At 73.0% G+C, this 162,848-nt stretch carries 135 protein-coding genes, 4 pseudogenes and 1 riboswitch (1 of these 140 cut by a window edge); of the genes and pseudogenes, 95 read left to right on the forward strand and 44 right to left on the reverse strand.

Annotation, left to right across the window (positions count from 1 at the left end):
- The 15 genes and pseudogenes from RB614_RS08060 to RB614_RS08130 form a co-directional block, all read left to right on the forward strand.
- A pseudogene (locus tag RB614_RS08060) lies at positions 1-283 on the forward strand (ThuA domain-containing protein); its annotated part reaches 1,022 nt to the left of the window's first position; the annotation flags it as partial.
- 94 nt (positions 284-377) lie between these two features.
- Positions 378-1,358, forward strand: a complete 981-nt coding sequence (locus RB614_RS08065; protein ID WP_308711750.1) for a glutamate ABC transporter substrate-binding protein — start codon at positions 378-380, stop codon at positions 1,356-1,358.
- Positions 1,359-1,452: 94 nt separating this feature from the next.
- Positions 1,453-1,752 (forward strand): hypothetical protein, encoded by a 300-nt coding sequence (locus RB614_RS08070; RefSeq protein WP_308711751.1) that lies wholly within the window; start codon positions 1,453-1,455, stop codon positions 1,750-1,752.
- 681 nt (positions 1,753-2,433) lie between these two features.
- Positions 2,434-3,699 (forward strand): ABC transporter substrate-binding protein, encoded by a 1,266-nt coding sequence (locus RB614_RS08075; protein WP_308711752.1) that lies wholly within the window; start codon positions 2,434-2,436, stop codon positions 3,697-3,699.
- The gene (locus RB614_RS08080; RefSeq protein ID WP_308711753.1) at positions 3,696-4,751 is read left to right on the forward strand and encodes a carbohydrate ABC transporter permease; all 1,056 of its coding nucleotides are present in this window, start codon (positions 3,696-3,698) and stop codon (positions 4,749-4,751) included. The genes RB614_RS08075 and RB614_RS08080 overlap by 4 nt, the downstream gene beginning before the upstream one ends.
- Positions 4,748-5,695, forward strand: coding sequence for a carbohydrate ABC transporter permease (locus tag RB614_RS08085; protein ID WP_308711754.1), 948 nt, complete (start codon positions 4,748-4,750; stop codon positions 5,693-5,695). Before RB614_RS08080 ends, RB614_RS08085 begins: the two co-directional genes overlap by 4 nt.
- A gap of 210 nt (positions 5,696-5,905) precedes the next feature.
- The gene (locus RB614_RS08090; RefSeq protein WP_308711755.1) at positions 5,906-7,075 is read left to right on the forward strand and encodes a serine hydrolase domain-containing protein; all 1,170 of its coding nucleotides are present in this window, start codon (positions 5,906-5,908) and stop codon (positions 7,073-7,075) included.
- 288 nt (positions 7,076-7,363) lie between these two features.
- Entirely contained in the window at positions 7,364-13,132 is a 5,769-nt protein-coding gene (locus RB614_RS08095) for a ThuA domain-containing protein (protein WP_308711756.1), read from the forward strand.
- A 60-nt stretch (positions 13,133-13,192) separates the two neighbouring features.
- Positions 13,193-13,879, forward strand: a complete 687-nt coding sequence (locus RB614_RS08100; protein ID WP_308711757.1) for a hypothetical protein — start codon at positions 13,193-13,195, stop codon at positions 13,877-13,879.
- A 1-nt stretch (position 13,880) separates the two neighbouring features.
- The gene (locus tag RB614_RS08105; protein WP_308711758.1) at positions 13,881-14,411 is read left to right on the forward strand and encodes a hypothetical protein; all 531 of its coding nucleotides are present in this window, start codon (positions 13,881-13,883) and stop codon (positions 14,409-14,411) included.
- Between the two features lie 189 nt (positions 14,412-14,600).
- A complete protein-coding gene (locus tag RB614_RS08110) occupies positions 14,601-15,653 on the forward strand; it encodes a LacI family DNA-binding transcriptional regulator (protein WP_308711759.1) in 1,053 nt (350 codons plus the stop codon).
- A gap of 64 nt (positions 15,654-15,717) precedes the next feature.
- Positions 15,718-16,413, forward strand: a complete 696-nt coding sequence (locus RB614_RS08115) for a lysoplasmalogenase family protein (RefSeq protein ID WP_308711760.1) — start codon at positions 15,718-15,720, stop codon at positions 16,411-16,413.
- 9 nt (positions 16,414-16,422) lie between these two features.
- The gene (locus tag RB614_RS08120) at positions 16,423-17,085 is read left to right on the forward strand and encodes a nucleoside/nucleotide kinase family protein (protein ID WP_308711761.1); all 663 of its coding nucleotides are present in this window, start codon (positions 16,423-16,425) and stop codon (positions 17,083-17,085) included.
- Positions 17,086-17,237: 152 nt separating this feature from the next.
- Complete coding sequence (locus tag RB614_RS08125; RefSeq protein ID WP_308711762.1) at positions 17,238-17,732, forward strand: DsbA family protein; 495 nt, start codon at positions 17,238-17,240, stop codon at positions 17,730-17,732.
- Positions 17,733-17,916: 184 nt separating this feature from the next.
- Entirely contained in the window at positions 17,917-18,462 is a 546-nt protein-coding gene (locus RB614_RS08130) for a DUF3455 domain-containing protein (protein WP_308711763.1), read from the forward strand.
- Here RB614_RS08130 and RB614_RS08135 read toward each other — a convergent pair.
- Together RB614_RS08135 and RB614_RS08140 are read right to left on the reverse strand one after the other, a co-directional pair.
- Entirely contained in the window at positions 18,438-19,268 is an 831-nt protein-coding gene (locus RB614_RS08135) for a methyltransferase domain-containing protein (protein ID WP_308711764.1), read from the reverse strand. The genes RB614_RS08130 and RB614_RS08135 overlap by 25 nt on opposite strands.
- Positions 19,269-19,302: 34 nt before the next feature.
- Positions 19,303-20,532 carry a multidrug effflux MFS transporter gene (locus RB614_RS08140; protein ID WP_308711765.1) on the reverse strand — a complete coding sequence of 410 codons (1,230 nt, stop codon included), beginning with the start codon at positions 20,530-20,532 and terminating at the stop codon, positions 19,303-19,305.
- A 108-nt stretch (positions 20,533-20,640) separates the two neighbouring features.
- Between RB614_RS08140 and RB614_RS08145 the strand changes: the two genes are divergently transcribed.
- From RB614_RS08145 to RB614_RS08155, 3 genes are all read left to right on the forward strand, one after another.
- Positions 20,641-21,105, forward strand: a complete 465-nt coding sequence (locus RB614_RS08145) for a DUF5709 domain-containing protein (protein WP_308711766.1) — start codon at positions 20,641-20,643, stop codon at positions 21,103-21,105.
- An 86-nt stretch (positions 21,106-21,191) separates the two neighbouring features.
- Positions 21,192-22,499, forward strand: coding sequence for a Na+/H+ antiporter NhaA (gene nhaA, locus RB614_RS08150; RefSeq protein WP_308711878.1), 1,308 nt, complete (start codon positions 21,192-21,194; stop codon positions 22,497-22,499).
- 174 nt (positions 22,500-22,673) lie between these two features.
- Positions 22,674-24,452, forward strand: a complete 1,779-nt coding sequence (locus tag RB614_RS08155; RefSeq protein WP_308711767.1) for a putative bifunctional diguanylate cyclase/phosphodiesterase — start codon at positions 22,674-22,676, stop codon at positions 24,450-24,452.
- A gap of 45 nt (positions 24,453-24,497) precedes the next feature.
- Here the strand turns inward: RB614_RS08155 and RB614_RS08160 are convergent, their stop codons facing one another.
- The gene (locus tag RB614_RS08160; RefSeq protein ID WP_308711768.1) at positions 24,498-24,947 is read right to left on the reverse strand and encodes a peptidase inhibitor family I36 protein; all 450 of its coding nucleotides are present in this window, start codon (positions 24,945-24,947) and stop codon (positions 24,498-24,500) included.
- A 270-nt stretch (positions 24,948-25,217) separates the two neighbouring features.
- Here RB614_RS08160 and RB614_RS08165 point away from each other — a divergent pair, with 270 nt between their 5' ends.
- Positions 25,218-25,802 (forward strand): RNA polymerase sigma factor, encoded by a 585-nt coding sequence (locus RB614_RS08165; RefSeq protein ID WP_308711769.1) that lies wholly within the window; start codon positions 25,218-25,220, stop codon positions 25,800-25,802.
- Positions 25,802-26,866: a hypothetical protein gene (locus RB614_RS08170; RefSeq protein ID WP_308711770.1), complete on the forward strand. Its 1,065-nt coding sequence runs from the start codon at positions 25,802-25,804 to the stop codon at positions 26,864-26,866. Before RB614_RS08165 ends, RB614_RS08170 begins: the two co-directional genes overlap by 1 nt.
- 56 nt (positions 26,867-26,922) lie before the next feature.
- Here RB614_RS08170 and RB614_RS08175 read toward each other — a convergent pair whose 3' ends face one another.
- Positions 26,923-27,948: an aldo/keto reductase gene (locus tag RB614_RS08175; RefSeq protein WP_308711771.1), complete on the reverse strand. Its 1,026-nt coding sequence runs from the start codon at positions 27,946-27,948 to the stop codon at positions 26,923-26,925.
- Positions 27,949-28,125: 177 nt separating this feature from the next.
- Between RB614_RS08175 and RB614_RS08180 the strand changes: the two genes are divergently transcribed.
- Genes RB614_RS08180 through RB614_RS08190 form a run of 3 tightly spaced genes read left to right on the forward strand, consistent with a single transcriptional unit; the run spans position 28,126 to position 30,789 of the window.
- Positions 28,126-28,968 carry a helix-turn-helix transcriptional regulator gene (locus tag RB614_RS08180; RefSeq protein WP_308711772.1) on the forward strand — a complete coding sequence of 281 codons (843 nt, stop codon included), beginning with the start codon at positions 28,126-28,128 and terminating at the stop codon, positions 28,966-28,968.
- 43 nt (positions 28,969-29,011) lie between these two features.
- Positions 29,012-30,130, forward strand: coding sequence for an LLM class flavin-dependent oxidoreductase (locus tag RB614_RS08185; protein ID WP_308711773.1), 1,119 nt, complete (start codon positions 29,012-29,014; stop codon positions 30,128-30,130).
- Positions 30,127-30,789: an FMN reductase gene (locus RB614_RS08190; protein WP_308711774.1), complete on the forward strand. Its 663-nt coding sequence runs from the start codon at positions 30,127-30,129 to the stop codon at positions 30,787-30,789. The genes RB614_RS08185 and RB614_RS08190 overlap by 4 nt, the downstream gene beginning before the upstream one ends.
- Positions 30,790-30,923: 134 nt before the next feature.
- Here the strand turns inward: RB614_RS08190 and RB614_RS08195 are convergent, their stop codons facing one another.
- Positions 30,924-31,160: a DUF397 domain-containing protein gene (locus tag RB614_RS08195; protein ID WP_308711775.1), complete on the reverse strand. Its 237-nt coding sequence runs from the start codon at positions 31,158-31,160 to the stop codon at positions 30,924-30,926.
- Positions 31,161-31,534: 374 nt separating this feature from the next.
- Here RB614_RS08195 and RB614_RS08200 point away from each other — a divergent pair, with 374 nt between their 5' ends.
- Positions 31,535-32,398 (forward strand): helix-turn-helix domain-containing protein, encoded by an 864-nt coding sequence (locus tag RB614_RS08200; protein ID WP_308711776.1) that lies wholly within the window; start codon positions 31,535-31,537, stop codon positions 32,396-32,398.
- A 150-nt stretch (positions 32,399-32,548) separates the two neighbouring features.
- Positions 32,549-32,884, forward strand: coding sequence for a hypothetical protein (locus RB614_RS08205; RefSeq protein ID WP_308711777.1), 336 nt, complete (start codon positions 32,549-32,551; stop codon positions 32,882-32,884).
- 223 nt (positions 32,885-33,107) lie between these two features.
- Here RB614_RS08205 and RB614_RS08210 read toward each other — a convergent pair whose 3' ends face one another.
- Positions 33,108-33,863, reverse strand: a complete 756-nt coding sequence (locus RB614_RS08210) for a DUF427 domain-containing protein (RefSeq protein WP_308711778.1) — start codon at positions 33,861-33,863, stop codon at positions 33,108-33,110.
- Between the two features lie 52 nt (positions 33,864-33,915).
- On the opposite strand from RB614_RS08210, the gene RB614_RS08215 reads away from it, so the two are divergent.
- Positions 33,916-34,362, forward strand: coding sequence for a type II toxin-antitoxin system PemK/MazF family toxin (locus RB614_RS08215; RefSeq protein WP_308711779.1), 447 nt, complete (start codon positions 33,916-33,918; stop codon positions 34,360-34,362).
- Positions 34,363-34,364: 2 nt separating this feature from the next.
- Positions 34,365-35,186, forward strand: coding sequence for a methyltransferase domain-containing protein (locus tag RB614_RS08220; RefSeq protein ID WP_308711780.1), 822 nt, complete (start codon positions 34,365-34,367; stop codon positions 35,184-35,186).
- Here the strand turns inward: RB614_RS08220 and RB614_RS08225 are convergent.
- The 6 genes from RB614_RS08225 to RB614_RS08250 form a co-directional block, all read right to left on the reverse strand.
- Positions 35,155-36,312 carry a serpin family protein gene (locus RB614_RS08225; protein WP_308711781.1) on the reverse strand — a complete coding sequence of 386 codons (1,158 nt, stop codon included), beginning with the start codon at positions 36,310-36,312 and terminating at the stop codon, positions 35,155-35,157. The genes RB614_RS08220 and RB614_RS08225 overlap by 32 nt on opposite strands.
- 158 nt (positions 36,313-36,470) lie before the next feature.
- On the reverse strand, positions 36,471-37,229 hold the full coding sequence (locus RB614_RS08230; protein WP_308711782.1) for a C39 family peptidase: 759 nt from the start codon (positions 37,227-37,229) through the stop codon (positions 36,471-36,473).
- A 590-nt stretch (positions 37,230-37,819) separates the two neighbouring features.
- Complete coding sequence (locus tag RB614_RS08235) at positions 37,820-37,981, reverse strand: hypothetical protein (RefSeq protein ID WP_308711783.1); 162 nt, start codon at positions 37,979-37,981, stop codon at positions 37,820-37,822.
- A gap of 649 nt (positions 37,982-38,630) precedes the next feature.
- Positions 38,631-39,341: a TVP38/TMEM64 family protein gene (locus tag RB614_RS08240; protein WP_308711784.1), complete on the reverse strand. Its 711-nt coding sequence runs from the start codon at positions 39,339-39,341 to the stop codon at positions 38,631-38,633.
- On the reverse strand, positions 39,338-40,054 hold the full coding sequence (locus RB614_RS08245; protein ID WP_308711785.1) for a type 1 glutamine amidotransferase: 717 nt from the start codon (positions 40,052-40,054) through the stop codon (positions 39,338-39,340). The genes RB614_RS08240 and RB614_RS08245 overlap by 4 nt, the downstream gene beginning before the upstream one ends.
- Positions 40,044-41,264 carry a Mur ligase family protein gene (locus RB614_RS08250; RefSeq protein ID WP_308711879.1) on the reverse strand — a complete coding sequence of 407 codons (1,221 nt, stop codon included), beginning with the start codon at positions 41,262-41,264 and terminating at the stop codon, positions 40,044-40,046. The genes RB614_RS08245 and RB614_RS08250 overlap by 11 nt, the downstream gene beginning before the upstream one ends.
- A gap of 333 nt (positions 41,265-41,597) precedes the next feature.
- Positions 41,598-41,763, forward strand: a riboswitch (cyclic di-AMP (ydaO/yuaA leader).
- A 32-nt stretch (positions 41,764-41,795) separates the two neighbouring features.
- Between RB614_RS08250 and RB614_RS08255 the strand changes: the two genes are divergently transcribed.
- From RB614_RS08255 to RB614_RS08350, 20 genes and pseudogenes are all read left to right on the forward strand, one after another.
- Positions 41,796-42,596 carry a C40 family peptidase gene (locus tag RB614_RS08255; protein ID WP_308711786.1) on the forward strand — a complete coding sequence of 267 codons (801 nt, stop codon included), beginning with the start codon at positions 41,796-41,798 and terminating at the stop codon, positions 42,594-42,596.
- 368 nt (positions 42,597-42,964) lie between these two features.
- Entirely contained in the window at positions 42,965-43,396 is a 432-nt protein-coding gene (gene mraZ, locus RB614_RS08260; RefSeq protein ID WP_308711787.1) for a division/cell wall cluster transcriptional repressor MraZ, read from the forward strand.
- 189 nt (positions 43,397-43,585) lie between these two features.
- A pseudogene (gene rsmH, locus RB614_RS08265) lies at positions 43,586-44,539 on the forward strand (16S rRNA (cytosine(1402)-N(4))-methyltransferase RsmH); the annotation flags it as partial.
- 70 nt (positions 44,540-44,609) lie between these two features.
- Positions 44,610-45,245: a cell division protein FtsL gene (ftsL, locus tag RB614_RS08270; RefSeq protein ID WP_308711788.1), complete on the forward strand. Its 636-nt coding sequence runs from the start codon at positions 44,610-44,612 to the stop codon at positions 45,243-45,245.
- Positions 45,246-45,251: 6 nt separating this feature from the next.
- Positions 45,252-47,585 (forward strand): peptidoglycan D,D-transpeptidase FtsI family protein, encoded by a 2,334-nt coding sequence (locus RB614_RS08275; RefSeq protein ID WP_308711789.1) that lies wholly within the window; start codon positions 45,252-45,254, stop codon positions 47,583-47,585.
- A 54-nt stretch (positions 47,586-47,639) separates the two neighbouring features.
- Complete coding sequence (locus RB614_RS08280; RefSeq protein ID WP_308711790.1) at positions 47,640-49,205, forward strand: UDP-N-acetylmuramoyl-L-alanyl-D-glutamate--2,6-diaminopimelate ligase; 1,566 nt, start codon at positions 47,640-47,642, stop codon at positions 49,203-49,205.
- Positions 49,202-50,578 carry a UDP-N-acetylmuramoyl-tripeptide--D-alanyl-D-alanine ligase gene (locus RB614_RS08285; RefSeq protein WP_308711791.1) on the forward strand — a complete coding sequence of 459 codons (1,377 nt, stop codon included), beginning with the start codon at positions 49,202-49,204 and terminating at the stop codon, positions 50,576-50,578. The genes RB614_RS08280 and RB614_RS08285 overlap by 4 nt, the downstream gene beginning before the upstream one ends.
- Complete coding sequence (mraY, locus tag RB614_RS08290) at positions 50,575-51,672, forward strand: phospho-N-acetylmuramoyl-pentapeptide-transferase (protein WP_308711792.1); 1,098 nt, start codon at positions 50,575-50,577, stop codon at positions 51,670-51,672. Before RB614_RS08285 ends, mraY begins: the two co-directional genes overlap by 4 nt.
- A 121-nt stretch (positions 51,673-51,793) precedes the next feature.
- Entirely contained in the window at positions 51,794-53,197 is a 1,404-nt protein-coding gene (locus tag RB614_RS08295; protein WP_308711793.1) for an FtsW/RodA/SpoVE family cell cycle protein, read from the forward strand.
- Complete coding sequence (gene murG, locus RB614_RS08300; RefSeq protein WP_308711794.1) at positions 53,197-54,306, forward strand: undecaprenyldiphospho-muramoylpentapeptide beta-N-acetylglucosaminyltransferase; 1,110 nt, start codon at positions 53,197-53,199, stop codon at positions 54,304-54,306. Before RB614_RS08295 ends, murG begins: the two co-directional genes overlap by 1 nt.
- On the forward strand, positions 54,303-55,703 hold the full coding sequence (murC, locus tag RB614_RS08305; RefSeq protein ID WP_308711795.1) for a UDP-N-acetylmuramate--L-alanine ligase: 1,401 nt from the start codon (positions 54,303-54,305) through the stop codon (positions 55,701-55,703). Before murG ends, murC begins: the two co-directional genes overlap by 4 nt.
- A 76-nt stretch (positions 55,704-55,779) precedes the next feature.
- Positions 55,780-56,562 carry a cell division protein FtsQ/DivIB gene (locus RB614_RS08310; RefSeq protein WP_308711796.1) on the forward strand — a complete coding sequence of 261 codons (783 nt, stop codon included), beginning with the start codon at positions 55,780-55,782 and terminating at the stop codon, positions 56,560-56,562.
- A gap of 248 nt (positions 56,563-56,810) precedes the next feature.
- Positions 56,811-57,920: a cell division protein FtsZ gene (gene ftsZ / locus RB614_RS08315; RefSeq protein ID WP_308711797.1), complete on the forward strand. Its 1,110-nt coding sequence runs from the start codon at positions 56,811-56,813 to the stop codon at positions 57,918-57,920.
- A 38-nt stretch (positions 57,921-57,958) separates the two neighbouring features.
- Positions 57,959-58,678 carry a YggS family pyridoxal phosphate-dependent enzyme gene (locus tag RB614_RS08320; RefSeq protein ID WP_308711798.1) on the forward strand — a complete coding sequence of 240 codons (720 nt, stop codon included), beginning with the start codon at positions 57,959-57,961 and terminating at the stop codon, positions 58,676-58,678.
- A 128-nt stretch (positions 58,679-58,806) separates the two neighbouring features.
- Positions 58,807-59,541: a cell division protein SepF gene (locus RB614_RS08325; protein ID WP_308711799.1), complete on the forward strand. Its 735-nt coding sequence runs from the start codon at positions 58,807-58,809 to the stop codon at positions 59,539-59,541.
- Positions 59,542-59,569: 28 nt separating this feature from the next.
- Positions 59,570-59,866: a YggT family protein gene (locus RB614_RS08330; RefSeq protein ID WP_173033127.1), complete on the forward strand. Its 297-nt coding sequence runs from the start codon at positions 59,570-59,572 to the stop codon at positions 59,864-59,866.
- 50 nt (positions 59,867-59,916) lie between these two features.
- On the forward strand, positions 59,917-60,714 hold the full coding sequence (locus RB614_RS08335) for a DivIVA domain-containing protein (RefSeq protein ID WP_308711800.1): 798 nt from the start codon (positions 59,917-59,919) through the stop codon (positions 60,712-60,714).
- A gap of 46 nt (positions 60,715-60,760) precedes the next feature.
- Complete coding sequence (locus RB614_RS08340; RefSeq protein WP_308711801.1) at positions 60,761-61,492, forward strand: hypothetical protein; 732 nt, start codon at positions 60,761-60,763, stop codon at positions 61,490-61,492.
- A 143-nt stretch (positions 61,493-61,635) separates the two neighbouring features.
- Positions 61,636-61,944: a DUF167 domain-containing protein gene (locus RB614_RS08345; protein WP_308711802.1), complete on the forward strand. Its 309-nt coding sequence runs from the start codon at positions 61,636-61,638 to the stop codon at positions 61,942-61,944.
- Positions 61,944-63,449: a potassium/proton antiporter gene (locus RB614_RS08350; RefSeq protein WP_308711803.1), complete on the forward strand. Its 1,506-nt coding sequence runs from the start codon at positions 61,944-61,946 to the stop codon at positions 63,447-63,449. The genes RB614_RS08345 and RB614_RS08350 overlap by 1 nt, the downstream gene beginning before the upstream one ends.
- Positions 63,450-63,533: 84 nt before the next feature.
- Here the strand turns inward: RB614_RS08350 and RB614_RS08355 are convergent, their stop codons facing one another.
- The gene (locus RB614_RS08355) at positions 63,534-64,592 is read right to left on the reverse strand and encodes a hypothetical protein (RefSeq protein ID WP_308711804.1); all 1,059 of its coding nucleotides are present in this window, start codon (positions 64,590-64,592) and stop codon (positions 63,534-63,536) included.
- Between the two features lie 193 nt (positions 64,593-64,785).
- Between RB614_RS08355 and RB614_RS08360 the strand changes: the two genes are divergently transcribed.
- The 7 genes from RB614_RS08360 to RB614_RS08390 all read left to right on the forward strand — a co-directional run bounded on the left by RB614_RS08360 (position 64,786) and on the right by RB614_RS08390 (position 74,552).
- On the forward strand, positions 64,786-65,205 hold the full coding sequence (locus RB614_RS08360) for a TraR/DksA family transcriptional regulator (protein ID WP_173054221.1): 420 nt from the start codon (positions 64,786-64,788) through the stop codon (positions 65,203-65,205).
- A gap of 59 nt (positions 65,206-65,264) precedes the next feature.
- Complete coding sequence (gene lspA / locus RB614_RS08365) at positions 65,265-65,774, forward strand: signal peptidase II (protein WP_308711805.1); 510 nt, start codon at positions 65,265-65,267, stop codon at positions 65,772-65,774.
- A complete protein-coding gene (locus RB614_RS08370) occupies positions 65,771-66,697 on the forward strand; it encodes an RluA family pseudouridine synthase (protein WP_308711806.1) in 927 nt (308 codons plus the stop codon). Before lspA ends, RB614_RS08370 begins: the two co-directional genes overlap by 4 nt.
- A gap of 44 nt (positions 66,698-66,741) precedes the next feature.
- On the forward strand, positions 66,742-67,764 hold the full coding sequence (locus RB614_RS08375) for a hypothetical protein (RefSeq protein ID WP_308711807.1): 1,023 nt from the start codon (positions 66,742-66,744) through the stop codon (positions 67,762-67,764).
- Positions 67,765-68,217: 453 nt separating this feature from the next.
- Positions 68,218-69,846 (forward strand): AAA family ATPase, encoded by a 1,629-nt coding sequence (locus tag RB614_RS08380; protein ID WP_308711808.1) that lies wholly within the window; start codon positions 68,218-68,220, stop codon positions 69,844-69,846.
- Positions 69,847-69,960: 114 nt separating this feature from the next.
- A complete protein-coding gene (gene dnaE / locus RB614_RS08385) occupies positions 69,961-73,485 on the forward strand; it encodes a DNA polymerase III subunit alpha (protein WP_308711809.1) in 3,525 nt (1,174 codons plus the stop codon).
- Positions 73,486-73,688: 203 nt separating this feature from the next.
- Positions 73,689-74,552: a DUF2567 domain-containing protein gene (locus tag RB614_RS08390; protein ID WP_308711810.1), complete on the forward strand. Its 864-nt coding sequence runs from the start codon at positions 73,689-73,691 to the stop codon at positions 74,550-74,552.
- Between the two features lie 1,564 nt (positions 74,553-76,116).
- Here the strand turns inward: RB614_RS08390 and RB614_RS08395 are convergent.
- Positions 76,117-76,842: an LON peptidase substrate-binding domain-containing protein gene (locus RB614_RS08395; RefSeq protein ID WP_308711811.1), complete on the reverse strand. Its 726-nt coding sequence runs from the start codon at positions 76,840-76,842 to the stop codon at positions 76,117-76,119.
- A gap of 86 nt (positions 76,843-76,928) precedes the next feature.
- Here RB614_RS08395 and hisD point away from each other — a divergent pair, with 86 nt between their 5' ends.
- The 8 genes from hisD (at position 76,929) to hisF (ending at position 82,513) form a co-directional block, all read left to right on the forward strand.
- Positions 76,929-78,218: a histidinol dehydrogenase gene (hisD, locus tag RB614_RS08400; RefSeq protein ID WP_308711812.1), complete on the forward strand. Its 1,290-nt coding sequence runs from the start codon at positions 76,929-76,931 to the stop codon at positions 78,216-78,218.
- Positions 78,215-79,264 (forward strand): histidinol-phosphate transaminase, encoded by a 1,050-nt coding sequence (locus RB614_RS08405; RefSeq protein ID WP_308711813.1) that lies wholly within the window; start codon positions 78,215-78,217, stop codon positions 79,262-79,264. Before hisD ends, RB614_RS08405 begins: the two co-directional genes overlap by 4 nt.
- A complete protein-coding gene (gene hisB, locus RB614_RS08410; protein WP_308711814.1) occupies positions 79,261-79,872 on the forward strand; it encodes an imidazoleglycerol-phosphate dehydratase HisB in 612 nt (203 codons plus the stop codon). The genes RB614_RS08405 and hisB overlap by 4 nt, the downstream gene beginning before the upstream one ends.
- Complete coding sequence (locus RB614_RS08415) at positions 79,869-80,039, forward strand: hypothetical protein (protein ID WP_308711815.1); 171 nt, start codon at positions 79,869-79,871, stop codon at positions 80,037-80,039. The genes hisB and RB614_RS08415 overlap by 4 nt, the downstream gene beginning before the upstream one ends.
- Positions 80,040-80,109: 70 nt before the next feature.
- Positions 80,110-80,709 carry an imidazole glycerol phosphate synthase subunit HisH gene (gene hisH / locus RB614_RS08420; RefSeq protein ID WP_308711880.1) on the forward strand — a complete coding sequence of 200 codons (600 nt, stop codon included), beginning with the start codon at positions 80,110-80,112 and terminating at the stop codon, positions 80,707-80,709.
- Positions 80,702-81,019 (forward strand): hypothetical protein, encoded by a 318-nt coding sequence (locus tag RB614_RS08425; protein WP_308711816.1) that lies wholly within the window; start codon positions 80,702-80,704, stop codon positions 81,017-81,019. Before hisH ends, RB614_RS08425 begins: the two co-directional genes overlap by 8 nt.
- 16 nt (positions 81,020-81,035) lie before the next feature.
- Positions 81,036-81,755, forward strand: a complete 720-nt coding sequence (gene priA / locus RB614_RS08430) for a bifunctional 1-(5-phosphoribosyl)-5-((5-phosphoribosylamino)methylideneamino)imidazole-4-carboxamide isomerase/phosphoribosylanthranilate isomerase PriA (protein ID WP_308711817.1) — start codon at positions 81,036-81,038, stop codon at positions 81,753-81,755.
- Positions 81,752-82,513, forward strand: coding sequence for an imidazole glycerol phosphate synthase subunit HisF (gene hisF, locus RB614_RS08435; protein WP_308711818.1), 762 nt, complete (start codon positions 81,752-81,754; stop codon positions 82,511-82,513). The genes priA and hisF overlap by 4 nt, the downstream gene beginning before the upstream one ends.
- Before the next feature lie 82 nt (positions 82,514-82,595).
- Here hisF and RB614_RS08440 read toward each other — a convergent pair whose 3' ends face one another.
- Positions 82,596-83,012 (reverse strand): hypothetical protein, encoded by a 417-nt coding sequence (locus tag RB614_RS08440; RefSeq protein ID WP_308711819.1) that lies wholly within the window; start codon positions 83,010-83,012, stop codon positions 82,596-82,598.
- Positions 83,013-83,071: 59 nt separating this feature from the next.
- On the opposite strand from RB614_RS08440, the gene RB614_RS08445 reads away from it, so the two are divergent.
- The gene (locus tag RB614_RS08445; protein WP_308711820.1) at positions 83,072-84,535 is read left to right on the forward strand and encodes a beta-N-acetylhexosaminidase; all 1,464 of its coding nucleotides are present in this window, start codon (positions 83,072-83,074) and stop codon (positions 84,533-84,535) included.
- Here the strand turns inward: RB614_RS08445 and yczE are convergent.
- The gene (gene yczE / locus RB614_RS08450; protein ID WP_308711821.1) at positions 84,479-85,249 is read right to left on the reverse strand and encodes a membrane protein YczE; all 771 of its coding nucleotides are present in this window, start codon (positions 85,247-85,249) and stop codon (positions 84,479-84,481) included. The two genes, RB614_RS08445 and yczE, sit on opposite strands and share 57 nt — an antisense overlap.
- A 59-nt stretch (positions 85,250-85,308) precedes the next feature.
- Here yczE and yczR point away from each other — a divergent pair, with 59 nt between their 5' ends.
- Positions 85,309-86,763 carry a MocR-like transcription factor YczR gene (gene yczR, locus RB614_RS08455; protein ID WP_308711822.1) on the forward strand — a complete coding sequence of 485 codons (1,455 nt, stop codon included), beginning with the start codon at positions 85,309-85,311 and terminating at the stop codon, positions 86,761-86,763.
- Positions 86,764-86,939: 176 nt separating this feature from the next.
- Here the strand turns inward: yczR and RB614_RS08460 are convergent, their stop codons facing one another.
- The 6 genes from RB614_RS08460 to RB614_RS08485 all read right to left on the reverse strand — a co-directional run bounded on the left by RB614_RS08460 (position 86,940) and on the right by RB614_RS08485 (position 93,516).
- Positions 86,940-88,766: an AMP-dependent synthetase/ligase gene (locus RB614_RS08460; protein ID WP_308711823.1), complete on the reverse strand. Its 1,827-nt coding sequence runs from the start codon at positions 88,764-88,766 to the stop codon at positions 86,940-86,942.
- 258 nt (positions 88,767-89,024) lie between these two features.
- The gene (locus RB614_RS08465) at positions 89,025-89,474 is read right to left on the reverse strand and encodes a hypothetical protein (protein WP_308711824.1); all 450 of its coding nucleotides are present in this window, start codon (positions 89,472-89,474) and stop codon (positions 89,025-89,027) included.
- A 205-nt stretch (positions 89,475-89,679) separates the two neighbouring features.
- Positions 89,680-90,249, reverse strand: a complete 570-nt coding sequence (locus RB614_RS08470) for a PepSY domain-containing protein (protein ID WP_308711825.1) — start codon at positions 90,247-90,249, stop codon at positions 89,680-89,682.
- Between the two features lie 138 nt (positions 90,250-90,387).
- Positions 90,388-91,305, reverse strand: a complete 918-nt coding sequence (locus RB614_RS08475; RefSeq protein ID WP_308711826.1) for a hypothetical protein — start codon at positions 91,303-91,305, stop codon at positions 90,388-90,390.
- A gap of 259 nt (positions 91,306-91,564) precedes the next feature.
- A complete protein-coding gene (locus RB614_RS08480; RefSeq protein WP_308711827.1) occupies positions 91,565-92,803 on the reverse strand; it encodes a HAMP domain-containing sensor histidine kinase in 1,239 nt (412 codons plus the stop codon).
- Positions 92,800-93,516, reverse strand: coding sequence for a response regulator transcription factor (locus tag RB614_RS08485; RefSeq protein WP_308711828.1), 717 nt, complete (start codon positions 93,514-93,516; stop codon positions 92,800-92,802). The genes RB614_RS08480 and RB614_RS08485 overlap by 4 nt, the downstream gene beginning before the upstream one ends.
- A 104-nt stretch (positions 93,517-93,620) precedes the next feature.
- Here RB614_RS08485 and RB614_RS08490 point away from each other — a divergent pair, with 104 nt between their 5' ends.
- On the forward strand, positions 93,621-94,082 hold the full coding sequence (locus RB614_RS08490) for a hypothetical protein (protein ID WP_308711829.1): 462 nt from the start codon (positions 93,621-93,623) through the stop codon (positions 94,080-94,082).
- 6 nt (positions 94,083-94,088) lie between these two features.
- Here the strand turns inward: RB614_RS08490 and RB614_RS08495 are convergent, their stop codons facing one another.
- Positions 94,089-94,718, reverse strand: a complete 630-nt coding sequence (locus RB614_RS08495; RefSeq protein ID WP_308711830.1) for a TIGR03085 family metal-binding protein — start codon at positions 94,716-94,718, stop codon at positions 94,089-94,091.
- A gap of 107 nt (positions 94,719-94,825) precedes the next feature.
- Here RB614_RS08495 and RB614_RS08500 point away from each other — a divergent pair, with 107 nt between their 5' ends.
- Together RB614_RS08500 and RB614_RS08505 are read left to right on the forward strand one after the other, a co-directional pair.
- On the forward strand, positions 94,826-96,631 hold the full coding sequence (locus RB614_RS08500) for an ABC transporter ATP-binding protein (RefSeq protein WP_308711831.1): 1,806 nt from the start codon (positions 94,826-94,828) through the stop codon (positions 96,629-96,631).
- Positions 96,628-98,391, forward strand: coding sequence for an ABC transporter ATP-binding protein (locus RB614_RS08505; RefSeq protein ID WP_308711832.1), 1,764 nt, complete (start codon positions 96,628-96,630; stop codon positions 98,389-98,391). Before RB614_RS08500 ends, RB614_RS08505 begins: the two co-directional genes overlap by 4 nt.
- Before the next feature lie 90 nt (positions 98,392-98,481).
- On the opposite strand, the gene RB614_RS08510 is transcribed toward RB614_RS08505, so the two are convergent.
- Positions 98,482-99,297 (reverse strand): DUF2470 domain-containing protein, encoded by an 816-nt coding sequence (locus RB614_RS08510; protein WP_308711833.1) that lies wholly within the window; start codon positions 99,295-99,297, stop codon positions 98,482-98,484.
- 70 nt (positions 99,298-99,367) lie between these two features.
- Here RB614_RS08510 and rpsD point away from each other — a divergent pair, with 70 nt between their 5' ends.
- Positions 99,368-99,976: a 30S ribosomal protein S4 gene (gene rpsD / locus RB614_RS08515; protein ID WP_308711834.1), complete on the forward strand. Its 609-nt coding sequence runs from the start codon at positions 99,368-99,370 to the stop codon at positions 99,974-99,976.
- A gap of 134 nt (positions 99,977-100,110) precedes the next feature.
- Here rpsD and RB614_RS08520 read toward each other — a convergent pair.
- The 3 genes and pseudogenes from RB614_RS08520 to RB614_RS08530 all read right to left on the reverse strand — a co-directional run.
- A pseudogene (locus tag RB614_RS08520) lies at positions 100,111-100,698 on the reverse strand (TetR/AcrR family transcriptional regulator); the annotation flags it as partial.
- Positions 100,699-100,741: 43 nt separating this feature from the next.
- Positions 100,742-101,479: an ABC transporter permease gene (locus tag RB614_RS08525; RefSeq protein WP_308711835.1), complete on the reverse strand. Its 738-nt coding sequence runs from the start codon at positions 101,477-101,479 to the stop codon at positions 100,742-100,744.
- Entirely contained in the window at positions 101,476-102,195 is a 720-nt protein-coding gene (locus RB614_RS08530) for an ABC transporter ATP-binding protein (protein ID WP_308711836.1), read from the reverse strand. Before RB614_RS08530 ends, RB614_RS08525 begins: the two co-directional genes overlap by 4 nt.
- Positions 102,196-102,357: 162 nt before the next feature.
- Here RB614_RS08530 and RB614_RS08535 point away from each other — a divergent pair, with 162 nt between their 5' ends.
- Together RB614_RS08535 and RB614_RS08540 are read left to right on the forward strand one after the other, a co-directional pair.
- Positions 102,358-102,720 (forward strand): MerR family transcriptional regulator, encoded by a 363-nt coding sequence (locus RB614_RS08535; protein ID WP_308711837.1) that lies wholly within the window; start codon positions 102,358-102,360, stop codon positions 102,718-102,720.
- Positions 102,714-103,715: an aldo/keto reductase gene (locus tag RB614_RS08540; protein WP_308711838.1), complete on the forward strand. Its 1,002-nt coding sequence runs from the start codon at positions 102,714-102,716 to the stop codon at positions 103,713-103,715. The genes RB614_RS08535 and RB614_RS08540 overlap by 7 nt, the downstream gene beginning before the upstream one ends.
- 115 nt (positions 103,716-103,830) lie before the next feature.
- Here RB614_RS08540 and RB614_RS08545 read toward each other — a convergent pair whose 3' ends face one another.
- Positions 103,831-107,943, reverse strand: coding sequence for a midas domain-containing protein (locus RB614_RS08545; RefSeq protein ID WP_308711839.1), 4,113 nt, complete (start codon positions 107,941-107,943; stop codon positions 103,831-103,833).
- A gap of 250 nt (positions 107,944-108,193) precedes the next feature.
- Between RB614_RS08545 and hisI the strand changes: the two genes are divergently transcribed.
- The 3 genes from hisI to RB614_RS08560 are packed head-to-tail and all read left to right on the forward strand — an operon-like array spanning position 108,194 to position 110,660.
- Positions 108,194-108,658 (forward strand): phosphoribosyl-AMP cyclohydrolase, encoded by a 465-nt coding sequence (gene hisI / locus RB614_RS08550; RefSeq protein WP_428982956.1) that lies wholly within the window; start codon positions 108,194-108,196, stop codon positions 108,656-108,658.
- Positions 108,655-110,166, forward strand: a complete 1,512-nt coding sequence (locus RB614_RS08555) for an anthranilate synthase component I (protein WP_308711841.1) — start codon at positions 108,655-108,657, stop codon at positions 110,164-110,166. The genes hisI and RB614_RS08555 overlap by 4 nt, the downstream gene beginning before the upstream one ends.
- Positions 110,163-110,660: a Trp biosynthesis-associated membrane protein gene (locus tag RB614_RS08560; RefSeq protein WP_308711842.1), complete on the forward strand. Its 498-nt coding sequence runs from the start codon at positions 110,163-110,165 to the stop codon at positions 110,658-110,660. The genes RB614_RS08555 and RB614_RS08560 overlap by 4 nt, the downstream gene beginning before the upstream one ends.
- Here the strand turns inward: RB614_RS08560 and RB614_RS08565 are convergent.
- Positions 110,573-110,857 (reverse strand): hypothetical protein, encoded by a 285-nt coding sequence (locus RB614_RS08565; RefSeq protein ID WP_308711843.1) that lies wholly within the window; start codon positions 110,855-110,857, stop codon positions 110,573-110,575. The genes RB614_RS08560 and RB614_RS08565 overlap by 88 nt on opposite strands.
- Before the next feature lie 410 nt (positions 110,858-111,267).
- On the opposite strand from RB614_RS08565, the gene trpC reads away from it, so the two are divergent.
- From trpC to trpA, 3 genes are all read left to right on the forward strand, one after another.
- The gene (gene trpC / locus RB614_RS08570) at positions 111,268-112,071 is read left to right on the forward strand and encodes an indole-3-glycerol phosphate synthase TrpC (RefSeq protein WP_308711881.1); all 804 of its coding nucleotides are present in this window, start codon (positions 111,268-111,270) and stop codon (positions 112,069-112,071) included.
- Entirely contained in the window at positions 112,068-113,288 is a 1,221-nt protein-coding gene (gene trpB, locus RB614_RS08575) for a tryptophan synthase subunit beta (RefSeq protein ID WP_308711844.1), read from the forward strand. The genes trpC and trpB overlap by 4 nt, the downstream gene beginning before the upstream one ends.
- Positions 113,289-113,480: 192 nt before the next feature.
- Entirely contained in the window at positions 113,481-114,281 is an 801-nt protein-coding gene (gene trpA / locus RB614_RS08580; RefSeq protein WP_308711845.1) for a tryptophan synthase subunit alpha, read from the forward strand.
- Here the strand turns inward: trpA and RB614_RS08585 are convergent.
- The 3 genes from RB614_RS08585 to RB614_RS08595 form a co-directional block, all read right to left on the reverse strand.
- Entirely contained in the window at positions 114,271-114,642 is a 372-nt protein-coding gene (locus RB614_RS08585; protein ID WP_308711846.1) for a type II toxin-antitoxin system VapC family toxin, read from the reverse strand. The two genes, trpA and RB614_RS08585, sit on opposite strands and share 11 nt — an antisense overlap.
- A complete protein-coding gene (locus RB614_RS08590; protein ID WP_308711847.1) occupies positions 114,639-114,896 on the reverse strand; it encodes a type II toxin-antitoxin system Phd/YefM family antitoxin in 258 nt (85 codons plus the stop codon). The genes RB614_RS08585 and RB614_RS08590 overlap by 4 nt, the downstream gene beginning before the upstream one ends.
- Before the next feature lie 65 nt (positions 114,897-114,961).
- On the reverse strand, positions 114,962-115,456 hold the full coding sequence (locus RB614_RS08595) for an NUDIX hydrolase (RefSeq protein ID WP_308711848.1): 495 nt from the start codon (positions 115,454-115,456) through the stop codon (positions 114,962-114,964).
- Positions 115,457-115,575: 119 nt separating this feature from the next.
- Between RB614_RS08595 and lgt the strand changes: the two genes are divergently transcribed.
- The 3 genes from lgt (at position 115,576) to RB614_RS08610 (ending at position 121,286) form a co-directional block, all read left to right on the forward strand.
- A complete protein-coding gene (gene lgt, locus RB614_RS08600) occupies positions 115,576-116,826 on the forward strand; it encodes a prolipoprotein diacylglyceryl transferase (RefSeq protein ID WP_308711849.1) in 1,251 nt (416 codons plus the stop codon).
- A 27-nt stretch (positions 116,827-116,853) separates the two neighbouring features.
- A complete protein-coding gene (locus tag RB614_RS08605) occupies positions 116,854-118,050 on the forward strand; it encodes an FAD-dependent oxidoreductase (protein ID WP_308711850.1) in 1,197 nt (398 codons plus the stop codon).
- A 215-nt stretch (positions 118,051-118,265) separates the two neighbouring features.
- Positions 118,266-121,286 (forward strand): AfsR/SARP family transcriptional regulator, encoded by a 3,021-nt coding sequence (locus RB614_RS08610; RefSeq protein WP_308711851.1) that lies wholly within the window; start codon positions 118,266-118,268, stop codon positions 121,284-121,286.
- Between the two features lie 843 nt (positions 121,287-122,129).
- Here the strand turns inward: RB614_RS08610 and RB614_RS08615 are convergent.
- Positions 122,130-122,978 (reverse strand): GNAT family N-acetyltransferase, encoded by an 849-nt coding sequence (locus RB614_RS08615; RefSeq protein ID WP_308711852.1) that lies wholly within the window; start codon positions 122,976-122,978, stop codon positions 122,130-122,132.
- A 117-nt stretch (positions 122,979-123,095) separates the two neighbouring features.
- Between RB614_RS08615 and gltB the strand changes: the two genes are divergently transcribed.
- From gltB to RB614_RS08630, 3 genes are all read left to right on the forward strand, one after another.
- Positions 123,096-127,664, forward strand: a complete 4,569-nt coding sequence (gene gltB, locus RB614_RS08620; protein ID WP_308711853.1) for a glutamate synthase large subunit — start codon at positions 123,096-123,098, stop codon at positions 127,662-127,664.
- Positions 127,657-129,168 carry a glutamate synthase subunit beta gene (locus RB614_RS08625; protein WP_308711854.1) on the forward strand — a complete coding sequence of 504 codons (1,512 nt, stop codon included), beginning with the start codon at positions 127,657-127,659 and terminating at the stop codon, positions 129,166-129,168. The genes gltB and RB614_RS08625 overlap by 8 nt, the downstream gene beginning before the upstream one ends.
- A gap of 91 nt (positions 129,169-129,259) precedes the next feature.
- On the forward strand, positions 129,260-130,633 hold the full coding sequence (locus tag RB614_RS08630; RefSeq protein WP_308711855.1) for an AAA family ATPase: 1,374 nt from the start codon (positions 129,260-129,262) through the stop codon (positions 130,631-130,633).
- A gap of 71 nt (positions 130,634-130,704) precedes the next feature.
- On the opposite strand, the gene RB614_RS08635 is transcribed toward RB614_RS08630, so the two are convergent.
- Positions 130,705-131,775, reverse strand: a complete 1,071-nt coding sequence (locus tag RB614_RS08635) for a hypothetical protein (protein ID WP_308711856.1) — start codon at positions 131,773-131,775, stop codon at positions 130,705-130,707.
- A 161-nt stretch (positions 131,776-131,936) separates the two neighbouring features.
- Here RB614_RS08635 and RB614_RS08640 point away from each other — a divergent pair, with 161 nt between their 5' ends.
- Together RB614_RS08640 and RB614_RS08645 are read left to right on the forward strand one after the other, a co-directional pair.
- Complete coding sequence (locus tag RB614_RS08640) at positions 131,937-132,236, forward strand: hypothetical protein (RefSeq protein WP_308711857.1); 300 nt, start codon at positions 131,937-131,939, stop codon at positions 132,234-132,236.
- Positions 132,233-133,831 (forward strand): amidase, encoded by a 1,599-nt coding sequence (locus RB614_RS08645; protein ID WP_308711858.1) that lies wholly within the window; start codon positions 132,233-132,235, stop codon positions 133,829-133,831. Before RB614_RS08640 ends, RB614_RS08645 begins: the two co-directional genes overlap by 4 nt.
- Before the next feature lie 68 nt (positions 133,832-133,899).
- Here RB614_RS08645 and RB614_RS08650 read toward each other — a convergent pair whose 3' ends face one another.
- The 4 genes from RB614_RS08650 to RB614_RS08665 form a co-directional block, all read right to left on the reverse strand.
- Positions 133,900-135,558, reverse strand: coding sequence for a putative PEP-binding protein (locus RB614_RS08650; protein WP_308711859.1), 1,659 nt, complete (start codon positions 135,556-135,558; stop codon positions 133,900-133,902).
- Positions 135,555-136,178 carry a dihydroxyacetone kinase subunit DhaL gene (dhaL, locus tag RB614_RS08655; RefSeq protein ID WP_308711860.1) on the reverse strand — a complete coding sequence of 208 codons (624 nt, stop codon included), beginning with the start codon at positions 136,176-136,178 and terminating at the stop codon, positions 135,555-135,557. The genes RB614_RS08650 and dhaL overlap by 4 nt, the downstream gene beginning before the upstream one ends.
- Before the next feature lie 26 nt (positions 136,179-136,204).
- Positions 136,205-137,203 carry a dihydroxyacetone kinase subunit DhaK gene (dhaK, locus tag RB614_RS08660; protein WP_308711861.1) on the reverse strand — a complete coding sequence of 333 codons (999 nt, stop codon included), beginning with the start codon at positions 137,201-137,203 and terminating at the stop codon, positions 136,205-136,207.
- Positions 137,204-137,310: 107 nt separating this feature from the next.
- Positions 137,311-138,096, reverse strand: a complete 786-nt coding sequence (locus RB614_RS08665; protein WP_308711862.1) for an IclR family transcriptional regulator — start codon at positions 138,094-138,096, stop codon at positions 137,311-137,313.
- An 82-nt stretch (positions 138,097-138,178) separates the two neighbouring features.
- Here RB614_RS08665 and dhaM point away from each other — a divergent pair, with 82 nt between their 5' ends.
- The 6 genes and pseudogenes from dhaM to RB614_RS08695 all read left to right on the forward strand — a co-directional run bounded on the left by dhaM (position 138,179) and on the right by RB614_RS08695 (position 142,994).
- Positions 138,179-138,571, forward strand: a complete 393-nt coding sequence (gene dhaM, locus RB614_RS08670; RefSeq protein WP_308711863.1) for a dihydroxyacetone kinase phosphoryl donor subunit DhaM — start codon at positions 138,179-138,181, stop codon at positions 138,569-138,571.
- Positions 138,555-138,815 carry an HPr family phosphocarrier protein gene (locus RB614_RS08675; RefSeq protein ID WP_308711864.1) on the forward strand — a complete coding sequence of 87 codons (261 nt, stop codon included), beginning with the start codon at positions 138,555-138,557 and terminating at the stop codon, positions 138,813-138,815. The genes dhaM and RB614_RS08675 overlap by 17 nt, the downstream gene beginning before the upstream one ends.
- A gap of 129 nt (positions 138,816-138,944) precedes the next feature.
- Positions 138,945-140,399, forward strand: a complete 1,455-nt coding sequence (pyk, locus tag RB614_RS08680) for a pyruvate kinase (RefSeq protein WP_308711865.1) — start codon at positions 138,945-138,947, stop codon at positions 140,397-140,399.
- A 90-nt stretch (positions 140,400-140,489) separates the two neighbouring features.
- Positions 140,490-141,368: an acyl-CoA thioesterase gene (locus RB614_RS08685; protein ID WP_308711866.1), complete on the forward strand. Its 879-nt coding sequence runs from the start codon at positions 140,490-140,492 to the stop codon at positions 141,366-141,368.
- Positions 141,369-141,416: 48 nt separating this feature from the next.
- A complete protein-coding gene (locus RB614_RS08690) occupies positions 141,417-141,866 on the forward strand; it encodes an RrF2 family transcriptional regulator (RefSeq protein ID WP_308711867.1) in 450 nt (149 codons plus the stop codon).
- A 221-nt stretch (positions 141,867-142,087) separates the two neighbouring features.
- A pseudogene (locus RB614_RS08695) lies at positions 142,088-142,994 on the forward strand (sulfite exporter TauE/SafE family protein).
- Positions 142,995-143,474: 480 nt separating this feature from the next.
- On the opposite strand, the gene RB614_RS08700 reads toward RB614_RS08695, so the two are convergent.
- The 4 genes from RB614_RS08700 to RB614_RS08715 form a co-directional block, all read right to left on the reverse strand.
- The gene (locus RB614_RS08700) at positions 143,475-144,059 is read right to left on the reverse strand and encodes an HdeD family acid-resistance protein (protein WP_308711868.1); all 585 of its coding nucleotides are present in this window, start codon (positions 144,057-144,059) and stop codon (positions 143,475-143,477) included.
- A complete protein-coding gene (locus RB614_RS08705; RefSeq protein ID WP_428982958.1) occupies positions 144,059-145,141 on the reverse strand; it encodes a LacI family DNA-binding transcriptional regulator in 1,083 nt (360 codons plus the stop codon). Before RB614_RS08705 ends, RB614_RS08700 begins: the two co-directional genes overlap by 1 nt.
- Positions 145,134-147,983 carry a glycoside hydrolase family 3 C-terminal domain-containing protein gene (locus RB614_RS08710; RefSeq protein ID WP_308711869.1) on the reverse strand — a complete coding sequence of 950 codons (2,850 nt, stop codon included), beginning with the start codon at positions 147,981-147,983 and terminating at the stop codon, positions 145,134-145,136. Before RB614_RS08710 ends, RB614_RS08705 begins: the two co-directional genes overlap by 8 nt.
- 1,127 nt (positions 147,984-149,110) lie before the next feature.
- Positions 149,111-150,328: an ROK family protein gene (locus RB614_RS08715; protein ID WP_308711883.1), complete on the reverse strand. Its 1,218-nt coding sequence runs from the start codon at positions 150,326-150,328 to the stop codon at positions 149,111-149,113.
- A gap of 193 nt (positions 150,329-150,521) precedes the next feature.
- Between RB614_RS08715 and RB614_RS08720 the strand changes: the two genes are divergently transcribed.
- The 3 genes from RB614_RS08720 (at position 150,522) to RB614_RS08730 (ending at position 154,179) form a co-directional block, all read left to right on the forward strand.
- A complete protein-coding gene (locus RB614_RS08720) occupies positions 150,522-152,204 on the forward strand; it encodes an extracellular solute-binding protein (protein WP_308711870.1) in 1,683 nt (560 codons plus the stop codon).
- Positions 152,201-153,223, forward strand: a complete 1,023-nt coding sequence (locus RB614_RS08725; RefSeq protein WP_308711871.1) for an ABC transporter permease — start codon at positions 152,201-152,203, stop codon at positions 153,221-153,223. Before RB614_RS08720 ends, RB614_RS08725 begins: the two co-directional genes overlap by 4 nt.
- A gap of 68 nt (positions 153,224-153,291) precedes the next feature.
- Positions 153,292-154,179, forward strand: coding sequence for a carbohydrate ABC transporter permease (locus RB614_RS08730; RefSeq protein ID WP_308711872.1), 888 nt, complete (start codon positions 153,292-153,294; stop codon positions 154,177-154,179).
- A gap of 76 nt (positions 154,180-154,255) precedes the next feature.
- Here RB614_RS08730 and RB614_RS08735 read toward each other — a convergent pair whose 3' ends face one another.
- Positions 154,256-156,550 (reverse strand): TIM-barrel domain-containing protein, encoded by a 2,295-nt coding sequence (locus tag RB614_RS08735; protein WP_308711873.1) that lies wholly within the window; start codon positions 156,548-156,550, stop codon positions 154,256-154,258.
- Between the two features lie 52 nt (positions 156,551-156,602).
- Here RB614_RS08735 and RB614_RS08740 point away from each other — a divergent pair, with 52 nt between their 5' ends.
- Complete coding sequence (locus tag RB614_RS08740; RefSeq protein ID WP_308711874.1) at positions 156,603-158,507, forward strand: beta-galactosidase; 1,905 nt, start codon at positions 156,603-156,605, stop codon at positions 158,505-158,507.
- Positions 158,508-158,643: 136 nt separating this feature from the next.
- The gene (locus tag RB614_RS08745) at positions 158,644-160,878 is read left to right on the forward strand and encodes a rhamnogalacturonan lyase family protein (RefSeq protein ID WP_308711875.1); all 2,235 of its coding nucleotides are present in this window, start codon (positions 158,644-158,646) and stop codon (positions 160,876-160,878) included.
- A gap of 370 nt (positions 160,879-161,248) precedes the next feature.
- Here the strand turns inward: RB614_RS08745 and RB614_RS08750 are convergent, their stop codons facing one another.
- Positions 161,249-162,265: an LLM class flavin-dependent oxidoreductase gene (locus RB614_RS08750; RefSeq protein WP_428982959.1), complete on the reverse strand. Its 1,017-nt coding sequence runs from the start codon at positions 162,263-162,265 to the stop codon at positions 161,249-161,251.
- Positions 162,266-162,848: the final 583 nt, after the last annotated feature.

Genomic DNA, 162,848 nt, shown 5'->3' on the forward strand with positions numbered 1-162,848 from the left:
CCAGATCGACCCGACCGACGCGGACGACCGCACCACCGGCGCGATCTACGGCTTCAAGTCGGCCGACCTCGCGGCCCGGGACGCGGCGCTCAACCGGGCGGGGGAGTGGAACACGTACGAGATCCTCGTCGAGGGGCAGCGCCTGCGGGTGTACCTCAACGGCGTGCTCGTCAACGACTTCACCAACACCGACCCGGCCCGTGACCTGGGCGGTCACATCGGCATCCAAAACCACGGCACCGGCGACGACGTCTCGTTCCGCAACCGCCGTCCCCAGGAGGTGTGAGCCAAGCACCCCCCCGGTCGTTCTAGCGACTTGGGGGGAGCTTCGATCACCGGCGGGGGCCACTTGCCCGGGCGTTTTAGGGTGTGGACCTATGCGGGGTGGCTTTCGAGTATTTGGCGCCGCCTTTCTGGCCGTCCTGGCGGCTGGCGGCTGCTCGTCCGGCCTGCCCGACCGGGCTCCCGGTGCCGTGCGGGCCGAGGCGCCGGTGCCGCAGGGCGTGCGCGACCCGGCCGGGGCGCCGAGCGCGGTGCCGCCCGAGCCGGCCTGCGACCCCCGCGCCAGCCTCCGCCCGGCCGGCGCGCTGCCCCAGCCGGGCCGGATGCCACCGGGCTCCACGATGGACCGGATCCGGCAGCGCGGGCGGCTGATCGCCGGCGTCGACCAAAACAACTACCTGTTCGGCTTCCGCGACCCGGTCAGCGGCCGCCTGGAGGGTTTCGACATCGACCTGGTGCGCGAGGTGGCCAAGGCGATCTTCGGGGACCCGGAGCGCGTGCAGTACGTGGTGGTCACCCAGGCCCAGCGGCTCACCGCGGTCAACGGGCAGGTCGACCTGGTGGCCAATTCGATGACGATCACCTGCGCGCGGCGCGAGCTCGTCGAGTTCTCCACCAACTACCTCGACTCCGGGCAGCGCGTGCTCGTGCCGGAGACCTCGCCGGTCACGGGCATCCACGACCTGGGCGGCAAGCGGGTCTGCGCGGCGGCCAACACCACGTCGATCCAGGCGATCATCGACGCGCCGGCCAAGCCGGTCGCGGTCTCCGCCGTCGACTGGACCGACTGCCTCGTGCTGCTCCAGCAGGGCCAGGTCGAGGCCATCTCCACCACCGACAACGTGCTGGCCGGCCTGGCCGCGCAGGACCCCACCACCAAGATTGTCGGGCCGCGGTTCAGCGACGAGCCGCACGGGCTGGCGTTCGCCCGCGGCGCCCAGGACCTGGTCCGCTTCGTCAACGCGGTCTTCGACCGCCTCCGGGCCAACGGTGGCTGGATGGCGACCTACAACCGCTGGCTGGGCGCCACGCTCGGACCGGTGGCCGCCCCACCCCCGGCCCGCTACCGCGCCTGAGCGCGAAAAAACGCGGGGCGAATGCTCTGGCGCGGCGGCGCCGGCTCTCTCACCATGGGCGGATCTACAACCCATGCTGGGGAGGAGTTCCAAAATGTACCGTCGTCGTGTCCTGGCCACCGTCCTCTGTGTACCGCTGCTCGCGTCCGCGTTCCTCGGTGCCGTGCTGAGCGGCGCGGCCACCGCCGGCCGGCTGGCCACGTTCACCGGCTTCGACAAGAGCCTGCTCGCCAACCCGATCGTCGTGGTGGACCGCGAGGCGTTCCGCCTGGGTGAGTTCGACCCGCGCCTGCTGGCCAACCCGGTGATCGTCATGGACCGGGAGGCGTTCCGCCTGGGCGAGTTCGACGTCCGCCTGCTCGCCAACCCCGTGATCGTCGTGGACCGCGAGTAGCACCGGCCGGCCGGCAGCCGGCGGAGTGGTCTTTACCGATGGCTGCCGGCCACCTCGGCTTCTGGCTCCTCGGCGACTCGACCTGGCCCGGGCTGGGCACCGTCGCATGTGTACTCCGGAGCCGGATCGTGGCGGAGAAGCTCCGATGACCGGGCCGTCGACGAAGGAGCTCGGCACCGACCTGCTCGCGACGATCGCCGGTCAGCGCCCGGTCGCGCTCGCTCGCCCGTACCCGGGGATGGTCGCCTTCGCCACCGCGGCCTGGCTGGGCCGGTGGTGGCTGACCCCCGCGATCGTGTTCGGGATCTTAGTGGCGGTCGTGACGGTGACCCACGACCTCGTCCACCGCGCGATCGGGCTCGGCGCCCGGCTGGTCGCGGCGGCTGGACCCGTTCCTCACCCGCTCCGGCGTGGTGCCGCGCCGCCAGCGGCCGGACGCGGTCTTCGCCGCGGCGGCGGCCCGCACCGCGACGATGGTGGACGCCCTGCGCGACTCGGGGTCGTAGGCGCGGGAGCGCTACCAAATCCACGGCCTGTCCGGCGCCGATCACGGACCGCGACAGTGGCCCCACGGTCGATGCCGACACTGCCTGTCCGGTCAGGTCCGCCTCCCACTATCGGGCGAATCGTCCTTTGTGATCAAGGCGTACCTTGTGTCGCACGTGAGGGAGGCGTAGCGGAATGTGGCAGGGACGGGTCGGGGTCCTGGCGCTGGTCGTCGTCGCCATCCTCGCGGGCATACCCATGTGCGGAGCCGGCGGTGGCGGCGGCGACAACCAGCTCGAGGTCTACTCCTGGTGGACCGGGCCCGGTGAGGAAGAGGGCCTGGCCGCGATGGCGCAGGAGTTCGAGGCGAAGAACGCCGGCGTCGCGTTCGTCAACGCGGCCGTCTCCGGTGGCGCCGGCTCCAACGCCAAGGCGATCCTCGCCAGCCGCCTGCTCGCCAACGACCCGCCGGACTCGTACCAGCGGCACGCCGGGCTGGAGCTCGAGGACGACGTCCGCTCCGGCAAGGTGCAGGACCTGACCGCGCTGTACGACCGCGAGGGGTGGCGCGAGGTGCTGCCCCAGGGCCTGCTGGAAAACCTCACGATCGACGGCCGGCTCTACGCCGTACCGGTGAACATCCACCGGGCCAACCTGCTGTGGTACACCCCGGCGGCGCTGGACGAACTGGGGCTGGGCGGGCCGCCGAAGACCTGGCCCGAGTTCCTCGCCCAGGCCGAGAAGATCAAGGAAGCCGGCCGCACGCCGCTCGCCATCGGTCCACAGTGGACGCAGAAGCACCTGTTCGAGACCGTGCTCCTCGGCGAGCTGGGCGCCGACAAGTACGAGCAGCTCTTCGCCGGCTCGCTGCGCTGGACCGCGCCGGAGGTGCAGGCGGCCCTCTCCACGTACCAGCAGGTGCTCTCCTACTCCGACCTGCGTTCCGCCTCCGGCGACTGGCAGCCGCAGCTCGACCGCGTCGTGCAGGGCACCGCCGTCTACGCGGTGATGGGCGACTGGGTCTCCGGCTACCTGGAGGGGACCAAGAAGCAGCGCTGGCAGCAGGGGTACGCGGCGGTCGCCTCGCCCGGCAGCGACGGCGTCTACTCGTTCCTCTCCGACGCGTTCACGCTCCCTACCGGCGCCCGCAACCCCGAGCTGGCCGAGAAGTGGCTGGTCGAGTGCGGCTCCACCGAGGGGCAAAACCTCTTCAACCCCAAGAAGGGCTCGATCCCGGCCCGGGTCGACGCGGACGCCAAGCTCTACCCCGGCTACCTGGGGTGGGCGCTGGCGCAGTGGCGCGACCCGAAGACCCGGATCGTCGGCTCGCTCGCCCACGGCGTGGTGGCCAACAACGCGTTCAACGCCGAGATCGACTCCGCGCTCGGCCTCTTCAACCAGAACGGCGACCTGGGCAAGCTCGCCGCCACGCTGGACCGCACCTTCGAGGCCACCCGGTGAGCGGCCCGTTTCGCATCCCGGGCGCCGGCCAGCCCGGCGGCGAAGGGCCGCACGGCCTGGAGCTGATCGGGACCACGCCGGCGCACCGGCCCCGGCACGCGCAGGCCGGCGTGGAGGGCGACTGGCTGCACCGGCCGCCGGAGCCGGTGCGCCGCTCCCCGCGGGTGCGCCGGGTGCCGGGGTGGCTGGCCGGGCTCGGCCTCATGTCGCCGTCACTGGTCCTCATCGGCGTCTTCGTCTACGGCTTCATCGGCTGGAACGTGCGCGTCTCGTTCACCAGCTGGCAGGGGCTCACCCCGGTCTACGACTTCGTGGGGTTGGACAACTACCGGGCACTGTGGAACGACGCCCGCTGGCGCACCGACGCCCGCAACATCCTCATCTTCACCACCGTCTTCGTGCTCGGGGCGCTCGCGCTCGGCTTCGTCATGGCGCTGCTGCTGGAGAAGGGCGCGAAGGGGGAGGCGTTCTACCGGGGCGTCTTCCTCTTCCCGATGGCGATCTCCTTCATCGCCACCGCGATCGTGTGGCGGTGGCTGCTGGACAACGGCAGCGGCGGCGACACCGCCGGCCTCAACCAGCTCTTCGCCGACCTCGGCCTCGGGTTCCTGCGCAGCGACTGGCACAAGTCCGACTCCAGCTGGGCGATCGCGGCCGTCGCCCTCCCCGCCGGCTGGGCGCTCTCCGGGTACGTGATGGCGCTCTTCCTCGCCGGCATGCGGGCTATCCCCGACACGTTCCGCGAGTCGGCCCGGATCGACGGCGCGAGCGAGTGGCAGGTCCTCTGGTACGTGATGCGGCCGGCGCTGCGGCCGGTCACGTTCAGCGCGGTGCTCATCCTGATCCACATCTCGCTGAAGACGTTCGACCTCATCTACGCGCTCGACCAGGGCAACCTGAAGATCGACACCCCCTCGCTGTACATGTGGTTCACCACGTTCGACGGGGGCTTCTACGACCGGGGCGCCACGATCGCGACCGTGCTGCTGATCGGCGTCGCGCTCATCATCGGCCCGTACATCCGGCACTGGCTGCGATCGGAGCGGCGATGACGGTACGTGGCACCGCCGGCATCCCGACCCCGGCGCGTACGGCGATCCCGCGGCCGGTGCACCAGACCGCGCCCACCGCACCCGGCGCCGCGGGCCGGTCCCGCCGCACCGCCGGGTGGCTCACCGTCCTGCGGTACGCGGGGCTGTGGCTGCTGGTCGCGTTCTTCCTCATGCCGGTGTACGTGCTGCTGGCCACCGCCTTCAAGGACCCGGGCGACGTCACGGTCACCGGCATCTTCTCGCTGCCGAGCAGCTTCTCGCTGGACAACTTCACCGACGTGTGGCCGAAGCTCTCGCACAGCTTCCGCAACAGCCTGAGCCTCTCCATCCCGGCCAGCCTGATCTCCTCGCTGCTCGGCTGCGCCAACGGCTTCGTGCTCGCCAAGGTCCGCTTCCGGTACGCCAACGTGGTCTTCCCGCTGATCCTGTTCGGCATCTTCGTGCCGTACCAGGCGATCGTCATCCCGCTCGCCCAGACCATGACCGACCTGGGTCTGCGCGGCGGCGCGGACCAGACCGGCGGCCTGGCCGGCCTCACCCTGATCCACATCATCTACGGCCTGCCGATCACCACGCTGATCTTCCGCAACTACTTCGTCGGCCTGCCCGACTCGCTCATGGAGTCCGCCCGGCTGGACGGCGCCGGCGTGCTCCAGACCTTCCTCGACGTCGCGGTGCCGCTCGCCCGCCCGGCGTTCGCCGTGTCGATCATCTGGCAGTTCACCGCCTCCTGGAACGACTTCATGTTCGGCGCGATGATGACCAGCCGCGAGTCCTGGCCGATCACGGTCGCGCTCAACAACGTCGCCGGCGGCCAGTCGGTCCCGTTCGGCCAGGCGATGGCCGGCGCACTGCTCGCCAGCCTCCCCACGCTCGCCATCTACCTGCTGCTCGGGCGCTTCTTCCTCCGCGGCGTCCTGGCCGGCACCCTGCGCGACGCCTAGCGAATGTGGGCTACCGCGACGTCAGCGGTGGTCCGCCCTCCCCACGTGATCGAAGCTCCCTTCACGTCGTTCTAGCGACATGGAGGGAGCTTCGATCACGTGGGGGCGGGTGTCCCGTAGGGGTTGGGGTGGGGACTAACACGGATGTTCGGGGATAGACCAGCTTCGTAGGGTGCACATAGGACATGTGGCCGTACGAAGGGGGAAAGCATGCGGATCCAGCACCTCGGCCGCGCGCTGCTCGGGGCTGGCCTCGCCGCCGTCCTGGCCGTCGCGCCGGTCACCAGCGCCGCCGCGGGGGCGGCGCCGGCGGGCGGCGATCGGCGGGTGTTGCAGCGGGCCGCCGACGACCTGCGTGACCTCGGGGTGACCGGGGTGCAGGGGATCGCCGCCGACGGGCGGCGCACCAGCACGGCGCGCTCCGGTGTGGCCGACATCCGCACCGGCGCGCCCGTGCCGCACGACGGGTACTTCCGGATGGGGAGCAACACCAAGACGTTCGCCGCGGTGGTCGTGCTGCAGCTCGTGGCGGAGGGGCGGCTGTCGCTGGAGGACAGTGTGGAGCGCTGGCTGCCCGGCGTGGTGGCCGGCAACGGCAACGACGGGCGGCGGGTCACCGTGCGGCAGCTGCTGCAGCACACCAGCGGCATCTACAACTACACGAACGACCTGACCGCGCTCGCCTCGCCCGAGGAGTACCTGGAGCACCGCTTCGAGCACATGGACCCGGAGGAGCTCGTCGCGGTCGCGATGAAGCACGAGCCGGTCTTCGCGCCCGGTACGAGCTGGGACTACTCCAACACCAACTACATCCTGGTCGGGATGATCATCGAGAAGATCACCGGCAGGTCCTGGGGAAGCGTGGTGCGGGAGCGGGTCACCGGGCCGCTCGGGCTGACCCGGACGTACTCGCCGGGTGACGTGCCGACGCTGCCCCGGCCGCACGCCAAGGCGTACCAGCAGTTCGAGCCGGGCGGCCCGCTGCTGGACACCACGCTGCTCAACCTGAGCTGGGGGTGGACCGCCGGCGACCTGGTCACCACCCCGAGCGACCTGGTGCGCTTCTGGCAGGCGCTCCAGAGTGGACGGCTGCTGCGCCCGGCGCAGCTGGCCGAGATGCACCGCACGGTGCTGGCGGTGACGTTCCAGGACGTGTTCCCGGGCGTCCGGTACGGCCTGGGGATCATGTGGACGCCCACGTCGTGCGGCGGCTACTGGAGCCACGGCGGCGACGTTCCCGGTATCAGCACCGTTAACGGCGTGACCGGCGACGGGAGCCACGCCGTGGTCCTGGCCATCACCACCCGCCTGGCCGGCGACGAGGAGGCGCTCGCCGTGTACCGGCGGGCGGACGAGGCGGTGGCCCGCATTCTCTGCTGACGGGGGAACCAGGGGGACAGCCCGACCGTGACGGCGAGCGATTCGCCCGAACGGTCGGGCTGTGTTACCTGAACGTGACTTGCCATCGACGGGGCCCGTTGGGCTTAATTCGTTAAGCCAGATAACAAATTGCGGCGGCGGCCTCGGCGGGCCGGCGTCGCGCCCCACCCCCACCGCACCGGTCTTCGGCGAGCCGATGCGAGATCCCCCGCTGTTCCCATCCAGCGAAGGAGCTCCTTCGTGCCAGTCAATCGCCGAAGCCGCCGCGCGCGCGGCGCCGCTAGACGTATGCTTTTCACGGCTGCCGCCGCCCTGCTCACCGCCGCGTCCGCGCTGGTGGCGGGGCCCGCGCCGGCCCAGGCCGCGCCGGTGGAGCAGGCCGCGGCCGACCCGTTCTCCATCCTGGTCTTCTCCAAGACGGCCGGCTTCCGCCACGACTCGATCCCCGCGGGCATCGCGGCGATCCAGCAGCTTGGCGCCGACAACGGCTTCACCGTCGACGCGACCGAGGACGCGGGCGCGTTCACCGACGCCAACCTCGACAGGTACGCGGCGGTGGTCTGGCTCTCGACCACCGGCGACGTCCTCGACGCCGACCAGCAGGCCGCGTTCGAGCGGTACATCCGCGGTGGTGGCGGCTACGCCGGCATCCACGCCGCCTCGGACACCGAGTACAGCTGGGCCTGGTACGGGGACCTGGTCGGCGCCTACTTCGCCTCCCACCCGGCCAACCAGACGGCCACCATCAAGGTCGAGGACCCGGCGCACCCCTCCACCGCGCACCTGCCGGCGAAGTGGACCCGCTTCGACGAGTGGTACAACTTCCAGACCAACCCGCGCGCCGACGTGCACGTGCTGGCCAGCCTGGACGAGCGCACGTACACGCCGGGCGCGGGCGCGATGGGCGCCGACCACCCGACCGCGTGGTGCCACGACTTCGACGGCGGCCGCGCCTGGTACACCGGCAGCGGCCACACCATCGAGTCGTACTCGGAGCCGGACTTCCTGGCCCACCTGCTCGGCGGCATCCAGACCGCGGCCGGGGCGGTCGACGCCGGCTGCGCCGCGTCGCAGACCAGCAGCTTCGAGAAGGTGACGCTGGACAGCAACACGCAGAATCCGATGGAGCTGGACATCGCGCCGGACGGCCGGGTCTTCTACATCGAGCGCGACGGCCGGGTGCAGATCGTCAAGCCGGACACCGGCACCACGGTCACCGCGATCGACCTCGACGTCTTCACCGGCAACGAGGACGGCCTCATCGGCATCCGGCTCGACCCGGACTTCGCCAGCAACGGCTGGGTGTACCTCTACTACGCGCCGAACGACGGCATCGCCCGCAACCGGGTGGGCCGCTTCACCGTCGCGGGCGACTCGATCGCGCTGAGCAGCGAGAAGGTCGTGCTGGAGGTGACCACCCAGCGCAACACCTGCTGCCACGCGGGCGGCAGCATGGTCTTCGACGGCGCCGGCAACCTCTACCTGGCCACGGGTGACAACACCAACCCGTTCGAGTCGAACTCCTTCAACCCGATCGACGAGCGGCCGGGCCGCCAGGACTACGACGCGCAGCGCACCTCCGGCAACACCAACGACCTGCGCGGCAAGGTGATCCGGATCCACCCGGAGGACGACGGGACGTACACGATCCCGGAGGGGAACCTCTTCCCGCCGGGCACCGCGCAGACCCGGCCGGAGATCTACGCGATGGGCTTCCGGAACCCGTTCCGGATCGGCATCGACAAGCAGACCGACACGCTGTACGTGGGGGACTACGGCCCGGACGCCGGCGCCGCCAACCCGGACCGCGGCCCCGAGGGCACCGTCGAGTGGAACGTGGTCACGCCCGGCAACTACGGCTGGCCGTACTGCCACGGCGCGAACTACGCGTACAACGACTACACGTTCCCGTCCGGCCCGAGCGGACCGAAGTTCGACTGCGCGGCCCCGGTCAACAACTCGCCCAACAACACCGGCCTGACCAGCCTGCCGCCGGCGATTTCGGCCACCGTCGACTACGACTACAGCGGCAACCCGCTCTACCCCGAGATCGGGGGCGGCGGCGCGCCGATGGGCGGCCCGGTGTACCGGTACGACGCGGCGCTCGCCTCGGACCGCAAGTGGCCGGCGTACTACGACGGCAAGGCGATGTTTGGCGAGTGGAACCAGAACAAGATGTACGCGTTCCAGCTCGACGAGGACGCCAAGTCCCTTGTGGACATCAACCAGCTGCTGGCCGGGATGACGTTCCTGCGGCCGATGGACTTCGAGTTCGGCCCGGACGGCGCGCTCTACATCATCGAGTGGGGCACCGGCTTCGGCGGCAACAACGACGACTCGGGCGTGTACCGGATCGACTTCATCGCCGGCGACCGGGCCCCGATCGCGGTCGCCTCGGCCGAGCCCACGTCGGGCCAGCCGCCGCTGACCGTCCAGTTCTCCAGCGAGGGGTCGCGTGACCCGGACGGCGGCACCCTCACGTACGCGTGGACGTTCGGCGACGGCGGCACCTCGGACCAGCCCAACCCGTCGCATCAGTACACGGCGGCCGGCAACTACACCGCCCAGCTCACCGTCACCAACCCCAAGGGCCGTACGGCCGTCGCGAACGTGCCGGTGACCGTCGGCAACACCGCGCCGACCGTGACCATCGAGTTCCCGCCGCAGGGCGGCTTCTTCGACTGGGGCGACCAGGTCAACTACCGGGTCGAGGTGACCGACCCGGAGGACGGCGAGATCGACTGCTCGAAGGTGACGCTGCAGACGTACCTCGGGCACGACGAGCACGCCCACCCGCTGCAGTCGTACACCGGCTGCGAGGGCACGGTGCAGACGTCGCTCGGCTCCGGCCACGGCGCCGACGCCAACGTGTTCACGGTCTTCGAGGCCACGTACACGGACGAGGGTGGCAGCGGCGGGGCCAACCCGCTGACCGGCCGGGCCATCGAGCAGCTCCAGCCCAAGCGCAAGCAGGCCGAGTACTTCTCGGCGACCGGCAAGGCGCCGGACGGCCTGGGCACCGGTGACCCCGGCGTGGTGCGGGAGACGACCGGCGACACCGCGGGCGGCTTCCAGAACATCGGGTTCGTCGAGGACGGCGACTGGTGGTCGTTCGACCCCACCAACCTCTCCGGCATCGACACCCTGCGCTTCCGGGTCGCCTCCGGCGGCAACGGCGGCACGATCCAGGTGCGCACCGGTGCGTTCGACGGCCCGCTGCTGCTCACCGCGACGGTGCCGGCGACCGGCGACTGGCAGGTGTACACCGACGTCTCGGTCGACCTTCCGGCGCCGCAGGCGAGCACCGGGCCGCTCTACTTCGTGGCCCGCAACAACCCCGGCGACACGGGCGGGGGCGGCCTGCTCAACGTGAACTGGGTCGACTTCCTCGGCCGCGGCGTGACCGACAACGCGCCACCGGTGGTGAGCGTCTCGGCGACCCCGACCACGGGCACCGCGCCGGTGAACGTGGAGTTCACCGGTACCGCCACGGACGCGGAGGGCGACACGCCGCTCACGTACGCCTGGGACTTCGGTGACGGCGGGACGGCGGACACGCTGAACGCCACGCACACCTACACCGCGCCGGGTACGTTCACCGCCACGCTGACGGTGACCGACGCCCGGGGTGCCAAGGCGTACGGGACCGTGCCCATCAAGGTGGACGCGCCGAACACGTCCTGCTTCGGGGCGCGCTCGGACGACTTCCTCGGCTCCACTCTGGACAAGACCCGCTGGTCCACAGTGGTCCGCGAGAACCAGCTCTACTCCGTACAGGGTGGGTCGCTGGTCCTGCCCACCGGAGTGGGTGACCTCTACGGCAGCCGCAACGACGCCACCAACCTCGTGCTCCAGCCCGCGCCCAGCGGTGCCTGGCAGGCCACGACGAAGCTGACGCTCGCGACGGCGGAGAACTACCAGCAGGCCGGGCTCCTGGTGTACGGCGACGACGAGAACTACGCCAAGCTCGACGTGCTCTTCTCCGGCAGCCGCCGGCTCGAGTTCATCCGGGAGACGGCCGGTACCCCGCGCAACGAGGGTGCCGACAGCGCCGCCGCACCGACCGGGTCGGACCCGATCTACCTGCGGCTGACCAGTGACGGGACCAACCTGACCGCGTCGTTCTCGGCCGACGGCCAGACCTTCACCCCGGTGGGCCGGGCGGCCGCGCTGGCCGGCATCACCAACCCGAAGGTGGGCCTGTTCGCCCTCCAGGGCGGCACGACCGCGCCGGTGGTCGACGCGACGTTCGACTGGTTCCAGATCACGCCGGACGAGCCGGCCGGTCCGGTGAACCCGTCCGACGAGTTCGACGGCACCAGCCTGGACAAGTGCCGCTGGGACGCGATCGTCCGCGAGGACCCGGCCGCGTACCGGGTGCAGGGCGGTTCGCTCCATGTCGACGTGCCGAACGGCGACATCTACACGGGCAACAACACCGGTCCGACGAACTTCATCCTCCAGCAGGCGCCAGCGGGTGACTGGGTCCTGGAGACGAAGGTCGACGGAAGCCTGTTGAACGAGCAGTACCAGCAGGCCGGTCTGCTCGTGTACGCCGACGACGACAACTACCTGAAGCTCGACTACATCGTGGACAACACGGCCGGGCAGCCGGTGACGCGGCGGATCGAGTTCCGCAGCGAGATCGGCAGCGCGGTGCAGAATCCACAGCCCCAGGTCACCAACCTCACCGGCGCGGTGTGGTACCTGCGGCTGGCCAGGGTGGGCGACGTCTACACCGCGTCGTACTCGGCGGACGGGCAGACCTGGACCGCGTTCGAGCCGCTGACCAGTACGGCGGTGGGCGCGACCCCGAAGGTGGGCCTGTTCTCGCTCGGCGCGGCGCAGACCGCCAGCAAGACGGTCTCGTTCGACTACTTCCGGCTGAGCACGGAGGCTGAGGACGGCACCGCGCCGGTGACGGTCTCCACGGTGGACGGTACGGCGGTCGAGGGCTGGTACACCGGGCCCGCGACGGTCACGCTGGCCGCCACGGACAACGAGGGCGGCAGCGGGGTGGCCCGCACCGAGTACCAGCTCGACGCCGCCACGACCTGGACCGCGTACACCGAGCCGATCCTGGTGGCCGGCGACGGGACGCACGAGGTGCGCTTCCGCTCGGTCGACGAGGCCGGCAACGTGGAGGCGACGAAGTCCACCGCGGTGAGGATCGACGCGACCGCGCCGGTGACCACGGCGACGTTCGCCCCGCCGTCGGACGGCGGCTGGAACGCGGGGGTGGTCCCCGTGACGCTCGCCTCGACCGACGCCGGCTCGGGCGTCTCCACTGTGGAGTGGTCGCTCGACGGTGGCCCGTGGACGCCGTACACGCAGCCGGTCGACGTGACCGGCGACGGCGAGCACGAGCTGCTCTACCGCGCCACGGACAAGGCCGGCAACGCCGAGACGCTCAAGTCGGCGGTGCTGCGGATCGACGGCGACTCCCCGACGGTCCTCGTCTCCGGCCTCGCCGACGGCCAGCTCTACGGCGACAGCCAGGACGTGCGGGTCACGTTCGGAGCGGTCGACCCGACCTCCGGCATCCAGTCGGTGGTCGGCAAGCTGGACGGCACGCCGTACCAGTCCGGGACGCTGCAGGTCATGTACGACCTGACGCTCGGCCTGCACGAGCTGGTCGTGACGGCCACCGACAAGGCGGGCAACGAGACGACGGCGAACGTGCGGTTCTTCGTCACCACCTCGTTCCGCGACATGCAAAACCTGATCGACCGGTTCAAGGCGACCGGCCAGCTCTCCAACAAGGCGCACCGCCAGCTGTCGAACAAGCTGGAGGCGGCGCGGGTGTCGGAGGCGACCGGCAACGACAAGCGGGCCGTGCAGCAGCTGCGGGCGTTCGTCGGGCTCGCCTCGGACACCGCGCTGGTCACCGACCCGGACGTGCGCGCCGTGCTCGTCCGCGACGCCGAAGCCATGATCGTCCGGTTGGGCGGCGAGGCGACGGCGGCCGGCAAGAAGGCCAACGGAAACAAGTCGCTGTCCGGCACCGGCCGCGTCGAGGGCGACCCGACCCGGCTGCCGGAGGGCGGCACGCTCTAGCCGCACGCCGTGGGGCCGGCCGGCGCACCGGCCGGCCCCACTCTCCAGGGGAGGCTTCGGATGAGCAACAGGACCCGGGTACGGCCGCCGGCGCGCGCTGTCGCGCCGGCCGCGTCACCCGCCCGCCGGATCGCTCCCGTGCTGATCGCGTTCGCCCTCGGTGCCCTGCTCGCCGGGCCGATCGGCGCCTTGGCGGCCGGCGACTCGTCCGCGGGCTCCACGGCGGACCGGGTCGCGGCGCTGCAGGCCGAGGAGGCGAAGCGGGACGCGGCGCAGATCGTCGAGCTGACCGCCAAGGCGCGCGAGGTCCAGGGGCGGCTGGTACCCGTCCTCGACGGCCTGGCCGCGGCGGTGCCGCCGGGGAAGGCGCCCGGCCCCGCGGTGGACCGGTCCGATGTGGACGGTTGGCGGGAGGTGACGGGCAAGGCGGTCGCGGACTTCGCCAACCCGCCCTCCGGCGGTACCGGCGTCAACATCGCCCGCTCCGGCCTCGCGGCCGCGGTCCGCTCCCTGGACGCCGCGGTCGACACGTACGCGGCGGCGCTGGCCCAGCCGCCAACCGGGCGGGACGCGCTCGTGGAGCTCGCCGGCCGCCAGCGGGACATCGCGGTCGCCACCTGGTCCACCGCCGCCACCCAGCTCGACGTGCTCAACATCGACTCCGGCAACGGCCACGCCCACGTCTTTCTGCCGGCCGCGCCGGGGCAGGGGGCGCTGACCGCCGACGGCGCACCGGAAGGGAAGTGACATGCCCAGTCGGCTTCTGCGCGGGCTCCTCGCCGCGCTCGCGGTGGTACCCCTGCTCGCGCTCTGGCCCGCCGCCCCGGCGGCCGCACACGGCGGGCCGCTCGAACTCGACCTGGCCGGCGACGGCGCGACCGGCGTCACCGTCCGCGCGGCGTACAAACAGGACGGTCACCCGGTCGAAGACCAGGTGCTGCGCCTGGTGCTCAACGCGACCGGCGAGGGCGGCCGGCGGGTCGGCCCGGTACAGCTCGACCCGGCCAACGAGGGCCAGGGCTTCTACACCAGCGGTGCGGTGCTCACCCCGGGCCGGTGGACGGTCGTGGTCACCTCGCCCGAGCCCAACCCCGGCAAGGCGGAGGCGACCGTCGAGGCGCGGGTGGCCCAGACCGCCCCACCCCCGCAAGCCGCGCCCACCGACCCGGGCGGCGGCGGCACCTGGCGCTGGTGGGTCGCCGGCGCGGCGCTGCTCCTCGGCGCGGTCGTCGCCCTGGCCCTGGTCTCTCGCCACCGCGCCAAGGCCGCCGCACGCTGAGCCGTGGGCGGTGCGCTGAGCCGGGCCGGTGTGCTGTCCGCGGACCTATGGAGCTGCCCCGCTTGCGCGCCCACCCCGCGCCGTGCCCGGAGCGCATCCGCGGTGCGGGCGGTGGGACGGAGGTGCGGCGCATGGGATCGATGGCTGGAAAGGAGGGAGTAGCATCCCGCTCAGCGGGCCGGCCGGGACGTGAGGCACCTGGTCGACGACCCGCCGGGAGAGGGGGCGCAGGTGGCGTCTCGCGGCGGCCGGCCACGGATCGGTCAGGTCGCGGCGCTGGCCGGGGTCAGCGCGACGACCGTCTCGCACGCGCTCAACGGGCGGCGTCCCGTCTCCGAGGCCACGCGCCGGCGGGTGCTCGACGCCATCGAGGAGCTTGGCTACCGGCCCAACGTGGTCGCCCGCGGGTTGCGCGCCGGGCGGAGCCTGACCATCGGGCTGGTCATCCCGGACATCACCAACCCGTTCTACCCGGTGCTCGCGCGCGGGTTGCAGGACGTGCTCGGGCCGGCCGGGTACGACGAGATCGTGACCAACACCAACGGCGAGCGCGACCTGGAACGGCTCGCCCTCGACAAGATGATCTCGCGGCAGGTCGACGGCATCGCGTTCGCGGTGTTCCACACGCACGCGGACGACCTCCGTCCGGTTGTCGACGCGGGCATCCCGGTCGTACGGCTCGGCGGCCGCCAGGCCCTGCCCGGCGTCGACCTGGTGCACAGCGACGACGAGGGGAATGCCGCCAAGGCGGCCCGCTACCTGCTGCGCGGCGGGTACCGGCGGATCGCGTTCGTGTGCGGCCCGGGCGCGGACGGGCCGGCGGCCGAACGGGTCGCGGGCTACCGGGCGGCGCTGGCCGAGGCCGGGGTGGCGGTCGACCCGGCGCTCATCTCGCAGACCGAGTTCAGCCGGGCCGGCGGCGCCGCGGGCGTGGGTCGCCTGCTGGAGCTGCCCGATCCGCCGGACGCGGTCATGTGCGCCAACGACATGATGGCGATCGGCGCGGTCGACGCTGCCCGGGAGCGGGGGCTGCGGGTGCCGGACGACCTGGCGGTGGTCGGCTTCGACGACATCGAGGCGGCCAGCCTGGTCACGCCGCAGCTCACCACGATGGCCAACCCGGCCCGGGAGATCGGCCGGGCCGGCGCGCGCCTGCTGCTGGAACGGATCGCCGGCACCGTCACCGGCCCGCCGACCGAAGTGATCATCCCGGCCCGGCTGGTGCGGCGCCAGTCCGCGTAGGCCGCTCGGCCGGGCAGCGCGCGAAGCGCCCTGATCAGGGGCCCGGAGCTGTCATAGTGTGGTGATGTCCCGTTCCCGGCAAGCGGCGGTGCTGTACGCGGCGGTCGGCGCGGTCCACGTGGCCGGCGCGGCGGTGCACCACGACCTGGTCGACAACCTCACCAAGCCCCTGCTGATGCCGCTGCTCGCCGTGTACGCCGTGGCCGCGCACGCCGAGCGCGGCGGCCGGATCCCGCGCCGGCTGCTGCTGTCGCTCGCGCTCGCCTGGGCCGGCGACGTCACCCTCCAGCTGGGCGGCACCGTGGCGCTGGTCGTCGGGATGGTCTTCTTCGCGCTGGCCTACGGCGTCTACGCCGTCGAGCTCACCCGCACCGGCGCCTTCCGCCGCCGTCGCCGGTGGCTCTACCTCGCCGGGTACGGCGCCGCGGCCACCGCCGCGCTGGCCTGGCTCTGGCCTGGCCTGAGCGAGCGGGGCGTGGCCTGGCCGATGGCCGGGTACGCCGCGCTGATGGCCGTGATGGCGAGCGCCGCGACGTCCTGGGGCTGGCGGGTCGGCCTCGGCGGCGGCCTGCTGCTCGCCTCGGACACGCTGATCGGCGTCGGCCTGGCCGAGGCCGCCGACGTGCCCGGGCGCGCCGCGCTGGTGATGGCCACGTACCTGCTCGGCCAGGCCCTCGTCGTCGCCGGCTGGGCCGCCCGCACGCCCCGCCCCGAGGCGGTCGCCCCGGCGCCCCGACCCGCGGATCTGGTGCCCGCGTAACGTAGCGGCGTGTTCGACGACCTGGTGGCCCGGGCGGTGGCCCTCGCCGGCGCCGGCCGTCCCGCAGGCGGCGAGCGGGCGATCCTCGGCATCGCCGGCTGCCCGGCGGCGGGCAAGTCGACGCTCGCCGAGCTGCTGGTGGGCGCCCTGGCCGCGGCGGGCGTGCCGGCCGCGCTGGTACCGATGGACGGCTTCCACCTGGCCGACGTGGCCCTGGAGCGGCTGGGCCGCCGCGGGCGCAAGGGCGCGGTCGACACCTTCGACGCCGACGGGTACCTCGCGCTGCTGCGCCGCCTCCGCACCGACCGCCGCCGCACCGTGTGGGCGCCCGGCTTCGCGCGTGACCTGGAGCAGCCGATCGCCGGCAGCATCGGCGTCGACCCGGAGGCCCGGATCGTGGTGACGGAGGGCAACTACCTGCTCGCCGGCGCCGCGCCCTGGCCGGAGGTGCGCGCCGAGCTGACCGAGACCTGGTACGTGGAGCTGGACGAGCCGGTCCGCCGGGAACGCCTGCTCGCCCGCCACGTCGCGTTCGGCAAGAGCCCGGACGAGGCGGCCCGCTGGGTCTCCATAGTGGACGATCCCAACGCCCGCCTGATCGCCGCCACCCGCGACCGCGCCGACCTGGTCGTCGACATGTACCTGCTGGAGGCCCGCGGTGATGGCCCGTGATCGAAGCTCCCCTCAAGTCGCTAGAACGACTTCAGGGGAGCTTCGATCACGGACGCGCGGCGGGTCGCCGGCCAGCGCGGCGGCGAGGTCGGGCGGCCGCGTCCGGCCGGTTCTCGTCTGTCCTCGGCCGCGGGAAAGTTAGGCTGGCGATCGTGACAGTCGACCCCGACCGGCACGTCTACGGCGCCGCCGACGCGCCCACGACCCTCGTCGAGTACGGCGACTTCGAGTGCCCGTACTGCGGTGCGGCCAAGCCGGTGCTGCGCAAGCTGATCGACGGCTCGGGCGGCGCGGTGCGGCTGGTGTACCGGCACTTCCCGGTCTTCGCCAAGCACCCGTTCGCGCTGACCGCGGCGCTGGCCGCCGAGGCCGCGGGCGACCGGTTCTGGGCCATGCACGACCTGCTCTTCGCCAACCAGGACCGGCTCACCGACGCCGACCTCGCCGGGTACGCGAAGACGGCCGGCGTCGAGGTCGAGGTGACCGGCGACGCGGCGCAGGCCTACCGGGAGGCGGTCGAGGCCGACTACAACCAGGGCGTGGTGGAGGGTGTGCGCGGCACGCCCACGCTCTTCGTCGACGGCCGGCTGTACCAGGGCCGGGTCGAGCTCAACGCGCTCCGCGCCGCGCTCGGCCTGCGCCGCTGAAGTCCGCCACTCGTCGAGTCCCGCCCGTGATCGAAGCTCCTCCGAAATCGTTCTAACGACTTCGGAGGAGCTTCGATCACCCTAAGCCCGAGAGAACCCCCACTCTTTTAAGCGACAACTAATGGTGTTCATCGCGCCGGTACTCATAGGCTCGCGTCGAACGCATCGTTGGGGGGAGACAATCGTGCGAAGGTCCACAATGGGGCGTGCCCTGGGCTGCGCGGCCCTGCTCGCCACCGCTCTGATCGCCGGCTCCGGCGGCAGCGCCGCGGCCGTTCCGCCGCTCGAGCCGGCACCGCCCGCGCTGGCGCCGCCGGCCGGCCACACGCTCAGCGCCGTCTTCGCCGCGCGGGGCGTACAGGTCTACCAGTGCACATCGGGCGCGTGGGTGTTCGTCGAGCCCGCCGCCACGCTGGAGGGGGCCTCCTGGCGCACGAGGGGGCGGCAGGAGGCCATCCACTTCCGGGGCCCGAGCTGGGAGTCCACCGTAGACGGCTCGCTGGTCGAGGCCCGCGCGATCGCCAACTCGCCGGTGCCGGGCTCGATCCCCGAGCTGCTGCTGGAGTCGACCCGCAACCGCGGCGACGGCGTCTTCGGCCGCACGTCGTACATCCAGCGGCTGGAGACCCAGGGCGGAGCCGCACCGGCCGGCGCCTGCGTCGAGGGCGCGACGGCCGGCGTGCCCTACCGGGCGGAGTACCGCTTCTACTCACCCTCCTCCGGGTCGTAGCCGCGCCCGGCGACGGCGAGCCAGGTCTGGAGGGGAAACGCGATCCCCTCGTCGTCGGTGTACGGCGCGAGGGTGCGTTCCAGCTCCGCGGCCATCTCCTCGTGCCGGGCCTCGTCGAGCCCGCTCACCGGCTCGGCCAGCGGGGTGCTCACCACCTCTCGGCGCAGGAACTCCCGCGCCGAGGGAAAGCGCACGTCGACCAGGCCGATCCGCACCCGTACCGCCCGGAAGCCGGCCGCGGTGAGCAGCCGGTGCAGGTCGGCGCGGTCCGGGCCGGCGAAGGGCTCGCGCAGGACCATGCCCGCGGCGGTGCCGACGTACCGGTCGAGCACGTCCACCACCGCGACGAACGCCGGGTTGACCTCGATGCCCCGCCAGACCGCGAGCGCCACCCGCCCCTCCGGCGCGAGCACCCGGCGGATCTCCCGCAGCGCGGTCGGGTGGTCGGTAACGAACTGCAGCCCCTGCTGGCAGGTGACCAGGTCGAAGGTCCCGTCCGGAAACGGGAGCGAGGCGGCGTCGGCCAGCCGCCACTCGATCTCGCCCGGCCCGGTGGAGATCGCCGCGGCGAGCATGCCCTCGTTGACGTCGGTGCCGGTGACCGCGCCCTCCGGGCCGACCCGGGCGGCCGCCTGCCGGGCGACGATCCCGGTGCCGGTGGCCACATCCAGCACCCGCTCGCCCGGCTTGACCTCGGCCAGCTCCAGCAGCCGCTCAGCGCACCCGGTGAAGAACGCGGGTACCAGGTACTTCTCGTACGCGCTCGCCGGACCGTCGCCGGCGACCTGCCATCGGGGACCCCCCATGGGGCGCACCCTACCCGGGAAAGGTGACCGCCAATCAGTGGGCGGCGACCGGCACGGCCACCGCGTCGACCTCGACAGGGTCGAGGCGGCCGGGGCGGACCACCGCGAACAGCACGGCCGTCGCCGCGGTCAGCCCGGCGAGCATCACCACGGCCATCGCCACGCCGCCGTTGCCGAGCACGCCGACCAGCGGGGCGGCCACCGCGCCGACGCCGAACTGGATCGCGCCGAGCAGCGCGGCCGCGGTGCCGGCCGCCTCGCCGTGCCGGGTCATCGCCAGCGCGGGCGCGTTGGGCAGCGCGAGGCCCGCCGCGGAGAGCACCAGCCAGAGCGCCGCGAGCAGCGTGCCGAGCCCGCCGAAGCCGGTGGCGGCGAACGCGAGCAGCAGTACGCCGCCCGCGGTGCCGGTGGCCAGCGCCGCGACCAGGATCCGCTGCGGCGTGTACCGGCGCAGCAGCCGCACGTTGACCTGGCTGGCCCCGATCAGTCCGACCGCGCCGGCGCCGAACGCGACCGCGAACTCCTGCTCGCTCAGCCCGAACTGGTCCTGCATGACGAAGGACGAGCCGGCCACGTACGCGAAGAGGGCCGCCATGCTCAGCCCGGCGACGAAGACGAGCCCGACGAACGTGCGGTCCCGGGCGAGCTGGCCGAGCCCGCGGAGCGTGGCGCGGACGCCGGCCGGGCGGCGCCGCTGCGGCGGGAGGGTCTCCGGCAGCCGCAGCGCGGCCACGCCGACCAGGATGACGCCGAAGGCGGCGAGGACGACGAAGACGCCCCGCCACTCGGTCCAGCGCAGCACCGCACCGCCGAGCGTGGGCGCGAGGATCGGCGCCGCCCCCATGACCAGCATCAGGCGGGAGAAGAGGCTGGCGAACGCCGTACCGGTGAACAGGTCACGCACGACGGCGAGCGCCACCACCGAGGAGGCCGCGACGCCGAGGCCCTGGAGCACCCGCAGGGTGCCGAGCACCGCGATGTTGGGCGCGACGACGCAGAGCACGGAGGCGACGATGTGCAGCGCGAGGCCGGCCAGGAGCGGGGCGCGCCGGCCGTACGCGTCGGAGAGCGGGCCGATCACGAGCTGGCCGAGCGCCAGGCCGACGAGCGTGCCGGTGAGCGTGAGCTGCACCGCGGTGTCGGTGGTCTCCAGGCCGCTGGTGATGGCGGGCAGGGCCGGGAGGTACATGTCGATGGTCAGGGGGCCGATCGCGATCAGCGAGCCGAGCACGAGGACCAGCCGAAGCCGGTCCCGGCGGCTCATCAGTTCACCGTTGAGCACACAGCCACCAACGGCACCAACGCGGAAGCATTCCCGCTCAGTCCGGAGGTGCGCCAGCTCACATCCGCGCGCGGCCCTAGGCTGTGGACCATGACGCAGGACGACTCGCGCGACGACATCCGCCAGGGCGACGAGATCGAGGACGACGGCGTGCTCGACACGTACGACACGCTCGACGACGACCGCGTCGAGGACCCGCTGGACACCGGTATCGCCCCGGCCGACCGGTGGAGCGGCGCCGACCGGTACGGCACGACCGAGGCGGAGGAGCGGGCCGGCGAGTCGCTCGACCAGTACCTCGCGCAGGAGGAGCCGGACCTCGACCCGTATGCCGAGGACGGCGACCGCGACGAGGACGAGCTGACCCGCCGCGGGTACGAGCGGGAGGCGCGCGCCGGCCGGCTGGTCGCCGACGACGAGGGCTTCGGCGAGGACGAGGAGCCCGACTCGGTCGGCTGGGACCGGGGCATCGACGGCGGCGGCGCGAGCGCCGAGGAGGCCGCGGTGCACGTGGTCGACGACCCCGACGGCCCCGGCGACGGGCCGCTGCGCTGACCACGGCACCGCTGCCGCCACGGCCCGGCCCCCGGCCGCGGGTCAGCATCCCGGTACCGCATGTCTCCCAGCCGCTGCAGCGCTTCCTGGCCACCGAGGCGGGCAGCGCGATGCTGCTGCTCGTCGCCGCGGTGGCGGCGCTGGTCTGGGCCAACCTGCCCGGCGACAGCTACGAGTCGTTCTGGCACACCGAGGCCCTGGTCCGGGTCGGCGACGCCTCGCTCGCCCTGGACCTGCGGCACTGGGTGAACGACGGCGCGATGTCGCTGTTCTTCCTCGCGGTCGGCCTGGAGATCAGCCGCGAGGTCACGGTCGGCGAGCTGCGCAACCCGCGCGCGGTGTTCGTGCCCGTGCTCGGCGCGATCGGCGGCATCGTGCTGCCGGCGCTCGTCTTCTTCGCGTTCAACCCGTCCGGCCCGGCGGCGCACGGCTGGGGCATCCCGGTCTCCACGGACACCGCGTTCGTGGTCGGCATCCTGGCCCTCTTCGGCCCGCGCTGCCCGGACCAGCTCCGCCTCTTCCTGCTCACGCTCGCGATCGCCGACGACATCGGCGCCATCACGATCATGGCGTTCTTCTACTCCGAGGGCGTCTCGGCCACCGCGCTCGGCCTGGCCGCGCTCTTCGTGGTCGTGCTCGTCATGCTCCGCTGGGTGGGCGTCTGGCAGCTGCGGCTCTACGTCATGGCCGGCCTCGGCCTCTGGGGCACCGTGTACGCCTCGGGCGTGCACCCCACGCTCGCCGGCGTGATCCTCGGGCTGCTCGTGCCGGCGACCCCGGTCGACCCGCGTCAGCGGGAGTGGCTGCGCTTCTACGGCCGGGCGGTGATCGAGCGGGCCGACGCCGCCCGCGCGCGGCTCGCGGTGCTGGCCACCCGCGCGACGGTACCGGCGAACGACCGGCTCCAGGACGCGCTGCACCCGATCAGCGCGTTCCTGGTGGTGCCGATCTTCGGCCTGGCCAACGCCGGGGTGCGGCTCGACATGGAGACCATCCGCCGCGCGGCCACCTCGCCGCTCACGATCGGCGTCGTCGTGGCGCTGCTGGTCGGCAAGACGATCGGCATCAGCGTGGGCAGCGCGGTCGCGCTCCGCACCCGCCTCGGCGACCTGCCCGGCCGGGTGCGGTACGGCCACCTCATCGGCGGCGGGCTGCTGGCCGGTATCGGCTTCACGATCTCGCTGTTCATCGCCGACCTGGCGTTCCAGGACGAGCTGCTGCGCGACGAGGCGAAGATCGGGGTACTGGCCGGGTCGCTGCTGGCCGCCGTACTCGGCTCGCTCGCCCTGCGCTACCTCGGCGAGCGCCTCCCGCTCTGCACCGTCGACGACTCCGGTGGCGCACCGCCCCTGCCGACCGGCCCATGGCGCGACCCCACCCTGGCCCAACCCTGACCCCTCGCGTGTCGGCCGGCGCGCCGTTCCACGAAGTCCCTGATCAACCGCGCGGTGGGGCGGTGACGCCAAACAGCGACGCTGGCTTATGCCCCAGTTACCGTCTGGTTTGGCTGGCGTTCGCCAAACGGTTGTGGAGTTCTTGCCAAACGGTTTGTCGCCCGGGAGGACGGCATGGGGCAGGTGGGTGCCATCGACCCGCTCGCGCCGGCGGCGCCTGCCTTGGTGGGCGAGCTGGCCGGCCCGCTGCCCGTCGTCTCGCCGCTGATCAGCTGCGCCGACCTCGACCAGATCTTCCGCCTCCGTTCCGACCTGACCTCGGTGGCGGTGCAGGAGACCACCGGCCGGGTGGGTCTGGTGATGCGCGACCCGTTCACCCACCTGATGTCCGGGCCGTACGGCTACGGCCGCGCCCTCTGGGAAAAGCTGCCGGTCGCCGCCGCCACCGACTGGGATCCGCTGCTGCTCGCCGCCGGGATGGGCGTGGCGCACGCCTGCGAGCGGCTGCGCCGCCGGGCGCGGAGCGCGCGCTACCACGACGCGCTGGTGCGGATGCCCGACGGCGCCATCGGCCGGGTGTCGGCCGCCCGGCTCTTCGACGCGCTCGCCGAGATCATGGCGGACCAGGCGGTCCGCGACCCGCTCACCGGCGTGGCCAACCGGGCGCACTTCCTGGACCAGCTCGGCCGCGCCTGCGCCGACGGCAGCGGCCAGGCGGTGCTGGTGGCGTACGTCGACCTCGACAAGATGAAGCAGGTCAACGACGCGCTCGGCCACGACGCCGGCGACCGCCTGCTCCGGTCCGCCGCCCGGCGCCTCGCGAAGGCCGCCGGGCCGGCCAGCGTGGTGGCCCGGCTGGGCGGCGACGAGTTCGCGGTGCTGATCCGCCTCCCGCCGGCCGCGCGCACGATCGACATGGCGCTCGCGGTGGGTGAGGCGTTGCGGGCGGCGCTCGCCGAGACCGACCCCCGGCTGCCCGCGGAGGCGCACAGCCGGGCCAGCGTCGGCGTCGCGATCGGCGGCGAGCATCCGGACGGGCACACCGTGCTGACCGAGGCCGACATGGCCATGTACCGGGCCAAGCAGTCCGGTGGCGACGCGGTGCGCGTCGTGGTCGACGTCGAGGGGCGGCTGCGGGCCCGCCATCCGGCCGCGGGCCGCGGGTTGGCGCGCGCCATCGAAAAGCTCGAGCTCCGCCTGCACTACCAACCCATCATCCGGGTACGCGATCGCGCGATCGACGGTGTCGAGGCGCTGGTCCGCTGGCAGCACCCGGAGCAGGGGCGGCTCTCCCCGGAGCAGTTCCTGCCGGACGTGGCCCGGGCCGGCCTGCTGCCCGAGCTCGACCGGTGGGTGCTGGAGGCGGCCTGCGCCGACTTCGGCGGCTGGAGCGCCGAGCTGGGCGACCGTGCACCCCGGCACCTCAACGTCAACATCTCCGCCGAGACGCTCGTCGCCGACGGGCTGGAGGCGATGGTGATGGATGCGTTGCAGAACGCCGGGCTCGCCCCCGACCGCCTGCGCCTGGAGCTGCCCGAGTCGGCCGAGCTCTCGGTGCTGACCGGCGCGGTGCCCCAGCTCGCGGCGGTACGCGGGCACGGCGTCGCGATCATGCTCGACGACATGGGCGCCGGCCTCTCGACGCTGCGGCACCTGTCCGTCCTCCCGGTGACCGGCATCAAGATCGACCAGCTCTTCGTGAGCGGCATGCTGGACAACCGCAACGACCACGCGGTGGTGCGCCTCCTCTCCGACCTGGGCCACAACCTCGGCCTGGCCGTGACCGCCGAGGGCGTCGAGAGCGCCGAGCACCTCGCCGAGCTGCGCCGCCTGGGCGTACCGCACGCGCAGGGCTACTACACCGGCCGCCCGCAGCCGCCGGACCGCCTGCTCGACACCTTGCAGGCGACGCTCCTGCCCGAGCCCGCCCCCTGGCTGGCCGCCGCGGGCTGACCGCGGGCCGGCGGGCGCGGGCGCGGGGCGTGGACGTGCCGCCGGTCAGCAGGTGCGGTAGACGTAGTCGGCCATGTCGCGGTACGGCGCGACGTCCGGGATCGTGCGGCGCGAGGTGCTCGCCGTGAAGAGCGGGGTGTCGGTGGCGCCGGCCTCGTTGATGAACGTCACCGAGCCGGTCGACATCCGGTAGTGCACCGAGGCCGTGCGGTTGCGCCAGTTCCACGTGCCCAGGTCCTGGGCGCCGCAGTCGCTGAGCTTGCCGCGCGGGTACGTGTAGTTGGTGCCGTCGTAGAAGCAGAACCAGTTGGCGGGGCAGTCCGGCGTGGCGGCGGTGAGGTCGGTCCGCACGACGGTGACGACGAACCTGCCCCCGCTGTACGCGATGTCGGCCGCCCCGACCTGGACGCCGCCCGGGTTGGCCTTCAGGTAGGCGTCGACCTTGTCCTGGACGGTAGCCGCGCGCGCGGGCGCGGCGGTGGCGGTGATCGCCACGGTGGTGGTGGCTGCGGTCAGCAGTGCTGCTACTGGCCGTGCTCGCGCAAGTGCAGAGAGCAACATATCACTCACGGTAAGAGCGCAATTACCATCAATGCCAGACTGTTGTCGCCAAATGGGCAAACGCGCAGCCGGTTCGGGTCAGCCACACCGACGAATTTGCGCGATGGTGTGTCACAGCGAGCCGCCTGGCGACATCTACCAACTAGGTAATCAGCCCAATCGCGGCGGGGGGCTTCGAGCGAGCTGTCCATCAAGGAGTCCACTTTGGGCACCGAAGGGGTGCGGGACGAAGCATGGCACGACGACCTCTACCGGCGTTACCGGCAACGGGTGATGGGGGTGGCGGCGTCGTTGTTGGGATATCAGCACAGCCACGACGCGGAGGAGATCGCTCAGGAGACGTTCACGACGGCGTGGGTGCGGCGGGAGGCCGTGGGTGACGACCCCTGGCCCTGGCTGTACGTGACCACGCGCAACCACGTCTACAACCGCCAGCGGCTGCACGTGCGGCTGCTGCGTGCGCTGGCCCGGCTGGGGGAGCCCGGGCCGCCGCACGACGGTGGCCTGCGCGCCTGGGAGCGGCGGCACGACTTCGCGCCGGCGTGGCAGGCGATCAGCCAGGACGACCGCGAGCTGCTGCGGCAGCGCTACCTGCACGAGATGAGCGACGAGCAGATCGCGCAGGTGCTCGGCATCCTGCCGGCGACGGCCCGCAAGCGGGTGCAGCGGGCGCGCGACCGCCTGCGCAAGGTCATCGAGGAGATGGACAGCGATCCGACCCCGGGCGGGGCCACGCCGCCGGCCTGGGTCGGGCCGCTCGCGCACGCCGGCGCCCGAAAGGGGAAGTGATGGGACACCTCGAGGAGGACGAGGAGCACGCCGACGAGGTGGTACGCCAGGTGGTGCTGGGCGTCCATCCGGCCCGTGACCTTCCGGTGCCGCCGCCCCAGGCGACCTCCGCCGAGCTGCGCGCCCGGGCCGACGCGGGGCACACCGGCGGTTCCGTCCGGTGGGCGCTGCCCGTCGTGGTCGGCACCACCGTCGCGGCGGTCGCCCTGCTCGGCGCGGTCGGCGGTGGCCTGCTGACCTCCCGCGGGGCCACGGACGAGCCGCCGGCCGCCCTCTCCTCGCCGTCGACCGTGCCGGTGAGCGCTCGCGCCGGTACCCCCTCTCCGCTCGTCCGGTCGACCGCGGGTGACCCGCCCGCGGCGCGCTCCCACCTCGCCGCCCTCGCGAGGTCGGCGGCGCGCGCGCCGAAACCCGCCGCGGCCGGGGCCTACACGTACGTGCACGTGCAGACGTGGACCGCCGGGCGGAGCCGGGGGGCCCGCCCGACCTCCCGTGACGAGCGGCTGTGGTGGGCCGCCGACCGCTCCGGCCGGGCGGAGACCGTCGCGCTGTCGCAGCCGCCCCCCGTCCCGGTGCCGGGCGCGCCGGGAGCGTCCACTTCGGACGCCGCCATCACGACCTACGAGCCAGGGAAGGTGCCCGTCTTGGTTGACGCGCCGTCCGCACAGGCCCCACTGCTCGCGTTCCAGCTCGCCGACCGGCACCCGCTCAGCGAGGGACCGCGCGGGATGCTGCGCGCGGTGGCCGACCTCTACCGTTCCCACCACCTGGACCCGGCACAGCGCGCGGCCGCCCTCCAGGTGCTCGCGGACACCGAGGGCATCGACTACCGGGGGACCGTCGTCGACCGCAGCGGGCGCAGCGGCGTCGCGGTCAGCGTCGACAGCGACGGCGGCGCCACCCGCGACGTGGCCATCTTCGACCCCGGGGCCGGGCGCCTGCTCAGCTACGAGCGGGTCGAACTCGTCGGCGCCGCCACCTCGCCGTCCCGCTCGCCCGCCCTGGTGGCGTACGTGCTGTACCTCAACTCCGGCCGCACCGGGGCCGCCGGGGCGATCCCGTAGCCGGGGCCATACCACCGCCGAATTGTGTTCGGGCTCGGCAGCCGATCCGCGTTCGTTTACTGCTCACTGTCCAGCGACGCCATACCGCCCGTGTTGTACCTGGTGCCCGCCACCGCCTCGGCCGGTACGGCCGCCTCGATCCGGGCCAGCACCCGCGCGGTGAGCGTGACCCGGGGCGCGGCGAGCGACTCGGCGAGCCGTTCCCGGGTGCGGGCGCCCACCAGCGGCACGATGTCGTCGCCCCGGCCGAGCACCCAGGCGATCGCCACCTGCGCCACGGTGGCCTCCTGCTCCTCGGCGATCTCGCGGAGCGCTTCCACGAGCCGCAGGTTGGCGTCGAGGTTTTCGCCCTGGAAGCGCGGGGCGTGGCCGCGGAAGTCGCCCACGCTCAGCTCGCGGTCCGCCCGCCAGTGGCCGGAGAGCAGCCCGCGCGACAGCACGCCGTACGCGGTGACGCCGATCCCCAGCTCCCGGGTGACCGGCAGGATCCGCTCCTCCAGGCCGCGCGACATCAGCGAGTACTCGATCTGCAGGTCGGCGACCGGGTGTACGGCGGCCGCCTTGCGGATGGTCTCCGCGCCCACCTCGGAGAGGCCCACGTGGCGCACGTACCCCTCGTCGATCATCTCCTTGATCGCGCCGACCGTCTCCTCGATCGGGATGGCGGGGTTGAGCCGCGCCGGGCGGTAGACGTCCACGTAGTCGGTGCCGAGCCGGCGCAGCGTGTACGCCAGCCGGTCCTTGACGGCGGCGGCGCCGACGTCCACACCGACCGGCTGGAAGCCACCGCCCGGGGTGCGCATGCCGCCGAACTTCACGCTGATCACCACGTCCTCGCGCTTGTGGTCGCGCAGCGCCCGGCCGATCATCAGCTCGTTGTGGCCCGAGCCGTAGAAGTCGCCGGTGTCGATCAGGTTGACGCCGGCGTCCAGCGCGGCGTGGATGGTCGCGACGCCCTCGGCCTCGTCCGCGGGGCCGTAGAAGTCGGACATGCCCATCGCGCCCAGGCCGAGCGCCGAGACGGCGGGGCCGGTCCGGCCGAGCTTGCGTGTCTCCATGTCACCCTCCGGTTTCTCGTTCACCCGCCGATCCTGTGGCGGTTACCCCAGACGTGGCAGGGCGAGCCTTACCAGGGAGCGGCTCTCCCTGTCTCGCGTGGTCGGCCTCGGCGGGCTCGCCGTCGGCGGCGCGGATAGCCCGTGACGGGTGGTCGGCCTTGGCGGGCTCGCCGCCGCCGGCGGCGCGGATAGCCTTGACGGGTGGATCGGGCGCAGCTCGCAGACTTCCTCCGGCGCCGCCGGGAGGCGCTCCTCCCCAGCGACGTGGGCTTCGCGGCCGGGGTCCGCCGCCGCACCCAGGGCCTGCGCCGCGAGGAGGTGGCGCTGCTCGCCGGCATGTCGACCGACTACTACAGCCGCCTGGAGCAGCAGCGCGGCTCGCAGCCGTCCGAGCAGATGGTGGCCGCGATCGCCCGCGCGCTGCGGCTGGAGCCGGACGAGCGGGACCACCTGTACCTGCTGGCCGGCCACCAGGCCCCGCGCCGGCACGGCCCCTCGGCCGCGGTGGGCGCCGCCACGCTGCGCATCCTCGACCGGCTGCACGACACGCCGGCGGTGGTGATCAGTGACCTCGGCGAGACGCTCGCGCAGAACCGGCTCGCGGTCGCGCTCCTCGGTGAGCAGACCGGATACAGCGGGCTGGCCCGCGCGTTCGTCTGGCGGTGGTTCGTCGACCCGGCCGCCCGGCTGATCTACCCCGAGGCCGACCACGGGCACCACGCCCGCGTGCTCGTCGCCAACCTGCGTGCGGCCGCCGCGCGGCGCGGCGGCGACCCGTTCGTGCGCGAGCTCGTGGCGAGCCTCACCGCGGCGAGCCCGGAGTTCGTGGCGCTGTGGGAGCGGCACGAGGTGGCGGTGCGGCGGATGGACACCAAGCGGATCGTCCATCCCGAGCTCGGCGTGATCGAGCTGGACTGCCAGGGTTTCGTGGCGGAGAGCGAGGCGCAGCGGCTGCTCGTGTACACCGCGACGCCCGGCAGCCGCGCTGCCGAGCAGCTGGAGACCCTCGCGCGCCGAGAAGGAATACTGACCCCGGGCATCTAGTTCAAAGTTGAACGAAAGCAGGACTAGAGGCAGGATGGGTGAGATGCAGTTCGGGATCTTCTCCGTCGGCGACGTCACGCCGGACCCGACGAACGGCACGGTGCCGACGGAGCACGAGCGGATCAAGGCGATGGTGGCGATCGCGCTCAAGGCCGAGGAGATGGGCCTGGACGTCTTCGCGACCGGCGAGCACCACAACCCGCCCTTCGTCCCGTCGTCGCCGACCACCTTCCTCGGGTACGTGGCGGCCCGCACGAAGCGGCTGATCCTCTCCACGGCGACCACGCTCATCACCACGAACGACCCGGTGAAGATCGCCGAGGACTACGCGTACCTCCAGCACCTCGCGGACGGCCGCGTCGACCTCATGATGGGCCGCGGCAACACCGGCCCGGTCTACCCGTGGTTCGGTAAGGACATCCGCGACGGCATCGCGCTCGCGGTCGAAAACTACGCGCTGCTGCACCGCCTGTGGCGCGAGGAGGTCGTCGACTGGGAGGGCAAGTTCCGTACCCCGCTCCAGTCGTTCACCGCGACGCCCCGCCCGCTCGACGGCGTACCGCCGTTCGTCTGGCACGGCTCGATCCGCAGCCCACAGATCGCCGAGCAGGCCGCGTACTACGGCGACGGCTTCTTCCACAACAACATCTTCTGGCCCGTCGAGCACACCAAGCGCATGATCGAGCTGTACCGCCGGCGCTACGAGCACTACGGCCACGGCAGCGCCGACCAGGCGATCGTCGGCCTCGGCGGCCAGGTCTTCATGCGGCGCAACTCGCAGGACGCGGTCCGCGAGTTCCGGCCTTACTTCGACAACGCCCCGGTGTACGGGCACGGCCCGTCGCTGGAGGAGTTCACCGAGCAGACCCCGCTGACCGTGGGCAGCCCGCAGCAGGTGATCGACCGGACGATGACGTTCCGCGAGCACTTCGGCGACTACCAGCGGCAGCTGTTCCTGATGGACCACGCGGGCCTGCCGCTCAAGACCGTGCTGGAGCAGCTCGACATGCTCGGCGAGGAGGTCGTGCCGGTGCTGCGCCGCGAGATGGCCGCGCTGCGCCCCGCGCACGTGCCGGACGCGCCGACGCACGCTTCGCTGCGCGCGGCGGCTTCGGCCGCTTCTGCGGCTTCATCGGCGGCTTCTTCGGAGGTGGGCGCGTGAACGCACCCCACGAAAACGCTCCGCTTCGCTCCACGTTTACGCAGGGGCCCCGCAGCCGGCGTTCCCTCGTGGTGGTCTCGGCGGGGCTGAGCCAGCCCTCGTCCACCCGGCTGCTGGCCGACCAGCTGGCGGCGGCGACCCGCCGCCGGCTGGACGCGGACGCCGAGGCGGTCGACCTGCGCGACCGCGCGCACGACCTGACCAACCACCTGCTGACCGGCTTCCCCGCGCCCGAGCTCGAACGCGTCCTCGACGCGGTCGCGCACGCCGACGGCCTGATCGCGGTCACGCCGATCTTCAACGCGTCGTACAGCGGCCTGTTCAAGTCCTTCGTGGACGTACTGCCCGAGGGCACGCTCGCCGACAAGCCGGTGCTGATCGCCGCGACGGGTGGCACGGCCCGCCACTCGCTGGCCCTGGAGCACGCGATGCGCCCGCTCTTCGCCCACCTGCGGGCCGTGGTGGTGCCGACCGCGGTGTTCGCCGCGCCGGAGGACTGGGGCGGGGGCGCCACCGCGCACGGCCCGCTGGCGGCCCGGATCGAGCGCGCGGCGGCCGAGCTCGCGGTCGAGATCGAGCGCCGCGAACCGCCGGTCGTGCCCGACCCGTTCGACGAGCCGACCCCGTTCTCCGAGCTCCTCGGCGGTCAGTCCACTTAAGGCGGTGCTGTCACGTTCCGCCTGCCCGCGGGCGGGCTGGAACGCGAGCCGCGGGGGCCGGAAAGGCGATAGCCCGCCGAGGGAGGCGGGCTATCGCGGATCGCTATTCGGTTGTGCGGCCACCTGAGTGGCAATTACGGCTGTGCTTCGCCAGGCGTCCGATCGAAGACGCCGGAACGTGCCGCGTGGATGAAGTCTTGGAAGCACTGCCGGTTTACCGCCAGGACAGGGCCACCAGGTCCGGCCTTTGAGTCCCGTATGCCGATATAGCTATCCGAAAGCACGGCTATCTCGACGCAGTTGCTATTTCCATTGCCAGACCGACGGCTCTTTTTCCACCCGGCCGCCGACAGCACATGGTCGTTGGCCATGCTAACGTTTTCTCCAACTCTAGAAAGCAGCCCACATCGGCCCGCCGCAAGGATCTGCAACGGGCTGCACCTTCGTTAGTGCGCGCGGACGGAAGGGTACACCATCCGCCAGCCGTACAGGGGGGACTTGCGGGTGCTGAAGCTTACGGTGGGCGTGTCGTGTCTTCGACCTTCTGACGGTGCGGCAGTGGGCGGGGGACGCCAACCGTCAACTGTGATCTTGTAGCGAGGCGAGCCACACTTTCGATCTTGGGGAAATCGACGGTAGCTCAGTGCCGCATTCAGATAGTGACTGCCTCATCGCTAGTTGTCATACTGCAAGTGGCGGCGACGCAGTGATCGCTGTTAGTGACCACCGGTGAGGGGAACCGGAAATGACTGAACCTCTTGATCCCTCGATCTGCCGGCTGCGCCTGAGACGTGCCTTGCGAGAGGCGCGTATTGCGAGGGGTTTCAGCCAGAAAGACGTCGCCGAGGCCCAGGATTGGTCAGTGTCAAAGCTCTTGCGGATCGAGGGTGGAGCCGTCGGCGTGTCCACCACCGACCTGCGCGCGTTGTTGGAGCTGTACCAGCTCCGCGATCCCGACCTGGTCGGTCAGCTCACAAAATGGGCGCAAGCGGCTCGCCGATCACCATTGTCCGTCTACCGCGACGTGCTGAGCGCGGAGTTCCTCACGTACCTCAACTACGAGGGCTCGGCCGCCGTGCTGCGGCAGTGGGAACCTCTTCTCGTGCCGGGCCTGCTCCAAACCGAGGGCTATGCGAGAGCGATCATCGACGCCTTCGCGCCGGAAGAGAGTTCGGAGCGGATCATCGAACGGCAGATCGAGGCCCGGATGAGCCGGCAGGAGATCCTTCGCCAGCCGGACGCCCCCGAGATGTTCTTCATCGTGGACGAGTCCGTGCTACGCCGGCAGGTAGGTCGTAGCGACACGATGACCAAGCAGTTGGAGTACCTTCGTGACCAGGCGGAACGACCGCACATCTCGATCCAGATCCTGCCGTTTTCGGCGGGCGCTCACCGAAACATGCGGACGCCCTTCGTGATACTCGATTTCAAAGAGACAAACGTCGAGGATCTTCTGTTTCTGGAGAACCCGCGCGGCGACCTCCTCGACCGGGACGACGGTGAGGAGTTGGCCCTCTACCTCGCGAGCTTCTGGGACCTGGAGAGCCGGGCCCTCGCCACCCTCGAGACGGCCAGCACGATAGACGCCATTATCAGTGATCTCGGCTGAGCTGTTCGACGTGGGCACGACTGGGCGGGGAAGATCGATGCGAGGCCGCCGAAACGCGACCTCGCATTTGATCGACTGGGCTGCTTCTGATCTCACGCCGCTATCGGATAGATGACTCTTGCGGGCCGGAGCAATGCTGCCGGTGCTCCGATGATCGAGATCACTATCGGCGCCTCCCAACCGATGAGCGCCAGTGTGAGTGCTTGGGCGAAAACCACGATCACTATGACGATCGACAAGCGTCGCGGCTTTCGGTGGGGGACGGGTGTGATCGAGCACGCGTGCCGTCGTGGTGGAAACCTCATGGTCATTTCTGGCACCCTCTCTGCCTGCAGCCCGCTGGTCGGAACGGTATTCGCCGCGCGGGAGCGTTTGCTGCCGCTGTATCCCGCGGTGACAAGCCCTGCCTTCGAGATTACGTGCTGTTCGGGCGGCGAAATCATGCGGTCGCGGCAAGTGCCAATTGGTGCCGAGCACCCAAAATAACACGAAAGCCCTCCGCAGCAACAGAGGGCTTTCATGGCGCTTCCGAGGGACAAGCGTCTGGGCTGCAGGCGGTGCCGTGGAAGCAGCGCCGATCCGAGGAGAACCAGCCAGTCCAGTATGGCGCTGATATCGGCGGAACGGAAGTGCCCACAAGCCATGTGGCAGATCGGGAGGCGGAAAATTGGTCGTTGCGGGGAATGAGGGTCCCGCAATTCGCGAATCGTCAGGCGACCGGCTCGCCGTCGACGTAGACGGTTACGCCGGGCTTGCCGGTCCAGAAGGAGAGCAGGCCGGCGACCTTCTGGCTCTCGGGGAGCGGCGTGCGGTACGTCCACACCACGTCGTCGCGGACCGTGTCTCCCGCGCGCACCGACCAGTACGTGGCCTTGCCCTTGTACGGGCAGTGCGACTCCGTGGCGCTGGGCTGGAGCAGGTCGAGCCGCACGTCGGTCATCGGCAGGTAGTAGCGGGGCGGCAGCCCGGTCTCGAAGAGCACGTGCGGGCGGCTCGACTCGGCCACCGTCACGCCGTCGACCTCGACCCGGACGTGGCGGGAGCTGGCCAGCACGTCGATGCGCGTGTACGGGCTGCGCACGTGCACGTAGACCGGCTCGTCCTCCTCCAGCCACTCGTCCATCGCGTCCCAGTCGAAGCGCACCAGGTCGCGCAGCTCCTCGATCGGGGAGTCCGGGTGGCGCAGCGCGGCGTCGATCGCCTCGCGGTCGCCCACGCGCACGGTGTAGAGCTGGCCGTCGCCGCGGCTCGGGGAGTGCTTGGTGCGGTCGGTGGGCACGAGCACCTCGGGGCGCACGTCGGCGAGCGGCAGGTAGTAGGTGGGGTAGTAAGGGCTCTCCCACACGTACGCCGGCTTTGTCGTGTCGGCGATGACCTGGCCGTTGAAGACCACGCGGACCCGCTTGGCACCCTGCTCCACGCGTACCCGGCCACGCGCCGCCGGGGAAGCCGTCGAAGTAGTCATGTTGTCAACCAACCTGCCCGGGCGAGATCGAATTCCGGATATGGTGCACGCCGTGAGCAACCTCCTCAAGAGTGTCGCCGCCAGGCTGCGCAGGCGCCCGCGCCGCCCGGCGGTCACGACGACGACCATCACCGGCCGCACGCTCGTCTACGCCCCCAACCTGGACGGTGACGCCGACCCGGGTGAGATCGTGTGGACCTGGGTGGCGTACGAGGACGACCCGCGGCAGGGCAAGGACCGGCCGGTGCTGGTCGTGGGGCGCGACGGGCGCACGCTGCTCGGGCTGATGCTCTCCAGCAACGGCGACCGCGACGGGCAGCGCCACTGGTACTCGCTCGGCCCCGGCGCCTGGGACCGCGAGCAGCGCCCCAGCTGGGTGCGGCTCGACCGGGTGCTCACCGTGGACGAGGACGGTATCCGCCGCGAGGGCGCGGTGCTCGACCGGGTGCGCTTCGAGGCGGTGGCGCAGGCGCTCCGCACCGGTTACGGGTGGGCGTGACGGTGGCGCGGGAAGTACCTGAGCGCACGCCGTTCGCGACGATCGACGACATGCCCCCGCCGATGCGGGCGATGGTGCTCCAGGCGCTGGAGCGGATGGCCGCCGACCCGCAGATCCAGCGGGTGCGCGCGGCGGCGTGGCGGGCCCTCGACCCGCGGCCCGGGCAGCGCCTGCTCGACGCCGGGTGCGGGCTGGGCGAGGTGGCGCGCGACCTCGCGGCCGCCGTCGCACCCGGCGGAGAGGTCGTCGGCCTGGACGCCTCCGCCGTCGCGATCGCCGCCGCCACGGAGCGCGCCGGCGACGTCCCGGTGACCTTCGCCGTCGGCGACCTGCGGGCCCTCGACTTCGAAGACCAGACCTTCGACGGGGTACGGTCCGAGCGCGTGCTCCAGCACCTCGACGAACCGGACGCGGCCGTCGCCGAGCTCGTCCGGGTGACCCGCGCGGGCGGGCGGGTGTGCCTGGTCGACACCGACTGGACCTCGCTGGTCAGTGACGGGCTGCCGGACGACATGGTGGCCAGCATGTGGCAGCGGGCGACGGTGGCCCGCCAGCACCACGCCACGATGGGGCGTACGCTCCGGCGGCGCCTGGTCCGCGCCGGCCTGGTGGACGTGGTCTGCGAGCCGGTGCCGCTCTGGTTTACCGATCCGGACGAGGCGAGCACGGTGATCCCGGTCTTCAACCGGAGCGTGCCGCGCGAGGCCGGGTTCATCCCGGAGGAGCTGTGGGACCCGTGGTGGTCCGAAGTGGACCGTGCGGCGGAGGCGGGCGAGCTGCTCGCGTTCGTGACTATCTGGGTGGCCGCTGGCGTCCGCCCGTAGTGTCGCTCGGGTCGCCGACGACGCCGGCGAAGAGCGGCACCCCGGTCGGCGGGTGCACGATCGTGAAGGCGAACGGTACGTCGGCGCTGACTGAGATCTCCGGCGGCGGGCGCCACGAGGTGAGCGACATCAGCCCCGTGGCGGCGGCCGCCTCCGTGCCCCACTCGTCGACCGTGACGGTGGCCCGCTGGACCGCCCCGTCGACGCGCAGCCCGGGGTGGATGCCACCGAGGTCCGCCCCGGGCTCGAAGACCGTCCGGAGCCCGAGTGCCTTCATCGGGCGTACCAGATCGATGTGCGAGCCGTAATCGAACCGCGGCATGGCCAGCCGGACGTAGGCCGGCGCGAGTGATCGTGCGGCGGCGGCGAGCAGGTCGGGCGCGAGCAGCGCGTCCGGCGCCTGGTCGTCCGCCGGCACGACGAGCCGCAGGGCGAGGTCGGCGCCCTTGTACGGAAGCTCGACCGCCTGCCAGCCCGGGCCGGCCGCGTAGGCGAGGTCGGCGGTGAGGTGCATCATCGGCACCCGGACCGGACCGCCGGCGGCGGCGAAGTGCTCGTGGGTGGTCTCCGCCTCGGCGAACGGGTGGCGCCACTCGGCCTTGAGGTAGATCGCGTTGGCGAGCACCAGGCGGGTGGTGGGGGAGAGGGCGTCGAAGAGGCGCGGGATGCGGCCGGCGGTCGCCTCGTCCACCCAGGCGTTGATCACCTCGGCGCCGTCGCGGGCGAAGTCGACCGGGTGCACGCCGCTGCCGTAGTGGGTGGCCAGCGACCGCAGGAACGCGGCGCCGACCGGCAGGCCGTGCTGGGTGAACAGGCCGTTGGCGACGCGGGTGTGGGGGGTCGCGGTCGCCCGGGTGATCGCGTTGAACGCCTCGTGCGGGCCCGCGGCGGGAAAGCCGAGGACGCGGTCGATCTCCGCGGCCGTCTCGCCGCCGGCGCCGGCCCGGAGCATCGCGAACGCGTACGCGAGGGAGAGGGGCGAGCACACCCAGTTGGTGGTGGTGGCCCGCTCGGCCAGCGCGTGCCCCACCCGCGCGACGCCGGCGGCCACCTCGGCGACCGGCGCGTCCCCGGGCGGCGTGGCCCGCTCGACGCCTTCGGCCTTGAGGGTCGGGACGGCTGACATGCGGACAAGACTATGCGGCCGCGGGGGGGGGGGGGGCGGGCGCCGGGGGGGGGGGGGCGGGCCGGGGGGGGGGGGCCGGCGACCCCCGCCACCCCCCTCGGGGCCCGCGGGGGGGTGCCCCCCGCCCGCGGCCGCTCGCATCAGTCCCTTGTGGATCGTCAGGCGCTGTAGCCGCGCTCGGCGATCCAGTTGGCGACCGAGATGGTCGTCATCCAGTAGGTGCCACCGTTCGACGTGTCGTACGGGTCCGCGATCTGGAGCGTGCGCCCCTCGTCGCGGTAGCCGACGACGGTCAGGTAGTGCCCACCCTCGTACGAGTGCGCCTTACCGTCCACGTCCACGGCCGTGCCCTTGATGTTGGCCACGATCGGGTAGCCGTTGCCCAGGGCACGCACGGCGTCCGCCTGGAGGCGGTCCATCTCCGCCGGCTTGGCGGCCGGGCCGGGGATCTCCCGCGTACGGTAGAAGTCCGTCCCGTTCACGTCGTTGAGCACGCGCGTGGTCTCGTGCGCCGAATCGGTGCCGTTGACCGTCGTGCCCAGCTTGCCGGCCAGGTCCTCCTGGCTCAGCGCGTGCCCGGTCGCGGAGAGCGCGATGCGGGTCGCCGCCGGGGCGCAGAAGTAGTACGTGCTCTGCTCCTGGTAGCCGAAGCGGACCTGGGCCGCCTTCTTGGGCGTGGCCTTCTTGGCGTCGTCCTTCTTGGTGCTGTCGTGCACCGGCTTGGCGGTCCCGTCACCGTTGCCGGCGACGGTGGCCGTCACGGGCGCCGCCGCGCTGGCCGGTTCGTTGGCGGCCTGGATGGCCGCCGGACCGCCGACGGTGCCGACGGCGAGTGCCAACCCAGCGGCGAACATGGCAGGCCGTTGGAGCCGGTTCCTGTCGATGGACGAGAGCCATCGATCGAGGACGTGCTTCATCAGGGGGAACCCTTTCGTTTTGCTGGGGGATGATGGCGGCGCCTCGGGGGCGAGGCCCACCACACTTGCGCTGTCCGCGCGTCTTCGCGCTGTGCGCTTTTGCGCTGTGTGCTGTGCTGTGCGTGTGCGCTTTGCCAGCGCGTCTTCGCGCCTGTCCGCGGCATCCATTGGTACTCGCCGCAAACGCAGCGGCACGCGCGGTGGGGTTCCGGCGTGCCGGGCATTTCAACCGGCCGGTAACCCGATCCATTCCCGGGCCCGGGGCGTGGACAAGGCCACTGGCCGGCGTGACCCGGGCGTCCCATATCGGCCCGGCCGGTCCGGGTCAGATTTCCGGTCCGGACGTCTGTGGCCTGCGGGTCCGCCGTGCCCGGGCGCCCGCCGGGCGGGTCGTATCCGGCACCCGGCGGACCGTTGTCCGGGGCCGCGGGGGCGGCTCTTCGCGCCCGCCAGGGCGGCTTTGTGGGCCCGCCGGGGTGGCCTTTGGGGGCCCGCCGGGGTGGCCGCCCTCGGCCCGCGGGTCATGTGGACGGGGCCTTGGGGTCCGGGGGCGGTCGCCCCGGCGGGTCGAATGTGCGGGGCCGGTCAGCTCACTGGACTGGCCCGTCCGGCTTCTTCGTCACGTGCCAGAACCCGGCAACGGCCACCACCGCGCCCAGGAAGGCGACAAACGGCGGCAGGACCGCGGCCGCGATCGCCAGCGCGAAGAACCCGATCACGACGGCCCAGAGGACCCGCGTGCCCCCACTCACGTACCACTCCCGTTGTCGTGCGGTAGTGGCCGGCGCAGGGGGCCCCGGCGGTGCGGGCCGACGACCCGCACAGGATGTAGAACGAGCGACGGCCGCCTGGGGCGCGGCCCGACCCCTCGTCGCCGGGCCCATGCCAACGCCGGCCCGCCCCCGGATATGCCGCGGCCCGCCGTCGTTACGTGGGCGTGTGGTCGGTTTCGCCATGTGTCGCGCGCGATGTCGCTTGTGGGGGCCGGTGCGGCGATCGCATGGTGATGCGCGGAGCTCTCGAGCTGCTCGCACAGACGGGGCACGCATGCCGGTTGCCCGGGGGCCAAGCCGTCCGTGGTGAATCGCTGCTCCTGGGGGCGCTTTCCCGCTCTTACCCCGGCCCCTTCCTCGGAGCCGGCGGCCGTCTGGGGTCCGTGCGTCCACGACCCTTCACCACCGCGCCGCCGCCGGCGGACGGATGTGTGTGTGCGGGAAGCTCTGGAGCGGCCCCGTCTGTGCTCCCCCGGCAGCGCCAGCTCGCCACCGGCCCCAGCGGTGCGGGAGCCCCAGCGGGACACGCGAAAACCGATCGTGGTATTTCGGTGCCCGCCTGGGGGCACTCATGTACCACGATCTGGTGCCGCTGAGCCGAGGAGACCGGGCGCGCTGCGACCGGGGGTCAGGCGGAGGTGGGGGCTGGCGCGGAGGTGGCGGCTGCGGCGCGGCGGGAGCGGCGCCACTTGGTGACGATGACCGTGGTGGCGACCAGGCCGAGGCCGGCCGGGGCGATGGCGAACCAGTTGATGTCGCCGGGCGACGCCACCGCGGCGCCCATCGCGGCGTAGCCGAAGGCGGACGGGACCGAGGCCAGCACGCTGCCGATCAGGAACGGGCGCAGCCGCGCGCCGGTCGTGCCGTAGCCGTAGCTGATCAGGCCGAAACCACCCACCGGGAGCAGGCGCACCGTGACCACGCCGAGCACGCTCTGCCGCGCGAACCAGCCGTCCAGGCGGGCCAGGCGGCCGCGGACGCGTTCGGCCACGAAGTCGCGGCCCAGCGTGCGGCCGACCGCGAAGCCCAGCGCGGCGGCGAGCAGCGCGGCACCGAGCGCGTAGCTGGCGCCGCCGACCGTGCCGAAGAGCGCGCCCCACGCGAACGACACCAGCGTGCGCGGGACGAGTACCACCATCATCAGCGCGCCGAGCACGATGGCCGCGGGCGGCGCGAGCGGGCCCAGCCGGTCGACCAGGCGGGGCGCGTCGGAGAGTTCGGGCTGGGGGAGGAGGAACACGGTCAGGCCGAACACGGCGAGCAGCGCCACCAGCAGCGCGAAGCGGGCGACGGAACGCTGCCGGAGCAGGCCCGCCCAGCGGCGCAGCCGGGCCGTCACGACGCCGCCGTCGCGGCCATGCGCTCCGCTCTGAGGCGGTCGGACCAGGTGTCGTCGAGGGGCGGCAGCGAGTCGTACCCGGTGGCCCAGCGCAGCAGCAGGTCGGCGATGGCCGGGTTGCGGGACAGGGCCGGGCCGTGCGAGTACGTGCCGAGCAGCTTGCCCCGCCACGCTCCCTCGGTCGTACCGTCGTTGCCGATGCCGGTGCTGACCCGGGCCAGCGGCGACACGCCCGGGCCCAGGTGGGTGCGGCCGCCGTGGTTTTCGAACCCGGTCAGCGGGGGCAGGCCCAGCCGCGGGTCGATCGGGCCGCCGAGCTCGCCGACCGCGCGGGTCGGGCCCCGGTCGGAGCGGAAGTCGAGCAGGTCCAGGCCGGCGTACTGGGTGCCCTTGGCGAAGAACGCGCCGCCGAGCAGCTGGTATCCGGCGCACACCGCGAACACCACCGAGCCCTGCGCCACCGCCCGGTGCAGTCCGCCGTCGGCGATCAGCCGCTGCGCCGCGAGCGCCTGCGGGCCGTCTTCGCCGCCGCCGAGCAGGTAGATGTCGGCGTTGGTGGGCAGCGGCTGGTCGGAGCGCACCTCCAAGGTCCGCACCGGGAGCCCGCGCAGCGCGGCCCGGCGGGCGAGGATGAGCAGGTTGCCCCGGTCGCCGTACGTGGACAGCAGGTCCGGATAGATCCAGACGATGCTGATCGTGCTGTCAGAGGACACGGTCGAGCTCCGCTCGGATGTCTTGGAACGCGGTGTAGTTGGCGATCACTTCCAGGCGGCCGGGCGGCACCAGCTTCACCGCCTCGACGAAGGTACGTACGTGCTGGAACGGCACGCCGTTCACTTCGAGGCGTACCGCCAGGTCGTACGCACGGTCACCGGTGATGAGGACCTGCCGGCCGCGCAGCGGGCTGAAGTCGACGTCGAACAGCCAGGACGTGTCGAGCCCGTCGGGATCGCGCGCGTTGATCGAGAGCAGCGTCGGCGCCGCGTCGGCCATGTCGAACGCCTCCAGCCAGCTGGCCGGGTTTTTCGCGAGCAGCAGCCGGATGTTGCGCCCGTCGCGGACCACTTGAGCGTACCGGCCGGCGACCGAGGCCACGGTGGAAAGCCGGGAGACCGCGTCGGTCGGGCGGACGCCGAACTGGGCCGCGACCGCGAGCGCGGTGGCCGCGTTGCCGAGGTTGACCCGGCCGGGGAGCTGGAGCGAGATCTTGTGCCAGGCGCCGCGCGGGTCGACCACCCCGTCGTCCTCGACCACCCACTGCGGCACCGGCCGGCGCAGCGAGCAGCCGGTGCACCACCACTGGTCGGCCTGGCGCTCGATCGGCGAGCCGCACTCGGGACAGACCCACGAGTCGTCGTGCCACCGCTGGCCGGCGCTGAACCAGGTGACGGCCGGCGAGCCGGCGGCGGCCCACACCACCATCGGGTCGTCCGCGTTGGCCACCACGTGCACGCTCGGGTGCTCGGCGAGGGCGGTGCGCCACAGCTGGGCCATCATCGCGACCTCTTTGGCCCGGTCGAGCTGGTCGCGGGAGAGGTTGAGCAGGGCCACCACGCGCGGCTCGGTGGCGGCCAGCACCTTCGCCAGGTAGTGCTCGTCGACCTCCAGCACCGCGTACGGCGTCTGGCCGGCCTTGGCGAGCGCCGAGGTGTGGCCGGTCGGCATGTTGGCGCCGAAGCCGTTCGTCGCGACCGGCCCGAGCACGCCGACCGCCGCCGCGGCCAGGCGGGTGGTGGTCGTCTTGCCGTTGGTGCCGGAGATCAGGGCGATCGCGCGTCCGGCGGCCAGGTGGGCGAGGAGGTCGGGGTCGATCTTCAGGCCGATCCAGCCGCCGATCACCGAACCGTCGCCGCGCCCCGCCGCTCGCGACAGGGCGGCCGCCGTGCGGGAGACCGAGCTGGCGACCTTCGCCCGCAGGGGCATCTTGCCGTCCGTCACGGTGGCGAGGTTACCAACGCGGACTGGATCTCCACTGTCGCGTCAGGAAGCCGTCGGAACAGCACGAAGTCTGTGGTGATACTCACGGTGATTCGTCTACGGAGAGTCAATTCACGTGCGACAGAGCGTCGCGACATTTAGGGCAGTGGCCTTAACGATCGCTCATTTATCTCAGTGCCAACTTCTTATTGTGAGATCACAATTACGCTGCGTCTATGGAGGCATCCGCTAGAAACGGTGGGCCGGGTCGTCACCCGGCCGCACCGCCGGGACACGCCGAGCCCTGCCCTCCCGTGTGGTGCGGACCCCTGGAGGCAGACAACGGAATAGCGGGCAGGGACGGGGGACCCAGGATCGCGGTCCCGACCCACCGGGCAATGGCCCGGCTGGGAGTGACCTTGGGGTGAGGCCGCCACGTGGCGGCCGGGCAATCCTTCCCGCCCGAACCCGACAGCTCACCTCGTAGGCGTGCCGGAGGGAAAACACATCGTGCGCGAACACAGTTCGGGCCGACGCGTGCTGCCCACGAAAAGCCGAGCCGGCCGGCTCGCGCTCGCCGTGGGGTTGTGCGTGTGCGCCGGCCAGCTCCTGGCCGGGCCGGCGTCCGCCGGCACCGCGCCGGCGACGACCAGCACCGTCACCACCACCAACGCCAGCGCCGTCGCCTCGGTGACGCCGCGGGTGACGATCACCCGGAGTGCCGCCCAGATCTCGCAGGGCGCCACGCTCCGGCTCACCGCCAAGATCACCGATCCGCGTACCGGAAAGGGGGTCTGGGGCGGCAGCGTCCAGTTCCAGATCTGGAAGGGGCGGTGGGTCAGCACCGGGACCCGCCCGGTCTACTCCACCGGCCTGGCCATCCTCTCCATCCGTCCATCCGGGACCTACACCTACCGGGCCGTCTACAGCGGACACGGGGCGCTCAAGGGTGCCGCCACCGGTTCGGTCAAGGTCACGGTGGTCGCCGGCCGCGCCAAGGTGCTCGCCGAGGCGCGCAAGCACGTCGGCAAGCCGTACCGGTACGGGGCGACGGGTCCGTCCGCCTTCGACTGCTCCGGCTTCACCAAGTACGTGTACCGCATGGCCACCGGCAAGGTGCTGCCGCACAAGGCGAACGACCAGCAGCGGTCCGGGGTCGGCGTGGCCAAGAGCAAGATGCAGCCGGGCGACCTGATCGTGATCCGCTCCGGGTCGTACGGCACGCACGCCGGCATCTACGCCGGGGGCGGCTACATGTACGACGCGCCGCGCCCGGGTGTGCGGGTCGGCAAGCACAAGATCTGGTCCACCAACTACGTGGTCCGGCGGCTCGCCTAGGAGTCCCCGTGTGTGAGGGGGCCGGCCGGGACCCCGGCCTCCCCGCACCCTCCACTTTCCTCCCTATCTCCTGAACATCCCCCATCCCCCCAACGATCCAGGGCAAGCCCGTCCGGGTTTGCCCTGGATCGTGTTTGGCGCCGGTTGGGGCCCCGGGCCTGTCGCCATCCAGACCCTCCACCACGCTCCACCGCATTTGACGTGCGGTTTTGTCAAGAGGGTCAGCCGACCAACGCTGCGATTCCGGTTGCGAGTGGAGGGAAGTGGAGTACAGTGGGGCGCAGTGGCAGGGTTACTCACCGGAGGGACCCGCCGGCCCCGGGGGATAGCGGCTCCGCGAAAGCCGCGAAAGGCGAGGGGGTGGGCCGATGTTTCTCGGCACCCACACTCCGCGCCTGGACGAAAAGGGCCGGTTGATCCTTCCGGCGAAGTTTCGAGACGAGCTGGCGGGAGGTGTCGTGATCACAAAAGGGCAGGAGCGCTGTCTCTACGTCTTCCCGGCGCCGGAGTTCCAGCGGATCGCCGGCCAGCTGCGCGAGACGCCGATGACGCACAAGGCGGCTCGGGCCTACAGCCGGGTGTTCTTCGCGAGCGCCCACGACGAGGTGCCCGACAAGCAGGGCCGGGTGACGATCCCGGGCCACCTGCGGGAGTACGCCGGGCTGAGCCGCGAGCTCGTCGTGATCGGTGCGAGCACCCGGGTGGAGATCTGGGACAAGCAAGCGTGGGACACCTATCTCTCCGAGAGCGAAGAGGACTTCGCGGGCATCGAGGAGGGGGTGCTGCCCGGAGGACTGTAAGGGCTGGCAGACGCCGTACTGCGAGATCTCCAGCCGCTCCTGCTCCTGACGTCTCTTCCCCGATGTCAGGCGCGTCCCGGCCTCCCCGCGAAGGAGGCGTACGGAAGGGCGGATGGGGATCTGGCAGTACGGCGCACGGTTCTTCGGCACCGGGCGCATGCGCACACGGGCGGGTCACTGGGGGTCGAGATGGGGGAGCTGCGCGGCACTCACGTGCCGGTGCTGCTGGAGCGGTGCCTCGCGCTGCTCGCGCCCGCGCTCGACCGCGGTGACCGCACCACCGTGCACGTGGACGCCACCCTCGGCCTCGGCGGTCACGCGGAGGCGGTGCTCCGGGCACACCCGCGGACCGTCCTGATCGGACTCGACCGGGACCCGGAGGCGCTCGCACACGCGCGGGCGCGGCTGGAGCCGTTCGCGGAGCGGGTCCACCTGGTGCACGCCGTCTACGACGAGCTGCCCCAGGTGCTCGACCGGCTCGGCTACGAGTGGGTCGACGGCGTCCTCTTCGACCTCGGCGTCTCGTCCCTGCAACTCGACGCGCCCGACCGCGGGTTCGCGTACGCGCAGGACGCGCCGCTGGACATGCGGATGGACCAGACCACCGGTCGCACGGCCGAGGAGGTCGTCAACACGTACGAGGCACCCGAGCTGACCAGGGTGCTGCGGGTGTACGGCGAGGAGAGGTTCGCCGCACGGATCGCCGCGACGATCGTGCGGGAACGGGCGAAGAAACCCATCACCTCGTCGGCACGGCTGGCCGATCTGGTGCGGGACGCGATACCCGCGCCGGCCCGGCGGACCGGGGGGCACCCGGCCAAGAGAACGTTCCAGGCACTTCGCATCGAGGTGAACGGCGAGCTGGCGGCGCTTTCGACGGCGCTGCCGGCCGCGCTCGACGCCCTCGCGCCGGGCGGCCGCGTGGTGATCCTCTCCTACCACTCGCTGGAGGACCGGATCACCAAGCGGGCGCTCGCCGCGCGGGCGCGGAGCACCGGGCCGGTCGACCTGCCGGTCGAGCTGCCCGGCACCGGGCCGACGCTGCGGCTGCTCAGCCGCGGCGCCGAGCTCCCGAGCGACGAGGAGGTCGCGGCCAACCCGCGCGCCGCATCGGTGCGGCTGCGGGCCGCGGCCCGGATCGAAGAGGTTTGAGCGGCATGGGCGCGCAGCGAAGCGGAGCGCGCATGTGCCGCGGTTCTTGGAGGGAGGGGACATGAACGCCAGCAAGCGCTACACACCGCGGTCGGGGGGCCGGACCGCGGCGCGGGAGCACCAGACGGTGGGCAACACAGCGCTGAAGACCGAGGTGATCAACACAGAGCCGGCTTCCGCGGCCCCGGGGGGCGCACCGCGGGAGCGCAAGGTCGTGCCGTGGCTGCGGGTCGCGCCGCCGCTGCCGGTGGCGGTGCCGAGAGCGCCGTTCATCGCGCTGATCCTGGTCGTCGTGGTCGGCGGCGTCCTGGGCATCCTCGTGGTCAACACGAAGATCAACGAAAACGCCTTCCGGCTCAGCGAGCTGCGCGAGCGGCAGACCTCGCTGGACGTCCAGGAGCAGCAGCTCAAGCAGGAGATCGCGCGGGCCGAGGACCCGGGCAACCTCACCGCCCAGGCGCACCGGCTGGGTCTCGTGGAGGGCACCCCGGTCCAGATCCGGCTCCCGGACGGCCGGGTCACCGGCATGATGACGCCGGCCACGCAGCCGCCGTCGATCACCAGCCAGCAGGACACCGGCACCGGCGACCCGGGTACCGGGCAGACCGGCACCGGTACGGGCACCGGCCAGACGGGCACGGGCACGAGCGGTGACAACCAGCAGGGGACCGGCACCGACCAGCAGCCGACGGAGTAGGTGACGATGCCGCAGCGGCCATCGGGGTCTTCCGGGTCTGGTCCGCGCGGAGCGGGCACGCGACGCGAGGACCAGCGTCCAGAGGAGGCAGCGCCGCGCCGGGGGAGCGAGGAGCCCCGGCGCGGCTCCACCCATGGCACGGACGCCCCGCGCCGGGGTGGGAAGCCCGAGGCGGATCCGCCCGGCGAGCGCGGCTTCGGCATCTCCGAGGCGCGGGCGTACACGCCGCGCGGCCGCACGGTGCGGGAGCGGACGCCGCGCACCGGGCGCACCACCGACCCGTTCCGCCCGGCACTGCAGGTGGTCGAGGGGGGCAAGCCGCGCGCTCCCCGGCGCCCGGCCCCGGAGGAGCAGCCGCGCGGCGGCAACGGCCGTGCGGCGGCGGGCGGAACCGGCCGGGCGGGCGGCAACGGCGGTCGCACGGGCGGCAACAGCCGGCAGCGGGCCGAACAGCCGGCGGGCCGCACCGAGGCCCCGCCCAGGGTCAGGCGGAAGTCCACCACCGCGGCCGTACCCGCGCCTCGAAAGCGGACGACGGCGGCGAAGGCGTCCGCGGCGGCCAAGCGGCCGCCCGCGCCGCGGAAAAGGGCTCCGCGGCGCCCGCCGCGGCTGATGGACCAGCGGCGGCGGCTGCGCCTCGGTACGGTGCTGGCGCTGACGGTCTTCGCCACGATCGGGATCCGGATCGTGACGATGCAGTTCACCGAGTCGCCGGCGTTCGCGGAGAAGGGGCTGCAGACGCGGCTGGACCGGGTCGACCTGCCGGCGCCGCGCGGCGCCATCTATGACCGGGGCGGCGCGGTGCTCGCGCACAGCGTCGAGGCGCGTTACGTCGCGGTCGACCCGGAGCTGGTCACCGACCTGGAGAAGACGGCCGCCGCGCTGCAGCCGCTGATCGCGGTGCCCAAGTCGGAGCTGATCGCCAAGATGGCCAAGCGCCAGCAGCCGGGCGGCGGCCCGTCCCGCTTCGAGTACCTGGCCCGCGGGGTCAGCATCGCCGACGGTCAGCGGGTCGAGGCGCTCGACCTGGCCGGCATCATCGTCGACCGGGACGAGCGGCGCCAGGTGCCCGGCCAGGACCTCGCGGCTAGCATCATCGGCTTCACCAGCCAGGACCTCAACGGGTTGGAAGGGCTGGAGGCGCGCTACGACGACCTGCTGCGCGGCGTGGACGGCAAGCGGGTCTTCGAGGTCGGGCAGGGCTCGCTCAACGCGGAGATCCCGGGTGGCTACAACCGCACGACCGAGGCGCAGCCGGGCAGCTCGCTCCAGCTGACCATCGACCGCGACCTGCAGTACTTCGTGCAGAAGACGCTCGCCGAGCGGATGGCGCAGGCCAAGGCGTACACCGGGGCGGCGGTGGTGCTCGACGTGCGCACCGGCGAGGTGCTGGCGCAGGCCAGCTACCCGACGTACGACGCGGCGCAGCCGTTGAAGAGCAAGGCGGAGGACCGCGAGGACACGGCGACCAGCTTCGTGGTCGACCCGGGTTCGGTGCACAAGGCGATCACCATCGGGGCGGCGCTGCAGGAGGGCGCGGTCAAGCCGACGGACACGTTCGTGGTGGGGCCGCGGGTGCGCAAGGGCGACCAGTGGTTCAAGGACACGCACACCAACTGGACGCCCAAGCGGATGAGCATCCCGGGCATCCTGGCGTACTCGTCCAACGTGGGCACGATCGCGATCGCCGACAAGCTGGGCAAGGAGAAGCTGTACGAGTACCAGAAGAAGTTCGGGCTCGGCACGGCGACCGGCGTGGGCGTGCCCGGCGAGGCCTCCGGCCTGCTGCTGCCGCCGGGCAAGTGGAGCGGCTCGTCGTACGGGTCGGTGCCGATCGGTCACAGTGTCGCGGTGACGCCGTTGCAGATGGCCGCGGCGTACGCGGCGATCGCCAACGACGGCACCTGGGTGCAGCCGCACCTGGTCAAGGAGACGATCGCGCCGGACGGCAAGCGCACGCCGACCGCGCCGCCCGTCACGCGGCAGGTGCTCAGCCCGGAGAACGCCCAGACACTGCGCCAGATGCTGGAAGCGGTGACCAGCGTGGAGGGCGCCACCGGCGTGCGCGCGGCCGTGGACGGGTACCGGGTGGCCGGCAAGACCGGCACCGGCTCGCGCGTCGTCAACGGCCAGTACGTCTCCGGCTCGGTCGCGTCGTTCGTCGGCATGGCGCCGGCGGAGAACCCCCGGTACGTCATCGCGGTCTTCGCGCACACCCCGGCTGGCGGGGGCGGCGAGGTCACCGCGCCGGCGTTCCACGACATGATGGGGTACGCGCTCACCCACTTCGGGGTACCCGCGAGCAGCGGGAAGCCGCCGAAGTTCGTCGTCTACCCCTGAACCGCCGGACGTGCTGTACGGCGGGCGTGCCATCAACCGGTAGGGTCTGACGCCGTGCCTGGCAATCTCCGTCCGCGTACGGTGACCCCGCGGTCCCTGACCGGCCTCGCGGCGCTGGTGGGTGCCACCGCCCCGGCTGACCCGCTGGCCGGCGGCGCTCCTGGCGCGGCGGCTGATCCGCTGGTCAGCGGCGTGACCCACGCGAGCGGCGACGTCCGCCCCGGCGACCTCTACGCGGCGCTGCCCGGCGCCCGGCGGCACGGCGCCGAGTTCGTGGCCGCCGCCGCCGCTTCCGGCGCGGTGGCGGTGTTCACCGACCCGGGCGGCGCCGGCGCGGCGGCCGCGGCCGGGCTGCCCGCGATCGTGGTACCCGACCCGCGGGACGCGCTCGGCGCGGTCGCCTCGGCCGTCTACGGCGACCCGACCGGGCAGCTCACCGTCATCGGCATCACCGGCACCGCCGGCAAGACCTCCACCGCGTACCTGGTGGAGAGCGGCCTGCGCGCCGCCGGCCACGTGACCGGGCTGATCGGCACCGTCGAGACCCGCCTCGGCGACCTGGTGGTGGAGAGCGTCCGCACCACGCCCGAGGCCACCGACCTGCACGCGCTGCTCGCCGTGGCCCGGGAGCGGGGCGTGACCGCCGTGGTGATGGAGGTGTCCAGCCACGCGCTCGCGATGGGGCGGGTCGGCGGGGTCCGCTTCGACGTCGGCGGGTACACCAACTTCGGCCTCGACCACCTCGACTTCCACGCGGACGCGGCGGACTACTTCGCGGCCAAGGCGAAGCTCTTCGACGGCCGCTGCCGGGTGGAGATCCTCAACCTCGACGATCCCGCGCTGCGGCCGCTGACGAAGCCGGCCACGGTTACGTACTCGGCGGACGGCGCCGCGTCCGCCACCTGGCGGGCCTCCGCCGTCGCCGGCACGTCGTACTCGCAGCGGTTCACCGCGATCGGGCCGGACGGGCCGGTCGAGGCGGGCGTCTCGCTGCCCGGCCGGCACAACGTCGCCAACGCGCTGCTCGCCATCGCCGCGCTGGTCGCCACCGGCGCCGACCCGGCCACCGCCGCGCGGGGCGTGGCCGACTGCCCGGGTGTTCCGGGGCGGCTGGAGCGGGTCTGGCCCCGGCGGGCCGGCGCGAGCGCGGACCAGCAGAGCGCCGGGCCGGTGCTCGGCGTGGTCGACTACGCGCACAAGCCGGACGCGATCGTGGCCGCGCTCACCGCGCTGCGCGAGCTCGCCACCGACCGGGGCGGGCGGCTCTTCTGCGTGATCGGGGCCGGCGGCGACCGGGACAAGGCCAAGCGCCCGCTGATGGGCCGGGCCGCGGCCGAGGGAGCCGACATCGTGGTGGTCACCGACGACAATCCGCGTACCGAGGATGCCGCGGCGATCCGGCGCGGGCTCCTCGACGGGATCGGGGATACGCCCGCCGAGGTCTTCGAGATCGCCGGCCGGCGGGCGGCGATCGACTTCGCGGTGGGCAAGGCGGCGCCCGGCGACATCGTCGCGGTGCTGGGCAAGGGGCACGAGCGCGGACAGGAGGTCGGTGGCGAGGTGCTGCCGTTCGACGACCGGGTGGAGCTGGCCGCGGCGCTCGCGGAGGTGGGTACGTGATCGCGTTGACGCTCGCCGAGATCGCGACCGCCGTCGGTGGCCGGCTGGAGGGCGACCCTTCGATCCGGGTGACCGGCACCGTCGAGTTCGACTCCCGCAAGGTGACGCCGGGCGGGCTGTTCGTGGCGTTCCCCGGCGAGAAGGTGGACGGCCACGACTACGCCGCCGCCGCCGTCTCGGCCGGTGCCGTGGCGGTGCTGGCGTCCCGGCCGGTACCGGTGCCGGCGATCCTGGTCGAGGACCAGCGCGCCGCGATGGCCACGCTCGCCCGGTACGTGGTCGACCGGCTGCCCGCCCTGACCGTCGTGGGGCTCACCGGCTCCTCCGGCAAGACGACCACGAAGGACCTCGTCGCGCAGCTGCTCACCCGGCTCGGCCCGACCGTGGCGACGGCCGGCTCGTTCAACAACGAGCTCGGGCATCCGTACACGGTGCTCCGCGCCGACGAGCGGACCCGCTTCCTGGTGCTGGAGATGGGCGCCCGGGGCGCCGGGCACATCACCCACCTCTGCGAGGTCGCCCCGCCGCGGATCGGCGTGGTGATCAACGTGGGCGTCGCGCACATCGGCGAGTTCGGCTCGGTCGACGCGATCGCCGCCGCCAAGGGCGAGCTGGTCGAGGCGCTGCCGGCGGACGGCGTGGCGGTGCTCAACGCCGACGATCCCCGGGTACGCGCGATGGCCGCCCGTACCGGCGCGAAGGTGGTGCTGGCCGGTGAGGCGCCGGACGCGACGGTGCGCGCGGCGGACGTGACCCTTTCGGCGGGGCGGGCGGCGTTCACGCTCGTCACGCCGGACGGGGAGGCGCCGGTGCGGCTCGCCATCGCCGGGCGCCACCAGGTGGGCAACACGCTGCTGGCCGCGGCGGTCGCGCACACGCTCGGCTTCCCGGTGGCCGAGCTGGGCGACGCCCTGTCGCGGCTGCGGGTGGTCTCCGCCCGCCGGATGGATGTCTTCGACCGTGCCGACGGTGTCACGGTCATCGACGACTCGTACAACGCCAATCCCGCCTCGATGGCGGCCGCGCTGCGCGCGCTGGTCGGCACCGGCGGGGGCCGCCGCACGGTGGCGGTGCTGGGCTACATGGCCGAGCTGGGCGAGTACGAGCGGGAAGGCCACGAGGAGGTCGGCCGCCTCGCCGCTGAGCTCGGCGTCGACCGGCTGATCGTGGTGGGTGACACCGCCGCGCCGATCCACTCCGGCGCGGCGGCCGTGGCGACGTGGGGAGGAGAGTCGGTGCTGGTTACCGATCAGGGCGCGGCCGTCGCGGCGCTGCGGCGCGAGCTGCGCCCCGGCGACGTCGTGCTCGTGAAGGGCTCGCGCTACCGCACCTGGGACGTGGTTGACTCGCTTCGACCAGGGGCCAGTTCGTGAGGGCGGTCATCGTCGCGGCCGCGGTCGCGTTCCTGGTGTCGCTCTTCGGCACCCCGGTCGGCATCCGGGTCTTCACCGCGCTCAAGGCGGGACAGCCCATCCGTTCCATCGGCCCCTCGACCCACCAGGGCAAGAAGGGCACGCCGACGATGGGCGGCGTGGTGTTCATCATCGCCACGGTCCTGGCGTACGTCGCCGGTCACGCCGCGCTGACCACCCTGCCCGAGCAGCAGATCGCCCAGGTCGGCCCGACGATCACCGCGCTGGTGCTGCTCGGGCTCTTCGTCTTCTGCGGGGCGGTCGGCTTCATCGACGACTACCTGAAGGTGCGGCGGCGCAACAGCGGCGGGCTCAGCGGCCGGTACAAGCTGATCGGCCAGGCGATCGTCGGCGGCGTCTTCGGCGTGGTCGCGCTCTACTTCCCGAGCACCAACACCGAGACGGTCGGCAGCACGCACGTCTCGTTCATCCGGGACGTCGACTGGCTCGACGTCGGCAAGGTCGGCTCGGTGCTGCTGTTCATCTTCGTGGTGATGGCGGCCAGCAACGGCGTCAACCTCACCGACGGCCTCGACGGCCTCGCCACCGGCGCCTCGGTGATGGTGCTCGCCGCGTACGGCCTGATCGCCTTCTGGCAGTACCGCCACTGGTGCGCGGACCCGAACTACTCGGTGGACTACTGCTACGCGGTACGAGATCCGCTGGAGATAGCGCTGATCGCCGGCGCCGCGGCCGGCGCGTGCGTCGGCTTCCTGTGGTGGAACACCTCGCCGGCCCGGATCTTCATGGGCGACACCGGAGCGCTGGGGCTGGGCGGCCTGATCGGCGGCCTGGCGATGGCCTCCCGGACGATGCTGCTGCTGCTCATCATCGGCGGCCTCTTCGTCATCATCACGATGTCCGTGGTCATCCAGGTGATCTCGTTCCGGACGACCGGCAGACGCGTCTTCCGGATGTCACCGCTCCAGCACCACTTCGAGCTGGCCGGCTGGAGCGAGGTCAACATCGTGGTCCGCTTCTGGATCATCGCCGGCATCGGCGTGGCGATCGGCCTGGGCCTCTTCTACTCCGAGTTCCTGACGGCCGTCAGCTAGAGCTTTACGGAGTCGATCACGTTCGTTTGGGGACGCGGAGGGTGAGGCGATCGTGAGGGCGGCACGCGACACGCCCGGGAATTAGCCGGGGTGTGCGCGGTGGGGCGTTGATGATAAGGACGTGGGGGAGGACGACAAGGCCGGTGCCGGTGCCGGTCCGCTCGCGGCGCTGCGCGGGCTGCTCCAGCGTCCCCTCGCGTCGTACTACCTGCTGATCTCCAGCGCCGCCCTGCTGCTGGTCATCGGCCTCACCATGGTCTTCTCGGCGACCAGCGTGAAGGCGTACGCGACGAACGGCAACGCGTTCACGATGATCACCAAGCAGGTGGTCTTCGCCGCGATCGGGCTGGTCGCCTTCTGGGCCTGCCAGCGGCTGCCGGCCCGCACGTTCCGGGCGCTCGGCCGGCCGGTCCTGGGCGCGGCGATCGTGCTGCTGGTGGTCCTCAACCTGCTCGTCGTGTACGGGCGGATGGCCGACATCGAGGACACCGTCTCGTTCGGGCCGCTCAAGGCCGACCTGCTCTGGCTCTGGCTCGGCCCGATCCAGGTGCAGCCCTCCGAGCTGGCCAAGTTCGGCCTGGTCATGTGGGGTGCCGACCTGCTGGTCCGCAAGGGTGAGGCGCTGGGCTGGTGGCGCGAGCTGGCCACGCCGCTCTTCCCGGTGGTGGGGCTGCTGTTCGTGCTGGTCGGCTACAACGACCTCGGTACGATGCTCTGCCTGCTCGCCGTCGTCGTGGGCCTGCTCTGGGCCGCCGGCGTACGGCTGCGGGTCTTCGCGGTCCTCTCCGCGCTCGGCCTCGGCGGCGTCGGGCTGCTGATCGCGGCCGCCTCGCTGGGCGGCGGCTCCAGCTCCGAAGGGGAGGCGAACTACCGGCTCGGCCGGCTGACCTCGTTCGTCAACCCGCCCGACGACTGCATCCAGCAAGCCTGCTACCAGGCGATGCAGGCCCGGTACGCGATCGACCACGGCGGCTGGTTCGGCGTCGGGCTGGGCAAGAGCAGCCTCAAGTGGGGCTGGCTGCCGGCCGAGCAGAACGACTTCATCTTCGCCGTGCTCGCCGAGGAGCTGGGCGTCGTCGGCTGCGTCGTGGTGCTCGCCCTGTTCGCCGTGCTGACCTACACCGGCCTGCGCATCGCCCGCCGGGTCGACGACCCGTTCCGCCGGCTGGCCGCCGCGGCCGTGACCACCTGGCTGGCCAGCCAGGCGGTCATCAACATCGGCGGGGTGGTGGGGCTGCTGCCGATCACCGGCCTGCCGCTCCCGTTCATCTCCGACGGCGGCAGTGCCCTCGTGGTCACCCTCGCCGCGGTAGGCATGCTCGCCTCCTTCGCCCGTGCCGAGCCGGACGCGGCTCGAGCCCTGCACGCCCGTCCGCCCGCTAAATGGGTGCGGCTACTCTGGGCCCCGTTGCCACCGCTGCCGCCGGCCGCCAAGCCGGCGACGAAGCCCGCGGCCGCCAAGCCGGCCGCGAAGGTCGCCACGGCGGCGGGGCGCGGCGGCGCGGAGAGCGAGAGGAGACGGTGATGGGTGTGCTGCGGTCGGTCGTCCTGGCGGGAGGGGGGACCGGGGGCCACATCTACCCATTGCTGGCCTTCGCGGACTGCCTCCGGCGGCACGATCCGCACGTCCGCATCACCTGCGTCGGCACGCCCAGGGGCCTGGAAAACGAGCTGATCCCGCCGCACGGCTACGACCTGCGACAGATCCCGGCCTACCAGCTGCCCCGCTCGCTCAACATGAACCTGCTGCGTACGCCGGACCGGATGTGGCGCTCGGCGCGCGCGGCGGGCAAGGTGCTCGACGAGGTGCGGGCCGACGCGGTGGTCGGCTTCGGCGGGTACGTGTCGGTGCCGGCCTACCTCGCCGCCTGGCGCCGCGAGATGCCGATCGTGATCCACGAGGTCAACGTGCCGCCGGGCGTGGCCAACCGGATGGGCATGAAGTTCACCAAGCACGTCGCCGTCGGCTTCCCGCACCAGCCGCTGAAGTCCGAGGCGCTGCGCGGCGCGCGGGTGGTGGGCGTGCCGCTGCGCCGCTCGATCAGCTCGCTCGACCGCGCGGCCGCCCGCGACGCCGCCCGGGCCCACTTCGGGCTCCGCCCCGACCTGCCGGTGCTCTTCGTCTCCGGCGGTTCGCAGGGCGCCCGTTCGATCAACCTCGCGGTCATCGGCGCCGCCAAGGAGCTGGCCCGCGCCGGCGTGCAGGTGCTGCACGTGATCGGCGCCCGCAACGAGGCGGTGTCGCCGCCGAGCGACCTGCCGGTGCCGTACAAGACGCTGCCGTACCTGTCCGAGATGGAGCTCGGGTACGCGGCGGCCGACCTCATGCTGTGCCGCGGCGGCGCGATGACCTGCGCCGAGGTGGCCGCGCTCGGGCTGCCCGCGGTGTACGTGCCGTACCCGCACAGCAACCAGGAGCAGAAGCGCAACGCGTTGCCGGTCGTGGAGGCCGGCGGCGGGCTGCTCGTCGACGACGCCGAGCTGAGCCCGGACTGGATCGAAAGGACGGTGGTCCCGCTGGCACGCGATCCGCAGCGGCTGGCGGCGATGGGCGCCGCAGCGGCCGCATACGGCCGGCGCGACGGCGACGAGGCGCTGCTCGACTTCGTCTACGAGGCGGTGGCAGCGGCGTGACCTCGCCCGTTGACGAGTTCACCGCCGAGGATCTCGGCGCGGTCCACCTCATCGGCGTGGGCGGCGTGGGCATGAGCGGCCTGGCCCGACTGCTGCTCACCCGCGGCATCCCGGTCTCCGGCAGCGAGCTGCGCGAGTGGCCGTCGCTGGCCGGGCTGCGCGCGCTCGGCGGCACCGTCCACATGACACACGAAGCGTCCAACCTGGACGGTGTCGACACGGTCGTCTACTCGACCGCGATCCCGCAGGACCACCTGGAGCTGGTCGAGGCGCGGCGGCGCGGGCTGCGCGTGCTGCACCGGGCCGAGGCGCTGGCCGCGGCGATGACCGGGCGGCGGGCGATCGCGGTGGCCGGCACCCACGGCAAGACGACCACCACCTCGATGGCGACGCTCATCCTGCAGCAGGCCGGCGAGGACCCGTCGTTCGTCATCGGCGGCGAGATCTCCGAGGCGGGCTCCAACGGGCACCACGGCACCGGCCAGTACTTCGTGGTGGAGGCGGACGAGAGCGACCGCTCGTTCCTGCTCTACCGGCCGTACGTGGCCATCATCACCAACATCGACGCCGACCACCTCAACACGTACGGCGACCTGGCCGGGCTCTCCGCCGCGTTCGCCGAGTTCGCGCGGCTGGTGCGGCCGGGCGGGTTCGTGGTCACCTGCGCCGACAACCCGGGCACCCGCGAGCTGGCCGAGCTGCTGCGCGGCGAGGGGCGCACGGTGTACACGTACGGCGAGGCGGAGGATGCCGACCTGCGCCTGACCGACATCGTGTCCTCAGTGGACGGTGTGCGGTACCAGGCCGCGTTGGACGGCAAGCCGCTCGGCACGGTCACGCTGCCGGTGCCCGGCCGCCACCTCGGCCTCAACAGCGCCGCCGCCGTGCTCACCGCGATCCGGCTCGACCTTCCGCTGGAGGCGGCGGTGCGCGCGCTTGCGGCGTTCCCCGGGGTGCGGCGGCGCTTCGAGCGCAAGGGCGTCGCGGCCGGCGTCGCCGTGTACGACGAGTACGCGTACCACCCGACGTCGATGACCGCCGCGCTGCACACGCTCCGCGAGGTGGCCGCCGGCGGCCGGCTGCTGGTGGTCTTCCAGCCGTACCGGGTCTACCGCACCCGCGACCTGCAGGCCGAGCTCGCCACCGCGCTGGCCATCGCCGACGAGGTGATCATCCTCGAGGTCTTCGGCCCGGGCGAGGTGCGCCAGCCCGGCGAGGGCGGCATCGCCCTGACCGCCGCGGTCGACCTCCCGTCCGGCTCGAAGGTCTTCATACCCTCCTGGGAGGACGTCCCCGCCGAGGTGGTCCGCCGCGCCAAGCCCGGCGACGTGGTCGTCACGATGGGCGCCCCGCCGATCTCGCTGATGGGCGACGAGCTCTTGGCGGCCCTCGCGTGACCTCTCCGGTGATCGAAGCTCCCCCCATGTCGCTAGAACGGCGTGGCGGGAGCTTCGATCACGGGGAGGGGAGGGCGTGACCGCACCCGGAGGGCGGCGGGCCGGGGCGCGGCGCTGGCGGCTGGTCCGGGCGCACTCCGATGCCGTGCCGGCCTCCGTGCGGCGGTTCATGGCGCGGGCCCGCCGGCGGCGGCTGCGGGCGGCGATGCCCTGGCTGACCATCGGCGGCGTGCTGGCGCTGATCGGGCTGGGCACCTGGATCGTGTACGGCACCGGCCTCCTCGGCGTCCGCGAGGTGCGGGTCTCCGGCACCGACATCCTCTCCGAGGACGACGTGCGCGAGGCGGCCGGCGTGCGGGACGGCGTCGCGCTGGCCCGGGTCGACCTCGACGGCATCGAGGAACGGCTGGCCGCGCTCGCCCCGGTCGACCACGTGATCGCCTCCCGCGACTGGCCCGGCACGATCGCGATCGAGGTCGTGGAGCGTACGCCGGTGGCGGTGGTGCCGCAGGGCGCCAAGTACGTGCTGGTCGACCGGCACGGGGTGGCGTTCCACACGGTCAGCGGCAAGCCGGGCGGGCTCCCGCTGGCCCGGGTCGCCAAGCCGGGGCCGGACGACGCCGACACCCGTTCGGCCGTCGAGGTGCTCACCGCGCTCAGCCCGCAGCTGGCCAAGCAGCTCTCCGCCGTGGTCGTCAAGGGGCCGGCGGAGATCGAACTGGAGCTGCGCGGCGGCCGGGTGATCGTGTGGGGCGACTCGAGCCAGAGCGACGCGAAGTCTCAGGTCGCGACCGCGCTGCTGCGCAAGAAGGGCGACCGGATCGACGTCAGCGCGCCGGAGGTCGTCACCATCCGGTGAGCGAGCGGGCGCCGACGGTGCCGACGCCACGACGGCGCTGAGCGGGACCCGCGACGGCGCTGAGCGAGAGAGGCAAATGGCGCTATTGCAAAGCGCCCGGCGTGTCGGTCCTTGGATCACGCCCTACCTCCGCTTACGTTGCCGGAGAGGATCAGTAGTTGACATAACTCTAAGCCTCTAGTAGAGGGTGAGGGTTACGCCTTCGCTCGTCGGACCCTGGCACCAAACCTGGGAGGGAAGGCCACCTGATGACACCACCGCACAACTACCTCGCGGTCATCAAGGTCGTCGGCATCGGCGGTGGCGGCGTCAACGCGGTCAACCGCATGATCGAGGTGGGCCTCAAGGGCGTCGAGTTCATCGCGATCAACACCGACGCACAGGCACTGCTGATGAGTGACGCCGACGTCAAGCTCGACGTCGGCCGCGAGCTGACCCGGGGGCTCGGCGCGGGCGCCAACCCGGACGTCGGCAAGAACGCCGCCGAAGACCACCGCGACGAGATCGAAGAGGTGCTCAAGGGCGCCGACATGGTCTTCGTGACCTGCGGCGAGGGCGGCGGCACCGGCACCGGCGGCGCGCCGGTCGTCGCGCAGATCGCCCGCAAGCTGGGCGCGCTGACCATCGGCGTGGTGACCCGGCCGTTCTCGTTCGAGGGCAAGCGCCGGCAGGTGCAGGCCGAGTCCGGCATAGACGAGCTGCGCAACCAGTGCGACACGCTCATCGTGATCCCGAACGACCGGCTGCTCGCGCTCGGCGACCGCGGGATCTCCATGATGGACGCGTTCCGGCAGGCCGACCAGGTGCTGCTCTCCGGTGTCCAGGGCATCACCGACCTGATCACCACGCCGGGCCTGATCAACCTGGACTTCGCCGACGTCAAGAGCGTGATGAGCGGCGCGGGCAGCGCGCTCATGGGCATCGGCAGCGCCCGTGGCGACAGCCGCGCGGTCGAGGCGGCCGAGAAGGCGATCTCCAGCCCGCTGCTGGAGCAGAGCATGGACGGCGCCCGGGGCGTGCTGCTCTCCATCGCCGGCGGCTCCGACCTCGGCCTGTTCGAGATCAACGACGCGGCCCAGCTGGTCACCGACGCGGCCCACCCGGACGCCAACATCATCTTCGGTGCGGTGATCGACGACGCGCTCGGCGACGAGGTACGGGTGACCGTGATCGCGGCCGGCTTCGACGGTGGCGCACCGGCGTACAAGCCGGCCGAGGCGCCGCGCAAGGTGGTGCCCCGGGCGGACACCCCGGTGCCGACCAGCGCACCGCCGGTCTCGCCGGCCCCGCCGCCGCCCGCCCGCCGGGTGCTCTTCGACGACGTGGACGTGCCGGACTTCCTCAAGAACGGCTCCTGACCGCGGCCTCGAACCGCGCATGCGGGACGCTTGCTCTCGTGCGTGAGGAAGAGATCGCGGCCGGGCTCGCGGCCGTACACGAACGGATCGGCGCCGCCTGTGCCGCGGCCGGGCGGGACCCCGGCGAGGTGACGCTGGTCGTGGTCACGAAGACCTACCCGGCCAGCGACGTCCAGGTGCTCGCCAAGCTCGGCGTCACCGACGTGGGGGAAAACCGCGACCAGGAGGCCGCGCCCAAGGCCGAGGAGGTCGCGGCGCTCGGTGCCCAGGTGCGGTGGCACTTCGTCGGGCAGCTCCAGCGCAACAAGTGCCGCTCGGTCGTGGGGTACGCCGACGCGGTGCACTCGATTGACGGCGTCCGGCTGGCCCGCGCGCTCGCCGGGGCGGCGCAGCGGCACCGGGAGCGGCCGTTGGACGTCCTGGTACAGGTGAGCATCGACGGCGACCCGGCCCGTGGCGGCGCGGTGGTCGGCGCCACGGTCGACCCGGACCGCGACTTCGACCGGGTGGCGCTGACCGTGGCCGAGGCCGCCCCGCTGCGGCTCGCCGGCGTCATGGCGGTGGCGCCGTTGCACTGGTCGCCGGAGGCGGCGTTCGAGCGGCTGACCGAGGTCTCCGCCCGGCTGCGCGCCGCGCACCCGGAGGCCACGGCCGTCTCGGCGGGGATGAGCGCCGATCTCGAAGCGGCGATCGGGTACGGCGCGACACACGTGAGGATCGGCAGCGCGGTGCTCGGAACCCGCCCTAAGCTGCGGTAGCCTGGCGGCCGGGCACCGAACTACACCATTGTTATTCGTGGTTCCTCAGTGGGGCCTCAGGCCGGTGTGCGGGAACGCGACGTGGCACGCCAGGGGGCGCGTGCCGCCCGGCGGAGGGAGGTGGGCGCATGAGCGCTCTGCGCAAGGCGGGGGTCTGGCTCGGTCTCGTCGAGGAGGACGACGACCGTTCCTACGACGACGGGTACGAGAGCAAGAGCCGGTACCGGGACAGCGGGTACCGCGACCGTGACCGCGACTCGCGGGACGGCTGGGAGAGCCGGTCGAGCCGGTACGCGGAGGAGTTCGCGGACGAGGACGAGGAGCTCGACGAGCAGCCGCCGCCGCGTACGCGGTCGCGGGTGGGTGAGCGCGTCCCGCTGGAGCGTTCGCCGTCGCGGAGCGAGCTGACCCGCGAGCCGTCGGGTCGGGGGGACCTGGATCGGGTCGACGGGGAGCGGGCCAGCGTCCGCTCGATCACTCGACCGAGCGCGCCGGAGCCGGTCGCGTATCCGACTCGGGAGAACCTGGCGCTCGCGCCCCAGGTGCAGCTCCGCGAGCGGGCCGTCGTGGCGGACGAGGACCAGCGGTACCAGATCACCACGCTCCACCCGACGACCTACCGGGAGGCGCGGACCATCGGTGAGCACTTCCGCGATGGCGTACCTGTGATCATTAATCTCACCGAGATGGACGAGGCGGACGCCCGCCGACTGGTCGATTTCGCCGCCGGTTTGGCTTTCGGACTGCGCGGTACGATCGAGCGCGTGACCAACCGGGTGTTCCTGCTCTCTCCGGCCAACGTCCAGGTCACCGCGGAGGACAAGGCCAAGATTGCCGAGGGCGGGTTCTTCAACCTGAGCTAGATAACCCGACCGAGGGACCCTGCCTGCCGTGCTGTCGATCACCCTGCAAGTCGTTTACCTGGTGCTTTACGGCTTCTTCCTGACCCTTCTTGCCCGGTTTGTCCTAGGCGCGGTGCTCCAGTACGGCCGCCGCTGGCAGCCCAGCCGGGGGGCCGCGGCGGCATTGGAGTCCGTGTGGACCGTCACCGATCCACCCCTGCGGGCGTTGAGGCGTGTGATCCCACCACTGCGAATTGGTACTGTCAGCTTCGACCTAGCCTCCCTTGTGTTGCTGGTTATTCTGTTCGTGCTGATGTACGTGGTAGGGCGGTTGATCACTAGCTGAACAGCTGGTGACCAGCCGCTACGCGGCCTCAACTGACCCGAGGAGTTTCGATGCCGCTCACCCCGGCCGACGTTCACAACGTCGCCTTCAAGAAGCCTCCGATCGGCAAGCGGGGGTACGACGAGGAGGAGGTCGACGCCTTCCTTGACGAGGTTGAGCGCGAACTCGCTCGTCTGATCGAAGAAAACAACGAGCTCCGTGCGCAGGTCGAGCGCGGTGGCGGCGGTCGTGGCGGCGCTCCAGCCGGCCCGGGTGCCGACCCGCGGCTGGCCGCCGAGCTCAACGACATGAAGGCCCAGCTCGACCGCGTCCAGCGGGACAAGGCCGCCGCCGAGCAGGCGGCGCGGGCCATGCAGGCCGAGCTCGAGCAGGTGCGCTCGCAGGGCGGTCCGGTGGTCGGTGGCGACGGCGAGCAGCAGGCCCTGCGGGTCCTGATGATGGCCCAGCGCACCGCCGACGACCACGTGGCGGACGCCCGGCGCGAGGCCGACAAGCTGCTGTCCGACGCGCGGTCCAAGGCGGAGGAGGTCACCCGCGAGGCGCGGGCCAAGGCCGACGCCCTGGAGCGGGACGCCCGGCAGCGGCACCAGGAGGCGATGGGCGGGCTCGACGCCAAGCGCACCGCGCTCCAGAAGCACATCGAGGAGCTCAAGCAGTTCGAGCGCGAGTACCGCACCCGGCTCAAGGCCTACCTGGAGAGCCAGCTGCGCGACCTCGACGGTCGGGGGCAGGGCCTCGAGGCGGAGATGAGCCGGGCGGACGGCAACCGTGCCGTCGGCGGCTCCGGCGGCCTGGCCACGGCCGGCTCCTACGGCGGTGGCCGTGCGGGCGCGCTCGAGAGCCGGTAAACCACCTAAACGAGAGAAAAGCCGTTTCTTGCGGCGGGGGTGAGCTGTGATCGTCGGAAGTCTGCTGCTCATCCTCGTCGCCGTCACGCTGCTCGTGCTGGGCCTGGCCAACGGGTCGAGCGCGCTGCTGATCAGCTCCATCGCGGCGAGCTTGCTGGCTGCCGCCGCACTGGTCGTCGGTGCCCGCCAGGCCGCCGCCGCCCGTGCGGACGCCGGCTACGCCGACGACGACGAGCGGGAGCGTGCCGGCGACGAGGTCGAGGAGGCCGAGCGGGAGCGCCGCGCGCTGACCGCCGCCCGCGCGACCGAGCCGCTCGCCCGCCGCGCCGGCCCCGTCTACGGGCAGGCGAGCCGCCAGTCCGAGAGCACGATGCTCTTCGAGTCGCCGGTCGCGGTGGCCGAGCCGGCCGTCGAGTACCCCGTTCGCCAGCCGCTCGACTACCAGCCGGCCGAGGCGTACCCGCCGCCGGACGCCTACCCGCCGGCCGACGTCTCCGGCGCGGACGAGACCACCGCCGACATCCTCGACGAGGACGACCCGCCGGACGAGCCCGCCGCCCAGTACGTGTCGCCCGCCGACGCCGCCCGGGTCGCCCGGATGACGGCCGACGTGCTGGTGATCGACGGCCGCCCCCGCTACCACCTCGCCGGGTGCGTGCACCTGCTCGGCCGGGAGAGCGAGCCGCTCCCCGTCGGCGAGGCGGTCGAGCTCGGCTTCACCCCGTGCGGCCGCTGCGAGCCCGACAGCGCACTGCTCGCCGACGCCCGCCGCGTCTGAGGAGCACCTCCGCGCCGGGCCGGTCGCCGTGTGATCAAGACCCCAGACCAGCGGTAGCTCGGATCTGGCTCTTTGGGTGAGATCGGCTGGTTTCTCGGTCACCATCGCATGCCGCGCCCACCGTCCGCCCGGCAGAATGAGGCATGGTCAAGCCGCCCGACTCCCTCTCCGTGCCGGTCCGGGTCAAGCCCGGTGCCGCCCGGGTGCGCGTGGGCGGGCGGTACGACGGGCCCTACGGGCCGGCGCTCGTGATCGCGGTGCACGCGCCGCCGGTCGACGGGCGGGCCACCGAGGCGGCGCGCCGGGCGTTGGCCGAGGCGCTGGGGGTCCGTCCGGCGCAGGTCACCCTCCGCTCCGGCGCGGCCAGCCGCGACAAGCTGTTCGACGTCAGTGGCACCGGTGACCCGGCCGACCTGGCCGGCCGCCTCGACGCACTGCGCGAGACCTCCTAGTGACGGAGCGGCTGGACGTCGCCCTGCTGATGGGGGCGGTCGTCGTGCTCGTGGCCGTCGGGGCGGTGCGCATCTCCACCCGGCTCGGCCTGCCCAGCCTCCTGGTCTACCTCGCGATCGGCGTCGCGCTCGGCGAGTCCGGGCTGGGCATCGAGTTCGACAACGCGGAGCTCACCCGCAACCTCGGCTTCTGCGCGCTCATCGTGATCATCGCGGAGGGCGGGCTGACCGCGCGGTGGGGACACCTCCGCCCGGTGCTCGGCGTCAGCGCCACGCTCGCCACGCTGGGCGTACTGGCCAGCTCGGCGCTCGTCGGGATCGCCGTGTACCTGGTGCTCGACCTGGACTGGCGGCTCGCGCTGCTCTACGGCGCGGTGCTCTCCTCGACGGACGCCGCCGCGGTCTTCGCCACGCTCCGCCGGCTGCGGCTGCCGCCCCGGCTGGTCGCCACCCTCGAGGCCGAGTCCGGCATGAACGACGCGCCGGCCGTCCTGCTCGTCCTCCTGCTCTCCATGAACCCGGCCGGCGGCGGCCACCCCTGGTGGTACGAGGTGCTCGTCGTGGTCTACGAGCTCGGGGCCGGCGCCGCCATCGGGTACCTGGTCGGCATGGGCGGCCGGTGGGGGCTGCGCCGCGCCGCGCTCCCGTCGGCCGGGCTCTACCCGATCGCGGCGGTGGGGCTGACCGTCCTCGCGTACGCGGCCGGCGCCGCCGCGCACGCCTCCGGCTTCCTCGCCGTGTACGTGGCCGGCGTGGTGCTCGGCAACGCCCGGCTGCCGCACCGGCAGGCGATCCTCGGGTTTGCCGACGGGCTGGCCTGGCTCGCCCAGATCGGCCTGTTCGTCCTGCTCGGGCTGCTCGCCTCGCCCGCGCGGCTGGGCGACGCGCTGCTCCCCGCGATCGTGACCGGCCTCGCGCTGGTGCTGCTGGCCCGGCCGCTGTCGGTGGTGCTGTCCGCGACGCCGTTTCGGGTCCGCGGGCGCGACCAGGCGTTCCTGTCCTGGGCCGGGCTGCGCGGGGCGGTGCCGATCGTGCTGGCGACCGTACCGCTCTCGGCCGGGGTCGAGGGCGCCACCCAGCTCTTCGACGTGGTCTTCGTGCTGGTCGTGATCTTCACGCTGGTACAGGGCGGCACGCTCGCGCCGGTCGCCCGCCTGCTCAAGGTCACCGCGCCGGCCGAGGCGAGCGAGATCCACGTGGACAGCGCGCCGCTCGAACACATGCGTGCCGACCTGCTCCAGATGGAGGTGCCGGAGGGCTCGCGGCTGGCCGGCGTACACCTGGACGAGCTGCGCCTGCCGGTCGGCGCCTCGGTCACGCTCGTGCTCCGCGACGGGGTCGGCTTCGTACCCGGCCCGGACACCCGCCTCAAGGTGGGGGACAGCCTGCTGATCGTCGCCACCGTCCAGGTACGCGACGCGGCCGAGCGGCGGCTGCGCGCGGTGAGCCGCCGGGGCAGGTTGGCGAGGTGGTTCTACGAGTACGGCGACGATCGCGACGATTGATCGACTAGAGTGTCCTTTGCCCGGTTTGTGGGTTTAGCGGCCTGTGAATTGGGTACGAGCGGTGCGGCATGTTGTCGGACGTCTTCACGTTCCGTATTCTTGCCAGCCACCGGAGTGCGCGGCGTCCCGCCGCGCGCCCGTTTTGCAAGTGGGGGACGCGATGGCCGAGCGGGCGAAAGCCGCACGCGAGGCGGCATCGAAGGGCGGTGCGAGCACACGCACCGGGGGCTCTCGGGCCGCGGCGCAGCGTACCGCGAGCGCGCCCGCGTCCACCGCACGGGCTGCCAAGAAGGCAGCCCCGGGCCCGGCGCGAAACGGCGCGACGGCCCGAAACGGGGGCGGCAAGCCTTCCCCCGGACCGGCCCGCGCCAGCGCCTCCACCAGCAAGAAGGCCGCGAAGAAGGCTCCGGCGAAGCCCGCCGCCGGCACCCGTTCGAGCGGCTCGGCCACCACCGCGCCGGCCGCGAAGCCGGCGGCGCCCGCAGCGGTGAAGAAGCCCGCGGCCAAGGCCACGCGGCCCGCGAAGGCCGCGACGCCGGCGGTGAAGAAGGTGGCGAGCAAGCCCGCGCGGCCGGCGAAGGCCGCGACGCCGGCGGCGCCCGTGGCGGTGAAGAAGGCGGCGACCACGGCCACGCGGCCCGCGACGCCGGCGGTGAAGAAGGTGGCGAGCAAGGCCGCGCGGCCGGCGAAGGCGGCCGGCACCAAGGCGGCGAAGGCATCGACCGCCAAGGCGGCGGCGAAGTCCGCGACCGGGACGGCGAAGCGCGCGGCCCGGGCGAAGAAGGCGACCGCGAGCAAGGCGACCGCCCCCACCAAGGCGGCGCGGGCGAAGGCGGCGACGACCGGCGCGGCGCCCGCAACGGCCGCGACGACTGCGGCGGCGCCCGCAACGGCCGCGACGACCGCGGCGGCGTCCGCAACGGGCGCAACGGCCGCGACCAAAAAGACATCCAGGACCACCCCGGCCAAGGCCGCCGAAGCCACAAAGAACGCACGAGCCGCGAAGCGGGCCGAGGTGGCGCCGGCCGCGACGGGCCCGGAAACCGCGAAGCGCGCCCCGGCCGCGAAGGGCGTGCGGAAGGCCGCCACCAGGAAGGCGACCGCGCGGAAGAGCACCGCGGCCGCCGTACCCTTGGAAGCCACTCCCGGCACCGCGCCCGGTCCGACCCCGGTGACCGGCGCGGACGCACCACCACAGACACCGGCGCCCGACCGGGCGCCGGCGGAGGCCGCGGGTCCAGCCCACCAGGCCGGAAGCGCTGCGCACACCACCACACCGACCGCGGCCACCCAGGCCCCGCCTATCGCCGCGGACACCGCGGCCAAGGGAGCGACGATGGCGAAGCCAGCTGACACCAAGACCGCCACCAGCCGCAAGCCGGCGAAGGGGACCCGCAGCGCCGCGGAGACCGAGAAGATCCGAGCCGCCCTGGCGGGGCGCCGGGACGAACTGCAAGCCGAGTACGATCAGACGCTGAGCGAGATTACCGAGCTTCAGCGCGAGCGGCTCACCGACTCGGCCGGCGACGACCAGGCCGACACGGGCACCAAGACGTTCGAGCGGGAGCAGGAGATCTCCCTCGCAAACGGCATTCTCGACCGGATCAGTCAGGTGGAGCGTGCGCTGGAGCGGCTCGACGCGGGCAACTACGGCTGGTGCGAGCGGTGCGGCAACCCGATCCCGGTGGAGCGGCTCGCCGCGTTCCCCTCGGCGACGCTGTGCGTGACGTGCAAGCAGTTGGAGGAGCGGCGCTGAGCACGGAGACGGAAGCGGCGGTTGGCGAGCGCCCGGCATCGCCGGCACGACGACGGGCGGTGCTGGTGCTGCTCGCCACCGCCGCCGTCTCGGTCCTCGTCGACCAGGTCACCAAGCATCTCGCCCTCGCCCACCTGGAGGACGACGGCGAGTCGGTCCGCCTGCTCGGGGGCGCCGTCTACCTCAGCCTGACCCGTAACAGCGGGGCGGCGTTCAGCCTCGGCAGCGACTACACGTTCGTGTTCCCGCTGATCACCTGCGGGGTCATCGCGTGGATCGTGTGGATGGCGCTCAAGCTGCGGTCGGTGCCGTGGGGCGTGGCGCTGGGCCTGGTGCTCGGCGGTGCGCTGGGCAACGCCGGCGACCGCGTCTTCCGCGCCCCCGGCCCGTTCCAGGGGCACGTGGTCGACATGATCAGCCTCTTCGGTCCCAACGGCGAGCACTGGCCGATCTTCAACGCGGCCGACTCCTCCCTGGTCTGCGGCGTGGTCCTGGCGGTCGCCCTGGAGTTCACCGGCCGGCAGCGCGACGGCACCCGAGTGAAAGCGACGAGGAAAGCCGACAAATGAGCACCCGCTCCGTCCCGGTGCCGGACGGGCTCGATGGCCTGCGCCTCGACCAGGCCGTGTCCCGCCTCTTCGGACTGTCCCGCAGCGCCGCCGCGGCGCTGGTGGAGGGCGGTAACGCGCTGGTCGACGGGGTGCCGCGGCCGAAGGCCGACAAGGTCAGCGCCGGCTCCTGGCTGGAGGTCACCCTGCCCGCGCCGCCGTCGGCCGTGGAGGTGGTGCCCCAGGCCGTACCCGGGCTACGGGTGATCTACGCGGACGACGACATCGTCGTGGTGGACAAGCCGGTCGGCGTGGCCGCCCACCCGAGTCCAGGGTGGACCGGACCGACCGTGATCGGCGGCCTCGCCGCGATCGGCCACCGCATCTCCACCAGCGGTGCGGCCGAACGGCAGGGCGTCGTGCACCGCCTCGACGTCGGCACCACCGGCGTGATGGTGGTGGCCAAGAGCGAGCACGCGTACACGGTGCTGAAGCGCGCCTTCAAGGAGCGCGAGGTCGAAAAGCGGTACCACGCGCTGGTGCAGGGGCACCTCGACCCGTTGCGCGGCACGATCGACGCGCCGATCGACCGACACCCCACGCACGACTACAAGTGGGCCGTGATGTCGGGCGGTAAGCCGAGCGTCACGCACTATGACACATTGGAGGCGTTCCCGGCGGCCAGTTTGGTCGACGTACGGCTGGAAACCGGCCGTACGCACCAGATCCGGGTCCACTTCTCGGCCATGCGGCACCCGTGCGTGGGTGACCTGACGTACGGTGCGGATCCGACACTCGCAGCCCGGTTGGGGCTGTCCAGACAGTGGTTGCACGCCCGCGCGCTCAGCTTCCTCCACCCCCGTACGGGGGAAGAAGTTCGCTTCGTCAGCGACTACCCTGATGACCTGGCGCACGCGTTGGAGACGCTCCGTGACGCCGCCTGACCATCCGGGTCGAAGGCCGACGACAGTCGAGGGAGAGCTACGCCGTGCGCACTGGCGACCTGCTGCGCCGGTTGGACAGCCGGTTGTTGCCGCCGCTGGCACGAGCGATGTCGCGGCTGGCACAGGGACGTCTCCGGATGCGGGTGCTGACCGGCGTCGCGCTGCTCTCGTCCACGGCCGTGCTGCTCACCGCGGTGTGGGCCGCCGACCGCGGCGAGCCCGCCGGTGACCCGACGGTCGGCGAGGTCGTGCGGGTCGGCGTGGCGGAGGGGCAGTCCATCCCCGGGTACGTGGCGACGAGCCGCCGGGAGCTCGCCGAGCTGGTCGCCGCCCCACAGTCCACGGGGGACACGTACGCGCTGGTCACCTTCACGGAGTACCTGGCGCCCGAGCGGCTCGCCCCGGTGTTGCGCGAGGTGAGCGTCACCGAGGTCTTCGGGCGGGTGCCGCTGGCCGATACCCAGACACAAATCGTCCGCATTCCCGCCGCGCGGATCCCGGGTGACGTGGTCGACGGCATGGTGGAGGTGGCCGAGCGCAAGGAGGCCGAGGCCGCCGAGTACCAGTCGCTGAGCGGCACGTTGACCGGCGGCAGCGAGCGGGAGCGGCAGCTGCGCCAGGTGTACGACAGCGGCGCCGCGGTGGCCGCCGCCGAGGCGACCGCCTACCGGTCCTCGTGCTCCTGCGTGTACGCGGCGGTGATCCGTGCCACACCGGCCGCGCTGGAGCGGATCTCCGCCCGCTCCGAGGTGCGCGCGGTCGACCCGGCACCCGAGGTACGCCGCCTCGACCGGGCCGTGTTCCTGCCGCCGCTGCCCGAGCAGGAGGACGTCGTCCGGCCGCCGGCCGACACCGCGCTCCCGTCGCCGGACCCGTCGGCGCCGCCGCCGTCCACGGCCCCCGTCGAGCCGGCGCCGACCAGCGGCTCGGCACGGCCGGAGCCGCCCGCGACCAGCGGCCCGCCGGACTCGCCCGCGCCGACCACCGCCGAGCCGGCCGACACCCTCCCACCCGCGTCGGCGCCACCGGCGACCGAGCCGGCGGCCTCCCCGGCGGCCGCCCTGTGAGCGCCGGCGGCGGCCTCCCCGGGGGCGCTGTGAGTGAGCGAGTTGGCGCGGCGGCGTCTGGACGGAGCCGGCCCGCCGACGGAGTCGGGGTTTCGGGCCGGTGGAGGAAGACGTCGCCTTTGGCGCCGCATGAGCGAGCGAACCCGGAGGCGCTGTGAGTGAGCGAGTTGGCGCGGCGGCGTCTGGACGGAGCTGGCCCGTCGACGGAGTCGGAGCGACTGTGACGGCATGTGCGGCCGCGGTCACTGCCGGCAGTGGCGTCCCGGATCACAGATCGACCGTTGAACTGTTGGCCAATGAGGTTCGTGTCCAGACCGGATGCCCAGTTGGGGCCGGAAAGGTGGCAGTGTGACGCACCATGTGTGCTTCGCTCGTTGGACCGATGGTGTGGTCTGAATAAGGATTTGTTCGTAGCCTGTCAGGCGGGACCGATGGCGCTGGGAGGGGCGAGCCGTGGAGGGCACCGAGACCGGCTGGGGCCGGCCTGCGGAACCAGCGCCGCGTTGGCGGGCGCTGCTCGACCGTGCCCGGGGCGGCGGACGCAACGGTGATCAGGCGGACCTCGACTTCGATCCACGCGGGCGCCGCGCGCCGAGCCCGCTGGACGGCCGCGACGACGACGGCCCCGCCTTCGACCTGCCACCGCCCCGCCCGCTCGACGGCGGCTACGACGACCGGTGGGACGACCCGCGAGGTGGAGGCGGCCGCGGCTACGACGGCGGTCGCGGGTTCGACGATCCACCGCCGCGCCCCCGCGGTGTGAACGGCACGGCAAACGGCGCCAACGGGCGCTCCCGCTCCGGCACCGGCGGTTACCCGCCGGCCGGCGGCTACGGCAGCCCCGTGGCGTACGGGAGCCCGGTCGACTACCCCGACGACGGCTACCCGCCGGACGCGCGCTACGGCGACCAGCGCTACCCCGACCAGCGGTACGCCGAACCCCGCCGCCCCGAGCCCCGCTACCCGGCGGCCGAGCCCGGATACCCGGCGCAGGATCCGCGCCTGGCCGCCCGCCCCGGCCCGCCGGCCGTCCGCGAGCCGGCGCCCCGTGAGCCCGCACCTCGTGAGCCGGCGCCCCGCGATCCCACCCCGCGCCCGACCTCCTCGCCCGGGGGATACAGCCGCTGGGCCGAGCTCGAAGGCGGATGGCAGCCACCGGCGGCCCCGCCACGCGCCGCGGCGGCGTCCGCACCGGCCCGACCCGCCACGCCCCCGCCGCAGCAGGACAACGGGTACGTGCCGCAGGTGGAGTTCCGGCAGACCCGCCCCGACGCGGAGGTGGAGCGGGCGGTCAGCGTACTCCGGCGGGATCTGGGCATGCCCAAGGTCCTCGCGTTCGCCAACCCCAAGGGCGGCGTGCACAAGACCACCGCGACCGTGCTGGCCGCCGCCACCGTCGGCAGCGTCCGCGGCCGCGGCGTGCTCGCCTGGGACGACAACGAGCTGCGCGGCACCCTCGGCCTGCGCGCCGGCAGTGCCCGCCACGCCCGTACCATCCGGCACCTGATCGCCGATCTGGCCGACGTTGAGGCCCGCCACGGGCTGGAGCTCAAGGAGGAGCTCGACGACTACCTGCGGCACGCCTCCGACGGGTCGTACGACGTGCTGGCCGGCGAGGAGAGCCCGCGCTTCGCCCAGCGCCTCGACCAGTACACCGTCCGCCGGGTGCTGGAGCTCCTGCGCCGCACCCACGACGTGATCTGCGTCGACACCGGCAACAACGTGGAGAGCGCCAACTGGCAGACCGTGCTCCAGGCCGCCGACCAGCTGGTGATCACGACGGTGCCGCGCGAGGACGCCGCGTTCACCGCGGACTGGATGCTCGACCTGCTCGACGAGGTCGGGATGGGCGAGCTCGCCGCCAACGCCGTGACGCTGCTGTCCTGCCCGACGCCCGGCCACTCGCCGCTGCTCGAAGACCTGGCCCGGCACTTCTCCACCCGCACCCGCGCGGTGGCCATCGTGCCGTACGACCAGGCGCTGGAGACCGGCTCCTCGATCGAGTACAACCAGCTCCAGCCGGAGACCCGGGCGGCCTGGCTCAAGGCGGCCTCGGTGATGCTGGAGCCGTTCGTCCGTTAGGTCGCAAGTCCTCGCCGGCGTGATCCAGATGGCACGCTTCGGGGCCGTGTCGGCGGCGCCGGGCGTCGTACCCGCGGGCTAGGCTCTGCCAAGGTTGACACTGGGAGGGGCAGGGTGCCGGAGCCGTCTTTCGTGCATCTTCACGTACACACCGAGTACTCGATGCTCGACGGCGCGGCGCGCTTGAAAGACCTCTTCAGCGAGGCCAAGCGGCTGGAGATGCCGGCCCTGGCGATGACCGACCACGGCAACCTCTTCGGGGCGTACGACTTCTTCAAGCAGGCCACCGCCGCCGGCGTAAAGCCCATCATCGGCTCCGAGATGTATTTGACGCCCAACAGCGACCGGCGGGATCGGACCCGGGTGCGGTGGGCCGACGGCGGGGAGAACGACGTCTCCGGCGGTGGCGCCTACACGCACATGACGATGCTCGCCGCCGACGCCGACGGGCTGCAAAACCTCTTCCGCCTCGGATCGTTCGCCAGCCTGGAGGGCTACTTCTACAAGCCGCGCGCCGACCGCGAGCTGCTCCACCGGTACGCGAAGGGGATCATCGCCACCACCGGCTGCCCGTCGGGTGAGATCCAGACCTGGCTGCGGATCGGCGATTTCGACAAGGCGTGCGCGTCGGCGGCCGAGTTTCGCGACATCTTCGGCCCCGACAACTTCTATCTCGAGCTGATGGACCACGGGCTCGACATCGAGACCCGGGTCCGCGAAGACCTGATCCGGCTCGGCAAGCGGCTCAACCTCAAGCCGGTCGCGACCAACGACCTGCACTACACGTTCGACCGCGACGCCGACGCGCACGAGGTGCTGCTGTGCGTGCAGTCCGGCTCGACGATGGCCGACCCCAAGCGGTTCAAGTTCGACGCCCGCGACTTCTACCTGAAGTCCCCGGCCGAGATGCGCAAGCTGTGGGACGCGGAGGTCCCCGGCGCCTGCGACAGCACGCTGGAGATCGCGGAAAAGATCGGCGACTACTCGGCGCTGTTCGCCTCGCGCAACCTGATGCCCCAGTTCCCGGTGCCGGCGGGGGAGACCGAGGAGTCGTTCCTGCGCAAGGAGGTCATGCGCGGGCTGGAGCGGCGCTTCCCCGACGGCGTGCCCGACGACCGGCGCGTCCAGGCGGAGTACGAGCTGGACGTCATCATCAAGATGGGCTTCCCCGGCTACTTCCTGGTGACCGCCGACCTCGTGGCGTACGCGAAGCGGGAGGGCATCCGGGTCGGTCCGGGGCGCGGCTCCGCAGCGGGCGCCCTGATCGCGTACGCGCTGGGCATCACCGAGCTCGACCCGATGCAGCACGGCCTGCTGTTCGAGCGGTTCCTCAACCCCGACCGCATCTCGATGCCCGACATCGACATGGACTTCGACGAGCGCCGGCGCGGCGACATGATCCGTTACGCGACGGAGAAGTACGGCGAGGAGCGGGTCGCGCAGATCATCACGTACGGCACGATCAAGGCGAAGGCGGCGATCAAGGACGCGGCCCGGGTGCTCGGCTACCCGTTCGCGATGGGCGACAAGATCACCAAGGCGATGCCGCCGGCCGTCATGGGCAAGGACATCCCGCTCGGCGGCATCTTCGACTCCAGCCACCCGCGCTACCCCGAGGCCGTCGAGTTCCGCCAGCTGTACGACAGCGACGCCGAGGTGCAAAAGATCGTCGACACCGCCAAGGGCCTGGAAGGGCTCAAGCGGCAGTGGGGCGTGCACGCGGCCGGTGTGATCCTCTCCCGCGACCCGCTGGTCGACGTGCTGCCGATCCACAAGCGCGAGCAGGACGGCGCCATCATCACCCAGTGGGACATGGGCGCCTGCGAGTCCATCGGCCTGCTCAAGATGGACTTCCTCGGCCTGCGCAACCTCACGATCCTCGACGACTGCCTCGACGCGATCCGCGACAACCGGGGCGTCGACGTGGTGCTCGAAGACCTGCCGCTGGACGACAAGCCCACGTACGAGCTGCTCGCCCGCGGCGACACGCTCGGCGTGTTCCAGTTCGACGGCGGGCCGATGCGGGCGCTGCTGCGCTCGATGGTCCCGGACAACTTCGAAGACATCTCCGCCGTGGGCGCGCTCTACCGCCCCGGCCCGATGGGCGCCAACGCGCACAACGACTACGCCGACCGCAAGAACAACCGCAAGCCGGTCGTGCCGATCCACCCCGAGCTGGCCGAGCCGCTGAAGGACATCCTGGGCGACACCTACGGGCTGATCGTCTACCAGGAGCAGGTCATGGCGATCGCGCAAAAGGTGGCGGGCTACACGCTCGGCAAGGCAGACCTGCTCCGCCGGGCGATGGGCAAGAAGAAGAAGGAGATCCTCGACAAGGAGTTCGAGCCCTTCGCCGCCGGCATGAAGGACAACGGCTACTCCGACGCGGCGATCAAGACGCTCTGGGACATCCTGGTCCCGTTCTCCGACTACGCGTTCAACAAGGCGCACTCCGCGGCGTACGGCGTGGTGTCGTACTGGACCGCCTACCTCAAGGCCAACTACCCCGCCGAGTACATGAGCGGCCTGCTCACCTCGGTCGGCGACGACAAGGACAAGTCGGCGGTCTACCTGGCCGAGTGCCGGCGCATGGGCATCAAGGTGCTGCCGCCGGACGTCAACGAGTCGATGGCCCGTTTCGCGGCGGTCGGCCAGGACATCCGCTTCGGCCTGGCCGCGGTGCGCAACGTCGGCACCAACGTGGTCGAGGCGATCATGCGGTGCCGCAAGGAGAAGGGCGCCTACGCCGACTTCTACGACTTCCTGCGCAAGGTCGACGCGGTGGCCTGCAACAAGAAGACCATCGAATCGCTGATCAAAGCGGGCGCGTTCGACTCGATGGGGCACAGCCGCAAGGGCCTGCTCGCGGTGCACGCCGACGCGATCGAGTCGTTCCTCGACACCAAGCGCAACGAGGCGGTCGGCCAGTTCGACCTCTTCGGCGGCGGCGACCTCGGCGGCGCGCCGATCGAGGTGACCCCGCCGATCCCGACCGACGAGTGGGACAAGGGCGACCTGCTCACGTTCGAGCGGGAGATGCTCGGCCTGTACGTCTCCGACCACCCGCTCTTCGGCGTCGAGCACGTGCTCAGCGCCGCCGCCGACATGTCCATCGCCGCGCTGTCCGAGGAGGGCTCAGTCGGCGACGGCGCGGTGGTCACGCTCGCCGGCATCCTCTCCGGGGTGCAGCGGCGGATCACCAAGCAGGGGAGGGCCTGGGCCTCGGCCACGCTGGAAGACCTGGGCGGCGCCGTGGAGGTGCTGTTCTTCCCCAACACGTACGAGATCGTCGGGCAGTACATCGCCGAGGACGCCATCGTCGTGGTGAAGGGGCGGGTCGACCGGCGCGACGACCAGCCGCGGCTGATGGCGATGGACATGTCGTTGCCCGACATCACCGCCGCCGACGAGGTCAAGCCGGTCGTGCTGGCGCTGCCCCCGTCGCGGTGCACACCGCCGCTGGTCGAGCGCCTGCGTGAGGTGCTGACCAGCCACCCCGGCTCGGCCGAGGTGCACGTCAAGCTCGTCAACGGTTCGCGGGCCACGCTGCTACGGCTCGGCCCGACCCGGGTGGCGCCGACGACGGCGCTGATGGCCGACCTCAAGGCCCTCCTCGGCCCGGCCGCGGTCGCCGGCTGACCCCCGCCGTCGATGTCGCCCCCGGTGCGAAGCGCCCCTCTCCAGCCGGTTCCCAGCCGGGCCTGAGAGGATTCGACCGTGAGCGAGCGAGTTGGCGCGGCGGCGTCTGGACGGAGCTGGCCCGCCGACGGAGTCGGGGTTTCGGGCTGGCGGAGGAAGACGTCGCCTTTGGCGCCGCACGAGCGAGCGAACCCGGAGGCACAGTGAGCGAGCGTGCGGAGGGCGCCGAGGCCAGACACCCGGTGGCGGCCGGCCCATTCGCCGCCGCCGCCGCCGTCGACGGGCGGGCGGAGACCCGGCGCAAGGGGTGGCCGTCGCCGCTGGTCAGCCTCGCCGTGGCGGTCGCGCTGGCGATCCTCGGCGCACCGCTCGGCCTGCTGTGGCGGGCGCTGGCCCCCGACATCCCCCTGATCAAGGTCGAGGGCGGCGCGCGGCTCACCGATCCGCAGCCAGAGGAGTACGTCGCGGCCGATGGCTGGTTCACCCTGCTCGGGCTCGGCTTCGGCGTGCTCGCCGCGATCGCGGTCTGGGTGCTGCTGCGCCGCTACCGGGGCCCGGTCGTGCTGCTCGGCCTGGCGGTGGGCACGGTCGGGGCGGCGCTGGTCGCCTGGTGGCTCGGGAGCCTCATCGGGCACGGCGACTTCGACCGGCTCCTCGCGAGCGCGCCGGCCGGCACCCCGCTCAGCCAGCCGGCCGAGTTGCGGGCCGGCGGGTTCGAGTGGCTGTGGGGCGTCATCCCCACGCTGCAGGGCGACGTGCTGCTGCCGGCGTTCGGCGCCGTCGTCATCTACACGCTGCTGGCCGGCTGGTCGCGATACCCGTCGCTGGTTCCCGAGCCGGAGCCGGTCACCCCCCTGGCGCTGGCGGCGGCCGCCGAGCCCACGCCCGACGGCGGCCTGGCCGGCCCGTGGCACCCACCGGCCGGCGTGGCGCGCCCCCCGGCCGGCCCAGACTGGCGCCCTCAGCCGATCAACGGCATGGGCATCGACGGCGGTGGTCCGTCCAAAGACCGGATGCCCGGCGCCGGCCCGTGGGCATCCCCACCGCCCGGCACCGACCGCGGCTGATCCCGGCTCCAGACACACATCTGCCCCCGTCCGCGCCAGCTGCGGACCGCATGCGCGGGGTCCCCGGGGAAACGTGGGGCGCAGCGGAGCGGTGCTTTCCCGCGGGCACCGCTGCGGCCGGCGACGAGCTGGCGCTCGCCGACTTCCCCGGCCTCCGCTGCCGGCTCCGCGCGACGAGCCCGTTCGGGTCCGCACGGGCCGCGTTCGCGGAGGGGCCCGCGACTGCGGCTCCACCACTGCCACCCGCGTGCGCGGACTCTCGAGCGCCGGGTCCGCGGACCAGCCCGCTCGGGTCCGCGCAGGCGGGCTGGCCAGGGCGGCGACCGCGACTCCGCCGGCTGCCGGCTGTGCGTGCGGAGCTCTCGAGCTGCACGCACAGACGGGGCAGTCGAGAGATCGGTGGACTCACTGACCGTCGCGGCGTGAGCCGTGCGTAGCCTTTTCGTGGTCGGGGCTGCCGGAGCGCTCCCGAAGGGGTGACTGCTGCGTGGGTGGAGCTGTGGAGCTGGGCGCGCGGACGGGGCAGCTCCAGAGCCCCTGAAGCGCACCGACCGTCGCGGCGTCTGCCGTGCCCGCGGCCCGGTCTGGCTTGCCGAGCGTTCCCGAAGGGCGACTGCTGCATGCGTGGAGTTGGGCGCACAGGCGGGGCAGCTCCGGAGCCTGGTGAACGCGCCGACCGTTGCGGCGCGAGCTGTGCGCATGCGCTTCGCGGGTCTTGGCTGCCGGTGTGCTCGCGAAGGGGTAGACGCTGCGTGCGCGGAGTTTTGAGCGGGGCGCGCAGGCGGGGCAGGTTCAGAGGTCGGTGAGCGCACCGAGTGTCGCGGGCCGGCTTGCCGGTGGGGTTCTGGAGGGGTGAGCGCGACCGGCGGCGGAGGGTGAGGCTGCGGGAGCAACGGTCTGGACCCAATGCCGCTCAGCCTGAGTCGATCACGGGTCAGCCCGTATGGGCGGGACGGCTTGACACCCCAAAACCGGTTGACGATCTCAACAGCGCGCCCGGTGCCCGCCGACCGGGAGCAGGGGGTGACCAGCGGTGGAGGGATGAAGCCGCGAAAAGCAAACGGCCCGCCACTCACCCTGAAAATTTTTGATCAAGGCCAGGGCCCTCGGAAGCCCCATGGCCGTGTAGGCGCCCTGCGCACCGTACGGCGCTGCGAGATCGGCCCAAGCCGCAGATCGTGGTACGGATCCGCCCGCCCGAGGGCAGCTGCGTACCACGATCTCGACCACCCGCCCGGTGGTGACCGCGGACCGGCCGCACGCGCCGGGCGATGGCCGGACGTTCCCGGCCCGCAGGGCCTTGATCGAATCAGCATGAGGCATTGGGCTGGACCACGACGGGCGTCGCGGTAGCTCGGAATGTCTTCGGACTTTGCTAGTGCGCTGGCCACTGACCTTTGCCGGCTTCGCCGGCCCGGGGGGGGGGGGGGGGGGGGGGGGGCGCGCGCCCGGGGGGGGGGGGGGGGGCCCCCCGGGGGGGCCCCTGGCCGGGCTCCCCCGGCCGGGTGGAGCGGCGGCCGACGCCCCCCGATCACCCGGTGAACGTTGGTGGCCACCGCACTGACTAGTTGGCGCTGATCGGGACGGCCAGCTCGGAGAGGGGGACGGGCACGGCGCGGACGCGGCCCAGCAGGGCGGCCTCGCGGTTGAGGAGGCGGAGCTCGGCGCGTAGGCGGGTGGCGGTGTCGTCGGCGGCGAGCAGGCGCTGGCGGTCTTCGACCGTGAGTGCGGCGGTCGCGGCGACCAGGTGGGACAGGACGGTGGGGTCTTCGGGGAGCTGCTCGCTCACCTCGGCGAGGTCGGCCGTGTCGTCGGTGTCGCCGTCGGCCCGCATCAGCCGAAGGTAGCGGCGGAAGACCGACAGCACCCGCGGGGCCAGCAGGTCGGCGAGGTCTTCCTGCCCGCCCGGCTCGGGGAGCCACTCGATCTCGCCGGTCAGGTAGGGCTGGGAGTCGCTGTCGACGCCGGTGAGCCGGAAGCGGCGGCGTCCCACGGTGACGATGTCGTACCGCCCGTCGGGCAGCTCGGTCACCTGGCGCAGCTCGGCCGTGCACCCCACGTCGTGGAGGCTGACGTCGGCGGCGGGCGCGGTCGCGCCGGGTGCGGTGGAGAGCGGTGCCTCCCAGCCGCGGCGGATCGCCACCACGCCGAACTCGCGGGGCGTGCCGTCGGGCAGCGCGACGAGGTGGCGGACCAGCTCGCGGTAGCGCTCCTCGAAGATGTGCAGGGGGAGGACGAGACCGGGGAAGAGCACCGTGCCCAGTGGGAACACCGGCAGCCGCGGACTCATCCAGAAAGCGTATCGGAGGAGTCTCAGTGCCTGGACCGGCCGGACGGGCGGCTGGGGTGCCGTCGCGCGCCGCATAGACTCGGTACGTGCTCAACCGGATCGACCTGCGCGGCAGCGCCACCGACCCGCGTGGCCTGCTGCCCCGTGCCCAGCTCGACGTCTCCGCCGCGGTCGACAGGATCCGCCCGGTCGTGGAGGCGGTGCGCGAGCATGGGTTCGCCGCGATCCGGGAGGCGACCGAGCGCTTCGACGGGGTGCGGCTGGAGCGGCTGCGGGTGCCGGCCGAGGCGATCGCGGCGGCCGCCGGGACGCTCGAACCCGAGGTGCGGGCGGCGCTGACCGAGGCGATCGCGCGGGCCCGCAAGGTGCACACCGACCAGCGCCGCACCGACGTGACCACGCAGGTGGTGCCGGGCGGCACGGTCACCGAGCGGTGGGTGCCGGTGTCCCGCGTCGGGCTGTACGTGCCGGGCGGCCTGGCCATGTACCCGTCGACCGTGGTCATGAACGTGGTGCCCGCCCAGGTCGCCGGTGTCGAGGGGCTGGTGGTCACGAGCCCGCCCCAGGTCGACAACGGCGGCCTGCCCGACGCCCGGGTGCTCGCCGCGTGCGCGCTGCTCGGCGTCCACGAGGTGTACGCGGTGGGCGGCGCCCAGGCGATCGCGATGCTCGCCTATGGCGTCCCCGGCGAGTGCGAGCCGGTCGACCTGGTCACCGGTCCGGGCAACATCTGGGTCACCGCGGCCAAGCGGCTGCTCCGCGGCGTCGTCGGCATCGACGCCGAGGCGGGCCCCACCGAGATCGCGATCCTCGCCGACGACACCGCCGACCCGGTCCACGTCGCCGCCGACCTGATCAGCCAGGCCGAGCACGACCCGCTCGCGGCGAGCGTGCTGGTCACCCCCTCCGCGGCGCTGGTCGAGGCGGTCGAGGTCGAGCTGACCCGGCAGGTGGCGGCGACCAAGCACACCGGCCGGATCACCGAGGCGCTGACCGGCCCGCAGTCGGGGGCGGTCCTCGTCGACGACCTGGAGCAGGGGCTGCGGGTCGTCGACGCGTACGCGGCCGAGCACCTCGAGATCCAGACCGTGGACGCGCGGGCCTGGGCGCTGCGGGTGCGCAACGCGGGTGCGGTCTTCGTCGGCGCCTGGTCGCCGGTGTCGCTCGGTGACTACCTCGCCGGCTCCAACCACGTGCTCCCCACCGGCGGCTGCGCCCGCCACTCCTCGGGGCTGTCGGTGCAGTCGTTCCTGCGCGGCATCCACGTGATCGAGTACGGCGAGGCGGCCCTGCGCGACGTCGCCGGCCACGTGGTCACGCTCGCCAACGTGGAAGACCTGCCGGCGCACGGCCAGGCTGTGACGGCTCGGCTATGATCCCCATCCGCGACGATCTCCGGGGGCTCAAACCCTATGGCGCGCCCCAGCTCGACGTGCCCGTGCGGCTCAACACCAACGAAAACTCGTACCCGCTGCCCGAGGCGGTGGTCGAGGCGATCGGCAAGGCGCTCCAGGCCGAGCTGCGCGACCTCAACCGCTACCCCGACCGCGACGCCGTGGCGCTCCGCGCCGACCTCGCGGAGTACCTGGGGCACGGCCTGACCGGCGACCAGGTCTGGGCGGCCAACGGCTCCAACGAGATCCAGCAGCAGCTGCTGCAGGTCTTCGCCGGGCCGGGGCGGAGCGCGCTGGGCTTCACGCCGGCGTACTCGATGCACCCGCTCCTGGCCAAGGGCACCGGCACCGCCTGGGTCGACGGCTACCGGGCCGAGGACTTCGGGCTGGGCGCGGCGCACGCGGTCGAGCAGATCGAGCGGCACCGCCCCGACCTCGTCTTCCTCTGCTCGCCCAACAACCCCACCGGCACCGCCCTCGACCCGGCCGTGGTCGCCGCGGTGCTCGACGCGGCGCCCGGCATGGTGGTGGTCGACGAGGCGTACGCGGAGTTCGCCCGGCCCGGCACCCCGAGCGCGCTGGAGGTGCTGCCCGGGCACGAGCGGCTGGTGGTGACCCGCACGATGAGCAAGGCGTTCGGGTTCGCCGGCGGGCGGCTGGGCTACCTGGCGGCCGCCCCGGCGGTGGTCGACGCGGTGCAGCTCGTCCGCCTGCCGTACCACCTCTCCTCGCTCACCCAGGCCGCGGCCCGCGCGGCGCTCGCCCACCGCGACGCGCTGCTGGCCACCGTCGAGGCGATCAAGGAGCAGCGCGACCGGATCGTCCGCGAGCTGCGCGACCGCGGCTTCCGGGTCGCCGACAGCGACGCCAACTTCGTCTTGTACGAGGTGGGTGGCGACCAGAAAAAGGCCTGGCGCGACCTGCTCGACCGTGGTGTGCTCGTGCGCGACGTGGGCCTGCCCGGCTGGTTGCGCGTGACCGCCGGGACCCCATCGGAAACGGACGCCTTCCTGGAGGCCCTCCCATGAGTCGCAGCGCCCGCATCGAACGGGTCACCAAGGAGACCAAGGTGCTGGTCGAGCTCGACCTCGACGGCACCGGCCAGGGCGAGATCAGCACCGGGGTCGGCTTCTACGACCACATGCTCAACCAGATCGCCCGGCACGGCGGCTTCGATCTGACCGTCAACACGGTCGGCGACCTGGAGATCGACGCCCACCACACGATGGAGGACACGGCGCTCGCGCTCGGCACCGCGTTCGCGGAGGCGCTCGGCGACAAGGCGGGCATCCGGCGGTACGGCTCGGCCGTGGTCCCGATGGACGAGGTGCTGGTGCAGGCCGCGGTCGACCTCTCCGGCCGGCCGTACGTGGTGCACGACGAGCCCGCCCTCGCGCCGTACATCGGGCCGGTCTACCCGACCAGCATGACCCGCCACGTGTGGGAGTCGTTCGGCCAGGCGGCGCGGATCACGCTGCACGTGACCGTGCTGCGGGCCGCCCGCCCCGGCGGCCACCCGGACGCGCACCACGTGGTGGAGGGGCAGTTCAAGGCGGTCGCGCGGGCCCTGCGCGAGGCGACCTCGATCGACCCGCGCGCGGCCGGCGCGGTCCCCAGCACCAAGGGGACGCTGTGAGCTCGTTCGCCCCGGTCGGCCTCTTCGCGCTCGCCGGTGTGCTGGCCGGCGGTGCCTGGTCGCTGCACCGGCAGGGTGCCGCGCGCGGCGCGATCGGGGTCGTCGCGGTCCTCGCCGCGCTCGCGGCCGGTGGCGGCGTGCTGTGGCTGATCCCCGGGGAGGGCTGAAATGCCACCCCACGAAATCGCTCCGCCGCGCTCCACGATTACGCCCGGTCCCCGGCCTGCCCCCAGCGTGGTGGTCCTCGACTACGGCTCGGGCAACCTGCGCTCCGCCGAGCGGGCCCTCGCCCGGGCCGGCGGCGACGTGACGGTCACCCCCGACCTGTCCGCGGCGGCCGCCGCGGACGGCCTCGTCGTGCCGGGCGTCGGCGCGTTCGCGGCGTGCATGGCCGGCGTCGACAAGCTGGGCGCCGGCCCGGTCATCGCCGAGCGGGTCGCCGCCGGGCGCCCGGTCCTCGGCATCTGCGTCGGGGCGCAGATCCTCTTCGAGTACGGCGACGAGCACGGCACCGTCACCCAGGGCCTGGGCCTGATCCCGGGCGGCGTCACCCGGCTGCCCGCCACCCGCGTGCCGCACATGGGGTGGAACACCGTGGCGCCGGCGGCCGGCTCGGTCCTCTTCGCGGGACTGCCGGCCGGCACGCGGTTCTACTTCGTCCACTCGTACGCGGCGTTCGGCACCGGCCCGGGCATCACCACCTGCACCCACGACGTGCCGTTCGTGGCGGCGGTGGAGCGGGGGTCGCTGTCGGCGACGCAGTTCCACCCGGAAAAGTCGGGCGACGCCGGGGCGGCGCTGCTGCGCAACTGGGTCGGGACCCTGAGTCTTGTCTAAGGAGCGGGCCAGACGCAGGGCCGAGCGGGAGGCGCTGGCCGCGCGGGAGAAGGCGGCCGCCGCCCGGCGCCGTCGCCGCCGCGACGCGCTGCGCCGCCTCCGGCCCACCCTGCCGCGCCGCCGCCGCACCGGCTCGCTGCTCGCCCGGCGTACCCGGGTGGAGCGGGCCGGCATCGCCGCGCTCACCGTGGTGCTGGTCGCCGCTGCCTGGTTCCTGGTCGACCCGCTGGGCCTGCGCCTGGTGCTGATCGTCCTGCTCGTGCTCGTCCTACCGGCCGTCGTGGTCATCGCGCTCGGCCGCCGTACCTGATCGTTTTGGAGCGTTCGTGAGCCTCGTCCTCCTTCCCGCCGTCGACGTCGCGGGCGGCCAGGCCGTCCGCCTCGTGCAGGGCGCCGCCGGCAGCGAGACCGTGTACGGCGACCCGCTCGACGCCGCCCTCGCCTGGCAGCGCGACGGCGCCTCGTGGGTGCACCTGGTCGACTTGGACGCCGCGTTCGGCCGCGGCTCGAACGCCGAGCAGCTCGCCGCGGTGGTCGGCCGGCTCGACGTGCACGTGGAGCTCTCCGGCGGCATCCGCGACGACGAGTCGCTGCGCCGGGCGCTGGCCACCGGCGCGGCCCGGGTCAACATCGGCACCGCCGCGCTGGAAAACCCGCAGTGGTGCGACCGGGTCGTCGCCGAGTACGGCGACCGGGTGGCGATCGGCCTCGACGTCCGTGGCCACACCCTCTCCGCGCGCGGCTGGACCAAGGACGGCGGCGATCTCTTCGAGGTCCTGGAACGGCTGGAGAAGGCGGGCTGCCAGCGGTACGTGGTGACCGACGTGCACCGCGACGGCACCCTCACCGGCCCCAACCTCGACCTGCTCCGCGAGGTCTGCGCCCGTACCGACCGCCCGGTCGTCGCCAGCGGCGGTGTGTCCACACTGGACGACCTGCGCGCGCTCGCCGGCCTTTCAACCGACGGGGTGGAGGGCGTGATCGTGGGCAAGGCGCTGTACGCGGGCGCGTTCACGGTACCCGAGGCTTTGGCGGTCCTGTCGTGAGTGTCGCCGTGCGGGTCATCCCGTGCCTGGACGTCGACGCCGGCCGGGTGGTCAAGGGGGTCAACTTCGTCGACCTGCGCGACGCGGGCGACCCGGTCGAGCTGGCCGCCGCCTACGACGCGGCCGGCGCCGACGAGCTGACGTTCCTCGACGTGACCGCCTCCTCCGACGACCGCGGCACGATGCTCGACGTGGTACGCCGCACGGCCGAGTCGGTCTTCATCCCGCTCACGGTCGGCGGCGGCGTCCGCTCGGTGGAGAATGTGGACACTCTGCTGCGGGCCGGCGCCGACAAGGTGGGCGTCAACACGGCGGCGATCGCCCGCCCCGAGCTGATCGCGGAGATCGCCGACCGGTTCGGCAACCAGGTGCTCGTGCTCTCGCTCGACGTACGGTCCACGCCGGACACCCCGAGCGGCTACGAGGTGACCACCCACGGCGGCCGCAAGGGGACCGGCATCGACGCGGTCGAGTGGGCGCGGCGCGGCGCCGAGCTGGGCGCCGGCGAGATCCTGCTCAACTCGATGGACGCCGACGGCACCAAGGCCGGCTTCGACCTGCCGCTGATCCGCGCGGTCCGCGAGGTGGTCGAGATCCCGGTCATCGCCAGTGGCGGCGCCGGCACCCGGGCCCACTTCCCGCCGGCGGTCGAGGCGGGCGCGGACGCGGTGCTGGCGGCGAGCGTGTTCCACTTCGGAGAGCTGACGATCGGCGAGGTCAAGGACACTCTCCGGGCGGCCGGCAACCCGGTCCGCTGAGCCCGCCCCGCCCGGTCGCCCTCGCCGCGCGGCGTCACGAACGCGGCGGTGCCGCGGGCGCGCCGGCTGACTGAGCGGTCCGTCAGGGGGCGAAGGCGGCCCGCACGGCGGCGGTGTACTCGGCTTCGGTCACGCTCCAGGTGGAGCCGGAGCCGGGGGGCCTGCTGCGGGTCAGGATGCCGTGCATGGTGTCGACGGTGCTGGAGAGGCCCGACCGCGGCCGGGTGCGCCAGAGCCGCTCGCCGGCCTGCGTCAGCCGGAAGAACCCGTCCTGCACCGTGACGAGATCGGCGCCGCAGAGGCGCTGGATCGCGGTCTCCACCTCGTCGCGGGCGGGTATTGCATCCTGCAAGTGCTCAGCGGTGGCGAGCAGCCCGGCCAGTGGCACGCCCTCGGGCCGGCGGGTGTTGGGGGACCGCAGGTGCCGGCCGGCGCCGCCGCCGATGACCACCGAGACGAAGATCCAAGCGTCGCTCCTATCCCAACCCGCCTCCGCCATGGCGACATCTTGCCTTGGCCGGCCCTTCTCCGGGTAGTCCATGTGATTTGCTGATCAGTATGCTGCTTCCTCGATCCGCGGACGCTACTGTCCACGATGGACACTTCGAGCTGGTCGAGGGGGCCGGCGTGGCCGGGCCGCCGGCGATCGTCGACCTGGTGCGTGAGCTGTTGCCCCTGCCCACCGCGGACGGCGATACGCTCACCTTCCAGACGAAGCCGGACCAACGGCTCGGCGCCGAGGGATATCACCTCTCCGTCACCCCGGACGGGGTAACCGCCACCGCCGCCACCGAAGACGGGTTGCGGTGGGCGGTGCAGTCGCTCCTCCAGCTCGTACCGGACGGGGCATCCCGGCGGCTGCCCTGCGTCGAGGTCACCGACCGCCCGGTCTACCCGTGGCGCGGCTCACTCCTCGACGTGGCCCGCTGGTGCCACCCGATGCCGTTCCTGTACCGGTACGTGGACCTGCTCGCCATGCACAAGCTCAACACCCTCCACCTGCACCTCACCGACGACCAGGGGTGGCGCTTCGAGGTACGCAAGTACCCGCGGCTCACCGAGGTGGGTGGCTTCCGCCGCGAGTCGCCGGCCGGGCACGCGCGGGAGGGGCGCGAGGACGGCGTACCCCACGGGGGTTTCTACACCCAGCGCGAGCTGAGCGACCTCGTCGCGTACGCCGCCCGCCGCGGCGTCCGGGTCATGCCGGAGATCGACCTGCCCGGCCACACCCAGTCGGCGATCGCCGCCTACCCCGAGCTGGGCAACGTGCCCGGGCGGCGGCTCGAGACGCGTACCACCTGGGGCATCTCCAGCCACATCCTCAACCTCTCCGACGCCACGATCTCGTTCGTGCTGGACGTGCTCGACGAGGTGGTCGACGTGTTCCCGTTCGAGTACGTGCACATCGGCGGCGACGAGGTCCCCACCGAGGAGTGGCGGGCCAACCCCGACGTGCTGGCCCTGGCCGCCACGCTCGGCCTCGACGACGTGCGCGAGCTGCAGGGGTGGTTCGCCGGGCGGCTCGCGGAGCACCTGGCCGGGCACGGGCGCAAGGTCGGCGTCTGGGACGAGCTCGTCGACCGCGCGGCGCCCGCCGGCGCCACCGTCTTCGCCTGGCAGGCGGAGCATCGGGTACGCGTGGCGCTGGACGCCGGCCACCCGGTGGTCGCCGCCCCGCAGAGCCACACGTACCTCGACTGGGCCGAGACGGTGGACGACCCCGACGAGCCGCTCGCGATCAACGGCCCGCTCCCGCTGGAGAAGGTGTACGGCTACCGCCCCGGGGCTGCCAAGGTCGGGGGCGAGGAGCGCGGGGCCGGCGTCATCGGGGTGCAGGGGCAGCTGTGGAGCGAGTACCTGCCGACCACCGACCTCGTCGAGTGGCGGGCCTTCCCGCGGCTGGCGGCGCTGGCCGAGCTGGGGTGGAGCGGGCCGGGCGGCGACTTCGGCGAGTTCCGGCAGCGGCTAGCGGGCCACCTCGGCCGATTGGACCGCATCGGGGTCCGGTACCGGCCGCTCTGACCCAGGCCCTCCCGCCGCCTTGGCGGTGGTCCGGCATTCCGGCCTCGGCGATGCCGCGGTCGCGGCGGTGGTCCGGCGCTCGGGCCTCGATAGTGCCGCGGTCGCGGCCGTGGTCCGGCGCTCGGGCACGGTGAAGAGCGGGATGAACACGTGCGCGAGCGGGCCGATCGCCACCGCGTACAGCACCGTGCCGGCGCCGACCGTGCCGCCGAGCAGCCAGCCCACCGCCAGCACGGTGACCTCGATGACGGTGCGGACCAGCCGGATCGAGCGGCCGGGCCGGCGGGCCACGAAGCCGGTCATCAGGCCGTCGCGCGGGCCCGGGCCGAGCCGCGCGCCGATGTAGAGGCCGGTGGCGACGCCGTTGAGCGTGACACCGCCGACCAGGAACGCGATCCGCAGCGCCATCGGGCCGGCGGTGGGCAGCACGGCGAGTACGGCGTCGACGGCGAGGCCGATCACCACCACATTGGCCACCGTGCCGATGCCGGGGCGCTGGCGGAGCGGGATCCACAGCAGCAGCACCATCGCGCCGACCAGGATCACGATCAGGCCGAAGCGCACGCCGGTGACCTCGGACAACCCCTGGTGGAACACGTCCCACGGGTCCAGGCCGAGCCGCGACTCGATCATCAGGGCCATGCTGGCGCCGTAGAGCACGAGGCCGGCGAGGAGCTGGGTCAGCCGTCGAGTGGCCCGCTCGATCACGAACATGGTGTCCACTCTCGGGCCAGATTGGTATCCTCTCCAATGGCCAATCTTGGGAGGGTGGCATGACCAGCACCGTCAGGGGTAGCCAGCTCGCTCGCCTGCTCGGCCATTGGCACGCGCTGCCGGGCCGCCGCCGCAACCCCGACTACGCCGCGCTCGCGGGCGCCATCCGGGGGTTGCTCGCCGACGGGCGCCTGCCCCTGGGGGTACGGCTCGCGGCCGAGCGGGAGCTCGCCGACGCGCTCAAGGTGAGCCGCACCACGGTCACCGCCGCCTACCGCGAGCTGCGCGAGTCGGGTCACCTCACCAGCCGGCGCGGTGCCGGCAGCTGGACCACGCTCCCCGGCGGGCACAAGGTGGCCAGCTCCGGGCTCTGGACCCCGCAGGACGACCTCGACATGATCGACCTCGGCTGCGCCGCGCTCGCCGCCCCGCCCGAGCTGATGCCCGCCGCCGCGGCCGCCGCACAGGGCCTGCACCGCTACCTGTCGGGCGCCGGCTACCACCCGACCGGGATCGTCGAGCTGCGCGAGGCGGTGGCCCAGGGGTACACGGACCGCGGGCTCCCCACCAGCCCCGACCAGATCATGGTGACCAGCGGCACCCAGCACGCGCTCGACCTGGTGCTGCGGCTGATGGCTCCGCCGGGCGCGCCCGTACTCCTGGAGTCACCCACCTATCCCAACGCGCTGGCCGCGCTCTCCGCGCGGCGGGCCCGGATCGCCACCCACGGCCTGGACAACGACGAGGGGTGGGACGCCGACCTGCTGCTCGACGGGCTGCGGCAGACGCGCCCGCGGCTGGCGTACCTGATCCCGGAGTTCCAGAATCCCACCGGCCACCTCATGCCGGCCGCGCTGCGCGAGCGGGTCGTGGCGACGGCGCACGCCGCCGGCACCGACCTGGTGATCGACGAGTCCTTTGTGGACCTCCCGCTGGACGGCACCGAGGTGCCGCCGCCGGTCGCCTGCTACGACCGCCACTCCCGGGTGGTGTCGATCGGCGGGATGAGCAAGCCGTACTGGGGCGGCCTGCGGATCGGCTGGGTGCGCGCCTCGGCCCCGCTGGTGCAGCGGCTGGCCGCGCTGCGGGTCGGCGTCGACATGGCCAGCCCGGTGCTCGACCAGCTCGTGGCCGTGCAGCTGCTCGACCGCGCCGGCATCATCGTGCCGGAGCGCCGCCGCCAGCTGGCCGAGCAGCGCGACGCGCTGGTCGCGGCGTTGCGGCGGGAGCTGCCCGAGTGGCGGGTCCGGGTGCCGCGTGGCGGCGTGACGCTCTGGGCCGAGCTGGACGGGCCGGTGTCGAGCGCGCTCTCCCGCGCGGCCGAGGAGGTCGGCGTGCGGCTCGCGCCGGGGCCGCGGTTCGGGGTGGACGGGACGCTGGAGCGGTTCGTGCGGTTGCCGTTCACGCTGCCCGCCGCCGACCTCGAAGACGCCGTGAAGCGGCTGGCCGCCGTCCGCTACGACCTGGAGCGCACTCGCCGCCCGCAGTGGCGCGAGCCCGCCATCCTCACCTGACCACCCCTGGCGTGACCACCCCTGGCCCGGGGTGGGACCCGCCCGGAAGTGGGGGGGAAGCACTGGGGGGGGGGGGGCGACCGGGCCCCCCCTGGCGTGACCACCCCTGGCCCGTGATCGAAGCTCCCTTCATGTCGCTAGAACGACTTGAGGGGAGCTTCGATCACGGGAGGCGCTCAGATCTCGGCGAGCGTGCCCTCGTACATCTTGTCGATCTCGCCGGCGAAGTTGGCCTCGACCACGCGCCGCTTGATCTTCATGGACGGGGTCATCTCGCCGTCCTCGATCGTCAGGTCGCGGTGCAGGATCGTAAACTTCTTGACCGTCTCCCACCGGTTGAGCTTGGTGTTCAGCTCCTCGACGTAGCCGGCCACCATCGCCTCGGCCTCCGGCGAGCCCGAGATCTCCGCGTACGGCCGGCCGGCCAGCGGCGTCCCGGCCGCCCACCCCACGATCGCGTCGGGGTCGAGCGTCACCAGCATCGTGCAGTAGTTGCGGCCCTGGGTGATCACGACCACCTGCGACGTGTACGGGCAGAGCGCCTTGAACATGCCCTCGATGTGCGACGGCGCGATGTACTTGCCGCCGGACGTCTTGACCAGGTCCTTCTTGCGGTCGGTGATGCGCAGGAAGCCGTCCGCGTCGAGCTCGCCGATGTCGCCGGTCCGGAAGAACCCGTCCTCGGTGAACGCGGCGGCGGTCTCCTCGGGCAGGTTGTGGTAGCCGCGCATGACCGGCTTGCCGCGCAGCAGCACCTCGCCGTCGTCGGCGATCCGGCACTCGAGGTCGCCCAGCGCCGGCCCGCACGTGCCGATCTTGACCCAGTCGCGCCGGTTGACGAAGTTGCCCGCGCTCGTCTCGGTCAGCCCGTACCCCTCGCCGATCGGCAGCCCGGCCGCCGCGAAGAACTCGGCGATCGGCACCGACAGCGGGGCCGCGCCCGAGACCAGCTTCTTGATACGGCCGCCGAGCCGGGCCTGGAGCTTGCTGAAGACGAGGCGGTTGGCGAGGCCGTACCGGATGGCGAGGCCGCGCGGCACCGGCTGGCCGGCCTGCTCCAGCGCCACCTTCCGCTTGCCGGTGCGGACCGCCCACGCGAAGATCTTCGCCTTGGCGCCGCCCGCGTCCTGGGCCGACGAGACCGCCCGGTTGTACACCTTCTCGAAGATGCGCGGCGCCCCGCACATCAGCGTCGGCCGGACCACCGCGAGGTTGTCGACCAGCTTGTCGAGCCGACCGTCCACATAGGTGGGCATGCCGACGTGGATGATGCCGCTGATCAGCGTCTTGCCGAACGAGTGGGACAGGGGCAGCCACAGGTACTGCAGGTCGTCCGGCTCCATCAGCCCCGGCCCGGCCTGCGCCACCGCCTCCCAGCACCACCCGCCGTGCAGCAACTCGACGCCCTTGGGGCGCCCGGTGGTACCGGACGTGTAGATCAGCGTCGCCAGGTGGTCGTGCGTGATGCCCTCGGTGATCCGCTCGATCAGGTCGGGCTCGCCCGCCAGCCGCTGGGCGCCCGCGGCCTCCAGGTCGGCGAGCGTGGTCTGCGGCGGCGAGGCGGCCGGATCGGCAGCGCCGTCGATCAGCACGACGTGCTTCACCGCCGGCAGGCTGGCGCCGGTGAGCTTGGCGGCCTGGGCCGCGTTTTCGGCGATGACGACGATCGAGCCCGAGTCGCCGACGATGTACGCGACGTCTTCCGGCTCGGTCGTCGGGTACACGGTGGTGGTCGCCCCGCCGGCGCACATGACGCCGAGGTCGGCGAGGATCCACTCCAGCCGTGTATTGCTGATGATCGCCACCCGGTCCTCGGTGGCGACGCCGAGCCCGACCAGCCCGGCGGCGATCGCCTTGGACCGGCGCCCGATCTCGGACCAGGTGAGCCACACCGGCCCCGAGTCGTCGGGCGCGGGGTGGGCGAGCGCGTCCCGGTCGGGGGTGGCCGCGACGCGCTTCAGGAACATGTCCGGTATGGACCGGTAGGGGATCTCAAGAGACATAGCGGGGGCCGCCTCACAGGTCAACGACGTGACCGCCGTCACGCTAACGTGTTACTGAACGGTAGTGGTGCAGTAGCCCCGACGCCAAGTCCCGGTGACACTCCCCCACGCCGTGTCGCCCCTGCCGCGCCGGTACGGGGGTTGCACTGGGGCGGGGGGAGGGGGAGCATGGAGGGGCCGGTTGCTGTTGAGCCTTCCGAAGTGATCCCGGCCTTTCTCCGGACGGTGGGAGGTCGGGTTTCGCGCTTTCTGGGACCTCTACAGGCGCAGTTCCGTGATTTTCTCGATCAAGGGATCGATTCGCCTCCGCCAGTCACCGCCGGCGCCATATGCCCACGCGATGCAGTCCGCCACCGCCAATAGCGGCTCCTGGTGCGCTCTCAGTTGCTCGTACGACATTTTCGCGAGCGCCGGCAGTGCCTTTCGGGCTCGCGCGATGGTTTCCCGATCCCGGCGGTCCTGGCCGTCCATCGACTCGAGCGTCAGCAGTTGGGCCGCCGCGCCGGTGATCGTCAGATCCCCGAGCAGTTGCCACAAGCAGGCCTCCCGGGCCGCGACGGCCGGACCGTCGCACAGGTGGACGCGGCCGCGGACCCGACTCGTCGCGATCACTCCAAGGATCTCCCGGCGACGCGAGTCCCGTTCCTTGACCATGTGCACGCGGCGCTGTCCCGGTTTGGCGAATCCGCGCAGAATCGCCCGCGTCATCCTGGCAGAGGGTGCGGGCAATTTGGCTTTGGTGAATACACCAGAGCGTGGAAATAGCTGTATTCCGCCGGTGGAACCGGCGGAACACAGCCGACGATCGGCCGGTACTAGGGCCTGTATCAGACTCCTTGCCGGGCTGCGCCGGGCCCAGGCGGCGCCATGCGGCGTCGGGCGTTAGCCCGCATACAACACCGGCATACAGGCCCTAGTCGTCGTGGCCGCCGCGGCCCTTGCCGCTGCCGTCGTCGCCATCGTGGTCGTCACCGGCGGGGTCGTCGTCGCCACCACGGCCGCTGCCGCCGTGGCGGTCGTCGTCGTCGCGGTCGTACTTGACGATGCCGCCGGTCTGCCGGTCGACGTAGACCTTGTGCTCCACGCCGCCCTTCACGATCTCGATCTTCCAGGTCGGCCGGCCGTGCTCCCACTCGCGTTCGGTGTCGACGACCGTGCCGCCACCGGTCGTGGCGAGCGCGATGTCGACCGCCCGGTCGCGGCTGATCGCGTCGGCGGCGGGCGCCTTCGAGGTCGGGTCGTCCGTGGGAGCCGGGGTGCCGGCGCCGGCCGGCGGCGTCGACGTGTCGTCGGACGGCGTGCTGCCGTCCGGCGGCGAAGTGTCGTCCGACGGTGTGCTGTCGTCCGTCGGCGACGATGAGATCGCGACGCCGAAGCGGTCGTCCGAGCCGTCCGTGAGCGCCGCCCCCGCGGCCGCCCCGGTCACGATGATCCCCACGGCCGCCGCCCCGGCGACCATTACCAGCAATGACTTGCGTGCCATGACGCACCTCCTTGTCGACATGGAGGTTCGCGCGTCGCGGGCTAGGGGCGCGCTGTGGCAACGCTAAGGCCGCGCTAAGTGCTCAAGGTCTAGATCGTGGTACCAATCCGCCCCGTGAAGGGCGGATTGGTACCACGATCAGCCCGTCCAACCGGCCGCGAGCAGGGCGGCACGGACCTGGCCTGCCACTTCGTCCGGTTTGTGGCGGACCAGCCACGCGGGGAAGCGCAACAACGTCTCGCCCGCGATGGCGATCTCGTTGTGGTGCTGCATGTCGGCGTACCAGGACGGGACTTCCAGGTGCTGGGCGCCGTCGATCTCCACGTGGAGGCGCCACCGGTCGAAGTAGACGTCGCGGTAGCGGCGCCGCCCGGCCGAGTCGACGCGGGCGACCTGCCGCGACGGCTCGGGCAGCCGGTGGCGGCGGCACATGCGGGCGAAGTCCATCTCGGCGATCGACTCGGCGCCACCGGCCGCGTCCGCCACCGCTTCGACGATCAGCCGTCGCCGCCGGACGTGCGTCATCCGTTCGAGGACGGGTGTCATGTCGACGGCGGCGACGAGGCGCTGCTGGAACCCGGCGGCGATGATCGCGGCGGCGTCCCGGTCCGAGGGCGCCCATTGGGCCGCGTCGACCAGGGAACGTGCCGGCATCGTGCAGGGCGGCCGACCCATGCGGTGCAGGTCCTCGATCGGTACGCGGTGGGTGCGGTGCACGACGACACCGGGCGGCGGCCTGCGGTGCTGCCGGCTCGCACCGATCAGCACGTGGATCCGTCGGGTCTCCACGCCGCGCATGCCCAGCACGGCCAGTGCCGAAGGACCGCCCAGCAGGGCGAGGCGACCGTCACCGACCGCCAGGGCCGCCATCCACCGGCGTTGGTGCACCGTCACCGGGCCGCTGTGCGTGAGGTAGACGGCTCGGTGGAGGTGCTGCCAGCGCCCCGACGCGACGCGGTGCCGGATGGTCTTCTCGGACATGTGCCGCAAGGCTTGCCGGCGGCTGATCACACCGTCTTGAAGGAACAGCAGGAAGTCGAGGTCCGCGGATTCCACCCGCCGATCCTGGCCAAGCCGCCGCCGCGCCGTAAGGGGCTGTGGACAACGCGCCACGGCCAAGCCGCCTCGGCCCTGTTTCGAAAACTGTTGCCGGGCTGCGCCGGGCCCAGGCGACGACCGGCGGCGCCGGGCGCAAGGTCGCATACCGGGGTTGTATGCGGCCTTGCGCCCGACTTGCCGGCGAGCTTGCCGAGTCGCCGGCGCCGCGCGAGCGTCAGGCCCGTACGGACGTGCCGGCGAGTCGGCTGGCTCGACCCTACGGGCCGGGGAGCAGATCGAGGGTTACGAGGGCGCCGCCGGTCGGGGAGGTGGACAGGTGCAGGGCCTGGCCGGCGCGCCGGGCGATGTCCAGGCCGAGGCCGGTGGAGCCGGCGCCGCTCTCGCCGCGTTCGCCGGCGCCTGCCGGGAGGCCGGGGCCCTCGTCGGCGACGGTCAGCACGCCGCCGGCGGTCAGGCTCACCGCGAACGGGGTGCCGTCCGGTGTGTGCGCGAAGACGTTGCCCAGCAGGGCGTCCACCGCGGCCGCCAGGTCCTCCGCCGCGACCGGAACGGGGAGTGGGCCCGGCACCAGGTCCAGGCTGACCTCGCGGCCGGTGTCCTCGGCCAGTACCGCCCAGAACGCCACCCGGTCGCGGACCACCGCGGCCGCGTCGCAGCCCGCCGCGAGTGGGGCGGGGGTGGTGCGGCGGGCGGCGCGGATGAGGCCGCTGACCGCGCGTTCCACCGCGTCGACGCCGGCCGTGACGCGGGCGGCCTCGGCCGGGTCGCCGAGGGCCTCGGCCTCCAGCCGGAGCGCCGTCAGCGGGGTCCGCAGGCGGTGGGAGAGGTCGGCCACCTGCTCGCGTTCCTCGCGCAGGAGGTCCTGGATGCGGCCGGCCAGGTGGTTGAGGGCGCCGGCGACGTCGCGGAGCTCGGCCGGGCCGGCGGGGGTGGCGCGGGCGTCCAGCTCGGCGCCGGCCAGGCGGTGGGACACTGTGGACAGTTCGGCGATGGCGGCGACGAACGTGCGGGCCAGGCGGTCGGCGACGACGAGGCCGACCAGCACCAGCGCCACGCCGAGCGCGGCCAGCACCAGCCAGGCCCGGGTGACGCCGCGGGTCAGCTCCTCCGCCGGCACGAACGTGCGCAGCACCACCGTCCCCTCCGGCCGCCCCTGCACACCCACCACGATCTCGCGACCGCCGCCGGACTCCGCGGTCAGGCTGCGGCCGCGGGCGGCCAGCTCCACCGCCGGGGTACGCGGAGCCTCCGCCCCCACCGACGAGCCGTCGGGCAGGTACACGGTGACCGGCCGGCTCGCCCCCGACGCGAGCGCGGCCAGGTCGGCGGCGTCGCTGGTGGCGGCGAGGGGCACCAGGCCCTGCAGGTCACCGGTGGCGGCGACCACCGCGCGGTCCTCGGCCACCTCGCGGATCAGCACGGCCAGCGGCACCAGGAACGCGACCAGCACCAGGCACGCCGTCGCGGTGACCAGCAGCGCCAGCCGCCGCCTCACAAAGCCTCCGCGGAAGCGGAAGAGGAAGCGGACGGGGGAGGCGCCGACAGGCGCACCCCGACGCCCCGTACGGTGTGCAGGTAGTGGGGCTCCTGCGCGGTCTCGCCGAGCTTGCGGCGCAGCCAGGACAGGTGTACGTCCACCGTCTTGTCCGCCCCGCCGTACGGCACCTGCCACACCTCGGTCAGCAGCTCGCGCTTCGTCACCACCTGCCCGGCCCGCGCCGCCAGGTGGTGCAGCAGGTCGAACTCGCGCGGGGTCAGATCCAGCGCCGTCCCGCCCAGCGTCGCCTCCCGCGAGCGCGGGTCGACCCGCAGCTCGCCGACGACCACCGTGGACTCGCCGGGGTCGCCGGCCCCGCGCCGCAGCACCGCGCGCACCCGGGCGTCGAGCTGGGCCGCGGTGAACGGCTTCACCACGTAGTCGTCGGCCCCGGCGTCCAGGCCGCGCACGATCTCGGCCTCGTCGTCGCGGGCGGTGGCGATGATGACCGGTACCGTGCTCACGCCGCGCAGCATCCGCAGCAGCTCCAGGCCGTCGAGGTCGGGCAGGCCGAGGTCGAGCACGACGAGGTCGGGGCGGTCCTGGAGCGCGGTCTGCAGCCCGGCCATCGCGGTGTGCGCGGCGGCCACCGCGTGCCCCCGCTCGCGCAGCGCCCGGATCAGCGGGGTGCGGATCGCGAGGTCGTCCTCGATGAGCAGCAGGCGGGCCACACCAGGCAACCTATCCCGCACCCGCACGCCGCGGGATCGCCGTTAACCCTCCCTTAGCGTCGCCCGGCGCCCGCCTTAACGCGGCGGCGGGCATAGTCGTGGGCATGGGTGGCCGCACCGCGTTCGCGATGATGGGTTGGCTCGTCGCGGCCGCCGCCGCGACGGTGGTCGGACTCGGCGCCGTGCGGGTGATCGGCGACGGCATCACCGGCACGGCCGCGACCACCCTCAGCCAGGAAGAGGTCGTCGAGGCCCTCGCGTCGCCGGTGCCGCCGGCGAGCCCGCCGCCCACCGCGAGCCCCAGCCCGACCCCGGCCCGGACCGAGCCGGCACGCACCACCCTGCGGCCGCACGGCAGCACGATCACCGCGCACTGCGAGGGCGCCCTGGTCCGGATCGACGGGGTCGCGCCCCCGTCCGGCTACCAGACCACCGAGTACGACAACGAGCTCACCGACGAGGCCGAGGTCCGCTTCGACCGGGGCGGCAAGGGGCACGGCAGCGGCCGCATCGAGGTCCAGGTCAGCTGCGTGAACGGCCGGCCGCTGGCCACCGCCGACGACTGAGCCGGCTCAGACGCCGAGCTTGGCGGTGCGCAGGAACGCGGCCAGCTCGGGCGCCGCGTCCACCTGTACCCGGGCCGCCCGCTGCCGCCCGCTCAGGAAGATCACCAGCTCGCCCGGGGCACCCACGAGCCGCGCCGGGTCACCGCCGGTGCCGACGGTCGTCTCCCCGTACCCGGGAGCCTGGACGCGCACGGCGGCGCGCACGCGGCGCAGCGCGAGCCGGGCCGTCCCCTTGGCCCGCCGCCACAGGGCCTCCTGCTGCTCGCGGGAGAGCTCGCGCGGCCGCCACCCGGGCCGGCCCCGGCGGACGTCCTCGTGGTGGATGAAGAACTCCATCGTGTTGACCGCCGCGTCCGCGAGCCGGTTGCTGACCGGGCTCCACCAGGGCGCGGCCCGCACCATGCCGACCAGCTCCGGGTACGGCCGGGCGGCCAGCGACGTGCGCACCCGCTCCGAGTGGCCGCGCAGCGGGCCGACGACGATGCCGGCGGCCGCGTCGAGGCGGCGCTCCCGCATGACGAGGTGGGCGGCGAGGTCGCGGGACGTCCACCCCTCGCACAGCGTGGGCGCGTCGGGGCCGACCGCGAGCAGCAGGTCGGCGAGGAGCTGCCGTTCACTCTGGGCGTAGCGGGCCATGGGAGAAAACTAGCGCGTGTGACCGCTGACACAGCTGATTAGCGGTCGCCACCAGGCGTTTCCTTCGGTAAGGATAGGGAAGAGCAAATAGGGCTTACGGGGGAGTGGTGGCGGAGAGTACCAGCCGGGATGTGTTGGTTCGGGGCCTGCGCATCCTGGGACACGCGATCCGCGAGGAGCCCCGCATCTTCGCCGTATCGGTTGTCGGCAGCGGCACGTTCGGCCTGCTCACGATCGGTGGCGCGTACGTCGTCGGCGCGATCGTCGGCGACGTCGTGGTGCCCGCCCTGGAGGACGGGCGGGCGGACACCGGCGTGCTCTTCCTCGCCGCGGCCGCGCTGATCGGGCTCAGCGTGCTCAAGGTCGCCGCGGTCTTCGGGCGGCGGCTGGGCGCGGCCTTCATGCAGTACCGCCTCCAGGCCGCCTACCGGCGCCGCGTCACCCGCCGCTACCTGGAGCTCCCGGTCGCCTGGCACCAGCGCAACGCCACCGGCACGCTGCTGTCCAACGCCAACTCCGACGTCGAGGCGACCTGGTTTCCGATCGCGCCGCTGCCGTTCGCGGTGGGCACGCTCATCATGCTGGCGGGCGCGTTCGTCTCACTCTTCGCCACCGACTGGGTGCTCGCGCTGGTCGGCGCGGCCATCTTCCCGGCGCTCTTCGCCCTCAACGTCGTCTACTCCCGCCGGATGGCCCCCCGCCAGATCCGCGCCCAGGCGCTGCGCGGCGACGTCAGCGCGATCGCGCACGAGAGCTTCGACGGCGCGCTGGTGGTCAAGACGATGGGGCGCGAGGCCGAGGAGACCGCCCGCTTCGCCACCCGCGCCGCCGAGCTGCGCGACTCGCTGATCGCGGTGGGCCGGTTGCGCGGCGTGTTCGACCCGATGCTGGAGACCCTGCCCAGCCTCGGCACGCTCGCCGTGCTCCTGGTCGGCGCCTGGCGGCTGCGGCAGGGCGCGGTCACCGTCACCGAGCTGGTGAGCGTCGCGTTCCTGTTCACCGTGCTGGCGTTCCCGGTGCGGGCGATCGGCTGGGTCCTGGCCGAGCTGCCGCGCAGCGTCGCCGGGTGGGATCGGGTGCGGCGGGTGCTCGGCGCGGAGGGTGAGATGCCCTACGGCGCCGGCGTCCGCGGTGGTCGCGGCACGCCCGCGACCCTGCGCTTCGACTCGGTCTCATTCGGGTACGAGGACTCCACCGTCCTCGAAGACGTGACCTTCACCGTGCCGGCGGGACGCACCGTGGCGCTCGTCGGCCCGACCGGCTCCGGCAAGTCGACCGTCGCCTCGCTGGCGGTCCGCCTGGTCGACCCCCGCTCCGGGGCGGTGCTGCTCGACGACACCCCGCTGACCGGGCTGACCGCCGAGTCGCTCGCCGAGACGGTCGCGCTGGTGCCGCAGGTGCCGTTCGTCTTCGACGACAGCGTCCGGGCCAACGTCACGCTCGACCGCCCCGGCGTCACCGACGAAAGCGTCTGGGCGGCGCTGCGGATGGCCCAGGCCGAGGGCTTCGTCGCCCGCCTGCCCGAGGGGCTCGACACCCACGTGGGCGAGCGCGGCGCCTCCCTCTCCGGCGGGCAGCGGCAGCGGCTGACCCTCTCCCGCGCGCTCGCCGGCCGGCCGAGCCTGCTGGTGCTCGACGACGCCACCAGCGCGGTCGACCCCCGGGTGGAGGCGGCGATCCTCGGCTCGCTGCGGGCCGCCGACCCGCCCGCCACGATCCTCGTCGTCGCCTACCGCCGCGCCACCATCGCCCTCGCCGACGAGGTGGTCTACATCGAAAACGGCCGGGTGGTGGCGACCGGCACGCACACCGCGCTGCTCGCCTCGGTCGAGGGGTACGCCGACCTGGTCACCGCGTACGAGAAGGCCGAGGCGGAGCGGGAGCGCGAGCGGGCGTACGAGGAAGTGTCGTGAACGCACCCCGCAGCACCTGGTCCACCCTGCGCCGCGGCCTGGCGCTCTCGCCGGAGCTGCGCACCGGTCTCGCCGGCACGCTCGCGCTCGCCGTCGTGTCGATGGTGGGGCGCGCGGCCGTACCCGTGGCGATCCAGCAGGGCATCGACCGGGGCATCCGCGCGCCGGGCGGGCCGGACATCGGCGTGGTGAGCACCGTCGTCGGGTTCACCGCCGCCGTGCTGGTCGTCACGACCCTCTGCGGGTACCTGATGATGCGCCGCCTCTTCACGGTCAGCGAGACCGCCCTGGCCAACGTACGGGTGCGCACCTTCCGCCACGTGCACGACCTGTCGATGCTGCACCAGCAGTCCGAGCGGCGCGGCTCGCTCGTCTCCCGGGTGACCAGCGACGTCGACCAGATCACCCAGTTCCTCCAGTGGGGCGGCGTGATCCTGCTGGTCAGCACCGGCCAGGTCGTGGTCACCTCGATCGTGATGGCCGTGTACTCGTGGCAGCTCACGCTCGTGGTCTTCCTCGCGTTCCTGCCCGCGGTGGCGGTGATCCGCGGCTTCCAGAGGCGCCTCGCCGGGGCGTACGGGATCGTGCGGCAGCGCATGGGCGCGATGCTCGCCGCGATCTCGGAGAGCGTGGTGGGCGCGGCGGTCATCCGGGCGTACGGCGTCTCCGGCCGCACCGCCGCCAAGCTCGACGAGACCATCGACGCCCAGCGGCGGGCGCAGAGCCGCGCGATGACGCTGAGCGTGACCAGCTTCTCCACCGGCGAGCTCGCGTCCGGCCTGGCCCTCGGCGCGGTGGTGGTCGTCGGCGTGCTGCTGGGCGTCGACGGCACGCTGACCGTGGGGCAGCTGACCGCGTTCCTCTTCCTGGTCGCGCTCTTCGTGCAGCCCGTGCAGATCGCGACCGAGGTGCTCAACGAGGCGCAGAACGCGATCGCCGGCTGGCGCCGCGTCCTCGACGTGCTCGACCTGGAGCCGGATGTCGCCGACCCGGCCAAGGAGGGTGTCGACCTGCCGCCCGGCCCGCTCGGCATCCGCTTCGCCGCCGTCTCGTACGCCTACCCGGGCGGCCCCACCGTATTGTCCGATGTGGACATCGAGATCGCGCCCAAGTCGCGGGTGGCGGTGGTCGGCGAGACGGGGAGCGGCAAGACCACGTTCGCCAAGCTGCTGACCCGGCTCATGGACCCGTCGACCGGCGAGGTGCTCCTCTCCGACACGCCCCTGGACCGGGTGCGCTTCGAGTCCTTGCGCAGCCGCGTGGTGATGGTCCCGCAGGACGGCTTCCTCTTCGACGCCACGGTCGCCGACAACGTCCGGTTCGGCCGCCCCGGGCTCGGCTCCGACGGCCTGGCGCTGGCCTTCGCCGAGCTGGGCCTCGCCGACTGGGTCGAGGGGCTGCCGATGGGGCTGGCCACGCCGGTCGGCGAGCGGGGCGAGGCGCTGAGCGTGGGGGAGCGGCAGCTCGTGGCGCTCGCCCGGGCGTACGTGGCCGACCCCGACCTGCTCGTGCTCGACGAGGCGACCAGCGCCGTCGACCCCGCCACCGAGGTGCGCCTGCAACGCACGCTCGACGCGGTCACCCGCGGCCGCACGACGGTCGCGATCGCGCACCGCCTCTCCACGGCCCAGGCGGCGGACGAGGTGATCGTGGTGGACAAGGGCCGCATCGTCCAGCGCGGTCCGCACGCCACGCTCGTCCAGGAGCGCGACTCCGTCTACGCCCGCCTGTACGCCTCCTGGCTCGAACAGACCCGCTGACACCGTGACCGGGGCCGGCCCGCACGGCCCTCCCAAGCTTGCCAGCCGCCCCCGGTCACGGAGCTCGCCCCCGCTGCCCCCTGCCGTTGATCAGGGAGTTGGTGGGTGTGTCGTGTGGCGTGCCGCCCCACCAAGTCCCTGATCAACGGCGGCGGGGGTGCCGGTGCCGCAGCGGCGGCACAGCACCGGGTGGAGCAGGCGGGCCAGGTCGGCCCGGTCGGCCACCGCGCGGGGAAAGGCGAGCCGGGCACGGTACTCCCGGCCGGGAGCGCCGAGCGAGACCACGAAGCCGTAGCGGTCCAGGCGGACCACGCGGGGCGGCGGGCCGGCCGGGCCGCGATGGCCGCTGTCGGCGAGCTGGCGCCGGATGAACTCCGCCATCTCCTGCACGTGGTGATCGGCCAGGTCGGTCAGCAGGTCCCACTCGACGGCCTGGAGCGGGTCGGGCTCGGCCGCGGCGTACTCGTCCGGGTCGATCTCCCTCATCCGCCCGCCGGTCTCCAGGCGGACCTCCGCCGGTTCCAGCCGGAACATGACCTGGCCTCGCCCCACGTCCAGCAGGTCGCCGACGGGGTCGATCTCGACGAAGTCCTGCGCGGCCTGGCGTGCCTCGACGCCGGTGAGGGGCGCGGCCCAGCCGGAGACCCACACGCGGCCGAGCGTCGGCGAGCCGGCGACCGGGGGCACGTCCTGCACGTCCAGCACCACGGCCACGTCGTCGGCGCCCTCCGCCGGGCGCAGCGACTCGGCGAGCTCACCGTCCGCCGGCACCAGCATCAGCACCCGGCCGGCCGCGTCGGTGGCGTGCCGTACCCGGTGCGGGCTGGGCCGGCAGGCGATGTGCGCGTTGCCGGGGAGCCGGCCGGCGGCCAGGGTACGGGCGACCTCGGCGGGGCTGGGCTGCATGTCGGAGACCTCCGGCGGTTAGGTTAGGCTTAGTAAGGGCAGGCTAACCTACTCGAACGGAGACGTCTACGTGAACCAGGCTCGACCCAAGGCGCGCATCTCGCGGGCGCTCGGCTTCCCGCTGACCCGCAAGGACACCCGGTACTTCGAGCGCCGTCCGTACCCGCCGGGCGTGCACGGACGGTCGCGCCGCAAGACCTCCGACTACCAGGTGCGGCTGCTGGAGAAGCAGCGGCTCCGCTTCCAGTACAACATCAGCGAGAAGCAGATGCGGCGGACCTTCGAGGAAGCGCACCGCAGCACCGCCAAGACCGGTGACCTGCTCGTCTCGCTCCTGGAGCGGCGGCTGGACGCGGTGGTCTTCCGCGCCGGGCTGGCCCGCACCATCTACCAGGCACGCCAGGCCGTCGCGCACGGGCACATCACCGTCGACGGGGCGAAGGTCGACCGTCCCTCGTACCGGGTGAAGCCGGGTCAGGTCGTCCAGGTGCGCGAGTCGAGCCGGCAGAAGGCGCCGTTTCAGATCGCGGCCGCCGGGGCGCACGTGGACGGGCCGACCGCGCCGTACCTGTCGACCAACCTCGCCGAGCTGACCACGACGCTGCTGCGCGCGCCGGAGCGCCGCGAGGTGCCGGTGATCTGCGACGAGCAGCTGGTCGTGGAGTTCTACTCGCGCTGAGCCGTCTTCTCCCGCTTTTCTCCCGGGGCGCCTGTCGCGGCCGTCGCCGCCGTTTTCCCGGTCGCCGCGGCCGCTTTTTCGGTCGTGGCGATCGCGGCGGCTTTTTCGGTCGCGGCTGTCGCGGCCGCCGTCCCCAGGTCGCCGGTCACGTAGCGCTGCACGTTGGGGCCGATCGCCGCCACCACCACCTCGGGTGCGGCGGAGGCGAGCGGCTCCAGCTTCAGCACGTACCGCACCATGGCCAGCCCAGCCATCTGCGACGCGACAAGGCTGGCCCGCAGCGGCGACTCGGCCGGCTCGGTGGTCAGCTTGGGCAGCACGTGGCGGATCATCTGCGTGGTCACGAACTCGCGCAGTAGCCGCGCGGTCCAGTCGTTGCTGACCGCCGAGCGCAGGAGCGCGACGCCCGCGGCGCCGGCCGGCGAGTCCCAGATCCGCAGGAAGAACCGGACCAGCCGCTCGCCGATCTCCTCCGCCCCGCCGGCGAGCACCTGCGGGAGCACCTCGGCCGGGTCGATCGGAAAGTTCATGCAGGTCTTGAAGAGCTGCTCCTTGGTACCGAAATAGTGATGGACCAGCGCCGGGTCGACGCCGGCGCTGGTCGCGATGCCTCTGATGGACGCGGCCTCGAAGCCGCGCTCGGCGAACGTCTCCCGGGCCGCGGTGAGGATCGACTCGCGGGTGTCCGGGTTGCCGGGGCGGCGCCCGGTCCGTCGTGCCATGTGCTTCCTTACCTCGGTACCTCTGGGCCGTGCGGCGGCTCTCTCAAGCCGTGCGGCGCCGGAGCGTGGCCGCGGCCAGCACGAGGGCGACCACGACGCAACCGCCGACGATGCCGAGGTCGCGCCAGAGCGTGGCGGTGGGATCGGCGTGCGCGCCGACCTCCTGGAGCGCCTCCACCGCGTACGACAGCGGCAGCACGTCGCTGATCGCCTCCAGCCACCCCGCCATCTGATCCCGGGACACGAACAGCCCGCACAGCAGGATCTGCGGGACCGCTACGACTGGCATGAACTGTACGGCCTGGAACTCGGTGCGGGCGAAGGCACTGCAGAACAGGCCGAGCGCCACGCCGAGCACCGCGTTGACCACCGCGATCAGGATGACCAGCCCGGTGCTGCCGGCGGTGTCGAGATCGAAGAGCCAGTACGCCAGGGCGGCCGCCACCGAGGCCTGGACCGCCGCCGCGAGGCCGAACGCGATCCCGTACCCGAACAGCAGGTCGAGCTTGCCCAGCGGGGTGGTCAGCAGCCGCTCGAGCGTGCCGCTGGTGCGCTCGCGGAGCATCGCGATGCTGGTCACCAGGAACATGATCACGAACGGGAACACGCCGAGCATCACCAGCGCGATCCGGTCGAAGACCATGGGCTGGTCGTCGTACATGAAGTAGAGCAGGGCGAGCAGCAGCGCCGGCACGACGATGAGCATGGCCACCGTACGCCGGTCGTGCAGCAGCTGTCGCAGGATGCGCACGATCGTGGCGCCGAGGATCCGCGCGCTCATGCCGTCACCTCCTGGGCCCTGATCAGCCTGAGGAACGCCTCGTCGAGGTCGTCGGTGCCGGCGCTCTCGCGCACCGCCGCGGGCGTGTCGTCGGCGATCAGCGCGCCCTCGCGGATCAGCAGGAGCCGCTCGCAGCGCCCGGCCTCGTCCATCACGTGGCTGGAGACCAGGATGGTCGTGCCCTTGCCGGCCAGGTCGTGAAACTGCTTCCACAGCTCGTCGCGGAGCACCGGGTCCTGCCCGACGGTGGGCTCGTCGAGCACCAGCAGCTCGGGCTCGCCGAGGATCGCGCAGGCCAGCGACGCGCGGCTGCGCTGCCCGCCGGAGAGGGTGGCGACGAGCTGGCTCGCCGCGTCGGCCAGCCCCACGTCGGCGACCGCCCGCTCGGCAGTGGCCGCGTCGTAGCCGGAGAGCGCGGCGAAGTAGCGGGCGTTTTCCCGGACGGTCAGGTCGGCGTAGACGCTCGGGGCCTGGGTGAGGTAGCCGACCTTGCGGCGCAGCGGTGCCGCCCCGGCCGGCTCGCCCAGCACCATGATCGAGCCCGACCGCACGACCTGGACGCCGACGACCGCCCGCATGAGGGTGGTCTTGCCGCTGCCGCTGGGACCGAGCAGCCCGGTGACGCTGCCGCGCGGGATCATGCAGGTGAGCCCGTGCAGCACCCGCCTCTTTCCACGCTCCACGACGAGGTCCTGGACCTCGATCGCGCTGGTCATGGTCTCCTCCAAAAACTCATCATCCGATGAACTCAACGCTAGATGAAATCATGCTCGCACTCAAGTCGGCGTTTCCCGCGAGCCCGGCGGTCTCTACCGGCCGGGCGGCTCCGGTGGCTTGACTTCGAGTGGGCTCTAACTGGAAGTCTGGGACGCATGACGATGACGGTCAGTGAGGCCGCGGAGCAGGTCGGTCTCACCACGTACACGTTGCGGTGGTACGAGCAGGAGGGTCTCGTCGAGCCGGTGGGACGCGACTCGGCCGGCCGCCGGCGGTACACCCAGCAGGACCTCGACTGGCTGATCCTGCTGACCCGGCTGCGGCGCACCGGCATGCCGGTGCGGGACATGCGCCGGTACGCGGAGCTGGCTCGCGAGGGCGACAGCACGCTCGCCGCCCGCCGCCGCATCTTCGAGGCGCACCGCGACCGGGTGCTGGCCCGGATCTCGGAACTCGAAGAGGACCTGAAGGTCCTCAACTACAAGATCGAGGTGTACGGGAAGATGGAGCAGGAACCGTGCTGACCCGCCACATCGCCGGTGCCCCGGTCTCCGCGCTCGGCCTGGGGTGCATGGGCATGAGCATGGCGTACGGCCCGGCCGACGACGCCGAGTCCACCCGCGTGCTGCACCGCGCGCTCGACCTGGGCGTCAACCACTTCGACACCTCCGACGCGTACGGTGCGGGCGCCAACGAGCGGCTCCTCGGCCCGGTGGTGCGGGCGCGGCGGGACGAGGTGTTCCTGGCGACGAAGTTCGGGATCCGGCTGCCGGACGGCGCCTCGCACTCGGCGGTGCCGGGCACGCGGGTGGACAGCGGCCCGTCCTGGGCGGCCGCCGCGTGCGACGCCTCGCTGGGACGGCTCGGCATCGAGACGATCGACCTGTACTACCTGCACCGCCGCGACCCCGCCACGCCGATCGAGGAGACGGTCGGGGCGATGGCCGCGCTGGTCGCGGCCGGCAAGGTACGCCACATCGGCCTCTCCGAGGTCAGCCCGGCGACCCTGCGGGCCGCGCACGCGGTGCACCCGGTCGCGGCCGTGCAGATGGAGTACTCGCTCTTCAGCCGCGAGGTCGAGGACGAGATGCTGGCGGTCTGCCGCGAGCTGGGCGTGACGCTGGTGGCGTACTCGCCGGTGGGGCGCGGCATGCTGACCGGCACGATCACCGGCACCGACCAGCTCCAGCGGGAGGGCGACTACCGCGCGAACGGCGCGCCCCGCTTCTCCGCCGAGGCTCTCCCGACCAACCTCGCCCTCGCCGGCGAGGTGCGCGAGGTGGCCGCCGAGATCGGCTGCACACCCGCACAGGCCGCGCTGGCGTGGGTGCTCGCGCAGGGCGAGGAGGTGGTGGCCATCCCGGGTACCAAGCGGGTGCGCTACCTGGAGGAGAACACGGCCGCCGCCGACCTGGCGCTCACGCCCGAGCAGGTGTCCCGCCTCTCCGCGGCGGTACCGAGGGCCGCGGTCGCCGGTGCCCGGTACGCCGAGGCCGCGATGCGCTTCGTCGGCCACTGAGCCAACGTTCGCGGGCGCGGCCGGGCTGGCCCCGCTGCCCCGCGTTCACGGGCGGACCTGGCAGATCTTGGAGAGTTAGGGTTCGTATGGCGCCCTAACTCTCCAAGATCTCTTGCTAGAGGGCGAGCACCCGGTCGAGGAAGTCGCGGTACTGCTGCATGGCGACCCGCAGCGCCTCGGTGTCCGGGGCGTCCGCCTGCCGGCGCGGGTCCAGGTCGACCTGCTCGGCCAGCAGCCGCTCACCCAGCGCGTGCACCGCGCTGGCGACGAGCGCCTGGGCCTGCGCGACGGCGGCGACCGGATCGTCGACGAAGTTCGCCTTGATCAGCTGCCAGTCCTCGCGGAACCGCTGGGCCGCTTCCTCACTCCAGACCGCGATCTGCGTCTCCGCCAGGTCGCCCGGCCCCCGTTGCGTGGCCTCTTCGAGCTCGCCGTGGTGTGCCTCACCCTCACCGAGTACCGCGAGGGCTGCCGGCGCCCCGACCGCGGCGGCCTCGTCGGCGGCGCTCTGCTCCGCATCGGCGTCGGCGGCCGTCTCGCCGGCTTCCGCTTCGACGGCGCTCTCGTCGGTGGCGGCCGCGGGCGCGTCGCCGTCGACGGGCGGGACCGTCCAGTCGTGGTCGTCACCGACCGGCGGCGCACTGGCCGTCAGCGGCGCCACGACCGGCTCCGGGTTGGACCAGTCCTTGTCCAGAACTCCTGCGGCCGGGGTGACCTCCCGCTCGGCGGTGGCATCTGTCGGTTGAATGATTTCCTCCTCAATGAGTGTCTCGTCGGCCGCCCGATCCGCCGGCTCCGCCCACGCGTCGGTGACGGCCGCCCCGTTGATGCCGGGTACGACCTCGGCGGGAGCATCAGCAGGCGAAAGCGACCCCGAAGGCGCGCCGAACGCGCCGACCTCGGCCGGCTGGTCGAGGTCCAGGTCAGGATCAGCGCCGGCGCCGCTCACATCACCGGCGTCGTCTTCCGCGCCGGCGGTCTCGGCCGCGCCCTCAGCACCGGGGGCCGCCTCGACGTCCGTGCCGGCCCATGCCTCTGCGGCCGCTGCCTCGCTGGCCTCAGCCCCCGCGTCGGTCTCGGCCGTAGCCACTTCGCCCTCGCCCGCAGCCTCCGCGTCGGCGGCCGCCGCCGTTTCGGGCTCCGCCTCAGGCACCGTCTCGGGCTCCACCTCGGCAACGGCGCTTGTCGCCGGCGCGCTCTCGGCCTCGGCGGCCCCTGTGTCGCTGTCGCCTTCGGCGGTGTCCTCGACCGCGACCAGCGGCTCAGGCTCCGCTTGAGCCACAGTCTCGGCGCCGGCGTCCGTCTCGGTCTCCGGCCCGGCCTCGGCGTCGGGCTCGGCTGCCGCAATGGTGTCAGCCTGTGGCGCCGTGTCGACCTCAGCCTCAGCCCCGACTGCGTCCTCGGCCCCGATGGCGTCCCCGGCCCCGACGGTGGCCTCTGTGTCGAGGGCGTCCTCGGCCTCGACGGTGGCCTCGGCCGCTGGCTCTGCCTCGGCGGCGGTGTCGGGCTCGGCGGCGATCTCCGTCTCGGGCGCTGCGAGATCCTCCGCGGCGACCGCCTCGGCATCAAGCGCCGCGGGCTCCTCCTGCGCGACGGCCTCCGCCGCCGGCTCGCCGATCGCGTATGCGCCGTCGATTTCACTGTCCACGGCTGGTTCAGGGTCGCCGGTCGTTTCGCCGTCCACGGCTGTTTCGGAGTCGACAGCCGCTTCGTCGTCCACGGCGGGCGATGCGGCGAGGCTGGCTTCCGTGTCCACCTCGGACACCGCGCCGGCGTCGGTCGCCAAGACCGGCTCGGCGTCGACTTCGGACTCCGTCTCCTCTTCCGCTCCTGGTTCAGCTTCCGCTCCTGGCTCAGCGGCAGCCTCCGCGACCTCGGCGGTTGGGGCGTCGCCGTCCGCCTCCGCGTCGGCGTCGGCTGTCGCATCCGCCTCGGCCTCGGCTTCGGGCGTCGCGTCCGTTTCGAAGTCGGCGTCTGCGGGCGCGTCCGCTCCGGCGTCCGGGATGACCCCCGCCTCGGCGTCAACGTCCTCAGTGGACTCCCCGGCGGTTGCGATGATCGCGGTCGGCTCTTCCACCTCGGCTGGCGTCCCGGTCTCGGTGTCCACCGCAGCGTCAGCAGGGGCCTCGGCCTCCGCCTCCGTCACGGCGGCGGTCTCGGCCGCGGGCTCGGTCTCCGCCGCAGCTTCGGCGTCGTCGGCCGTTTCCACGGCAGGCGCGGTCTCCGCGTCGGCGTCGCTTTCGGTGCCCACCTCGGCTTCGGGTTCCGTGACGGCTGCGGCCTCCGGCTCGGTCCCGGCGGCCGCTTCAACTTCGGATTCCGCGACGATCTCGGCCCCGACTTCGGCTGCGGCTTCCGGCTGGGACCCGGTGACTTCGGCTTCGGGCTCGGCCCCGACCTCTGCTCCGGGTCCCGTCTCGGCGGCGGCTTCGGCATCAGGCGCGGCGAGGAGGGCGGGGTCGGCCTGTGGCTCCGCGGGTGCGTCGCCTTCGGCCTCGCCCGTTGCGGCCTCGCCCGTTGCGGCCTCGCCCGTCTCGGCTTCGGCAGTCTCGTCGATGACGCCCGTCGCGGACTCGCTCCCCTCCGCTTCGGCCGCCTCTGTGGACGCCGCCTCACCGGAACCGGCCTCGGGGGCGATCCCAGCAGCAGCGTCGACCGCGTCGGCCTCGGCAGCACCGGTGGTCTCGGTAGCACCGCCATCCACGGCGGTCTCGGCCTCGATGCCGGGCACAGCGCCTGCCTCGGCGTCTGCCTCGACCGGCTCGGCCTGCGCGTCCACCACGGCGTCTGCCCCGACCGGCTCGGCCTGCGCGTCCACCACGGCGTCTGCCCCGACCGGCTCAGGCTGCGCGTCCACTGCGGCGTCGGCTGCTGGCTCGGGCTCGGCGGCTGGCTCGTCCTCGACCTCCGTGGCCGGATCGGCGCCGGCCTCCGGCCGGGTGTCGGCTTCCGGCGGGGCCTCGGCCTCGATCGCGTCGGCTTCGGCCCCGGCGACGGGGTCCACCTGGGGTGCGGTCGCGACCTCGGCTACCGGCTCCGCGACCGGGTCGGCGTCGTTGTCTGCCGTGGGCTCGGCTGCCGCGCTCTCGGCCTCCGGCTCGGCGGCGACCGCGTCGATGGTGGCGTCGAGAGCCGGCGGGGTGCCGTCGGTGGCGGGCTCGGTGGGTGTCTCGGCGACCGCGTCGGACTCGGGAGTCGGCGCGTCGGGCTCGGCGTCCGTTTCCAGGTCCGGCGCCGCGTCCACCATGACAACCGCCTCGGGCGTTTCCACCTCGGCCTCCGGCTCGGCGGTCGGGGCCTCGGCGTCCGAACCAATGGCGTCCGCGACGTCCGTGTCAGGGGCCGCTGCTTCGGCGTCCGCCGGCGCCTCCGGCTCCAGCATCACCTCAGCCTCCGCCTCGGCCTCAGCCTCGACGGTGGAGACGGCGTCCGCTTCGGGCGCGGAGGCGGCGTCGGCCTCGGGCGCGGCCTCGATGATGGAGGCGGCCTCCGCCTCGGGCGCGGCCTCAACGGCGGAGACGGGGTCCGCCTCGGGCTCGGCCTCGATGATGGAGGCGGCGTCCGCCTCAGGCGCGCGGACGGGGTCGGCTTCGGGCGCGGCCTCGATGATGGAGGCGGCGTCCGCCTCGGGCGCGGGGACGGCGTCCGTTTCGGGTGCGGAAACGGGGTCGGCTTCGGGCTCGGCCTCGACGGTGGAGGCGGCGTCCGCCTCGGGTGCGGAGACGAGGTCGGCCTCGGGCTCAGCCTCGACGGTGGAGGCGGCGTCCGCCTCGGGCGCGGGGACGGGGTCGGCTTCGGGCTTGGCCTCGACGATGGGAGCGCCGGGAGCGGAGGTGGCGTCCGCCTCCGTGGTGGAGGGTGGGGCTTCGGGGGTGGCGGCGTCAGGGGCCGCGGGGGTGTCGTACGGGGCGGGCGGGGCCGAAGGCGGAGTGGAGGAGTCGATCAGCTGGTCGGTGAGCGGGGGGAGGGGGGACTCCTGGGCCCGTTCGCGCGGGACGATGATCGGGATCTCCGTCGTCGGCTCGTTGAGAGCGGTGGTACCCGAGGGGAGAGCGGTGGTACCCGAGGGGGCGGTGGTGGTTTCCCCCGGGGGGAGGGCCGTGGTCGGCTCCGCGGAGAGGTCGGAGGGCTGGCGCTGACCGGGCAGCAGCCCGGCGGGTATCACGGGGAGTGCCGCGGTGGTCTCGGTGTCGTCGTGCTCGGAACCTGGCGTGGGGGTGGGCTGCATGACTGTGGTGTCCTCCGTCCGCTCGGCTGGGCCCCGGCGAGCGGATGCCGGGGTGCCCGGTGCGCCCGTACGTGATCTTCGGCGAGCGCAGCAGCCCACGGGAAGGCGGACGTCGCGCCGAACCGTTGCGATTCTGGCCCAGCCTGACAACTGGGCACCCCGCCGGAGACCCTGGCGGCGCACCGACAACCTACCGTCCAGCGGTCCTTCGCACAGCCCCTCGAAGAGCATCAAATCCCTTGCGGAACAATTGGACACTGTGCCTGTACCTGAACCGCCGACCAAGGCCGTCCGACCGTCCGTCCTCGATCCGGCTATCGCGGCCCGACTGCGCCGCAACGAGGCCGGTCTCGTCGCCGCGATCGTGCGCGAGCACGGCACCGGCGACGTGCTCATGATGGCCTGGATGGACGACGAGGCCCTGCACCGTACGCTCACCACCGGCCGGGCCACCTACTGGTCGCGCAGCCGCCAGGAGTACTGGGTGAAGGGCGAGACGTCGGGCCACCACCAGTACGTGAAGGGGGTCGCCCTCGACTGCGACGGCGACACCGTGCTGGTCACCGTCGAGCAGGTCGGCGCCGCCTGCCACACGGGAAACCACACGTGCTTCTTCGACGAACTGCCCGCCAAGACGGGCGTCCGGGGAGACCAGAGCCGCGAAGGTCACGGTCGCGAGGACCAGAGCCGCGCGGACCAGGGAGGAACAGCATGACGAGCGGAGCGGTCAGCCCCGACCTTGCCACGTTTCGCGGTCTCGCCGCCACCCGCCGTGTCGTGCCGGTCACCCGGCGGCTGCTGGCCGACGCAGAGACGCCCATCGGGGTCTACCGCAAGCTGGCCGGCGGGCCCGGCACCTTCCTGCTGGAGTCGGCCGAGCAGGGGGCCGGCTCGGCGGGTACGGCGTGGTCGCGCTACTCGTTCGTCGGGGTCCGCAGCGCCGCCACCCTCGTCGAGCGGGACGGCCGGGCCGCCTGGCTCGGCACGCCGCCGGCCGGCGTGCCGACCGAGGGCGAGGTGGTCGACGTCCTGAAGCGGACGGTCGCCGCCCTCACCAACAACGAGACGCCCGCCGGCCTCCCACCGCTCACCGGGGGCATGGTCGGCTACCTCGGGTACGACCTGGTGCGCCGCTTCGAGCGTCTCCCCACCCTCGCCGAGGACGACCTCGAACTGCCCGAGCTCGGCATGATGCTCGCCACCGACCTCGTGGTGCTCGACCACTACGAGGGTGCCGCGATCCTCGTCGCCAATGCGATCGTCGAAGAGCGCGACCACGACGCCGCGTACCACCACGCGGTCGGCCGGCTCGACGCGATGACCACCGCGCTCTCCCGCCCCATCCCGCCGATGATCTCCACAGTGGACAGCCCACCGCTCGGCGAGGTGGCGAGCCGCACCGAGCCGGGGGCGTACCCCAAGGCGGTCGAGGTGGCCAAGGAGGCGATCCGCGCCGGCGAGTGCTTCCAGATCGTGGTGGCACAGCGCTTCGAACGGGCGACCACCGCCGACCCGCTCGACGTCTACCGGGTGTTGCGCACGACCAACCCCAGCCCGTACATGTACCTGCTCCGCTTCGACGGCTTCGACATCGTCGGCTCCTCGCCGGAGGCCCACCTCAAGGTGACCGGGCGGACGGCGCTGCTCCATCCCATCGCCGGCACCCGGCGGCGCGGCGCCACCCCGGAGGAGGACGGTGGCCTCGCCGCCGAGCTGATCGCCGACCCCAAGGAGCGGGCCGAGCACGTGATGCTCGTCGACCTCGGCCGCAACGACCTGGGCCGGGTGTGCCGGCCGGGCACGGTGGAGGTGCCGGAGTTCGCGACCATCGAGCGGTACAGCCACGTGATGCACATCGTCTCCACTGTGGTCGGTGAGCTGCGCGCGGACCAGACCGCGTTCGACGCGCTCGCCGCGACGTTCCCGGCCGGCACGCTCTCCGGCGCGCCGAAGGTGCGGGCCATGGAGATCATCGAGGAGCTGGAGCCGACCCGCCGCGGCCTGTACGGGGGGACGGTCGGCTACTTCGGCTTCGGCGGCGACATGGACATGGCGATCGCGATCCGCACCGCCCTCATCCGCGGCGGCCGGGCCTACGTGCAGGCCGGCGCCGGCATCGTCGCCGACTCCGACCCGGCCGCGGAGGAGCGGGAGACGCAGAGCAAGGCGGCCGCCGTCCTGGCCGCCATCGCCGCGGCGGAAACCCTGAAACCCGCCCGATGAACGAACGACGCCAGATCGCCTGCACCGTCCTCCTCTGCCTCGCCGGCGCGGGACTGGCGCTCTTCGCGGCGACCCGCACCTGGACCGTCGACGTGGTCACCCGGCCGGAGCCGCTGCCCTCGCTGCGCACCCCGCGCACCGGGGGCGACCTTCTGCCGTGGCTTCCGCCCCTCGCGGTGGTCGGTCTTGCCGGGTCGGGCGCGATCGTGGCCACCCGCCGCTGGGCGCGACGGTGGATCGGCGTACTCCTCCTGCTTGTGGGTCTTGGGGTGGTCGCTGGTGGCGCCTACGGTCTGCGCGAGACCACGGCGTGGGCCCTGGCCTGCGTGGCCGGTGGGCTGGCGCTGGCCGCGGGCGGTGCTCTCACCGCCCTGCGCGGGCCGTCCTGGCCCGGGCTGGGGACCCGCTACGAGCGGGCGGCGCGGCGGCGGGGCGACCGGCCCACGGACGCCTGGGACGCCCTCGACCGCGGGGAGGACCCGACCCTGAGCTGACTCACCAGCCGGCGCACCTCGTCCTGGTGGAGGGCGCGGGCGCGGTCGGCGCAGATGGCCTCCCACGCGTTGCGGCGGGCGGTGCGCACCCGGGCGTCCCCGACGACCACTCGCTCCACCGTGTCGATCATGCCGACGGCCATGGAAAGGACAGAACGGGGAATCTCGACGAGGCCGTTGGGCTGCGTGTCGCTCATGGCTGCGCTCCGGGTTCAAGGTGACGGGCACCGTCGAACAGTCTGCCTGAAGACGATCGTGCGGGAGGTCTGTTTCGGGTCTATGACCCGCCGGTCAAGTGTCCAGCAACCAACCCGGCAGACGGCCATCGCGTGGCCGGAACGTGACGCGCCGAACAACCAGCCCGGCGCTGCCGGCCGCGCTCGCTTCGCTCGGCGCGGGCGCGACGCGACCGGATCTTGCCGACCAAGCTCGGGCATTATGCCCGAGTCCAACCGGCGGGGCGTGCCATACCCCGGACTCGGACACCTCCGTGGGGCCGCCTAGCATCGGGCGAATGACACCCGGAAAGGGGAGTCCGTTGGTGACTGCTGAGCATGCGTACGCGGAAGACGAGGGCGGCAAGCCGGCCGCCGGGGGACCCGCGAGTGTGCTCGACGAGATCCTCGCCGGTGTGCGGGAGGACGTCGAGCTGCGACAACAGCGGGTCTCGCTGGAGCGGGTCAAGGAGCTCGCGGCCGCCGCGCCGCCACCGCACGACGCCTACGCGGCCCTGCGCCGCCCCGGTGTCGGCGTGATCGCCGAGGTCAAGCGCTCGTCCCCGTCCAAGGGGCAGCTGGCCGAGATCCCGGACCCGGCCGACCTGGCCACGGAGTACGCGGCGGGCGGTGCCCGGTGCATCAGCGTGCTCACCGAGGGGCGGTGGTTCGGCGGCTCACTCGACGACCTCGTCTCGGTGCGGGCCGCGGTCGGGGTGCCGGTGCTGCGCAAGGACTTCGTCGTCTCCAGCTACCAGGTGCACGAGGCCCGCGCGCACGGCGCCGACCTGGTGCTGCTGATCGTGGCGGCCCTGGAGCAGAAGGTGCTGACCGGCCTGCTGGAGCGGATCGAGTCGCTCGGCATGACCGCGCTCGTCGAGGTGCACACCGAGGAGGAGGCCGACCGCGCGCTCGAGGCCGGCGCCAAGGTCGTCGGCGTCAACGCGCGCAACCTGCGCACCCTCGAGGTCGACCGCTCGGTCTTCGAGCGGATCGCGCCCGGCCTGCCCAACAGCGTCGTCAAGATCGCCGAGTCCGGGGTGCGGGGCCCGCACGACCTGATCCGGTACGCGTCGGCCGGCGCCGACGCCGTCCTGGTCGGCGAAGGGCTGGTCACCAAGAAGAGCCCCCGCGACGCGGTGGCCGAGCTGGTCAACGCCGGCAACCACCCGGCGACCCCGAGGCCGGTTCGATGAACGCGTCGGCCGCGGGGCTGCTGCCGGACGTCAGCGGGCACTTCGGGCGGTACGGCGGGCGCTTCGTCCCCGAGGCGCTCATCGCGGCGCTCGACCAGCTCGACGCGGCGTACCGGCACGCGATGGCCGACGAGGCGTTCCAGGCGGAGTTCGGGCGGCTGCTGCGCGACTACGCGGGCGTACCGTCGCTGCTCTACCGCGCCGACCGGTTCTCCGCGGCCGCCGGCGCCCGGATCTTCCTCAAGCGCGAGGACCTCAACCACACCGGCGCGCACAAGGTCCGCAACGTGCTCGGCCAGGCGCTGCTCACCAAGCGGATGGGCAAGCGGCGGGTGATCGCCGAGACCGGCGCGGGGCAGCACGGGGTGGCCACCGCCACCGCCGCCGCCCTGATGGACCTGGAGTGCGTCGTCTACATGGGTGAGGTCGACACCGAGCGCCAGGCGCTCAACGTCGCCCGCATGAAGATGCTCGGCGCCACCGTGATCCCGGTGAAGACCGGCTCGCGCACGCTCAAGGACGCGATCAACGAAGCGCTCCGCGACTGGGTGTCCAGTGTGGACGAAACGCACTACCTGCTCGGCACGGCGGCCGGACCGCACCCGTTCCCGGGCATGGTGCGCGACTTCGTGCGCGGCATCGGCGTGGAGGCCCGCCAGCAGATCCTCGACCAGACCGGCGCGCTGCCCGACGCGGTCGCGGCCTGCGTGGGCGGCGGGTCCAACGCGATCGGCATCTTCCACGCGTTCGTGGGCGACGAGGGCGTCCGGCTGTACGGGTTCGAGGGCGGCGGCGAGGGCGTGACCACCGACCGGCACTCGGCCCGGTTCAGCGGCGGCTCGCCGGGCGTGCTGCACGGCGCCCGGACGTACGTGCTGCAGGACGAGGACGGGCAGACCATCGAGTCGTACTCGATCTCCGCCGGGCTCGACTACCCCAGCGTCGGGCCGGAGCACGCGTGGCTGCACGACACCGGCCGGGCGCGGTACCTGCCGGTGACCGACGCCGAGGCGATGGACGCCTTCCAGCTGCTCTGCCGCACCGAGGGGATCATCCCGGCGATCGAGAGCGCGCACGGGCTCGGCGGCGCGCTCGCCATCGCGCCCACGCTCGCTGCGGAGCTCGGCCGCGAGCCGACCATCATCGTCAACCTGTCGGGTCGGGGGGACAAAGACGTGGAGACCGCCGGTTCCTACTTCGGGATCCTCGCCTCGTGAGCGCGCGCGGCGCTCTCGGCGCGTCACGCCCGCGCGGCGAAGCGAGGACGGGCGTGAGCGAGCGCGGCGCTCTCGGCGCATCGCGCCCGCGCGCGGTGAAGCGAGGACGGGCGTGAGCGAGCGCAGCGAGCGAATCATCAAGCAGAGGGCGCTTGGAGCCTCGCGCCCGCCCGCGGCGAAGCGAGGACGGGCGTGAGCGTCACCGAGGTCTTCGAAAAGGCGCGCGCCGAGGGGCGGGCGGTGGCGATCGGGTGCATGCCGGCCGGCTTCCCGACCGTGGAGGGCAGCATCGCCGCGATGGTCGCGATGGCCGAGGCGGGCATCGACGTGATCGAGGTCGAGCTGCCCTACTCCGACCCGGTCATGGACGGCCCCGTGATCCAGAAGGCCAGCGACATCGCGCTCGCCGGCGGCGTACGCACCCGGGACACGCTGCGCGCCATCGAGGCGGTCGCCCGCACCGGCGTACCGGTGGTGCTGATGACGTACTGGAACCCGATCGAGCGGTACGGCGTCGACGCCTTCGCCCGTGACCTCGCCGCCGCCGGGGGCGCCGGGCTCATCACGCCCGACCTCATCCCGGACGAGGCGGAGGAGTGGCTGGCGGCGTCGGACGCGCACCAGCTCGACCGCACGTTTCTCGTCTCGCCCTCGTCGACCGACCAGCGGCTCGCGATGACCGTGGCCAACTGCCGCGGCTTCGTCTACGCGACCGCCGTCATGGGCGTCACGGGCGCCCGCGAGCAGACGTCGGCCGCGGCGCCCGCGCTGGTCGCCCGCGTCCGGGCGGTCACCGACCTGCCGGTCGGCGTGGGCTTGGGGGTACGCGACGGCGCGCAGGCCGCCGAGGTCGGCTCGTTCGCCGACGGGGTGATCGTGGGCAGCGCCCTGGTCCGCTGCGTGCTGGAGGCGCCCGACGAGGCCGCCGGGCTGGCGTCGCTGCGCGCGCTCAGCGCCGACCTGGCCCGCGGCGTGCGGGCGGTCACACGCTGAGCAGCGCCACGTCGTACTTGTGGATGTGCTCGTCGCGGGTCACGAGCGTCATGCCTTCGCACTGGGCCTGCGCCACTAGCATCCGGTCGAAGGGATCGCGATGGATCTCCGGCAGCCGCCCGGCGGCGATGGCGTGGTCCATGGTGATCGGTAGCGGCCGGAAGCCGGCATCCCGCACGCGCTCAGGCAGATCGGTGGGCCCCAGCTTGCCGAGCGCCTGCTTGATGGAGACCTCCCAGAGCGTCGCCGTGCTCACGTAGGCATCGGGCTCCGCGTCGAGGACGTGCTTGACGTCGTCGGCAAGGGTGGGATCGTCGGCCAGCCACCAGAGGACGACGTGGGTGTCGAGGAGCACCCTCATAGTGAGGTCTCGAACTCGTCTGCGAGGATCTTGTTGGTCGCGTCGGAGTCCCAATCCTCGGTCATCACCAACCGCCCGCGCAGCGACCCGCGACCGACGCGGTGGACCCCGCGCGTCAGCGGAACTACCTTCGCCACCGGCCGGCCGGCCCGGCTGATGATTACCTCTTCGCCACGCTCGACCCGCTCGATGATCCGGGAGAGGTTGGTCTTGGCGTCATGGATGTTGAACTGCGGCGCGGGCTCGCGCGACATCTGAACCTCCTTAGCTAAGGAGGTTAGTCTACCCCCGCTCGAGGGGTAAAAGTAAGGCGCCCCGTTCAGCTGGCGGCCACCGCGAGCGGCTCGGGCTCGGCCGCGTCCGGGATCTCCGGCTCGCTGTCGCGCTCGACGTGGCGCAGCACGCCGGAGCGGCCGGCCACGGCGTCCGCGATCGCCGCGCGGGCGACCGGCGTCATCGGGCCGGGCAGCGCCTCGGGGTCGTGCCACGACAGCCAGCAGATCCGGCCGGGCGAGTTGACGCTCGCCTCGCCGCCGTCGATCTGCCCGCGGAAGACGTACTTGAGCACGTCGGGCATGTCCTCACCGCAGGCGTCGCCGGTCAGCTGGTAGATGCCGACGACGTCGACCATGTGGGTCTCCAGGCCGGTCTCCTCGCGGATGTCGCGGATCGCCGCGTGGACCGGGCTCTCGGCCTGGCGGATGCGACCGCCGGGCAGGCACCAGAGCCGGTGCCCCTGACTTTGCTGGCAGAGCAGCACGCGGCCAGCGGCGTCGGTGATGACGGCGGCGACCGCGGAGGTCAAAGAGCTCATGTCAAAAGAGCGTACGACCGCCCAACGGAGAAGTCAGCCGTCGTTCACCTCAGAACCTGGTCGATTTGGGCGTGACCGGGCTAACGCGAGCGCAGCCCACGACGGTAGCGTGTGCACCCGTGACAATCGCCGCAATCCCGAGCCCCAGCTCAGCCGTCTGGGACCTCGGTCCGATCCCGATCCGGGCATACGCGCTCTGCATCGTCCTCGGCATCGCGGTCGCCTGCCTGGTGACCGAGTTCCGGCTGCGTCGCCGGGGCGCGCCGCCGTGGGCGGTCCTCGACATCGCGGTGTGGGCGGTGCCGTTCGGCATCGTCGGCGCGCGGCTCTACCACGTGATCACCTCGCCGCAGGACTACTTCGGCGAGGGTGGCAGCCCGGCCGACGCGTTCAAGATCTGGGAGGGCGGTCTCGGCGTCTGGGGCGCGGTGGCCGGCGGTGTGCTCGGCGGCTGGATCGCCTGCCGCCAGCTCGGCCTCCCGCTGACCGTCGTCGCCGACGCGGTGGCGCCGGGCCTGCCGCTCGCGCAGGCGGTGGGGCGGGTCGGCAACTGGTTCAACAACGAGCTGTACGGCGGTGTCACCACCCTGCCCTGGGGCCTGAAGATCCACCAGATGGATCCGGAAAACCCGGGCCACGCCCTCACCGACCAAAACGGCGACCCCATCGTCGAGCCCGACCTCTACCACCCCACGTTCCTCTACGAGGCGCTCTGGAACATCGGGGTCGCGGCGCTGGTGCTGCTCGTCGACCGCCGGTTCAAGCTGGGCAAGGGGCGGGCGTTCGCGCTGTACGTGATGGGTTACACCGCTGGGCGGTTCTGGATCGAGCTGATGCGCACCGACGAGGCCAACACCATCCTCGGCGCGCGGGTCAACGTCTGGGTCTCGGTGATCGTCTTCCTCGGCGGCCTGCTCTACTTCGTGCGGACCCGGGGACCGCAGGAGTTCCTCGTGCCCAGGGACGCGCCCGCGCTGGCGCCGGTGGGTGCCGGTGGCGGCGACGTCTCCCAGCGGGACGTATCGGGCAGCGCGGCCGAGCGGGCGGCGGCCAAGCCGAGCGGCTACCGCGTGGTCACCGAGGAGCAGTACCTGCGGTACAAGGAGACCGGCGAGCTCCCCTCGGACGGCGAGCCGGCGGAGGACCCGGCGGGTGACGACCTGCTCGACGACTTCGCCGACGACGAGCCGGCCGAGCGGACCGGCGACGTGGCGATCACCGAGGACGCCGGGGAAGACGACGACACGGGCACGGCAAAGGCGGACGGGACGTCCGATCCGAGCGCCTCGGCCGGCGGTGACAATGGCCCGGCCGGCGACGCCGAATCCGACCCGCCGGACCGCGCGGTCCGATCCACCGAAGACCGCTGAGCGCACGAGATCGAGGGGGCGCCACCCATGCGTACGGCTGTGGTCGTCGGGGCGGGCATCGGCGGCCTGGCCGTGGCGGGCGCACTGGCCCGGTCCGGCTGGCAGGTGACGGTGCTGGAGCGCGACGACCGGGTCCGGGCCGAGCACACCGCGCTGATCCTCTGGCCCAACGCGGTGCGCGCCCTCGACGCCCTCGGTCTCGCGGCCGGGCTCGACGCGATCGCGACGCCGCTGCCGGAGAGCGGGATCCGGCGGCCGGACGGGCAGTGGCTGGTGCAGCCGCGCGGGGTGAGCGGGCGCGGCCCGGTGATCGTGCACCGTGAAGACCTGCACGACGCGCTCGTGGCCGGGCTCGGCGACCGGGTCGAGCTGCGCACCGGCGTGTCCGTGCGTACCGCCCGCGCGGACGAGCGGGAGCGGCCGGCGGTGAGCGACGGGCGCACCACGTACGAGGGTGACATCGTCGTGGCCGCCGACGGCATCGACAGCGCGGTGCGCCGGCTGCTCGCACCGGAGTCCACTGTGGTCAGTTCGGGGTGCGCGGCGTGGCGAGCGGTCATCCCCTGGTACCGCGTGCCCCCGCTCAACGAGGGCCGCCCGGTGGTGGGGGAGACGCTCGGCGCGGGCTACCGCTTCGTCGCCGCCCAGCTCGGCCAGCGCGGCTCGTCCGGTGGCTCCACGCGGGGCGGCATCTACTGGGTCGCCACCGCCGCCGGCGCGCCCCGCCCCGAGCCGCCGGCCACCCAGCTCGCGCTGCTGCGGCGGTGGTTCGCCGCGTGGCACGCGCCGATCGGCGACCTGCTCGCCGCCACCGAGCCCGACGACCTGGTGCAGCAGGAGGTGCGCGAGCTGCGGCCGCTGCCCCGCGAGTACGGCTTCCCGGCCGGCCCGGGCGGCTTCGCCCTGCTCGGCGACGCCGCCCACGCCATGCCGCACCACCTCGGCCAGGGCGCCTGCCTCGCGCTGGAGGACGCGGCGACGCTCCGCTCGGTGCTGCGCGACGCGGTGCCGGGCCGGCAGACCCAGGAGGCGATCGCCGCGTACTCCCGGCTCCGCCGCCCCCGCGCCGCCACCGTCGTACGCCAGACCCGGCGGATGTCGGCCGTCCTCCAGGCGCGCGGCCGCCTCGCGTTGCGTGCCCGGGATGCCGCGCTCGGTACTATCAGCCCCCGCCTGATGGGGAGCGCCGCGACCGCCGCCGCGGCCTGGAAACCGCCCGCCTGACCGGCGCCGCCGCAGGGTGATCAAGGCTCCTTCGAAGTCGTCCTAACGACGTGGGGGGAGCTTCGATCACGGGGTCGCCAAACACTGCCCGCCGAATCTGGCCGAAGGGGGCAGTCACGTGGCCGGGCGGACAACCCCGGCCGCACACGCCGGGGGCCGAATTCGGACCGAAAGGATGCTGACCGTCGCTGCGCGCGAGGGGGACACTACGCGCAATGACGGATGGCCTACGCGCACGCCCGGGGCAGGTGCGCCTGCTGGGGCCGGTGGAGCTGGCCGGTCCGGGCGGGCCGGTGCCGCTCGCCACCGGCGCGCGCCGGCTGCTGGCCGTCCTCGGCCTGCGCGGCGGCGAGATCGTCGGGTGGGGCCAGCTGAGCGCGGCGGGCCTCGACCCGGTGGCGCTCGACCGCGACGCGGCGGCCCTCGCCGGGGCGCTGGCCCGGGGCGGCCTGCGCGGCGCGCTGCAGACCCGCGCCTCCGGCATGCGCCTCGCCGGGCGCTACATCGACGCCCTGCGCTACCACGACGAGCTGCGCCGGGCCCGTTCCCGCCGCGGCGCCGGCGACCTGCCCGCCGCGATCGCCCTCTACGACCGGGCGCTGGCCCGCTGGCGCACCGACACGCCACTCGACGGCATCGCGCTCGCCGGCTGGGCCGAGGCGGAGACCAAGCGGCTCTACGACAGCCGCACCCGGGCCCGCGAGGAGCGGTGGGACTGCGTGCTGCGCCAGGCCGCGGACGCCGTCCGGGCCAGCGGCGCGCCGGTCGCCGACCGGGCCGCGGTGCTCGCCGGCATCGAGGCCGCCGAGGTGGCCGAGACGGCGGCCACCGAGCTCGAGGCGGGCGTGGTCAAGCACCCGCTGCGCGAGCGCCGCTGGGAGCTGCTGCTGACCGCGACGCTGCTGAGCCGCGGTCGGGCGGCGGCCCGCTCGGTGTACGAGCGCGCCGCCCGCACCTTCGCCGACCAGCTCGGCGTCGAGCCGGGGGAGCGGCTGCGCGCCCTCGCCGCGGCGGCCGAGCGGGGCGACATCGCCGAGCTGCCCGCCCCACCCCGCCCCGAGCCCCGGGCGCCCCGGCGGGTGGCGGCGCCCCCGGTGCCGCTGACCAGCCTGCTCGGCCGCGACGCGCTGCTCGACGACATCGCCGCCCGGCTCGCCGCGCACCGGCTGGTCACGCTGGTCGGGCCCGGCGGCGCCGGCAAGACCCGGCTGGCGATCGCCGCGGCGAGCCACCCAGGTCTCTCCGCGGGGGGCGGGCGGGGCGACGGCCACGAGGCGGTCACCGGCGAGCGGGTGCCCTGGTTCGTCGACCTGAGCGTCATCGACCGGCCGGAGCGGGTGGCGGCCGCCGTCGCGGAGACGCTCAGCCTGCGCGAGGACCCCGGCCTTGACCCGGTCGACGCGATCGCCGAGGAGATCGGGGCGCACGACGTACTGCTCGTGCTGGACAACTGCGAGCACCTCGTCGCCGGCTGCGGCGAGCTGGCCCGCGAGCTGCTGGCGCGCTGCCCGGGGCTGCGGATCCTGGCCACGAGCCGGGCGCCGCTGCGGGCCCAGGACGAGTCCGTCGTACCCGTACCGCCGCTGCCCCTCCCCGCGCCCGCCGCCGGTCACACGCTGGCCGAGCTGGCCACACACGCCGCGACCCGGCTCTTCCTGGAGCGGGCACAGGCCCGCTCCGGCCGCCCGGTGCCGGAGGGCAGCGCCGACGCGGTTGCCCAGCTCTGCGCCGAGCTCGACGGGTTGCCGCTGGCGATCGAGCTGGCCGCCGCGCGCACGCCGCTGCTCAGCGTGCCCGAGATCGTCGCCCGCATCCGCACCGACCAGCGGCTGCTGCACAGCCCCGACCCCACCACGCCGGCCCGCCACCGCACCGTGGCCGCCGCCGTCGAGTCCAGCCTGGCCCAGCTCGCGCCGGACGTGCAGCGGTTCTTCGAGCGGCTGGCGGTCTTCGCCGGCAGCTTCGACGCGGCCGCCGCCGACGCGCTGCGGGCCGGCACCAGCTCCGACCCGGCGGCGCTCGCCCAGCTCGTCGACGCCTCGCTGATCGAGGAAGACCGGGGCCGCTACCGCCTGCTGATGCCCATCCGCCGGCACGCCCTGGCCCGCCTGCACGCCGAGGTGCCCGCCGCCCGCACCGCACACGCCGCCCACTACCTGCGGCTGGCCGAGTCGGCCGACGCCGACCTGCGCGGCCACGCCCAGGAGGTCGGGCTGGCCCGGCTCCGCGCCGACGCGGCCAACCTGCGCGCCGCCATGGCCTGGCTGGCCGAGGCCCGGCCGACCGCCGTGCCCTACGGTGACCTGCGGCTGGCGACCGCGCTGGCCATGTTCTGCCGGATCGAGGGGCACTACCGCGAGGCCCACGACTGGCTCGCCGCCGCGCTCGCCCGCCACCCCCGCGCCCCCTCCCTGCTGCGCGGCGCGGCAGCGGCCGACGCCGCCATGCTCGCGATGCTGCTCTGCGACTACTCCGCCGCCGCCCAGTACGCCGGTGCCGCCCACGCCGCCTACCGCGCCGTCGGCGACCGCCGGGCCGAGGCCCGGGTGGAGATGATCCTCGGCTCGGTCGCCCGCGAGCGCGCCCAGTACGAGGCGTCCGCCGCCCACCTCGACAAGGCCGCCGCCATCTACGTCGAGTGCGGCGACGAGCTGGGCGAGGCCCGGGCGGTCCAGCTGCGCGGCTTCACCGCCTGGCTCGCCGGCGACTTCGACCGCGCCGAGCTGCGGCTGCGCGCCTGCCGCCGCTGGTTCGAGCGGCTGGGCGACGCCGAGGCCGCCGCCTCCGCCCTGATGAACCTCGGCGCCGTCGCCCTCTACCGCGGCGACACCGACCGCGCCACCAGCCTGCTCGACGCCGCCCTCGAGCGGTACGCGACGCTCGGCTTCCCCGAGGGCGTCGGCTGGGCGCACAACCTGCGCGGCCTGGTCGAACTCCGCACCGGCCGGGCCGATCGGGCGGAGGAGCACCTGGCGCTGAGCCTGGCCACCCACCGCAAGGTCGGCGACCGCTGGCGCACGGCGAGCGTGCTGGAGGCGCTCGCCGAGGTCCACCGCCGCGACGACCCGGCCCGCGCCGCCGAGCTCCTGGCCGACGCGAGCCGCATCCGCGAGGAGATCGGCGCGCCCGTCCCCGCCTGCGAGCGCCCGGACACCGAAGCCACCGCCGCCGCCCTCCGCGCCGCCCTCGGCGACGCCACACCCCTGCCCGCGCAGGCCCTGCTCCCCCCGATCTGACCCGACCGCCGCCCACTCCGCGCGCCCTGGCGAGCTCCTGGAAGATCCAGTTCAAGACAGAGAGGCGGGCTACCGCGACGCCCGCGGTGGTCCGGACCGTTGCGCGGGGTCCCCGGGGAAACGTGGAGCGCAGCGGAGCGTTTCTTTGGGGTGCGTTCCCGCGGCCGCACCCTCCGCGCTTCACAACCGAACCCGCCCACACCGCCCCGCACCCGCAGGTCGGGCCACGACCACCGGACGATTGCGGCGCACCGCGCTGGCCGCCGCTGATCGCCTACCCGATGGCGGCCGCTCCGCCGGCTTTGTCGCGCCGATTCCGGTCGAACGATCACCGCGCCCCCGCGATCCAGCCGCCCTTCCCAAGATCGGCGCTGTGAGATCAGCCCACGGCGCAGATCGTGGTATCCAACTGCCCCTGGAGGGGCAGCCAAGTACCACGATCTGCGCAGAGCCAGCCCGATCAAGGGCTGGTGCCGTCGCGGCTCAACCCAAACCGGTCCCGCGGACCCGATCGCCACCCTCCGCAGCGGTGCCCGCGGGAAAGCACCCCAATGCGGTCCGCAGCCGGCACGGACCGGGGCATCAACCTGGTTTCTGTCGCTTCCGCGCGCTCCCCGGAGAGCTTGCGGAGCCGGGGTGATGGTCACAGACGGGGGCGATTTGTCCTGGTCCGCACCGGCTGGGGAGGCGCACGCACAGACGGGGCAGCTCGAGAGCTTCCCGCACGCACACATCCGCCCGGCCGGGGAGGGGCGCGGAGGGTGAGGCGCGGGAGCGGCGGCCGGGACCACGGCGGACAGCGCGGTAGCCCACGGCCGAAGCCACCCTTGTTCCGAGACCTCGCTAGGCGGTGGGGAACAGGGACGGGGTGGCGATGCAGGCGGTCCCGACGCGCTTGAAGCCGACCCGGGCGTAGACGCGGGCGATGTCGTCGCTGCCCGCGGAGAGGAAGACCAGGTCGACGCCGGTGTCCAGGGCGTGCCGGGCGAGGGCGGCGGTGACCGCCGCGCCCAGGCCGCGGCGCCGGGCGGTGGGCAGGACGGCCACGCCGGCGATCTCGGCGACGTCGTCGACCCGCTGGAGGATGCCGCTGGCCAGGACGCCCGCCAGCTCCGGGTCGGCGGCCGGTGGTGACAAATATCCCAGTACCGACGCGCGGCGGCCGGCCTCCATCATGCGCCGCTCGTCGGCGAGCTCGGCCGCGGTCACCGGCAGTACCGCGGCGTCCCGGTCCTCGGGACCGGCCGGTCCGGTCGACGTGCCGGGCGAGCCGAAGCCGACCGCGCCCACCGCACGGCGCACGGCGACGTCGGTGGCGAACGACGGGGTCGCCGGGTCCAGGAAGCGGACGTCCGCGCCCGGGGGCGTGACCAGGGCCGACGGGTCCAGCACCAGCAGCGGCGCCTCGAGGACCGCCAAGCCCGCGGAACGGGCCACGGCCAGTAGGTCCGGGGTAACCTCGTGTACCCACTCGAACGCCTCCGGTGCACCGATAGCGCGCTGCCTCGCCCGAACCGAGGTAATGTCGGCGGCGGAAGGCGGTTCGTGGGCGCCCAGGCGGGGGCGCGCGTAGAACGGCCAACCCGGTCCGTCACGGACGAAGAGCACGAGTCCCCCGAAGTCCTCGGTGTGCGCACCGTCCCTGGGTACGGCGTCGTAGAAGCGTTCCAGCCGTTCGAACAGTTCAGTCACGTGTGATCAATCTCCGCTGGTGGAGTTCAGGAACCCCTAACGTAGACTCGAAGGACTCAGCAGGGCCGACGTCGTCCCGATCTATCCCACGTAGCGCGAGCGACGACAGGAGGCCCGGTGGTTCATCCGCACCCTCAGCGCACCTCCGAAGGGCTCTACGACCCGGCGTACGAGCACGACGCCTGCGGCGTGGCCTTCGTGGCGGATCTGGCGGGCCATCGTTCCCACGACGTCGTCGCCAAGGGCCTCTCGGCGCTGTGCCGGCTCGACCACCGGGGCGCCCGCGGCGCCGAGCCCAACACCGGTGACGGCGCCGGCATCATGCTGCAGGTGCCCGACGAGTTCTTCCGGGCCGTGGTCGACTTCCCCCTCCCGCCCCCCGGGCAGTACGCGGCCGGCCTGGTCTTCCTCCCGCACGACGAGGAGGAGGCGGCCCGGGCGGTCCGGGTCCTGGAGAAGTACGCGCTGGTGGAGGGTGCCGACCTGCTGGGCTGGCGGGACGTGCCGGTCGACCCGAGCGACCTGGGCGAGACGGCCGAGGCGGCCCGCCCGCGGATCCGGCAGGTGTTCCTCGCCGCGCACCGGCTCACCGACACCCCGGAGGGTCCGGCGGGCAGCCCGCTGACCGGGCTCGACCTCGACCGGGTGGCGTTCTGCGTGCGCAAGCAGACCGAGCGGGAGAGCGCCGAGCGGGGCGTCGCGGCGTACTTCCCGTCGCTGTCGTCGCGCACGATCACGTACAAGGGGATGCTCACGCCGGCGCAGGTGCCCGCGTTCTTCCCCGACCTGGCCGACGAGCGGGTCGCCAGCGCGATCGCGCTGGTCCACTCGCGCTTCTCGACCAACACGTTCCCGTCGTGGCCGCTCGCCCACCCGTACCGGTTCATCGCGCACAACGGCGAGATCAACACCATCCGGGGCAACAAGAACTGGATGAACGCCCGCGAGGCGCTGCTCGCCTCCAGCGCGATCCCGGGCAACCTCAAGCGGCTCTTCCCGATCTGCACGCCGGACGCCTCCGACGCGGCGAACGTCGACGAGGTGCTCGAACTGCTGCACCTGGCCGGCCGGAGCCTGCCCCACGCGATGCTCATGATGATCCCGGAGGCCTGGGAGAACGACCCGGACATGGAGCCGGCGCGGCGCGCGTTCTACCGCTTCCACGCCAGCCTGATGGAGCCGTGGGACGGCCCGGCCGCGGTGGCGTTCACCGACGGCACGGTGGTCGGCGCGGTCCTCGACCGCAACGGCCTGCGCCCCGGCCGCTGGTGGCAGACGAGCGACGGCCTGGTGGTGCTCGGCAGCGAGGCGGGCGTGCTCGACCTCGACCCGGCGACCGTGGTGGCCAAGGGGCGGCTCCAGCCGGGGCGGATGTTCCTGGTCGACACCGCCGCCGGCCGGATCGTGCAGGACGACGAGATCAAGGCCGAGCTGGCCGCCGCCCAGCCGTACGACGAGTGGCTGCACGCCGGCCTCATCGACCTCGCCGACCTGCCCGAGCGGGAGCACATCGTCTACACGCACGACTCGGTGCAGCGGCGGCAGCAGACCTTCGGATACACCGAAGAGGAGCTGAAGATCCTGATCGCGCCGATGGCGCGCACCGGCAACGAGCCGATCGGCTCGATGGGCACCGACACGCCGATCTCGCCGCTCTCCACCCGCCCCCGCCTGCTGTACGACTACTTCCACCAGCTCTTCGCCCAGGTGACCAACCCGCCGCTGGACGCGATCCGGGAGGAGCTGGTCACCAGCCTCCAGTCCACGATCGGCCCGGAGGGCAACCTGCTCGACCCGGGACCGGCGAGCTGCCGGCAGATCGTGCTGCCGCACCCGGTGATCGACAACGACGAGCTGGCGAAGATCCTCTCCGTCGACGCCGACGGTGACCTGCCGGGCTTCAAGGCGGTCCGGGTCTCCGGGCTGTACCCGCTGCGCGACGGCGCCGCCGGCATCAAGGCGCGGCTCACCCAGATCTGCCGCCACGTCTCCGAGGCGATCGAAGACGGCGTGCGCATCCTGGTCCTTTCCGACCGCGACAGCAACGCGACGCTGGCACCCATCCCGTCGCTGTTGCTCACCGCGGCGGTCCACCAGCATCTGGTACGCGAGCAGACCCGCACCCAGGTGGCGCTGATCGTGGAGAGCGGCGACTGCCGCGAGGTGCACCACGCGGCCGTGCTGGTCGGATACGGCGCGGCGGCGGTCAACCCGTACCTGGCCTTCGAGACGGTCGAAGACCTCATCGCGACCGGCGCGCTGCCCGGCATCGAGCCGGCCACCGCGGTCCGCAACTACGTCAAGGCGCTCGGCAAGGGCGTCCTGAAGATCATGTCCAAGATGGGCATCTCCACGGTCTCGTCGTACTGCGGGGCGCAGGTCTTCGAGGCGGTCGGCCTCGACGCGCGGCTCGTCGAGCGCTACTTCGCCGGCACGCCCGGCAAGATCGGCGGCGCCGGGCTCGCCGAGATCCACGAGGAGATCAAGGCCCGTCACGTCCGCGCCTACCCGCTGAACGAAGCGGAGCGGACACACCGGCGCCTCGACGTCGGCGGCGAGTACCAGTGGCGCCGCGAGGGCGAGGTGCACCTGTTCAACCCGGAGACGGTCTTCCTGCTGCAGCACGCCACCCGCAGCCGGCAGTACCAGGTCTTCCAGAAGTACACGTCCACAGTGGACAAGCTAGCGACCGAGGCCGGCTCGCTGCGCGGGCTCTTCACGCTCCGCACCGGGGTCCGCCCGCCCGTCCCGATCGACGAGGTCGAGCCGGTCAGCGAGATCGTCAAGCGCTTCGCCACCGGCGCGATGTCGTACGGCTCGATCTCGGCCGAGGCGCACGAGACGCTCGCCGTCGCGATGAACCGGCTCGGCGGCAAGTCCAACACCGGCGAGGGCGGCGAAGACGTCGAGCGGCTCCACGACCCGTCCCGCCGCTCCGCCGTCAAGCAGGTCGCGAGTGGACGGTTCGGGGTCACGAGCGAATACCTCGTGAACGCCGACGACCTCCAGATCAAGATGGCCCAGGGCGCCAAGCCCGGCGAGGGCGGCCAGCTCCCCGGCAACAAGGTGTGGCCGTGGATCGCCAAGACCCGGCACGCCACGCCGGGCGTCGGCCTCATCTCGCCGCCGCCGCACCACGACATCTACTCCATCGAAGACCTCGCGCAGCTCGTGCACGACCTGAAGTGCGTCAACCCCGCCGCCCGCGTACACGTGAAGCTGGTCTCGGAGATCGGGGTCGGCACCGTCGCCGCGGGCGTCGCCAAGCTCAAGGCCGACGTGATCCTGATCTCCGGCCACGACGGCGGCACCGGCGCGTCCCCGCTCAACTCGCTCAAGCACGCCGGCACCCCGTGGGAGCTGGGCCTGGCCGAGGCGCAGCAGACGTTGCTGCTCAACAAGCTGCGCGACCGGGTCACGGTGCAGGTCGACGGGCAGCTCAAGACCGGCCGCGACGTGATCGTGGCGACCCTGCTCGGGGCCGAGGAGTACGGCTTCGCCACCGCCCCGCTCATCGTCTCCGGCTGCATCATGATGCGGGTCTGCCACCTCGACACCTGCCCGGTCGGCATCGCCACGCAAAACCCGGTGCTGCGCGAGCGGTTCACGGGCCGGCCCGAGTTCGTGGAAAACTTCTTCGTCTTCCTCGCCGAGGAGGTCCGCGGCTACCTGGCCGAGCTGGGCTTCCGCTCGCTCGACGAGGCGATCGGCCACGCCGAGCTGCTCGACGTCGCGCCCGCGGTCGACCACTGGAAGGCGCGCGGCCTCGACCTGCGTCCGGTGCTGCACATCCCGCGGCTGCCCGAGGGGGCGGCCCGGCGCCGCATCCGCGAGCAGGACCACGGCCTCGACCGCGCGCTCGACAACGAGCTGATCACGCTCGCCGCGCCGGCTCTGGAGCGCCGCGAGCCGGTCCGCCCGGTGCTCGCCGTCCGCAACGAGCACCGCAGCGTCGGCGCCATGCTGGGTGGCGAGGTCGCCCGCAGGTACGGCGGCGCCGGCCTGCCCGACGACACGATCGACGTGACGCTGCACGGCACCGCCGGCCAGTCGTTCGGCGCGTTCCTGCCGCGGGGCGTGACGCTGCGCCTCTTCGGCGACGCGAACGACTACGTCGGCAAGGGGCTCTCCGGCGGGCGGATCGTGGTGCGGCCGTTCAGCACCGCGCCGTTCGTGGCCGAGGAGCAGATCATCGCCGGCAACACCATCCTCTATGGAGCGACCGGCGGCGAGCTCTTCCTGCGCGGCCGGGTCGGCGAGCGCTTCGCCGTCCGCAACTCCGGCGCGGTGGCCGTCGTGGAGGGCGTCGGCGACCACGGCTGCGAGTACATGACCGGCGGCACCGTCGTGGTCCTCGGCGGCACCGGGCGCAACTTCGCGGCCGGCATGTCCGGCGGCACCGCGTTCGTGTGGCGCCTGGACAAGAGCCGGGTCAACCCGGAGCTGGTCGAGCTCGAGCCGCTCAGCGACGAAGAGCAGGTCACCCTCCGCACGCTGGTCGAGCGGCACTTCGCGGAGACCGACTCGGCCGTCGCCGAGCACCTGCTCAAGCGCTGGTCCGAGGCGGTCGAGGAGTTCATCGCCGTCGTACCGCGCGACTACAAGCGCGTCATGGAAGCCATCCGCACCGCCGAAGCCGCCGGTCGGGACATCGACGAAGCGGTGATGGAGGTCGCTCGTGCCTGATCCTCAGGGTTTCCTTCGGTACGGGCGCCGGCTTCCCAGCCGGCGCCCGGTCCCGGTGCGCATCCAGGACTGGCGCGAGGTCTACCCGTCCGCCGGCGACGAGCTGATCCGCGAGCAGGCCACCCGCTGCATGGACTGCGGCATCCCGTTCTGCCACGACGGCTGCCCGCTGGGCAACCGCATCCCGGACTGGAACGACCTGGTCCGCACCGGCGGCTGGGCCTCGGCGATCGAGTCGCTGCACGCCACCAACAACTTCCCGGAGTTCACCGGGCGGCTCTGCCCGGCGCCGTGCGAGGCGGCCTGCGTGCTCGGCATCGCCGGCGGCGAGCCGGTCACCATCAAGCAGGTCGAGGTCGAGATCATCAACCGGGCCTTCGAGAAGGGGTACGTCACCCCGCAGGCCGTGCCGCCGCCGTCCGGCAAGCGGGTCGCCGTCGTGGGCTCCGGCCCCGCCGGGCTCGCCGCCGCGCAGCAGCTCGCCCGCGCCGGCCACCAGGTGACCGTGTACGAGCGGGACGACGCGATCGGCGGCCTGATGCGGTACGGCATCCCCGACTTCAAGCTGGAAAAGGAGCACATCGACCGGCGCTTGGCGCAGATGACGGCCGAGGGCGTCCTGTTCCGCACCTCCGTCAACGTCGGCGTCGACGTGACCGCCGCTTCGCTGCGCGCCGAGCACGACGCCATGCTGCTGGCCTGCGGTGCGCTCGCCGGGCGCGACACGCCCGAGACGCCGGGGCGGCAGCTGCGCGGCGTACACCTGGCGATGGACCACCTCGTCCCCGCCAACCGCTTCGTCGCGGCCTCAGCCGCGGCCGCCGATGACCCGGCCGCGGGTCCGGTGCCTCCTTCGCCGATCGACGCCAAGGGCAAGCACGTGGTCATCATCGGCGGCGGCGACACCGGCGCCGACTGCCTCGGCGTCGCCCACCGCCAGGGCGCGGCCGGCATCGTGCAGCTCGACCTGTACCCGCAGCCGCCGGACGCCCGCGAGGAGGCGCGCGACCCGTGGCCCACCTGGCCGTGGATCCTGCGCAACTACCCGGCGCACGAGGAGGGCGGCGACCGGGTGTTCGCGGTCGCGGTCCAGGAGTTCGTCGACGACGGCGCCGGCAACGTACGGGCCGTGCGGATCGCCGAGGTGACCGTGGAAAAGGTCGACGGCCGCCGGATGCTCACCTACGTGCCCGGCTCCGAGCGCGAGATCCCGGCCGACCTGGTGCTGCTGGCGATCGGCTTCGACGGCACCGAGGAGCAGCCGCTGCTCGACCAGCTCGGCGTCACCCGCAACGCCCGCGGCGCGATCGACGCCCGCCCCGACTGGCAGACGGCCGACGCCGACGGCATCTTCGTCGCCGGCGACATGCACCGCGGTGCCTCCCTCATCGTCTGGGCGATCGCCGAGGGCCGCGCCGCGGCGGCCGCCATCCACTCGTACCTGGGCGGCGAAGGCTCCCTGCCCGCGCCGGTCACCCCCGCGGCCGTGCCGCTGAGCGTGTAGCGGCACCCACGCCGGGTGACCGGCCCGGCCCGGCGAGCCGGTCAGCGACGGCCAGCCCGGCGCCGTACGCCGGGCGCGACAGGGAGAGGGCATGTTGCTGAGGTTCCGGGTCGCCAACGTGCGATCGTTCCGCGAGGAACAGGAGCTGTCCTTCGTCGTGCAGCCGGGCGACAAGGCGTCGACAGGCCGGGTCGTGTCGGTGGCGGGACGAGAGCTCGCGCTGTATCCGGTGGTCGGGATCTTCGGCGCCAACGCGTCCGGCAAGTCGAACCTTCTCGCCGCGCTGGTCATGATGCGTGACGCGGTGCTGAATTCCTACGCCCAATGGGCCTCCTTCCGTGGGATCCCGCGGGAGGAGTTCAACCTCGATCCAAAGGCGGCCGAGGACAGTTCCTTCTTCGAGGTCGACTTCGTGCACGACGGCTTCCGCTACACGTACGGCTTCGAACTCGGTGCCGGGCGGGTGGAGGCGGAGTGGCTGCACGCGTACCCCAAGGGTCGCCGTCAGGTGTGGTTCGACCGCGATGCCTCCCGCGACACCGAGTTCGAGTTTCCCGGTGAGCGGGTGCGCGACCGCGCCCAGTTCGTGCGCCTGACCCGTCCGAACGCGCTGTTTCTCACGGTGGCCGGCACCGACAACAGCCCCGAGCTGTCGCCCGTCTTCTACTGGTTCCAGAACAACCTGGGGCTGGTCACGCCGGAAAACGAGCGGCATCAACGCGAGAGCCTCACGCGCCATGCCCTGCGCGGTCCGCGCCGAGAGCGGATCGAGGAGTTGCTCCGGGTCGCGGACCTGGGCGTCGCCGGGGTTGAGCTGGTAGACAACGGCGAGGTGGTCCGCCTCTGGCACGACGGGGCGGCCGGCGACAGATACCCGGTCGCCTGGGAACGCGAGTCGTTTGGCACCCGCTCCAGGTTCGCGCTGCTCGGTCCCGTTCTGCTCGCCTTGGACGAAGGCGCCGTACTCCTGGTCGACGAGCTGGACGCGAGCCTGCATCCGCGGTTCGCGGCGGAGGTCATCCGGCTCTTCCAGGATCCCGAGGTCAACGCCGCGGGTGCCCAACTGATCTTCACCACGCATGACGTGACGGTGCTCGGCACCCCCGGTGGCGACCGGTTGCTCGACCCCGGCCAGGTCTGGGTCTACACCGAAGGCGAGCTGACGGAGCCGCAGTACATCGACCTGGTCAAGGAGATGCAGCCGGTCCGCCGAAACGATGTACACATCGCGAACGACACCAGGCAGGCCGGGGGTACCCGAGGAAGCGGCGGACGAGCCGTCGACCGCAAGCCCGCAGACCTGGTGGACGCCGCGATCGACCAGATCGAGGGCCGGTTCGCCGACGCGCGCAAGCGGGCCAAGCAGATGAACGCCCAGCACGACGACCACCTGCCGTACACGCAGCGTGATCCATACACCAACGTGTGGGAGTTCGTCGAGGACTTGGGTGTTCTCGCGTACTGACGCGGTGTTGTTCGGAGGCCCTGACGTGTGATGCGGTCGGGGGCCGGCGGTGCGGCCCCCGACCGGGTTGGTCAGAACTCGGAGTTGTAGCTGGTGAACGAGCCGGTGTCGACGCGGGCGCCGGCCGGTGTGTAGCAGGCGACGTTGCGCACCAGCACGGTCGTGCCGCTGTACGACCACGGGGCCTGCAGGTTGCAGAACTCGCCCCGCTGCCCGCTGGTCGACACCTGTACGGTGTCCGGCCGCTGGGCCAGCCCGCGGAAGCCGACCAGTGTCAGCCCGAGGCCGGACGCGGCGAGGCCGTTCGCGCCGGGCCCGAGCTGGGAGTTGAAGTTCGTCGCCGGCGGGCCCGGGTTGGGTGCTGGCGGCGGCGGCATGTTCCAGATGTAGCCGAAGAACTTCGGTGGGTACGCCGGGCCGAACAGCGACCGTTCGAGCTGGTAGCTCAGTGTGAACCCGGTGTCGAACGGCGTGCCGGTCCCGTCGAAGCAGAACACCAGCACGTCCTGCCCGCCCGGGCTGGACCGCCACTTCGGGATCTGGCAGTGCGCGCCCCGGTCCGAGTTGACCGCGGTCACCTGCAGGCTGCCGTCGTTCGGCCCCGGCGTGCCGAGGGCGGGGAAGCGGACCACGTACTCGCCCGGACCGCCGGCCGGCGCCACCGTGTTGCCGCCGCCGACGGCCGAGTTGTACTCGCTCACGACCGTGGCGGCCGCGTCCGCGTGCACGTACCCGTAGTGGCCGGGCACCCCGTCCGGCGGTGAGCTGCTCGCGAAGACCGCGGTGAACGGCGTGTCGATGCCGAAGCTGCCCGGCCGGAAGCAGCCGATGTACGCGATCTGATCGGCGCCGGAGAAGCCCCACTTCAACGCCTGGCACCACACCGGGCGCCCGCTGATCGCGGTGACGTGGACGACGCCGCCCTTCGCGGCCTGGCCGGGGAAGACGACCTCGTAGAAGCCCCCGCCGAACGCGGTGACGGTGGTGGCGGGCGGCCAGGTGCCGGAGGGCACCACGGCGGCGCCGTTCCAGAGCACGAAGCCGTGCCCGTCGGGTACGGCCGCCTGTGCCGGCGCGGCGAGTCCGGCGGTGGCCAGGGCGGCGGCGAGGCAGGCTCCGGCCAGCTTTCGGAGGATTCCCATTGCGCTCCTTCGTGGGTCGGGAACGGGACGCTAAACAGAGGAAGAGATCGATGGACTGATATGGCGGGTTGCCGACAGCCGAACGGCTGGATTTGATAAGACACATCCATGTGATCTTGGGGATACAGGCCGGACACAGCCCGCTCCAAGAGTGATCAACCATGGCTCCCACTCCACCCACGGACGCCGAGCTCGACGTCATGATCCGAGCTCGCCTCGCTTCCCTCGGAATCGACCTGGACCAGCTGCCGCCCGGCACCGCGTCTGACCCGGCGACCGGCTCGCCCGGCCGCGACTCCGTACTCGCCTCGCTGCGCTCGTTCGTCCGCGGCAGCGTGACCGCGCTCGCCGCGTACCAGCTGCCGGCCCCGGCGGGCAGCGACCCGGCGCACGCGGCCGCCCTCTCCCAGCAGCCCGCGCCGATGCTCTACCCCTCGATCAGCACGGAGTGGCGCAAATGACCACAGTGGATAGACGGGCGTTCCTCGCCCGGACCGCCGCCGTCGCCGCGGTGGCCGCCGCCGGCGCCTCCGCCATCCCGGCCACGGCCGCGTGGGCCGGCGGTGCGGCCCGCTTCGGCGGCAACGCGTACGTGCGGCCGCGCCCCGAGGCCTTCACCGACCTCACCGAGCTGACGCTCGCCGAAGCCGCCTGGATGATCAAGAATGGCCGGATCAAGCCGATCGACCTCGTCGAGGCGTACCTGGCCCGGATCGGCACGTACGAGCCGGCGTACCAGGCATTCAACACGGTGCTCGCCGACCAGGCGCGGGCCGCGGCGAAGGTCGCCGGCCGCAAGCCGCATGTCGGCCCGCTGCACGGCATCCCGCTCGCCATCAAGGACAACTACTGGACCGCCGGCGTGCGGACCACGGCCAACTCGTTCCTCTTCCAGGACTTCGTGCCGCCGTACGACGCGACAGCCGTGGGCCGCCTCAAGGCGAACGGCGCGATCGTGCTCGGCAAGACGCAGATGGGTCCACTCGCGACAACCCGAGCGACCACACCGGACGGTCGCGTCACGACGGTCAACGCGTGGACACCCACCAACCCGGGAACGGACCCCGGCGGCTCGTCGACCGGCACGGCCACGTCGGTGGCCGGGCGCATGGCGACATCGGGTACGGGCACGCAGACCGGCGGCTCCATCACGGCACCCTCGAACGCGCAGAACCTGACCGGCCTCAAGCCCACGATGGGTCGCGTGTCGCTGGCCGGCATCATCCCGCTCAGCTACACGCGCGACCACCCGGGCCCGCTCGCCCGCGACGCCAAGGACGCGGCCATCATGCTGACCGCGATGGCGGGGGAGGACCCGGCCGACCCGCGCACGCAAGGGCTGCCGCGGGTGCCAAACCTGGTCGAGGCGGCGACGCCGGTGTACTCGGGGCGCCGGGTCCGTGCCCGCTGGAACACGCGCATCGGCGTGCTCCCCGGGTACGCCGACGGCACCTCGGCCACCGCGCTGGCCCGCCAGGCGTTCCTCTCCACTGTGGACAAGGTCGAGGGCGTGCGCCTGGTCGACGTCCCGTTCCCCGACGAGTGGGAACTGCTGACCGGCGGCGCCTTCAACAACGTACGGCTGCCCGAGCGCAGCGAGCCCTTCATGCCGTACCTGCGTACGGACCTGCGCGGCTTCGGCGTCTCGGTGACCGGCTGGCTGCAGGGCGCGCTGCTCGGCGCGAACGAGTTCATCACCGGCCAGCGGGCCAAACTGCTGCTGCTGGAGCGGGTGCTGGACCAGATCTTCGACCACTGCGACGTGGTGGTGCAGACCGGCCCGGTGCCCTTCGACATCCTGGGGCTGCCGGAGATCGGCTTCCCGATCGGCTTCACCACGGCCGGGGTCCCGATCGGCACGATCCTCGGCGGCGCCCCGTACGCGGAGGACCGCCTGCTCTCGGTCGTCGCCGCCTACCAGGCCGTGACCGACTGGCACTGGCGCCGCCCGCCGAACCCGCCGGCTGCGGGTGCCCCGTCGGCGCTGCGCTCGGCCGCCCCGGCGGAGGACCGTGGCCGCCTCACGGCCGAGGACGTGGTCGCCCAGACGCAGTAAAGCGCCCGTGATCGAAGCTCCCCTCACGTCGCTAGAACAGCTTGAGGGGAGCTTCGATCACGGAGGACTCAGCCCAGCAGGGCGGCGGCCATCGCCGCGCACTCGCCGGCGTCCAGGGAACGGACCTGGGCGCGGACGGTGTCCAAAGCGGACGGTGCCACCGACAGGATGCGGCAGCCGACGCCGATCAGCAGCGGGATCGCGTACGGGTCGGCGGCGGCGTCACCGCAGACGGAGACCGGGCGCCCGTGGCGTTCGCCGGCGGCGACGGTCGCGGCGATCGCGCGCAGCACCGAGGGTTCCGCCGCGCGGGCCGGGGTCAGGGCGGGATCCTGGCGGCCGAGGCCGAGCAGGGACGCGGTCAGGTCGTTGGTGCCGATGGAGAGGAAGTCGGCCGCCGCCGCGATCTCGTCGACGGCCTTCACCGCCGCCTCCGTCTCGACCATCGCGCCGAGGGGCACGTCCTCGGGCAGCAGCGCGCGAGCCTCGCGCACCTGGGCCGCGGAACCGACCATCGGGAGCATCACGCGTAGCCGGGTGCCCGCGCCGGTGGCGACGATCGCGGCCAGCTGGGCGGCCAGCGCCTCCGGCGGCGGCTGCCCCGGGTACGACCGTCCACTGTGCCTACCACGGCGCTCGTCCACCGTCGTGGTCGCGGCCCGTAGCCTCGCGACTCCCGCTTCGAGGAACGGTGGCAGCTTGTCCGGCGCGAAGTCCAGCGTGCGTACCGTCGCGACCAGGCCGGCCAGCGGGCCCAGCACCGGGCGGAGCGCGGCGGCGTGCGCGGCCTCGTCGGGCCAGCCGGGCGCGGTGAGGAACGGCAGCTCGGTCCGGACCAGCCCGGCGCCCTCCGCCCCGGCGGACACGGCGGCGCGGGACTCCTCGGCGGTGGCCACGTTCGCCAGCAGGGTGACCGCCTCGCCGTCGCGGGTGACGGCGGGGAGCGTACGGCCGGCGGCGAGGTCGGCGCGGCGCCGCTCGGCCGCGCGCAGGGCCTCGCGGGCGGCGTGCTCCTGGGCCGGGGTGGGCGCCAGGATCAGCGTGGCGCCGTCGAGCACCGCCGGTACGCCGTCGGCCGCGTCGGGGGTGACGCCGAAGGCCAGCGGTACGCCCAGCGCGCGGGCGACGATGGCGACGTGCGCGTTCGGGCCGCCGAGCTGGGACACGGCGCCGGCCAGGTCGTCCACGACGTCCAGCAGGTCGTCGGCGCCCAGCTCGTGGCCGGCGAGGATGACCGGGCCGTCCACAGTAGACTCCGGGTCGCCGCGCAGCACCCCGGCGACCCGGCGCCCCACCTGGCGTACGTCGGCGGCGCGGGCGGCCAGCGTCGGGTCGGGGAGGGCGGCCAGCAGCTCGGCGTACGTCGAGGCGGCCGCGGTCACCGCGCCGGCGGGGTCGCGCCCGGCGGCCAGTTCGGCGGTGGCGGAGCCGCGCAGGTCCGGGTCGTCGGCGATCAGCGCCATCGTGGCCACGATCTCCGCCGGCTCGGTGTGCCCGCCGGCCCGCAGCGCGTCGGCCCGTTCGCGCAGCCGCGCGGCCACCGTGTCGAAAGCGGCCGTGAGGTCGGCGGGGGACGCGGCGGCGGAAGGGCCGCTGGGCGGCGCGCCGGTGCCCACCCAGCGGATGCGTCCCAGTCCCACCCCGGGCGCGCCGAGCACGCCGGTGTATCCGCGGGGCCCCCGGGGAAACGTGGAGCGAAGCGGAGCGTTTTCTTGGGGTGCTTTCATCTGGTGACGTCCGCCAGCGCCTGGAAGACCAGCCAGGTCGAGGTGGCGCCCGGATCCTGGTGGCCGACGCTGCGCGGCCCCAGGTACGACGCGCGGCCCTTGCGGGCGACCATCTCGATCGTCGCGCGCATGCCCTCCGCGGCCGCCTCCGCCGCCGCCCGCGCGGCCACCGCCAGCCCTTCCTCCGCCGCCTTCTCGAACGCGGCGACCGCCGGGCCGTACGCGTCGACGATCGTCTTGTCACCGGGGACGGCCGCACCGAGCTTCTGCACGGCGGCCAGTCCGGCCCGCAGCGCCACGCCGAGCTCGGCGGCGTCCACTGTGGAGCTGCCGGCGGGCAGGGCCTTGCCGATCGCGCGGAACGCCGTGCCGTACAGCGGCCCGGCCGCACCGCCCACTTTGGACACCAGCGTGGTGCCGGTCTTGACGAAGACGTCGCCGACCGCCGCCGGCTCCGCCGCGGAGGAGAGGGCCGCCGCCACGGCCGTGAAGCCACGGTTGAGGTTGACCCCGTGGTCGGCGTCGCCGATCGCCGAGTCGAGCTGGGTCAGGTAGTCGGCCTGCTCCGCGACGGCCGCGGCGATCGCGGCGATCCACGAGCGGGCGAGCGCGACGTCCACGTAGACCTCCCTGAGGAGCGGGCCAGCTACACGCCCCAGCGCAGCGCCGGGGTGCGGACCGGTGCGTCCCAGAGCCGCAGGATCTCCGCGTCCGCCCGACACACGGTAACCGACATACCGGCCATGTCCAGGCTGGTCACGTAGTTGCCGACCAGGTTGCGCGCGACCCGGAGGCCGGCCTTGCCGAGCAGCGCGGCCACCTCGCCGTACAGCAGGTACAGCTCGATGAGCGGCGTGCCGCCGAGGCCGTTGACCAGCACGATCGCCTCGGAACCGGCGGCCAGCGGCTTGGCACCGAGGATCGCCTCCACCGTCATCGCGGCGATCTCCCGGGCCGGGCGCAGCTTCTCCCGCCGCCGCCCCGGCTCGCCGTGGATGCCGACGCCGATCTCCATCTCGTCGTCCGGCAGGTCGAAGCCGGGCTTGCCGGCGGCCGGCGTCGTGCAGGCGGTGAGCGCGACCGCGAACGAGGCGGACTGCTCGTTGACCCGCGACCCGGCGGCGGCGACCGCGTCGGCGGCGGCGCCGGCCTCGGCGAGCGCGCCGGTCACCTTCTCGACGATCAGCGTGGCGCCGGTGCCCCGGCGGCCGGCGGTCCAGGTGGAGTCCTCGACGGCGACGTCGTCGTCGACGAGCACCGAGCGCACCTCGATGCCCTCGTCGGCGGCGAGCTCGGCGGCCATCTGAAAGTTCATGACGTCGCCGGTGTAGTTCTTCACGATGTGCACCACGCCCGCGCCGCCGTCGACCGCCTGGGTGGCGGCGAGGATCTGGTCGGGGACCGGCGACGTGAACACCTCGCCCGGGCAGGCGGCGTCGAGCATGCCCAGCCCCACGAAGCCGCCGTGGAGCGGCTCGTGCCCGGAGCCGCCGCCGGAGAGCACGCCGACCTTGCCGGAGCGGGGCGCGTCCGCGCGGACCACGATCTGCTGCTCGATGTCGACCCGGAGGTCGGAGTGGGCGGCGGCGACACCGGCCAGCGCTTCGCGGACGACCGCCGATGGGTCGTTGACGAACTTCTTCACGGCCGGACTCCTTCCGGAGGGTGGTGGCCGGGTAAGACCGCGTTCAGCGATGCTGAAGTGTGTTCGGAACCTAGTCCCGGTTACGAGCGTGTGTCAAGCGTAGGACGTCAGGATGCCGCGGCGACCCAGCGGCGCGTCGACGGGCGGCCGGCGCCGAGGTCGCGGGAGAGGTGGCGGGCGGTCTCCCGGACCGCGACGGCCAGCCCGTCCCGGGTCTGCTCGTCGAGCAACCGCTCGACCGGACCGACCGCCCCGATCGCCCCCACCACCTCGCCGGTGTGGTCGAAGACCGGGGCCGCGATGCCGGCGTCGCCGATGGCCGCCTCGCCCTCCTCGACCGCGTACCCCGTGCCGCGTACCCCCTCCAGATCCTGGACCAGCGCGGACGGCTCCGTCCGCGTGGCGCCGGTGAGCGCGGGCAGCGGGGCCCGCAGCAGCGCCGCGCGGTCGGCCTCGGGCAGGTGCGCGACGATGGCCTTGCCCAGCGCGCAGGTGTGCCAGGGGATGACCGCGCCCACCTCCAGGATCTGCACCGCGCCCTCGGGACGGAACGCGTGGTGCACGACCAGCACGTGGTCGGCCGAGAGCACGCCCACCCAGACCGCCTCGCCGACCCGGTTGGCCAGGCCGTCGGCCCAGGCCACCGAGCGGACCCGCAGCTCGTGGGTCTCCAGGTAGGCGTTGCCGAGCTCGAGCAGCGCGGGTCCCAGCCGGTACTTGCCGGTCTCGTGGTCCTGGGCGACCAGCTGGCCCGCCTCCAGCGTGCGCAGCAGCGCGTGGGCGGTGGGCTTGGCGACGCCGATGCGCTCGGCCACCTCGGTCACGCCGGCGCCCCGCGCGGCGGTGCCGAGCACGCGGAGGATCTCGATCGCGCGCGCGACGGACTGGACCATGGTGGCCGCCTCTCCGCCCGACACGCCGGCCGAGCGGGTTCAGTATTGCCGAACGGTGTTTCTGAACATACCATTTCCGGTCATGACGAGATTCGTGGGCATCGTACTCGTCTCGCACAGCGCCGAGCTCGCCGCTGGCCTGCGGGAGCTGCTGTCGCAGGTGGGTGGGGCGTCGCTCACGGTCGAGGCGGCCGGCGGCACCGACGAGGGCGGCATCGGCACCAGCTACGACCTGGTGCGGGCGGCGATCGAAAAGGCGGACGGCGGCGCCGGCGTGCTGGTCCTGCCGGACCTGGGCAGCTCGGTGCTGACCGCGCGGGCGGTGCTGGACGACATCGCCACGCCCGGCGTCGTGATCGTCGACGCGCCCTTCGTGGAGGGCGCGCTGGCCGCCGCGGTCATCGCGGCCACCGGCGCCGACCTGGCGACCGCCGTCGCGGCCGCGGAGGAGGCACGCGATGTCCGTAAGCTCTGAGACCGCCGTCGTGCTCCCGGCCCACCTGCACGCGCGGCCGGCCGGGCAGGTGGTCCAGGCCGCGGCGCGGTTCCAGGCCGAGGTCGAGATCGAGTACGCGGGAAAGGTCGCCAACGCCCGCGGCGTGCTCGCCGTGATGGCACTCGGCGCCACCGCCGGCACCACCGTGACCCTGCGCGCGAGCGGCCCGGACGCGGCCGAGGCGGTCGACGCGGTGGCCGCCGTGCTCAGCGCCGCGAGCTGACCTCCACCGGGGGACGCAGCGGATGTCGGGGCGGTACTACCATGCGCGGTGACGGTCGCCGACGCCCGCCGCCACCAATCGTCCGACAGGGGTCGGCCGCACAGCCGATCCGGCGGAGGGACTAGCCTGATGACCGTGACACGCCGCGCGAAGATTGTCTGCACTCTCGGCCCTGCCACTTCCTCTCCGGAGCGCATCCGGGGCCTCGTAGACGCCGGTATGGACGTGGCCCGACTCAACTTCAGCCACGGCAGCCACGAGGACCACGAGTCGGTGTACCAGCGGGTGCGCGAAGCGGCCGAGGCCGCCGGCCGCGCCGTCGCGATCCTCGCCGACCTGCAGGGTCCCAAGATCCGCCTTGGCAAGTTCGCCGAGGCGCCGGTCGAGTGGCGCACCGGCGACACGGTGGTGATCACCGGTGACGACGTGCTCGGCACGGTCGACCGGGTGTCGTGCACCTACCGCAAGCTTCCCCAGGAGGTGAAGGTCGGCGACCGCCTCCTGATCGACGACGGCAAGGTCGCGGTCGAGGTCACCGCCGTCCACGACAACGACATCCGCTGCCTCGTCGTCGAGGGCGGCCCGGTCTCCAACCACAAGGGCGTCTCCCTGCCCAACGTGGCGGTGAGCGTGCCGGCACTGTCCGAAAAGGACGCCGCCGACCTGCGCTTCGCACTCGGCCTCGGCGTCGACCTGGTGGCCCTGTCGTTCGTCCGCTCGCCCGACGACATCAAGCTTGTTCACGCGATCATGGACGAGGAGGGTCTGCGCCGCCCGGTCCTCGCCAAGGTGGAAAAGCCGGAGGCGGTGACCCACCTGGAGGCGATCGTCGACGCGTTCGACGGCGTGATGGTGGCCCGTGGCGACCTCGGCGTGGAGCTTCCGCTCGACCAGGTGCCCCTGGTGCAGAAGCGGGCCGTCCAGCTCTGCCGGGAAAACGCGAAGCCGGTCATCGTCGCCACCCAGATGCTCGACTCCATGATCGAGAATTCGCGCCCGACCCGCGCCGAGGCCTCCGACGTGGCCAACGCGGTGCTCGACGGCGCCGACGCGGTCATGCTCTCCGGCGAGACCAGCGTGGGTAAGTACCCGGTGCTCACGGTCAGCACGATGGCCAAGATCGTGACGACCACCGAGTCCGGCTCGATCGGCGTGCCCCGCCTCCAGCACGACCCCCGCACCCACGGCGGCGCGCTCACCGTGGCCGCCTCGCAGATCGCCCGCAGCATCGGGGCCAAGGCGCTGGTCGCGTTCTCGCAGACCGGCGACACCGTCCGCCGCCTCTCCCGGCTGCACTGCGAGCTGCCGCTGCTGGCGTTCACGCCGGTGCCCGAGGTGCGCAGCCAGCTGGCCCTTTCGTGGGGCGTGGAGACGTTCCTGGTGCCGTTCGTGCAGCACACCGACGACATGTTCCGGCAGGTCGACCTGGCGCTGCTGGGCATCGGCCGGGCCAACCCCGGCGACTACGTGGTGGTCGTCGCGGGCAGCCCGCCCAACGCGCCCGGTTCCACCAACACGCTGCGGGTGCACCAGCTCGGTTCCCTGGTCGACGCCGCGACGGCGGCCCGAAGCAGCGGTCGGTGACCTCTCCCGCCGCGGCGTGCCGCCGTCGCTTTCGGGCGGGCGGCGTTCGCTCCTGGGCGGGCGGGGCTCGCTCCTGGGCGGGCGGCGACCGTGGGTGACGCGGCCGTCGGTCAGGCGGCGGTCGACCAGCTCCTTGAGGTGCTCGACCTGAAGGAGCTGGGTCCGTTCCGGTTCCGCGGGATCAGCCCGCGGGTCGGTCCGCAGCGGGTCTTCGGCGGCCAGGTCGCCGGGCAGGCGCTGGTCGCCGCCGGCCGCACCGTCGACCCGGCGCGGCTGGTGCACTCGCTGCACGGCTACTTCGTGCGGCCGGGCGACCCGACCGAGCCGATCGAGTACCAGGTGGAAAACATCCGCGACGGCCGCTCGTTCTCGGTCCGCCGCTCGGTCGCGATGCAGGACGGCCGGGCGATCTTCTTCATGTCGGCGTCCTTCCACCGGCAGGAGGAGGGGCTCGACCACCACGCGCCCGCCCCGCCCGGCGTACCCGGCCCGGACGAGGTGCCGACGATGTCCGACCGCCTCGCCCGGTACCCCGACCGCGCCGGCATCTGGGCCGCCATCCCGCGCCCGATCGACGTGCGGTACGTCGGCGAGCCCGGCTGGGTGCCGCCCGGTGACCGCCCCGCCGACCCGTACCAGCGGGTGTGGATGCGCATCGACGGCAAGCTCCCCGACGACCCGCTGCTGCACGCCTGCGCCCTCACGTACGCCTCCGACCTCACGCTCCTCGACTCCGTGCTCTCCGTACACGGCGAGGTGTGGGGGCCCGGCGGCGTGGTGGGAGCGAGCCTCGACCACGCGCTCTGGTTCCACCGCCCGTTCCGGGCCGACGAGTGGTTCCTCTACGACTGCTGGAGCCCGTCCGCCTCCGGCGCGCGAGGGCTGGCCACGGGGCGGATGTTCACCGAGGAGGGGCGGCACGTCGCCACCGCCGTACAGGAAGGCTTGCTGCGCCGCGTGGGCGGGTGAGGCCCGGCCGGCCGGTCCTCTGCTTTGTCGACCGGGATAATGGGGTTCATGCGACTGTCTGCCCGGGTCGACTACGCGCTGCGCGCCGTCGTCGAGCTCGCCACCGCCGTCGAGGGCCCGCTGACCGCCGAGCGCATCGCGAAGGCGCAGGAGATCCCGCCGAAGTTCCTCGAAAGCATCCTGCTCCAGCTGCGCCGCGGCGGGGTGGTGCACGCCCAGCGCGGCCCGGAGGGCGGCTACTGGCTGGCCCGCCCGGCCGGCGAGATCACGCTCGCCGACGTCATCCGGATCATCGACGGGCCGCTCGCGCACGTGCGCGGCCAGCGCCCGGAGGAGCTCGGCTACCACGGCGCCGCGGCCGCCCTCCAGGAGGTGTGGATCGCGCTGCGGGCCAGCGAGCGGCAGATCCTCGAGCTGGTCACGATCGCCGACGTCGCGACCGGCAAGCTTCCCGAGCGGATCCGCGACCTGGTCGCCGACCCGCGCGCCTGGGCCTGACCACCTTCCTCACCCGCCCGCGTTCACGGCACCCGCTCGCTCGCTCGCGCGTGCCCGCCCGCCCGCCCGTGATCGAAGCTCCCTTCATGTCGTTCTAGCGACCTGGGGGGAGCTTCGATCACCGGCGGGGGAGGTCTCATTTTCCGGTACCGGCTTGACGGTGGCCGCCATTTCCCTGATTCTCGACTAAGTTGACCGGAATTACCGAGGAGGTGGAGAAGGTGCGGAAGCTGATCGTCCTCGCCCTGGTGGGGCTCGCCGCGCAGCTCGTCGACGGCGCCCTCGGCATGGCGTACGGGGTCACTTCCTCGTCACTCCTCCTCGTCGCCGGTCTCGCCCCGGCCTCCGCCTCGGCGTCGGTGCACCTGGCCGAGCTCGGCACCACGCTCGCCTCAGGGGCGGCGCACTGGCGGTTCGGCAACGTCGACTGGCGGGTCGTACGCCGCATCGCACTCCCGGGCGGCGTCGGTGCCTTCGCCGGTGCCACGTTCCTCAGCTCGATCTCCACCGAGGCCGCCGCGCCGTGGATGGCCGGCATCCTGCTCGCCCTCGGCCTGTACCTGCTGATCCGCTTCACCCGCCCTCTCGCCGAGCGCCGCGCCCGGCGCCCGCTTCCTCGCCCCGCTGGGCCTGGTGGCCGGCTTCGTCGACGCCACCGGCGGTGGCGGCTGGGGCCCGGTGGCCACCCCGTCGCTGCTGGTCTCCGGGCGGATGGAGCCGCGCAAGGTGATCGGTTCGGTGGACACGTCGGAGTTCGTGGTGGCGGGCGCGGCGAGCGCGGGCTTTCTGATCGGGCTGGGCTCCGAGGGCTTCGTGCTGCCGACCGTGGCCGCGCTGCTGGTCGGCGGTCTCATCGCGGCCCCGCTCGCCGCGTGGCTGGTGCGCATCGTCCCGGCCCAGCTGCTCGGCGCCGCGGTGGGCGGGCTGATCGTGCTGACCAACGCCCGCACCATCATGCGCGCACTCGACGCGCCGTCCGGCCTGCGCCCCGTGGTCTACCTGGCGATCGTGGCCGCCTGGGCCGGCGCGCTGTACCTGGCCGTGCGCCTGCTGCGCCGCACCCGCCGCGCGCCCCAGCCCGCCCCGGCAGACGCCGAGGAGCGCCTGCCCGCCCTCGACGCCGCCTGACCTCCCAGGGCGCGCCGACTCCGGCCGGCCGTTGGCGGTCTGGAGCGGATCCAACTCCGAAAGAGACCTTGGGCTACCGCGATACGCTAGTTCGATCAAGGCTGTGTGAGCCGGGCGCACTCGGGAGCGCCAAGCCGTCGCCCGGCCCAGCCGGGCCGCGCGGGTGGTCGAGATCGTGGTACGCAGGTGCCCCCGGAGAGGCACCGAAATACCACGATCGCCGCGGGTCCACCGGATTTCGTGTCAGGCGCTCCCGGCTAGGAGGGGCTCGCGCCGTGATCGACTCAGGGCGCCGCGAAGAGTTTCAGCGCCTGACGGCGGTCTATCCCTGCTGGGAGCCGGTGAGAAGCGGTTCGCCCTTCCCCGGGCCGGGGAAGGGCGAAAAGACCGGGGGCGGACGAGGGCCGCGGCGGTCCGGAGATTGAATCGCGGACCGCCGCGGCGGTGGGGCAGGTGCGTGACCGGCCGCGCCTGGCGGCGTCAGGGGGCGGCGGGGCCGGGCGCGGCGGCGCCCCGGCCGGTGAAGCGGGAGATGATGCCGCGCAGGCGGAAGGCGAGCACGATGTCCGCGATGCCGTGGGCCAGCGCCACCCCGGCCACGAGGGCCACCAGGAGGAACGCGGAGCGTACCCAGCTGCCGGCGGCCCAGAAGCCGAGCAGGACCTCCACCACGCCGACCAGGACGGAGAGCCACCAGGCGTCGTTTTCCGGCTTGGACACGAAGCCGATCACGACGTCGAAGAAGCCCTTGATGAGCAGGTACCAGCCGACGAAGGCGGCCAGCCACGCGAAGCCGGTGCCGGGTCGGAAGAGGATGACGATGCCGGTGATGGCGAAGAGCACGCCGAGCAGGGCGTGCAGCCACCGCCAACTGGGCGCGACGACGGCCATCAACAGCTCCGAGACGGCCGCGAAGAGGACGACCAGGCCGGCCAGGACCGAGACCGCCGCCACCGACGCGTTGTCGAAGCGGAGCACGATCCAGGCGTACACGATCCACAGGATGCCGGTGACGAGGAACAGCCACCACGGGGCCCGAGGGGCCAGCACGCGAGTGTTCGCCATTACCTCATTACAGCACCATCCGGAAGAATTGCCGCCGAATCGGCCGCAGCCGGGGCGGCCGTCGACGCGCGCACCGTGAGGCGGGGGTCGAGCAGCGTGGCGGCCGGCACCTGCTGCCCCTCCAGCTTGCGCATCAGCAGCGTGACCGCCTGGTGCCCCACGTCTTCGGCCGGGATGAGCACCGACGTGAGCGCCGGGCTGGCCCGCTCGGCGACCTCGTCGGGGCAGATCGCCACCACCGAGATGTCGTGCGGCACCTGGCGGCCGAGCAGCGGGAGCGCGGCGAGCACGTGGGCCACGGCCGCCTCGTTGTGCACGACGAGACCGGTGAGGTCGGGGTGGCGCTCCAGCAGGCCGGCCAGCTCCTGCCGCACCGCGTCGAAGCTCTCCTCGCACGGCTGGGCGGTCGCCGCGATCCCGTACCGCTCGGCGGTCTCGGTGAAGCCGGCGCGTGTGCGGTGGGCGAAGCCGGTGTCCCGCTCGTACACCACGGCGGGCGCGCCGAGCAGCGCGATCTCGCGGTGGCCGAGCGACGCGAGGTGGTCGACGCAGGCCGCGCCGGCGCGGTAGAAGTCGAGGTCGACGCAGGTGAGGTTTTCCGCCTCGGCGGGAAAGCCGATCAGCACGCTCGGCCGCTCCAGGTCGCGCAGCAGCGGCACGCGCGGGTCGTGCATCTCCACGTCCATCAGCACGATGCCGTCGACCATCGCGCTGGCCGCGATCCGCCGCAGCCCGTCCGGGCCCTCGTCGGCGGTCACCAGCAGCACGTCGTGGTCGAACTGCCGGGCCGTCGTCACCACCGCCGTCGCGAACTGCATCAGCACCGGCAGGTGCATCCCGGACCGCAGCGGCAGCACGAGCGCGATCACGTTGGCCCGCTTGCTCGCCAGGGCCCGGGCGCCCGCGTTCGGGTGGTAGCCGAGCGCGCGGATGCTCGCCAGCACCCGCTGGCGGGTGGTCGCGGAGATGGCCCGCTTGCCGCTCAACACGTAGGACACGGTGCTCACCGCGACGCCCGCGTGCCGGGCCACGTCGGTGATGGTGACCATGTCGGCCCGCTTGGCGCCACCGTGCTCAGTCACTCGACGCCTCCATCCCGCCACTGGTGAACGTCAGACAGCTCACGGTAGCGCCTGGCGCCTCGAACGACAGGTAGAGGTCCCGGACGCCGGTCGCGCCGCTCACCGGCGTACGCACCTCGACCCAGTCGTGGCGGCCGTTGGCGGTCGGCACGACGATGCTGCCGGCCACCGGCCCGGAGAGCGGGTCGTCGAGGCGGAGCGTGACGCGGGCGCCGGCCGCCTCCCGGGTGCGGCTGGTGACCCGGGCCGCCACCGCCGCCGCGCCGGACCCGAAGTCCACCCGCTGGAAGCCGATCCATCCGGCCGGCTCGGCCGCGCCCACCGCGTCCGCGCGGCGGGGCTCGTCGTCCAGCAGCACGGTGCCGGCGTAGTCGTCGTGGTCGACCGCCCACAGGGGACGGTCGAGCGGCCGGCGCGGACCGACCTCCTCGCCGCGCACCGACAGCGTCGCGGTCAGCGCGATGTCCGCACTGGACCGTCCGACCTGGACGGTGTGGCGGGCGGTCTCGACCACCCGCGCGCCGCGGGTGACATCCCAGAACCAGAGGTCCGCGGCCCGCAGCCGGAAGGAGACGGTCACCCTCTCGCCCGGGTCCAGCGTGATTTTCCGGTACGCCCGAAGGCGGCGCAACGGCTGCTTGACCGTGGAGCGGCGCTGGCGGGTGTAGAGCTGCACCACCTCGTCGCCGGCCCGGTCACCGGTGTTCGTGACGTCCACCGACACCTCGACCGTCCCGCCCGCGTCCACCTCCACAGTGGACAGGCGCAGGTTCGCGTAGGCGAACGTGGCGTAGCTCAGCCCGTGCCCGAACGGGTACAGCGGCGTGCCGCGGTAGTACTGGTACGTGGCGTCGCAGGCGATCACGTCGTAGTCGAGCAGGTCGGGCAGCTCGGCCGCGTCCCGGTACCAGGTCTGGGTCAGCCGCCCGCCCGGGTCCGCCGCGCCGAGGAGCACGTCGGCGAGCGCGTTGCCGTACTCCTGGCCGCCGTGCGACGACCACAGCACCGCCGGTACGTGCTCGTCCGCCCAGCCGATCCCGTACGGGTAGCCGCTGGTCACCACGAGCACGGTGCGCGGGTTGGCCGCACGTACCGCCCGGACGAGTGCATCCTGGGCGGCCGGCAGCGCGAGGCTGGCCCGGTCTTCGGTCTCCCGCCCGTTGATCATCGGGTGGTTGCCGACGACCACGACCGCCACGTCCGCGTCGGCGGCGGCCGCCGCGGCGTCCCGGGTGCCGTCCGACACGAGCTCGACCGTGAACGGGGTGCCCCCCTCGACCCGCTCCGCGCTGGCCCGCAGCACGCCGTCGGCGCCCGCCGCCACGTACCGGCCGGTGGCCAGGTGGTGCAGCACGACCTGGCCGGCGCCCCGCTCCACGAACCGGAACGTCTCCCGCACCACCCAGCCGCCGGGCTGCGGGCGGTCGTTCACCAGTACCCCGTCGTCGTCCGCACCGACGTGCATGGCGTTGGCCACGGCCCGGAGCGCGACCACGCCCTCGCCCCAGTCGAAGAGGTCGAAGGCTGCCTCCGGGCCGGCGGGAGCGGCGCCGTCCGCCCGCACCGGCCCGTCGGCCGCCCACGCGTACCCGTCCGGGCCGCGCAGCGCGATGCGGTCCACGCCCTCGTGGAAGGTGGCGTGCACCCGCGCGGCCAGCCCGCCGTACGCGGTGACCGCGTAGGGCAGCGTGCCGCTGTACCAGTCCTCGTGCAGCGTGTCGGCGAGCGGCCCGATGACCGCCACGGTGCCGCCGCGGAGGGGGAGCAGCCCGCCCTCGTTCTTGAGCAGGACGATCGAGGAGCGGGCCGCCGCGCGGGCCAGTTCCTGGTGCGCGGCGCAGTTGACGACCTCGGCGGTCACCGCCGCGTACGGGTTGCGCTCCGCCGGGTCGAACTCGCCGAGCCGGAACCGCGTGGTGAGCACCCGCCGCACCGCCCGGTCCACATCGGACTCGTCGAGCAGGCCGCGGTCGAGGGCCTCGGTGAGCCGCGCGACGGTGGGGCCCGAGTCGCCGTCGTCCTCGGTGAAGCTGTCGATGCCGGCCCGGACCGCGGCCGCGTACCCGGCGGCGTGGTCGGCGTGGTAGCCCTGCTCGCCGGCGATGTTGGACGCGGCGGCGGCGTCGCTGACCACCAGCACCTCGCCGTCGGTCCACCGGCGCAGCTCGCCCTCGATGAGCGGGCTGAGGTGGGCCGGCCGCCCGTTCACCAGGTTGTACGACGCCATCGCCGCCACCGCCGCGCCCGCCTCGATCGGGGCCCGGAAGGCGGGCAGCTCGTACTCGTGCAGCACCCGCGGCGGCAGGTTGCTGGAGGTGAGGTGGCGGTCGGTCTCGTTGTTGTACCCGAGGAAGTGCTTGAGCGTCGGCGCGGTCCGCAGGTACACGGGATGGTCGCCGCGCAGCCCGGTCGCGTACGCGGTGGCGATCTCGCCGGTGAGCCAGGGATCCTCGGCATACCCCTCCTCGTTGCGCCCCCAGCGCGGGTCGCGCAGCGGGTTGACCACGGGCGCCCACACGTTGAGGCCGACCCGGGCCGGGTCCTTGTGGTGGAAGCCGCGCACCTCGTCGCCGACGGCCGCCCCGACCGCGCGGACCAGGTCGGTGTCCCACGTGCTGGCCAGCCCCACGGCCTGCGGAAACACGGTGGCCGGGCCGACCCAGGCCAGGCCGTGCAGCGCCTCGGTCCCGGTGCGGAAGGGACCGATCCCCAGGCGGGGGACCGACGCCTGGTGCTGGTGGAGCAGTGCGACCTTTTCCGCCAGGCTGAGGCGGCCCAGCAGGTCGGCCACCCGGGCGTCGAGTGGCCGGGCCGGGTCGCGAAACGCCTCTGTCATCGCCATCACCCGTCCTCTATGGACTTCGAAGCGCTTCGACTCGCGGTGGGAGATCCGCGGAGCGTCCGTCTGCTCGAAGCGCTTCGACAAGCCGTCGAAGAAAACTCCGTCGCGTTAACGGGTTTCGGCTGTGTTAACGCCCGGAGCCCTCTGAGACTCGCACCACATAGCGGCCCAGGTCAATAGGAGCGCTCCCACGAAAACTCAGGAAAGCGCTAACCCACAGCTCACGCCCGGGGTGGCGAGCGCGCGGCGTCGGGTCGTTCGCGAGGCATGCCGCAGCTCCGTCGCGTGCGCCTTCCCCGCGGGCATCGCTTCCGTCGGCGGCTCGGTGGCGCTTCTCGCCCCCGACCTCCGCTGCCGGGCCCTGCGGTCAAGTCCCCGCCGTGCCGCACCTGTCGTGCCGCATCCGCCGCGGGGGCCTGCCGTGCCGAACCTGCCGCGCGGTCCGCTCGCCCGCATGCCGCGTCCGCCCGCCTGCATGCCGCGTCCGCCCGCCTGCATGCCGCGTCCGCCCGCCCGCGGCGTCGCTCCGGCCGCGCCAAGCACGGCGGGCCTCTGCGGGGCACCCGCCGCGCCCGTCCGCCGCGCCATGCCCATCAGCCTGTGGGCGCCCGTCCGTTCCGGGCCCACCCGCCGTGCCGGCCCGCTGGTCCCACCCGCCGTGCCGGGCCGCTGTTTCCGGCCGTCGTGCCTGTCCGCCCGCACGCCGCGCCTGTGCGGCCGAAGCAACAGAACCCAGGTTTCTGCTGCTTCGAGCGTGCTTGGGTTCAAGTGGTTGTTGCAACGGGCGACGCGTCGCCGAGGCGGGTTCGGGCCCGGGCGTGGCGCAGGCCCGGGCGGCTCGTGGGGCGCGTGGGCGTGGCGCGGGCGAACGTGGCGCGGGCGTGGCGCGGGCGTGGCGCCGGCGTGGCGCCGGCGTGGCGCGGGTGGGCGCGGCGCGGGCGGGTGGCGGGCGGCTCGCGCGGAGCGGGCGCGAGGTGGGCGATGTCGCCACTTGCGCCGGCCTCGTTGGGCGTTCCCGGACTTTCCGTCAGGCGGCGCGGGGCAGGCGGAGGTAGGGAAGGCTGCCGACGCCGCCGCGGCGGGCGCGGGACGGGCGGGGATCGAGGAGAGGTGGCCCGGGGCGGGGGTCAGGTGGGGAGAGGGGGGAGGTGGCCGGCGTCCACGGCGGCCAGGGCTCTCGCGGCACCGCCCGTCGCGGCGGCGCCGGGGCCGAGCGCGGAGGCGACGAGCCGGCAGCCGCCGGCGTCCGGGGCCACCGCGCGGGTGGCGAGCTCCGCCTCGGCCGCGGGCAGGAGCCACGGGGCGAGCGGGACGAAGTTGCCGCCGAGCACGACCACGTCCGGGTTGACCAGGTTGGCCACGATGCTCACGCCGTGCCCCAGGTGGCGGCCGACCGCGGTCAGGGCGGCCAGCGTGGCGGGATCGGCGCGGCGGGCGCGGCGTACGACCTCGTCGATCTCCGGCGCGAAGTCGGTCACCGGGCCGTCGACCTCGGCGTCCGGCAGCACCCGCTGGATGATGGCGCGCACGCCGGCCAGGGCCTCCAGGCAACCCGTACGCCCGCAGGGACACTGTGGACCGGCCGGGTCGAGCTGCAGGTGGCCGATCTCGCCGCTGAACCCGCGCCCGCCCCGCAGCAGCCGCCCGTCGACCACCACGCCGGCGCCGATGCCGATCTCGCCGGTGAGGTAGACGAGGTTGGCCGTGCCGGCGTACGCCCCGTAGCGGTGCTCGGCCAGCGCGGAGAGGTTGGCGTCGTTGTCGACCGCCACGTCGTACTTGGGGTCGCGCAGCGCCCGCACCAGATCGGCCCGGAGCTCCACGTCGCGCCACCCGAGCCCGGCCGCCAGCCGTACGGCGCCGTCGGCGTCGACCAGCCCCGGCACGCCCACGGTCACGCCGAGCACCTGCCGTCCCTGCGCGGACACCCGCGACGCGGCCCGGGAGGCGAGCGCGGCGATCGTGCTGACCGCCTTGCCGGCCCCGGTCTCCGTACCGGTGAACGCCCGCCGCCAGGTGAGCAGCTGCTCGCCGGCGAGGTCGACCGCGACGGCGGTGAGGTGGTCCGCGGCCACCTCCATGCCGATCGCCGCGTACGGCTGGCCGTCGAGCACCAGCATCGTCGCCGGCCGGCCGATCCGGTGCTCGGCGAGCCCGGTCTCGCGCAGCAGCCGCCGCTCGATGAGGTCGGCGACCAGGCTGGAGACGGTGGCCTTGTTGAGCCCCGTGGCGGCCGCGATGTCGGCGCGCGAGCACGGCGCGTGGGTGCGCACATGGCGCAGCACGACGGCGAGGTTGGTGGCTCGCACGTCGGCGAAGTCGGCCGGCTGCGGCCCGCTCTGCATCGTGATCAAGTCAGCCCCGTTCCCGGCGTCGGTCAGATGGTGCCCCGGGCTGGCCTGACCATCATGCCGTACCGGGTCCGCCCTTGTGGCGGCGGTAACCGTTGGTCTAGTTTGTGATTCGCAATACTTTGTTTAGTCGGTAGACGAACTAACTACAGTCATACCACTTTTTGCCAGTAGAAGGGAGTGCGCCGTGACTCCACCCCTCGCGGGCGCGGCGACCAACCGCAGAAAGTTTCTCGGCCTCACCGGCCTCAGCGCCGCCGCCGTCGCCGGAGGCGGCCTGCTCAGCGCCTGCGGTGAAGGGGGCGGGAGCAAGGGCGCCGCCGACGACACCAGCAAGGTCTCCGGTGTCCTGCCGGCGCAGGGCAAGCTGCCGGACGGCATCCCGCAGCCGGACATCACGAGCACCCGGCCGATCCCGGACGGCTACAACAAGTACCCGAGCAACCTCGTCGACCTGATCGCCGACAAGCCGGGCAGCAGCGGCAAGGAGATCACCGCGATGACCCCGGCGTGGGGGCCGGCGCCGCCCGGGCTGGGGCAGAACGCGTACCTCGCGGCCGTCAACGACGAGTTGGGCATACCGGTCAACTTCTCCATCCAGGACGGTCTGACGTACGCGGACAAGCTCAACGCGATGCTCGGCGCCCGCGACGTGCCCGACCTGCTCTGCGTCCCGCAGTGGGAGGTGGAGAAGCTGCCCCGCTTCGCCGACGCGGTCAAGGTGCTCTTCGAGGACCTCACCGACTTCCTCTCCGGCGACAAGGTCAACGCGTACCCGATGCTGGCGACCTTCCCGACCGGCGCCTGGCAGAACGCCCTGTGGAACCAGCGCCTCATGGCGGTACCCAACCCGACCGACGGGCCGTTTCCGTGGGCGCTCTTCTACCGCAAGGACCTGCTCGACGCGAAGGGGCTGACCTACCCGAAGTCGATCGACGAGCTGATCAGCATCGGCAAGCAGGTGACCGACACCAAGGCCGGCGTCTGGGCGTTCAGCGACATCTTCGCCATGGTGCAGATGTTTCACAAGTCGCCCGCCTCGGAGACCGGGTGGCGGCTCAAGGCCGACGGCACGCCGGAGCACAAGTACGAGACGCCCGAGTTCAAGGCGGCCCTGGAGGTCATGGCCCGGATCTACAAGGACGGGCTGGTCCACCCCGACCTCGCGGCCAGCAAGGGCGGCGACATGAAGAAGCTCATGGAGAGCGGCCGCATCCTCTTCATGCAGGACGGCATCGGCGGCTGGCAGGGCATGCAGGCGCAGCAGCAGAAGGTCACGCCCGGGTTCAACCTCCAGCCGGTGCCGATCTTCTCGGCGACCGGCGGCGACCCGCTGGTGTGGGGCGACGACAAGCCGATCTCGTACACGTTCGTGAAGAAGGGCCTCGGCAAGGAACGGGTCGAGGAGCTGCTCCGGGTGGTCAACTGGTGCTCGGCGCCGTTCGGCAGCAAGGAGTGGCACACCCGCGAGTACGGCGTGGAGGGCAAGCACCACACGATGACGCCGGACGGTCCGGTCAAGACCGACCTCGGCTTCAAGGAGATCGCCAACCAGTACTTCTTCGTCAGCGGCCGCAGCCCCGTGGTGCAGCCCTGGCCGGAGACGCCGAAGTACGTACCGGACCTGCTCTCGTACTCGAACGCGATGGTCAAGTTCATGGAGACCAACCCGTGGGACGGGATCAAGCTCGAGTTCCCGGCGACGTACAAGTCGCAGACCGTCCCGTACGAGGACAAGATCACTGACATCGTGCGGGGGCGCCGCCCGCTGACCGAGTTCGACGGGCTCGTCAACGAATGGAAGACCGCGGGCGGCGGCAACGAGGCCCGCGACTTCCTTGCCAAGGCGCGGAGCGACGCGGGCAAATGAGCACGGAGGCACCTGTCGCGGCCGGGACCAGCGACGAGCTGGCCCGGCCGCCGGGCCCGACCCAGCCGCCCGGCAAGCGGCGCCGGCCGCGGATGCCGCTGCGGGCCCGGCTGCGCCGGGACTGGCCGCTGCTGCTGATGACCGCGCCGGCCGCACTCCTGCTGCTGGTCTTCCACTACCTGCCGACGCTCGGCAACGTGGTCGCGTTCCAGGACTACAACCCGTACGCCGGCGACGGGCCGCTCTCGGCGTTCCTGGCCAGCGAGTGGATCGGGTTCGGCAACTTCAACACGCTCTTCAGCGACCCGGCCTTCTGGGACGCGCTCTGGAACACGCTCACCATCACCGCGTTCCAGCTGGTCTTCTACTTTCCGCTGCCGATCGGCCTGGCGATCCTGCTCAACAGCGTGATCTCCGGCAAGCTGCGGGCGTTCATCCAGACCGTCGTGTACCTGCCGCACTTCTTCAGCTGGGTGCTGGTCGTCACGTTCTTCGTGCAGATGCTGGGCGGTGCCGGGCTGCTCGCGCAGGAGCTGCGCCAGGCCGGCGTCGAGCCGCCGAACATCATGACCAACCCGGACACGTTCATCGTGCTGGTCACCGCCGAGTCGGTGTGGAAGGACGCCGGCTGGGGCATGATCGTCTTCCTGGCCGCGCTCGCGATGATCGACCCCAACCTGTACGAGCAGTCCGCTGTGGACGGTGCCGGCCGCTGGCGCCGCCTGTGGCACGTCACGCTCCCCGGGCTCCGTCCGGTCATCGTGCTCCTGCTCATCCTGCGCCTGGGCGACGCGCTCTCGGTCGGCTTCGAGCAGTTCCTCCTGCAGCGGGACGCGGTCGGCCGGGACGCCGCGGAGGTGCTCGACACGTTCGTGTACTACCAGTCCATCACCACGGGCAACTTCGGCTTCGGCGCCGCCGCCGGCCTCTTCAAGGCCGCCGTCGGGCTGGTGCTGATCCTGGTCGCCAACCGGGTCGCCCACATGATCGGCGAACGGGGGCTGATCTCGCGGCAATGAGCGGGCGAATCATCGGGCGCGGAGCGCCGGGATCCTCGGGGCCGCCCGGGGCGAAAGCGAGGAGGGCCATGAGCGGCACCCGTCCCGCCTGGGAGGAGAAGCCGACGCCGGTGGGGCTGGCCGGCAAGGGCGCCGCCCTCACGGTGATGGCGCTGGTCGTGCTGATTCCACTGTGGTCGGTGCTGGTGACCAGCCTCTCCTCGCGTAAGACCATCAACGACGCCGGCGGCATGGTGATGGTGCCGAAGGGCATCGACGCCTCCGCGTACGTCACCATCTTCTCCGGCGGCATCGTCACCCGGGCGCTCTGGGTCTCGACGCTGGTCACCGTCGCCGGCACGCTGGTGAGCCTCACGCTGACCGTGCTGGCCGCGTACGGCCTGTCCCGCCCCGGCTCGGTCGGCCACCGTACGCTGCTGTTCTTCTTCCTGCTCACGTTCCTGATCTATCCCGGCCTGGTCCCCAGCTACCTGGTGGTCACCGGTGTCGGCCTCAAGGACAGCCTGTGGGCGCTGATCCTGCCGAGCGCGATCAGCGTCTTCAACCTGGTCGTGGTCCGCGGCTTCTTCCAGGGCCTGCCGAACGAGCTCCTGGACAGCGCGCGCATCGACGGGGCGGGCGAGTTTCGCATCCTGTGGCGCATCGTGCTGCCGCTGAGCCGCCCGGTGGTCGCCGTGGTCGGCCTCTTCTACGCGGTGGGCTACTGGAACGTCTGGTTCAGCGCGCTGCTCTACATCGACAGCAACGACAAGTTTCCGATCCAGCGCATCCTGCAGAGCATGATCCTGCAGGGCCAGTCACCCAGCTTTTCCGGCCAGTCGGTCGGCTCCCTCCCGCCCACGCAGGCCATCAAGATGGCGGTCGTGGTCGTGACGGTGGCGCCGATCGTGCTGATCTACCCGTTCATCCAGCGCCACTTCGTCAAGGGCGTGATCGTCGGCGCCATCAAGGGCTGACCGCGGCCCACTACCAGCGGTGTATGGGAGCGCAGGCGTGGCACCCCCACCATGGCACCACGCCTGCGCACAGCGGTCAGGGCGTCAGTATCACGTGCGGAACGCCCTGACCACGTCCAAATGCGAGGGTCGCGTCCCGTACCCGCAAAGGACCCTCACAGGTCACGCGGAGGGTGCCCTCGTCGCGGACGGCGACCACGACGGTGTCGCCATCCACGTCCCGCACGACGGTGCGGGCGTCCGTGCCGCCCCAGCTGACGATCGTCACGCCGTCGAACGGGCCGGCGCCGACACTGTCCTGATCGGACAGTACCGGGATCAGCGCGCCGTGCCGCACGAAGAGCGGGACGCGCGAGAGCGGCGCCGACACGCGCAGGTGCCGCCCGCCCTCGTGGGTCTCACCGGTCCAGTGGTCGACCCAGCGCCCCGCGGGCAGGTAGACGTCGCGCTCGCCGGACGGGTCGTGCATCGGTGCGACCAGCAGGTCGGGGCCGAGCAGGTACTCCAGCTCGGCGCCCCACGCGGCCGGGTCGGCGGGGGAGTCGACCAGCAGCGCGCGCATCAGCGGGATGCCGGTGCGGGCCGACTCGACGGCGGCGGAGTAGATGTACGGCATCAGCCGGTAGCGCAGCCGCAGCGCGTCGACGACCAGCCGCTCGGCGCCGGCGGGGAAGTCCCAGGGCAGCCGGCTCGTGGTGCCGTGGAAGCGGACCAGCGGGGAGAGCGCGGCGAACTGGGCCCACCGCACGTACAGGTCGGGCGTGGGCGTGCCGTGGAAGCCGCCCGCGTCGTGGCTCCAGAACGGTACGCCGGAGAGGCCGTGCGACAGGCCGCCGCGCAGGGTGCTGCCCATCGCCGGATACGTGGCGTTGACGTCGCCGCCCCACTGGGCCGAGTGCCGCTGCCCGCCCAGGTACGACGAGCGGGCCCAGACCAGGCCGTGCCCGGCGACCTCGCGGGTGACGGCCGAGACGGTGTCGTTGAAGAGCAGCGTGTACACGTTGTGCAGCTCGGTGCCGGTCATCCCGTTGTGCGCCACGGCGTCGGCCGGCACGCCCTCGGCGAAGTCCGTCTTGAACGCGGCCACGCCCTGCGAAAGCAGCGGCCGCAGCAGCCCCACGAACCAGGCGACCGCGGCCGGGTTGGTGAAGTCGACGATGCCGGAGGCGGGGTGGGAGCCGTGCCACACGTCCGCCACGTACGTGGAGCCGTCCGCCCGGCGCAGGAAGTAGCCGGCCTCGGCCGCCTCGGCGAAGGCGGGGGAGTGCTGGCTGACGTACGGGTTGGTCCACAGGCAGACCTTGAAGCCCTGCTCGGCCAGCGTCCCCAGCATGCCCGCCGGGTCGGGGAAGTTCTCCGCGTCCCACCGAAGGTCGGACCAGTGCCCGGCCACCTGCCAGTAGCAGTCCAGGTGCAGCACGTCCGCGGGGATGCCGCGCTCGCGCAGGCGCCGGGCCCGGTCCAGCACCTTCTCCTGGGTGTCCACATAGAACCCGGAGGACATCCAGGCGCCGAACGCCCACTTCGGCGGCAGCAGCGGCCGGCAGGTGAGCCGGTTGTAGCGGTCGAGCACGTCCGCCGGCGCCGGACCGGCGATCACGTAGTAGTCGAGGACGTCGTCCGGGACCAGGATCTGCACGCAGCTGTGCGTGGACTGGCACATGTCGAACTCGATCGGCATGCCGCTGTCGACCAGCACCCCGTACCCTCGGCTGGAGAGGTAGAGCGGCACGGTCTTGTGCGACCGGTCGGACTCGGTGCCGAACGCGTCGAAGTTCCACATCAGGGCGCGCTGCCCGCGCTTGTCGAGCGGGGTGAACTTCTCGCCGAAGCCCACGAAGCGCTCGTCGGCCGGGGCGGTGAAGCTCTCGTGGTACGCCGCGACGGCGCCGTCCGCGAGGGAGCGGCCGAACGGGAGCGTGCGCAGGCGGCCGCTGATGTCCCGCTCGCCCGGGTTCTCCTCCAGCAGCACGCGGCCGGCCGGGTCGACGAAGCGCAGGTGCCACGGGTCGAGCGTGAGCTCGGCGGTCACCGGGCCGGCGCTGACCCGCACGACCGGGCCGGCCACGGTCACGGTGGCCGGGTGTGCCTCGGGGCGCACGAGCGCGAGTGCCCGGGCCGAGCGCCCCCGGGCGTCGGGTGCCTCGCTCAGCCGTACCCGCAGGATGCCCTCGCCCGCGGCGCCGATCTGGACCGCGAGCGTCCCGCCGTCGGAGGTCGTGGCCTTCACCGACACGCCGGAGCCGTCGGTGGTGACGAGCTCGGCCCTGGTCACGGCCGATAGCCCCTGCTCACCGGGGGCGCGGACGGGCAGGTCGGGCGGGTCGGCGACGAAAGTCTCGTACGGCACCAGCGGCGGTCGGTAGGGCATGTGAGTTAGTTTTTCTTCTAACCCAACAAACTGTCAACGCCTGGAGGCGCCGATGGAGTGGCCGCGCGGGCTCGACGGGCTCTGCTACGGCGGCGACTACAACCCGGAGCAGTGGCCCGAGGACGTCTGGCGGGAGGACGTCGCGCTGATGCGGCGGGCCGGCGTCAACCTGGTCAGCGTCGGCGTCTTCGCCTGGTCGCGGCTGGAGCCGGAGCAGGGGCGGTACACGTTCGACTGGCTGGACCGGGTGCTCGACCTGCTCGGCGCCGGCGGGGTCAAGGTCGCGCTGGCCACGCCGACCGCCTCGCCGCCGCCGTGGTTCAGCCTGGCCCACCCCGAGGCGCTTCCGGTCCGCGCGGACGGCACCCGGCTGCTGCACGGCAGCCGGGACACCTACTGCGCGAGCGCCCCGGCCTACCGCGAGGCGTGCCGGCGGATCGCGCGCGAGCTGGCCCGCCGGTACGCGGAGCACCCGGCCGTGGCGCTCTGGCACGTGCACAACGAGTACGGCACGGTGTGCCACTGCGACCACGCGGCGGCCGCCTTCCGCAGCTGGCTGATGGCCCGCTACCGTACGCTCGACGCGCTCAACGACGCGTGGACCACGGCGTTCTGGGGCCAGCACTACGCCGACTGGGCGTACGTCTTCCCGCCCCGCGCCACCCAGTACCTGCCGAACCCGGGGCAGGTGCTCGACTTCAAGCGGTTCTGGTCCGACGAGCTGCTGGCCGCGTACGCCGAGCAGCGGGAGATCCTGCGCGCGGCCGGGCCGGACGTACCGGTCACCACCAACTACGTCTTCGGCGCCTGGGTGCCGGTCGACCACGCCCGCTGGGCCCGGGAGGTGGACCTGGTGGCGATCGACCACTACCCGTCGGACGCCGGTCCGGGAGCCGAGGAGGAGACCGCGTTCGCCGCCGACCTGGCCCGCTCGTGGGCCGGCGGGCGCCCGTGGCTGCTGATGGAGAGCGCGCCGAACCTCGTCTACGCCGGCGGCCGCATGCACGCCAAGGAGCCCGGCCGGATGGCCCGGCACAGCCTCGCGCACGTGGCCCGCGGCTCGCGCGGCGCGATGTTCTTCCAGTGGCGGGCGCCGCGCGGCGGGGCCGAGCGCTTCCACTCCGCGCTCGTGCCGCACGCCGGGCCGGACAGCCGGGTGTACCGGGAGGCGGTCGAGCTGGGCGCGGCGCTCGGCCGGCTCTGCGAAGTGGACACCGGCGCGGTCGAGGCGTGCGTGGCGGTCGCCTGGGACGCCGCCTCGTGGTGGGCGCTGCAGGGGCCGGGCCTGCCGTGGGACGGGATCGACTACCTGGCCGAGGTGCGGGCCGCCCACCGGGCACTGTGGCGGGTCGGGATCACGGCCGACTTCGTGTCGCTGGACCGGCCCGGCCCGCTCCCGTACCAGCTGCTGGTGCTCCCCGCCCACTACCTGATGTCGGACGCGGCGGCCGCGGCGGTGCGGACCTATGTGGACGGTGGTGGCCGGCTTGTCGCGACGTACCTGTCCGGGGTGGCCGACGAGTACGGCCGGGTGCGGCTCGGCGGCTACCCGGGCGCGCTGCGCGAGGTGCTCGGGGTGCGGGTCGAGGAGTTTCGCCCGACCCCGCACGGCTGGGCCGAGGACGTGCACCTGGTCGGGGCGGCTCTCGTGCGCCCCGGCGTGACCCGGCACCGCTTCGGGGCGGGCACGGCGTGGTACGTCTCGACCCGGCCCGACGACGCCGCCTACGGGGAGCTGCTGGCGCAGGCGGCCGGCATCCCGGTGCGCGCGGGCGCGGCCGAGCTGGAGCTGGTGCGGCGGCGGGACCGGCACGCGGCCTGGCTGTTCGCGTTCAACCACGGCACCGCGGCCCGCGAGGTCGAGGCCGAGGGGACCGACCTGATGACCGGGAAGCGGGTCGAGGGCGCGGTCGAGGTGCCGGCCGGCGGCTGGGCGGTCGTCCGCGAGGCGCCGTGACCACCACGGAGGGCACTGAAACTCCTCGATGTTGTTCCGGGGAAAGCCCTTGCCTTAGGATCGGCGGTGACGCGGGGAGCCGACTCCCATCCCGGGCGGCGCTGGGCACGCCGCCCGCTCTGACTGGAGTCCTCGCATGCTCACATCCAGGCGGCGCGCCGCGCTGCTCTCCGCCACGCTCGCCGGCACCGTGGCCGGCGCGGGCGTCCTCGTCGCCGCGGTCGCGACCTCCGCCTCCGCCGCCGCGGGCTGCCGGGTCGACTACGCCGTCACCAACCAGTGGCAGGGCGGCTTCGGCGCCAGCGTGACCATCACCAACCTCGGCGACCCGGTCAACGGCTGGTCGCTGGTCTGGTCGTACACCGCCGGCCAGACCGTCACCCAGGCGTGGAACGCCACCGTCACCCAGAGCGGCGCACAGGTCACGGCCGTCGACGCCGGCTACAACGCGCCGATCGCGACGAACGGGACCGCGTCGTTCGGCTTCAACGGTTCGTGGAACAACAACGCCAACCCGGTACCGGCGTCGTTCGCGCTGAATGGGACGGCCTGCACGGGGGCACCGTCCTCTCCGACGACCGCGCCCCCGCCGACCACCGCGCCCCCGCCCACGACGGCACCGCCGCCGACCACGCCGCCGCCTCCCGCCGGAAACGCGCAGCAGATGGAGGACCTCAACCGCGGGCTGATCAGCGTGCGCTCGGGATCGGCCAACCTGGTGTCGTGGCGGCTGCTCGGCACCGAGCCGGCGAGCACCGGCTTCAACGTGTACCGGGGCGGCACCAAGGTCAACTCCACGCCGATCACGAACTCCACCAACTACCTGGACAGCGGTGCGGCGGCGAACTCCTCCTACACCGTGCGGGCCGTCGTGAACGGCACCGAGCAGGCCGCCTCCGAGGCCTCCCTCTCGTTCGCGAACGGCTACCTCGACGTGCCGATCCAGTCCCCGGGCAGCGGGTACTCGGCCAACGACGCGTCGGTCGGCGACCTGGACGGCGACGGGCAGTACGAGATCGTGCTGAAGTGGGACCCGGACAACGCCAAGGACAACTCGCAGGCGGGCGTGACCGGCAACGTGTACATCGACGCGTACCGGCTGAACGGCTCCCGCATGTGGCGGATCGACCTGGGCGTCAACATCCGGGCCGGTGCGCACTACACCCAGTTCCAGGTGTACGACTACGACGGTGACGGCGACGCCGAGGTGGCCATGAAGACCGCCGACGGCACCCGCTCCGGCACCGGCCAGGTGATCGGCAACGCGTCGGCCAACCACCGCAACTCCGACGGCTACATCCTGAGCGGGCCGGAGTTCCTCACCATGTTCGACGGGCGGACCGGCGCTGTGCTCTCCACCGTCAACTACGAGCCGGCCCGCGGCACCGTCTCCTCCTGGGGCGACTCGTACGGCAACCGGGTGGACCGCTTCCTCGCCGGCACCGCGTACCTGGACGGCCAGCGGCCCTCGCTCGTCATGGCCCGCGGCTACTACACGCGCGCGGTCGTCGTGGCCTGGGACTTCCGCAACGGCAGCCTGGTACGGCGGTGGACGTACGACTCGGGCAACAGCAACACCGGCGCCTACGGGCAGGGCAACCACCAGCTCTCCGTCGCGGACGTCGACAACGACGGCCGCCAGGAGATCGTGTACGGGTCGGCGACGATCGACGACAACGGCGCCTTCATGTACCGCACCGGGTACGGGCACGGCGACGCGCTGCACGTCGGCGACCTCGTCCCGTCCCGGTCCGGCGTCGAGATCTTCACGGTCCACGAGTCGACCAGCCAGCCGGCGATGGACATCCACGCCGGCACCGGGCAGAACATCTGGAGCGCGCCGGTCTGCGGCTGCGACAACGGCCGGGGCGTGGCGGGCGACGTGTACGCCGGCAACGCGGGCGCGGAGCTCTGGTCGTCCGGCGTCGACGGGCTGCGCGGCACCAGCGGCGCCAACGTCGGGCGCAAGCCGTCGTCGGCGAATTTCCTGATCTGGTGGGACGGCGACCCGGTCCGCGAGCTGCTCGACCAGACCCGGATCGACAAGTACGGCACGTCGTCGGAGACCCGGCTCCTCGACGGCTCGGGCGTGGCGTCGAACAACGGCACCAAGGCCACGCCGGCGCTCTCCGGCGACATCCTCGGCGACTGGCGGGAGGAGGTCATCTGGCGTACCTCCGGCAACACCGCGCTGCGGATCTACGCCACCCCGACCGTCACCGACCGGCGGATCCACACGCTGATGCACGACGCCCAGTACCGGGTCGCGATCGCGTGGCAGAACACCGCGTACAACCAGCCGCCGCACCCGAGCTTCTTCATCGGGAACGGGATGGCGACACCGCCCCAGCCGAACGTCTACCTGAGGTAGGCCCCCAGGGCCGGCAAGCTCCGCTCCGAGGAGCGTAGCGACGAGGGCGGAGCGCGCCGGCCTTCGGGCCTTCGGCGAGCAGGGAGCGCGGACGCTAATGTGCCGGCGGGGATGGGCACCTATCCCCGCCGGCACTGCGGTGCTGTACGCACCGTGTTCGCGTATCGCCGGCCCCACGATTCCGGCGGCCCCGCGCCCACGTGAACAAGAGTAGAGCCGTCCCTGGTGCGGCCCGGTGACGTATCGATGACGTTGTTGTTTCGGTGACGACCATCGTTGTCAGGCCGGTTTCGCGCGTGCCTGGCCAGCACCTCTGGGTGATCGCCCGCACAGCTCAGCCCCTCGCCGCCCCGCCCGTCCGGCGACCGGCTCAGCTCTCGGTGAGCGCCTTCTTCGCCAGCTCGAACGAGCGGATGCGCTCCTCCACGTCGTAGACCAGCGCGGTCAGCATCAGCTCGTCGGCGCGCGTCTTCGCCCGGAGGTCCTCCAGCGCGCGGCGGACGGTCTCCGGCGACCCGATCGCCTGCCCCTCCCACCGCTCGGCCATGAACTGCCGCTCCAGGTCCGTGTACGGGTACGCGGCCGCCTCCTCCGGCGTGGCGAGCGCCTGCGGGCGCCCCTGCCGCAGCCGCAGGAAGGAGAGGCCGCTCGGCCGGGCCAGCCACTGGGCCCGCTCGTCGGTGTCGGCGCAGACGGTGGCGACGGCCACCATCGCGTACGGCTCGTCCAGCCAGCGGGAGGGGCGGAAGCTCTCCCGGTACAGGGCCATGGCGGGGAGCGTGTTGGTCGCGCTGAAGTGGTGCGCGAACGCGAACGGGAGCCCCAGCATCCCGGCCAGCTGGGCGCTGAACCCGCTGGACCCCAGCAGCCACACCGCCGGGCTCTCGCCGAGTCCGGGCGTGGCCACGATCCGCCGCTGCTGGTCGCCGGTGAACATGTTGATCAGCTCGGCCAGCTCCTGCGGGAACTGCTCCGCCGAGAGCCCCTCGACCGTACGCCGCAGCGCGAGCGCGGTCGCCTGGTCGGTGCCGGGCGCCCGCCCGATGCCCAGGTCGATGCGGCCCGGATGGAGCGCGGAGAGCGTCCCGAACTGCTCGGCCACCACCAACGGCGCATGGTTGGGCAGCATGACACCGCCCGAGCCGATCCGGATGGTCGAGGTGGCGGCCGCGAGGTGGGCGATCAGCACGGCGGGCGCGGAGCTCGCGATCGCCGGCATGTTGTGGTGCTCGGCCACCCAGAAGCGGTGGTAACCCATCCGCTCGACCGCGCGGGCCAGGTCGGTGGTGGCGCGCAGGGCGTCACCGGAGGAGGCGCCGGCAGCGACCGGCGCGACGTCGAGGACGGACAAGGGTACGTCGATCACAAGATCCTGCAACCCCGCCAAGCCCCCGTTTCTTCCGGCCAAGGAAAGCTTTCCCACGGCCTCGCCCTCCCGAGCTAGATGATCTATTCCAAGGGTGGGGTTCGCTCAGCGGTACTGGAAGTACGTTATGGCGGCCTCATAACGTACTTCCAGTACCGCTGAGCAGAGACTCGGTCCTCGATCGGCGGCCAGTGCCGCCCTGACGCCTCGGGCGGGCCGGTCGGGGCCGGGTGGGTTGCGGTCGCCAGGCGTGGAGGCTGAGGCTGCGGGAGCAACGGTCCGGACCCAACGCCCGGTCAGCTTAAGTTGATCAAGTCGGCCGACGGTACGTCCCGGGCGACCGCGGCGATCCTATGATCGACACTTCGGTCGGGATCGTCCCAGCAGATCGTGGTACGGATCGGCCCGCCTGGGGGCACCTGCGTACCACGATCTCGACGTCCGCCCGGTGCTGTCCTTGATCGATCGCGGCCCGGCTCGGGCCGGTCAACAGCCTGACGCTGCTGAGCGTGCCCAGCTCACGGCCTTGATCGAATCAGTGTGAGTGGCGTTGGGTCCGGACCGCGACGGGCATCGCGGTAGCTCATACCTTGGAATAGATCGT

Source organism: Phytohabitans maris (genome assembly GCF_031085175.1).
Lineage (GTDB): Bacteria > Actinomycetota > Actinomycetes > Mycobacteriales > Micromonosporaceae > Phytohabitans > Phytohabitans maris.

What these genes read in the sequence shown, in the direction of transcription:
- RB614_RS08065 (WP_308711750.1), top strand. Translation starts at nt 378, where the DNA reads ATGCGGGGTGGCTTTCGAGTATTTGGCGCCGCCTTTCTGGCCGTCCTG.
- RB614_RS08070 (WP_308711751.1), top strand. Translation starts at nt 1,453, where the DNA reads ATGTACCGTCGTCGTGTCCTGGCCACCGTCCTCTGTGTACCGCTGCTC.
- RB614_RS08075 (WP_308711752.1), top strand. Translation starts at nt 2,434, where the DNA reads ATGTGGCAGGGACGGGTCGGGGTCCTGGCGCTGGTCGTCGTCGCCATC.
- RB614_RS08085 (WP_308711754.1), top strand. Translation starts at nt 4,748, where the DNA reads ATGACGGTACGTGGCACCGCCGGCATCCCGACCCCGGCGCGTACGGCG.
- RB614_RS08090 (WP_308711755.1), top strand. Translation starts at nt 5,906, where the DNA reads ATGCGGATCCAGCACCTCGGCCGCGCGCTGCTCGGGGCTGGCCTCGCC.
- RB614_RS08095 (WP_308711756.1), top strand. Translation starts at nt 7,364, where the DNA reads ATGCTTTTCACGGCTGCCGCCGCCCTGCTCACCGCCGCGTCCGCGCTG.
- RB614_RS08100 (WP_308711757.1), top strand. Translation starts at nt 13,193, where the DNA reads ATGAGCAACAGGACCCGGGTACGGCCGCCGGCGCGCGCTGTCGCGCCG.
- RB614_RS08105 (WP_308711758.1), top strand. Translation starts at nt 13,881, where the DNA reads ATGCCCAGTCGGCTTCTGCGCGGGCTCCTCGCCGCGCTCGCGGTGGTA.
- RB614_RS08115 (WP_308711760.1), top strand. Translation starts at nt 15,718, where the DNA reads ATGTCCCGTTCCCGGCAAGCGGCGGTGCTGTACGCGGCGGTCGGCGCG.
- RB614_RS08135 (WP_308711764.1), bottom strand. Translation starts at nt 19,268, where the DNA reads ATGGGGGGTCCCCGATGGCAGGTCGCCGGCGACGGTCCGGCGAGCGCG.
- RB614_RS08140 (WP_308711765.1), bottom strand. Translation starts at nt 20,532, where the DNA reads ATGAGCCGCCGGGACCGGCTTCGGCTGGTCCTCGTGCTCGGCTCGCTG.
- RB614_RS08145 (WP_308711766.1), top strand. Translation starts at nt 20,641, where the DNA reads ATGACGCAGGACGACTCGCGCGACGACATCCGCCAGGGCGACGAGATC.
- RB614_RS08155 (WP_308711767.1), top strand. Translation starts at nt 22,674, where the DNA reads ATGGGGCAGGTGGGTGCCATCGACCCGCTCGCGCCGGCGGCGCCTGCC.
- RB614_RS08170 (WP_308711770.1), top strand. Translation starts at nt 25,802, where the DNA reads ATGGGACACCTCGAGGAGGACGAGGAGCACGCCGACGAGGTGGTACGC.
- RB614_RS08185 (WP_308711773.1), top strand. Translation starts at nt 29,012, where the DNA reads ATGCAGTTCGGGATCTTCTCCGTCGGCGACGTCACGCCGGACCCGACG.
- RB614_RS08195 (WP_308711775.1), bottom strand. Translation starts at nt 31,160, where the DNA reads ATGGCCAACGACCATGTGCTGTCGGCGGCCGGGTGGAAAAAGAGCCGT.
- RB614_RS08200 (WP_308711776.1), top strand. Translation starts at nt 31,535, where the DNA reads ATGACTGAACCTCTTGATCCCTCGATCTGCCGGCTGCGCCTGAGACGT.
- RB614_RS08205 (WP_308711777.1), top strand. Translation starts at nt 32,549, where the DNA reads ATGATCGAGATCACTATCGGCGCCTCCCAACCGATGAGCGCCAGTGTG.
- RB614_RS08210 (WP_308711778.1), bottom strand. Translation starts at nt 33,863, where the DNA reads ATGACTACTTCGACGGCTTCCCCGGCGGCGCGTGGCCGGGTACGCGTG.
- RB614_RS08225 (WP_308711781.1), bottom strand. Translation starts at nt 36,312, where the DNA reads ATGTCAGCCGTCCCGACCCTCAAGGCCGAAGGCGTCGAGCGGGCCACG.
- RB614_RS08230 (WP_308711782.1), bottom strand. Translation starts at nt 37,229, where the DNA reads ATGAAGCACGTCCTCGATCGATGGCTCTCGTCCATCGACAGGAACCGG.
- RB614_RS08250 (WP_308711879.1), bottom strand. Translation starts at nt 41,264, where the DNA reads ATGCCCCTGCGGGCGAAGGTCGCCAGCTCGGTCTCCCGCACGGCGGCC.
- mraZ (WP_308711787.1), top strand. Translation starts at nt 42,965, where the DNA reads ATGTTTCTCGGCACCCACACTCCGCGCCTGGACGAAAAGGGCCGGTTG.
- ftsL (WP_308711788.1), top strand. Translation starts at nt 44,610, where the DNA reads ATGAACGCCAGCAAGCGCTACACACCGCGGTCGGGGGGCCGGACCGCG.
- RB614_RS08275 (WP_308711789.1), top strand. Translation starts at nt 45,252, where the DNA reads ATGCCGCAGCGGCCATCGGGGTCTTCCGGGTCTGGTCCGCGCGGAGCG.
- murG (WP_308711794.1), top strand. Translation starts at nt 53,197, where the DNA reads ATGGGTGTGCTGCGGTCGGTCGTCCTGGCGGGAGGGGGGACCGGGGGC.
- ftsZ (WP_308711797.1), top strand. Translation starts at nt 56,811, where the DNA reads ATGACACCACCGCACAACTACCTCGCGGTCATCAAGGTCGTCGGCATC.
- RB614_RS08325 (WP_308711799.1), top strand. Translation starts at nt 58,807, where the DNA reads ATGAGCGCTCTGCGCAAGGCGGGGGTCTGGCTCGGTCTCGTCGAGGAG.
- RB614_RS08335 (WP_308711800.1), top strand. Translation starts at nt 59,917, where the DNA reads ATGCCGCTCACCCCGGCCGACGTTCACAACGTCGCCTTCAAGAAGCCT.
- RB614_RS08345 (WP_308711802.1), top strand. Translation starts at nt 61,636, where the DNA reads ATGGTCAAGCCGCCCGACTCCCTCTCCGTGCCGGTCCGGGTCAAGCCC.
- RB614_RS08360 (WP_173054221.1), top strand. Translation starts at nt 64,786, where the DNA reads ATGGCGAAGCCAGCTGACACCAAGACCGCCACCAGCCGCAAGCCGGCG.
- RB614_RS08370 (WP_308711806.1), top strand. Translation starts at nt 65,771, where the DNA reads ATGAGCACCCGCTCCGTCCCGGTGCCGGACGGGCTCGATGGCCTGCGC.
- RB614_RS08395 (WP_308711811.1), bottom strand. Translation starts at nt 76,842, where the DNA reads ATGAGTCCGCGGCTGCCGGTGTTCCCACTGGGCACGGTGCTCTTCCCC.
- RB614_RS08405 (WP_308711813.1), top strand. Translation starts at nt 78,215, where the DNA reads ATGATCCCCATCCGCGACGATCTCCGGGGGCTCAAACCCTATGGCGCG.
- hisB (WP_308711814.1), top strand. Translation starts at nt 79,261, where the DNA reads ATGAGTCGCAGCGCCCGCATCGAACGGGTCACCAAGGAGACCAAGGTG.
- RB614_RS08440 (WP_308711819.1), bottom strand. Translation starts at nt 83,012, where the DNA reads ATGGCGGAGGCGGGTTGGGATAGGAGCGACGCTTGGATCTTCGTCTCG.
- RB614_RS08445 (WP_308711820.1), top strand. Translation starts at nt 83,072, where the DNA reads ATGCTGCTTCCTCGATCCGCGGACGCTACTGTCCACGATGGACACTTC.
- yczE (WP_308711821.1), bottom strand. Translation starts at nt 85,249, where the DNA reads ATGTTCGTGATCGAGCGGGCCACTCGACGGCTGACCCAGCTCCTCGCC.
- yczR (WP_308711822.1), top strand. Translation starts at nt 85,309, where the DNA reads ATGACCAGCACCGTCAGGGGTAGCCAGCTCGCTCGCCTGCTCGGCCAT.
- RB614_RS08460 (WP_308711823.1), bottom strand. Translation starts at nt 88,766, where the DNA reads ATGTCTCTTGAGATCCCCTACCGGTCCATACCGGACATGTTCCTGAAG.
- RB614_RS08465 (WP_308711824.1), bottom strand. Translation starts at nt 89,474, where the DNA reads ATGACGCGGGCGATTCTGCGCGGATTCGCCAAACCGGGACAGCGCCGC.
- RB614_RS08470 (WP_308711825.1), bottom strand. Translation starts at nt 90,249, where the DNA reads ATGGCACGCAAGTCATTGCTGGTAATGGTCGCCGGGGCGGCGGCCGTG.
- RB614_RS08490 (WP_308711829.1), top strand. Translation starts at nt 93,621, where the DNA reads ATGGGTGGCCGCACCGCGTTCGCGATGATGGGTTGGCTCGTCGCGGCC.
- RB614_RS08495 (WP_308711830.1), bottom strand. Translation starts at nt 94,718, where the DNA reads ATGGCCCGCTACGCCCAGAGTGAACGGCAGCTCCTCGCCGACCTGCTG.
- RB614_RS08510 (WP_308711833.1), bottom strand. Translation starts at nt 99,297, where the DNA reads ATGCAGCCCAGCCCCGCCGAGGTCGCCCGTACCCTGGCCGCCGGCCGG.
- RB614_RS08525 (WP_308711835.1), bottom strand. Translation starts at nt 101,479, where the DNA reads ATGAGCGCGCGGATCCTCGGCGCCACGATCGTGCGCATCCTGCGACAG.
- RB614_RS08530 (WP_308711836.1), bottom strand. Translation starts at nt 102,195, where the DNA reads ATGACCAGCGCGATCGAGGTCCAGGACCTCGTCGTGGAGCGTGGAAAG.
- RB614_RS08535 (WP_308711837.1), top strand. Translation starts at nt 102,358, where the DNA reads ATGACGGTCAGTGAGGCCGCGGAGCAGGTCGGTCTCACCACGTACACG.
- RB614_RS08545 (WP_308711839.1), bottom strand. Translation starts at nt 107,943, where the DNA reads ATGCAGCCCACCCCCACGCCAGGTTCCGAGCACGACGACACCGAGACC.
- RB614_RS08555 (WP_308711841.1), top strand. Translation starts at nt 108,655, where the DNA reads ATGACGAGCGGAGCGGTCAGCCCCGACCTTGCCACGTTTCGCGGTCTC.
- RB614_RS08560 (WP_308711842.1), top strand. Translation starts at nt 110,163, where the DNA reads ATGAACGAACGACGCCAGATCGCCTGCACCGTCCTCCTCTGCCTCGCC.
- RB614_RS08565 (WP_308711843.1), bottom strand. Translation starts at nt 110,857, where the DNA reads ATGAGCGACACGCAGCCCAACGGCCTCGTCGAGATTCCCCGTTCTGTC.
- trpB (WP_308711844.1), top strand. Translation starts at nt 112,068, where the DNA reads ATGAACGCGTCGGCCGCGGGGCTGCTGCCGGACGTCAGCGGGCACTTC.
- RB614_RS08585 (WP_308711846.1), bottom strand. Translation starts at nt 114,642, where the DNA reads ATGAGGGTGCTCCTCGACACCCACGTCGTCCTCTGGTGGCTGGCCGAC.
- RB614_RS08590 (WP_308711847.1), bottom strand. Translation starts at nt 114,896, where the DNA reads ATGTCGCGCGAGCCCGCGCCGCAGTTCAACATCCATGACGCCAAGACC.
- RB614_RS08595 (WP_308711848.1), bottom strand. Translation starts at nt 115,456, where the DNA reads ATGAGCTCTTTGACCTCCGCGGTCGCCGCCGTCATCACCGACGCCGCT.
- RB614_RS08605 (WP_308711850.1), top strand. Translation starts at nt 116,854, where the DNA reads ATGCGTACGGCTGTGGTCGTCGGGGCGGGCATCGGCGGCCTGGCCGTG.
- RB614_RS08610 (WP_308711851.1), top strand. Translation starts at nt 118,266, where the DNA reads ATGACGGATGGCCTACGCGCACGCCCGGGGCAGGTGCGCCTGCTGGGG.
- RB614_RS08630 (WP_308711855.1), top strand. Translation starts at nt 129,260, where the DNA reads ATGTTGCTGAGGTTCCGGGTCGCCAACGTGCGATCGTTCCGCGAGGAA.
- RB614_RS08635 (WP_308711856.1), bottom strand. Translation starts at nt 131,775, where the DNA reads ATGGGAATCCTCCGAAAGCTGGCCGGAGCCTGCCTCGCCGCCGCCCTG.
- RB614_RS08640 (WP_308711857.1), top strand. Translation starts at nt 131,937, where the DNA reads ATGGCTCCCACTCCACCCACGGACGCCGAGCTCGACGTCATGATCCGA.
- RB614_RS08645 (WP_308711858.1), top strand. Translation starts at nt 132,233, where the DNA reads ATGACCACAGTGGATAGACGGGCGTTCCTCGCCCGGACCGCCGCCGTC.
- RB614_RS08650 (WP_308711859.1), bottom strand. Translation starts at nt 135,558, where the DNA reads ATGAAAGCACCCCAAGAAAACGCTCCGCTTCGCTCCACGTTTCCCCGG.
- RB614_RS08665 (WP_308711862.1), bottom strand. Translation starts at nt 138,096, where the DNA reads ATGGTCCAGTCCGTCGCGCGCGCGATCGAGATCCTCCGCGTGCTCGGC.
- dhaM (WP_308711863.1), top strand. Translation starts at nt 138,179, where the DNA reads ATGACGAGATTCGTGGGCATCGTACTCGTCTCGCACAGCGCCGAGCTC.
- RB614_RS08675 (WP_308711864.1), top strand. Translation starts at nt 138,555, where the DNA reads ATGTCCGTAAGCTCTGAGACCGCCGTCGTGCTCCCGGCCCACCTGCAC.
- pyk (WP_308711865.1), top strand. Translation starts at nt 138,945, where the DNA reads ATGACCGTGACACGCCGCGCGAAGATTGTCTGCACTCTCGGCCCTGCC.
- RB614_RS08690 (WP_308711867.1), top strand. Translation starts at nt 141,417, where the DNA reads ATGCGACTGTCTGCCCGGGTCGACTACGCGCTGCGCGCCGTCGTCGAG.
- RB614_RS08700 (WP_308711868.1), bottom strand. Translation starts at nt 144,059, where the DNA reads ATGGCGAACACTCGCGTGCTGGCCCCTCGGGCCCCGTGGTGGCTGTTC.
- RB614_RS08710 (WP_308711869.1), bottom strand. Translation starts at nt 147,983, where the DNA reads ATGGCGATGACAGAGGCGTTTCGCGACCCGGCCCGGCCACTCGACGCC.
- RB614_RS08715 (WP_308711883.1), bottom strand. Translation starts at nt 150,328, where the DNA reads ATGCAGAGCGGGCCGCAGCCGGCCGACTTCGCCGACGTGCGAGCCACC.
- RB614_RS08725 (WP_308711871.1), top strand. Translation starts at nt 152,201, where the DNA reads ATGAGCACGGAGGCACCTGTCGCGGCCGGGACCAGCGACGAGCTGGCC.
- RB614_RS08730 (WP_308711872.1), top strand. Translation starts at nt 153,292, where the DNA reads ATGAGCGGCACCCGTCCCGCCTGGGAGGAGAAGCCGACGCCGGTGGGG.
- RB614_RS08735 (WP_308711873.1), bottom strand. Translation starts at nt 156,550, where the DNA reads ATGCCCTACCGACCGCCGCTGGTGCCGTACGAGACTTTCGTCGCCGAC.
- RB614_RS08740 (WP_308711874.1), top strand. Translation starts at nt 156,603, where the DNA reads ATGGAGTGGCCGCGCGGGCTCGACGGGCTCTGCTACGGCGGCGACTAC.
- RB614_RS08745 (WP_308711875.1), top strand. Translation starts at nt 158,644, where the DNA reads ATGCTCACATCCAGGCGGCGCGCCGCGCTGCTCTCCGCCACGCTCGCC.